Below are 164,586 nucleotides of genomic sequence, written 5' to 3'. Positions count from 1 at the left end.
TACAGCATACGCATGGCACGGATTATGTCCACTTCGCCAGATTAAGTCATTAATAGTTCACCTGTAGGGTATTTTGCAAAAGTAAGGTTTGTGATCTCAGTATTTTCCTAATTAAAAATTGAACGTTATTTTTTATTTATTTGTGTATTAAAAGTGTCATTTATTATCATGCCGTAGCTAATTTGTAATATAAGATAACAACCAAGGGTTTTATAAGGTGGAAATAATTTAAATCACTCTTATCCAAAATTAATAATAAACTTTCCACTCATCCTGCCGATTTACCTATGGCTGATAGCTGCCGAGTTGTCACCGGGCAGACGGCAAGTCAGATAATGCTAGGCCTTACCTAACTACATGATTCTGGTGACCGAGCGCAGACAACGCACCAGTAATTCAATAGATGACAATGAAGTGCCGGTGTCATTTTCTTATTAATTACTGAGGTGTAGATGAGAATTAACAATCCCGTTACTCTAAATGAGTATTTGGTTTACAGAGCAATGACATTACAATCTGCAACCGATCTGCAAGGCAATATTAATTATGCCAATGCGGCTTTTGTTACTGCGTCTGGATATCGTTATGGGAATTTAGTTAATCAACCGCATAATATAGTCCGACATCCTGATATGCCGGCGGAAGCCTTTGCCGATATGTGGCAAACGTTGCGAGACGGGCATTCTTGGTCGGCCCTGGTAAAGAATCGGCGGGAAAATGGTGATTATTATTGGGTACGCGCCAACGCGACGCCGATTTGCCATGCCGATCAGACCACCGGCTACCTTTCGGTACGTGTTGCCCCCACCCGTGAAGAAATCAACCAAGCGACGGCGTTGTACCAAGAGATAAAATCCGGTAAAAACCAACGCCGTCGTTTGGCGTTGTATCGAGGTTTGGTGGTACGCACCGGCTGGCTTGCTCCGTTGTCGCTGATGCAAAAACTCTCCCTTCGTTTACGCATTCGCGGCGCGCTGCTGGTGGCTAGCGGACTGCCGGTGTTGGGTTCTACCCTCTTTGCTTTGGGGCCGTGGGCGTCTTGCGGTGTCGCCGTCGCCGGACTGGCGCTGACGTCAATGTGGTTGAATCGGCAGGTGGAAAGGCCGATTAAGGTGATTTTGTCACAAGCGCAGCGGCTCTCTTCCTGCCAGTCGGGGCAGTATGTGCAGTTAAACCGGCTCGACGATCTCGGTTATCTACTACGCAGTGTCAACCAGATGGGCCTGAATCTGCGTTCGCTCACCGATGATGTTAATGGTCAAATTGGTGGCATCAATAGCGCCAGTAGCGAGATAGTGCAGGGTAACCATGAGCTAAAAGAGCGCACGGAACTTGCCGGGGATAATCTGCAGCAAATCATCAGCGCCATTGAGGAACTGGTGGCCAGCGTGCGTAATAGCGCCGATAGCGTCAACGAGACTCGGGACCTCGCGGGGATGAGCAGCCTTGCAGCACAAGACGGCCACGCACAGATGCGTCAGGTTATGGCCACCATGGGGTCGATCAATGAATCCAGCCGTCGGGTCGTCGATATTATCAGCGTAATTGAGGGAATCGCTTTCCAAACCAATATCTTGGCGCTCAATGCCGCCGTTGAAGCGGCACGCGCGGGTGAACAAGGCAGAGGATTTGCGGTAGTGGCCGGCGAGGTGCGCTTACTGGCGCAGCGTTCGTCCGCTGCGGCCAAAGAAATTAAAGATCTGATTGAGAACAGCGTGAACCGGATCGAAGATGGCGACAAACTGGTGCGCAACGCCGGCGACACGATGGATAACATTGTCCAGCAGGCAGGGCAGGTAGCAACCTTGATCGGCGAAATCAGTACCTCATCAGACGAACAAACCAAAGCCTTGACGCTGATAAGCCAATCGATTGGCCAGTTGGATCTGACCACACAGCAAAATGCGCACATGGTAGAGCAGTATGCTCAGTCGGCGGACGAACTGTCCCACAGTACGGTACGCCTGGCGGCGGCGGTTAACGTTTATCGTCCCCATGCGTGATGGTGCATCCTAAGCACTAGGCGCTGGACGATAGAGACTGCGCCACCGTGGGGGTAACAGCCAGCAGAGTGCGCCTAGTCTATAGGTGCACGGTGCTGGCGCGCATCGATAGCTGGGTGGAGAGTGTCACCGCTTGCTCAACCTCCTGCCCCTGAAGTGCGGACCATATATGTTTACCTGCCAAGACACCCATTTCGCGGTAAGGGACTGCTATGGTGGTTAACTTGGGTGAGCAGATTTCGGATAAGGCGCCGCCGCCCAGCCCTGCAACGGCAAGTTGCGCCGGTACTGATATACCTCTGGCCTGGCAGGCGGCGATAACACCACAGGCTACCTCATCCGCGGTGCAAATCAGCAAATCAAGCTCGGGCCAGTTCAACAAAATCTCTGGCAGCAGTTTTTCCCCCGTGGTGAATTCTGGTGGCAGAGACGAACTGATCACGCGATGGGGTGACTGATTAAGTGATAGCATGGCTGAGTGCCAACCGCTGAGAATTTGTTGGTGAATAATTTGCTGATGAGCAGCGCACAGCAGTGCAATATGGCGAAACCCCTTATTGGCTAGCGCGTTAATCAACTGCTTGATAGCCAAGCCATAATTTGCGCCGACACTCATCATTATCGGTGCGGGCATGACACCGCCAATTTCCACTACCGGGATGCCAGCATTAAGCAGCAGCCGCCGATTTTCCTCTGAGTTGTCATAATGATATTGCACTACTGCGGCGGGATTATACGACAGCAGCATCTCTATCTGCCGTGTGCCGCCGGCGTAATGATCTTCCGCCAGCAGCACATCATAACCTCTTGGTCTGAGCACCGTTTGCAGCGACTCGGAGATCATGGCACATCCTGGTGTGGTTAATGACGGCACCAGCATGGCCACCAGACGGGAAGATGACGACGCCAGCGTACTGGCAGCAATGTTGGTAACATAGCCCAGCTCGTTTATCGCTGCCTCAATTTTTTCGCGTAATTTGGACGAGACTTTTTCCGGCTCCCTAAGTGCGCGCGAAGCGGTCATGGTACTGACCCCCGCTAGATTTGCCACATCCGTCAGGGTACTTTTGCCAGAATTGCGACGCTGCTTCACCTTGTTTTTCCTCTATCGGCAAGTGATCAATAACCCTGTAAGTGCGGATTTTACCATAACTGCGCCATCTCAGCCGGCCCAGGCGTCGACATTGCAGATTACCTACTCTTATCTGAGAGTACTATACTCGTGATCTTTCGAACCTCAGGTGCGTTGACTGCACTCATTCACACGAATCACTTACAAGAGTAAGCTCATCGTGTTCTCTCCCTTGCCGCCATCCTGCAACTCAAAAGCTATAGGGTATCCATATTTCAAGATCATAAGTTAGCGCTAACATTATTTTTCAACTTACAATGTTAGCGCTAACTTTTGCGATTCATATCACGGAATTTAGCTTTCTATATCGCCTACACTCCAGACATCTTCACTGTAAAAGAGGTTGTCATGCCGGCAAAATGGTTAACCCGAGACCGAATCGCCATCGTTGAACAGGTTATAGATTGGCGTGATGCCATCAATATCTCCGCTCGTCCACTGCTCGCCGAGGGGGTAATAACCTCTGGTTATGTTCAGGCTATCATCACTTCACATGAGGCAATTGGCCCTTATTATGTTCTGGCACCTGGGCTAGCCATGCCTCATGCCCGTCCGGAGGAGGGCGTGAATCAGCCGGCGTTGTCACTACTCCATATCCGTCAAGGGGTAGACTTTGGGTCAGAGGAAAACGATCCGGTGCGGGTGGTGATTTTATTATGCGCACAAAATGGTGATGAGCACCTGGCGATGATTTCCCGGCTGGCCGAACTGTTCAGTGATGAAGCCGATTTACAGGCGCTCTTGTTGGCTGATAATTATTCAGCTATTCAGGCGCTGATTGATAAATACTCACTTTGATAAAGGGTTTGATATGAAAAAAATTCTGATTGTATGTGGCAATGGTTTAGGCAGTAGCTTTATTGTGGAAATGAATGTCAAAAAAATCATTAAAGAATTAGGGAAGGAAGCAGACGTCAGTCATACTGATTTAAGTTCCGCCAAGTCTGAACACGCGGATATTTATATCGGCTCAAATGATATTATTTCTGGGTTGGATGATGGTGTGCGTAATGTCTTCGGTTTAAGCAATCTTCTGGATAACAATAAAATAAAAGAAATTTTAGACAATAATTTGTAATTCAACTGTCGCGCATTTTTGGAGCATGCAATGCTTACATTCATTATTAATGATGTATTAGGGACGCCTGCAATTCTTGTCGGGCTATTTTCATTATGTGGCTTAATCCTGCAGAAGAAATCGTTTTCGGATACCATATCAGGTACGCTGAAAACCATTATGGGTTTTTTGATTCTGATTGCGGGTGCCGGGGTTATTGCTACCACGTTGACCAGCTTTAGTGAACTGTTTGTTCACTCATTTAATATTCAAGGTGTAGTACCGAATAATGATGTTGTGGCCGCCTTGGCGCAGAAGAATTTTGGCAGTTCCACCGCCATGATTATGATATTCGGTATGCTGATGAATATCGTTTTAGCGCGGATTACCCCGCTTAAATATATTTTCCTGACTGGCCATCATACGTTGTACATGGCGGCTATGTTGGCGGTGATCCTCTCTACCGGTGGGCTTGGCGGTTGGATGCTGGTAACCGTCGGCGCGGTGATTCTGGGTGCGTTGATGGTGATCTCTCCGGCTATTCTACAGCCATTTACCCGCAAGATAACGGGCAGTGATGATTTTGCATTGGGGCATTTTGGTTCAACCGGTTATTTATGTGCCGCCCTGGTCGGTAAGATGGTAGGAAAAAACAGCCGTTCCACTGAAGAGTTTAAGGTGCCGAAATATCTTAAATTTCTTCATGATTCATCGATTGCCATTGCGTTAACCATGACGATACTGTTTATTGTATTGGTGGTGATTGCAGGTAAAACCTTTACTGAAAGCCAGGTTAGCGGCGGACAAAACTATATTATATTCGCAATTATTCAGGCCATCACTTTTGCTGCGGGTGTCTATATTATTTTGGCAGGGGTGCGAATGGTCATTGCTGAAATCGTACCTGCCTTTAAGGGGATTGCTGACAAAGTGGTTAAAGATGCCCGTCCAGCATTGGATTGCCCAACTGTATTCCCCTTTGCCCCCAATGCAGTCATTATCGGTTTTTTAAGCAGTTTCTGCGCAGGCCTTATTAGCATGTTTTTCTTCCCCATGCTCGGGTTAAGCGTTATTGTTCCGGGTCTGGTTCCTCATTTTTTTTGCGGCGCTACGGCCGGAGTTTACGGTAATGCTACGGGTGGACGCCGAGGCGCAATTATCGGCGCGTTTGCCAACGGATTAATCATTTCGTTCCTGCCTGCCATCTTATTGTCGGTTATGGGCGGGCTGTCCGCTTCTACCACTTTTGGAGATGCGGACTTTGGTATCGTAGGTATCGCTCTGGGTAAATTTATGACCCTGTTTCATTAACTACCTGCCCCAATTTCCAGGTGTGGGCATCATGACACCAATCTGCGCTCGGGCAGCACTGGGCGCTGGTTGGGTCGACACCCGATCACAAATCCTCTAGTGGGATTGATTTGAGCATTTCCACCCGCAGCAAAAAGTCATACAGCGGGCGCAATTGTCGGAACCCTCTGATTAAGTGCTGAGCCAGTTGCGCCGAAAACAGTGCTTCTATCTGGGTATTAGTGGTCATTACCGCAAAGGTTTTGCGGTTATACCAGTTGGCCAGCGTAGGATCCTGATCCTTTACCAATAGGCGTTTGTAGCTTTCGCCAACCAATTCAAACGGTGCGCGGCAAGACGCGGCAACCGCGGAAAACTCCTTTGGCTGGCGTAGCATCAGGTGACGGAAACGATCCATGGTGGCTTTGCTAGCGGAGTAATAACCTAATCCGTAGTGGAAAAAATCTGGCGTGATTTCAAAGAAAAATACCGGTGCGTCGGTCCACTGTTTTGCCGGGCGTTTAAATGTTAACCACATACGATTACGAAAAAGTGACTTGTCATTGGAAAAACGGGTGTCCCGATACATACGCGATAACGTTTTGCCAATGGCCGGGCGGATTTCGAAACCGTCGTCAATCTCTAACATGGCTGGGGCTAATAACTCAACCAAGGCTCGGAAAGGCTGCAATAATTCTTGCTGATAGATTTCCCGATGCGTTTCAAACCATACTTTATTGTTCTCACGCACGATCTGTTGTAAAAATTCCAGAGCGGCAGGGTTAAATCCCTGAAAAATAAACGGCTGCACGGCGTTCCCCCGAGTGAAAAGCCCTACTGTAGCGCGTTGTCGAGCGCTTTCCAACGGTATAATCGTTGCGTTGCACCACCCTGCTTATTAACCTGGCCACGACCTGGCTATTGCTGAGGATAGCCGCCAGGTTCCGGCTGGATCGGCTAACCGACGGATGAAACTGTCGTCGGTGGCTGGCGTCAGAGCGAATGCTGTCTCAGCGCACTGAGCTGGTCGGATAACAATCGATATTGATAGGCCGGCCGGCCGGCGGAACCGTAAAAGATAGAGGTGTGCAGGGTGCCGGATTCCGCCAGATAAATCAGATATTTTCGGCAGGATACCCGGGAAATTTTGATTTCATTGGCTAAGGTATCGGTAGAAAACTCCAACTGCTGATGCTGTTCAATCCACTCGCAGATGGTGCGCAATGTCACCGCCGTCAGCCCCTTGGGCAGTTTTTTATGCCCGCTTGGCGTGCTGGTGTGGTGCAGTAAACTATCTACGTCCGCCTGCACCACATGTTCATGGTGGTCTAATAATGTCAGTTCCTGGCGGTAGGTGATCAACGCCTGCTCAAACCGCTCAAACTGAAACGGCTTAATGAGATAATCCACCACCCCGTATTTCATGGCTTTTTTTACTGTGGGCACATCGCTGGCGGAGGAGATGATAATAACATCGGTTTGCTCGCTGAAGGCACGAATGGTGGGGAGTAGATCCAGGCCATTATCCTGTTGCATATAAATATCCAGCAGCACCAAATCAATAGGGTGGTCTGGTTCGGTTAACAACCTTTGTGCCTGTTGCAACGTCGATACACTATACAGGCAGCGAAAACCGGCCACCTGCTCCAGATAACATTTATTCAGCTCCGCCACCATGGCGTCATCATCGACTATCATTACATTAATCATAATGTCATCCCGCTTTTACCCGATAAGGGAACGTGACATAGAACTGGGTGTAGACTCCGGGTTCCGATTCATATTCCAGCCATCCGCCGAGTTTTTCCACACTCTGCCGGGCCAGGAAGAGGCCAATACCGCGTCCGTTTCCTTTGGTGGAAAATCCGCGCTGATAGATTTTTTCCTGCAACGATTCGGGGATGCCGGGACCGTCATCGCTAACCGTGCAGTGCAGCATGTCGTTGCGCACATGCAGGCTGAGGGTAATTTCAGCACTTTCCTGACCGGCCAGTGCCTCCATGGCATTTTCAATCAGGTTTCCCAGTACGGTAATTATCGCCGTAGTGGTTTCACCGTTGTCAGTATCTGGCAGCCAACTGTCCTCGGTGAGGCGCAGTGGGATATTGACATCCCGGGCACGATTGATTTTGCCTAAAATGAAACCGGCAATCACTGGAGATTTAATGATCCGAATGATAAGTCCTATTTCATGTTGATAATTGTTCGCCGTTTTTAGAATGTACCCTTCCAGTTCCCGATAATTTTTCAAGTGTAGCATGCCTAAAATGACATGTAGTTTATTCATGAATTCATGAGATTGAACCCGCAATGCATCGGCATAAGTGGACATGCCACTGAGCCGTTCAAGTAATCGACTGACTTCGGTTTTGTCACGAAAGGTGGCAATGGCTCCGATAATTTGTCCGTTGACCAACACCGGTACGGTATTGCTCAACATCACGCCGCCGTTGATCCGGATCTCTTCGTCGCGTCTGGCGATACCGCGTTGCATCACGTCGCCCAGATGCAACGATGCCAGCCATTCGCGGCCTTGCGGGTCTTCGGCGTGGGTACCGATCTGCAATGTATCGTTCAGTGTTGCCGGCGTTAAGCTCGGTGGTTCTACCGTAGTATCGGGGCGCTGCCCGCCAGGAGGATGTTGGTTAAACAACCGTTTGGCCTCGTCGTTAATCAGGGTAATGCGCGTATCAGCGTCCACCGCAATCACCCCCTCTTTAATCGACTGCAACATGGCGTTACGCTCTTCGAATAGATGGGAAATTTCATAGGGTTCGAAGCCCAGCATAATGCGTTTTAGCGCCCTCACCAGCAGCCCGGTACCCAAGACGCCGACAGCGGCACCGATAAGTGCAGTCCACAATAGGTTCCAACGGTTGTGATTGATAATGGCCTGTACCGTGACCAGCGAGGTACCGATGGCAACCACACCAATCTGTTGGTGACCGCTGTCGTAGACGGGGGTAAATACCCGCAACGCTTTGGCCAAGGTTCCCTGGTTAATGGCGCTATTCTCCCGACCTTTGAGCGCGGGAAGAATATCATCACCGATAAAATGCTTGCCGATCAGGCTAGCGGTAGGATGGGCGTAACGAATACCGTGCATATCTGTTATCACCACAAACAGCAGATCCTCTTGTTTATTCACCACCTGGGCCAACCGCTGAATAGCGCCGGGATCGCTTTTGGCGGTTAAACCGTTCACCAGTACCGGGTTCAGCGCCAGGGTGCGGGCGATGGCAAAGGTTTTATCGCGAATATTATTTTCTGCCAACAGGCTGATTTGCCTGAAAAACAACGTATGCACCACCAGCAGCACCGAAATCACGACACTGGTGACCATTAATATCACGGATAAACTGAGTTTAAGCGGGGGTTTTTGCCTGACCATTATTTTTTCCGGCATCAGTTACGCATATGGGCCATTGATGACATGCCCTAAGCCTAACCTATTCGATGCCCCGGGTCTTTGATCACATGACGCAGGCTGTATTAGTGCGGCCTGCATCACGTTAAAATGCAGCCGGTCCATCGTGCGGCACGGATGGACCGGTTAAATCGTGGTTCGATAGCGCTTATACTTTAGAAAAAGCCGTAAGACGCCGCCAATACCCAGCCCATCACACTAGAGACGCCGACCCCGATAAGCCCAACCAGGATAAAGCTGTGGTTGATGACATACTTGCCAATATGGGTGGTGCCGGAGCGGTCAAACTGGATAGCAGCCAGATCGCTGGGGTAGGTAGGTAGAATATAATAGCCGTAGCAGGCTGGGGCCGAGGCGACGATATACGCCGGATCGACGCCGATGGCCAGCGCCAGGGGGACCACCGCCGCCAGTGCCGCTGCCTGGGAGTTGACAAATTTCGACACCACCAGCAGCGCCAGCGCGTAAGCCCATGGATGGACTTTAATGATGGCTCCTAAATTTGCTTCAATTTCTGCCAGATGGGCGCCGAAAATGGTTTCCGCCATCCATGCGATGCCGTACACCGCCACTATGGCGATCATCCCGGAACGAAATACCTCATTTTTCGAGATTTCTGCTGGATTGGTTTTGGTGGCGATAACGATAAGCGCACCCGCAAACAGCATGCACATCTGAATCACTAACACCATCGATAAGGCTTTACCACCAAACACCGGACGTAGACTGGGCACCGCGCCCAAAATGGCGACCGCTGCGATGGTCGCCAGGAAGATCCACATCGCTATCCAATTTTTGCGCGGGAGTTTGCGATTGAGCAGGGTGGCGGTGTCGCCGTAAACATAATGCCGGTTTTCCGGATCGGAGATAAATTTCTGGAAGACTTCATCCTTATCCAGATCCTTGCCGCGAAACCAACTGAAGATACCGATGGCCAAGATGCCGCACAGGGTAGACGGAATGGTGATGGCCAGTAAATCGAGGAAGTCCAGATGCCGTCCGCCAAAGGTAACGTTGCTTAGCATCGCCACCAGAGAAACCACCGCCACCGACACTGGGCTGGCGATAATCCCCATTTGCGCACCAACGGAACTGGCGGCCATTGGCCGTTCGGGGCGGATATTATTCTTAATGGCCACGTCGTAGATAATGGGCAAAATGGTATAAACCACATGGCCGGTACCGCAAAGAATGGTCAGGCAACACGTCACGAAAGGGGCGACGATGGATATATATTTTGGATTGCGTCGCAAAAGCTTTTCAGCGATTTGCAGCATCACATCCAGCCCGCCGGAGGCCTGCAGGGTAGCGGACGCGGCGACCACAGCGATGATCACCAACATCACATCCACCGGAGGTTTACCGGGTTGGATATGGAACACAAACACGAGAATAATCAGCCCAATACCGCCAAATAGGCCGAGCGCAATGCCGCCTTTTTTGGCCCCATATAGCAGGCAGCCCAAAATAACCGCCAGTTGAATAATAAAGTCCATACCATCCTCGATTAACGAAATATCATTATCCCCTTCAACTTTCACGTTGCCGGCGCGTTGACTGCGCATTCACCCAAATCACTTACTGGTGTAAGTTCATTGAGAATCATTCGCGGGCCATCTTGTGGCAACTCAAAATCTATTGGGTATATAACTGTCAGCTTTAAAATCGCAGGTACGAAGACTCTGTGTGTTCACCCTTAAGCAAACTTTGAATTTCGCCCTCGTGCCGCCTGCCCGTACCTCAACATTTTTTAGGAATATATTGTTAGATGCAGATGTAGGTCGCTGCAGTGCTAATATATTCTCATGGTTCTGGCGAACGTTGCGTTATATCTATGAATGGTTTGTTTTCCTGATAATTTTATAAATAAGTGATATGCATCACACTTAATTAATAACGTGCTGGTATAAAAGCCTGAATTAGTTAAGTAACTAAAGAAAGTATTTAAATTAAAGTAATAGAATCCATTTTCGAAAAACACTGGCTTTTGTTAAAGTAACGATCATAAAATGATAAAGGTGATGATGAGTTATACCCTATAACTTTCGAGTTGCAGGAAGGCGGCAAGGGAAAGAACACAATGAGCTTACTCTTGTAAGTGATTCGTGTGACTGAGCGCAGCCAACGTGCCTGCGGTTCGACAGATGACGGGTATATACCCTATGCCATAAATCCGTTTATATACGCAACGCGAGATGATTTCGGCAGGTTAAGTCAAATTATGGGTGAAAAAATACGAGTCGATGGATAGATATTCCCTCTTTTTTGTCGATAATGTGTCAGCAAGTATTATTTGATGCGGATAATGGATGGTTATCCGATTATTTTAGTTAATTAAAGATAATATAATATTTATTTGCATCCTGTATCACCGCCCACGCATCAAAATGTAATACAATAACGCGAAGGAATGTTGATAAAGTGAAAATAATAGCCATTCGCATTCAATTGAAAATGTCATAAACCCGGAAAAGACTAACAATAATTCTACATTGCTCGATGAAAATAACTCTATTCGAACCATGCTGATTACAGATGTTTAACAAGGTCGTTATATTTGGCCCCAGTTTTACAAAGGTGTTTCCCTCATGCTTGAGAATAATTCGCTGCTTACCCAGCACAGTGTTAATCGACGCGATTTTATGAAGCTTTGCACCGCGCTGGCCGCCACTATGGGCTTGAGTGGCAACGCCGCCGCCGAGATGATCAAATCGGTCGGTTCCCCGCAGCGCCCGCCGGTAATATGGATTGGTGCCCAAGAGTGTACCGGATGTACCGAATCGCTGTTACGCGCCACCCACCCTACGCTTGAGAATTTGCTGCTTAGCGTCATCTCCCTGGAGTACCATGAGGTGCTGTCTGCCGCGTTCGGTACCCAGGCCGAAGAGAACAAACATCGGGCCATTGAACGCTATAAAGGCCAATATATTCTAGTGGTGGATGGTTCGATACCGCTGAAAGACGGTGGGGTCTATTGCATGGTGGCCGGCAAACCCATTGTTGAGCATATCCGCGCCGCAGCGGAACATGCGGCGGCGATCATTGCCATCGGATCCTGCTCCGCCTGGGGCGGCGTGCCAGCGTCTGGGGGAAACCCTACTGGCGCCGTCAGCTTGCAAGACGCTCTGCCGGGCAAGACCGTGATCAATATTCCCGGTTGTCCGCCCAACCCGCATAATTTCCTGGCCACCGTCGCGCATATTATCACCTGGCAACGGCCGCCTGCGCTTGATAGCCATAACCGTCCCGCGTTTGCCTACAGCCGACTGATCCATGAAAATTGCGAGCGGCGGGCGCATTTCGACGCCGGCCGGTTTGCCAAACAGTTTGGTGACCACGGCCACCGCGAGGGATGGTGCCTGTACCATCTTGGCTGTAAGGGACCGGAAACCTACGGCAATTGTTCTACGCTACAATTCGACGATCTGGGCGGCGGTATTTGGCCGGTCGGCATTGGCCATCCTTGTTATGGTTGCAATGAACAGGGCGTGGGTTTTACCAAGAGCATCGCGCAACTGGCCAATGTGGCGAATCCCACGCCACGAGTGGAAAAACCCGATGTCGATAAGCCCGAGGGAGGAGATGTGTCGCTAACGGCCGTGGGGTTGATCGGCGGTTTAATTGGCCTGGTGGGTGGCGTGAGCCTGATGACGGTGCGGGAGTTGGGACGCCAGCAAAAGCACCCCGATGATACCCCCAAACCGCCTCGGGAGGAGTAGCCATGAACCGTCGCCATTTTTTTAAACTGGCTACCGGTGGTGCGCTGTTGGCCGGGGTTAATTCTGCCGTTCACGCTGCGGTACCGGCACTGGTAGCACCTTCCGGCGCACTGGGCATGCTCTACGACTCGACGCTTTGCATCGGCTGCCAGGCATGCGTGAGTAAATGCCAACAGGTAAACAGTGCCACCCTCGCTGATCCGCACGACCCGCATGGGCCCTATGCGACGGGTGACGCGACCTGGTCGAATAACGACAAACTGAGCCCTTACACCAACAATATTATCCAGGTTTGGCACAGTGGCAACGGCAGTGAAAAAGACCAATTGGTTAACGGTTACGCTTATATCAAAAAGCAGTGCATGCAGTGTGTCGATCCCAACTGCGTCACAGTGTGTCCGGTGTCGGCGTTAACCAAGGACCCTCGTACCGGCATTGTGCATTACGATGCCGATATCTGCACCGGTTGTCGTTACTGTATGGTGGGCTGCCCGTTTGATGTCCCTAAGTATGATTACGCCAATCCGTTTGGCAAGATTCATAAGTGTGAACTGTGCAATCAAAAGGGTCTGGCACGTCTTGACCAAGGCGGTTTACCCGGCTGTGTTGAGGTGTGTCCCACTGGAGCCATCATTTTCGGTACCCGGGCAGAACTGTTGGACGAGGCCCGGCACCGCTTGAGCCTCAAACCTGGTGACCGCTATGCCTACCCGCGTCAAACCCTTGCTGCCGGCGATCCCAATGAGCAGGCGGTGGCGACGTATCAACCCCACCTGTACGGCGAGACCGAAGGGGGCGGCACCCAGGTGCTGGTTCTGACGGGCGTCCCGTTCGGCAATCTGGAATTGCCGGCGCTCGCTCCCGACTCCACCGGTAGGCGTTCCGAACATCTCCAGCACACCCTGTACCGGGGTATGGTGCTGCCACTGGCTGTGTTGGCCGGTATCACCACCTTGGTCCATCGCAACGGCCGTCGGGAATCTGATGATGGCAAGGATGATAAACATGACGACGCATAAGGCCCGTCCGCTGGGTGGTCGGCTAGTCAGCTGGCCCGTGATGTTATTGGCGCCATTCGCCGTGATGTGCGCGATGCTGATCGTCCGGCGATTGTTTGCCGGCATTGCATCGGTAAGCGCCCTGAATGGGGGATATCCGTGGGGCCTGTGGATTGCATTTGATCTGTTGGTGGGTACCGGATTGGCCTGCGGCGGTTGGGCATTGGCCTGGATGGTTTACGTGTTTAATCGGGGCGAATACCATCCACTGGTGCGTTCGGCGTTGCTGGCCAGCCTGTTTGGTTATTCCATGGGCGGTTTGTCTATCACCATCGACGTGGGTCGCTATTGGAATCTGCCGTACTTTTTTATGCCAAGCCATATTAACACCTCATCGGTGCTGTTCGAGACGGCGGTCTGTATGACCATCTATATCGGGGTTATGGCATTGGAATTTGCCCCGGCGCTGCTGGAACGGTTTGGCTGGCGGGTGCCTCTGCGACGTCTGAATAAAGTGATGTTCTTCCTGATCGCGCTCGGTGCTGTGTTGCCGATGATGCATCAGTCGTCCATGGGGTCGCTGATGATTGTCGCCGGTGCCAAGGTGCACCCACTGTGGCAGAGCTATGAAATGTTGCCGCTATTCTCGCTACTGACTGCATTTATCATGGGTTTTTCCATGGTGGTGTTCGAAGGATCGCTGGTGCGGGCCGGTATGCGCGGAGCGGGTGCGGATGAAACGCCGCTGTTTTATCGCTTATCCCGCATTATTCGGGTGTTCTTGCTGCTATTTATTGTGCTGCGATTCGCCGAACTGATTTGGCGCCATAAAACCGGCTATCTTTGGCATCTCGATCGTTTTGCGCTGTCGTTCTGGGCCGAAATTGTCCTGATGTCGCTGCCGCTGCTGATTTTTAGCCTGCGTGGTTGTCGCCGTGATGCCCGACTGCTGTTTATCGGCGCGCTGAGTATGGTGATAGGATCCGCCTTCTGGCGCATGAACTACTCGCTACTGGCGTTTAATCCTGGCGGGGGTTATCACTACTTTCCCACCGCCAGCGAGATCCTGATCACTCTGGGTTTCATCGCCATAGAGGTCTGTGCCTTTATTTTATTGATTCGGCTGCTGCCGGTGCTGCCCGCGCCGCAACACCCTTCCACCCAAACAGAGGTTGAGCATGAGCCAACGCATCACTATTGATCCTATCACCCGAATCGAGGGACATCTGCGGATCGATTGCGAAATCGAGCAAGGCAAAGTAGTAAAAGCCTGGTCGTCAGGCACAATGTGGCGTGGTATGGAGGAGATCCTGCAAGGCAAAGACCCGCGTGATGCGTGGATTATCGTACAGCGTATTTGCGGCGTATGCACCACGGTGCACGCTATCGCCTCGGTGCGCGCGGTGGAAAATGCGCTCGATCTGTCGGTACCGGTCAACGCGCAGTATATCCGTAATATCATCCTGGCAGCCCACAGTATTCAAGATCACATCGTCCATTTTTATCAGCTTTCTGCCCTGGATTGGGTGGACATTTTGTCCGCGCAGCAGGCCGATCCGCATAAGGCCGCTGCATTATTGAGTGGATTATCGGACTGGCCGCTGAACAGCGCCGCCGAATTTAGCCGGGTACAGCAAAAAATCAAGGATTTAGTGGCCAGCGGCCAATTAGGTATCTTCGCCAACGGGTATTGGGGCCATCCGGCCATGGCATTACCGCCGGAAGTGAACTTGATTGCGGTGGCCCACTATCTGCAAGCGCTGGAATGTCAGCGCGATGCGACGCGTATCGTGGCGTTGCTGGGAGGAAAATCGCCGCATATCCAGAACCTGGCGGTAGGCGGCGTGGCCAATCCGATCAATCTGGATGCGCCGAACGTGCTGAACATGGAACGTTTGATGCTGCTTAAAAGCATTATCGACCGGCTTGGGGACTTTATCGAGCAGGTGTATAAAGTCGATACCGCCGTCATTACCGCCCACTATCCGCAATGGCTGGCATTAGGCAAAGGGGCTGACAATTATCTGAGCGTGCCTGAGCTGCCCACAGACAGCGCTGGCGATCATTTCCTGCTGCCGGGGGGATATTTGCAAGACGGACACTTCCGGCCGATAACCAATCACCGCGATCCCTATTTGCTTAAAGGCATTGAGGAGAGCGCCAAGCACGCGTGGTATCAAGACGATCAGCCGCTGGCACCCTGGGAGGGGCTGACCCGGCCAAACTATACCGGCTGGCAGGACGACGGTAAATACTCTTGGGTCAAAGCACCGACCTTTTATGGCAAGACCGTGGAGACCGGCCCGCTGTCATGGTTATTGTGTGCCCTGGCATCAGGCCATCAGTCAACTCAGCAGCACTTCGCTGCCATTGCTGCCGGCTACCGGCAACTGAGTGGTCAAACGCTCAGCGAGCAACAATTACCGTCTACCGCCGGCCGGATTATTGGCCGAGCGGTTCACTGCTGTGTGTTGCGCGAAACCTTGACACAACAGTGGCAAGCGCTGGTGACCAATATTGGTCAGGGCGATGTGCAAACCTATGTGAAACCGGTATTTCCGGCTACCGGCGAGATCCGTGGTGTTGGGTTTGAAGAGGCGCCGCGCGGCATGCTATCGCATTGGGTGGTGATCAAAGACGGTAAAATCGCCAATTATCAGGCGGTAGTGCCGTCCACATGGAACGCCAGTCCACGCAGTTTTCAGGATGAGCCTGGGCCATATGAGCGGGCGTTGGTAGGTACCCCGGTCGCTGACCCCACCAAACCGCTGGAAGTGGTCAGGACCATCCATTCCTTTGACCCCTGTATGTCCTGTGCCGTGCATATTGTTGATACCACCGGTACGGAAGTGACTCGGGTCAAGGTGCTGTAATGAACATTTTGGTGTTGGGTATCGGTAATTTACTGCTCAGCGATGAAGGTGTGGGCGTCAGGGTGGTGGAAGGGCTGGAGCGGGGTTATTGTTTGCCATCAGGGGTAGACACCCTCGACGGCGGCACATCCGGCATGGAACTGATGGAGACAATGGCCAAACGCGAGCACCTGATCGTGGTGGATGCCGTGCGTACCGGCGCCGCGCCGGGCTCGGTGGTGCTCTTGCACGACAACCAGGTGCCGGCGTTGTTTACCCAAAAAATATCACCGCACCAGTTGGGTTTGTGCGACGTGTTGATGGCACTGCGATTAACGGATGAGTTCCCCAATCGTTTGACGCTGGTGGGTATTGAACCCGAGTCGCTGGCGCCGGGTATCGGCCTGAGCCCAACGGTTAATCGGGCGGTGGCCACGGCCTTGGAACAGGTATTAACGCTGCTTGCCGCTGACGGGGTAAGTACTGTGGCGCGCTCGCCACATGACGTATTAACCCACCACGCTTTTTTATGATAAAGGGATCGGACACATGTCTGAGAATATAATCGGCCTGGCGGATAATCCACAACACCTGCTTGAGCAGTGTTTTAGTGAGATAGCCGACGCGCAGATGCGAGAATTGCCGTTTTATCAAGCGCAGATCCCGGTACGCGCGTGCGGATTCCAGCTGTTTGAACAGCAATGGGTTGGTGTGTTGCTCACGCCCTGGATGCTGAGTCTACTGGTATTGCCGGGCCCGGGGCAACGCTGGCCGCACAAAGCAGTAGGCAGTCGATTGGGGCTGGCGCTACCCTGCGGTAACGTCGGGTTTATCGTCGGTGAAGTGAGTGGCTGCGCCGGGTACTTGGCCAGTTCATTACTGTCGCCGTTGCCTGCCGGGCTTGACGGTGATGCGGCGTTACGTCTGGCGCAACAGTGCGCGCGTATGGCCTTATCATTGCCGGTGCTTGACGTTGACGCGCCGGTCAATCCGTCCCGGCGATCGCTGTTTAGCACACATTGCGCTGCGTTCCATGCATGAACTGAGTCTGTGTCAAAGCGCACTGGAACTGATTGAGCAACAGGCGCGGGCGCATCATGCGCGGCGGGTCACCGCAGTGTGGTTAGAGCTGGGCGCGCTGTCATGTATTGAGGAAAGCGCGCTGCGTTTTGGTTTTGCTTCGGTGTGCCGTAGCACCTTGGCAGAAGGTTGCCGTTTGGAACTCACCATTAAACCGGCCCAGGCGTGGTGCTGGCAGTGCGCCAAGGCGGTTAACATTGAGCGCCACGCCGAAGGTTGTCCTATTTGCGGTGGTTATATGCTGCAAGTACAGGACGGCGATGGTTTGCAGCTGAAACAAATCGAAGTGGAATAATCCAGTCGGCTTAGGCCGCGGCGGTGATAAAAAGGAACAACAATGTGCATCGGCATACCCGGTAAGATTATTGAGGTTGGGGCAGATGCTCAGCAACTGGCCTGGGTGGAAGTGTGTGGCGTGAAACGGGAAATCAATATTGCCCTGGTGTGTGAGGACACACCGGCACAGTTGGTGGGACAGTGGGTGTTAGTGCATGTGGGGTTTGCCATGAGTCTGCTCGATGAATCAGAGGCGCAGGACACGCTGGCGGCGCTGCAGCACATGCGTGCGGTGGGCATGGCGTTGGATGAACCGGTATAATCGAACGGTTCACGCCGATTCCCGCTTTACTGCCGCCGTCAAAGAAATCCCGCAACCTTACCAATCAAACTGGTTTTACTCAGTGCCCCCAGGAGCTTGCGCTCGGTGGGGTTGTTCAGTACCGGCAACCGTTCATAGTTGGTTGATCTGAACGCCTGCCAGCCTTCCTGCAGCGTCTGGGTGTCATACACCACCGGAAAGTGGCGGTTGAGCACGCACTGCATCGGCGCGTCGGCTGTAATGATCTTGTTGAAGACCTTATCGGCAATGTCATGAATCGAGACCACACCCAAAAAACGGCCGTCATTGTCCGTAATATACACATAGCGTAGTTGGCTGGCGATACTGGCTTTTAGCGCTTTTTCCACCGGTTCGTCCGGCGCGAAAGTTAACCCTGGCACCACCAGTTCGGCGATAAGTGTCGTATCGAAGTCATATTTTGCCTCGGCGCGGTGGAAATGGGCCTGCATGCCGGAATAGGCGCCGTAAAACTTGACCCGGTGGGCAATGGCGGCCGCCAGTACGGTCGCCAGCATCATGGGAAACAGCAGTCCGCTGTTAAGGGTCATCTCCAATACCATGAGCATCGCCATCAGCGGCGCCTGGGTCACCGCGCTCAGTACCGACGCCATACCGATGGCGCCAAACAGTACTGCCGGTCCGGCGTCGATCCCAAGTTCCCGGGCGGCAATTGCCATCAATATGCCCAATAGCGCCCCGATCAGCAGCGACGGCGTGAATAAACCGCCGCTGGCTCCCGACCCCGCCGACAGGGCGGTGGCGATGATTTTCAGTGCCAGCAGCAGCGCCAGGCTGTAGGTTAATGCGTCGCCGGACATGATCCGGGTGAGGACGTCATAGCCGTTGCCCAGAATATCCGGTGTTGCTAGTGCCAGCACGCCGACCAGTACACCGCCGGCGCCCAGCCGCAGCGGCAGGCTGGCCACGCCGGAAAACAGTTTTTTGCTGCGCTCAATCAGATACAGCAGCGCCAACCCGACCAGCGCAGCGACCAGACCGATGGCAACGGTCAACACCAGTGCTGACAACGAAAAGGTAAAGGGGGTGGTGGACAAGGGGTAAAGCGACGAACGGTAGCCCAGCAGCCAAAGCGCTATCATGGCGGAACCGGAGGCGATAATCAGCGGGATAACCCGTTGCAGCGCCGTGACGCCAAAGGCGATTTCCGCCACGAAAATGGCCGAGGCCAGCGGTGCATGGTAAACCGAGGCTAGACCACCGGCAGCCGCCATGGCAATGATATCCCCACGCCGATAGACCGGTAACTTGAGCAGATGTTTACCGATCAGGCTGCCGGCCAGCGCTGCAAACTGCACCATCGGGCCTTCGCGGCCGACAGAGGCGCCGGTAGCTATGCTCGACAGTGACGAAAGTCCCCGCAGTAACGACGTACGCACCGGCAGCCGGTTAATTTGCGCGCCGAGAACCTGTAGATAGTCAGTGCTGAGTTTCTCTTGTTTCTCTATACGCCGTGCCGCAGCCATAAATAGCCCAGCTATCACCCCGCCGGCACCCACTACCAGCGGCCATAGATAAACTGGATAACGCGGCATCGCCTGGGTAATGTCTACACTGGTGCCGAAAATAACCCTGGTCAGGCCCTCGATGGCTAACCGGAACATGAATGTCACCATGGCGGCGACTACGCCGATCGGCACTGCTATCAACAGCGTTCGGATGCGTAAACCGGGTTTGTCCTTCGTCTGCTCGGAGATCAACGTCTTGCCCACACCTGTGCATGATGGCCAATAGACTAGCCGTTACCTAGGGGGGAATGCAATCACGGCGTGTTTCAATACCGACGGGTTAAGTGGGGTGGTGACCTTTCGGCATGGCGTGTTCCCGCGATGAACCATTGGACTCGTGGAACCGCGCCGTGTTCCCGCGCGGGTTCCATAGTGTATCGCGAGTGCACCGCGCGCGATGTCATTGCCGCAGTCACCCCGCGGCAACAATGGCAGCTTGGCATTCTAGCCAGTGTGCATGGGTTATTTCTCAAGTAATTCAGCAAATTTCGCCAGCCATTGGGGATGGGCCGGCCAGGCCGGTGCCGTGACCAGGTTATCATCGACGTAGGCTTCATTCACGGCGATGTCCGCGAACTGTCCACCGCTCTGGCTAATTTCCGGCGCACAGGCGGGGTAGGCGCTGCAGATCCGTCCCTTTAGCACGCCGGCTGCCGCCAGGATCTGTGGTCCATGGCACACCGCGGCAATCGGTTTGTGGGCGGCGGCGAAATCCTGTACCAGCGCGATCACCTGCGGGTTCAAGCGCAAATACTCCGGTGCTCTACCGCCGGGGATCAGCAGAGCATCATAATTCACGGCCTTCGTCTGGGCAAAAGTGGCGTTCAGGACAAAACGGTGCCCGGGTTTTTCGCTGTACGTCTGGGCACCATCAAAATCATGGATGGCGGTTAATACATAATCGCCGGCGGTTTTATCGGGACACACGGCATCGACCTGATGACCTATCATCTGTAGCGCCTGGAACGGCACCATGGCTTCGTAATCTTCAACAAAATCGCCGACCAGCATGAGAATTTTTTTGTTTGTCATGATGAGAGTTCTCTGTGACGAACCGACCTTACCAGGCTTCCAACGACATGATTACGGCTTATTTATCAAAGAAGCAGCCTCAGTTGTTTTCTGCCCATGCCCGCTGGTGATGCTCAAAGATCAGGGTGGGGCACAACTAAGGGGTAAAATAGCGCAACCCCGGATACCTTGCCAAGTCATGAATCGATTAACCCGTTTATACCGTGTGTGAGTCACTCCCCCTCCTCATCGGGTGTGGCAGATACAGCGTGTCAATTTGCATAGCATCTGATAGCGTTGCAAAATAGGTGACCACGCGAAGGGAATTCAGTCCGATTAATGCGATATGATCCGGTGCTGGATATTCCAAATCATCAACCGGCCTAAACGATCCATAACATCGAATTTATAAATGATACCTGTGTCAATGTTTGGCCAATTTATTTAGCTACAATAAAATATTAATTAATTTCCTATTTATTTTCTTATGCTGTTTTTAGAAAAAAATAATAATTCCTCACTCCATTCGCTAGACTTGACTGAAATCAAGACAGTGTTAACCCGATCCTTATAACCTACTTACCTAAATTAAAGATTTTTTTGCTTTTCTTGTTTCCAATGGAGTGACTCCATGTCAAAAGAAGAAGATGTATTGATCGACCGAGCGGGTTTGACCGATAAAATCAAGAAATCGCGCATACCTGCCCGGCTTGATTTATTGCAAAGCCTCTCGGGATTGCTGTTATTTCTGTTTATGTGTGGTCATATGTTTTTTGTCGCAACGATCTTGTTGGGACGCGATGTGATGTGGGCCGTGACCAAATTTTTTGAAGGTTATTTTTTTACCGGTGGTAAAAGCTACCCGTGGATCGTTTCCATTGTTGTTGGTGTGGTTGCCGTGCTTTTTGTGGTCCATGCCATGCTGGCGGTAAGAAAGTTCCCTGCCAGTTATAAACAATACCACGCCTATCGCGTCCATATGAAAGGTATGCACCATGGTGATACTACCCTATGGATCTGGCAGGTATATACCGGTTTTGCCTTATTTTTCCTGGCGTCGGCACATCTCTACCAAATGTTTTTCTGGCCGGAAAATATCGGCCCATACGGTTCCGGTGCACGTATGTGGACCGACATGTTGTGGCCTTTCTACCTCATCATGTTATTAGCAATTGAATTACATGGCGGTATTGGCATATATCGTCTGGCGATCAAGTGGTGTATTCCTAATGCGCCGCGCGAAACCCTAAGAAAAGTGAAATGGGGTTTGACCGCTTTTTTCCTTATCATCGGCTTACTGACGTTGGTCGCTTATATGAAGACTGGTTATGACCACAGAGATCATCCTAATGAACGCTACACCCCGTCCTGGGCAGTTGATTCAGTAAATGAGGGTAGCAAATGAAAACTATCGTAACGGACGTATTGGTTATTGGCGGCGGTCTGGCTGGCTTACGGGTCGGTATTGGTGCAAAACGCCGCGGACATGATGTCACTATTCTCTCGTTGGTTCCGCCAAAACGTTCTCATTCCGCTGCCGCCCAAGGCGGTATGCAGGCCTCGCTAGCAAATGTCATCAAAGGACAGGGCGATACTGAGGACATCCATTTCGAAGATACGGTGCGTGGCAGTGACTGGGGGGCGGATCAGGATGTGGTGCGCATGTTTGTCAACACCTCGCCTAAAGCCGTACGCGAACTGGCTGCCTGGGGCTGCCCGTGGAGCCGCATCACCAAGGGTGACCGTGAGGTCATCATCAACAGTCAAAAAGTGACACTTACCGAACGTGAAGAAGCGCAGGGGCTGATTGCGCAGCGCGATTTTGGCGGTACGAAAAAATGGCGTACCTGCTATGTGTCCGATGGTACCGGGCACGCCATGTTGTTTACCGTCAGCGATCGTGCCATTGCTGAAAAAATCACCATTCATGAACGTAAGGAAGCCCTGGCGCTGATTCATGACGGTTCACGCTGTTATGGCGCCATTGTACGCGACCTGATCACCGGAGAACTGGTGGCTTACGTGGCCAAAGCCACCACCATTGCCACCGGCGGTGCCGGCAAACTGTATCGGGTATCCACCAACGCCATCATTTGCGAAGGCATGGGTCATGCGCTGGCGCTAGAGACCGGTGTTACGCCACTGGGTAATATGGAAGCCGTACAATTTCATCCGACCGCTATCGTTCCGGCGGGTATTTTGGTGACGGAAGGCTGTCGTGGCGATGGCGGGTTGCTGCGGGACGTCGATGGTCATCGTTTTATGCCGGACTATGAACCGGAGAAAAAAGAGCTGGCTTCCCGTGATGTGGTTTCTCGGCGGATGGAAGAGCATATTCTTAAAGGCAAGGGCGTAAAATCTCGTTTTGGCGATCATTTATGGCTGGATATCACGCTGCTTGGACGCCATCACATTGAGCATGACCTGCGCGAAGTGAAAGAGATCTGCGAGAGTTTCCTGGGTATTGATCCGGCAGAAAAATGGATCCCGGTTCGTCCGGCGCAGCACTATACTATGGGTGGGGTTCGTACCAAACCAACCGGAGAATCTCCCGCGTTGAAGGGACTGTTTTCCGCTGGGGAAGCCGCGTGTTGGGATATGCATGGTTTTAATCGTTTGGGCGGAAATTCGGTAGCGGAAACCGTGGTCGCCGGCATGATTGTCGGTGAGCATATTGCTGATTTTTGTGATAACACCGCCAATAGTGTCGATATCCCCATGGGATTGGTGAACGAATTTGGTCAACGGGAACAGGCAAAACTCGCCGTGCTGCTCAACGGCAAGGGCACTGAAAATCCCTTTACGCTCAACCTGGAAATGCAGGATGCCATGACCAGCTCCGTGGGTATTTTCCGCGATGGTCCGGCGCTGGAAGCGGGGGTCGCCAAACTGCAGGAATTATTGGTGCGCAGTCGCAATATTGGCGTTGGCAGCAAAGTGGCGGGTGCTAACCCTGAACTGGTGATGGCTTACCGGGTGCAGAAGATGATTAAGTTGGCGCTGACGATTGCCTATGGTGCATTGCAACGTACCGAAAGTCGTGGGGCTCACTTCCGCAAAGATTTCCCGCATCGTGATGATCAGCAGTGGCTCAAACGTACCCTGTCTTTTTGGAAGGATGAAAATGCTACGCTGCCGGAATTACAGTACGAAGCGCAGGACATTATGAAAATGGAACTCCCTCCAGGCTGGCGTGGCTACGGGGCAAAAGATTATATCGAACATCCCGATACGCCCAAGCGTATGACGGAAGTCGAGGAAATCAAAAAACAGATGGTCGGGCAAGATCGCTTTGCCATTCAGAACGCTATCATGCCGTACGAAGATAAGCTGCCCGAAAAACTGCGTGGACGTAATGAACGCATTGATGAGCCCTTGGATAGATGAGCCTACAGATGACAGAAAAACAAAAAGTTGCCACTTCCGACACCACGCTCCCTGCTGCGGCGACTACCGAGCAGAGTGATAGGCCAAAACAAGAGCGGATGTTGACGATCCGGGTATTGCGCTATAACCCACAAGATCCGGATAGCAAGCCGCATATGCAATCCTATCAAATCGAAGAAGCAGAAGGGATGACCCTGTTTATTGCGCTCAATGAAATTCGCCAGTATCAGGATCCAACGCTGCAGTTTGATTTTGTCTGCCGTGCCGGTATTTGCGGCAGTTGCGCGATTATCATCAATGGTCGTCCGCAACTGGCGTGCCGTACATTGACCAAAGCCCTTGGCACCGAAATCTCGTTGACGCCACTGCCGTTCTTTGAACTGATTGGTGACCTGTCCGTCAATACCGGCAAATGGATGCACGGCATGAGCGAACGGCTGGAAAACTGGGTGCATACCAAAGAGCAGGAACTCAATCTGAGTAAAGCCGAGGAACGGATGGATCCGTTGTTGGCCGATAAGATCTACGAACTCGACCGCTGCGTTGAATGCGGTTCTTGTATTGCCGCATGCGGCACTGCGCAGATGAGACACGATTTTGTGGGGGCGGTAGGCTTGGGTAAAATCGCGCGTTTTCGTATGGATCCCCGCGATGAGCGCAGCGATGAGGACTATTATGAGGTTATCGGTGATGATAATGGCGTCTTTGGATGTATGTCATTGCTCGGCTGCCATGATGTCTGTCCGAAACAGTTGCCGCTGCAGACACAAATCGCATTTTTACGTAGGAAAATGGCCACCATCAGCTGCAAGACGGTTTATTAATTAAGCCGCAGTAGGCAGATATCCTTCTGGTACCATCAGGAGCCGTGAGCTGACGCCACGGCTCCGTCTATCTTATATCATACCCACGCTTTTCGGTATTGGCCGTTACCCATGCCGCATTGTCCGCCCTAGACTCACCAACCTCTCTGCTGCTGGACATCGATAGGGTTGATTTCCCGACCCAAGGCCAGCAAACCAAGGATCACCACGAATTTCGTCGGGGTTTAACGTAAGTTCGCTGGGAAATCCGCGGGCAGCTCGCTGGCGGGGCAGTCAATCACCTGGTCATTGTCCACACCGCAATCGCGGACAAAGGTAATGGTGGCGAATTCATCGATCACTTCGGTGGGATAAGCCGGTCCTGCGGTGCGATAAGACTCCATTTGCGCGATATGATCATTTTGAAAACACACGGTCTTCTCCGGATGGTTTATCACCCAACGTGGGAAAAATATCGTGCCGTGAAATAACCGATCGGTCAGGTTGGCGATCAAACTCACGTCGGTGCCGGTGGGTTCGGTCCATGAAATTTTATAGGTTTCTTCCGCCACCCGGTTGATAAACGCGGTTTGGTTTTTGACCCAGCGATTGGCCACGATGCCGCTGTGGATTCGGTAGTCCAGCGTGGTGGCATTTTTAACGTAGATTTCATAATTCCAACCATTATCGTAGGTATAAACCAGATGTTTACCTAAAAAATGGCTTAAATCGTGCTTATCAAAATGTGCCATAACTCACCTCAATTGTGTGGATTAAATAACCTACTGGCAGCATACGTTGATATTTTTCGAATAATAAGCGTAAATTATCGATACAATTAATCGATTTTTTAGACCTGTTGGTAATATGAACCGCACGACACTCGAACAATGGTTGACGTTAAAAGAGGTGGTCGATAGCGGCAGTTATGCCCGCGCGGCCGACAAACTCAATCGCAGCCAATCCACCATCAGCTACACGTTGAGCACCCTGCAACAGCGACTGGGTATCAAGCTGTTGCGTACGGCGGGACGGCGGGCTGAACTGACCGCCGAAGGGGAACAATTACTGGCCCAGGCGCGGGTATTGCTAAGCGGTTTTGACGGACTGGAACAAAATGCTAGGCTGCTGCTGCAAGGCTCGCCGTTGCGCATCAATATTCGCATTGATGCTATGCTGCCCAAGTCAATTGTGTTTAATGCACTTAAAAAATTTAATCAGATCTATCCCCAGGTCCATATCGAGCTGGTGGAAATTTTGCGTGGTGAAACCGCAAACGCGTTAGAGAATGCCGGTGGTGATATTTTTCTGTGTGCTGATTTACCGGAACAGTGGGTGAGTGAAAGTGAGTATTTGCTCGATATTCCTTTTGTCGCGGTTGCGGCAAAGCAGCACCCCTTGCTGCAACTGGGCGTCCCCTTGACCTTTGCCCAATTGTCCCCCTATCGGCGGGTGGTCATTTCAGAACGGCTGACACGCGACAAACGGCCGTCCCGTCAGTTGGAAAGCCAGCCGTTATGGTCGTTCTCCACCTTTGATTCCGCGCTACAAGCCGTGCGTTCCGCCGTGGGGTATGGTTGGTTGCCACTGGAACTGATTAACCCCTATTTGCAACAGGGTGAACTGGTTACATTGCCTTTGATTACCGGGTCGACACGCTACACCCCCATCTTCCTGGTGTTTGGCAAACCGCAAAGCCAGGTCGGCCCGGTACTGCGTGAATTTGCAGATCTGATCAGAGAACAGGTTAAGGGGTGGAAATAAATGGATTTTTTAGGGTAATTTAGTGGTCATCGGATAATGGTTATCGAAAGCGGATATCCATCCCAGAATGAGTGAATAAAACCAATCCTTTTTCTCTATAACCCTTAACCGGGCCAATAGAGAATGTCATTCAAACCGTGATGATGATCTTGAAATAACCTCATTTAATGACGAAAATATATTAAGGAACTATTTCAATGAATAGTCTATTGTCAAACGTCAAACGGATTATTTATGCTATCCCGTCATGCTGTACAGGCAGATAGGTTGGTTGTGCTCGCACACCACGGCCTTTTACCGGTGTAATTACCTTAAAATTCATTGCATTTTTGTCTTGCCTTCACGCCAATAATTAGAATACATATGCTAAATTTTTACACATAAATTTGTTGTTTCCACTTCGTTGTGTGATTATATATACAACGATTTTATTGATGTTGAACAATGCACCCATCCCGTCATCTGCGTTATATTCCCTCTATAGTTAAATGAAATAAAAATAATGTTACGGTGACGTTTTTTTGAGTTAATTAAATAAGGTCAGTTTTTTCGATTATCAATATACCCTAAATAATTCGCATAGCAGGCCGGTGACGACGCAGTATCTCCTCAAGATCCCACTCAGTGAGCGAGTAAAACCTGTGCACCTGCCATGCGTAGTAGAACGGGTATAAGCCATTGTGAAGCGGTGACCAAGTAGGGGCTAGGGAAAATACTATGAGTGAAAATGAAAGCAACTCATTATTAAAAGTACAATTATCCAGGCGCAGTCTGGTCAAGGACAGCACCGTGTGCGGTCTGGCGTTGGCGGCTGGCGGCGTAACATTACCCTTTAGTCGACAGGCACATGCCGATAGCGGCGCGGTAACGGCTAATTCATCAGCCGATGAAAAAATTGTCTGGAGTGCTTGCACGGTGAACTGTGGCAGCCGTTGCCCACTGCGAATGCACGTGGTTGACGGTGAAATCAAATATGTGGAAACCGATAATACCGGTGACGATCATTATCAGGGATTGCATCAGGTACGTGCTTGTTTACGCGGACGTTCCATGCGTCGGCGGGTCTATAATCCCGATCGGTTAAAATATCCGATGCTGCGCATCGGTAAACGCGGTGAAGGCAAATTTAAGCGTATCAGTTGGGATGAGGCTTTTGATCTCATCAGTAATAACCTCAAGCGCATTATTAAAGAGTATGGCAACGAGTCCATCTACCTGAATTATTGCACCGGCACCCTGGGCGGAACCGTGACTCGCTCCTGGCCACCGGGAAAATCGCTTATCGCCCGGCTGATGAATTGTTGTGGGGGTTATCTCAACCAGTATGGCGACTACAGTTCGGCGCAGATTGCGGCAGGACTGAATTATACCTACGGCGGTTGGGCGGAGGGCAACAGTCCGACCGATATTGTGAATAGCAAACTGGTGGTGATGTTCGGCAATAATCCGGGTGAAACACGCATGAGTGGCGGGGGTGTCACCTACTTGCTGGAACAGGCGCGTGAGCTGTCAAATACCCGCATGATTGTTATCGATCCCCGCTATACCGATACGGCCGCCGGCCGCGAAGACCAATGGCTGCCTATTCGGCCTGGTACCGATGCTGCGCTGGCTGCCGCGTTGGCCTATGTATTGATTTCCGAGAACCTGGTGGACCAGCCGTTTTTGGATAAATATTGTGTCGGTTACGATGAAACGACCATGCCCACCGACGCACCGGCCAACGGGCATTATAAGGCCTATATTATGGGCCAGGGCGCAGATGCCACGGCCAAAACGCCGGCCTGGGCCACCAAAATTACGGGTATTCCTACCAATCGCATTATCCAGTTGGGTCGGGAAATCGGCAGCGCCAAACCGGCCTATATCTGCCAAGGTTGGGGACCGCAGCGGCATGCCAACGGTGAAACCACCAGCCGGGCCATAGCCATGTTGGCAATTCTTACCGGCAACGTTGGTATTAACGGCGGTAACAGCGGTGCCCGAGAAGGGGGCTATGAAATTCCTTTTGTCCGCATGCCCACCTTAGACAATCCGGTTAAAACCAGCATCTCCATGTTTATGTGGACCGATGCGATTGAGCGTGGCCCCGAGATGACCGCCACACGTGATGGCGTACGCGGTAAGGATAAGCTGGACGTACCGATTAAGTTTATTTGGAACTACGCCGGTAATTGTCTGGTCAATCAGCATTCGGAAATTAACCGCACCCACGACATTCTGCAAGATGACAAGAAGTGCGAGATGATTGTGGTGATCGACAACCATATGACGGCATCAGCGAAATATGCCGATCTGGTGCTGCCCGATTGCACCGCCTCCGAACAAATGGATTTTTGTCTGGATGCCTCAAGCGGCAATATGGGCTACGTGATTTTTGCCAGCCAGGCGATCAAACCGCGTTTTGAATGCAAAACGATTTATGACATGACCAGTGAGATCGCACGCCGGATGGGTGTGGAACAGCAATATACCGAAGGGCGGACCCAAGAACAGTGGATGCGTTATATTTACCAGCAATCACGCGCCAATGTGCCGGCCTTGCCTGAATTTGAACAATTCCAGGCTCAGGGCATTTTCAAACAGCGTGATCCCGATGGACATTTTGTGGCGTACAAAGACTTCCGTGCTGATCCCGTTGCTCATCCGCTGACCACACCGTCGGGTAAAATTGAAATTTACTCCGCCGCGCTGGCACAACTGGCGGCAACCTGGGAATTGAAACCCGGTGATGTTATCGATCCGCTGCCGGTGTATAGCGCCGGTTTTGAAAACTACGATGACCCCTTGAATCAGAAATATCCGTTGCAATTAACCGGCTTCCATTACAAATCGCGCACCCATTCAACCTATGGCAATGTCGAGGTGCTAAAGGCCGCCAATCCGCAGGAAATATGGCTTAATCCCATTGATGCGTCAGCCCGTGGCATTCACAGCGGCGATGTCATCAAGGTGTTCAACGATCGCGGCGAACTGCATATCAACGCCAAGGTCACCCCAAGGATGATGCCTGGGGTGGTGGGTTTGGCGGAAGGCGCCTGGTATACACCCGATGGCAACCGTATCGACCACGCTGGCAGCATTAACGTGCTGACGACCCAACGTCCGTCGCCGCTGGCCAAGGGCAATCCCTCCCATACCAATCTCGTGCAAGTTGCCAGAATTTAAGGAGTAGTCGATGGCTACGCAATATGGATTTTATATTGATTCAAGCCGGTGTACCGGCTGCAAAACCTGCGAACTGGCGTGTAAAGACTACAAAGATTTGGGTCCAGACGTCAGTTTTCGGCGAATCTACGAATATGCCGGTGGTGATTGGCAGCAAGACACTGATGGCAGTTGGCATCAGAATGTTTTTAGCTATTACCTGTCGATTGCCTGCAACCATTGTGAAGATCCGGCCTGCGTCAAAGTGTGTCCAAGTGGCGCCATGCATAAGCGTGAGGATGGGCTGGTGGTGATCAATGAAGCTATCTGCATTGGTTGTGGTTACTGCCATATGGCTTGCCCTTATGGCGCGCCGCAGTTCAACCAGAAGAAAGGGCATATGACAAAATGCGATGGTTGCCATGAACGTTTGGCGGTCGGGGAAAAACCGATCTGTGTCGAATCCTGCCCATTACGCGCACTGGATTTTGGGCCGATCGAGGAGCTGCGCAAACGTTATGGTACGCTCGACCAAGTGGCTCCCTTGCCCGAGGCGCGGTTTACCAAACCATGCCTGGTGATTAAGCCGAATGCCAATAGTCGACCGTGCTCGGACACTACCGGGTACCTGGCTAATCCGAGGGAGGTGTAACATGGGAACGGGATGGATTGAATGGCCCCTGATACTGTTTACGGTGCTGGGACAATGTGTGGTGGGTGGCATCATCGTGATGGGGTTGGCGCAGCTTGGCGGTAATTTGAGCGTTCGACAAAACCAGGGGTTACACCGGTGGATGTTTTTCCTGTGGCTGTTGATGGGGCTGGCCTTCTTGGCGTCGGTGATGCATTTGGGCAGTCCGCTCAGGGCACTTAACTCGCTTAATCGGGTTGGGCCTTCCGCGCTAAGCAATGAAATCGTCAGCGGGTCGCTGTTTTTTGCGGTGGGGGGCATTTATTGGTTGCTGGCGGTCATGGGCAAAATGCCCCGGGTACTGGGAAGACTGTGGTTGATGTTAACCATGGCGCTGGGACTGGTATTTGTGTATATCATGACTCGGGTATACCAGATTGATACGGTCCCCACGTGGAATAACGGTTACACCACGCTGAATTTCTTCCTGACGATGTTTATCGGTGGCCCGTTGCTAGGGTTGTTGTTGTTGCGCGCGGCGGGAATAGAGATCCGGGGTAGCCGACCGTTGTTGTTTATCAGCGTCGCTGCGCTGCTGGTCAGTATGGCTAGCGTGGTGATGCAGGCCGCCGGTCTGGCGACGATTTCCAGCTCAGTGCAGCAGGCATCGGCCTTGGTGCCGCAGTTCGGGTTGTTAATGGCACTACGTCTGGTGTTGGTGGCGTTAGGGCTGGGCTGTTGGATCTGGCCGATGTGGCGGCGTGCCAACGCCTCTATGGCGGCGATGTCGCTCGGTCTGGTACTGGTGGTGGCGGGTGAACTGTTAGGCCGAGGGGTGTTTTATGGCCTGCATATGACCGTGGGTATGGCGGTTGCGGGATAACCGCGAGATAAATCTGCACCGCCGTTCCTGCCTTGCCCTTAGCGGTTAAGGCCGCGGGGCGGCGGTGTCAACCTGACGTATCCCCCTTACTCTGCGGGTCGCGACGTTGATTGCCGTGCCATCAGGGTAAGTGATGGAATACAGATCATCGGTGCCGAAGGCGGTGTATCCGCAATCATTTCGAGCAACAATTCAATGCTGCGTGCCGCCATTTCTGCCGTGGGTATGGCCACTGTGGTTAACGAGGGGCGAGACTGTCCGGCAAGCTCAATACCCGTGATACTGACTACCGATAATTTTTGTGGTACCACAATCTGGAGATCCGCTGCGGCATCGAGCACACCTAACGCCGGCAAATCATTAGAGACAAATAATGCGCTAATCTCGGGATGTTGGGTCAGCAGGCTACGTGCGGCTTCATAGCCGCTGGCAAAAGAGTCAACACAAACCGTGGTATAGCGAGAGTCGGCCATCAGGCCGGCATGATTCAATGCAGCCAGATAACCCTGATACCGGCCGCCGTGAATGCCCGCCAACGGACTGGCGATAATGGCACCAATGTGCTGATGTCCTAATGCGATCAGATGCTCGGTGGCCATTTCCCCCGCGCGTTTTGCATCAAACGCCACGCAGGCGATGCCGGGGTGCCGTTCCGGTGATTCCCAGCAGCTAATGACCACCGAGATCCCTCGCGCTTGCATCGCGATTAATTGATCTATATCGAGACCGCCTCTATTCGCGACCAATACCCCGTCGCAAAGAGAACCCGCCACCTCCTCGAGAAACTGCACCCCTCCATCACTTTCATAATCCGTATTACAGACCAGCAAAAAGCGGCCACAGCGCCGGGTCGCAAGGTGTGCATGCAGCGAAAATTCCGGATAAAAGGGGTTGGTAATACAACTGAGCATCAGCGCCAGCGTGGGGGACTTACGCTCAACCAAGGCGCGCGCGTTAAGATTGGGACGATAGCCCTGTTCGGCTACAGCGGCCAACACGCGTTGACGGGTTGCCTCACTGACCCGGCCGCGGCCGCGTAGGACATTGGTAACCGTCGTTGGCGTAACGCCCGCGAGGACCGCTACCTGCTTAATTGTCGACATGGTTTCTAAACTCGCATAAGTGAAATTCGCAAAATGCGATCTGGACCGGTTTTTTATCTTATCACTTGATTTAACGTTAAACCATGACCGGTTGAGGGAGTATATCAGTGGCAGCCATCAGTTTACGCAGTGTGACCAAGACGTATGGAGACAGTGGGCCCATTATCCTGCGCAATGTTGACCTGGAGATCGAAAACCATGAGTTCTGTGTATTCCTCGGTCCCTCTGGCTGCGGTAAATCAACGTTATTGCGGATTATCGCCGGATTGGAAGACCCTTCAAGCGGTGAGATTGCCATTGGCGGACAGCGCGTGAATGAAGTCGCGCCGGCACAGCGCGGCGTAGCAATGGTTTTTCAAAGCTACGCCTTGTTTCCTCATATGACCGTGGCGGAAAATATCGGTTTTGGTCTGAAGATCGCCAAAACACCGCCAGCGGAAATTCAGCGGCGCGTCAATGAAGCCGCCGCTATTTTGCAGTTGGACAGCTTGCTGGATCGCAAACCTAAATCGTTGTCCGGCGGACAGCGTCAACGGGTGGCGATTGGCCGAGCGATTGTGCGCGAACCCGGGGTATTTTTGTTTGACGAACCCTTATCCAATTTGGATGCCACGTTGCGCGGCAAAACGCGCCTGGAAATTGCGCGTATCCACGCCCATTTTGCTCAAGCCAGTACCATCTACGTGACCCACGATCAGATAGAAGCCATGACCTTGGCGGATAAAATCGTATTACTCAATGCGGGTAGCAACGTCGAGCAGTTCGGCAGCGTGGCTCAAGTGGGTGCGCCGCTTGAATTATATCATCATCCTAATAGCCGCTTTGTCGCCGGTTTTATTGGCTCGCCGCAGATGAATTTTCTTGACGCCAGTGTGGTAGATATTCACCACGATGGCGTTGGCGTGCGGTTAACCTCATCAAACGAATATGTCAGCACACGCCAGTCCAGTGTCAATTTAACGGTAGGCCAGTCGGTGACACTCGGCATTCGGCCCGAGCATCTGGGCATGGTAGACCCCGGCATACCCCAGACCGCTGATTCCGTTTTGAACCGAACAATTTCACTGGTTGAACGCCTTGGGGAACAAACCTATTTACATTGCAATGACGCCGAGGGCGGGCAGGCAAGTTCTTCTTTGATGGTTAAAGTTCAGGGTAATAGCGCTGCTCGCCCTAATGACAAAATACAGATGTTGGTTCCCGCGCAACACTGCCATCTTTTTACCGCTGATGGTCGTGCAGTTCCACAACTGCAATAACTCCCCAGGAGAGATTATGAATAATGTATGTCGCTATTCCATGCTATGGGCAACACTGGCCCTCGCCACCATGGCCAACGCCGGTACACTTAACGTCAATATCGCGTTCAAAGGTGCCAGTCAGCGTGTCATATGGGAAAAAGTTATTAGCGAATTTCAACGGGAAAATCCCGATGTTAAGGTTAATTCTGCCTTTGTTGAAGAAGAGACCTATAAAGTCCAGTTGCCCGCTTGGCTTACCACCATGGCGCCCGATATTATCAGATGGCATGAAGGTGAGCGGATGGCATATTACGCCAGCCGTGGTTTGCTTGAAGATATCTCCGGCGACTGGACGGCCAATGGCTGGGATAAACAGTTCGCGTCGCTAAAAGGTGCGTCATCATATAATGGCAAACAGTATGCCGTTCCTACCGATTATTACGCCTGGGGCGTATTTTATCGCAAAGATGTGTTTGCCAAAGCCGGTATTAAAGAGGTGCCGGTGACCTGGCAAGCGTTCCTCGATGCCTGTCAAAAACTCAAGGCGGCCGGTATTACCCCCATTTTGGTCGGGGGCCGTGACTCATGGACGTTGGCGGGATGGTTTGATTACCTGGATTTTCGGCTCAATGGCTATGATTTCCATATGAAACTGATGCGCGGCGAAATACCTTATACCGATCCACGGGTCAAACGGGTGTATGCCGAATGGAAAAAATTAATCGACAATCATTATTTCATTGATAACGCGCTATCTTACTCCTTTGACTCGTCGCTCCCTTTATATAATCAGGGGCAGGGCGGCATGATCTTAATGGGAACTTTCTTTTCTGCGGGTATTGCGCCAGAAGTTAAAACAAATACCGGCTTTTTCCGCTTCCCGATCATCGATAAATCGATTCCGGTGGCAGAAGATGGCGCGGCCGAATGCCTAAACATCCCGGCGAAAGCCAAAAATAAGCCTGACGCGCGCCGTTTCCTGGCCTTTGTGAGTAAGCCGGCGATCAATGCACAGCTTGCCGATGCTTTTGGTTCGCTGCCGGCGAATAATCTGGCGCCGGTGCCAACCGATCCGATAGCCAAAACGGGTTTTGATATTCTCTCGTCGACTACCGGCGGCATTGCCCAGTTTTACGATCGCGATATGACCAAAGAGATGGCTGACGAAGGGATGAAAGGTATGCAACGCTTTATGAGCGATCCGGAGAAAATAGATGACATATTGGCCCATCTGGAAAAAACCCGGCAACGTATATACAAGCTGAAATAACCCGATAATACCCATTGTCTCAATAAGGATCGCCGTTTATGGTCAAAAAAGCAGGAATATCCGTTTTGGCGCAACGCCGCCGTCGAGCCGCTTTTTTTTTCCTGCTGCCGGCCTGTGTGGTGTTCAGCCTCTACGTCATTTATCCGATATTCAGTAGCATCATACTGAGTTTCTATCGTTGGGACGGTGTAACGGATAAGGTTTTTATTGGCATAGCCAACTATCAGGAGTTATTCCAGACAGACACATTTTATACTGCACTGAAAAATAATATTATTTGGCTGCTGCTGTTTATGTCAGCGCCGCCTATCGGCCTGGCCATGGCGCTTTACCTTAATCAAAAGGTGACGGGCATTCGCCTGGCCAAGTCGCTATTTTTTGCCCCCTTTGTGCTGTCCGGTGTGGTGGTCGGCTTGGTTTTTAGCTGGTTTTTCGATCCCAGTTTTGGCCTGCTAAAGCTGATCGTCGGCCATGGTATCCCGGTGTTGGGTAATGAAGATTACGCCACATTTGGCGTAATCTTTGCCGCACTCTGGCCGCAAATTCCTTTTTGCATGATTTTATATTTGACCAGTTTGACCGGAATAAACCCGGAAATCATTGAAGCCGGGCGTATGGAAGGGGCTAAGGGATGGTCACTGCTGTGGCATGTGGTATTACCACAGTTGCGTCCTGCCACCTTTATGTCGATCACCCTGACGGTGATCGGTGCATTACGCAGCTTCGACCTGATTGCGGTAATGACCGGCGGTGGCCCTTATGACAGTTCCACCGTATTGGCTTATTTCATGTATGACCAGTCTATCAAATATTTCCGATTTGGTTATTCAGCCGCCATTGCCGTGGTGTTATTTATGATTATGGCGGTTTTCATTACTTATCAATTACGGCATTTATTGCGTTCTGAATCTCAATAGGCGAGGTTGTTGCTATGTATCCGTTGCCGATAGACAAATGGAAACCGACGAATCGATGGTTATATAAACTGTCATTGCCACTGGCGCTGATTGTTTGGTTATTGCCCTTATTGGCCGTGATGTTGACCTCGGTGCGTTCCTCCCAAGAGCTGATGCAAGGGAACTATTGGGGTTGGCCAAAAAACTTTTCATTCATCGAGAATTACCGCACTGTGTTGGTTGATTCGCCGATGCTTCATTATTTCTGGAACAGTTGTCTGATTACCTTTCCGTCGGTATTCGGAGCCATAGCCCTTTCCGCCACGGCGGGTTTTGCCTTGGCAACCTATCCCTTTAAAGGCAATACCGCTATTTTGGCCACCTTTGTGGCTGGCAACTTCGTGCCGATACAAATCCTGATGATCCCGGTTCGGGATTTAACCTTAAAAATGGGGTTATACAATACGGTTGAGGGGCTAATTATGTTTCATATCGCCTTTCAAACCGGGTTTTGTACGCTATTTCTACGTAATTTTATCAAAGAACTGCCGTATGAATTATTCGAAGCTGCGCGGGTTGAGGGCGCGTCGGAATGGCAGTTATTTTATCAAATCGTATTGCCGTTGATCGGTCCAGCACTGGCCGCCCTGGCGATCCTGGTTTTCACTTTTGTTTGGAATGATTATTTTTGGGCGCTGTGTCTCACGCAAGGGGATGCGGCCGCGCCGATAACCATCGGTGTTGCCGGGTTAAAAGGCCAGTGGACTACCGCCTGGAATCTGGTGTCGGCCGGTTCATTATTGGCCGCACTGCCGTCGGTATTGATGTTTTTCGCCATGCAGAAATATTTTATTGCGGGTCTGACCTTCGGCGCCACTAAAGGCTGATATCAATATTATTGTGAACGCGCACGCTCGGGCTATTGGGTGCGTAAACGAACACGTGTGGGGGCGATAATGCAGGTAGGCGTCGACTATTATCCGGAACATTGGGACCCTGCCCTTTGGGCACAAGATGCTCTGGCCATGAAATCAGCGGGCATCAGTCTGGTGCGATTGGCGGAATTTGCCTGGTCACGGCTTGAGCCGACGGAAGGTCGCTTTGATTTTACCTGGCTGGATGAGGCAATTTCACTGTTTCACGCCCAGAATATCAAGGTGGTTATCGGCACCCCTACGGCGGCACCGCCCCGCTGGCTGGTGGAACAGTATCCCGATGTCTTGCCGGTCAATCATCAACAGCAACGGGTTTATCCTGGCGTTCGTTGCCACCGCTGTTATAACAGCCCGTCATTACGTCAGTGTGCACAACGGATCATTGAACAGCTTACGCAGCATTATGCCGACCATCCAGCGGTGATTGGCTGGCAAACCGATAATGAAATTGTGGCCAATGATTGCCATTGCGAACATTGCCGTCGCGCATTCACCACCTGGCTGCAACGAAAATATGGCGCATTATCCAACCTGAATCATCAATGGGGCACGGTGGTGTGGAGCGGTGAATACGGTTCATGGTCGCAAGTGACCACACCACTGGGCGGTTCACCTTATCAAAACCCCTCGTTATTACTCGATTTTTGTCGTTTCACTTCTGATTCAGCAGCGGATTTCAACCGTTTTCAGGCAGAGTTGATACGCCAGTATTGCCCCGATCATTTTATTACCCATAATCTGTGGGGCTATCCGGTGGTGGGTGACTATTACGATCTGTTTGCCTCGATGGATTTTGCTGCGGTGGATTATTATCCCAGCACTGATTTACAACATGATGAGAAGGCCAATATCTATCATGGTGCGTTGACACTGGATTTAACCCGCGGGGTAAAACGTCGGAATTTTTGGGTGATGGAACAGCTCAGTGGAACGCCGGGGTGCTGGCATCCGATGTCGCGGGCACCTTTCCCTGGCATGATCCGCGCCTATGCCTGGCAAAGCATCTCCCGAGGCGCCGATGTTGTGGTCAATTTTCGCTGGCGTACCGCTCGCGTGGGTGCCGAACAGTTCTGGCATGGGTTACTGGATCACCATGGCCATCCCGGCCGACGGCTACGAGAGTTTAGCCAGTTTTCCCAAGAAGTGGCCCGACTCGCCGAGGTGATTGATGGCACCCAACTGCACAACGATGTTGCCATCCTGTTTTCCCACCAACAGTTGAATGCCTTTACGGTTCAACCACAATGCGATGGTTTCAATTATTTTAATAACGTTAAACAGTTGCATCGAGTGCTGGTGCAGCAAGGGATTGGTATCGACGTTATCAATTGGCTTGAGCGTATTGATGATTATAAAATCGTCATTGCCCCTTATCTGTTCCTTGAAAATGCCACCGTGGTAGCGACGCTGGAACGTTTTGTCACCGCCGGCGGAATCGTGGTGTTGACCACGCGCTCGGGGGTTAAGCATGACAATAATGTTTGCCAGCCGGATGACCTGCCGGGCTTGTTAAGTCGCCTCGCAGGTGTTCGGGTAGCAGAATACGATCCGGTTGGACACGATCGGCAGCAAATCAGGTTAGGGGCAGAGATGGTGGGCTGTTCCCAGTGGTGTGATATCGTGGAGCCTACCACCGCCACCATCCTCGGCTGTTATGCCAGCGACTACTTTAGCGGCCAGGCGGCGGTTACGGTCAATGCGTTTGGCAAAGGGCAGGTTTATTATATCGGAACGGTGCTCGATGATAGGGGTTACCAGCGGTTTTTTGCCCCAATTATCCGCGCGTGTGCCATCGAATTTTGCCCTGACCTGCCCCGAGACGTTGAGCTTTCTATCCGCAGTGATCAAGACAAACGTGTCCTGTTTGTACTCAACCTGTCAAAAGAAAATAAAACGGTTGCCCTGACGGAATACAGCCGTTATGACGCGTTCACCGGCGAACCGGTCGCGGGCGAGTTGCTGCTGGCGCCTTTTGATGTGCGGATCCTGATAGAACCACGCCAATGAAAACATGACGTGCAGCGTTAGCCAGCCGTTCAGTTATCGTCGAACCAGTCGCTATTGTTCTGAGCAATGGGGGCAATGGAGACGATCATTTCCCGCAAATGGCGGCGCATGGCGTCTTCGGCAACATCCGCATCTTTGGATTTGATGGCGTTTAAAATACCGATATGCTGAGCAACCAGTTGGTCTGGCGGCGAAACTTCGCGCAAGGTTAAATAACGCACCCGGTCCATCGCCGCTTTAATGTTTTCCACCGTATTCCATGCCAGCTCACAATCAATGCTTAAGGCAATTAACCGGTGAAATTCATCGTCAAGCTGCAAAAAGTCCTGGCTGTTGTGATTTTGCGCGGCCAATTTTTGCAATTCAATATTGTGATCGAGTTTGGTCAGGTAGTCGGCAGTGGCATCGACGGCGGCACGACGTACCACGGCGGTTTCCAGGGCCTCGCGAATAAAACGCCCATCGGCAACACGACGTAGGGAAATTTTTCTGACAAAGGTGCCGCGCTGTGGCAATACCTGAATTAATCCTGCTTCAGCCAATTTTATAAAGGCTTCGCGCACCGGCTGTCGCGATACCGCAAAGCGGATGGATATTTCTTTTTCAGATAACAGTGTGCCCGGCGCAATCTCGCACGTCACGATATCCTGGCGCAACAAACGGTAAATCTGTTGATTGACCGGCTCGCTGGCAGTCAGCGTGTAGGCAGTTGGCATGCGGTAATATCCATATAACAATAGTTTTGGAAATGATCTTGCAAGTCTAAAGGCGAGGGCGGCGAAGCGCCAGCGGTTTTCATCCCTACCGGCGCCTTGGTTGTTACTCCAGACGGCGTTTTTGTTGTAACCTGGCCTTTACCTCAGACCAGTCGTCATCAATAAGACTAAAACGCACTGAATTGCGCTTGCGACCATTGGGCATGATCCTTTCATGGCGGATGATGCCTTCCTGGGTTGCGCCGAGGCGCAAGATCGCTGCGCGCGAGGTTTCATTAAGTTCATCGGTGGTGAATTGAACGCGAATACAGTTGAGCGTCTCAAAGGCATACTGCAATAACAAAAATTTCGCCTCCGTATTAACGCCGGTGCGTTGCACCGACCCACTCAGCCAGGTATGACCAATTTCCAGGTTCCTATTCAGCGGATCCATTTTCCATAAGCGGGTACAGCCCACCGCCCGATCGGTATCACGACACACGATGATATAAGGCATTGCCGTGCCGGCCTGCCGTTGTGCCATTGCCGTGGCGATGTAACCCTCAACCGTGTCGGGTCCGGGGACCGCTGTGACCTTCAAATTCCATAATTCTCCATCCGCGGCGGCGTTCAGCAGCGCCTGGCGATGATCTGGTTGCAAAGGGCGCAGTTCGATAAGATTGCCGGTTAATAGGGGTTGGATTAACGGGGGAAAATGTGTATCCATAGTGCGTCCAAATAGCGCGTCCAAATAGCGCGTCCAAATAGTGAGTGGGAATACGCTAACCCCTGCAATGAGGGGGAGTTAACAAGATTTATCACAATGTGTTAACCATGGCAATGGGAGGCTTTGAGGTAAAACGCGTACCCAATAAACATCGTTGAGTGCAATGCAGGAAACAAACAATACCAAGGCAGTACCCTGTTGCCGTACTGCCTTCTCCGATCAACTCATTTCGGTGATTTATGTTGGTTGATAGGCAGGATGACGCCTAATAACGTTCCAGCCAGTGAGCATAAGGCGCCGGTAATACCCAGGATGGCCGGTCAATGCCCAGTTCACGGGCGGCAAAATAACTCCAGTGCGGATCGGCCAGATGAGCTTTGCCGACCATCACCAGATCCAACTGCTGTTCTTTCACCGCCTGTTCAGCAATGGCCGGCGTGCCAAAGCCCCAGGCTGACGCCACCGGTATCCCGGCTTCCCGGCGTACCCGCTGGGCAATGGGGCCCATAAAACCCGGTCCCCAAGGGATATTGGCCTCAGGGGTGGAGAAACCGATGCTGACGCTGAGCATATCCAGTCCGGCGAGTTTAAAACGCCGCGTCAGTTCAATGGATTCCATCAGGGTTTGTTCGTCGCGTCCGTCGAATTCCAATACGCCAAAACGGGCAGTCAGGGGCAGATGCTCCGGCCACACTTCACGCACCGCTGCCAGGGTTTCCAGCAGAAAACGGCCGCGATTTTCCGCGCTGCCGCCGTATTGGTCACTACGCTGGTTGGAATGAGCGGAGAAAAAGCTCTGGGCCAGATAGCCGTGGGCGAAGTGCAACTCTAGCCACTCGAACCCGGCGTCGCGGGCCCGGCGGGCCGCCGCCACAAAGTCATCGCGTACCCGGGCGATATCGTCAAGCGACATGGCCTGCGGTAGCTTGGGCAAATTGGCGCCGAAGGCGATGGACGAGGGGGCAATGGTCTGCCAGCCGCGAGGATCGCCAGCGGGAATATGGTCATCGCCTTCCCAAGGAACGTTGGCGCTGGCCTTACGTCCGGCGTGGCCAATCTGGATGCCGGGCACGGCGCCGGCTGCTTTGATAGCCTTGACCGCCGGCACAAATGCCTGGGCCAGATCGTCATTCCAAATGCCGGCGCAGCCGGGGGTGATCCGGCCCTCAGGTGCCACGGCGGTCGCCTCAACGATCACCAGACCGGCACCACCACGCGCCAGTGAGGCCAGATGCACCTGATGCCAGTCGTTAATCAGACCGTCCTTGGCACTATACATGCACATCGGCGGCACGGCGATACGGTTGCGCAGCGTGATACCCTTTAACGTAAATGGTTGAAACAGTGCTGACATATTCTTATCCTGCCTTTATAGCGAGTGATGTTACTGGTTCTATATTTCGATAATATTCGAATAATAGATTTGTGGCAACTTTTTCGCTATACTTTTGTTATGCGTCCTTACAAACACCCCACTGCCAATGAATTTATTCTCGAGCGCGTACTTTACGCCTTGAGCGACCCGGTGCGTCTGGAGATTGTGCGGCGTCTCGGCCAACTGGGCGAAGCCAGCTGCGGTGAACTGGACGGTGGCCGGCCTAAATCCAGCGTTTCCCACCATTTTCGCGTATTGCGCGATGCCGGCCTGGTTCACACCAAAAATGTTGGCACCACCCATATCAACTCGTTGCGCCGTAGTGAACTGCAGGGTCGTTTTCCGGGCTTGCTGGACGCTATCTTGTCGCAATCAGCTTAACCAAAGCTGGGCTTAATGCAGCATTCCCCGCAGTGATTTTCGATCCGATGCATTAATCGCAAAACATGACAAACCAGACAACCGTCAGACCGCAGAACCATAACAACAGGCCTCCCATACCGGCGCGGGTATGAACGACCGACCTCAGTAGGCTATCAACTCCGGTTGGCGCGCGATGGTTCAGTAAAAAAATACTCTATTCGTCCTAGTATCACCCGATACAGTATCGCCAGAATGAATAAACTATCTCAATAATTGTTTTTTTGAGATAGTTTGAGAATGACAAGCCAAAACCCCGTGCAGTAGAGTCCTTTAATTAACTATTTGGAGTGCGCTATGACAGCTTTATTTGAACGCCGAAGCGATTGGCCTGCTTTTGAACAAGCCGCACCCAGCGTCATCGCCGCGTTAAGGATGTTGGGCAAGGCCATTGACGATTCAGAACTGGGCAAGAAACGAGAGACCGGTCACGGATATCACCAAGAGTGGTGAGATGTATTGCCATGGCCTCGGCTTAAAGCGGATAGCCTGCTTCAGTCATCATGACGGTTTCAGCGGTGTGATGTTAGGCGCTGAAGAATTATGCTGTCATATCGAATTTACCCAATGCCACACCCATCCGGTTTTACCGTCGCCATCGGCTGAAGATTTGCTGGTTTTTTACATTGCCGATCAGCAACAATGGGCATTGTCCTGCCATAACATGGTTGAGGCAGGTTTTATCGAAGTTGAGGCATTCAATCAATATTGGCAGGTCAATGGTTTGACCTATGAAGATCATGATGGTTACAGGATCGTGCTGCAAAACACCACCTGGCCAGTCGTCAATGTTGACCGCGAAGCGATCGGGCAGGTTGATCATGTTGGCGACAGTTAAGTCGCCAGGTGCATTATCACCAGCGATGACTCATCGTTTAAGCCGGTTTTTTAGCGCTTTTATCGCGTTACCCAGCAGCGGCACATGTTCATAGATCATGGCGCCCAAATCATAATAATCCTGTTGGTACAGGATACGTTGATCGGCGATTTTGATATGGCTTATCCCCTCGAGTTCCAGCGCTTCACCATCGTCACATGCCGGGTGTGAATAACGCATACGCCAAAATAATGTGGCTTCGTCGCCGACAATGAGCGATTTATGAATATCCAAATGGAAATAATTCATTTTCGTAAGCAGTTGGCTGTAATAATTTACCAGCGCATCGATGCCACTGCGTTGACTTATGGGGTTGATAAATACCACCTCTGCATGGTAAATCTCGGGTAATATCGCCAGATGGCTCTCATCGAGCTGGCGATAAACATTTGTTAATTGTTCAATGATTGCCGAAATGGGCGCGGCAACAGAATGCGTGTCGATCATGATTTTTCCCTTCGTTATGAACTATGGGGAATAAGTCACGGCGTTATAACCGCCGTGACTTCGATTGATCCAGATGCGTGATACGCATGGTCTTAGGAGGTGTTATCGTCAGTTTATGGGATTAACTGTAGGTGTAGAAAAAAGAAAATAACTAAATAATACGCCTCGAGTCATTGGTTAACGTTCGCCCCGAAGATACGCCACGCCTAGCGCATTGGGTAAGCGGGCATGCCGTCCAAACAGCAGTAACACCAGCATCACCGCCGTAAATGGCAGCATCTGGATCACGTCGGTTGGGATATCCACGCCCGCCACCTGTAGCGCGGTGGCCAAGGACAGGCAACCGCCGAACAGTGTGGCCCCCCCCAGCACCCATAACGGACGACCGCGGGCCAACATCGCCAGCACGATACCGATGAAACCGCTGCCATTGGTCATGAAGGGAATAAACAGTCCCGCACCGACGTTGGCCATGTAAGCACCACCCAGCCCGGCCATGACACCGGTGATCAGTACCGCCACGCTGCGTGTGCGGATCACATCGACCCCGGCCGAATCCAGTGCGGCGGGTTTATCGCCTGCCGCCTGAAGATATAGTCCCAGATTGCTATGGCGGTAGACGAGGGCCAGTAGCGCGATGGCGGCTATCGACAAATAAACGATGGCCGGTTGATTAAACAGTGCGCGCCCAATGACCGGAATGGTGGAAAGTCCAGGTATCGCTAGCGATTCAATACTGCCAAGACGTGGGTAGGTGCGGCTGAACTGGATATAATGCAATAAGGCGGTGGCACCTTCGGCACCGAGCGTGAGCGCAATGCCGATAACAATCTGGTTTAGCCCCAGCCAGACACAGAATATCATCATCAAGGCGGCGACCAGTAGGCCACCGGCCGCGCCCCCGACAAATCCCAGCGCTAACGAGTCGCTGCGCCAGGCGACATAAAATCCCAGATACGCGCCCATCAGCATCATGCCCTCAATGCCGATATTCAAAACACCGGCTTTTTCCGAAATCTGTTCCCCCAATCCGGCCAGCAGCAGCGGCAGTCCCGAGGTGACGACCCCAACCAATAACGCAGTGAGAAACGCCTGTGTGAAAAGATCCATCATCAGCTCCTTTTTGCCGTACGGCGGCGCTCAATCAACTCGGATAACGCCAGTACCATCAGCAAAATTGCCACGGTGACCAGGGTGAAAAAATTCGGCACGCCCAGCATGCGCGCAGCGCTTTCCCCGCCAATCGACAAAATTGAAAACGCCATCACGAACAGCACGGTGGCATAACCGTTGAACCTCGCCAGAAAAACCAGTGGCACTATGGTCAGACTGTAAGCCGGATTCCAGTCGGCGCGGACATTACCCTGAATGCTCAGCACATCCACTGCACCGGCCAGTCCGGCCAGTGCGGAAGAAAGCGCAAATACTGCCAGCGTCAGCCAGGTGACCGGCAGACCGGCGTGCACGGCGGCTCGGGTATTGGCGCCCACGACGCGCAGTTGCAGTCCAAATGACGTGCGGGTCATCAGCAGATGCACGGCAACGATCGCCGCCAGGCCAATGAACAACCCACTGGAAATCTGGCTACCGAATACGGCGGGCAGTCGATGGCTAATATCCAGCGTGCGGGTTTGCGGCACCGTGGTGCCGGGATCTAAAAACACCAGCTTTACCAAGACATTGGCCAGCGAAATTCCAAGAAACGACATCATCATGGTGGTGATGATTTCATTTATCTGGTGGTAGGCTTTCAGAAAACCAGGCAGCAAGGCCCATACGCCGCCTATCAGCGCCCCCAGCACCATGCACACGGGTAATGTCAGCCACATGGGTAGCCAGGTGATCATGATTGGCGCGCAGGCTGCTGCCAGTACCGCCCCTAATAAAAACTGGCCGTCACCCCCGAGATTCCATATCCCGGCGCGAAACGCCACTATCAGGCTGGCGGCGATCAACAGCAGTGGCCCCATATGGGTTAACGTCGCCTGGATGCCGGAAGAGGTCAATAAGCCTTTATGAACAATGTAGCCATAATACGTTAGCGGATTTACCCCCATTAGCATCAGCAATGAACCGGTGATCAGCAGTGCAATAATGACCGGGCCGACTGAAAATGCGGTGCTGATAAGCCACGTTGGCATTACCAACCGTGGTCTGGTGTCGGTCTGGTGCCCGGTTAACGGTGAATCTGGCGTGCTGCTCTGGCTGTTCATAACGTCATCCCACTCATCAGTTTACCTACCTGTTGCCGGGCCTCGCTGCCGTTGGTCACCTGACCGACGATACGTCCTTGTGACATCACGGCGATGTTATCGGCAAGCTCAATGATCTCTTCCAGATCGGTTGAAATCAGCATCACGGCTAGCCCTTGTTCCGCCGCCTCACGTATTCGACGCCGCGTGGCGGCGATATTTTGCAAATCCAAGCCATAGGTCGGTTTGGCGAAAAGTACCGCTTTGGTGAAACCGGATAATTCCCGCGCCAGCAGCACCTTCTGAATATTGCCACCGGACAGCGTGCCGCAGGCTGTATCGATAGTCGGCGTGCGTACATCAAATGCGTTTATCAATCGCCGAGCGTGCTCGGCAATCCGACCCGGTTGTTCAATGCCCCGTTGCCAGAAGGGTGCCTCACCAATCTGTTTTAGCACCAGATTCAAGGCAACGGAAAATCCACCCACGGTGCCTTCCGTGAGGCGATCGTCGGTGACATAGCGCAACCCGAGCCGCCGCCGTTGACCGATGCTAAGATCCTCGATAGACGTCCCCTGGAGAAAAATCCGCCCTTCGCGTAGCGGGCGCTGTCCGGCAACCCCCTCGGCGAGCTGTTTCTGGCCGTTGCCATCGATCCCGGCAATTCCTAGAATCTCCCCGGGTCGGATTTTTAGCTCGACATGTGATACCGACATTTCACCGTCGGTAATGCCTAGCGCCATGATCTCCAACAGCGGTTTTACCCCGCTAAAGTCCTTAGGTTTCCACACCGGCAGCCCTGGGTGGGGCACGGGCAACACAGCGGCAACGTCCGACGGGGGTTGGGGGGCGAGATTAAACATCAGGCTGACGACTTCACGCATTGCACCGGCGTTATCGAGCTGTTTTAAACGCGCCGGTGGGATTTCACCGACCTTACGGCCGCTTCTCAGTACGGAAATCCGATCACCATAAGCCAGTGCTTCATTGAGTTTGTGGGTGATAAACACCACCGCCAGGTTTTGCGCCACTAAACGGCGCATTAACTCGCCAAGCTCCTGTGCATTGCGCGGCGTGAGCATGGCGGTGGCTTCATCAAGAATAAGCAAACGACTGCCGCGCAACAGTGAGCGAACAATCTCTGCCTGCTGCTGTTCACCCAAAGACAGTGCGCCGGCCGGACTCGATGGATTGACCTTTACACCGATCTCACGGGATATACGGACGATTTCCTGAGCACAGTGCTGACGGTTTGGCCGTTGCCACCAGGGTTCCCCGAGGGCCAGATTTTCAGCCACCGTCAGGGTCGGTACCATCATGGAATGTTGAAAAACCGTACCGATACCCAGCTGTAGCGCCCGACGGGGCGACGTGATGACCTGTCGGTGGCCGTTAATCACAATCTCGCCTTCATCCGGCTGTTGTAACCCAGACAGCATCCCGACCAGTGTGGACTTGCCTGCGCCATTTTCCCCAAGCAAGACGTGAACTTCTCCCGGCCAGAGATCGAGGCTAATCTGGTCATTGGCCAGTATGCCCGGAAAGCGTTTCGACAGTTTCCTGACCGCAACCAACGGCTGTGTGGTCTCAACAGCATTATTCATAACATGCCCCGGTTAGCCATGGGGCGCCGCACCCGATAAGGGGCTGCGGCGCAATTATTCAAGGTATGCCCGTCATTCTTCCAGTGGTATGAGCGTTTGCCTTCCTGACACGCGACTTATGCAGGTTTACCCGTATTAAGAACCTAATAAATCATGCAAAAATTTAGCGTCATAATGCGGCGTTATGGACAATTTGCCGCTGCTGATATCTGCGCTTACTGCTTCAACCTGTTTCCATACATCATCTGGAATATGTTTGGTATGTAATAAACTGATCGAGCCTTCTTTTAAGGAGGTAGTGTAATTTCGGCTACCAAATTTATCCGCTTTTAAATCGTCGATCATTGCGGTAAATACCGGCGTCAGGTTCCAAATAACCGAGCTCAGAAGATGGCCTTTATCAATACTTGATTTATCACCAATGACATCGATGAAATAAACTTTGCCGCCATCATTTGCTTTGCTGGTTTCCACGGCTTGCAACATGCCAAAGCTCGAACCATTACCCTGGCCGAAAATAATGTCGGCACCCGCGGCAATCACCGAACTGGTGACGCGTTTACCCCCGGCTGCATCGCTGTAAGCGGCCGGACCTATCACCGCATAACGAATTTTCACCCCAGGTTTGGTGGCCTTGACACCCTGAATGAACGCGGTGGATTGGGCATTCCACGAGGGGGGTTCCCCTGACACCACAATGCCCACGGTGCCGGTGTGCGTCATCTTTGCGGCCAGGACGCCAGCCAGATATGCCCCTTCGTGACCGCTTGAGGTATAGTCGGCCACCGCGCCTGGTTTCCTCGCATCAGGGCGATCGGTAATGGCCACTGCAACGTGGGCCTGCGCGCCAATTTCCGGCGCTGCCATGTTGTAGCCGCTGGCGTGGGCTATCAGCAGTTGCGCACCGTCATCGCTGAGGTCGCGCAGCGTCGGCCGGATATCGCCGTAGCCGAGATTTTCCGCCACCATCACCTTGACATGTTCTGCTTTTCCCGCCGCCTTAGCCGCGTCAATTCCTTGCTGGTTCCAACCAAAATCCGTACCTGATTCCGGTGTTAATATAGCAATGGATTTTACTTCAACCGCGAAAGCGGAACTGCACATAGCCGTCAGCAGTAGCAGGGTTCCAGCATATTTTTGCGCGCGCATCATCATCGTATTCCACCCTTAAAAAACTAATTGTTGACTTTTGTTCGGAAAAAAACTTTGCTGTGGTTTTGTCAGCCAATTTTTTCGGTCGCATTGGGAGTTATTATGAAAGTTTGGGCATCATTGCTATTCCTCTTATTAATAAACAGCACAGCCAGTTTCGCTGAGCAAAAGAGTATAATTGGCCGAGGAACTCAGGGGCTAAGTATTATTCCGCTGACGTTAACTAACCGCGGAAATAACCCGCTGACCTGTTCCGTTTCCACCGCCCATTGGTATTCGGTACCCTTGGGTGATATTCAGTCAGGTAAAACCCTACATGTTACGCTGTGGAAAAATATCGACAGCGGCGAAATTTATCTACTTAACATCCATCAAGACCAGATGCCGGTTCAGAGCCTGTGGTGTGGTGAGCGCGGTAACGCCTATAACACCCGCCAGCAACTGACCCTGCCTGATCGTCGTGGCGTCGCGCCGGGGTCCATTTCGTTGCAATGCCATGTGCAGGGAGATCGGGTGCGTTGCCAGAACACCGTGACGCCGGTGGGGTGAAGGGTGACCGGGCCAACGTGCCCGTCAATACCCCACGTTGATATCGTCCACCCTCCAATTTCACCGGGCAGAAACGTCGACCCGGTTCGATTCTCTAACGCAACGTCCTTGCCAACCAAAATATACCGGCATTTTTCATGCGGTCAATCAAATATCCAACCAATACCCTCTAGTCGTGCTTTTTTTGGTCGTAAAAATGTATTTATATCTTAGCGATTATTGAGAGATTATGATTTTTAATTAATATATAACATAACGTTATGTTTATGTTTTGATGCGTCGGTATTCCCAGTCAACAGGTTCAACCATAATAAAAAAGGATAGTAGACCTTACACGAGAGGGATTTCTTATGACAGCAGAGGTTTACTGGTTTGTTTTTTGATTAACGTCATGTTATTAAATGTTTTTTAATTCAACCTTTCATTATCAACCATTAAAATCATAGCGAATAATTGGTTGTCTAATTTGGTTGCTTATGGTTATCTAAGATCCTTCACAACGCGTCCCACGCCAGGTACAACCCGCTGCGCCGATCAATGCCTGGGCTAGTGGTTTGAAGCGCCACGTTTTTTTTCGCCATGATAAGCGGCGTCGGCACCAAGACGTCACGCTGGATTGATATAGGGGGTTAACAGTGACAGCGATGTTGAAACAGCAGGTTGAACATAAATTAAAAACCGGCGCCGAATTTAAAGCCTCTCTGGATGATGGACGCCAGCTATGGGTTAACGGCGAAAAGTGTGAAAAAGTCACCGACCAACCTGCGTTGGCTGCGGGTATTGATTTGCTCGCATCCATGTTTGATGACCAGTTCACTGATGAGTTTTCTGAGGCCACCACCTATCGCGATCCGCATAGCGGTGCCATCGTTAGCCGTGCCTGGCAGGTTCCGCAAACCCAGCAGGATCTGCAAGACCGACGCAAAATGATCGAGTACACCAGTCTGAAAACCGGCGGCACTTTCGGTCGTCCGCCGGATCTCGCGCCGGCGATTGCTGTGGGTTTGCGGGCTTACCTGCCCACATTTAAACAGAAAAAATCAACCTTTGACGGTTGCCAGCCTGATTTCGCCGAAAACATTGAACGCTATCTGGAGTATGGACGAGACAATAACCTGACCGCATCGGAGAGCCTTGCCGGGCCGCAAACCGACCGTTCCTCGCCGAAAGCTGGCGAAGCGTCGTTGCTGCGGGTGAAACGTATCGAGAAGGGTGGGATCCGCGTTTCCGGCGCCAAAACGGTGGGATCGATTGCGGCACAGGCCAACGAAATCTTCTTCACTAACCTTGGTGGTATACAAGAGACACCGCCGGAAGCCTGTATCTGGGGATCGATTCCGGTCAACTCCGAAGGTATCAAATTGATCTCCCGCGAGATGGTATCGCAGCCGGGCAGTGACCCCTTTGACCACCCGATCGCCCACAAAGGGGAAGAGGCCGATCAATTCATTATTTTTGACAACGTTTTTGTGCCAACCGACCGTATCTTCAATCTCGGCGATCCGACGGCCATGCAGTATTACGGTCCGGTGTGCGTATTTGCTCACTGGCATGTGTTGACGCGTTTGGCCGTCAAAGCCGAATTGTTTGTCGGTGCCGGTCAAATGGTGCTTGATGTGCTGGGCACGGGCCGTATTCCTGCGGTGCAGGCGATGCTCGGGGAACTGATTGAATATGCCCAGACGCTACGCGCCTTCATCTATGCAGCGGAAGCCAAAGCCACGCTGACGGAAGGCGGCGTTATGGCGCCGGATGTCGGCATGCTGACCACCGGACGTCTGTATTCCATTGCACATTATCCGCACATTATCCATACCCTGCAGGAGATGTGTGGGCAGGGGTTGGTCATGCGCTTTGGCAAAGCGGCGTTTGATAATCCGGACATTGGCCATCACCTGCGCGATCTTTTGGTGGGGCATGGCGCTAGCGCCATGGAGAAAGAACAGCTGATGAACTTTATCTGGGACATGACGACTGGCGCCTTGGCCGGTCGCGTAGCGCTGTTTGAAAACGTCAATTCCAGCCCGGCGCCGCGTTTGCGTGCCCGTCTGTTTGACGAGGTGAAACGCGATAAATTTGTTGAACAAGTGAAAAAGCTGGCGGGGCTTGCCTAGTCCATTTGTCGGTCGGCGGCCGGTTGCGCCGCCGAGTTGTCGCCTCAGGAGAATTCTATGTCCGCATTGACGCCAGACCCGCTGATTAGCGCGTTTTACCAAGCTTACAATCACCACGATGCGGGTTCGGCGAGCCGGCTTTATACCGATCAGGGCTGGCATGAGGAGATGGCGCTAGGGAAACGTAACGTTGGCCAAGAAGCCATTGCTCACGGGTTGGCATCGCTGTTCAACCTGATAACCGACGTTCAGTGGACGGTGCTTAGTCAGGTTGCTTGTGCTGACCATCGGGTGGTGTTTTATCGCATGAACGGCATGATTACACGTACGAGTACCGACACTGTCCCCAGCGCCGGCCGGTCGGCCACACCGTTGGTGCTTGACGGTGTGCATCTGTTTTGCGTGTCGCCGGCAGGCATTGAGAATGTTCGTGATTATTGGAACGTAGCCCACTTCAAACAACAGATGGCCTAAATCATGATTGTGAAAGAGTACACGCAATATGACGGACTGGGGCTGGCGGAGTTGGTCAGACACCGGCAGGTTAGCGCCGAGGATTTGCTCGACAGTGCCGCCGATGCCATTGCGCGCATCAATCCACTGCTTAACGCCGTGGTGCACGATCACCTCGATCTGGCGCGAGATCACCTTAAGAACGGTATTAGCGAGGGGCCATTCGCCGGGGTGCCGTTCCTGTTGAAAAATACCGGATGTGAGGTGGCGGGTATGCGCCTGTCCAATGGTTCCAGGCTGTTTAAGCAGGTGATTTCACCTGCCGACGGCACGTTAGCGGCACGTTATCGCCAGGGTGGCCTGCAACTGATTGGTAAAAGTAATACACCGGAGTTTGCCCTGAGTTTTGTCACCGAACCGGCGGAATTTGGCGCCACGCGTAATCCATGGTCGTTGGCCCACAGTCCCGGCGGGTCATCGGGGGGATCGGCGGCGGCGGTGGCCGCAGGTCTGGTGCCATTGGCCAATGCTTCGGATGGCGCGGGATCGACCCGTGTGCCAGCGTCACATTGTGGTTTGTTCGGTTTTAAACCCTCGCGCATGGTGAATCCGCTGGGGCCGGTGTTGGTTGAGGGGATTGCGGGCATGTCGACACCACACGCCGTTACGCGTTCGGTGCGTGACAGTGCGGCGTTGCTTGATGTCACTGCCGGTGGCGATGTTGGCGATCCTTATGCGTCACCGGTGCCGGTGGATACCTATCTCAGCGCAGTGAGCCGTGGGCCGGGGCGGTTACGCATTGGTTTACTGGTCGATTCGCCGCTAGGGGACCCGGTGGATCCGGCCATTGTTGCGGCGGTGCTGCAGGCTGCGCGGTTGTGTGAATCCTTAGGCCACCATGTGGAACCGGTGGCCGATGCCGGGTATGACGCCGCGGCGCTGAAAATGGCCTGGCGGGTGATCACCGGCGTTAATGTTGCCAGCGCGGTGGAAGGTTGGCAACGCCGTTTCCCGGCTATCGACGCCCTGTCACAGCTTGAACCGGTTAACCGGAGTTGGGTAACCGAGGCACTGGCGCACAGCGGCGTAGCGTATTTGTTGGCGGTGAATCAATTACACGCCACGGCGCGTGGCCTAGGGCGATTTTTTTCCGATTATGACATTTTGCTCTCGCCGGTGACGACACAAACAGCGCCGCCGATCGGCCACATGGCTAGCGACAATGCATCGCTCGATCAATTCTATGACGACTTCTGGCAGCACGGCCCATTCACCTGCGCCTTTAACGCCGCCGGTTTTCCCGCCATGAGTGTGCCGTTAGGCATGTCGGCGCAAGGCTTGCCGATAGGGGTGCATTTCGGCGCCGGTTTTGCACAAGATAGCCGGCTATTTTCGCTGGCGGGCCAGCTTGAACACGCCGCGCCCTGGTGGGGACGTCTGCCGGCACTGCATGCCAGCCATTCCGCATTTTGGATGGAACAATCATGATGAGAAATAAGCAAATTTTGGCGTTGGATGCCTGTGATCTGGTCGAGCATATTCACCAACAAACGCTGAGCGCGACGGCGGTAACACACGCCTATCAGCAAGCCATCGCCGATCGTGACCCGCAAACCGGAGCATGGCATCGGCTCGCGGGCGAAGATGCGCTGCGCTACGCCCTGGCGGTGGATAACCGGGCGTCAAAGGGGGCTCTGGCCGGTATCCCGTTTGGTGTTAAGGATGTGATAGATACCGCTGATATTGCCACCGGTTATGGTTCGGCAATGTATGAGGGATTTCAACCGATAGCCGATGCCGGTTGTGTGGCGCTAACCCGCCGCGCGGGAGGCATTGTGCTGGGCAAAACGGTCAGTACCGAGTTGGCGATGGCCAGTCCCAATGGTACCCGCAATCCGCACAATCTCTTGCACACCCCTGGAGGCTCATCCAGCGGTTCCTGCGCGGCGGTGGCTGCCGGAACGGCATTAGCCGCCTACGGCACCCAGACCTCGGGTTCCGTGATCCGCCCGGCATCCTACTGTGGGGTGGTTGGCTATAAGCCGAGCTTCGGTCTGATCACCACCAGTGGCATTAAGGCGTTATCCCATTCGCTGGACCAGGTCGGCATCATCACCCGATCGGTACGTGACGCAGCGCTGGTGGCCAGTGCGGTGGCGTTGCGTCCTGATTTTGCACTCAATCGGGACGATGATCGGTTGGCGCTGCGGATGGGGGTATTTTTTTCGTCTGACTGGACATTGGCACAGCCGGAAACCCTGTTGGCTATTGAACACACCGCCCAAGTGATGTCACACAGCGGTTCGGTAGTGATTGACGTGCCGGTACCGCCCTGGTTCAGCGATCTTTTTGTTATGCACGATGCGGTTATGGGTTGGGAAGTGACCCAGGCACTGGCATATGAACGCTCAGTCATGGCGTCGCGGATTTCGCCCACGACCCGTGATTTTCTCACGCTTAAGGCACAGGCCACCTCGGTTGAATATTTGGCGGCACAGGCTCAGCGCCTACCACGGCAATTGGCCATGAGCGCATTGTTTAACGGGTGTGACGTGCTGATAACGCCAGCGGCAGCCGGTGAGGCACCCATCGGGTTAGATAATACCGGCGACCCGTTTTTTAACCGTGCCTGGACCCTCTTGCATTTACCCTGTCTGACGTTGCCCGCCGTCACCGGCCCGAATGGGCTGCCGGTGGGGGTACAACTGATTGGCCGGCCCGGTGGTGATCGTCAATTGTTACGGTGTGCGGCGGCGGTTGAAATGCAGTTACGGATCGCCGGCTCGGCGGTATCTCGTCATTAACCGCCAGTGGCGCTTAGGTACCACCGTGGGCACAGCCCAGGTTGTGTATTCAGACTTTTTTAATCATGCGGGCGCAGCCGCGAGCAACAGGATCTACCATGAAGGTAAACCCGCAGGACAAGGTAGCGGAGCGTTGGCGTCATGGCGCGCCTTGGTTGGGGTTGGTCTCGTTGGCGGGGTTATTTTCCGCCGCGCTCAGCCTGATCCATTTTCCCGCCGCGTCGCTATTGGGATCAATGATTGCAGGTGTGATGTTCGCGGTAAGCGGGGTAGAACTGCGATTTCCCCGGCCGTTGTTTTTGTTGGCGCAAGGCATCGCTGGCTGCCTGATTGCCAAGAGCCTGACTCCTGAAACGTTCTGGTCGGTGGTCAGTAATTGGCCGGTATTATTGGTGTTTATCGCCGCCACGCTAAGCTTTTCCTTTGCCATCAGTTGGGCGCTGCGCCGCTTTGGTGCGGTATCGGCGGAAACGGCGATCTGGGCGGCGATGCCGGGGATGTCGGGCGCGATGGTGATTATCGCACAAGAGCGGGATGCCGATGGACGGGTGGTGGCGCTGGTGCAGTATGTGCGCCTGGCGATGGTGGTGGTGTCCGTCACCTTGGTCTCGCACTTTTCTTCCGGCAGCTTACCCAACGGCCTGCCGCCGGAAATGCCTAGCCATCCGGTCCTGGCGCTTGGCATTACGTTGTTGATTGCCCTGCTTGGGCCGCTGGCCACCCGTTGGCTGGGGTTTATTCCAGCTGCCGCCATGATGGTACCGTTAGTGAGCGGTGCGGCGCTTGGTGCCAGCGGTGTCTTTCACCTATGGTTGCCGGATGGCGTGTTGTTACTGGCGTTTGCCGCCATTGGGCTGGAGGTGGGATTACGCTTCACCCGGTCAATTTTGATCCGCATCGTACAGCTTATTCCGCTGGCGCTGCTGGCGGCGCTGGTACTGATTTCGCTCAGCGGAATGTTGTCGCTGGTGCTGAGTTACCTGTTGGGTATCGACAAGCTGACGGCTTTTCTTGCCACGGTACCGGGCAGTATCGACTCGGTGGCGATTGTGGCGATTGAAAGTCATGTTGATGTGTCTTTTGTGCTGGCACTTCAGACCGTACGAATGTTTGTGGTGGTGCTATGTGGCCCCTTTTTGGTTCAACAATTGCAGCGTCTGCCGGGGTGGCAGACCAAGGAGGAGAGATGAGTGATTGTGCGCGTACGGCCATCGCAGCCCGCTCAGCAGCCGACGAGCTGGCGATGACGCTTAACGAGGATTTCAAAGGCGCGATGCGCCATCTGGCCAGCAGCGTCAGTATTATCAGTTCGGGGCAAGGAGAGCGACGGCGTGGTCTGACCGCCACCGCAGTATGCAGCTTGTCGGTATCACCGCCGATGCTGTTGATCTGCGTGAATCAGTTCGGTGAGGCACATCAGGCGATTATCGACAGTGGTGCATTTTGCGTCAATGTGTTAAGCGCCGAGGATAACGAACTGTCTGACCGTTTCGCCGGGCAGACCGGGTGCGGGGGTGAAAGCCGTTTTCAATCGAGCATATGGTCACAATTGCTCACCGGATCGCCGGCGTTGGACTGTGCCTTGGTGAATATTGACTGTCGGCTGGCCCAGGTGATCAACACCGCAACCCACAGCGTGTTTTTCGGCGACGTGGCATCAGTGCGGGTCAATAAGCCCGGGGTACCATTAATTCATTTTAATCGTCAATACCGTTCTCTGTCGGCGCAGGCCTAAGTCTTCAGCTACCGCCGAACACCCTTAACCTTGGAGAAGATGATTATGGCCGTGAGCAATAGCGATCTGGTTGCGGGCTGGAAAGAGGTATTAACCCTGTGCAATCTGCGCGTTGGGGAACAGGTGACCATCCTGACCAGTGATGATTCGCATCCTCAGGTGGTTGCCACCTGTCAGATCGCCTGTAGCCAGATGGGGGCGATACTGACCTTGCTGGCGCTGGCACCGATGAACGGTGAAAAGGCCCTGAGCCGCGACAAGTCTGGTTTTGTCGGTAAAACCGCCCTGGAGACCAATCGGGTGGCGCTGGCAGCATTAAAAAGCAGTGATCTGATTATTGACACCATGATGTTGTTGTTCTCCCCCGAGCAGGAGCAGATTTTGAAAACCGGCGCCCGGATGTTACTGGCAGTGGAACCCCCGGAAATCCTGCTGCGCCTGCTGCCGACCCGAGCGGACAAGTTGCGGGCACTGGCGGCGACGGCCTGCCTTAAACAGGCGCGGCGTATGACGGTCGTTTCCGACGCGGGAACCGATTTTCACTGCGAATTGGGTGAGTATCCGGTATTGACTCAGCATGGATTCTCAGACCTGCCGGGCAAATGGGATCACTGGCCCAGTTGCTTTGTTGCGACCTGGCCCAACGAGAAAACCTCGCAAGGACGTATTGTGATGGATACCGGCGACATTATTTTACCTTTCAAACGCTATCTGCGCAGCCCGGTGACCTTAACCATAGAGGAGGGATATATCCGACGCATTGATGGTGGATACGATGCAGAATTTATGCGTGAATTTATTGACTCGTTTAACGATCCTCAAGCGTACGCCATGGCGCATGTGGGATGGGGTTTGATGACCCGTGCGCATTGGACGACCCTTGGCCTGTATGACAAAGAGGCCACTATTGGCATGGATGCTCGTGCTTTTGCAGGCAATTTTCTGTTTTCCAGCGGCCCGAATACCGAGGCCGGTGGTCTGCGCGATACGCCATGCCATCTCGATATTCCCCTGCGCAATTGCTCGCTGTCCCTTGACGGCGTGGCCATGACCCAGCGAGGTAAAGTGATGGCCGACGATCAACGTTAAGCGACACAGGTCCCCCGGACAAGGGGGACGATGAGTTTTTACACCATGTTGCGGCGTCGATCGGGTTCCGGATCAAACCACCGGCGTTCTGTCGCTGCCAATGATCGCCATCGCTGCCGCAATCCCGGCACCGATATCGAGCTGAGTGGTCGATAACGCGTTTACGGCACCGCCGTAAGCCGCCAATGCCAGCACCGCATACATCGGTTGTGCCGTTGGCCCCATATGTCCGATACGGGTCAACTTACCCAGTGTTTCACCTTTGCCGGCGGAAAATACCACACCAAAACGCGCGCGTGCCGTAGCACGTAATTGCGCCTCATCGATACCCGGCGGGACGTTAACTGCGGTCGCCGTGGGGGAGGCAAACGCCTCGTCCGCCGCCCACAGCGACAATCCCATGGCCTTGAGCCCGGCACGACAGGCTTGTGCGGTTAAAGCATGGCGCGCCCACACCTGGGTTTCACCTTCGGCCAAATAGCGATCCAATGCCGCGTTCAGTCCATTGATCTCCGCCACTGAGGGGGTAAACGGGAAGGGGTGGTCGCACTGCCAGGCGTAACGCCAATCCAATAGACTAAGAATTGAGTCTCTGGGTGCGCTGGGGTTGCTGGCAATTTTTTCCCAGGCCGCGTGGTTCACCGCAACCAGGCTCAGGGACGGCGGGCAGCCCAAACACTTATTTGGACCCGTGACAAACACATCCGCATGGGCCATCGCCGGGGTTATCGGCATGCCACCAAACGACGATACCGCATCCACCAGAAACAGTGCGCCATGTTGTTGCACCACATGGCCAATCTCCACCACCGGATTGAGTGTGCCGGAAGGGGTGTCGTGATGGCAAACGCAGACGATGCCGATATCGGGCCGCAGGCGTAATATTTCCTCAACCATTGTGGCATCAACCACCTGATCATAAGGTACCCGGATCTCAAGCAGCTCCTTACAATAGCGCCGCGCCCATTCGCCAAAACCCGCGCCGTAGACCCCCGATACCAGGTTAAGCACTACATCGTCACGGCCGATCAGGCTGGCCGCTGCGGCTTCCAGTCCCAGGACCGGTTCGCCATGCAGGATCAGCGGCATTTCTTGCGTATGCATGATGCTGTGCACTTTCTGGCAAACATGCTGATAATGCTGAAGAAAGTAGGGATCATAATCGTACATAATCGGCATTGATAGTGCGCGCATAACGTCCGGATAGGCGTTCACCGGGCCGGTGGTCAGGGTAAAAATAGCCTCGGTCAGGATAGGTGCGGTCATGGCATTCTCGATGAAAAATAGGCCACCGGACAGGTGGCAAAGCAGATCGTGTGAGTCGATACTAGAATTCACAACCAAAAATATCAACCAAATAATTTATTGGTTTTATCTTGTCGGAATTTCAGAGTAGAATCTGACGATTGTCGGCGCCTTTAGCCGGCGTCGCGGCAGGGGCTCATCGGGTGCTGTTCGCTAAACAAAAGGTACAACCATGTCTACAACGGACAAGATGACCATAACAGGCCGCGTGAAATCAGCGGGCTCGTCGGCCCGTGCAAAACACAATTCAGTGGCGAAACATCAGCGGCTGGATAAAACCGAGGCGATCATTTCCCAGTTGAAACAGCTGATCGACGAGAAGGGACAAATGCTGCCGGAGCGGGTTATTGCCGAGAAGCTGAACATCAAGCGACATACGTTGCGGCAATCTTTGCAGAAAATGCGTGACCGAGGCGAACTGGCCCCAGCGCAGATCGGCCGACGTGCGCTGCGCAAACCGGCCGTGTCCCCAACCGCGCATGCAGGCGGCACACCGGCGGGGGTTTCTGAACCCGTGGTACCGCCGACCACCTCGGTGATCGGCAGTGATTTGGTGGGGTCAACCAATCCCCTAGAGGTTATGGAGATGCGTATGCTGCTGGAACCGGCATTGGCGAGGTTGGCGGCGCTGCGCGCTTCACCTGAGGAAATTGCACAGATTCAGCGGGCCGCCACCACACCGGATCACTTGACACCGAGTATGGCCGATCAGGTATTTCATAAGGCGGTTGCCGCCGGTTCGCGCAATAGTCTGGCGACCGAACTGTATGTGTTGCTTAATCAGGTAGCAACTGACAGCCGTCTACGTTTTTCCGAAAGCGACCAGGAAACCTCACCGGAACGTGTTGCCCAGCGTGATGCAGAGCATTGCCAGATTGCCACGGCCATCGCCAGCCGTGATCCCGATACGGCTGAACGCGCCATGTGGGAACACCTGGCGGTCGTACAGCGTAAAATTATGAGCCGGTTAGGTTTTGCACCGGTAATGAAGGATTTTGCCTGACATTAACCTGAGTCGAGGAGTTGGTGAGACACATGCCCGAACAACCGGAAGTCACCCATTTTGATGTGTTGATTATTGGCGCAGGGTCAACGGGCAGCGTGCTCGCCGCGCGCCTTTCAGCCGATCCCGCGTGTCGGGTGGGGGTGTTGGAAGCGGGAGAACCGCCGCGTGATCCGGATATTGCTCGCCCTGAGCAGTGGCCGTTTATTCAAGGGCGAGACTATGATTGGCAGTTTGTTACCGCGGCCCAAGCCGGTACCGCCAATCGTGTCCACCCTTGGCCACGAGGAAAAATCGTTGGTGGCTCCAGTTGCCTGCATGCCATGGCCCATGTTCGTGGCCATCCGGATGATTTCGCACCCTGGGTAGAGGCAACGGGCGACGCCCGTTGGCACTATCGCAATTTGCTGCCTTATTTTATTCGCAGTGAGAGTTTCTCGGGCGGTGCCTCGGACATTCACGGCGATAGCGGCCCGATGCCCGTTTGGTTACCACAAGATGAACTCAGTCCGGTGGTACGGGCGTATATGCAGGCGGGGCTGGATTTCGGTGTGCCGTATCGTGGGGATCATAACGGTTGGCAACTTAACGGTGTAGCAGCCAATTCATTGACCATTCGCCACGGACGACGTGTCAGTACTGCCGATGCTTGGCTGACACCGGCACTATCACGCGATAATCTCAGGTTATTCACCGGTGTGATGGTAGAAACCTTGAGTTTGACCGCAGGCCGGGTGACGGCGGTCAACACCCAGCATGACGGGCGGATGAAACGGTTTACCGCTGAACGGATTATTCTGTGCGCCGGTGCGATTGCTTCGCCATTACTGTTAATGCGATCGGGTATTGGGCCGGCAACCACACTGCAGGCTGCAGGGGTCAACTGTCGTCACGGGTTGCCGTGGGTCGGTGAAAATCTCCACGATCATCTCTTGGGCGCGGGCAATGTTTATACCGCCCGTCGGCCGGTGCCGCCGACCCGATTACAACATTCGGAATCGCTGATGTACCTGAATTCCACCGATCCAACGGTCGAACAAGGTCCACCGGACGTGGTGTTGGGGTGTGTGGCGGCCGCCTCGGTAGCCGAAGGGTTTATCTCACCGGCACCGGGCAGCGCGTTTACCCTGCTATTTGGGGTGACACATCCCACCAGCCGAGGACGTCTGGCGATCGTCTCGGCCGATTCGCGGGCGACACCCTTTATTGATCCGGCTTATTTGCACAGTGAGCACGACCGGCAGGCCTTTGTGCGTGCCTTAACATTAGCACGGGCCATCGGGGGCGGCCGGGCGCTGAAGGAATGGCGGGAAACGGAATATTTGCCGGGTGTGGAGATAAAGGATGACGCACAACTGAATCACTTTATCGCGCGTGCGGCGATCACGCACCATCATCCGGTCGGCACCTGCCAAATGGGGCGCGACGCTGCGACGTCCGTGGTCGATGGGCGGCTAAAAGTGCACGGTGTGGATAATGTATGGATAGTGGATGCGTCAGCCATCCCGTGCATCACCTCCGGTCCGATTCACGCCGCACTGCTGGCGATGGCGGAATCATTTGCCGCTGATTTTTGGTCCTGAATACCGGTGGGGCGGGTAATGAAGGTTGCGCCACCCCCCCGGTCCATGGTGGTACGGCGCGTAACCGGTCAGTTGCCTCCACTGGCGGTTGATGCAAGCAGGCGGTGGTTTTTTTGGGGAACATATGGAAAATAGCATACGAAAGGTCGCATTAGGGTTAGTACTGACGGTCACCTTAGCGGGTTCCCAGAGCGCATTGGCGGATCAAACCTTGGTTTTTGTCAGACATGGCGAAAAACCCGATAATGATAGCGGCCAATTGACCTGCAAGGGATTAAACCGCGCTCTGGCGCTACCGGACGTGCTGATGGAGCGTTATGGTAAACCCGAGGCCATTTTTGCCGCCGGACCAAAGGAAAAAAAATCTGGCAGTTCGCTAAGATCCTTGACCACCATGACACCAACGGCGATCCGGCTCTCGCTACCGATCAATATTCAGTATCATGCTGATGATATCCAAGGGTTACAAACCGCGTTATTAAGTGACAGCTACCAGAATTCGGTAGTTTTTGTCGCCTGGGAACATAAAAATCTCGTTAAGGTGGTGAAAAATATCGTTAAGACCGAAGGCGGCAACCTAGATGAGATCCCCCCATGGCCAGGGAATGATTTTGATAGTGTTTTTGTGCTGACCCTCAACCGGCGCGCAACATCGAATAAAGTGATATTCACCCACCAGCAGGAGCATCTAAACGACGTATCGGCGGTCTGTAATAAGTGATTTTTTTGCGCTAACGCCAGAGGTTTTATCGCTACCCCATCAATGCGCGCCACCCGTAAGACAGTGGCACCACAAACAGCAACGCTGGCAAAAAATTGACTACGGCAAATATTTTAATCTGCGCGATACGTAGCCCCACCGCGATCATGATGATGCCGCCGCAGGCCGAAAAATCGGCAAACGCGCCCTGATCCATATAGGGCATTATCCACACTGCCAACCCAAATAACGCGCTTTGCACTAGTAACTGCGGGATGGCGACCACCACCAACAGGCCGCCCAAGGAAATGGCAAAAATCATTGCGGTAAAAAAGTCCATCATAGATTTCACCAACAGCAACTGATAATTGCCATTAAGACCCTCGGTTAACGACCCGACGATGCCAAGTCCACTGGCGCAAAACAGCACAATCATGGCGGTAAAATTTTGCGCAAATTCCGCCGGCGGCAACGGACTGCGGGTTTTAACCACGCTAGACAACGTGTGCTGCAGGTTACCCGCCAGCCATTTCACCCCGCGCTCCAGCGAAAGTAACTCGCCTAAGGTGGTTCCCAGTATCAGTGCAAAAATAACCGCCGGCATATTTTGTACTTTGATTACCATGACGATACCGATGGAAATAGATGCCAGCGCGAAGGTCGCGGGTAATCCCTCCCGCAAGCGCAGCGGAACGTATCGGGCAAAAGACATCCCTAGCAACCCGCCGCAGATAATGGCTGCACTATTTATCCATGGCCCTACCATTACACCCTCATTCTCTTAATCTTAGAGGCCGTTATCCTAGCTCAATCAGGCCGGCAGCGGTGGGTTTTTATGTGCGTATTTAATGATTATGTCAGCGTGCTTGTCCCCATAACGATCAATTTTACGGTGCTTTGCTGATTAAAAAAACCTTTTTTGCCAACCGCATATTTTGCTAAACGCCGCCAGCCAAGAGTCGCGTAATATACGAAACATATATGAAACGTATAAGGCCAATCATGGGTATCGTAAAAGTGTCCGATGGCATTCATGAGTGTCTGCGCATCGCCAGCGGCGCGTTGTGTCGATCGATAAACGCCCAGGCTGAGCACTGGCTTAGGGTGGGCATGCTCGCCGAATTGCACCCTGAACTGGGGCATAAGGATATCTGCCGCCTATTGATTCAGTTGGAGCAGTCAGGTGGTATTACCCTATCGCGCGCAGCCGCGTTAGAAACGCTTGAACCGACATTGCCAACCCGCGATCCGCAAGAGGAACCTTCATGAACCACAGTGTATCCACCAAAACACCCGCTGAAATAGCGCAGGCACGGGAGGCTGGCAGGCTGGCCGCGGAAGTCCTGGCTATGATTGCTGCCTACGTTAAGCCAGGGGTGACCACCAATGAATTAGACCGGATTTGTTATCATCATATTGTTGATGTCCAAGGTGTTATACCGGCCAATATCGGTTACCACGGTTATGCCAAAACCACCTGTACGTCGGTAAACCAGGTGGTATGCCACGGCATCCCTTCGGATAAAGCATTACACGCAGGGGATATTGTCAATATTGACGTGGCGTTAATTAAAGACGGCTGGTATGGCGATACCAGCCGCATGTATTTTGTCGGGGAACCCACACCCTGGGCCAAACGCCTGGTGGATACTACCTATGAGGCGATGTGGGCCGGGATTAACTGCGTGCGGCCTGGCGCCACGCTGGGTGATATCGGTTATGCGATCCAATCGGTGGCCCATCGTGAGGGTTATAGCGTGGTGCGCGAATATTGTGGTCACGGTATCGGTCGGATTTATCATGATGTTCCGCAGGTGCTGCACTATGGTCATCGAGGCGAGGGGCTGAAACTCAAAGCGGGCATGATGTTTACGATTGAACCCATGTTAAACGCCGGGCAAGCACAAACCAAAACCCTGAAGGATGGATGGACCGTGGTGACCAAAGATCGCTCGCTCTCAGCCCAATGGGAACATATGGTGGTGGTCACTGGCGAGGGTGTTGAGGTATTGACTCCCTGGCCTGATGTCACCCCAGTGTAATGGATGGTGCTATATAGCACCCTATAGTTTGACATGGCGCTATCTGTCACATGGACGGCATTGGCGCCCATGTGACAGGATTGGGATTGTCCTAATAGGCGGCGACTTTATCCAATACGCGCACTAACTGGGTGACAAAACCGTATTCGTTATCATACCAGGCGACGGTTTTCACCAACTGCAGACCGCCGGCTTCACTTACCTCGGTTTGGGTGGCGTCAAACACCGAGCCAAAGTGGGTGCCAACGATATCAGAAGAGACAATCTCTTCCTCGGTATAGCCGAAAGAGGCATTACCTTCGGTGGTTTTTTTCACGGCGGCGTTCACTTCCTCAACGGTCACCTTTTTCTCCAGTATCGACACCAATTCCGTTACCGAACCGGTGAGCGTCGGCACGCGCTGAGCATGGCCCTTGAGCTTGCCGCTAAGGGCAGGAATCACCAGACCAATCGCCTTGGCCGCCCCGGTGGTATGGGGAATGATATTTTGTGCCGCCGCACGCGCCGCGCGCAGATCTTTACCCCGAGGGCCGTCAACCAGCGACTGCGTACCGGTATAGGCATGAATAGTGGTCATCGTGCCCAGTTTGATGCCAAAGCTGTCATGAAGGGCTTTAGCCATCGGCGCCAGGCAGTTGGTGGTACAAGACGCGACAGAGATCAGTTGGTCTTCTGCGGTGAGGGTGTCGCTATTGACGTTAAAAACGATGGTCTTCATATCACCGGCGGGAGCGGAAATCAGGACCTTTTTTGCGCCTGCATCAAGGTGCGCTTGTGCCTTTTCGCTTGAGGTATAAAATCCGGTGGACTCAACCACTATCTCCACCCCCAGTGCCCCCCAGGGAATATTTTTTGCGTCTTTTTCGGCATAAACGGCAATTTTTTTATCGTTAACGACAATCGCATCGTCGGTATAACTCACCGTGCCGTCAATGTTGCGATAGCTAGAATCGTGTTTAAGCAGATAAGCCAATATCTTTGGCGAGGTAAGGTCGTTAATGGCTACGATCTCCACGTCGCTATGGGTTTCCAGAATCCGGCGTAACACCAAACGTCCAATGCGGCCAAACCCATTAATACCGATCTTTTTCATAACAGCATCCTCATAAAAAAGTGTGTCAGTAGTATGTAACTGCATTCCATGGCTTTCACCACGGGGTAATGAAAACACTCACTATCTCGTTGTATCCTAGAAGGGTAGCAGCTCACGATAAGTCACGCCTAGCGGGAGTACAATAATAATTTGGTAGGACTATTTCGTCGGGCCATAAACAACTGCGGTTATGTTTATTTACAAAAATTCGCTATGCCCGGAACGATATATCTTTATCTTCAACACTTGGATTGTGTCATTAACCTTTGGTCTAGCGACACAAAGGCCGTAGGGATGTGTCTCGCCTAAGCGCAGAAGACATCTATAATTGTTGTTATCAAGGTTTCTAAAAAATGTCGGATCAGCAAAGAGGTGCAAAATTGACAGATACAATGGGTAAGTCGAAGGCCGGGTTAGTCGTGGCCATGTTATTTTTAGGGGCATTGCCCTTTGCATCTTCATCTTACGCTGAAACCGTACCCAGCCCCGCAGAGCCGATTCAGCCTACGGCACCGACTGACGCGCAGAATCCACCGCTAACGCCGTCACCTAATGCGCCAACCGTGCAGTCACCCGACCTTCAGTCTTTTTATCTTGATTCAAAACAATACCAGCTTGGCGACATTGTACCGGACCTGTATCGAACCAAACCCTATGAAATTATCGACTGGAAAACCCGGCACCTCCCGGCACCGGACGACAATAGTCACTGGACATATATGGCCGGTAATTATGTGCTTATTGCCAATCTGGATGGCAAGATTGTGAAAGTCGAATCCGGTAAGATTTTCTCGCCAATGTAACCCGTACAACTGCAGGAGCGACGATGAGCGGTAATATGATGATCGCCAACCGGCAAATCGTGTTTGGCACCGGCAGTATCAGTCAATTGATTCCGCTGCTGGACGCTGAACCACAGCCAACGCTACTTTTTAGTTGCCGCTCGTTCCTGGGCGGCAAAGTCTATGCCGCGCTGTCGCCAGCGTTGTCGCCGTGGTTGATCGGCACCGAGGTTGTCAGCCACGAGGCCTCCCCCCAGGACATTGACCACTGGGTGGCACGCTGGCGCGGTAAAGTGCGGCGGGTGGTGGCCATTGGTGGCGGCAGTGTGCTGGATGCCGCCAAAGCGTTTGCTGCGCTGGCGGAACATCCGTTGCCAACCCTGCGTTATATGGAAAAAGTCGGTGACAGCAAACTGAGTGGTAATACGCTAACACTGATCGCTATCCCCACCACCGCCGGGACCGGTAGCGAGGTGACGCAAAACGCCGTGGTAACCGATACCGTGGTCAATAAGGTTAAGGCCTCGCTACGCCATGCGAATTTAGTGCCGCAAGTGGCCATTCTTGACCCGCAACTGCTGGCGGGCACGCCTGATCCGGTATTGGCCTACTGCGCTATTGATGCGTTCACTCATCTGTTCGAATCCTACCTGTCCAACACTTCCAGCAGTGTGTCGCGCGAGATGTCACTGACCGGTATGCGTTACTTTCTGCATGCCTGGCCGGGGCTCAACCGCAGTAGCGATGCCCGCGAGGCCATCATGCAGGCGTCTTACCTGGGCGGGCTGACACTGAGTATGGCGGGGTTGGGGGTGATCCACGGTATTGCCGGCGAGATCGGCGCCTTGCGCGCTTATCACCACGGGCAGATCTGTGGACGCCTATTGCTGCCATTTCTGGCACTGCTGGCGGAAAGTCAACAACCGCGCCAGCGGACGTTAATGGCCGAATTGTCCGGACGGTTATTCCCCGCGCAGCAAACCGGCCCGGAACGTTATCTGCTGGACTATATCACTCGCCACGCCATTGCCTCTTTCTGGCAAGATGATCTGTCGATCAGTCGCGAAGAATTAGCCGTCTGTGTGGACAAATCAAATAGTAAAAACGCGTTGCTCGAGTACCGGCCGGCACAGCGCCAAAGGTTGATCGAGGCGGCATTTCGTATCGAATGATTTTTTTCGGTTAGATGCCGATGGCATTTTTTTAACCTAAAGGGATAGTCTGTAACGACAACGTCCTCAGCTAATCTCGCGACGATGGCTAAAAGTCGCCAGATTAATGTAGATCGTTATTTTCCGTGCAATGTGAATTCATCACCCGTTGTTAATATTCAGCGATAAACATCAATCCGATGGGTAGCAGATTTGGTGTTAACTCTCCCGGGGTGGATTTCCTTGACGATGGCGTTTTGCTGTCTACATTCAGACATCATATTTCTAGCAACTTGCTGTCGTAACCTGGCCACTTGCGTTTCCAGCCTTTTAAATTTTGCCTTAAGCAACTGCTGCTGATGTTGCTTTTGCTCCGCACTCAAGCTGGATTTGGACAATGCGACGAGTTGCGTGGTCAGTTTGTTAATCTGCGGAGTGATACCTTTAATTTGTGAGGCAACATCAGTAACGACACCCAATGAGAGAGAGTGAAAGGATGGCGTAATGGTATTGATCATAGTGTACTCCTGTTACAAAACGTTCAATCAACAGTAATCACAGAACCAGACTCACATTCACCGTTTGCAACAGGTGGGAAAGTCCTGGCATGGCCGAACCTCAGTAAATTATATTACGGCTATAGACTGATTATCGCCACAATTGATATATTAAAGATCAACGTTTTAGGTGAAAATACTTATTCCCATTTAATTCAAATATTAACCAATTGTTTATATAATTATAATTATCCCAATAATGATTAGAAGTAAATTAGTCATTCTATAAAAATGGGTATTGAAAATATTGTTTTTATATTATTATAATAATATAATTATTTATCATATTAATTTAAGTCGCCTGGCGGTTATTGGTCTGCTTGGATTTTTATTTATTGATGCCGTTATTAAAATAAATAATATCAATGAATTAATATGATTTTCCGGAATCATTAAAAAATTATTTTTTCTGTTCTAGCCAAAAAAACCGCATTGATAAAAATCTAACACAGTACGGTGTTGTTGATGACATTGCATGACAATCATTATTATTGCTATAAACTTGATTGTCAGCCTACTGTGACGTTTTGCTGTGATGTTTTGTTGTGATAATTACCGAATATTTATACCTTCCTCGTGTAGGGTGGAAATGATTATCAACGTAAGGAAATAATAATGGACGCGTGTTATCAGTCTTATTTAACATTAAAAAAACAGCATCCGCGTAAATATGCCCGCGATTTGGCGCGTTTAATGAATATCAGCGAAGCAGAGCTGACCCATATCCGGGCCGGTAAGCAGACCATCCGCCTGCGCGTGGATGTGCCGGCTATGCTGGCCGCCTTGGAAAGTGTCGGTGAAACCAAGTCCATCACCCGCAACGCTTATGCTGTTCATGAACAAATAGGGCACTACCAAAACCTCGAGCTGGGCGATCATGCCGGGCTAATCCTTAATCCGCGGGCGCTGGATCTACGGGTATTTCCACGTCAGTGGATCAGCGCATTCCATGTCCAAGAGCCCGAAGAGCAAGGCGGTCGCCAAAGCATCCAATTCTTTGACCTGCATGGTGACGCGGTATTAAAAATCTACACCACCTTCAACACGCTAATGACAGCCTGGGAACAGTGGCTCGCGTGTTTTGCCGCGAAGGAAAATCCCATGCTCCAGCTGATCCCTAGGCCCGCCGCAGCACAGCCCACCACTGCGCCACCTGAATTAGCACAAGAGTGGAGGGCGATGACCGATGTGCATCAGTTTTTTACACTGCTCAAGCGCTACAGCCTGACGCGCCAGCAGGCATTTCGTGCGGTTCCCGACGATCTGGCTTACCGGGTCGATAACCAGGCTCTGAGACAAATACTGGCGGCGGCGCGTCGGGATGGCAATGAAATAATGATTTTTGTTGGTAACCGTGGCTGTGTGCAAATCTTCACTGGTGTTATCGAAAAAGTGACTCCCTGGCAGAACTGGCTCAACATATTTAATCGTGATTTCACCCTGCACCTGGTGGAAGACACCATTGCGGAAAGTTGGGTCACCTGTAAACCCACCCTCGATGGCAATGTCACCAGCCTCGAGCTCTTTGCCGCCAACGGCACCCCGATCGCCCAACTATTTGGTCAGCGCACCGAGGGTCAACCTGAGCAAAAGCAGTGGCGGGCGCAAATTGCACAATTGTCTGCATAGTTCAGGAACGTAATAGCCGTGGTTTGGCACTGACTGGACATCCCTTATTGGTCTGCTAAAATGAATACTGTTCATTTATACAGGCTACATCATGACCATCGATCTTTTTGAAGACTCGGCGCCGCCGCCATGGCGCGATCAACTCGGTCCCGGCGCGGTAGTGATGCATGGATTTGTGCGTGATCACGGCCCTGCGTTGCTGGCGGCGGTCAACGGTGTCATTGCCCAGGTGCCGTGGCGCCATATGACCACCCCGGGCGGGTATGTCATGTCGGTCGCAATGAGTTGGTGTGGCAACGCGTGGACTCGTGAGCGTCGTGGATATCGTTACTCAGAACGTGACTCGCGCAGCGGCCAACGCTTACCGCCGATTCCGGCTATCCTGATGGCGCTGGCAGACGAAGCGGCACAACAGGCGGGTTTCGCCCCGTTTATCCCGGACTCATGCCTAATAAATCGCTACGATCCCGGCAGCAAACTGTCCTTGCATCAAGATAAAGACGAACGTGATATTGATGCGCCGATCGTCTCGGTATCACTCGGTCTGCCGGCGATATTTCAATTTGGCGGATTGCGCCGCAGCGATCCGACCCAGCGCATTCCACTGGCCCATGGTGATGTGGTGGTGTGGGGTGGGCCTTCGCGGCTCTGTTTCCATGGCATTATGCCGGTCAAAGAAGGGTATCATTCTCTGGTCGGGCCGCACCGTATTAACATCACCATGCGCAAGGCACTCTAGCGGCGGCATTATGGCCTATCATACTGTGCTTTTAGTTCGGAAGTAGGGGGGCTTACGCCCCTATTTCAGAATGTTATGATGATATTTTAATGGTACGCTATACCCCGTTTCCGTATATTCACATCATCTCCTGAGGTCGCTCCATGCTAGGACTTTCCCAACTGTTGCAAGCCGTAACCTTGGGCCTGGTTTTACTCATGCCACTGGTTAATCCGTTAACTTCGGTCGCGCTGTTATTAAGCCTTTCCGGCAACATGAGTTACAAAGAGGTCAAACACCAAGCATTGATGGCCTCGATTTATGTGTTTTTCATCATGATCGTTGCTTTTTACGCCGGGCAATTGGTGATGAATACCTTTGGGATTTCCATTCCGGGCCTGCGGATTGCCGGGGGACTGATTGTCGCTTTTATTGGTTTTCGCATGCTGTTTCCCCACCCCAAGCATGAAAAATCATCCATCGTAGATGCCAAGCATCAAGAAATGCTCAATGAGGGGTCTGATAGTATCGCGTTTGTGCCGCTGGCCATGCCCGGCAGTGCAGGGCCTGGCACTATCGCCATGATCATCAGTTCGGTTTCCACCTTAAAAGATAATTCATTGGGTTTTGAAAGCTGGGTGTTGCTGGTCAGTCCGGCCATTACCTTCGCCACCATTTCTCTTATTTTGTGGATCTGCCTGAATGGTTCTAGCGTTATCATGCGCTTAATCGGTAAAAGCGGTATCGATGCCATCTCACGATTGATGGGCTTTTTGCTCGTCTGTGTCGGAGTGCAGTTTATTATTAATGGCGTATTGGAAATCGTTGCGCAACACTAATACCCTAAAAAAAGAATAAATGCTCACCTATAAGCGTCAGTCTGAATACGGTCGACAATCACGGCATTCAGACTGAACGCTGTTCAAACGTAAACTCCCTGTCACATATTGATAGTAAAATTCAACCATATAATAATTTGCTAAGCTAATAATGGTCGAACCTCCAACGAGTACTGTTCAGGGCCTTATGCAGTGCCACCGGTTAACGATCATAATGACAGCAAACGAGTAGCGCTCAGCGTCCTCATTACATCTATTCATTTAGGATCAGCTGAACGGCCTAGTGTGGGAGATGCTGATGCGAATTGCGGTCTTTACCGACAGTTTTTACCCGGAGCTGGGTGGCATTCAAGACTCGGTGTTGTCCACTTGCCGGGAGCTTGGCAACCGCGGCCACCAGATTATGATTTTCGCTCCGCAAGCCACCAAGCATGATTTCACCCTTGCCGGTGTCGCCGAGCACGAAGCCAATCTGGGCAACAATGTTGCGATCCGGCGACTGTTTGCGCTACCGATTCCCAGCTCGACCGGACAGTCACGGTTGTTGGTGCCCACCGGACGACGCTGGCGTCAGTTGATCCCGTTCGCGCCAGATATTATCCATACCCATACCTTTTTTGGCGCAGGACTGGAAGCACTCAGTGCGGCGCGTCACCTAGATGTTCCGCTGGTAGGCACCAATCATTGGGCAATCGGTGAGTTTGGTGGTTATACGCCATTTTCGACCGATTTTTTCAGCAGGTTCAGTGTTCAGGCGGTGACCCGCTACTACAACCACTGTGCAATGGTGACCGGTCCCTCGCATTCGGTTATCGACGAAATGTGTGCATTCGGGCTGCATTGCCCCCATTGCATCGTATCCAATCCGGTCGATACCGCCCAGTTCCGTCCGGCGTCAACCGCCTACCGCGCTGCACGCAAACGGACCTATGGTTTTAGTGATTCAACCCTTGTTTATGCCGGCCGCCTGGCGGATGAAAAACACATTGATGTGTTGATTCGTGCCGTGCCCCTGATTGCCAGGCAAGTGCCTGATGTGATGCTGGTGCTGGCCGGACATGGTAGTGCACGCCAGCGGCTCGAACAACTGGCCGATGGCCTGGGCGTAGGGAACCGCGTCAGGTTTCTCGGCACCCTGGATAAGGCCACGCTGGCCGCGGTATTTCATGCGGCAGATATCTTTGCTATCGCCAGCACCTCTGAAACACAAAGCATGGTATTGATTCAGGCAATGAGCGCCGGGCTGCCGGTGGTCGGGGCTAACTGGCGTGCGCTGCCGGAATATATCGATGAACGTTCGGGTTTTCTGGCGCAACCCGGAGATGAGCAAGATTTTGCCCGTCGGTTGACACTTTTGTTCCACTCGCCAGCATTGCGCCAACAAATGGGTGAGCATGCCATCAATAAGACCAAGGATTTTTCCATCACGGCGGTGACAAATCGCTGGGAAGAGATTTATCACCAGGTCAGCCTGGCGGTACCCGAGCAGATGTCGTCTATCTCAGGAGCATAAAGATGAAACTCAGTTTGATCATTCCGGCTTACAACGAAGAACGGTATCTTGCGACCTGTCTGCGATGCGCGATCGACGAGCTCAACGCGCAGGCAAGATCTGGCGAGGTTGAGATTATTGTCATCAATAATGCCAGTACCGACCGGACGTCGGAGGTGGCGAGTGGTTTTGCGCAGGTTCGTGTGGTTTATGAACCCGTTAAGGGACTGACCCACGCCCGCCAGCGAGGACTGGAGTCGGCATCCGGTGATATTCTGGCCTTTATCGACGCCGATACCAGGATGCCGGCGGGCTGGCTTAGCCAAGTGCTGGATGCGTTTGATCAAGACCGGAATCTGGTCTGCATCAGCGGTCCGTACCGTTATTTTGACTTGCCTGGGGTGAAAAGTCATATGGTGGCGCTTTACTGGTTGTTGCTGGCCAAACCGACCTACTGGATCACGCGTTATATGGCCGTGGGTGGAAATTTCGCCGCCAGCAAACAGGCCTTATTGCGTATCGGCGGGTTTGATAAGTCAATTGCGTTTTATGGCGAAGATACCAACATAGCGCGACGTCTTGCCAACGAGGGGCGTGTGCAATTTAACCTTGGCATGGTCATGGAAACGTCAGCACGCCGCCTGAAACAAGAAGGTTTTGTGACCACCGCGCTACGTTATGTCTTAAACTTTATTTCCGAAGTGGTACGCAACAAACCCGCCACGTCTGATTATCGAGATATCCGCTAAGGCTAACAACAGGCTGTGGCGCACTAACGTTAAAAAAACCGTTAGATGGACATGGAAAATACCCTAACCTTTTCACTGCTGATCATGCGACACGGGCAGTGTGATCCTGACACATAAACCGCTGGGGTAGTTTGCTGCGTCTAACAACATTATCTGGCCACCTAATTGGTTGACGATGGTCTGAACGATTGATAACCCCAGGCCAGAGCCATTTTGTTTTGTCCCTGTAATGCGGTAGAATGGATCAAAAACCCGCTGACGATGTGGCTGGGCAATTCCCGGACCATTATCTTCCACTTCCAGGACAATAAGCGTCGCGTTTTTATCAAAACGAATGTCGATACACCCTCCGCTGGGGGTATATTTGATGGCATTTTCAACCAGATTTTTAATGATAGTAAATAGGGATACTTCATTAGCGTATAAGATAATATCTGTCGTTGCTACCACCCCGAGATCAATATTTTTATCCATTGCCAGAGGCCAAAGATTCTCTATTACATGCCGCGATACTGATTGCAGCGATAAGGGGGCCGTCGCGCTCTCCGGGACGTCATGTTGTTGTGCTCGCGCCAATGATAATAATTGTTCCAGCAGGTTTTTGGCGCGGTTAATCCCCTGCCTAAGTTTGCCAAGGCGTATTTTTGCCTCTACTGACATGTCAGATTGACTCAATCGTTCAGCTTGTAATGACAGTGCCGTTAAAGGGGAGCGTAATTCATGGGCGGCATCTGCCACAAACCGTCGCTGGGTTTCCATTGCGATGTCCACCTTACTCAACAGGCGATTTATCGCCATGATAAAAGGACGAACTTCGCTCGGTAGGGCCGCAGAGGCTAAGGGAGTTAAATCTTGTTCGTCACGTTGATTCACCTCACTTGCCAATTGTGATACGGGTTTAAAAACGTTGCGTACTAATAGGGTGACGACCAAGAGTAAAATGGGCAGTAACGCCAGGAAAGGCATCAGTGTACGACGGGCACTGCTGAGCGCAACCTCATCGCGTACTGCGGTTTTTTGCCCTACCACCACATGCAGCGTAGATGATAACCTGGCGACCAGCACCCGGTATTGCCCTTTTGGGGATGGAATGGTTTGAAATCCCTCGGTGATTTTTTTAGGCAGATTAAAATAAGAAGGCAGGTTGCGCGTAGTCGATGGACTATCAGCAATCAATTGCACAACCACGTTGGAGCCGGTCTCGTCATCAAGCGAGGGGCTGATGTAGCTACTGTCCTGAGAGGATAATTGCGCATGTTTAATGACCCCGGCAATTTGGGTTAATGTGGCGTCTTGCAACTCATGCGCTTCATCGAGCGCCGAGAAAAAAGCCACTCCCCCCGAGATGACCGCAACGATAAAAATCGCTGAACACAGTGCAATCAAAAGTCGTCGCTGTAACGAACCCCTTAGCTTCCCTTTAACACCATCCATCCCACACCCCGCACATTTTTGATGGCATCGCTACCGAGTTTTTTACGTAATGCATGAATTAAAAACTCAACAGCGTTACTTTCAACTTCGTCTCCCCATCCATAAATTCTTTCTTCCAAATCGCTTCGGGATAGAATGCTGCCAGGTCTTATCATCAGCGCCTGCAATAAAGAAAACTCCCGGTTTGACAGTGGGAAAGTGATCTGGCTTGACACCATAGTCACACTATGGGCGGCGGGGTCTAAGGCCAAGGTGCCATTGCTTAATACTGGATCTGCATTGCCGCCTTTTCTGCGTAATATTGCACGGATGCGGGCCAGCAGCTCACTCATCTCGAAGGGTTTTACCATATAATCATCCGCGCCGCCGTCCAGCCCTTTTAATCGATCATTAAGTGCGTCGCGCGCGGTAAGAATCAGTAAGGGTGTCGCTATTCCTTTTTTACGTATTCCGGCTAAAACAGAAAATCCGTCTTTACCGGGCAAACCGAGATCCAGGAGTATCACATCATAATGTTGACAGGCAGAACTGGATAATGCGTCCTCGCCATTATTTACCCAATCAACGGCATAAGCGGCATCTTTTAACGCATCCTGAACGGCTTCACCGATCATTGTGTCATCTTCGACCAACAAAATTCGCATTAATTATCTCGTGGTGTTGAGCGGCCTACCCTTTGAAAACCGCCGAAAAAAAATTGTTGTCCAACCCGATAAATGCATCTTCCCACCTCCTTAGTCGCAACACCCGACCTTTTTTGAGTGACCTCAGTCTACGTGGCAGCAAATGTCAAGGTGGTGGACAAGGGTATCTTTGTTGAGTATGTCATGTGTGTTCCCGATTAACTCGCAAGGATGTGCGTTGGAGTTAGCTTATGGCAGCAAAAACCTGCAAGTATGTGCGTTGGAGTTAGCTTATGGTAGTTAACTTAGGTAAGACTTAGCCAAGACACGGTTGCAGAAAAGCCACGCATCGACATCGTGGTGTTAGTGATTTTTTGATGGCAGTCTGATAACAAATAGCAGTGTCTGGGACGTTTTAGTGATAGAACCCACGCCCGTGGTTGGCGCAAGTCAGGTGGCCATGGGGGATGGTGCATGGAGTGCACAACAGCCGTTATATTCCCAAACCAGAAAGAGCCCGCATCCATGCAGGCTGTTGGGAATAATTATACTTTTACGTTGACTACGCTGCCGACAACACTGCCGCTGGCGTTTACTGAAGGGGAACTTACCTGACTTACTGATGTTGCAGCATCATCGGCGTCACCGTCATGGTCTGGGCCGACTTTTGCTTCGCCTTTTTCTCCCGCGGAACTTGCTTGATACTGCGTGTTTACTGGCATGCTGCCAACTGAGCCGATAGACATGGTTAATTCCTTATATTAATGAGTGTGCCCGTGCACACATCACTGTTATCGGCGCAGATAAGTCATGCATCAGTAACGTAATTGTTACTATTTGCGTCAATATTGAGTGCCGGGGGTAGCCTGGTGCACATCACCCTAGGAACTGCGCCACCTATCCACACTGCACGTTGCTAGTTGACGTTAAGGCATGGCGACATCGGCCAAAGCCAAGTCGATATTGCGGGAATGGCGTCCATGCAGGGCGTCAGCCAGACGGGCGATGCCAATGTCGATACGTGCGGGTTGGATCGCGTGAAACCCAAGTCGAAAATAGTTCATCGGCACCTGTTCGCCGAGAAAATGCGAGTGCCCTGGTTCAATCAGCACCCCGGCGTGAGCTGCGCGCCAGGCCAAATGCTCGCTATTGATGCCGTGGGGCATTTGCACCCAGAACGCATTGGCATGATTGCTGGCAGGGCTACGTATGGCTTGCGGCAACCAGTGATCCAGTGCCTGGTCAACCAAGGCCCAGCGGCGCGCGGAATCTTGCCGATAGCGTTTCAGGTAGGATTCATAGTATCCAAGCGCCAAAAACTGCGCCATCTGATAGGCAATAGTGGTGGGGGGGTGGCGATACATCAATCGCCGCAGCGGCCGTAACTCATCAATAAGTTCCGCCGGGGCTACCAGATAGCCCAGTCTGAGACCGGGTGATAGCGCTTTGGACAGACTGCCGACATAAATCACCCGACCATCAGTATCGCGGGCTTTTAGCGCCGGTTGTGGGTGGGGGTCGAAATTGGTTTCCGAATCGTAGTCATCCTCAATTATCACGCGATCGTGCGAGCGGGCGAAGCTGAGCAATTGGTTGCGGCGTGCGCTGCTCATCACAATGCCGGTAGGGGCCTGGTGGCTGGGTGTGACATAAAAATAGTCACAGCTTGCGGACTGTTCTGTCAGACAGATGCCTTCATCATCCAGACTATGCGGTACGACAGTGCTGCCCTGCAGTGAAAAAGCATTAATCGCTTCGCGAAACATCGGATTTTCTACCGCTACCCGTGTGCGCCGATTGAACAGCAACTGGGCTAACATATACAGGGCATTTTGGGAACCCTGGGTGATCAAAATCTCCTCGGCACGCGCGACAATGCCGCGTTTGGGCAGTATACGTTGGCGGATTTGTTCAATCAGTTCCGGTACATCCTGATCAATCTGATCGCGAAGCCAGTGTTGTTCGTGCTGGCCACTGTACATCTTGCGTGACACCTCACGCCACTGCTCCAACGGAAATCGGGTGATATCCGGCTGACCGTAAATAAACGGAAAGGGGTAGTTCATCCAGCGTGCCGGTTTTAAGCTGGCCTGGTAGTTGCTGGGGCAAACCTTAAAACGCGCGCTCCAGTCTGGTGCTTGTGGGCCCGGGGCCGGATCGTCATAAGGCAGAGCGCAGCCTTCGCTCTGACACCAGGACGGGTGTAGGTAGTAGCCACTGCGTGGCCGGCTCACCAGGTAGCCGTCTTCTTGCAGACGTTCAAAGACCAACGCCACGGTATTACGGGAAATCCGGAGCTGCAGCGCCAGCTTACGGCAGGAAGGTAAGGGTTCATCCACCGGAAAAATGCCGGCCAGAATCGCCGATACCAGCCCTTGGCGCAACTGATCCTGCAGACTTTTACCGGCAACAAAATCGATATGCAAACGATGAAGAATCATGGTCGGTCTCCCCGTTCAGGATGCTGTGATGATCACTGGCACGCAATTAACGTGCCGAGATGCGTCTTGACGGGGAAAAAAGATTAACTCATGGCATTGCCACCGGGCACAGGTCACTGCCGGCGGCCTTCAGGCGCAAAACTCAGTCGCGGTCAATAGCGAATGATGACCACGCTTGGCGTACTGGCATGACTTCCAGCCGGTTGATATTCATGTGATCGGGCAGGGTGGCAACATAGAAGATCTGTTCGGCAATATCCTCGGCGCTTAACGGTGTGGTTCCGCGATAGAGTTTGTCATTGGCCGCCTGATCCCCTTTGGTGCGCACCAGGGTGAATTCGGTTTCGGCAATACCCGGCGCCAGGTCGGTCACGCGCACGCCAGTACCCTGCAGATCGCAGCGCAAATTGTAACTGAACTGTTTGACGAAGGCTTTGGATGCGCCATAAACATGGCTGCCGGGGTAAGGCCATTGACCGGCAATAGATCCGATATTGATGATGCTGGCACCTTTGCCGGTGGCAATGAGTGTCGGCAACAGGGTATGGGTCACGTTGACCAGTCCCGTGACATTAGTGTCAATCATCACATGCCAATCTTCCAGCGCAACCTGCTGGGCCGACTGCGGCGCCAGTGCTAAACCGGCGTTATTGATAAGCGCCTTGACGTTACGAAAGTCTGGCGGGAGGTCGGCGACCAGGTTTTGCACAGCACTGGCGTCGCGCACGTCCAGGGCAGCAAACCACACTGGCGACTGGCCACTCAATTCATCTGCCAGTGCCTTGAGTCGTTCGGTACGGCGACCGGTGAGAATGACCGACCAGCCGGCAGCGGCGAATACCCGTGCGGTGGCTCGGCCAAATCCGGAGGTCGCGCCGGTGATAAATACCGTATTTGCCATGGCAATAATCCTTGTATCCGTTAGGTGATGTACCTCGCTATCTTACGAACCATGACGTGGTCGGCCATAGGGCCAGTTGCCGTTTATTCATGTGACAGCCCCGTCCGGCGGTGCCGGTTTCGTTCTGGCCAGCGTTTACTCCAAAACTGGCTCTATCCGGGCAGCGGCATTTGTCCCTAGTCTGAAAGCAACCCAGAGGAGCGGGCGCGAATGCGCTGCTTGTCCGATACGACCGTCTAGTGAAGGATAAAAAATCATGGCTTCGATAATTAACCCGCCGCAAGGGCTGACCAATGATGATGTGCGCCAGTTGGATCGGCAGTATGTGTTCCATTCCTGGTCGGCACAGGGAAACCTGAATCCATTGGTGATCGCGGGCGGCGAAGCTTGCCGCCTGTGGGACTATGAGGGTAATAACTATCTGGATTTTAGCAGCCAATTAGTCAACGCCAATTTGGGTTATCAACATCCGAAGGTGGTTGCTGCCATCCAGGCGCAGGCCGAAAGCCTGGTGACTATTGCCCCCGCCACCGCCAACCTGATGCGGGGCCAGGCGGCAAAACGCATTATCGAGCGCGCGCCGGCAGGGTTTAACAAGGTGTTTTTCACCAACGCCGGTGCCGACGCCAATGAAAACGCCATTCGCATGGCACGGCTGTATACCGGTCGCGATAAAGTCCTGTCCGCATACCGTTCTTATCATGGCAATACCGGCGTCGCCGTCTGTGCTACCGGCGACTGGCGTCGTCAACCCAATGAATATGCCCGTGGCCATGTGCATTTTTTCACCCCCTACGCGTATCGCAGTGAATTTATGGCCAGCGATCCGCAACAAGAATGTGAGCGCGCCTTATTCCATTTGCGCCGGGTCATTGAAGGTGAGGGACCAAACAGTATTGCCGCCATCCTACTGGAAACCATTCCGGGTACCGCCGGTATCCTGGTGCCGCCGCCGGGGTATTTGCAAGGCGTTCGGGCGTTGGCCGACGAATTCGGCATCCTGATGATCCTCGATGAGGTGATGACGGGTATGGGACGTACCGGTAAGTGGTTCGCGTTTGAAAATTATGACGTCAAGCCAGATCTGATCACCTTCGCCAAGGGGATCTCTGCCGGTTATGTCCCGACTGGCGGGGTGGTGATCTCGCGCCCGATTGCGGAATATTTCAACGATCGACTGTTCCCGGGTGGACTCACCTACTCCGGTCATCCGCTGGCGATGGCTGCCATCGTCGCCACGCTGGACGTGATGGCGCAGGATAAGATCTGTGAGAACGCCGCCAGCATAGGAGAACAGGTCTTGTCTCCCGGCCTGAAAGCGCTACAGCAAAAACATGCCATCGTCGGTGACGTTCGCGGCATCGGGGTGTTTCATGCCATTGAACTGGTCAGCGATCGTGCTACGCGCCAACCTTTGTCGGCCGCGGCGATGGCTGGGCTCAAAGCGTCATTGCTTAACGCGGGTCTGCTGCCGTTTGTGGCGGAAAACCGTCTGCATGTCGTGCCGCCTTGTATTATTACCGCCGACGAGGCGAGGCGCGGCCTGGAGATCATCGACCTGGCTCTGTCGGCAGTCACGCCATCCTGACCTATCCAATCGACCGTCCGATTAATCATTGCAGATGATGGGGCTATTGCCCCATTACGAGGCGAAAACCCATGCGTCTTGCACCGAAGTGATCGCGAACGGCGGTAAACTTCCGTAAAACCCGGCAAAAGAAAGGCCAACTCGCTAAATTTCGCAAGGTTTTGACATTGGCATGAAATTGGCATGGTTGTTACTGAAAACCTAACCATACAGTCAGAAAATATCAAGATAGGAAAGGGATATGAATTCAATCGCCATAGCAGAGCAAGCGGCGCGCCCGTTTTCCCGTCCGGTGGCCGTGGCCGACCGTCCGGTGATCGTGGTACGCGATACCAATGTGATCTACCCGGCGGCCGATCGTCCGGTGCACGCGCTGAAAAATATCAATCTGACTATCCGTCAGGGGGAGTTTGTTTCGCTGATCGGGCCTTCGGGCTGTGGGAAAACCACCTTGCTGCGAGTGATAGCCGATCTTGAACCCATCACCTCCGGCAACGTATTGGTTAACGAGATGTCCCCCGCCGAAGCCCGGCAAGCGGGCGCGTATGGTTATGTCTTTCAGGCACCGGTGCTGTTGCCCTGGCGCACGGTACTGTCGAATGTGATGCTGCCGCTGCAGATCCAGGGCAAACCGCCGCTATTGTGCGAGGAAATTGCTCGCGAACAGCTGGTGCGGGTCGGCCTGAGTGGTTTTGAAAAGAAGTATCCCTGGCAGCTCTCCGGTGGCATGCAGCAGCGTGCCTCCATTGCCCGTGCGCTCGGGTTTTCACCCAAAATCTTGATGATGGATGAACCGTTTGGGGCGTTGGACGAACTGACCCGCGACAACCTGAACCAGCAATTGCAGGCCTTATGGGCCAGCGAAAAACGTACCGTGGTTTTTGTCACCCACTCCATTAGCGAAGCCATCTACCTTTCCACCCGTATTGTGGTGATGTCGCCGCGCCCGGGGCGTATCGTCAAGGTGATCGATTCGCCTTTACCCCTTGAACGGCCTTTCTCCCTACGCGATACGCCAGAGTTTATTCGGCTGGCGCGCGAAGTGCGTGAAGCGCTAGTGGAGGGCCATGAATGATCCTGACGTTGCGTAATCACACCGTGCCGGTGGCGGTAGTGGCGCTGGCTGGACTGGTCAGCTGGTATTTACTGGCCATCGCCCTCAACGCCCATGGTGCTATCGATCGCACCCTGGCACCTCGTGGGACATGGGGAGCCTGGGATCTGATTACCACGACCTTAAACCTGCAACGGCCAATACTGCCGGCCCCGCATCAGATCCTGTTGGAGATCTGGAACAGTGTCACCCATTACCCTGTAACGTCACCGCGCAATTTACTGCTGCACACTGCCGTCACCGCCAGCGCCGCCGTCACAGGTTTTGTCATGGGCGTGCTGCTCGGCTTAGTACTGGCCATTTGCATCGTGCATTCCCCCACGTTGGATAAAGCGCTACTGCCGTGGATTGTGGCATCACAGACGGTACCGGTGCTGGCCATCGCGCCTATTGTACTGATCATTCTTGGCAGCCTTGGTATTACCGGTCTGCTACCCAAAGCCACTATCGCCATGTATTTGTGTTTTTTCCCGGTGACCATCGCGGCGGTGCAAGGACTGCGTGGACCGCAGCGGTTGGAAATGGAGTTGGTTTACACTTACGCCGCCAGCCGGATTGACACTTTCTGGATGGTGCGGCTGCCCGCTGCACTGCCGTTTCTGTTTCCTGCGCTACGGGTGGCCATTGCCAGCGGTCTGGTGGGCACCATGGTGGCCGAACTGCCCACCGGTGCTCAAGCTGGCCTGGGGGCGCGTCTGCTGACCGGTTCTTATTATGGCAATACGTTGCAAATCTGGGCGGCGTTGGTCATGGCGTCATTACTGGGTGTGGCACTCACCGGACTGGTAAGCCTAGCCGAATTCGGCGTTATGCGACGCTATAAAGGGAGGCGCTAAATTATGCATAAGACCTATCCCGGCAGCCTGGCGCTGCTGTTTGCCCTGATGCTGACCTTGCTGGCCTTATGTCAGGGTGGTCAAAACGACCCACTGTTGCTGGTACATGGACTGCTGTTGGTGGGCACGGTGTTTGCCCTCGGTTTTGCACGTCAACCCGTGGCCTTGGCGCTGTTCATCTTGTGGACCCTATTGGCCGCCACGCAGGTGATACGCCCGTCGCTAATGGATGCCGGTGGCAGCCAATTCTGGCTGGCGGTCGCTGCATTGGCCTGCCTGTGCGTGGTGGGAGTGCAGCGCCTGGCGACCCTAACCCGTCCGGCGCTGCCGGCTCAAGCCGTGGCGGCATTGTTCGGTTTATGGGTGCTGTATTTCTGGCAACTGTTGGTCAGTGCATTTGCCGTGCCGCAAGTGCTGCTGCCGGCACCGGTGGATATCGCGCTGGCGCTGTATGACAATGCGCGGCTGTTGACCGGGGATGTGGTGCAAACGGTGGTGAAATCAGTCTTGATCGGCTACCTGTTAGGCAGCGGACTGGGGATCGCGGTAGGACTGTTGATTGACCGGTTACCGTTTTTACAGCGTGGTCTGCTGCCGTTGGCCAACCTCACCAGTACCATCCCGTTGGTGGGCGTAGCCCCCATCATGGTGATGTGGTTTGGTTTTGACTGGCCTTCCAAAGCGGCGGTGATTGTATTGGTCACCTTTTTCCCGGCCTTGGTCAGTACCCTGGCGGGATTGTCGGCGGCCAATACGTTAGAGAGTGAATTGATGTACTGCTACGCCGCCACGCCGGGCCGCACCTTATGGGTACTGCGCCTGCCGTCGGCTATGCCGTTTATTTTCAACGCGCTAAAAGTCAATGCCACCCTGGCAATGATCAGTGCCATCGTGGCGGAGTATTTTGGTTCACCCACAGCGGGTTTAGGTTTTCGCATTTCCACCGAGGCGGCCAGAATGCATATGTCCATTGTATGGAGTGCCATTGTAGTGGCCTCGGTGGTGGGATCGTTGATGTACGGCTTGCTGGTGCGATGCGATCGGCGAGTGAATTTCTGGCACCCCTCAATGCGGGGAAAATAAAAGCAAAGCAGGCCGGAATGGCCGGCATCTCGTCAATGTCATGCCATGCGCGGAGTGTTGCGTGCCGGGTGGCGATTATAACCAACAGAGGAATCACCGATGATGAAACGTTTTTCGTGGCGTACTGCGCTGGCCGCTACCACCCTGGCAGTTTCGCTGAATGCGCTAGCGGTTGAGAATGTGGTGCTGCAACTGAAATGGCTGCCGCAAGCACAGTTCGCCGGCTATTACGTTGCCCAGGCCAAAGGGTATTACAAAGATGCCGGTCTGAATGTCACCATTAAACCGGGCGGCACTGATATTTCGCCGGTGCAGGTGATTGCCGGCAACTCTGCGGATGTGATCGTCGACTGGATGCCTGATGCTCTGGCGGCGCGGGAATCCGGGGTACCGCTGGTGAACATTGCCCAGATTTTCGATCGTTCCGGCATGATGCTCACCTGCCGTAAATCCAGTGGTATCACCAGCCCTACGGATCTGAAGGGTAAAACCTTGGGTGTGTGGTTCGGCGGCAACGAATATCCGTTTTTTAACTGGATGCATAAACTCGGCTACAAGCCTGGTGTGGATATCAAGGTGCTGAAACAAGGCTTTAACGTCGATCCGCTGCTGCAAAAACAGGCGGACTGCATTTCCACCATGAACTATAACGAATACTGGCAGTTGATTGATGCCGGCATGAAACCGAACGAACTGGTTAACTTCCCCTACGAGGATCAGGGTGTCTCCACGCTGGAAGATGGTTTGTATGTGAAGGGCAGTAACCTAAAAGATCCGGCGTTTGTGGCGAAAATGGCCAAATTTCTCCATGCCACCTACCAAGGTTGGAATGAAGCGGTAAAACATCCAGCGGAAGCGGCACAAATTGTGGTTGATCAGGACACGTCTGGCTCGGCAACGTTAGACGTACAGCAACGTCAAATGGAAAACGTCGCCAAGTTGATCACCCATGCCAATACACCACAAATCGGCTATCTGGATCCGGCGGCCTACCGACGCACCGTAAAAGTATTGCTCAGCGGTGGTGATACGCCAGTGATTAAAAAGGATCCGGGTAACAGCGGCATGAGCCATGTGGTGTGGGACGCGGCGGCCAACATCAAATAAACCCAACGCCGGACCTGTGGGTTCCGGCGTAATGGATGATTCAATAGCGCGGGCACGATGGGAAGACCCTGAGTGTCCGTTTCACGCGGATAGACGGATTTCTAACCGGTTAAGGAATGTACCCGACGATGTCACTGACGATTTCACCGACGATTTTACATAATACCGCGCATCCGCTTTTGGCGCCGACCTTGTCGGATAACGCGCTCTTGGTTTTGCATGAGACTGATGATGCCGGCAAGGGCCGAATACGGCTGGACAATGAAAATGCCATCTTACGGGCGGCGGAACAGATCTTTGCTTGCCATGGTTTTAAGGGGGCGACGATGGCGATGATCGCCGACAAGGCACGGTTACCCAAAGCCAACCTGCACTACTATTTTGGCAATAAGCAGACGTTATATATGACGTTGCTTAGCGGCATTCTACGTGACTGGCTGACACCACTGGACTATTTTCATTCCGAGGCCTGTGCCCATGAGGCTATCGAGCGCTACGTACGGCAAAAAATGGCCTTTACGTTCTCCCGACCAGAAGCCTCCAGACTGTTTGCCAGCGAAATTCTGCATGGCGCGCCACTGGCCCTGCCGTTGCTTAAGACCACCTTGCGTGAGTTGGTCAACGACAAAGCGGCGGTCATCGACAGTTGGATCGCGCAAAAACAGCTACAGCCACTGGATAGCCGGCACTTGTTGTTCTCTATTTGGGCCATGACCCAAACCTATGCCGATTTTGAGGTGCAGATTGGGGCAATATTGGGCGATGAGGCCCAGGGGCCGCAGGCGCAGCAGCGCGCCGTCGACCACGTCTTGTCCAGCGTTTTCCGTATCTGCGGCTTGGCGTAATCGCCAACGATTTCGGTATTTTTCTGCGCGACTGATGCCAGCACCCATTCTTGCATTATTCTCAGTACATCATCGGACAAAATGTAGCAAAAATCGTCAATATTGGTGCAATCTGCACCAATATGATCACTAAAATCGTTATTCTTCCCAGCGTAAAAACAGCAAAAAACGGATCAATGCCTGATGTGGCGGTAATCGGTGATTTTTTCCCAGAGATGGCACACAAATCGCATGGTGAAGAGAGGAAAGCTAACCATACGGTCAGGATTTGATGAAACGCTACAGGAGAACGACGCATGAAAACCCACGCGCCCATTGGCATTAACACTCCCGGCATTCTGCCCGGCAGATTGGCGCCGTTGCGCTATACGGAAAACTTCAGCGATATAGAAAAACCGCTGGCCGCTGCCGAGGCGATCATTGAGGCGGACCGCTGCTACTACTGTTTCGATGCGCCCTGTACCCAAGCCTGCCCGGCGGACATTAATGTACCGAGTTTTATTCATCGCATCGCCCAAGGCAACCTGCGAGGTGCTGCCGAAGCGATTTTGAGTGCCAATCCCCTCGGGGGCATGTGTGCACGGGTCTGCCCTACCGAAACCCTGTGCGAGTTGGCCTGTGTACGTAACGATCAGGATGGTCAGCCGGTGAAAATCGGTCTGCTGCAGCGCTATGCCACCGATCATGTATTGGAAAACCCCGGACGACCGTTGTTCGTGCGTTCATCAGCCACCGGCAAACGGGTGGCGGTAGTGGGTGCCGGTCCGGCGGGGCTCACCGTGGCGCACCGGTTGGCACTGGCCGGCCATGAGATTGTGGTGTTCGATGCCATGGCAAAAGCCGGCGGTCTCAATGAATACGGTTTGGCGGCCTATAAGACCACCGACGACTTTGCCCAGCGCGAAATCCAATGGTTGCTGTCCATGGGTGGAATAGAGATTCGTACCGGCCAACGGTTGGGTGTGGATTTCACCTTGGAACAACTGCGTAGCGAATACGATGCGGTATTCCTTGGTCTCGGCTTGGCCGGTGTGGTTGCGCTTGGCATCGAAGGTGAATCCAGTGCCGGGATAATGGATGCAGTGGAATTTATCGGTGCGTTGCGCCAGGCACAGGATCTTTCCCAGGTGGCTATCGGGCGCCATGTGGTGGTGATTGGCGGCGGCATGACGGCGATCGACGCGGCAGTACAGGCCAGCAAGCTGGGGGCGCGTGAGGTGACGATAGTGTATAGACGCGGCGAGGACCAGATGAAGGCCTCGGCCTACGAGCAGGAACTGGCGCGTAAAAACCATGTACAGATCCGTTTTTGGGCCACGCCGATGGCTTTCCACAGCGAACAAGGTCAGGTCAGCTCGGTGACCTTTGCCCTTAACCACCCACAAAATGAACCGGCGGACGCCGGAGAAACCCTGACTCTGCCGGCGGATATGGTGCTCAAAGCGGTAGGGCAGCGTTATTTGCCGGATGCTGCCGGTAACGCTATCGCGCTAGAACATGGCCGCATCGCCACTGATGACCAATGCCGTACTTCGTTGCCCGGCGTCTGGGCCGGAGGCGACTGCCGCGTAGGCGGACTTGACCTGACGGTGGATGCGGTACGCGACGGCAAATTGGCGGCCAGCGCCATCGACACCGCGCTACGCGCGCAGGATTCGGCAAACGATCCTGATTCTGATCTGTGTGATAAGGAGTTTTTCCATGGCTGATCTCAGCACCCATTTTTTAGGCATCAACAGCCCAAACCCCTTCTGGCTGGCCTCGGCGCCACCCACCGACAAAGAATACAACGTGGTACGGGCCTTCGAGGCCGGCTGGGGTGGGGTGGTTTGGAAAACCCTTGGCATCGATCCCCATGTCGTCAACGTCAGCGGACCGCGCTACAGCACCTTGTTGGGGGCCGACCGTCGGGTACTGGGCTTGAATAATATTGAGCTTATTACCGACCGTAGCCTGGATATCAACCTTGAAGAGATCGCCCGGGTTAAACGCAACTGGCCCGATCGGGCGGTGGTGGTCTCCATCATGGTGCCCTGTGAAGAAGATGCCTGGAAATTCATACTACCCCTGGTCGAGCAAACCGGCGCAGACGGTATCGAGCTGAATTTTGGCTGTCCGCATGGCATGAGCGAACGCGGGATGGGCGCTGCCGTCGGGCAGGTGCCGGAATACATCGAAATGGTCACCCGTTGGTGCAAACAGTACTGCCGGCTACCGGTTATCGTCAAACTTACGCCAAATATCAACGATATACGTTATCCCGCCAGGGCGGCAAAAAGCGGCGGCGGCGATGCGGTATCGCTGATTAATACCATTAACTCGGTGATGGGGGTCGATCTGGACAGGATGACCATTCATCCCAGCACCGGCGGCAAGGGCTCACATGGCGGCTACTGCGGTCCAGCGGTCAAGCCCATCGCCCTCAATATGGTGGCGGAAATCGCCCGCGATCCGCTCACGGCGGGTTTCCCCATATCCGGTATTGGTGGTATCTCCACCTGGCGCGATGCGGCCGAGTTCATCGCTCTGGGCTGCGGCACGGTGCAAGTCTGTACCGCGGTGATGGTGCACGGTTTCCAGATTGTTGGCGACATGATCAGTGGTCTGGCCAACTTTATGGACGATCACGGCTATCAGACACTGGATGACTTCCGTGGCCAGGCAGTGGGCACGGTCACCGATTGGCGATTCCTGAATCTCAACCATGTGGATAAGGCGGTCATTGATCAGGACCTTTGTATTAAATGTGGGCGTTGCCATCTGGCCTGTGAGGACACGTCGCACCAGGCGATCACGGCCATGAAAGACGGGCAGCGTCACTTTGAGGTCAAGGACGAAGACTGCGTCGGTTGTAATCTTTGCGTTTCCATTTGTCCGGTGGCGGATTGCATCAGTCTGCGCAGTGTGTTGCCCGGCGAGATGGATAAACGTACCGGTAAGGTGGTCAGCGACCAGTACGCCAATTGGACCACCCATCCCAACAACCCGCTGGCAGTGCAGGCCGTCGGCGATGCAGTGTGAGCACAACAGGATTCCGTTGCCCGCAGGCCGGGCGACATCACGATTGAGGGGCTAACAGGCATGAGTAACCATATTCTGATTAAAGGCGGTACCGTAGTCAACGCCGACCGCGAGTTCCGGGCCGATGTGCTGTGCGGCGACGGTGTTGTTCTGGCCATTGGTGAGGGGGCGGCGGCACAAGCCCCGGCGGGCACTGAGGTCATTGACGCGCACGGACTTTATGTGATGCCCGGCGGCATCGACCCGCATACCCATATGAATTTCCCGTTTATGGGTACCGTCACCGTGGATGATTTCTACAGCGGCACCTCGGCGGCACTGGCCGGAGGAACCACCACCATTATTGATTTTGTCATTCCCAATCCGCAGCAGTCATTGATGGAGGCTTATCAACAATGGCGCGGATGGGCTGAGCAGGCCGCTTGCGATTACAGCTTCCATGTGGCCATTACCTGGTGGAGCGACAGCGTACATCAGGATATGGGGACGTTGGTGCGTGAAGAAGGCGTCAACAGTTTTAAACATTTCATGGCGTATAAAAATGCCATCATGTGCGACGACGAGACCCTGGTAAACAGTTTCAAGCGCTCGCTCGAACTGGGGGCCATGCCAACGGTTCATGCAGAAAACGGCGAAATGGTCTACCTGTTACAGCAGGAAATGGCGGCTAAAGGGATCACCGGTCCGGAAGCGCATCCTTTATCGAGGCCTACCGCCGTGGAGGGGGAGGCTGCCCAGCGGGCGATTGCCATTGCCAATGTGATCAACGTACCCATCTATGTGGTACATGTGTCCTGTGAAGAGTCGGCGGCGGCCATCGCCACGGCCCGCGCGCGTGGTCAACGGGTGTACGGCGAAGTCCTGGCTGGTCATCTGGTGATTGATGACAGTGTCTATCGCCATCCCGATTATACCGTTGCCGCTGCCCATGTGATGAGCCCGCCATTTAGACCCAAAGGCCACCAGGAGGCACTATGGCGTGGGCTGCAATCCGGCCAACTGCATACCACCGCCACTGACCACTGTACTTTTTGTGAAGCGCAAAAAGCCGCCGGGCGCGACAACTTTGCCAAAATCCCTAATGGGTGCGGTGGTGTGGAAGAACGTTTGATGGTGATTTGGGATGCCGGGGTGAATACCGGACGCCTGACGCCCAGCGAATTCGTCGCCATCACCTCGGCTAATACCGCCAAACTGTTCAATCTGTATCCCCGCAAAGGGCGCATTGAGGTCGGTGCCGACGCCGATGTGGTGGTCTGGGATCCCAACGGCAGCAAGACCCTGTCCGCCAAAACCCATCATTCGAAAAATGACTTCAATGTGTTCGAAGGACGAACGGTAACCGGCATCCCTACCTATACCCTGAGCCAGGGGCGCATCGTCTGGGCAGATGGGCAATTGCGCGCCGTGGCCGGGCATGGCCGCTATATCAAGCGTCCGGCATTCGGGGCTAATTTTGATGCACTGGCGCTACGAGCCAGTTTACATGCGCCGACAGCGGTGGTGCGGTAAATTTCTGCCGGCCCCAGCCGCCAGGGTGGCGGGGGCCTAACGGCGATGGCCTTGAGCGGGTAGTTGCGGGCCATCTTCACCGACCTTATGAGGATAACGGCAATGACAAGTGAAGTAGTCTCAGTATCATCGACCGACAACACCAATCTCGGTCTGCTACGTATTAATGGCCAACGGCTGTGGGATTCACTGATGGAACTGGCCAAGATTGGCGCCACGCCCAAAGGCGGCTGTTGTCGATTGACCCTGACGGATCTCGATCGGCAAGGCCGCGATCTGGTGATCGGCTGGGGCAAGGACGCTGGGCTGGCTATTTCCATCGACAAAATCGGCAATGTGTTTATGCGCCGACCCGGGCGCAACAACGCCCTCGCGCCTATCGTCGCCGGCAGCCATATCGACACTCAGCCCACCGGCGGTAAATTCGACGGCAATTTTGGCGTGCTCTCAGCGCTGGAAGTGGTTCGCACCTTAAATGATCACCACATTGAAACCGATGCGCCGATAGAAGTGGTGTTCTGGACCAACGAAGAGGGATCGCGTTTTGTCCCGGTGATGATGGGGTCTGGGGTGTTTGCCGGCATTTTCCCGCTGGAATACGCCTATGCCGCGACAGATGTGGACGGCAAGACGGTGGGCGATGAGCTGAAAAAAATCGGTTATGTCGGATCGCAGGAACCGGGGGATCACCCTATTGGTGCCTATTTTGAAGCGCACATTGAACAAGGGCCGATCCTGGAAGAAAAAGATATCACGATTGGTGTGGTGCAGGCGGTGTTGGGTATCCGCTGGTATGACTGTGTGGTCACCGGTCAGGAGTCTCATGCCGGCCCGACCCCGATGAATCTGCGCAAGGATGCCATGCAGGTTGCCAGTCACATCATGCAGGAAGTGGTGGCGATCGCCAATCGATTTGAACACGGACGGGGCACGGTCGGCATGGTGCAGGTGTATCCGAATAGCCGCAACGTGGTGCCGGGAACGGTGAAATTTTCCATTGATTTTCGTAATCTCACCGACGCCTTGGTGGATGAGATGGATGCCGCCCTAACGCAATATGTTACGCAACTGATGGCCACCACTGGACTGGATATTGCCATTACTCAGGTGTCCAAATACCAGGCCGCGCCATTTCATCCCGATAACAAAGCCGCCGTGGCGCGGGCTGCCGATCTGTTGGGCTACTCACGAATGGATATTGTCTCCGGTGCCGGCCATGATGCGGTTTATATGAGCGAACTGGCCCCCACCGGCATGATCTTTATTCCTTGCAAGGATGGTATCAGCCACAACGAAATCGAATACGCCTCCCCTGAACATGTCACCGCCGGTGCCAACGTATTGTTGCACGCGATGTTGGAAACGGCGCGGGCCGTGGCATAACCCGCCAACCCGTCGCCGTCGATCCGCCGGCGACGGGCAATAAGCACCAAAAATAAAATAGGCCACCCTACCGATCGGTAAGGCAACAGCACACGCGTCGGCGTCGCCATTCCCTAAAACAACGTCGCGCGTAGCGATGGGGGTTATCTTGTTTGAGCAACTGTCGGTAAACAGGATTATTATTGAATTAACACAAGCTGATACGCCAGTCGCGATGGCCGTACCATGACTGGCTAATAAATGGCCACAGACATAAGGAACGCGAGTGAAGATACTTTTAGTCGGGGCCTCGGGACTGGTAGGCCAATATGTTTTACAAATGGCACTTGACGATCAACGTGTTGAGTCCGTTGTGGCCCCTTCACGCAGCCGTTTACCGACGCACCCGAAACTGCTGGCACCGGTTATCGATTTTGACCATCTTCCGGTTGGCGCGCCATGGTGGCGAACCGATGCGGTGATTTGTACGCTCGGTACCACCATGAAACAGGCACAATCGCCGGAGGCGTTCAAACGCGTGGACTATGAATATCCGCTCGCGATCGCCCGTTTGGCGCAGCAGCATGGCGCAACCACTTATGCGCTAAATTCAGCGATTGGCGCAAATATGGGGTCGCGATTTTTTTATAATCGCGTAAAAGGCGAGCTGGAGCATGACCTCGCCGCCCTTGGTTTTTTTTCTCTTACTTATGTCCGGCCAGGGGTGATCGCGGGACGGCGCATGCAGGTGCGTCAAAGTGAATGGATGCTGGTACAACTCTTTCGTGTGCTGGGTCCGGTGTTGCCCAGGCGTCTGCGTATCAATCCGGCCCGCAATATCGCTAAAGTGCTGCTGGAATCAGCGCTAAGCGCCAGACCCGGCGTTCACGTGGTAACGTCAGCACAGTTGACCTGAGTGCCAGCATCAGTACTGGCAGGTCTATCACGCCACTCGCCTCGTCTGGCTAGGCATGTTCAGTTTAATAGCCGATGGCGGCGCCGGATGGGCGACGAACATCACTGGCACCATAGAAGTAACCGGCCCTGACTTTCCCCGACATCGACGCGTCATTGCCTGAACTTTTATGTTGTAATTTATCATAGGCGGCGACGGCTTGCGGCGATCCCTTGATGATCAGCTCAGCCGCTCCCCATGGGGTTTGCTCCACGGTGTTGTAGCCACGCTGCAACAACAACGATAACGTATCTGCCGATAAACCGCGTGTTTCGTAATACACCACATCAGGCAGCCATTGATGATGGATTCGTGGGGCATCAACGGCTTCTTGTGGCGTCATGCCATAGTCAATGACGTTCAAAATGGTTTCCAGCGTGATACTGATAATCCGAGGTCCGCCGGGAGAGCCTAACACCATAAATATCTTGCCATCTTTGGTCACCAAGGTCGGTGACATCGACGACAACGGGCGTTTTCCGGGGGCGATGGCATTGTTAGCGCCTTGAACCAAACCATACATATTCTTTGCGCCGATTTTCGAGGTGAAGTCATCCATCTCATCGTTGAGGAAAAAACCGGTCCCCGGTGCAATGACCACCGCGCCGAAACGGCCATTGATGGTGAAGGTGGTTGATACGGCATTTCCCTGTTTATCCATCACTGAATAATGGGTGGTTTCCGGTTTTTCATGCGGGAAAACGCCGGGCAATACAGCTTGTGAGTGGCCGGCCTGGGTCACGGGAATGGTTTTCCTGATGTCCGCTGCATAGTCTTTGCTGAGCAGTTTATCCAGCGGGTTTTTAACAAAATCAGGATCCCCCAGCCAGGTATTGCGGTCCAGAAAGGCATGCCTCAGGGCCTCGGTAATATAATGCACCGACGCGGCAGAGTTGAACCCCATCTGCGACAGATCATAACCCTCAAGGATGTTCAGTGACTCACACAGCGTTGTGCCGCCAGAACTGGGCGGGGGTGAAGAGATAACCTCATAACCACGGTAGGAGCATGACACCGGCTTGGTTTGGGTAATGCGATAGTCAGCAAAGTCTTTTGCTGTCAGAAGTCCGCCATTTTCGCGTGCAGCCCGTTCTACTGTTTGGGGAAGGCTGCCGTGGTAAAATGCCTGTGGGCCATGGTCGGAAATGGCCTGTAATGTTGCGGCCAAGTCCTTTTGTACCAGTCGGTCACCTGGTTGCAGCGCCGAACCATCGGCACGCAGGAAGATTTTGGCGGCGTCAGGGTCTTGTTTGAAGCGCGCGGTTGCCGTATCCAGAATATCGGTATCACCACGCGTGAGCGTGAATCCCTCACGGGCGAGTTTGATGGCGGGGGCCATGACCTGCGCTCGAGTCAGTTTGCCGTATTCTTGGTGCACCGTATCTAATCCCAGCACCGTGCCCGGCACGCCGGCGGCAAGGTAACCAAACAGGCTGGCACCGGGTTTAACCTCGCCCTGCGCATCAAGATACATATCCCTACTGGCGGCTGCGGGTGCTGTTTCACGGAAATTGATGAAGGTGTTTTTACCGTTGGCCAGATGAACGGTCATAAAACCGCCACCGCCGATGTTGCCACAACATGGATCCACCACGGCTTCGGCATATCCCACTGCCACGGCGGCGTCTATTGCGTTGCCGCCCATTTTAAGCATCTCAATACCCACTTGGGAAGACAAGTGCTGGGAGCTAACGACCATGCCATTTTGTGCTTCTACGGCGGGCAGTGAGGCGGCGCGGGCATAAAACCAGGGGGTCATTAACCCGATGCCCATAACGAGTGGCAGTAACGCGAGATGACATTTCATTTTTTTCCCCTGGCAAAAAACGATATTAACGAATGATTAACTATAGATTAAGCCTTTGTTTTATGGTAGATAAATGTGGTGCGTATTTTCTGAGAAAAAGACAATGAGCGTATTAAAATATGTGTTTGCCACGCTGATACTGCTGAGTGTTCATGCTGAAGCCACTATTATCAGGGTGGTGAACAATGCGGTAGCGCCTCAAACAGTGAATGCGATAAAAGTGTTTTATACCGGTGTTGTGAATCAAGAAAAAGTCATGGCATTAGCCTCGGTTATTGATGAAATAAATCAGAAATACACATCAGCCAAGCATATTTATCTCTATATAAGCAGTACGGGTGGTGATGTTGACAGTGGTAATATTGGCTACCAGTTGGTTAAAAGTTCACCCATACCGGTTACCACCATCAATGTATCGTTTGTGCAATCTTCCGCAACGTTGATGTATTGTGGTGCGCAAAACCGGTTGGTGATGGATAACACCGAATTTTTATTGCATGCGCCTACAGTCGGGACAGTTATAAAAAATGATGTTTCAGAAAATGTTATTAATGATGAGCACGAATGGTCTGCAACCTATAGAGGAATGATTAAACATATCTATAAAATCTGTACCAATCTCTCGGACGATAAAATAGATAAACTGACCTACAGCGAAGACAATCATATGCTACTGAATAGCACTGCAGCATTAAACATAAAACTTGCCACTGGGGAGCAAAAAGGAATACAACCGACAGAGGCCTCTTTTTATATTTATGATGGCAGTAAAGCTGTACGGTAGTCTTTTTCCATCGAATTCGGTTAATCGCTCGTGGTGATCACCGCCGAACAGTCACTGCGCTTTTCGTGCCGCTGTAACCGCCTAATAAAACCAGGGTAATTGTTAAAGGATGCTCGAGTTAAGCTGGTTTTGTGCAAGAACAGTCTGAACGTCAACCATATCCTTGACGCTCAAATACCGACATTTTATTCAATAGTCCCGTCTGCTATCCAGGAAATAGTGCGGTTACAGGCAGCCGGGGCATTTTATGTTCGTCCTTAATGAACCCGCGTCGCAAAAAAATGGATAATAGTGCGGGTATAATTGTGTCAATAAGTAAATATATATCATTATGACCTGTATCAAAGGGGAAATATTCAGTGAATAAATGGGATGAACGATATAGCGGTTCTGAATATGCCTATGGACTTAAGCCCAATGCGTTTTTGGTTGAACAGGCCACGTTGCTGCTACCAGAGAACCCGCTACGGGTGTTAAGTCTGGGTGAAGGGGAAGGCCGCAATGCGACCTATTTGGCCGGGCTTGGTCATCAGGTGCATGCCGTGGATGGTTCAGCGGTGGGGCTAGCAAAAGCCCGTCAACTGGCCACGGAACGCAAGGTCATTATCACCACTCAGGTGGCTGATTTAACAGACTACAAGCTTGATCTTGCCTATGATCTGATTGTCATGATTTTTTGCCATCTTGCTTCGCCGGTCAGAACACACATTCATCGTCAAATTTTGTCCAGTCTTAACCCCGGGGGCCTGCTGATTTATCAAGCTTACTCGCCTAATCAACTCAAATACGGCACCGGTGGACCCGATCAGCTGGATATGCTCGTGACACTCGAAGAGCTCAAGCAGAATTTCAGTCCAATGCAATTGTTGCATGGCTGTATCCGCGAACGGGAAATCAAAGAGGGCACATTTCATACGGGGTTGGCTGAGGTAACCGAATTTGTTGCCAGAAAATAACGGTAATCAGTCTTAAGGCAATATCGAGCCGAGCTGGCGCTGGGCCATATATTGTCTAATCTTGCCAATAGGGAGATCTTATGACTTTCAAGCCGGTATGGTAAAATACCCACTATGCGGTATTTTCCCCCAGGCATGGGACGACCAAGGTTTATCTCATGATTACCATGCAGGATGTCGCCATTAAGGCGGGTGTTTCCAAGTCTACTGTGTCCCGAGTGCTGGCGGGGAATGATTATGTTAAGGAAAGCACCCGGCTGCGAGTATTCAGGGCTATTGATGAATCCGGTTATCGTCCTAACTTGCTGGCGCGCAGCCTGGCCACCAAGAATTCACAAAGCATTGGCCTGATCGTCACTAACAGCCTGTACAACGGCCCCTATTTTGGCGAATTGCTCTACCAAACCGCCAAAATGACCGAAAACTACGGCCGCCAACTGATCCTGGTGGATGGCAAACACAGTGCTCAAAGCGAGCTGGATGCCGTTCAGTTTTTGCTTGACCGGCGCTGTGACGCCATCATCGTTTACCCCAGTTGTCTGGGGGAAAACGATCTTATGGGGCTGATTGCCCGGCATGATATTCCTTTTATCGTGATTAACCGCGATTTGCCGCAGGCGCGGGAGCACTGCGTATTTGCTGCCCACCAGCAAAATGCCTGCCAAGCTGTCGGTCATTTGATTGAGCAAGGGCATCGTGACATTGCTTTTATTACCGGTGCGGCGGGGTCCCCTACCGCCCATGCGCGGGTGCAGGGTTATCGTCAGGCGCTGGCTGGCGCAGGTATTGCTTACGATGCGTCGCTGATGGCCACCGGGCAATGGTCGCTGGACAGCGGTTTTAATGGTTGTTTGGTGTTGTTGCAACGGCAGGTATCATTCAGCGCGTTGGTATGCAGCAATGACGATATGGCCATTGGCGCCGCCAAAGCGCTGCGCGAACACCGCAAAACCATACCCGGTGACGTGTCGTTGCTGAGTTTTGATGATATTCCGATGGCGTCCTATTTTAACCCGCCGTTAACCACGGTGCATGTGCCGGTGGCGCAAATGATTCAAAGCGCACTTGAGCAGATAGTCAGCATACTTGATGGTAAGCCGGTATCACCGTTAACCTCCTTCAGTGGTGAACTCATACTGCGTGAATCGGTAGCGCCGGGTCCCTTCGCCGCCAGTCGGCCGGCAAAAAAAAACCGGCCAGGTCGGTGACATCCTGGCCGGTGTTGCCTGATGGCTAATAGTCGATGTCGGTATCGAGTTGCATGCCATTGGTGGCGATCAGCCGTTGATACCAGAAAAAACTCTTCTTACGGTAGCGGGCCAGATCCTTCAGGTCATGCTCATCACGATTAACATAGATAAAGCCGTAGCGCTTGCCAATACCCTGATGAGTGCTGACCAGGTCAATGGCTGACCATGGGCAATAACCAAACAGTTCTACGCCGTCGGTGATCGCCAATTGCAGTTGCGCAATGTGGTTGCTGAGATACTCAATGCGATAATCATCATGGACTTTATTGCCTGTATCCAGCTTATCAAATGCTCCCAGCCCGTTTTCGGTGATGATTAACGGCAGATGATAACGTTCATAGATCTCACGTGCGGTAATGCGAAAACCCACCGGGTCGATATACCAGCCAAATTCATTATGTTCCAAATGTGGATTATCAAAACCGATGTAAACCGACTTATCCAAACCGGGTAACTGTTGATCCTCAACCTCACGCAGGCCGTCTTCGCGCTCGGTATGGGTGGCACTCTCGGCGGCAACGGTGGTGGAGGCATAATAATTAAAGGCAATAAAATCGGGGCGACCCGCCTGCAGCAGCGCCATATCCTCTGCGCTAACCTGCGGCAAATAGCCTTTTTCGGTCATAAAACTCCAGGCAACGGCGTTATAACGGCCAAAGCAGGCTAAGTCCAGATACAGCCAATTGCGAATTGAGGCGTAATTATTGGCGGCAATCACATCTTCCGGCCGGCAACTGGCCGGGTAGACGCAAGAAATGTTTGGCGCCGGACCAATTTTAGCCGCTGGCAGCATCGCGTGGCAGGCGATCATCGCCCGGGCCTGCGCCAGCATCATATGGTGATTTTGCTGATAAAGGGTTTTCTCCGGGTCAAGGGTACCCGGTGGCAAGGTGCCGATGACATCCCCTTTGAGGATCATCATATTTTGTTCGTTAATGGTCAGCCAGTAGTTAACCCGATCGCCAAACAGCTCAAAGGCGGTGCGGGCAAAACGCTCAAATGCAGCGATAGTGTGCGGATTTGACCAGCCGCCTTGTTCTTGCAGTGCCCACGGTAAATCAAAGTGATATAACGTCACCAGTGGTTCAATACCGTAGCGGCAGATTTCATCGATCAGACGTTGGTAGAATGCCACACCAAGTGGGTTAACTTCGCCGTCGCCGGTGGGAAACAGGCGGCTCCATGAAATGGAAAAACGGTAGGTTTTCAGGCCCAGCTCGGCGAACAGGGCGATATCTTCGGCAAAACGATGATAATGGTCGCTGGTGACGGTAAAATCGCTCAGTTCGGGTGCGAAGCTTGCCCGGTCAATCACTGAGGGGCCTTTACCGTCCTGATCCCATGCCCCCTCTACCTGGTAGGCTGAGGTGGAGGCGCCCCAAAGAAATCCCTGCGGAAACGGTGCTAACGTCCGGTAATGCATAACACTCCCCTTGTATTATTCCAGCTTGCCTGCGGGCTGTCGCACTGCCTGCGGCAAAAACCGGTATGGTGTGCCGGTGTCGCCACCGGAGCAAAAAAATGGCATTAAACCTGAGGTGTCAACGCGGCAATATCGCGGTGCAGGCTGATAAGTTCTTCCACCAGATCCCGACAGAGCATGGCGTTCATCAGATGATCCTGCGCATGCACCAGAATAAGGTTGACCGGAATTTTACCCATGCCTTCGTCGTCGCCAATAAGGCGGGTCTGGATGCGGTGCGCACACCGTGCTGCTTCGCTGGCCGAGGCCAATAACACATCGACTGTCTGCCATTGGCGTCCCCGGGCCGCGCGCAGTGCTTCCATGGCATCCGATCGCGCCTGGCCAGAAAAAATAATCAGCTCCATTACCCGGTTTTCCATCTCTGCCGCACTGTCGTTCATGGTATTAATTGTGGTTTCCATGGTTATGCCTCCTGAGGCTGAGGATGGGAAACCGGCATTTCCTGCGCCAGCAGTTGCCGTTCATAAATTTTAAAGAAGGGGTAATAAATCAGAGTGGACACCGCCAGCAGCACCAATACCAATAACGCGGCGCGCATATCCCAACCGGTGGACCAGGCGGCGCCGATCGGCGCTGGGGTGGTCCAGGGCACCACCGAAATGACCCGGCCGACCATATCGGTGCGGGTGGCGATATAGGCCAGGACGGCATTCACCAGCGGCGCGGTAATGAAGGGAATAAACAGCGTCGGGTTCATGACCACCGGCGAGCCGAAAATAACCGGCTCGTTGATATTAAACACACAGGGCACCAGGCTCAGTTTACCGATAGAACGCAAATGGGCGGAGCGGCTGCGTAAATAGAGCAGTACCAGTCCCATGGTCGATCCTGAACCGCCGATGACGATAAAAAACTGCCAGAAGGGTTCGATAAAGATATGCGTCAATGGTTGGCCGGCTGTGAGCTCTTGCTGGTTGATACCCAGGTTGGTTAACCAAAATGCCTGCAACATGCCGCCGACGATAACCGCGCCGTGGATACCGGCAAACCATAATAAATGACAGATCAGTACCGCAATTAAAATCGCCGGCAGAGTATCGGCGGCAGAGATGATTGGCCCAAACAGCGCCATAATGGCTTCAGGCAGCAACATATGAAATTGCGATTGAATAAGCAGACTGAGCGGGTAAAGAGTAAAAAATATCGCCAGCACCGGAATTAATAAATCGAAGGATTGTTTTATTTTCGGCGGTACCTGCTCAGGCAAGTGAATACCGATGTTTCTGACTTGCAGAAAATGCATTAATTCGGTGGTATAAAGGGCCACCAGAATGGCGGTAAAAATACCTGTACCACCCAGAGACGATATCGACAGTGATTTATCCACCACCGGCGAAGCCACCAACAAAAAAGACATTAACGACAGCATGGCAGCCATAAAACCGTTCATTTTATAACTTAGCGCCAGGTTATAGGCGATGGCGGTGGCGACAAAGATAGACATCACGCCCATGGTCATATTATAGGGCATCATGATCACGGTTTCATACTGGACGGCCATGCGCAACCACCACTGGGCGAAGGCCCAAGAACTGTTGGCGGAGAATGGCGGATGAGCAAACACCAGCATAAAAGAACCGACGATCAAAAACGGCATAGCGGAGATAAATCCATCCCTGATCGCCATCACATGACGTTGACTCGATAATTTCCCTGCTATCGGACTAATGGTATCCTCAATAATGCCAAATACCTTTTCGGTTATTCCTGACATATTTCTCTCCTAAGCGTTAAGAAGTGCCAGTGTTTCGTTTAATATTTTTTCGCCATTCATCATGCCGTAGTCCATGCTGTTGATGACAGTAATGGGTTTATGTAACTCGTCGGCCAGGACTTTAAAATCCTTGAGCTTATATTTAATTTGCGGGCCCAGCAGACAACAATCGTAATGCGGTAATTCAGTGGTGAACTCTTCCAGACCGACCGCTTTTATCTCTACCGCGGTGCCTTTTAAGTCTGCGGCTTTTTGCATTTTTTTTACCAGCATGCTGGTGGACATTCCGGCAGCACAACATAACAGGATTTTTTGCATCGTTCAGCGCCTCGAAACCAGTGGTTCACTCGATTATTACGTAGCAATCTTGATTTCTGCAACCGGTTTCAGAAACCGGTTGCAGTTTTGTGATAGCGGTCAATTCCGTGGCAGGGAAGGTGGAAGGTTGCAATTTTTTTTACGCAAGGGCTCACAACTGTCGTTAGCTATGCGCACAGTATGGCTATCGCCTGTGCACCTGGTGCATCATAGTCCTGTAGCGTGCCGGGTATTGAGGGGGAAAAATCAACATGAAACTGACGAAATAAAGGGGCGGATTAACAATGAAACCTAATCACGGTCGGGACTGGATGGTCCACAGTAAGGGTTCAGATAATATTGAAGCCATCGAGGCCTACTTCGCCGGCCATGCTTACGACCTGCACCGCCATGATACGTATGCCATCGGACAGACGTTTGCCGGCGTCCAGAGTTTTCGCTACCGGGGCGCTCGGCGCGATAACCTGCCCGGCAGTGTCATGGTCTTGCATCCAGATGAGTTACACGATGGGCATGCCGGCAGTGAACAAGGTTTTCTTTACCGGATGGTGTATATCGAACCGGCGTTGATACAACAGGTGTTACCGGGCCAGTCGTTGCCGTTTATCCCCGGGGGCATATCCCAGGATAGCCGTCTGATCAACGCAACCCATGCGTTGTTGGGCACGTTTGATTCGCCGCTTGAGTCGCTGGAAAAAGCTGACGCTCTTTACGATCTGGCGCTGGCGTTAAATGCAGTTTCCGGTGCTGCCACGCCCTGCGGTGCGTTGGATTACGCCGCCGCTGAACGCGCCAGGGAATTTATTCACCACAACCTGGACCGCGCCGTGACTGTTGAACAACTGTCAGCGCATGCCAACCGCGATCGCTGGGGGCTTTCCCGCGATTTTCGTCAGGTATTCGGCACCTCGCCGCATCGTTATCTGATTATGCGACGGTTGGATCGTGTTAAACAGGCGTTGATCGGTGGGCAAACCTTGGTTGAAGCATCGCTAACAGCTGGATTTTATGATCAAAGCCATATGAGTCGTCACTTCATTCAGGCCTTTGGTCTATCAGCAAATAGATGGAAAAAAATGATCTCCCAGACGATATAGGTTGCACAAACGTACAAGAATAGTGTTATTGCAGGTTTTACTCTCAATAAAAAATAACCCTACCTCAGGTTCAACATTTGTTCTGATGTAGGGCGATATTTATCAGGAGAGGGGCATGGAAATATTTTTGTTTGCGTTGAGCGTAATGTACAGTCCTGGCCCGGTCAATATCATGGGTCTTGGTGCCGGATTGACCGGTCAATTTCGCCAAACCGTCGGCTTTTTTCTCGGCGTCGGTGTTTCGCTCTTTTGTTTGTTTGTTCTGTTCGGTTATTTAGGTGAGTCATTCATTGCCGCCGCCTATCTGCCTTATATCAGCGTGGCAGGGATTGTTTATATCCTGTATCTCGGGATCAAAATAATAAATAGCCGGGTGGAGATAAAGGATAAGGTCACGGCGATCCCGGTAAAACGATTAACGTTCTGGAATGGGTTTTTGATTCAGTCGATGAATCCCAAGTGCCTGCTGGTGGTGCTGCCCATCACAACTGTGATGTTCCCGGCCGCACACGTAACCGGGAACACCGTCTTTTTGCTTTCTTTACTACTGGGTGCCGGCGGTGCCGGCGCACCGGGATGTTACGCGCTACTGGGTACATTGATCGGTCGCAGCGTTGCTCATGCTGGTTATTTCAAGCGAGTAAACCAGTTGATGGGGGGGGTACTGATGATGGTCGCGGCCATTATGTTATATGAGCTGCTGCGGTCTTAATGTTCAGCACCGGGTATCGTGCCGATCAGGGTTGACGTACCGTGGCCCGACAAACGGTGGACCATGTTGCCATGGTAGAAAATAGGCGGCCTTAAATGGACTGGCTGAGTCTGTCGTTGTCAGCCATGCCGGGTAAAATGACCCTGTAGCTGATGGCGTGCGCCGGGGTAGAGCAGTTTGGTGTAAGTGACCAGTATTCGTTGGTGCCGGGTATGGCGGCAGATCAGCAGGCAGGGATCGTTTTTATTGATAGACAGGAGTTTGCATTGTGCTGCGCTGGGCGAAACGGCTTCAATGATATGCTCACCAGAGGTCAACGGCGCAGCCTGATTAAGATAGATATAGGGTGTTTGTAATTGGTAATCTTGCAATAAATAATCCGGCGCCATCAACGGATTTACCCAGCGTTCTTCCAGCTGTACCGGGATGGCATTTTCATAATGCACGATCAAGGAATGGAACACATCTTGCCCGGGATTCATGCCAAATGCGGCCGCCAGCACCGTATCCGCGAACACCGCATCCAGCGTAATCACTTTGCTGGTGTGTTTATGGCCTCGGTTGACAATTTCATCAGAGATATTATGTACTTCCATAATGGTGGTATGGACTTTAAGTTCGGCGACATAGGTCCCTACACCCTGCATCCGCAGAAGATAACCTTCGCTGGCGAGTTCCCGTAACGCTCGGCTGATCGTCATACGGCTGACGCCAAGTTCATCCACCAATTGATTTTCAGAGGGAATGCGCTGATTAGGTTTCCAGGTACCGTTGCTGATCTGGCTGATGATTGCCTGTTTTACCCGTTGGTACAAAGGCGCCGGTTGTACCCCCATCGACTCGGCCAGTTGCGTCATCTTTGTCTGCTCAACCATCCCGTTACCCCATGCCTTTTTGTGTTAATTCCAAGGGTAATGATAACAATAACTGCTGTCTATACAAGCATGTAATAGCACAATCAGGTCTGCACGATTCGGGTGCGATGCTGCCCCATCAGGGGGCCCCACACAGGCTGTTTGCCCGTCAATAGGCCGTGTTTGACGGCGGGCGCAGATGATAGAGAGTGAACAAGATGGCATATTCATTGCATTACTTGTCTATACACGTAAAAGCCGCATAAAACCCTACGGATCCCGTTAGTCGCACATCCTGTGCGTGCGGAAAGGGTTCGGATCCCCTGGGCCAGACTTTCTTCAGGCATTAAAAAGGACGTGAAATGATCGTGAATCTGGCGGATTATCGCCGGCAGGCCCAACGTGCGTTGCCGACCTTTGTTTTTGATTATGTTGATGGCGGGGCGGACGACGAGCGCACCCTGATGAACAACCGGGCAGCCTTCGACCGTTGGCAGTTCGTCGCGCCGATGCTCAAGGATGCCAGTGTCCGCAGTCTTGCTGTACAACTGGGTGATACGGCGTTAGCTGCACCGTTCCTGATTGCGCCAACAGGTTACAATGGGATGTTACGTTACCGGGCGGATCAGATGTTGGCACAGGCGGCCGAACACGCGGGCATCACCTATATTCAAAGTACCGTGTCAACCGCTGCGCTTGAGGAGATCCCGTGCAGCCGGACCGGGGCGCGCTGGTTTCAATTGTATGTTTTAAAAGACCGCCAGGTAACGGTCGATCTCCTGCGTCGGGTTAAGGAGATGGGATGCACCAATTTGGTGGTGTCGGTTGATGCCGTACATTTCGGCAATCGTGAGCGAGATAAACGTCATTACCGAAAACCGATGAAACTGTCTCTGGCCAGCTATCTGAACGTGGCGCGGCATCCTGGCTGGGTGTTGCGCACCCTGGTGCCCGGCGGCATGCCGGGCTTCGGTAACCTGAAACCCTACCTGCCGCCGCAATACCGACGGGGCGTTGGCGGGGCGACCTATTTTGCGCAACAGATGGATGATAGCCTTAATTGGCAAACCCTGGCATGGATCAGGTCGTTATGGCAGGGGGCGTTGTATGTTAAAGGCATCCTGACGGTTGAAGATGCCAAGGCGGCACTGGCGTTGGGCGCGGACGGTTTGATGTTATCCAACCATGGTGGGCGCCAATTGGACGGCAGTGTTTGTCCGTTGACGGTACTGCCCGAGATCCGTCGGGCCTGTGGCTCTACGGCCAGGATCCTGATCGACAGCGGCATCCGGCGCGGTACTGATGTGGTCAAAGCCCTGGCATTGGGGGCTAATGCGGTGTTGGTAGGGCGGCCAATGCTGTACGCAGTGGCGGCGGAGGGCGAGGCCGGGGTGGCTCAGGCGATAACCCTACTGACACAAGAAATCGATCGTACCCTGGCGCAGCTCGGTTGCTGTAGCTTGGCGGAACTGGGGCCGCATCTACTGTGTCGGTGCGAAAATTGAGGGATACGCAACATGCACACGTAGGTGGGACCGTGTAGCCTGAGGGTAAATCGGTCGTCGCCGTCGGTATTGTCGATGGTGTCCGGGCGCACGCGCCCTGATGCTGACGCCATCGGCAGTCAGATCGATGCCAAATACCCACCATCCACGTACAGTACCTGACCGGTGATGTAGCGTGCTGCGGCGGAACTGAGAAACACCGCCGCACCGATCAGATCGTCCAGTTCCCCAAAACGACCCAGCGGTATCTTGCTCAGCATGGCGTCACACCACTGCGGGTCTTGGTAAAACACTTGCGTCAAATCAGTGTTGAAATAACCCGGTCCAATGCCGTTGATGCGAATGCCGTGTTGAGCCCATTCGCTGCTTAATGTATGGGTCAATCCAACCAGTCCGGCTTTTGATGCACCGTAGGCTGCCGCGCCAGGGACACCGATCTGGCTGGTAAGAGAACAGATATTGATCATGCTGCCGCCATGGCGACGGACCATCAGTCGCGCGGCCGCCTGTGCACAGAAAAAAGCGCCTTTTAGATTGGTATCCACGATGCGCTGCCATAACGCCTCATCCACCTCTAGTGAAGGACAGACCTGTTCGGTCCCTGCGTTATTGATCAAAATATCCAACGGCGCGTCCTCGAAGCGGGAAAAAGCCTGGGTTATACTTTCACCGCGGCTGACATCCAGTAAGAGGCCGGTGGCGTCTGCATCCCAATGCTTCAATTGTTTCACGGCATCGTCGAGCGTCGCGATATCACGCCCGGCGATCACCACCGTGGCCCCGGCTTGTGCCAGCCCCCGGGCGAGGGTAAAACCGATACCACGGGACGCACCGGTCACCAGCGCTGTTTTTCCTTCCAGTGAGAAAGTGGCGAGTAAGGTTGTCATATTAACTCCGGTCCAGGGTACTATCTGCGTGGTTAATCGCCACCAGGTCATTAAGCCAATGGGTGAAATCATCCTCACCGCCGTTGCCCAACATGACCGCTATCGCCAAGCCTAATGCCGAGCTGACCGGCGTGTGGCCGCTGTGGCCGTCGGCCCGCAGATCCAGCACCAGGGTTGGACAACAGAACATGGCCAGCCTGACGATGCGCTGCCAATGCGCCGGCAGCCAGCCACGGTGTTTCAGCTCAGCCAGCAGCGGGCGCCAGTACTCATGCCCTTTGCTGTCCAGAAACGCCCGACGCAGTGGCGTAAGTTGCCAGTTATGACTGACTTTCAACCGCTGGCCCTCACGGGTCACGGTGACGTGGTAGCGCTGCGCTGCGCGTTCAGGCTCATACAGCCAGCAGGGATGGGCGAAGATATTATGAAAGGTGGCCTTGATCTCTGCCAATAGCGCTGGAATGGCGCTGCCGGCGAAGGCGGGGTCAAAACTCACCAGTTCAGGTTGCCCGCCCCGGGTATCAAACCAGACATTGGCATTATGCGCATCGCCATGGGCGGTAAGGGCACCCTGTCCAGCCAGGGCCGACGGCTCCAGACGTTCGCCGGCTTCCAGAAACAATTGTTCAAGGCTATGGGGATATAGCACGCCATTAATTTCCCATTGCAACCGGCTTAGCTCCCGCCAGGGGAGCTGTTCTTGCGCCAGTTGAAATACCTTATCGACGTAAAATAGCTTGACTCGCCCACCTAAACCGGCCGGCTCGCCCGCAGAAAAGAGCCGGTGATAAAACAGTTGATGAATTGGTTCCTTAACCACGCTTTCCTGGCTGCCAGAGACGAGGGTGGGTTGGCTACAGGCCCACAGCGCGCGATCCGCCCGTTGCTGCGCATCAACCACCACGCCCATATTCAGCCAATCATCACCGTCTTCAATCTCGTGGCAAACTTCCGCCAGCCGTTTATTGTTACGCAGCGCATAAAGCAGAATTTGCCGACCGGGTTCACCGCAGGCATAGAGCGGCACATCCACGTGAAACCCCGCATCGCGTAGCAGTCCGGCACGGTAATACTCTTCGATAGTCTGATCTTCACCGTCTTCGTGATGGTATTTAAAGAATAGCGTGCGGTGGTCCGCCAGCGTCACCTGACCGTTAAGGGAATTAAGACTGTATTGATCACGGTTGATTTTCAAGCCAAGCACCGGTGTTGCGGTGATTTGCGCGATTAACCGACTGAGCCGGTCATTGGCAGCTGGCCAATCGCCGGCTTTGGCCAATGCCCTGGCCTGGGCGGCATAAGGTGGCTTAACGTCATCAGACATCGGTCTCTCCTTTGAGGAATTTTTTCCTCAGGTCTGACACCGCTAGCGCGTGGCCGGTGAAACCTTCATATTCGGCGAAACGCTTGGCCTTGACCGCCAGGTTGTCATAACCGGCAGCGGTGACATACCCAATGGAGATCCGCTTCATATAGTCGAATACCGACAAGGGACCCGCGGTTTTAGCTGCACCGTTAGTTGGCAGCACCGCATTCGGTCCTAGCACAAAATTACCCAGGGTAACCGGCGTATGGTTGCCAAGCAGTATCTCCCCAGCGTTGCGGATCTTGGTCATGACTGCCATCGGTTCGTCGGCCAGGATCTCCAGATGTTCCGGCGCATAACGATTAACAAACGCGATGGCCGTCTCAAAGTCGCGGGTCAGGACGATGCCGCCGTGCTCGCCGCACAAGACCCGGCGTGAGAAGTCGGCCCGTTGTTGATCCAATTTGCCCCACAGCGACGGCAATAGTGTAATGGCCTGTTCGGCGACACGGCGGCTGGAGGTCACCAGCCAAGCGGACGAATCGGGGCCGTGCTCGGATTCGATGATCAAATCGAGCGCCGCCAGGGCGCCGTTGGCATTATCGTCGGCCAGAATAATACTTTCGCTCGGACCGGCGGGCACCCCGGGGTCGATCAAATGCGTTAACTGGCGTTTGGCAGCCACCACCCACGGGCTGCCGGGGCCTACAATTTTCAGGCATTTGGGTACGGTTTCGGTACCGAAGGCCACCGCGGCGACCCCTTGTGCGCCGCCACATTTATAGATTTCGCTGATGCCGACAATACGTGCGGCCACAAGCGTCGCATCGTCCACCTTACCGTCCGGTCCCGGCGGCGTAATCACCACCGCTCGCGGCACGCCGGCGACCATAGCCGGGATCGTGGTCATCAGCAGTACGCTGGGGAAAGATCCCTTGCCGCGTGGCACATAACAGGCGACGGCATTGATAGGCACATGGCGATCGCCGGCAAAAGCGCCGGGCTGCATCTCCTTGAGCCACATCTCTTCCGGCTTTTGCGCTTCATGGAAAGCGCGGATATTGCCTGCGGCAAAACGGATGGCCTCAATCACCTCTGGATCGATACGGGCAAATGCCTGTTCAAACTCGCTCTCTTCAGCACGCAGAGAAAAGGTTTCAGGCACCACCGCATCAAAACTGCGGGCAAAACGGATGAGCGCCGCGTCCCCTTCGGTTTTTACTGCCTCGATAATGGGTGCGACGCGTTCGCTGAAAAAGGACAGGTCGGTTTCAGTACGTTTAAACAACGCGTCTGGTAATACGTCGTTGTGGGAAAGATCGTGAAAGATAACGGACATGGTCATAATCCCCTGGGTTAGGCGGGCATGGCCGGATGGCGGATGCGATCCAGCACCAGATGTTGCAAATTGATAAACGCCGGGTCGCGGTTCATGTCTTCGTGGCGGGGCCGCGCGAGCGTGACATCAAAGGTATCGTTTATCACGCCCTGGCCCATCACCACGATGCGATCGGATAACCAGACCGCCTCTTCGATATCATGGGTCACAAACATCACGGTCAGGCGATGTTTTTCCCATATTTCAATCAGCAATTGCTGCATTTGATGGCGGGTCATTGCATCGAGCGCACCGAACGGTTCATCCATCAGCAAAATTTTCGGCCGATAGGACAAGGCGCGTGCAATCGCGACCCGCTGTTTCATGCCGCCGGACAACTCCCCCGGCCAGCTATCACCGGACTGGCCAAGTTTGACCAATTCAAGATGGAGCTGTGCGATATCGCGGCAGTGCCGGCTGGGCGTCCCCGCCGCCTTTAAGGCAAACTCGATATTCTGGCGGGCGGTTAGCCAAGGCAACAGCGTATAGGACTGAAAGACCACGCCCCGGTCAATCCCCGGACCGGTAATGGAAACACCGTCGACACGAACATCACCGGCGTCAAACTCCTCCAGTCCGGCCGCTATAGATAATAGGGTGCTTTTACCGCAGCCAGATGAGCCAACGATGGACACAAATTCGTTATCGTTGAGCGTCAGATCGATACCGTTGATCACCTGATGACGGCTTTTGCCCAGCGGGAAACTTTTTTCCAATTGATGTAGCGATAGGGTCGCCATTAGCTGCTCCTCCGATTGTAACGAAACAGCACCCGTTCCGCGGCGCGCATCACCTGATCAGTAATAAGCCCCAGAAAACCGAGCAGCAGGATATAACCGATAATGGTGTCGGTCTGAAAATAACGCTGCGACACCACAATGCGATAACCCAAACCGGAGGTGGAAGCCACTAATTCCGCTAAGACCAACCAGGTCCAGGCCCAACCGAGGCTAATGCGCAATGCATCCCAGATTGCCGGCATGGCTGCGGGCAGCACAATTTTCAGCATAATAGTACGATCGGGCATGCCAAGTGTACGACCCAAACCGACAAAATCGGCGGGGACACGTTTAACCGCATCGATCATCATTAATACCTGCTGGAAAAACGTGCCAATCCAGATGACCAGAAATTTCTGGAAATCGTCAGTGCCGGTCCACAGAATGGTCAACGGCACAAATGCTACCACCGGCATATAACGGATAAAATCCACCAAGGGTTCGACGATCGCTTTGAACAGACCGTAACAGCCGGCCAGGGTGCCGATGACAATGGACATGACGGACGAGATGACAAAGGCGATGACAATGCGATACAGACTGCTTTTGATATCGCTGGTCAGCACGCCCTCCGTCGCCAGCGACACCATGCGTTGCCATACTCGATCGAGGCTCGGTAAAAACAGCGCCGGAATGGCGCCGCTGCGGGTTGCCGCCCACCATGCCGCGATCAGCAGGGCAAAGACCGTGACCGAGATACCGACAAACTGCCCGCGTGTTGGCGCGCGTCCGATGGTCAGCAAACCTAGCCGACGTTTCCTCGGTCGTTGTCCAGGGGCGGTGCCAGTGATTTTGGATATGCTCATGAGCCCGGAACCTTTTATTTATTCCGCGTTGACAACATCAGCATCAATCACCTGTGCGGCTGTCACCGGCGTGGTGATGATACCGGCGGCGGTTGCGGCTTGTAAAACGTGCTGGAAGGTCTCGTTACTGAATTGATGGCCGAGCACCTGTTTGTTTTCCGCCAGGGTGTAATATTTAACGCCGTCAAAGGCACTATTCAGTTCGCCTGCGCTGGCGCCCACAGCTTTGGCGATAATCGCCCGGTCGGTTTGTGTGTTGCTGTTGTAGTGATTAAGCGCCTCATCCCAGGTGGCTATCAAGGCGGCTACCTGGCCGGGCCGGTTTTTCAGCACCTCATCGCGTACTACCAGGACGTCGCTGATTAAACCGGGATCGTTCTGACCGCTGTAGAGCATATGCACTGAGGGATCATTTTTTATTGCCACAGACAGGTAGGGCTCATAGGTTACCGCCGCGTCAACACGCTTGGCGATCAGGGCAGTGCCAGCGGACGAGGCGGGCATCGGGACAGGTTTGATATCCTTGATGGTCATGCCAGCGGAGGTCAGGGCGCTATGCAGCAGGATATCGCTGGTAGTCCCTTCCTCATAAGCCACACTTTTGCCCTTGAGATCCTTAAGATTGGTGATGGCGCTACTGGTGAGCATGGCATCTGCCGTTTTACTTTGATCGAGCAGCAATACCACTTTAACCGGCAGCCCGGCAGCAATCATTCCCATGGCAGTATGAGTCGCAATATTGGCGGCATCGAGCTGACCGCTGGCCAGTGCGGCATTGATATCTTTATCCTCAGCGAAGTTAATCACGTCAACCTGTTTAAGACCGTGTTTTTTAAACATGCCGTAGTGATTGGCTACATGCCACTGACCATACCCCAGCCAAGGCTCAACGCCCATTTTAAGGGGGCCGGGCTCCGGTGTAGCCGCAAAGCTTGGCGATGTCAGCAGCAGCCCAGAACATAACGTGACGACCAGGTTTTTTTGCAAAGCTCGGTATGAAATCATGTCGGTTTCCTTCTTAGCGGTGGTGTGGGGATAGAATGCTGATGTGTGTCCTTGTATATACAAGAGTATGCAAGAGTGATGCCAATCGACGGTCCACGACGGCCGGGGCTGAGGCAGGAAGCGGGTCATAAAAAGTGCATAAAAACCGTGCACCGCACCGTGGTTGTGCGTCATAACGATCATGAGTTTGGCATAAACCGCAGGTGATTATGCGCTGCGGCAACGGTGCTACAGTTGGCGATGGTTTTACCTTGGTCGTTCTTAACCCTGGCTTGCTAAAAGACGGTATCCCCTTTACTGCGATTGGTCGGCGAAGTGTGTTCAGAATTAATATATTATTATAAAATAAATTATAGTTATTTAAATCATTGCCAATAATAATCATTCTATTTTTAATTAAAAAATAAAAATAGTGGGGAAGGGATGCTGATGTTACTATATTGACGGCTCTCTATTTCTCTCACTAAATGTATTATTTTGTGCGTTCCAGTGTGGGAATTGATTAATAAAAACCCAACATTAATGAATAAAGGATTTTGTATGGCAAAAACGACTTTTTTTTATTCGTTGCTGATATCAGTAGCAATGTTAGGAGGGTGCGCCACTGAATCCTCCCGTACTCTTGAAGTGCAAAAAGTCGCCTCTTATAATACACCTTATCAGGGACAGCGCAGTCTGATAGCCGTCGGTAAGTTTGATAATCGTTCGAATTATATGAACGGCATTTTCTCCGATGGTATTGACCATCTGGGTAATCAATCAAAAACTATCCTGGTGACGGATTTGCAGCAAACGGGGCGTTTCAACGTATTGGACCGCACCAATATGGATGAACTGAAAAACGAAGCGAATATCAAAGGCCAGACGCAAACCCTGAAAGGCGCCACCTATATGGTGACCGGTGATGTGACGGAGTTTGGGCGTAAAGAGGTTGGCGATCAGCAACTTTGGGGTATTTTTGGCCGGGGTAAAACACAAATTGCCTATGCCAAGGTGAATCTCAATATTGTTAATGTACAAACGTCTGAGGTGGTGTTCTCCACTCAGGGCGCAGGTGAATACCAACTGTCCAACCGCGAAGTGATTGGTTTTGGTGGCACAGCAAGTTATGACTCAACGTTAAATGGCAAAGTGCTGGATCTCGCTATTCGTGAAGCAGTGAATAATTTGGTTTCAGGGATTGAACACGGCGCATGGCAACCGACGCATTAAGGGATTAAGAATAAATGTTAATATCACCTAAAAAAATAGTTATTTGTGCGATAGTCGTGTTAAGTGGTTGTGCCACTGCACCTAAAGCCATTTATAATTGGGATAGTTATGAACCTACGGTATATCAATATTATCAGGGGAATAAAACCAGTCCCGATGAACAAATCGCCAAGTTGAAAGCCTCCACTGAAAAATCCAGGGCCACAAACAAAAAAGTGCCACCAGGATTATATGCTCACCTTGGCCTGCTGTATGCCAACACCGGTCGTACCGACCTGGCATTTCAAGAATTCAATACAGAAAAAACGCTGTTTCCGGAATCGGCACCTTTTATGGATTCTTTAATCAACCAACATAAAGGGGCTGTGAAATGAGTCGTATTTTGGCATTAATCAGCGTGGTGTGTGCCTTGATGTTGACGGGGTGTGCAAAAACCACCCCGCGTGACTATACGGCGTTTATGCAGAGCAAACCAAGATCAATTCTGGTGCTGCCACCGGTCAACCACTCACCGGATGTGAATGCCAGCCATAGCCTGCTTTCACACGTGACACGCCCACTGGCTGAGGACGGCTATTATGTATTGCCGGTCGCGGTAGTTGAAGAGACATTTAAACAAAATGGCTTAACCACGGCACAAGATATCCGGGCGGTCAGCGTTGCTAAATTGCATCAGATTTTTGGTGCTGATGCCGTGCTGTATATTGATGTGACCGATTACGGCACAAAATACAGGGTGATACTCAGCGAGACGCGGGTTACGGCTAAAGCAAGATTAGTCGATTTGCGTACCGGACAACTCCTATGGACTGGCGGAGCAACCGCGTCAAATAATGAACAAGACAACAACAATAATAGTGGCTTGATAGGTATGCTGGTCACCGCTGCCCTCACCCAGGTGGCGAATAATCTGATGGATAAAGGCCATGATATTGCGGGTATCACCAGTACCCGTCTGTTATCTGCCGATGTTGCGGGCGGGGTATTGTACGGTCCGTACTCTCCCGACTATGGCAAAAATAACCTTAAGATCTAACCGCCTATCCTGTGTGATGGGGCGTTAATGCCAACATGGCCAGCGATGAATGCTGGCTATGTCAATTCGTTTGATTAGTCACGCCAAATCAAGATCGTAGGCCATCCACTTGCCCTCACATGACATTTCCACCACCATACAACTTTTTGGCCGCTTTCTCGACCGTGCGCAACGACTTGCTACATTCACCGGCTCAAGCCCGCCGCATAATCACGCCCATCGGGGCATTGGTGGAAATGACCGAGACTGGCATATACTGATCGTACGCCAACACCAGATGGCAATTCAGACCGATCGTTTAACAACGTCGAGGGGAAGCCATGCTTATAGCCCAAATCACCGATATTCACGCCGCGCCGGGTAACGGAAATTTAGCGCGACTGCACGGCGTGATCAGTTGGATAGCAACGGTTAGACCAGACCTGCTAATTGTCACCGGCGACCTGATAGACGACGGTTGGCATGCGGGGTACCCACTGATAGAAGCGGAGTTAAAACGGGCTAACTGTCGCTTTCTGGTCTTGCCGGGAAATTCTGATGACAAGGATGCGATGCGTGATTGTCTGCAGGGAACGGTTAAGTGGGCCGATAAAACCGCGCTTCACATCAGTGAGCTGATCATGGGTTTGCCCATTGTCGGAATGGATACCACACAAGCGGGTGAAACTAGAGGTGATATTACGCGACACCTTGACTGGCTGGCGGGAACGCTCGACGGATTTTCTGCGCCCGCGCTTGTATTTATGCATCACCATCTTGTCCCCAGCGGAATAGCGCCGATTGACCGGGTCATGTGTCATGGTGCGAAAGAATTCGGTGAATTAATCACCCAGGTCCGTTTTCCCCCGATAGCGGTATGCAGTGGTCATGTTCATCGTAGTATGTCCGCCGTTATAGCCGGCGTACCCGCGTATATTTGCGGCTCGATCTGCCCTGCCAACCCGTTACTTCTGGATAATCAAATAATCCCGCCAGTAACCGATCCCCCAGCGTTAATGATTCATGATGTAAGGAACGGATATTTGGTCAGTAGTCATGTGAGTGTCTGACGTCGGTCAGATATCTCATCATCTCTGTTGAAAAAAAATATATCATTGGACCTTATTTCACACACAGTTAGCGTGAAAATTCTGCCTATGTCTATGCGAATAATTGCTGACGCACTTTAACCACGTCTTCCAGCGCCCGTTCATGTAACAGATGTTGGTTATGGCTTACGCGTAACTGGCCACGCGTCCATACGCGTTGGATGACGGAGGTGCGTGAACTGCCGAATATATGGCCCGCCAGCGCTTTTTCCACCGGTAATAACGCCATGGCATGATGGTTAACGTCAAGTTCGACAAAATCGGCGCATTGTCCGCTGGCGATGCCATCCACGTTACATCCGCTGGCCTGAGCTCCGCCGCTGACCGCGCCGAGGTAAAGTGCGGTCGCGACCTCTGGGTGATCATCACTGGCACCGATATTGCGTTGGCGTAAATGAAAGCGCTGACTGTATTCCAACATCAATAACTCTTCCGCTACGCTAACAGTAGCATTACTGTCAGAACCCATGCCCCAACGGCCCTGATGCTTACGCCATAATGGATAATCAAAAATACCGTCGCCCAGATTACCCTCGGTGGTGGGGCACAACCCCACGACGACACCCGTTGATGCTGCCTTCTGGTATTCCCGCACAAGATTGGCAAGCGTGTTGATTGATGTATTGTTGTCTTTCACCAATGCTACTAAACCGCCACTGAGATAAGCGTGGGTAAAATCGACCACTTCCGCCCGCGCCGGGGTGATATAAATAGCGGAAACGGCAATATCGGCACGGTGAGCGTTCACACTCGGCACCAGGCCTTTAAAGTCTACGTTGGTCCAACGATGGGGCGATGGAGCACTTGGCCGATGGCCTCGACCAATTCAATATCGAACCCGGAAACAATAACAGCTGATATGACGGTAAAGTCCGCTATTGATGCGTTTGTGAGAAGCAAACCTTGGGCTTTTTTGGTGCAACACCCGGTCAAAACCCCTGACGGCTCTCTCTTTTTGCACCAAATGGGTAATCAAACGGCGGTGATTTGCGGGTGATCACAGAATGCAGTCGGGTATAGTGAAAAACTCTACAATGTTATTGCTATGTTAAATAATTGACCATTAGTGCGGTGCCAACTGCACAGAAAAATCGATTCAGTGTATGCTAGCCGGCGTGTCAGCATGACGTAACTCCCCAGCGCGACAGGAGAATCACCCGTGAATCAAAGCCAGCGCGAACATATAAACAACGTCGTCGCCAGCCTTAGCGATAACGCCCAGCGGCTGGTCATGCGTCAGCATGATCAGACCATTCGCGATTCCTGGCAGCGTTGCGTCGAGTTCCACGGTCTTGACCCGAGCCGTATGCAGGAAGCGCGCATCCTGCCGAGCAATGAACTGCGTGAATATCGCGAAAACCTCGAAGAGTTTCGTCGCATTGCCCATCATGGGCTGGGTGTGCTGTACAAGCAGATCGCTGCCGCGGGTTATGTGGTGCTGCTTACTGATGCCAACGGCATTACCGTCGATTATCTTGGCGACGGTAATGCCGAAATCAGCCTGCGCCGTGCCGGGTTATTTCTTGGCGCGCAGTGGTCAGAAGCCTGGGCGGGTACCTGTGCTGTCGGCACCGCGTTGGCCACCGGTAAAGCGCTAACCGTTCATCAGGCCGATCATTTCGATGCCACCCATATCCCACTGACCTGTACCGCCGTGCCGCTGTTCGATCCCCAAGGGCAGCTTAATGCAGTGCTGGATATCTCCGCGCTAACCTCACCGCAGTCGAAATCCAGCCAGCAGCTGGCATTGCAGATTGCCAAGTTGTACGCACATCAAATTGAAAATGCCTGGTTTGAATACCGCCACCGTACCGACTGGGTACTGAAACTCAGCCCGGCCTCGCCGTTTGTTGAAGTCAGTCCGGACTTTCTGATCGCCTTTGACGCCAGTGGCAAAGTGGTGGGGCACAACCACCGTGCCCAGCGCATGCTAGAGAAAGAACTGGGTAGGGTGACGCCGTCGCCATACAGCCGTAGCACGCTGCTGGGGATGCCGATTGAGCAGTTGTTTAATACCTCCGTCGACAGTCTGCCGGACTGGCTGGCCAGCGCCAATGGCCGCCAGGGCACGCTGGAGCGCATTAACAGCGGCGAAGTGCTGTATGTCACCGCCGTACAGCCTGCGCGACGGCCTGCACGCCATATTATGACCACCCCAGCGGCGCTGCCCGCACCGCTGGCAGCATTGAGCGGTGGCGATCGGGCATTGCAACAACAGTTACAGCGTGCGGCACGACTGCTGCCGGCACCGTTACATTTGGTGGTGCATGGTGAAACCGGTTGCGGCAAAGAATATTTTGCCAAAGCGTTCCATCAGGCCAGCGATCGCCGCAGTCAGCCGTTTATTGCCGTTAACTGCGCAGCTATTCCGCCAATGCTGATCGAAAGCGAGCTGTTTGGTCATCTGCCGGGCAGTTTCTCCGGTGCCGGTAATAAGGCGAAGCAAGGTCTGATCCAGGCGGCTGACGGCGGCACCTTGTTTCTTGATGAAATCGGCGATATGCCGCTAGAGATGCAGACGCGGCTATTGCGCGTGCTGGCTGAGCAGGAGGTGCTGCCGGTGGGGGCCTCACGCCCGGTGCCGGTCAATATCCGGGTGATATCCGCCTCCCATCACGCGCTTGATCAACTGGTCGACCAGGGGCGTTTTCGCGCCGACCTATTCTACCGCCTGCAGGGCGCGCGTATCTCGCTGCCGCCGCTGCGCAGCCGCAGCGATCTCGACTGGCTGATCGGCAAATTGCTGGGCGGAAAAGCCGAGCTGTCGGCAAACGCACGCCAGCGGCTACACCAGCACGGTTGGCCCGGTAATCTGCGCGAGCTGAAAAATGTGCTGGATTACGCGGCGGCTATCTGTGATGGCGGGCGCATTGAAGCCAGTGATCTGCCGGATGGAATCGGTGAACATGCGGCGGCGATCTCCCTGCTGCCGGGCGCGTTGCCTGAAAGCGCCGATATGCCGCCGGAAGGGCAGTTGCTGATGCAGTATCTGCGGACCGCACGCTGGAACCACAGCGCGGTGGCGCGGCAACTGGGCATCAGCCGTATGACGCTGTATCGCCGCATGCAGCGTTTTGGTATCCAGTCACCCAATCGTGACGATACCGTGCAGTAATGTTGTGTTGTACACCTGTTGCAGTCTGTTACGGCTAAACAGGTGACACCTGTCTCACCCCACCGCTGACCTTGGGTAATGCTACCAAAGCAACCACCTGATTCACAATGATTTAACTAATATTTAACCTAAATGGCACGACCTTTGCGTTGTCTTAGTCAGTTGATGACGCAGAGGGGCCGATAATGCTGCATACAGAATCCACTTCCGCCCGTTGGGTCGGCATTATCGCTAACCCGGTTTCCGCTCGTGATATTCGCCGCGCGGTCGGCCACGCGGGTACGCTGCCGCTGGCCGAAAGGGTCAATCTGCTGCTGCGTATGCTGGCCGCGCTGGCGGCCTGCGGTGTTCAGGACGTGCGCATGATGCCGGATCGAGAAGGGTTGCGTGCATTACTGCTGCGTGAACTGACGTCGAGCCCTGTGCGACGGTTGCCTCAGTTGAGCTGGTTGCCGATGGCGGTCAGTGCCACGGTGCAGGACAGTTTTCGTGCCGCCGAAATGATGTGCACGACCGGAGCGGCAGCAATTGTGGTGCTTGGTGGCGACGGCACCCACCGCGCGGTGGCGCGTCATTGCGGTGACGTACCACTGGCTGGGCTTTCCACCGGGACCAATAATGCCTGGCCGGAACAGCGCGAGTCAACGGTGCTTGGCCTGGCGCTTGGGCTTTATGCCTGCGGACGTATTCCGCCTGAGCAGGCGCTGGTGTGGAATAAGTGGTTGGACATCACGCTGGCCGGTGAGCACGACGACGTTCACCATGATATTGCACTGGTGGACGCGGCGATAACCCGCGAGACATTTATTGGTGCGCGTTCGTTGTGGAGCTCGGGCGCGTTGTCGCAGTTGTTCCTCAGTTTTGCGGAACCGCAGGCCGTGGGGCTTTCTTCTATCGGCGGTTTGTTACAGCCAGTCGGGCGCCGTGACGCGGGTGGTCTGAGCATCCTCTTTGGCACCGGCGGTTGTCAACTGCTGGCCCCGGTAGCGCCCGGCGTACTCGACCGGGTTGATATTGCCCACTGGCGGAAAATCCGGCACGCACATGTACATCAACCGCTGCTGCGCCAGGGCGTGGTTGCCCTCGATGGTGAGCGCGAGCTGACCTTTGGCCCTCAGCACCATCTCACCATTGCCCTGCGCGAGCGGGCGTTCCGCTCGCTGGACATCAACGCTTGCCTGCATTACGCCGCCACCGCCGGTTTATTGCGTGATGGGGTCTGAAAGCCCGTCACGTTCTGTCACCCGATCCATCTGGAGATAACGATGAACATCAGAGAAGCAAGCAATTCGGGCAGTCAGCTCAGTGCCGAACAACTACTGAGCGTTTACCGCCGCATGCGCACCATTCGTGATTTTGAAGAGCGTCTGCATGTGGACTTTTCCCGTGGGGATATTCCCGGGTTTGTGCATCTTTACGCCGGAGAAGAGGCTACCGCCGTCGGTATCATGTCGCACCTCAACGACGGCGACCGCATCTCCAGCACTCACCGTGGGCACGGTCACTGCATCGCCAAAGGGGTAGATGTGATGGCGATGATGAAAGAGATCTACGGCAAAACCGGTGGCGCCTGTGGCGGCAAAGGAGGATCAATGCATATCGCTGACCTTAGCAAAGGCATGATGGGGGCCAACGGCATTCTCGGCGCCGGTGCGCCGCTGATATGTGGTGCGGCCCTGGCGGCTAAATTCCGCGCTAGGGGCGAAGTGGGCATTACCTTTGCCGGAGACGGCGCGGCCAACCAGGGGACTTTTTTAGAGAGTCTTAATCTGGCCGCGGTGTGGAACCTGCCGGTGATTTTTGTGATTGAAAATAATGGCTACGCCGAAGCCACTTCACGCAGCTACGCCACGGCGGTGGACAGTTATGTTGATCGCGCCGCCGGATTCGGCATGCTGGGCGTTACCGTTGATGGCACCGACTTTTTTGCGGTGTATGAAACCGCCGGTGAGCTGATCCGCCGCGCGCGAGAAGGCGGCGGTCCGGCGCTGCTGGAGTGCAAAATGGTGCGTTTCTTCGGCCACTTTGAAGGCGATGCACAAACCTATCGCGCGAAGGATGAGCTGGAATCGATCCGCGCCACTCAGGACTGTCTGAAGCTGTTCCGATCGCAGGTTGAACAGGCGGGAGTAGTCAACGCCGACAGGTTTAACGCCATCGACCAAGAGGTGGCGGCGCTCATCGAGCAGGCGGTTGCACAGGCGAAAGCTGCGCCGGAACCCACCGCTGCCGACCTGTTATCCGATGTTTATGTCAGCTACTGAGGGGAATCATCATGGCGCGTAAATTAAGTATGAAAATGGCAATCAACGAAGCGATTGACCAGGAGATGGCCCGCGACCCGAGTGTGATCATGCTGGGGGAAGATATTGTCGGCGGCATGGGCACGCAAGGGGACAAAGATGCCTGGGGCGGGGTACTCGGCGTGACCAAAGGGCTGTATGCCAAACACGGCGACCGGTTGCTCGACACGCCGCTGTCCGAATCGGCCTACGTCGGTGCGGCCATTGGCGCGGCGGCTTGCGGTATGCGGCCGATTGCCGAACTGATGTTTATCGATTTTATGGGTGTGTGTTTTGATCAGATTTTCAACCAGGCGGCCAAGTTCCGCTATATGTTCGGCGGTAAGGCGCAAACCCCAGTCGTGATCCGCGCCATGGTGGGTGCCGGTTTCCGTGCCGCCGCCCAGCACTCACAAATGTTGACACCGATCTTCACCCATATCCCCGGCCTGAAAGTGGTGTGCCCGAGCACGCCGTATGACACCAAAGGCATGCTGATCCAGGCGATCCGCGATAACGATCCGGTGATTTTCTGTGAGCATAAAAACCTCTATGGTTTGGAAGGTGAGGTGCCGGAAAAACCGTACGCTATCCCCTTCGGTGAGGCCAGCATTGTGCGTGACGGCCGCGACGTATCGATTATCACCTACGGGTTGATGGTACACCGGGCGCTGGATGCGGCGCAGCAGTTGGCGACGCAGGGCATTGATGTTGAGGTCGTCGATCTGCGTTCGCTGTCGCCACTGGATATCGATACGGTACTGGAAACGGTGGAGAACACCGGGCGGCTGGTGGTGGTCGATGAGGCACATCCGCGCTGTAATATCGCTACCGATATCGCCGCGCAAGTAGCACAGCATGCTTTCGGTTCGCTCAAAGCCCCGATTGAAATGGTCTGTGCACCCCATACGCCGGTGCCGTTCTCGCCAACGCTGGAAGATCAGTACCTGCCGAGCGCTGCGCGGATTGTCGCAGCGGTACAGCGCACCCTGGAATACCGAGGAAAACACTGATGAGTGAAACCAACATAACCCCGGTGGTGATGCCCAAGTGGGGACTGTCGATGCGTGAAGGCACAGTCAACGAGTGGTTAGTAGAGGAAGGGACGGAAATTACGCCAGGGATGCCGATAGTCAATGTCGAAACCGATAAAATCGCTAATGCGGTTGAAGCTACCGACGGCGGCCTGCTGCGGCGCAAAGTGGCGCAGGAGGGCGATGTGCTGCCCGTGAAGGCACTGCTCGGTGTGCTGGCACCGGCGTCGGTCAGCGACAATGACATTGATGAATTTATCCACAGTTGGGTGGTGATAGCAACCGACGATGATGAGACGCCAGCGGTTGAGACCGACCAATTTATCGAGGTAAACGGGCTACGGGTGCGCTATGTGCGTAAGGGCGATGGCGATCCGGTCGTGCTGTTTATCCACGGTTTTGGCGGTGATCTTGATAACTGGCTGTTTAACCTTGATGCCTTCGCGCACAGCACGGTGGTAGCGCTGGATTTGCCGGGACACGGCCAATCGGAAACCCGGCTAGCGGGCCACACGCTGGCGGAACTGGCGGCATTTGTCGCCGATTTTATGCATGCACTGCAACTGCCCGCCGCTCATCTGGTCGGTCATTCGCTCGGTGGCGCTATTGCTGCTCAACTGGCACTGGATGCCCCGGAAACGGTGCGTTCGCTGTCGCTGATCGACAGCGCCGGATTTGGGCTGGAGGTGAATGAGGGGTACACTCAGGGTTTTATCGATGCGCAGTCGCGGCGCGATCTCAAACCGGTGGTGGAACTGCTGTTTGCTGATCGTTCACTTGTCAGTCGCCAGATGCTTGATGATTTGCTTAAATATAAACGGCTGGACGGTGCAGGCGAATGTCTGAGCGCGCTGCACGATAGCCTGTTTGCCGGTGGGCAGCAATCGACGTTGCCGGGTCGTGAACTGAGCGGTACGTCGCCGCCACTGTTGTTGATCTGGGGCGAACACGATGTGATTATTCCGGCCACTCATGCGCAGTCAGCCCCGATGGGCAGTCGTGTCGAGATTATCGACGGTGCCGGACATATGCCGCAGATGGAGCAAGCGAATCAGGTTAACCGGCTGCTGCAACAACACATTGAAGCAGAATAAGGCGTGTAATGAAGGCTGTGTCTCCGGCCGCGGTTGAGCGCGGCCTTTTTACCTTACCGCGCGGGCGGCTGGTGTTTTGTCCTGACCCGACGCAAGCGGAAGGCGATCTGTTTGAGCGTGCCATCACCGGCGCGGCGGTGGCGCAGTTATGGCACGCGCCTCAGTCGCTGGTGGTGCCCGCCAGCTATAAGCGGTTTGCTCAGCTCGCACAGGTGAGCCAGCAGTTTGCTGACGCCGGATGCCCTGTTTTTTTACGCAAGTCCGGCGGCGGTCTGGTGCCGCAAGGTCCGGGTATTATCAACCTCAGCCTGGCATATCCGCTGGCCCGGACGCTTGGTGATGCGGCAGAAGGGGTCTATCAACAGCTGTGTGGCCTGCTGATCCATGCGCTGGAAAACCTCGGTGTCACCACGGGTTTACAGGCAGTGGCAGGTTCATTCTGCGACGGTCGTTTTAATCTTGCCTGCGGTAAAGGCAGTGCGGCACGGAAAATCGCTGGCACTGCGCAGTACTGGCATGCGATCCCCCGCCAGACGGATGACGGACCCCGCCGCCATGTGGTGCTGGCGCATGCGGTGCTGCTGGTGGACTGCGATTTGGCACTCGCGCATCGTTACGCCAATCAGTTTGAGGCGGCGCTCGGCAGCGGTCGTGATTATCAGGCGTCGAAAACGGTGAGTGTGGCGCAGATGCTGCCGGCAAGTGAGACGGAAGTATGGAATAAGGTGATTGATGCGTTGACTGAGCACATCACCAAAGAGCGGATATTCACCTAGGGCCCAGGCCTGCCTGAGTCACCATTCGGGCGGGGCAGCCCCCGCCACGGTGAGGGTCCTTACAGCATTATTGTGGTGGACGCACCAGGATTTTCACCTGATTTTTCTCTTTCACCAGGGATTCAAAACCCTCGGAAACCAGCTCATCCAACGCGATGCGTTTGGTCACCAGCTTGTCAGCCTGGAAAAAACCCTGGGTCATCAACTCCATGACCGCCGGGAAGATATGGCGATAGGCAATGATACCTTTCACCGTACGTTCGGACAGCACCACGGTATTGGGCTGGAATGATGCTTCGTTTTCCCAGATGGAAACAATGATGGTTTCGCCTTCGTAACGGGTGGCGTCAATGCACTGTTTGAGCACCACCGGCACGCCGGTCACTTCAAAGGAAACGTCGACGCCGCCTTGGCTCAGCTCACGAATAGTGGCAACCGCATCCCGCTCTTTCGGATTGATGACCACCTTGGCGCCCAGTTCACGCGCTTTTTCTGCCCGCTGAGGTGACAGTTCAACCACATAGATCTCTGATGCGCCCGCCGCCCGCAGCGCCTCGATGACCAGCAGGCCAATCGGACCCGCGCCGAATACCGCCGCCTTGTCACCGGCTTTCAGTTTGCTCATACGCACCGCGTGCAGTGCGACGGCCGCGGGTTCAACCAGCGCCCCCTGCTCGTAGGTGAGGCTATCCGGCATACGATGCACCATATGCTCGTCAACCACGGTAAAAGAGGCGAAACCACCGCCACCGCCGGACAAACCGTGGAAACCAAGATCACCACACAGGTTATATTTGCCTTCACGGCAGGCTTCGCACTCGCCGCAGGAAAGGATGGGTTCCACCACCACACGATCACCCACGTTGAATTTGCTCACCCCGGCACCCACTGCTACCACCTCGCCCGAAAACTCATGGCCCATGACAATTGGTGCAATATCGTGGCTGATTTTGTGTGGATGATCCACCGGAATAAAAATGGGTCCAGCCAGATATTCGTGCAGGTCGCTACCGCAGATCCCGGTCCAGGCCACTTTGATTTTTACTTTACCGGCGCTGACCTGTGGTTCTTCAATATCGTCAACCCGGATGTCGTGGGATTTATACCAACGTGCTGCTTTCATTATTGTTGCCCTTGAAAGTGGTCAAAAACCTGTCCATTGCCACCCACGGTGACAGAGGCAGGAACTCAGGGACAATATTTGCGAAAAACGTGCCAGGAAAGGCTAATGTGATTAAAATGTTGATTTAGTGTTTGTTTTTTCGTAATTATTCATGGGTTTATTGTTAATAATTTGTATAAGGTGACACCTGTATCTGATACAGGTGTCACAGCACTAGGTGCGGCACCGCTGGGGAAACCGTTTTCGATGGTTGATCCTGTGGAGTAGAAAAATTCAACCCAGCCACAGTGCCAAGGAAACCATCGAGGCAGAAATGGCAAACTATCGGTCCAGGTCAGGATAGCGTCGGCCGGGATTGCGGTAAAAAGCGATACAGCGTAAATGCGGTGATAAATGTCAACGGCGCCGACCAGGATTGCCAGTCGACATCGGCGTACATCAGGGTTATCCCCACCACCACACTGGCTCCCCAGGCGCCAAGGCCGATAGGATTGATATTGCTATTATCATGGCTGAGCAGCGTGCGCGGTGCCGGTGACAAAATATAGCCCAATGCGACCCCTACCCAGGCCACCACAAAAATACCCTGCCATGCCAATGCCTGAAGAATATAGGTAAACACATTGGCCAACATCAAAATATAAACCACCAAACCAACCAGACAGGCCCAAATAATTCGCCGGCAGCGTAGCTGGAACAACCGGCTAAAAAAGTCCTGCATATTGCTGGTAGCAAGAAAAAAATTGGCCGTGTTGATCCGGGTTTGTGTCACCCAGACAAACAGCAACCCCCAGATACCGAGCAAATTGAGGATTGCCACCACGACCGCAGTTTCGCTTAACCCGCTTTGCTGCGAGAAACTGCTGACCAAATAAATACCGGCCATGCCGTTAAGCAAAAAGGTAATGGAATAGAATGGCATACCGAAATTGATATGGGCGTGATAACGCGTGTCGTCTTGCTTACCGTAGCGGGCATAGTCGAAGGTATACATCATTAATATCCACACCCCCATATAATAGGTAAAACAGTGCCACCACCCATTGGCAGGTGGATTCGCCGGGCCGAATTCCAACCAGTGCGGGTTATAGCCATATTGGCTAATGGACATTGCCACCGTCAGCAGCAGGCCAAGCAAATAAAACGGCAACAATATGCCGTTAAATTTATCCAGCCAATGCTGTACACTGCCAAAAATCAACGGCACGCTGTAGAGCACCACCAGCAGTGCGGCCCCGGCATAGGGTAGCACTGGGAAAAGATGGTGCATGGCAAAGGCGATAACTGAACCTTCAAACACCGCATAATAAATGGCTGTCGAAAAGAAAATCAGTGTCGCCAGGGATGACCCTAATCGACCAAACAACGCATGGGAGAATTGGGAAACCGAGAGTCCGGTTCGTATCGCAAAACGGCTGATCACCGCATTGATCAGTCCGTAGGAAATAACCGATAACACCATGCCGATAAGGGCGTTTTTTGCCCCCCAACTCTGCGCCAGCGAGGCACCCACCACAATATAAAATATGGCGCTGCACACCGCCCACCAGGCCATGGTCAGCGACAGCTTTCCCATACGTTCTGCACCGGTAACCGAACCGTTATCGTTGGCCGGCGGGATAATTTTTATGTCCGAAACATCTGCCATAGTATTGCTCCTGAAGGGGCATAAGGGGGAACACCAACCTTGACCGACACGTGTCGGAAAAGGCAATTTGCAGCGATGGATTGCCGGCTGCAGGCAGCACTAACCCGTTGCGTGGGTCACTCAGATCCACACATTCCGTTGAACGCGGTTATATTACTGACTCAACGCGCTAGGGCGGTGAAAGCCTCTGGACCGAACTACCTCAGCAATGTTTTGGCCCACTGACGTAATGTGGCCAGGCGCTGCTGGTATTGCCGGCGGGCGGACAGCGCTTCTTCCAGTGTCACCGACACAAAACGAACCTGGTGATGGGGTTGTAGTTGGCCAACCCGATCCAGATCGGCGCTGATCACCGTGCCCAATGTCATATATCCCCCACCCGATACTGCGTCGCGCAGCAAGATGATCGGTTCCAAACCTCCCGGCACCTGCACGGAACCAATGGGATAACACGCATCAACAATATTTGACGGGTCGGACCCGGCCCCAAATGGGGGGGTTCTTGGGTGATAAGCCAGCGGCATGCCGCCCTTCAAGCGATAACCTATGCGGTCTGCCTCGGTGCCGACATGCCAGGTATCGGTAAAAAACTGCGCCACCGCATCAGGCGTCAAACGATGGACATACAGGCCGCTTAGCAGACGTAGCGTGACCGTTTTCTCCAGCGGCATAAGCAGCTCATCAGGCACCACCACACCCTCGGTTCCCGGTGTCGTTGTGGTACCTATGGGCAATATATCGCCGGCCTGCAGCCGCCGTCCCTCAACGCCCCCCAACGCGCCCAACGTATAGGTGGAGCGGCTGCCAAGCACTTGCGGCACATTGATCCCCCCGGCGATGGCAAGATAACTACGACATCCCGCTGTGGCAAAATCAAAGCGCAGCACTTGACCGGCCTGGACCCGAAAGGCGGTATTGAGCGGCATTAACGCGCCATCAAGTCGGGGCAGCATACGGGCACCCGACACCGCAACCTGCGCATCCTCGCTAAATTCCAGCTCCGGTCCCATCAATGTCACTTCCAACACGGCCATCTGTTCACTGTTGCCGACCAGCAGGTTTGCCATCCGTAAGGCATACTGATCAAGACCACCCGACGGCGGTATGCCGAGATGGTAAAACCCTTCGCGGCCGGTATCCTGCACTGTGGTTGCCAGGCCGGGTTTGATAACCTTAATCGGCATACAACACCTCCCGCAGATAATGCGTGTAGTCGGCTGAATTGGCGCTGAATTTCTCCAGCTCAAACGTGACAGGACGTATGCGTAGTGTAAAGGTGCCGGCCTCGACCTGTGCCAAAGCCTTATCATAAGTCCCGCGATCGACCGGCCGGAATTGAACGATGTCGCCGGCGCGAAAGAACACCATCGAGTCATGAAAATAGTCGAGGCGTTGTTGCGGATCATAAATGGGGGCCGGGGTCACACCAAACAGTTGATAGCCTCCCGCCCCGCGTACCGAATAAATACAGCCAAAACAACCGCCATGGCCCAAGGCCAGACGTGGGGTATCGGTGCGTGGACGCAGGTATTTGGGCACCTGCAATTGCTTTTCATGTTCTACCATCTGGAACATAAACGGCAGTCCGGCGACAAACCCCACCATGGAGACAAACCAGGGGGTATTGCTGTGCGCGGCAATAAATGCCTCAACCGCGTGATAGCCATTAATTCTGGCGGCATACTCCATATCGGTGGCCTGGGGATCCTGGTGACGGTCGCGAAATCGCATCAGCGTTTCGTGGGTCCAGGGATCGTTATACAACACCGGAATTTCAATAATCCGCGTCACCAGCGCTTTTTCGGCGGTCGCATTCGCTTGTGCACGTTTAACCTGATCAAGCAGTTCATTCGGGGCAATCACATCAGGATTAAAACGAACCTGAAACGAGGCATTGGCCAGGCAGATATCCAACACGCCGGGTAACGCCATCGCTTCCAGTGCCCGGGTAATTGCCATGCCGCGAAAAAAAGCGTTCAGCGACATGGCTTCATCGATCTCAGCGAACAGATGTTCATCACCGCCAAAACTATAACGAATCGCTTTAGTCGTCATTTTACGCCTCCTGCTTTACGGCGGTGCCGGCGGCCACGCGTTCCGCCAGCCAGCATTCCAATGAGGTTGTCGAAAAGTCACCGGCCCGAAGTCGCGCATCGGCAAGCAGCCACTGATGCAAAAACTGCGTGGTTTTAATGCCGGTCAACTGCATCTCTTGCAACGCGGCAGTGGCGCGGGATAAGGCTTGCACGCGGTTTTCACCATAAATAACCAGCTTTGCCAGCAAGGAATCATAGTAGGGGGGGATGCAATACCCGGCAAAAAGATGACTGTCAATTCGCACGCCGGCGCCCTGCGGCCAGACCAGGGTTTTTACCACCCCCGGACAAGGGAAAAACTGTCGGTCGGGATCTTCGGCATTAATCCGCATTTCGCAGGCGCAACCTTGCAGGACAATCTCATCCTGGCGAAGGGTCAAGGGCTCACCATTGGCAATACGTAGCATCCATTGCACCAGATCAATGCCGGTGATCATTTCAGTTACCGGATGTTCAACCTGGATACGGGTATTCATTTCGATAAAATAGAATCGTCCGGTGGTCGTATCGAAAAGATATTCCAGGGTACCGGCACCACGATAGGCCAACTGCTGCGCCAGTTGCAGTGCGCTGTGACATAACGCCTGTCGCTGTGGATCGGTCAGTGCCGGTGATGGCGCTTCTTCAAAGATCTTTTGCCGGCGTCGCTGCAACGAACACTCTCGTTCATACAGATGCACGACATGCTCACCGTCACCGAGTATCTGGACCTCGATGTGACGGGCCTGGGCAATAAAATGCTCCAGATAAACTTCACCACAGCCAAATGCCGCTTTGGCTTCATGCTGAGCCACCGGGAATATTGCCCGCAGTTCCTGGGCATTATTGACAACGCGAATTCCCCGGCCACCACCGCCCGCAGCGGCTTTAATCAACAATGGATAACGGATGTTCTCTGCGACATCCAGCGCATCGGCAAGGCTGTCGAGTGCCTGTTCCGATCCGGGTACCACCGGCACACCTGCTGCCAATGCTGTGCGGCGCGCAGCCGCTTTGTCACCCATCGATCGAATGGTGTCCGGTGTCGGCCCGACAAAGATCATGCCTGCCGCTTCCACCGCAGCGGCAAATTCCGCATTTTCCGATAAAAAGCCATAGCCGGGATGAATGGCATTTGCCCCGCATTCCCGTGCCGCGTTGAGCAGCGCCTGCTGATTCAGGTAGCTTTGATCGGCCCTGGCCCCACCAATAATACAGAACTCATCGGCCAGGCGCGCAGGTAGAGAATCAACATCCGCTTCACTACACGCCGCCACCGTCGGAATTCCCAGCGCCTGCGCAGCCCGAATAATCCGCACAGCGATTTCTCCACGATTGGCGATCAGCAATTTATTTATTTTCATTACTCTCTCCATCCTGCCGGGTTGGACCATGACCGACGTAATAAGAAAAACGTATACATCCGTCATATTCCAACTGCAGGTGTGTTAACTGCGCCCTCTACCCCGGTCACATCGTGTTCCTGACAGATTTTTCGCGTAATTGCCCTCTGTCGGTAACTCGAATTATTTAGGTTTCGTTAGCTATCGATTTTAATAATGGCAATCATCTGGCCGGGTTCAATGGCCTCGCCATTACACACTTGAAATTCCTTTAATTGCCCAGACTGGTCGGCATACACTTCAGTAAACTGTTTCATTACTTCAATCAGGCCAATGACCGTATGTTCCAGAACCTTATCGCCAACCTCCACAAAGCAAGGCATATCGGGTGCCGGCTGACGATAAAAAATTCCCGGTAGAGGAGAAAAAACCTCATACTCATTCATATTGATGACTCCTGATTCTGAATTATTTTAAAAAAAACGGTTGGTTTTCCCTGGTGCTTTAATTTGAATAGACGATATTATTAATAATTCTCGAACAGCTTTGAGCAAAGACAGCGCGCCCGGCGTATCGCTATGAATGCAAATCGACTCAAAAAAAATCGGAATATCTTCTCCTTCCACGGTACGCACTTTGCCTTCCTGGCAGGCACGCAGCACCTTTTGTGCAACCTGCTCGGGGTCCAGCGCATCCGTCCGGCGAGTGAACACAATAGAACCACTGAGGTCATAATCGCGGTCGGCATAAAATTCACAAATAACAGGGTGTTGAACCTGTTTTGCTGCCCGCCAGACCGCCGAGTTATGCATGCAATACAGCAACAATGCCGGCGCTAATTCGTGCAATGTGTTGACAAATAACTGTGCCGCCGCGTCATCGTTTGCCAAATGCATATACAATGCACCATGAGGTTTAATATGCTGCAATGGTAATTGATAGAGTAAAGCAAATTCTCGCAAGGCGCCTAACTGATAAACAATGTCATTAACCAATTCATCCGGTTGCATATTGACATGCCGCCGGCCAAAACCGACTAAATCGCGATAGCCAGGATGAACGCCAATTTCAACACCATGGTATTTTGCCATTTCGACAGTTTTGCGCATCACATTAGGATCGCCGGCATGGAATCCGGTGGCAATATTGGCAGAACTTATGAATGGCATAATGTCGTTGTCAATATTGTCACCCATTATCCATGCGCCAAAGTTCTCGCCCATATCCGAATTAAGATCAACTTCTTTTATCATAATTATTTCTTATTGATGATGTGTTTATTTAAAAATAATATAAGTGTAAAAAAATAGATTCGGAAAGAAGTATTTTTTGATACTAAGCCATCAAAAAAACAGAACGCTCGTTAATCGCCGCATAAATCAGCGATTAGCGTCACGCTTAGCCTGAATGCGGGCATTCCATACCGGAGAACCGGATGTTAACTCTACGCCAGATTCGTTATTTTGTGGCCACCGCAGAAATGGGGCAAATCTCCCAGGCCGCCATTCATTTGAATATATCCCAGTCCGGCGTCACTAGCGCCATCCAAGAACTGGAAATCCTACTGGGCAAACCGCTGTTTCGGCGTTCGGTAAGAGGTATGGCGCTAACCGAAACCGGTAGCCATTTTCTCAACCATGCTTACTCGATTTTGCGCAGTGTAGATGACGCACTGCATATCCCATCCAGCGATGAGCAGGTACAGGGTGAGTTGAACCTGGCCGCCTCCTATACGGTGATGGGTTATTTTTTGCCTCATCATTTGCAACGCCTTTCTTCCGGTTTCCCCCATCTGCATATTAATTTATACGAACGTGAACGCAGTGACATTGAACGCGGATTATTGGACGGGTCCTTGGATATTGCGCTAGTACTAACAGCAAACCTGACGCATCCGGGCATCACCTCGGAAACCCTGTTCAATTCCGAACGTCGCCTCTGGCTGCCCAGCCATCATCCACTGTGTGCTAAGTCCCAGGTCTGTCTCGCAGATGTCGCCCCGGAACCGTTTATTATGTTAACCGTGGACGAGGCCGATCACAGTGCCATGCGGTATTGGGAAGCGGGCGGGCAACAACCGCGGGTGATGTTGCGCACCAGTTCAGTCGAAGCGGTGCGCAGTATGGTGGCCGATAGCCTGGGCGTGGCGATCTTGTCAGATTTGGTGTACCGACCTTGGTCGTTAGAAGGTAAGCGCATTGAAACGCGTTCCTTGGTGGACCCGATACACCCCATGAGCGTCGGACTGGCCTGGCGTAAAGAGACGCGTTTTACGCCCTCGATGAATGCGTTTCGCGCCTGGTTTCGTAACGCCTTTCTGACCCCACAGATGAATTCCCCCCGGCGCTAACGCCGACGTGCGGCGATATAACACGAAAAACAGGTTCTATTGATTTTTTGTCGCATATGAAAAGGGGTCGTTGCGGCTCCTGTCATACACCCGTTCACCGGCCACATAGGTGGCTCTCACACAACGATCGTCCCCCAGTGTCATCAGTACGAAGAGTTTTTCAACGAAATCGTGGGTGTATTTCATGCGAAAGTCTATTAATGGCGAAGACGCAAGATCCAGCACCACAAGATCGGCCTCATAACCCGCTGCCACCTTGCCGATCTTGTCTTCCAGATAAAGCGCTTGTGCGCCGCCGGCGGTTGCCATATAAAAAGCATGCAGTGCCGTCAATTGGGTGCCATTCAGCGCTGAGACTTTATAGGCGTCGCTTAACGTCTGCAACTGTGAAAAGCTGGTGCCAGCGCCAAGGTCGGTGCCAAGTCCGGTTCTCACCGGCCGTGATGATTTTTTTGCGGTAAATAACTGGAACAGGCCGCTGCCGAGGAACAAATTCGAGGTTGGGCAATGTGCCAAAGCCGAGCCTGTTTGATGGCACTGGCAGAAATCCTCTTCTGTCATATGGACAGCATGACCGAAAATCGCCCGCGGTCCAGTCAGCCCCGCATGAGCATAAACATCCAGATAATTTTTCTTTGATGGAAAAAGTTGTTTGACCCAAGCGATCTCATCCGTGGTCTCGCAAAGGTGCGTCTGCATATAGGTGCCGGGGTTTTCTTGCCAAAGGCGGCCAGCGGCGGCGAGTTGCTCTTCCGATGAGGTTGGCGCAAAACGGGGCGTTATGCAGTAGAGTTGACGTCCGTTACCATGCCATTTTTGTAGCAGTCGCTGACTTTCCTGATAACCGGTTTGTGCACTATCCAACAACGCCTCCGGGGCGTTGCGGTCCATAAGCACTTTCCCCGCAATCATCCGGGTATTGAATCGGGTCGATTCTTCAAAAAAGGCTTCTACCGATTGTGGATGCACGGTGCAATATACGGCAGCGGTTGTGGTGCCGGCACGTAGCAGTTCGCGCAAGAACAGGGCAGCCACGTTTTTTGCATGGTTTTTATCGGAAAATTGTTGTTCGGCAATAAAGGTATATTGATTCAACCATTCCAGTAAATGTTCACCAAATGCACCAATCATTTGCGTCTGCGGGTAATGGACATGGCAATCAATGAAACCTGCGGTGATAACACAGTTTGGATATTCAATGACCTCGATATCAACCACTGCTGCACATGAATATGCAGATACTGACCGGATTTTCCCATCCTGAATGACCACTAGGCCATCCGGATAGAAAGTATAACTTTCGGCCGGATCGGTGTGGAAAGGATCATGTTTAAAGGTCAATACCATGGCGCGAAGCGCCGTTAATCGATTGTGAGCCATCGTATCCCCATCATTGTTTACGCGGTAACCAGCCAATCATGTGATCTGTTCGGTTCAGGAGAAGATAGCGTTGTTATCGTTAAGAAGCCGTCTTGTATCCTATACTACTCATAATGATCCGACAAAGGACTGTAAAAATGTCAAAGTGGCATTGGTTATTTAACCAGTTAACACGCAAGCTATGGTTTCGCAGCTTTTTATTTGCTGTCCTAGCGGTGCTTTCAGCATTGATTTCCATTGTGCTTAAACCCTTTATTCCCGCAAGCATCGGTGGGATGGTTGGCGCTGATGCAGTAGATAATATCCTTACCATCCTGGCCTCAAGTATGCTGGCGGTAACCACGTTTTCGTTGAATATTATGGTATCGGCATACAGTTCAGCGTCGACCAGCGTGACGCCCCGTGCGGCTAGATTGGTTATGGAAGACAGTACCACGCAAAATGTATTAGCAACCTTTATCGGTTCCTTCCTCTTCAGCTTAGTGGGCATTATTGCGTTGAGCATGGGCGCGTATGGTGAACAGGGGCGCGTGGTATTGTTTGTCATGACGCTGATAGTCGTTGGATTGATTGTCATCACCTTGCTACGTTGGATTCAGCATCTGTCGCGGCTAGGACGGGTAGGTGAAACGACATCGCGCGTGGAACAAGCAGCACGCACTGCGCTGGAAAATCGCGTGACTATTCCCTATCTGGGGGGGCAACCCTGGCTTGCACATGTCGCTCTCCCTCCCGGTGCCATACCGATATATCCTGCCAAAATTGGCTATATCCAGCATGTTGATATGTCCATGCTCAATACCTATGCCTGTGATGCCGAATGTGAGCTTTTTTTATCATCTCAAGCCGGCGCATTTGTGCATCCGGCACGGCCCCTGGCTTGGCTCACGTCATCTGAACAGGATATCGATACTACGGCGATCCTCGATGCAATATCCATTAACGCCGAGCGCTCATTTGATCAAGATCCCCGCTTCTGTTTTTCTGTTTTGGCTGAAATAGCCTCTCGCGCATTGTCTCCCGCGGTGAATGATCCTGGGACCGCGATTGATGTGATTGGACGCGCGGTAAGACTGTTGGCCATTTGGGGCGATAACGAGCCGGAACAACGCGAGGTTGAGTACACGCAAATCTATGTGAAACCGATCGCGACCGCAGATTTGTTCGATGATATTTTTAACCCCATTGCGCGTGATGGTGCTGCGCAGATTGAAGTGCAACTACGATTATTAAAAGGTCTACAGGCGTTGTATCAGCTCAATCCACAAATTTTTGCCACTGATGCGCGCAGGTATGCATTGACGGTGCAAACATGGGGGGAGATACGTATGGCGTTGCCACAGGATAAAAACAGAATAAACCAATGGATAACGCAATCCGGACTGTTTGGCCGTTGAATGGTGAGCGCAATCTTTTCCTTTGAGGTTTTGATTATGCCGGCAGATGTCTGCAATTAACCGGCTCAATTATGTGGGATACAAACTGTCTTGTAACCATTAAAAAAATTAATGAAATTCATTCTGATGCCGATAACGTTTTGTTACTGCTCGATAGACGGGCCCTGGGGTTACAAAAGCAGTAGGCTGACCATGATAGGCATGGCGGCTGTTTTACGTTGAATCAGGAGTATTTCAATTGAGACGATTTTTGGCGTTGACTGCGGGGGTGCTTTTAACCGGTTGTTCTACCCTGTCGATGATATCTGATTATAATAAAAATTTAACAGACTATACCGGGGATAAAAAAGTAGGGATTGCTTTTAATACTTATAGTGAGCAGGTTCGGGTCTATCCAGAGGTCAATACGTGTATTGACCTATACTCCAAAAATAACGGTTTTTTACCTCGCAGTATTGCTGCAATAAATGAATATACTGACAAAAATAAAATAGGCATCCCTGACGTTGAGGGCATGAGCAAAAAAAGTCAGAAATTTTGGGTCAATGCCAATGGTAATATTGCGATAAGAGTCATTTACACGGGAGAAACCGGCGCTAAAAATTACTTCGCACCTAAATTTTCTGTGGCCGAAAGCATCATTGCTTTTAAACCCCAACCCGGGGCATTCTATTATGTAACAATTGATTTTGACTATCAAAATCCTCAAACCGGTAAGTATTTGAGAGTTTATCAAATTGATGATAGTGCCGGCAAGAAGCAGCTTAAGCATGTGAAAATTTTGAATATTGATAATTGCCCAGGACAGAAACCTTGGTATCAGCAAAGTGGCGCCGTCATGTAATATTGATTAACTTTTTTTACTACATATTCTGGACCACTACCACGGGTTTTATGTGGGACTTCCTATGCTGTGGTGTTTGTTGTTCACGATTCAATGATTGCCAATGAAAAGGGTCCATGGGCTGGAAGTTTGTCGATTGCCGCCCCTGGGCTGTCTGGCGCGGTGCTCATAGCCTAATCGCGCTTATTGCTGTTGAGACGGGTGCACTCTGCCGTAGTCCGCGACCCATGCAGCTGAATCATCCGGGATTGCCCTGGCAAAGACCCAAGGTTGATGAAAGTTCCCCGTCCTGAGCAAGGCCGGATTGATGGCGATTGATGTTAACACTATCACGATCTAGCATGGTGTAATGTTGCACAATGGCGACTCGCTGCGGTGGTAGTGTAGGCGAGGGGCTGTAAATCCCCTCACCGAGTAGTATAGTAATACTTAGGGGTTACTCTAGCAGACTACGCAACATCCAGGCTGTTTTTTCATGTAATTGAATGCGTTGTGTTAATAGATCGGCTGAAGCCTCATCATGGGTTTTTTCAACAATGGGGAACAGTGAACGGGCGGTGCGGACGACGGCTTCCTGACCCGCTACTAAATTTTTGATCATATCGTCTGTTTTAGGCACCGCGCTATCTTCAGGGATGACCGTTAACTTAGAAAATTCATGGTAGGTACCGGGTGCGTAAACACCTAAGGCTCTTATCCGTTCGGCGATAAGGTCAACGGCCAGAGCTAATTCATTATATTGTGTTTCAAACATCAAGTGTAATGAGTTGAACATTGGCCCGGTGACATTCCAATGATAATAATGAGTCTTAATATAAAGCGTATAACTATCAGCTAAGAGCTGGGATAAGCCCGCGGCTATTTCTAGACGACCACTCTCAGGTATACCAATATCAATCGATTGAACATTCATGATGTATTCCTTTGTTTATACGAATAAAAAGCTTAAACATTATCAACATGATACCACATAGTTAAATGACACAACTTACGTTATCGACCAAATGTACACTACGGCTGGTAGACATCATACGTAATGAACCTGTTATTTTTAGCAATCTCCCCAGTTTTGTTGAATAAAGTAGATTTAGATCAATAATTCCTCCATAAGGTTGTTTTTTGGGGAACTTGTGGCTTTTTCGGTATACCGGTCCGAGTCATGTCGTTTCATGGCTGCCGGCTCGCGTAACGGGTCATCATGGGTGTTAACACCATCACTAACAAAACCGTGCCGTGGCAGTAGATAACGGTGGCGAGGCTCCTCACACCCTGTTGTGCTCCACTATAGATATGAAAAAAGCAGTGTTATATGTTGAGGCAACATTGATTAAAATAGTGGCTGACCGCAAGTAGCATAAAAACCGACCAGTCTGTTAACCACGCCGAAACGTGTTTGCCAGCAGATGATGGGGGTTATAACCGACCTGAGAGTGCTACCGGCATGCAATTTTTATTAACCCAGATCACTGCTTTCCTCATTTTCATCACTGGTGGCAAGCCTACCAATATGTATGGTCAGCCAGGTGAGTTCATCTTTGGGGAGGACGATGTGGTATTTTTCCTGAATGTAATCCCTGATTGTCCAGGCGATTGACATTGCAATCGGATAAAATTTAAGCAATTCTTGATAAAAATTATCACTGTTTCTTGAAGCGATTTTTTGGCCAATCACCCTTTCGGCAAAGTAACGTAGATGGGTAATAAAACGTCGGTAGTCAATTGAATTGATATCGATATTCTTGTTTATTTTATAGCGGACTATTTCCGCGATGCGATTTACCAATTGCACCTGCTGGTGAGCATCACTGTTTTCTGTATCACCGGAAGCATTGATTAAATGAAAGGCAATATTGACCGCCTCATCGTCGGGAAGTGCAATATCAAACTGTGCACACACCAGCTCTTTTGCTTGAACTCCCAACGCGTATTCCCGCTGATAATAGCGTTTGATCTCCCAGCTTAATTTATTAACAAAGTTCAGGCCGGTTCTGCTGCGTTCAACGGCGTAGTGAAGATGTTCCGCGAGGGTAAAAAATAACACCGAGTTGAGCGGCTTGACGTACTGGCGTTGAGCAAGCTCAACAATGTCATGTGCAACGTCAAAAAATGCCGTAGGTATGGAGTCAGTCAGTGAAAGAAAATGTCGGGATTTTAACGTATCCAGAGGTATGAACACCTGTTCCACATGGGTCATATCAATCAATGTGCCCGGTTTGGTACCAAAGCCGATGCCCTTGCCAAACAAAATCATCTGCTGCTGGTTATGGTCCACCAAAAGCATGCTGTTGTTCAGCGATTTCTTCACTTTTATCACGTTAGTACCTACGGCTGGTGTTAACGATCAGGCAAGATTGCTGCCATTGCTGGCAATGACCTGCTGATACCAATAAAACGAGTCTTTTTTTACGCGGGCAAGAGAGCCGTTACCTTCATCATCCTGGTCAACATAGATAAAACCATAGCGTTTGGACATCTGCGATGTACCGGCACTAATAATGTCAATGATTCCCCAACTGGTAAAACCCATCAGCTCGACGCCTTCATCGATCGCCGCTCGCATTTGCTCGAAATGCGAGCGGAAATAGTCAATACGGTAGCTGTCGTGAATTTTGCCATTTTCAATAGTATCTTTCGCACCGAGGCCATTTTCGACAATAAAAAGTGGCTTCTGATAACGATCATACAGCTCCAGCAGGGAGATTTTTAACCCCACCGGGTCAATTTGCCACCCCCATTCCGACGCCGGCAGGTAAGGGTTTTTTACGCCAAGGATAGTATTGCCTGCAGTGCGTTCAACATCAGCCTGGGTAGACTCCGTCAATGACATATAGTAGCTGAATGAGACGAAGTCTACCGTATGTTTGCGCAGGATATCCTGGTCGTCTGGCTGCATCTCAATCTTAATACCACGTAACGCGAGGTCGCGTTTAATCAACGGTGGATAGTGGCCGAAAACCTGAACATCAGCATAAAAATAATTTTCAAAATTCTTTTTCAGCGTTGCTTCAACATCGGTAGGATGGCAAGTGCGAGGGTAGGTGGTCAACTTCGTCAGCATGCAGCCGACCTGGCTGCCGGGAATTTTTTTATGACAGTCGCGGGTAACCAGCGCTGATGCTACAAATTGATGGTGTAGTCCCTGATAGACATCTTCAATGGCTTTGCCGGGAGCGCTTTTTTCATGGCGAATGCCCGCAGTGGTAAAAGGATGACGATGGATACTGTCTATTTCATTAAAGGTCAGCCAGTAACGAACCAGATCTTTATAGCGATCAAAACAAACATTACTGTAGCGTACAAAAGCATCTACCACATTGCGGTGTACCCAGCCGTTATATTTTTCACTCAGCACTAGCGGCATCTCGTAGTGTGAAAGTGTCACTAACGGTTCAATCTGCTGCTTGCGCATCTCGCTGAACAGATCTTCATAAAACTGCAGCCCGGCTTCGTTCGGCTCTGCATCTTCGCCGGTAGGGAAAATCCGTGCCCAGGCAATGGATACGCGCAGCACTTTGCAGCCCATTTCAGCTAACAGCGTGAGATCGTCTTTGTAGCGATGATAAAAATCAATTCCCCGGCGTTTGGGATAGCGGGCATCATGCCTGCCGTTCAGCGCATCAGCAATATTTTCGTCCGTCAACGCCATATGGCCGTCATAGTTAGTCAGATCTAAATTGGGCTTATAGGCAATTGCATCCGCAACCGATGGCCCTTTACCGTCCAGGTTCCATGCACCTTCAGCTTGATTAGCCGCAATAGCTCCGCCCCATAAAAAGCCTTGCGGAAAGGTGGTTTTATTTTCCATCATACTGACTCCTTTAACGTCATTATGTAGCTGTGATTGTTGATATTTCCATTAGGTGTTTCGGATTGCATACTGAAGCGCTCGCTGTTGGTTATCACCATGATCACGACTGGGTCATAACCCGCGGCAATAATTGAATCGAGGTCAAACTCAACCAGCAGATCGCCGGTTTTCACCTGTTGCTGCGCGCTAACCCGGGGATGGAAACCCTGGCCATTTAATTTGATGGTATCTATACCAATGTGGAAAATTAGCTCGATACCGCTATCTGTTAACATGCTAACTGCATGGCCAGTGTCAAAAACATTACTGATGGTGCCGTTCGCCGGTGCATAAAGTGCACCTTTCACCGGACGGATGGCGATGCCGTCACCCATAATTCGTGCGGAAAAGACCTCGTCATTGACCTGTTCCAGCGCCATGACCTGACCTTCTGCCGGACTATTAAAGCGAAATTCAGCGCCAGTTTTCGCCACATTGTCGGTGGTGTGCGGCGTTTCTTCATGCCACAGGAGCAGCGTGGTAATAAAGGATATGCTAAATGCTATTCCGGTGCCGGCAAAGGCATAAATGATGTTCCATTTGTTATCAGGCGAGACAAACATTGAGATACTCGCCAGACCTGGTCCGACCAAGGCAAACGCTTCCACTGCCATCCAGCCCATAAATGCGCCGCCGATAACGCTGCCCGTAATAACGCTGTATAACGCCTTTTTATGCAGTAAGGTAATGCCATATAGTGCAGGTTCAGTAATGCCGCAGAGTGCGGAAATGCCGGAAGAGAGCGCCGTCGATTTTAATAGTTTATCTTTACTCTTAAATGCAATCGCCAGACAGGTTCCTGCCTCTGCAATATTGTGTGCCAGTGAGGCCGGCAGGTATAACATCTCCCGGCCAAATTGTCCCATTGACGCGACGGCGTAGGGGATCATAGGTTTATGCATACCGGCCGCCACCATGAAGGGCAGGACTCCGGCAAGCAGTGCAGTGGCGACAAAACCTAACTTGCCATACAACCAGAGGATGACTGTCGCCAGCGTCGCGCCGATTTCATAACCTAAAGGTCCAAGCAACAGCAATGTTACGGGAACGGTAACGAGCAACGACAGCATCGGTGAGAGGAAAATGCGCAGGGCGCCAGGGGTGTAGCGATTAAATATCTTCTCAGTTTGCGCGTAGAAAATAACACACAGGATCGCTGGAAAAACCTGAGCGGCATAAGCAATATTTTTCAGGTCAAAGGACAAAAATTGTGCACCGTCAGCCAGTTGTTTCGACATTGACGGCAGAACCATTACTGATACGGCAGAAACAGCAACCAGGATATTTACTTTCAATTTTATGGCGGTGGTTATCGCCACCAGGATCGGCAGGAAATAAAGTGGGGCCGAACCTATATTATCCAGAATTTTATAGGTAGAGCTGCTACGACTGAGCCATCCGATTAAATCCAGCAGGATCAACAGTGACTTTAGTACGCCGCCGCCGGCAATGGCCGGGACCAGCGGCTGAAACACACTAATAATAAAATCAATTACAAAAGCGACGCGAGTGGTGCGCATTTGGGTAGGGTTGGTGCCTTGTTCTCGCCCGTGCGTGATCAGTCTGACCGCTTCGTAGACCTCGATCACGTTGTTGCCAATAATCACCTGGCATTGGGCGTTAACTCTGACGCCTAACACGCCAGGTACCTTTTCCAGTGCCGGCTGATTAATCAGGCTATGGTTATTGAGACTCAAACGCAGACGGGTAGAGCAGTGTTCAATATGGCTGATATTGTCAACGCCACCCACCAGATTAATAATGTCCTGCGCCGTTTCAAGGTAGTTCATATTACGACTCTCCTATCCCCAAAAAAAAAGACCTGAAGCAACCCTTTAGTTAAAGGATCGCTTCAGGTCTTGCCTGGATAACCAGTTACACGCCTGAAATCACTTATATCCTGTGCCGCGCCTGAAAGTCAAAGTGATTGACGAGGGCAGCTTCATTAGTGTGACGACATTATCAGAATGTCAGCCATAGTACTTTGTACTGCGTAAATTACATGGTTATTTGGTATTGACTACCGCTGATTCACAGATACACTAAAACCATCCATTAACCCGAGACAAATAAGGAGGAACCCCATGCTGTTGTGTGATTTGATTGAATATTCACACTTCTTTGGTAATCACCCTTGCTCAAGCGTTTCCGGCCTCGTGCTGCGATAACCCTGCTTGAGCGAAGATAACTGAAGCGTTAACCCCCGCACTTCCCTTTTGCATTCCGGGTTGTCGTCAGCGTTTTTTGACGACGGGCATTCTAATGCCTGTAATTCTGGAATAAACCATGAGCACATTATTATCAGCCCAATCTGTCTCTTATGAGACGCCGTTCGGTCCATTGCTGACTGAGGTTTCCTTCAACCTGAAAAAAGGTGACCGGGTAGGGTTAATCGGCCACAACGGCAGCGGGAAAAGCACCTTTCTCAACCTGCTTAACGGTAATTTGCCTCCCACCACCGGCAGCGTAATTCGCTCAGGACACTGCCAGTTGGCGACCATCGAACAGCACCTGCCTGCGTCGCTAAAAGCCAGCGGACTGCTTGAGGTCATCGTTGAGCGTTTGCCAGAAAATCAGCGTATTAGCGAAAGCTGGCGGGCCGAGCGATTGCTTGCCACACTGGACTTTGAGCCGTCCTGCTGGTCACAGGTGGTATCAACGCTAAGCGGTGGCCAACATACCCGTTTAATGCTTGCGAGAGCGCTGATCCTCGAGCCAGATTTACTGTTGCTTGATGAACCCGGCAACCATCTGGACTTGCCCACGCTGTTGTGGCTGGGCGATTTTCTGCAACAGTGGAATGGCAGTTTTATTTTGGTCTCACATGATGCGGTATTACTGGACAGCGTCACTAACAGTACCTGGATCCTGCGTGATAAAACGCTGCACTATTTTAGCCTGCGTTGCAGCGAGGCCAGAGAGGCTTTGGCGCACCGTGATAAAACCGATGCTGAGCGACGTCACGCCGAACAGCGGGAAATCAACAGGGTGGAGAAAAGTGCCAGCCGTCTGGCGCTATGGGGCAAGGTGTACGATAACGAAGGCCTGGCCCGCAAAGCCAAACAGATGGAAAAGCAAATCGACCGTATGAAAGATGATCAAACGCCGTTGGTCGCGGCGAATGTGTGGCGCTTAAATCTGCTGGGTGAACGCCTGGACGCAGACCGTGTGCTGGCACTGACTGCGCTCGACGTCAGTCCCGCCAGGGGGACAACCTCGCTATTTTCTCTGAAAAATCTGCAGGTAAAAAGCGGCGATCGCATTGCCATTATGGGCCGCAATGGCTGTGGGAAATCCTCGCTGCTGCGTCTGCTTTGGCGTTCAATCGGCAAGGGGAGACTGGGTGTGAATTGGCACCCTCGTACTGTCGTCGGTTATTACGATCAGGGCCTGCAGCAACTCAAGGATAGCGACAGTCTCAGCGATGCGCTAAGTGCCTTTGCACCATTAACCGAAGAACAACGGAAAATGGCGCTGATCGGTGCCGGCTTTCCTTATTTACGCCATCAGCAGAAGGTGGGTTCACTGAGCGGCGGTGAGCGATCCCGCCTACTGTTTGTTGGGCTGACGCTGGCGAAATACTCGCTGTTACTGCTCGATGAGCCCACTAATCATCTGGACATGGCGGGCAAAGAGGAATTGGCCGAAACGCTGCGTGATTTTGCCGGAGCCGTGCTCCTGGTGAGCCACGATCGGGCGCTCATCGAAAACAGCTGCAATCGTTTTTGGCTGGTGCATGAACAAAAACTGGATGAGTGGCATCAGCTTGAGCCGGTTTACGCACTGCTCGGCGGGAAAACGGCTGTTCAGTGGGAGCAGACCCGTCAGCCTACAGGTTCTATCGACGCCCCGACCGCTGCGTTTGACGAAGACCTGCTGTTGGCACGCCTGTGCGCGCTCGAACAGCAATTAGAAAGTGAATTGACACGCAAGACCAAACATCAAAAACCCGCATTGCAGCAGCAGATTCGCGCCGATATCGAATGGATTATGCAGCAGCTTGGAATTGAATAATGAGGTGAAAAGCCTCTCCTTCCTCTAAGGCGGGAGGGGTTATAAAAACCTGTTCTCCTGCTACCGGTGGGACGTGTCATTTTAATGCAACTTGGTTTACATCGTCACATGTTAGTCGTTCCGCACGCGGGTCAGCGCTATGGAAACAGGTGATCTAACAAGGGCTAGGGAATCAACTTGCTGCGAGGATACGCCGCGGGACTTGTGCGAAGATTCCTAGGTATTTTCCCCCGCTAACATGGCCTGTAACAGACACACCAGGTCATCGCGTTGGTCGGCAGAAATCCGTGACAAAAACGCAGCGTCAATACCGATGGCCACCGGACGGGCACTTTGCAATGCCTGCAGTCCTTCCGGGGTCAGAAAGATAAAACGTCGGCGTTTGTCATCGGCACTTTGGCGTTTTATCAACAGACCTTTTTTTTCCATCCTCTTTAGCATTTCAGCCAGCGTGGCTTTGGTGCTGAGCGCCGCATCAATCAAATCCATCTGTTCAATTCCCGGCTGCTCGGCGACGACACAGAGCACGACATATTGCTGCTTAGTGAGTTCAGGCAGTAACTTTTGCCATAACGAAGTATGTTCCTGGAAAAGCTGTCGCATCAGGTGAAATGGAATATTTCCGAGAACTTTTGTCATTGTCGCGTGACTTCATCAATTCAAACTGTGGCCATACCATCGCAAAAAGTGGTGGCTACGGCAATACCTGCCTGATTGAGTCATTCGTGAGTGAGTAAAATATTGCCATCAAGTTCGTATAAGAACTTTTTTTTCATGGCTAGCTTGTTTGTCACGCGATAACGGGTTATGGTGGATTTTTGTTCTTATACGAACAATATGTGGGAGATGCCATGAGGCTAATTATTGGGATCACTGGCGCGACAGGTGCGCCCTTAGGCATTGCCTTGTTAAAGGCGCTTAAATTGATATCTCAGGTTGAAACCCATCTGGTCATATCGAAGTGGGCCAAAACCACTATTGAGCTTGAGACACCCTACAGTGCCCGTGATGTGGCTGATATGGCCCATGTGGTGCACGGCCCGGCAAACCAGGCGGCGTCAATCTCGTCAGGCTCTTTTCACACCGACGGTATGATCATTATTCCTTGCAGTATGAAAACCCTGGCCGGTATCCGTGCCGGTTATGCCGATGGCCTCATCGGGCGCGCTGCAGATGTGGTATTAAAAGAGGGACGTAAGCTTGTCCTGGTTCCCCGCGAAACGCCTCTCAGCACCCTTCATCTGGAAAACATGCTGGCCTTGTCACGTATGGGGGTGGCGATAGTCCCCCCTATGCCCGCTTTTTATAACCATCCCGAAACCATTGAGGATGTGACCGACCACATTGTTGCACGCGTTCTCGATCAGTTCGGCCTCGATTATCCCAAAGCGCAGCGCTGGCAGGGGCTGCGAGATTCAAAATTGAATAATGACTTGAGACATAAGGATTAAAAATGGCATTTGATGATCTGCGTAGTTATTTAAAGGCGCTGGATGAGCAGGGACAATTGCTCAACATCAGCGAAGAGGTACAGGCTGAGCCCGATATTGCAGCGGCGGCCAACGCCACTGGCCGTATCGGCGAAGGCGCGCCGGCACTTTCGTTCACTAACATCAGTGGATTCAGGGATGCACATGTTGTCATGAATACCATTGGCTCATGGCAAAATCATGCTATCGCACTAGGGTTGCCCCTTAATGCACCGGTGAAGCAGCAGATCGATGAATTCATCCGTCGCTGGGATAATTTTCCAGTAGCACCGGAGCGTCGCGAAAACCCAGCTTGGGCAGAAAATGTGGTGGACGGTGAAGACATTAACCTGTTCGACATTCTGCCGCTGTTTCGGTTGAACGATGGCGATGGTGGCTTCTATCTCGACAAAGCTTGTGTGGTTACCCGTGATCCGCTCGACCCGAATCACTTCGGCAAACAGAATGTGGGTATCTACCGCATGGAAGTCAAAGGCAAACGTAAGCTGGGTTTGCAGCCGGTGCCGATGCATGACATCGCTTTGCATCTGCATAAAGCGGAAGAGCGGGGTGAAGATTTGCCCATTGCGATTACATTGGGCAATGATCCCATTATCACTCTGATGGGTGCTACACCGCTTAAATATGACCAGTCGGAATATGAAATGGCCGGCGCGTTACGTGAACGTCCATATCCTATCGCTACCGCTCCACTTACCGGCTTCGATGTGCCCTGGGGTTCGGAAGTCATTCTTGAAGGTGTGATCGAAGGGCGTAAACGTGAAATTGAAGGGCCTTTCGGCGAATTCACCGGCCACTACTCGGGTGGACGTAATATGGCGGTGGTGCGTATCGATAAAATTTCATATCGCACCAAGCCGATTTTTGAATCTCTTTATCTCGGCATGCCCTGGACTGAAATTGATTATCTGATAGGGCCGGCAACCTGTGTGCCTCTCTATCAGCAATTGAAAGCGGAATTCCCTGAGGTGCAAGCGGTTAATGCGATGTATACCCATGGTCTATTGGCGATTATCTCCACCAAAAAACGCTATGGTGGTTTTGCCAGGGCGGTAGGACTGCGTGCGATGACTACGCCACATGGTCTGGGTTATGTGAAAATGGTAATCATGGTGGATGAGGATGTCGATCCGTTTAACCTGCCGCAGGTCATGTGGGCACTCTCGTCAAAAGTGAATCCGGCGGGCGATCTGGTGCAACTACCCAACATGTCAGTGTTGGAACTCGATCCTGGCTCAAGCCCCGCAGGCATCACCGACAAGCTGATCATTGACGCCACTACACCTGTCGCGCCCGATAAGCGTGGACATTACAGCCAGCCGGTGAAAGACCTGCCTGAAACCGGGCTTTGGGTGGAGAAATTGACCGCTCTTCTGGCCAATCGTAATTAAGGAGAATAAATATGATATGTCCACGTTGTGCAGATGAACAGATTGAAGTCATGGCCAAATCGCCAGTAACCGGTATTTGGACGGTATATCAATGCCAGCATTGTTTGTATACCTGGCGCGATACCGAACCTGAACGCCGGACTCAGCGCGAACATTATCCGGAGGCTTTCCGTATGACGCAAAAGGATATTGATAATGCACCTGAAGTGCCGGCCATTCCCCCTCTTTTAGCGAAGTCATAATTATTTTCCAGTGGGCATTATGCCCACTGTTTTTATACTGGAGTAACGGGGATGCTTCACGAAGAAAATAACGTACTGTTGGGCGCATGCTTCAACGCAATTGGAAAAATGGCACAAGTCGAGGTGCATGATCTGTCAACGCCGCTACACCTGGGTTTTTCAAGTTATATATTCAATGATTGGGTTAATTACTCATCACCCTCAGAGCAATAGATAAACAAACCTGGCTAAGTGTCTGGATGAATTCGGCGTACAGTCATCCGCTGCCAAGGGAAAGCGCAGGGGGGCGATGCTACGTCGCTCCGATACAGTTCGCTGCAACAGATCGGCGGCGTGCTCGTCACTTTTGTTTTTGTGGACCTCGGCGCCAACGATTTTCCGGCTAAAAAAATCCTCTATCAGGTAGCTGTTCTTTACGTGCCACACGGGCGATATGGCAAGAAATGATCATGGTTACGATACGGAAATAGGTATAATTCTCTACCAACAAGCATTACAAAAATGTTATTAATTCCTATGTCAAAACGTAATCTTTTACTCATATTGCTATTAAATAGCGTGGGTATTATTCTGTTTTTTTCCTGGTATTTACCCATGGGTCATGGATTCTGGTTTGTCATAGATAAAAACACCTTCTTCTATTTCAACCAGCATCTGGTCACCAGTCCTGTATTTCTTAAACTGGTGGCGCTTACCAACAATCGAGCCTTTGATGGGTGTTCTCTGTTGGTCATGGGGGTGTTGTATCTGTCCCTCTATGCAACACGCGACTCAAGTGGGCGGCGCCATATGTTGGCAATCGGGGTGGTCATGCTGCTGACTGCATTGGTGCTGAACCAACTGGGACATGCACTTCCGGTACAACATGTCAGTCCTACACTGTATTTCGAGGGTATCAACCGTGTCAGTGAACTGACCGGTTTTCCGACCAAGGACAGTTCCAGCGACAGTTTTCCCGGCGACCACGGTATGATGTTGATGGTTTTTTCCGCCTTTATGTTGCGCTATTTTGGCGGTAAAGTGTTCGCAATAAGTCTGCTTATCACCGTTGTGTTCTCTTTACCACGAATCATGATCGGTGCCCACTGGCTGACGGATATCATTGTTGGTTCTGTTTCCATCGTTTTAGTGGGATTGAGTTGGTGGTTATTGCCCCTTGCCAGCGACCCTCTGATCGAAGCGATTGAGCGTCACTTACCCGGTAAGATCTCGTCGAGCACCACCACAAGAACCCGCTGGTAAAACTGAAAAAACAGGAAAGATTGATTTTCACGCCGTCAATATAGATGCCCCAGCCGATACAAACAGCCATCAACAGCCCGATAACGGCGCCCACGGCTGCCATGCGGGTCAGGACATAGGCGCTGACCAGGCTCAAGGAGGTCGCTGCTTCGGCCTCCAACGGCTGTCACATGTTGTTCGAGTGGGTGTTCATCCTGGGTATCATGCCGGTAAAAAAAAAAGACCACGATGCCGCCGATAACCGACTCCATGCCTTGCTAGTGGTCTTGGGGCAGGGACTGCTCGGCCAAGTCCCCGCTAACCGCCTGCAGGGGGGCGTCAAGCCGCAGCAGACGGTTCTCTTTTTCAGGACAGTATCATCGATATGTAGCCGCCAATCAGAGCAAGTACAGTCGTTAACGCATAGCTAACCGGATAAGGAATGGCAGCAACGGAACTGCCGGACTCCTCCATGATCGCATTTAAGCCAGGTGTACTGTTTCTGGCACCCGTTGCGGAACCATCGGCGATGATCGAATTCAGGCCAAAAATCTTTATACCGACCCAGAAAGCCACGAACGGCGGTACTAGTGCTCCGGCAACACCGATCAGCGCCAGCCATAGGATCGTATCCCCGCCAAGGGCGGAAATGACCTTGGGACCAACGTTAGCCGAAAGGACGGCGACAAAGGCATTCAAACCGAAATCCTGAAGAAAGCTCCGCGCGCCTTCATGCACTGGGCCCCCGAAGTCGGGATTTCGACTTCGGAAATAACTCACTCCTACGCCCGCCATGATCACCCCGGCTGATGTGCCGAGTGCAAAGGGGATGCCTGAAATCGTAACCGTGACGATACCCACCAGATAGCCCGCCAACATGGCGAACGCGAGGTAAAGCACCTCGGACTTCATGGTTGGTAGGATGGCATGCCCACCCAGCTGCTTTGCGGTTTTCTTGAGTGCCACGTCTGGACCACTCAGTCGCAGTACGTCGCCGAACCGGACATCACTCTTGGGTCCGAGAGGCAGTTCGGTACCGCCACGGAACAGGGCTCGTACGGCGACACCGCCCGGCATGATCCGACCAAGCTCCGACAAGCTTTGCCCCGATAGTTTGTGTGAACCGATGTGCACATCGGCAACCTCCATCGGGATGTTACGGGCCTGCGAGTCATCGGATTCCGGGCCGATCAGCTCGCCTTCTTCCAGAATAAGTTTGTCCACATCCGCACGCACGGTAACGACATCATTCTTCTTCACCGATGGGTCACTGGCCAGGTCAACAATCTCGCCGTCCCGTATGACGCGCAAAATGGGCACTTCGGGAAAATCTTCAGCCAGTTGCGACACCGTGCGACCGATGAACCTTTTGTGTGTGACGGCAAAAGCGCGAACACCGAAGGGAGAAAAACCCATGGTCAATGCACCGGGTGCACCTGGCACGGGGTGTATAGCACCACCGCTGAACTCTGCCTCCGCCAGTTTTGCGTCGGCGACAGCGTCATGGCCGAAGATGCGTGGAAGATAGCGGATCAGCAGTATAATACCCACCGTGGACAGAACATAGCTGATCGCATATGCGGCTGCCATGTTTGCACCGACTTCTTCGACCGTCATGCCCGCCGGCGGCGTATAGGCTCCGCTGGCCAGTGCGCCTTGCCCGACGCCCAAGATCGCTGTGATGGTATAGCTTCCCGAGATCAGCCCGGTTGCATAACCCGGCGCGAGGCCGACCAACTTTGCCCCAAAATAGCAGATGACCCAGTTCAGACTCCAGACGATGAGTCCGATGCAGACGAACGCCAAACCGCCTTTTCTGAGACCTGAAAAGAACTGCGGCCCGACCTTAAGCCCAAGGGCATACATGAAGAGCAGCAGCATGAAGGACGACAGAATACCTGGAATAGCATAGGTGATGTTAAAGGACGCTTCGGCGATCATCGATATCGCGATCCCGACCAGCAGCGTACCTGCTGTAGACCCGAGAGAGATGGTCTTGATGCTGAACTTTCCGATCAGTGTGCCCAGGGCAAGTGCCAGCATGACGAACGCGATGGGCTGATTGCCCAATAACTGAAAAAAACCGTGAAGCCCGGCCTCCGTCACGGGGCGGACCGTGTCGAACACCTGCCCGATAACGCCGCTTGCCGAAAGAGTCGCATCGCCTTTGGCCGCGGCGGTCTTGGCGACCAAAAGCAAGGGCAGGCCTAGGCTACAGACGGCGGATTTCAGTATCGTCCTGCCGCCGCGTTTGAGATCAACCATGATGGAACCCCGGCTTCGCGGTAGAGTTCGGAACCGGGTTCTTTGTAAGGTGGTCGATTGCGCGCTTGATATCTTCGAGAAGCAATTGCGCTAGATCGCGACTCACTCCATGGCGGATCAGGATACGTTGGACGATAGTTTCCTGGCGGTTCATTGGCAGCGGATAGGAGGCTATCTGCCAGCCGCCCATTCGCACCCGTTCCGACAGATCGTAAAGCGTGAAGCCTTGATCCGCATTAGCCAGCTTGTAGGCGACTGCAGGAATACCGCCATAGCCATCATAGACCATCTCAAATAAGCCGAGCGCCGCCAGCTCTTTACCCAGCCATTGGGCGGTGTCAGAGCAGGCCTGTTGGACTGCCGTATATCCCTCGCGGCCAAGACGCAGAAAGTTGTAATATTGTGCGATGATCTCGCCGCCAGGGCGCGAGAAGTTCAAGGCAAACGTGGGCATGTTGCCGCCGAGGTAATCTACGTAGAAGATCAGTTCTTCGGGCAGGTCTTCCTTGGATGCCCAGATGATCCAGCCCACACCAAGGGGCGCCAAACCGTATTTGTGTCCTGATGCGTTGATGGATTTAACCCGCTCTAGCTGGAAATCCCAGATAATGTCACGCTGAATAAAAGGTGCGATGAACCCGCCGGACGCTGCATCCACATGGATGGGTATATCAAGCCCGATGTCACGCTGCATTGCATCAAGTTCATTCGCCAGGGCCTCAACAGGTTCATAGATACCGGTGAAGGTGACACCCAGCGTCGCCACGACACCGATTGTGTTTTCGTCACAATACTGGCGCAAGTCTTCAGGTTTCAGACCGAGGGCGTTATTTTCCAATGGTACTTCGCGGATTTCAACATCAAAATACCGGGCAAATTTCTTCCAACAGATCTGCACAGGACCGGTCACGATATTCGGCTTACTGGTGTCTTTGCCCGCGGCTTCCCGCTGCTTGCGCCATGCCCATTTGAGCGCCAGGCCGCCCAGCATGGCCGCTTCACTTGACCCGGTTGTTGAACACCCCACCGTTTTCCGAGATTTATTAGCATGCCAGAGGTCAGCAAGGATGTGTACACAACGTTTTTCGATTTCGGCTGTTTGGGGATACTCATCCTTGTCGATCATGTTTTTGTCGATCGAGTCGGTCATGAGTTGCTTGACCTCGTCCTCCACCCAAGTTGTGCAGAAGGTTGCGAGATTCTGGCGAGCATTCCCGTCCAGCAAAAGTTCATCCCGGACAAACGCATAGGCAGCGCGAGGTTCAGTGCGACCGTTGGGCAGTTGATATTTAGGTAGATTGTTTTGTGCGGTCTTCTTAGCATAAATGTCCAGCAGGCTGGACTGGTCATTTAAGTCAACGTGATGGATAGGCATTTCATCGCTCCTTTGAACAGGCTATTTACTGCTAGCGGAGAAAACACCGCTGCGCTCGTTTTTGCCAACGCCAAGTCAGGCACACAGTACGACCTGGAGCTCGTAGAGCTCGGCTACCTTCGTTAGATTCAGTTGCATTCAAGTGTAGTACACTGGCGCGTTTTCTAGCGCTTGCAGGTACAGATTTACTGAGATAGTAGCGTATGACCCTGATCGCTGTGGAAGCGTTCACCGCGTCTAAGCTGCGGGCATACCGCCCGGATGCCGAGCGCCACACTCACTTTACCCGAGGCCATCGTATAGGGCGCTGACATGCTGAAAAAACAGATGTCTAAACTGGGGCTGGTCCGCCTGATCATAAGTATCGACGTGGCAATTGTAAGCGCGGAGACATCACTATCATGCAAAAAGGTACTCTTCTTGGAACTGGATCGATATTTCGCGCCACGGCTTAACCTAATGGGGCAACCTCGCGTCGCCCCACCGAATTATTTATAGAATCGGCTGGAACGGCATTTTGTGAACAAGTCGGATGTTTGCCCGGATGCTTATTTTTTTCAGGTAAGACATAAGGGAGAAGTCGGCTAGTTTCTTTTTTCACTACGGCGTAACATTCGCAACTTAATACCTCCAGTTTCTGCCGGTCTAATCCCGTAATAGTTGCAGGCCAATCCTGCCCCTCCTATCAGCAAAATTGAGTTGTCCGGGTGTAGCCCATTTCTAAAAAATCCGTGTCTGCCATTTAGGGCGAGGCGAGGGTAGGTGTTTCAGTTGTATTCATTTCGTCTGGTTTGTGTGAAGATCGTTAGCCTGACATTCATCTCAATATCGTTATCAGTTATGATGTCAACCAAGTCACAAAAATCTGCTAGGAAAATACCGCAACATGATTAAATATGTCACCCTGATTGTCATCACCTCAGCGCTTATGCTGACCGGATGTGCGAAGATTACAGCGGCAACTTCAGCCGCCAAGTCCTCGGTCAGTACAGCCTTGACCCCGGCTAAAGCTGATATTGTAGATTTCTCTTCCGGGCCTACGGTGGTGACCGTTACCCATGTTCCCACTGGGTCAGACGATGGTGTGCCGATCTACGTAACTCTTGATGGTACTGATGCCGGTATTCTTGCGCTAGGACAAACCGTTGAGTTGCACGTCAGTGCGGGTAAACATAAAGTCGGCGGTTATGCACGTTCTTTAGTGGGCCGTGTAACTATTCCCGCGGTAGAGGTGACGACGGAACCGCACATCGAGCAGCATGTCAATTATTCCATATCGGGAACGACGCCTAAATTCTCAGTCGGTCCGTCTACTAAAGTGATCTTTAGCGCACCGGCCGCAACAACAACGCCGACAACCACCACGACGCCAGCAACCACCTCTACGTCAACCACAACACCGGAATCGGCATCACCGGCCGCAACTACAACGCCGACAACCACCACAACACCAGCAACTACCTCTACGCCAACCACGACAGCAGAAACGGCAACACCGGCTGCAACAACAACGCCGACGACCGCCTCGACGCCAGCAGCCACCTCTACGCCAACCACGACCACAACACCGGAAACGGCAACACCGGCCGCAACAACAACGCCGACGACCTCCTCGACGCCAGCAGCCACATCTACGCCAACCACGACCACAACACCGGAAACGGCAACACCGACCGCAACAACAACGCCGGCAACCACCACGACACCAGATACGGTAATACCGGCTACCACGACCACCAAATAGAGTCGATGTCATTAACGTGCTGAATCAAAGCTGCCCGATGGCGAGGGTCTGTCAGGCAGCAAGAATATCGTTGTTGTCCAGTGGACTCAGGGATTTCTTTTCGATGGCGGCCCGAACCCACAATTGTGCTATAACGGCAATAAACGTCGCCTGGTTAGCGGGTATCGTCCAGATTTTATTTCTGAAATCAATCTCCGGCCACCGGGCAAAGCGCAGTTCGCTGGAGCGGATAAACAGGTGTAGGGTGAAGTACCCTATCCTTAATCCGGACAATGCCGTTTGGCAGGCGAAGCCGTCACGCCTTCCAGATTCAGCGCCGGGTTGTCTTCCACCAGTACTTGCTGCACTGCGTAACGCATGATGCTGCATAGGTGCTGGCGGGGGAGGGACGCGATTTCCAACAGTCCCTTTTCCTCAATACCTTATCGAACCAAACTGACCCCAAATCTGACCACCAAATTCTTCCGATGCCGAGGGGAAACTGAAAACGCATCGGGAAGATTTTTCGCGCTAACCTATTGCATCAAAATCATATAGGGATTCGCGTAGGTGCATGAAAAAAACCGCCTCAGTTCCCTGAGCGGGTTTTTTGCTGTAACCCCCGGCCAGAGGCAGCATTCAACACTCAAACAACCGCCGCACCCAACACATACGACAACTCCTTCGCCGCATCCAGTATCAGTTGCTGGGTGGCAATATCTTCCGGGTCGAATCGGCTGGTGGGGCCGGAAATACTTAGCGCACCGGCCAGCTGGTTCTGATGCTTAAATACCGGCACCGAGATCGAGGCGGTAAGCAGACTGTTGGTTTTCAGCCGGTTCAGCCCTGCCCCGGTGGAGGTAAACAGCCCGCGTTGATAGTCCCAGCGCGGTGGCATTCCCTGGGCGAATTGCGAGAGCACGCTGGCTGCCGAGGTGTCATCCATTGCCAGCAGCGTACCCACCGGCACGCTGGATTTAATATGCTGCGGCGAGTCTTTACGCAGCAGGCACATGCGGTACTCCCCGTCGCGGATATAAAAGGTGCTGCTTTCCAGTGTCGCTGCCGTCAGCTTCTCCAGCACCGGTTTGACATGCTGGTGCAGATCGAAAGTACGCTCATAGACGCAGCCCAGCTGGTATGCGCGCGATCCCAGTTCGTAGCAGCCATCTGTCCGCTTGAACACATAACGCTGCGCTTCCAGCGTCAGCATATAACGCAGGATCACGCTCTTAAACAGCCCGGTGGCCGCTTCCAGTTCACCGAGGGTAATCCCGCCCGGATGGGGGATAAACGCATCGAGGATCGCCAGCGTGCGCTGCACGGCTTTAACAGAACGATCGACATCCGTACTTTTTGGTCTCGACATAGCTTTCCATTTAGTGAGCAAACATTCCTATTAACGATGCAGAGTAATGTACAAAAATTACCATGCTTTGCCAATCAACGGCCTTCCGGCAAAGTAAGCCAGCACATTATCCAGCATGCGCTGCTGCTGATCCTGTTGTGCCGTATGGGTATTGGCCGCCACATGAGGCGTTAGAATGGTGTTCGGTGCCGCACGCAGGCGCGCTGAAATCTCCGGCTCAAATTCGAACACGTCGAGCGCCGCCCCTGCCAGTTGCCCGGCTTCCAGTGCATCACAGAGTGCATTTTCATCCACCAGCATGCCGCGGGCAATATTGATCAAGTGGCCGTCGGCACCCAGCAGGCGCAGAATATTAGCATCGATAACATGGTAGTTCTGCGGTGTGCCGCGTGCGGCAATCACCAGCACATCGGCCCACTGTGCAAGCTGCTCAATACTTTCCAGATAACGGTAATCCACCCGCTTAGGCGTACGACTGTAATAGCCGACTTCCATACTGAATGCCTGTGCCAGCCGGGCGATCTGCGTGCCAATTTCACCAAGGCCATAAATGCCGATCCTGCGCCCCTGCAGTCCAGACACCAGCGGATAGCGCTCCACGCTGTTGCCCTTCCATACCCCGCTGCGTAAGAAAGCGTCGCCTGAAAGAATATGGCGACAGCTGGCGAGGATCTGCCCGATGGCGAATTCCGCCACGCTGCCGGCATTAGAGCCTGCCGCATTGGTCAGGGCGATGCCCTTTTGCTGCAGATAAGCGCTATCAACAAATTCCATGCCCGATCCATAGCAGATCACCAGCTTTAGCGCGGGCAACGCGTCGATTAACGCCCGCCCGGTGACAATGCTGCTCATGGTTAACAGCACCTCGGCTTTTTCGGAGCCGTCAGGCAGGCAGCTACCGTCCAGCGTGGTGAGCGGCCCCATCAGATGACAATGACTCGCTAAGCTTTCGACCAGCCCGGCTGGCAACATGCGTACCATCAATACGTTTTTTTGCATTTTCATCTATTCACTCTGCCGTTGCCGGATTGCGTTGTTTCCATTTCAGGATGCCCCATTGCCCGGCCAGTAACGTTGCCAGCATTAACGACATCAGCTGGAAGGTCAGCATAATGCTGCCCACCGAGGCCAGTATGCCAACCAGCAGATTACCAATCGGCATGGTGCCCTGAAATGACATGCCATACAGCCCCACCACCCCGCCGCGCAGTTCAGGCGGGCTGTGGTGCTGTAAGGTGGAGTTGATCATGGTGGAGAAAAAAGTGAGTGACAGGCCGAGCCAGAGAAAACAGCAGCAGGTCAGCAGCGGCAGCGGGGATAACGAGATCCCGGCCAGTGCCAGTACCGCCGACCAAGGGGCAAACTTCAGCCACTGTACCAGCCGCTGGTGAGAGATACGCGCCGAGATCAACAGCGCCGAAAACAGCGAGCCGACTCCGGCGCTGCTGAAGAACCAGCCAGTATAGCGCGCCGTATCATGGAAATTTTGTGAGGCCAGTACCGGGATCAGCGACTGATAGGAGCCGGCAAAAATGCCCATAAATGCCAGCATCGGTAAGAAGCGCATGGCAAAGTCATCGTTCTTCACATGGCGCAGGGCGTTGCGCATCCCGCCCGCACGCCGTGAGTGACTCTCCGCTTCCACCACCCGCATGCTACGCACTGCAAAGAACATGGTGACCAGTCCGCAGAGCGAGATAACAAACCCCGCCGCCGCGCCGTAGTGATTAAAGCCCCAGGCCGCGATCGCCGGGCCAAACATGCGCCCGATATTAAACACCATGGTGTTCATCGCCACGGCGTTATACATCAGCGACTTATCCTGCAGGCTGCTGGTCAGCAGCAGGTGCCGGGTGGGCAGTTCCATGGACGATACACAGCCGGCCACCGCTGCAATTAACAAAATAAACGGCGGCGAGATAAAACCGAATAGCACGCTGACCAGCAGTAAACTGCTGATGGTGACCGACAGGCAGAGGATGCGCATCATGATGCCCTTGACCGTGGCTGGCGTCAGGCGGCTGCCAAACAGCAGCGGAACAACCAGCGCCGGGCAGTAGAGCAGAAAATTCAGCACCCCGAGTAGCCAAGGGGAGTGGCTCATCTGCCACAGCAGTAAATTCAGGGTGACGTTTTGCGTCCATAAACCGAGGATCGATGCCGCTTGCCCCAGCAGATACCTGCGCGTCATCCGTTCTTTAAACACAGGAAAAGTACCAGCCAGAAACATGCGAGATCCTTGACGGCATCGGGTTAACTCCCGCTACCGTTGATAATAGGGTGCGCCAAAAACCAGGCTCCGGGGCGATTGCGGAGCGCGGAAAAACTTACTTCAGACTGTGGCAAAAGCGCTGAATGCGCTGACAGGCCTCTTCCAGCTGTGCCATTGAAGCGGCATACGACAGGCGGAAATTAGGTGCCAGCCCAAAGGCATCACCGTGTACCAGTGTCACCCCTTCGCTGGCCAGTAGCGCCTCGGTGAAGTCTTCGTCGCTGCGGATCACCCGCCCTTGCGGGGTGGTTTTATTCAGCAGCCCGGCGCAGGATGGATAAACGTAAAACGCGCCCTGCGGTACCTGGCAATGTAGGCCCGGGGCCTCGTTAAGCGCAGCCACCACATAGTCGCGGCGCGCCATAAAGCTGGCACGCCAGTCAGCGAGAAATTCCTGCGGCCCGGTCAGTGCGGCATGCGCCGCCCACTGGGCGACGGCGCACACACCGGAGGTGGTTTGCCCCTGAATGGTCTCCATCGCTTTGATCAGCGGCTGCGGACCCGCGCCGTAGCCAACGCGCCAGCCTGTCATGGCGTAGGCTTTTGACACCCCGTTAATAATCAGCGAACGTTCGAGCAGCGCCGGTTCCACCTGCGGGAAAGTGAAAAAAACACAGTCGCCATACACCAGCTTTTCGTAGATATCATCCGCCATCACCCAGATGTGCGGATGGCGCAGCAGCACATCGGCCAGCGCGCGCAGCTCCAGTTGGCTGTATACTGCCCCCGAAGGGTTGGACGGTGAGTTAAACAGCAGCCACTTGGTTTTAGGGGTAATCGCCTGCTCCAGGCTCTCAGCAGTCATTTTGTAACCCTGTTCAGCGCTGGCAGGGACGATCACCGGGGTACCGCCGCACAGTGACACCATTTCCGGATAAGAGACCCAGTAAGGGGCCGGAATAATCACCTCATCACCTGGATTCATGGTGGCCATCAGCGCGTTTGAGATCACCTGCTTGGCGCCGTTGGAGACAATAATCTGTTTGCTGGTGTACTCCAGCTGGTTATCGCTACGCAGTTTATTCACTATCGCGTCACGCAGTTCGGGGATACCGGCGATCGGCGGATATTTAGTTTCCCCGCGGTTCATCGCGGCCAGCGCCGCCTGTTTAATATGATCAGGGGTATCAAAATCCGGCTCGCCGGAGCTGAGGGCAATCACATCTTTGCCCTGCGCTTTCATATCACGCGCGAGCTGGCTGGCTGCATTACTGGCAGAGGGTTTGATGCGTTCGAGGGTCTGAGAAAGTATCTTCATGTCCAAAGTCCTGTCAGTGACGAATATCGGCAACAAATTTTTGCGCACGTGGATGTTGTGGATGATGGAAAAAGTCTTCTGGTCGCGCGCGTTCAATGATTTCGCCCTGGTCCATAAAAATTACCCGGTCGGCAACTTCTCTGGCAAAGCCCATCTCATGGGTGACGCACACCATGGTCATTCCCTCTCTGGCGAGCTGCTTCATCACCTGCAGCACTTCGCCGACCATTTCCGGGTCAAGGGCGCTGGTCGGTTCATCAAACAGCATCACCGGCGGTTTCATCACCAGAGCCCGGGCAATCGCCACGCGCTGCTGCTGGCCACCGGAGAGCTGATGCGGATAGGCCTGCAATTTCACACCGAGTCCGACCTTTTCCAGCAGCGCCACCGAGATCTCATCGGCCTCGCGTCGGCTGCTTTTCCTCACCCGGCGCTGTGCCAGCGTGACATTTTGCAGCACCGTCAGGTTAGGGAACAGGTTGAAAGACTGGAAAACAAAGCCGATATTGCTGCGAAACAGATTTAAATTGATGCCCTGATCACGGCTGTCGACGCCGTCGACCAGAATTCTGCCGCTCTGGATCTCTTCGAGGCGGTTAATGGTGCGGATTAAGGTTGATTTTCCCGATCCGGACGGCCCGCAAACCACCACCACTTCACCTTTTGCTACCTGCTCACTGACGCCGTTCAGCACCTTATGCTGGCCGTACCATTTCTCAACGTTTTCAAGTGTTAACATCTCAACTCTCCTGGACATTCATCTGACGCTTGCGCTGAATAACGCGCTCCAGCTTGCCGACTAGCTGCGTTAATGAGAAACACACCACAAAATAAATCATCGCCAGTACGCCAAAGACCTGCAGTGGTTTAGTCAGTTCAATGGTATTAATCTGATAGGCAGAGTAGGTTAATTCGGCCACGCCAATGACATAGCCAAGTGAGGTATTTTTAATCAGATTAATAAACTGATTAAGAATGCTGGGGATCATGGTGAATAACGCCTGCGGCAGAATAATCTCCAGCATGGTGCGCGAATAGCTGATCCCTAAGGTGCGTGCCGCCTCAATTTGTCCACGTGGCACCGACAAAATACCGGCCCGGACAATCTCACCGAGAAACGCCATCTCATAGACAATTAACGCCACAATTAAGGTCTTCACACCGGAAATAGAGTGACCCGAGATCAATGGAACGGCGAAATAGGACCAGAACACCAGCATCAATACCGGCAGGCCACGGACCACGCTGCTAAAAAGTGTCGCCGGCAGATAGAACAGCTTAAATTTACTGGTACGGGCAATGCCCATTACTATCGCCAGCGGAAAGGCACAGACCAGCCCGGTTGCCGCCATAAATAACGTCAGGGCTAAGCCGCCAAGCGGGCCATTGGGGTAGCTGCCAATCAATATTAAATCACGGTAGTTGATAAAAATATTTAGCATATCGCTCATCTTATCGACTCCCGGTACGTAAAATATAACGGTCATACGCCGAGCCGACGCTGACAATCAGCAGTGAACCCGCGAGGTAAATCACCGAAACAATGGCAAAGGCATCAAAGGTTCTGAAGGTCTCATTCTCAATCTGTTTCGCAACATAGGTCAGTTCTGCCACGCTGATTGCCATCGCTAGGCTGGTGGATTTATACAGCGCAAGTGACTGCCCCAGTAATGGTGGGATAGAAATACGAATCGACTGCGGCAGGATCACATCTCGCATCGCCTGAGAAAAGGTCAGCCCTAGCGCACGGCAGGCCTCCATCTGCCCGCTGGCGATGGCGCGCAGGCCGCTACGCAGATCTTCAGACATAAAGGCGGCGGTATTCAGCGTCAGGGCAATATAAGCAAAGAAGAATTCGCTACCGTGCTGATTGACCCACTCCGAAAGCGCAAAAGGCAGCAGTGCCGACAGGGCAAAATACCACAGCAGCAGTTGCACCAACGCCGGAACATTGCGGTGATACTCGACGTAGGCCTTCACAAACCAACGCAATGGTGCAATACCCGACATGCGCATTGAGGCCAGCAGCAGAGCTAAAATAAAACCAGAAATCAGACAGAGAAAAAACAGGATCAGTGTGGTTTCCAGCCCGGAGATTATCCACTGCAAATACTGACCTTGCAGTAAAGTAATAGGGTCAAACTTTATCATCAGAATTAACTCCCCTGGAGCAGGCACAGCTCAACAACAGCGTGCGCACGCATATCACCCTGCGCAGCAGGCAATAAATGCATCACTTCAGTTTAATGAGGTCCGGGTTGATATTGCGCCATGGCGAATACCGTCAAGGCGCATATTATTACGTATTACTTATTGCACGCTGGTTCTCACCTTATCGATCGACTCTAATTTATGTTCTCGTTTAATTTTATAGTCGGTACCGGACCCAAGCCATTTATTCCAGATGGCCTCCAGCTGACCATCTTTTTCCAGATTACCCAGCGCGGTATTTACCGCAGCCAGAAGTTCAGGCTCATTCTTTTTAATTCCCAGCGCGTTGGGTTCCCAACTGATGGCCTGGTCGATAAACACATATTTCCCATTTCCGGCTTTCAGATAACGCATCCCTGAGGTCTGGGCAAATGCCTGGCCGCTGATTTTACGCTGCTGAAGTGCCAGGAAACCTGACGGTGAATCGTGATAGGTGACCACGCCAATTTTCGGGAAGGATTTACGCAACCAGTACTCGGAGGTAGAACCCGAGGTCATCCCTACGCGTTTGCCATCCAGGTCCGCCAGGGTTTTATACCCGGCGGCTACCGGCACCAGCACTTTTAACGGCACCTGGAAATGCGATGAGGAGAAATCAATCTGCTTCTCACGCTCGGCGGTATAACCCAGCGCCGCAGAGAGCACGTCAACACGTCCGATCTGCAGTTCAGGGATACGAGCTTCTACTGACAGGCTTTTTTGCACCATTTTAACGCCGAGCTGATCGGCCAACGCCTGGCAGATATCCACATCAAAACCGACCACCTTAAGGGTTTTCGGGTCGGTAAAACCGAGGGGTTCGGTGGTGGAAAGCGTGCCGCACACCAGTTCGCCACGGGTTTTGATATCCGCCAGCTCATTAGCCGACGCCATCGTGGAAACAACAGACAGTATCAGCAATGAGCTCGCCATAACGCTGTCCTTGACGAATTTTCGTTGTACAGCAGGGCTGGTTACATTTCTGGCCACAGGTTAATCCTTCTGGTTATAAACAAGTGAGAAAGCCGTTCCTGTCAGTGCGGACAACTTTGTTAACAGCCAGTTAAACGCACGTTATTTTTCATAATGACATTATGATTTTGTTAAAGCATAAAAGATGCCAACCTGGTTCTTATATCAACAAAAATAATAAAATTTATTTAATTTCAATAAGATGCTATAAGACTTTCAACTAAACGCAGCCTGAAAGTGTTACGGGGATCAGGAATTTTACGACTGAAATTCGATGGGATGAAAAGTGCGCTGCACTGTTTCAGTGAGGGATGTTCCATGGTGGGGAAAAATCAGACACCGATCACACACTACCCTTTCGCTAAAATTAGGTTGGTGTCCATATAACCTTTTGGGTTAAGACGCAGACATGGATCTTGAGTTAAGCAATTTTGTATAGTCTTTTATTGTAGTAAAATCAGGGCAACCCCATTTCCGCATTACCCTGAGCCATCTTACTCAGGCTGCGGATTTTTGTGTCGTTAAGAGACATATGGGGGTTACTTCATAATCAAACCAACCTGACCCCAAATCTGACCACTAATTTTTCCCTATGCAGAGGGAAGATTTTTCACGCTATCTTATTCAATCTGAATCACATAAGGATTCGCAAAACGGCATGAAAACAAAAAATTGGCTCTTCTGCCTGGGATCGCCTTTGTCAGTAACTGGCTAATAAGTGAGCTAAACCTGAATTCACTTTCTGTCAAGACCACCAGAATGACCACCAATCGAAGTTGGTTATATAAAACTGGTTTGAGCGATCCTCGGCATGTGGTGATCGTTACTATGGTCATATTTACAAGGGCAGTGTTGATCCCATCCCCGTAATGGAACTTGTACCCGAGGAAATACCTAGCAGTCCGCTTTGTGCTGTGGTTTCAGCGCATCGTCGCCCCATGAACGCGGGGTTATTGAGCATGTGATCGTGGTGTCTGGAGAGTTGGAACTGGATATCGACGGCGTGTTGCACCGGTTGCCCAGCGGTGACGCCATCCGCTTTGCCGCTGATTGTCCGCATGCTTATTGAAATAGAACTTCCGAGCGGGTTCGCTTTCACAATCTGATTCATTATCCTGAACTGCCTGCCGGTTACCACCACCGCGAATTGATTCAAAAAAATTCGATTTGATATTCAAATAATTTGAATTTGTTTTTGAAAGACCGAACATTTCCCCTCAAAGGCGTTACAGGCTGCGGAAAACCTCGGTTTCAATCCTGATGCTATAACAAAGCATATTGGCTAATCGAAGAATAATGTTCAAAAAAAAATCTTGACATGACTTTACTGTTTGTAAATATATGTTAACTCCTGTTTGATAATAGTAATGTTTCTCAAAATCATTACCAATTACATACACTATCATTCAGGATTGAAGATGAAATATAACAAGATAGCCTCGGCGCTCGCCGTGATTCTGGCAGGAAAATTCGCTTACGCAGCAGATCAAACGATAGTGGTATCCGGTAACGTACTGGGGGATTCGAGTGCCGAAGAGGTGAAAACCTGGGTCGGTAGCCGGACCGTGATAAGCAATGACCAACTGCAGAAAAGCGCAAACCGCACGTTGGATGACGCGTTACAACGCGTTCCCGGTGTGAAGATTCAGGACGAAACAGGTACTGGCGTGTTGCCGCAGATCGCGGTTCGCGGCCTTTATGACAGTCGTAGCGGTCGCGCACAGATCCTTGAGGATGGTATTCCGCTGGCGTTAGCGCCATACGGTCAGGAAGGGATGTCGTTGTTCCCGGTTACGTTTTCTACCATCGACCGCATTGACGTAGTGCGCGGTGGGGCGGCGGTGCAGTATGGCCCGAATAACGTCGGCGGCGTGATCAACCTGATCAGTAAGCCTATCCCTGTGAAATGGGAAAATGAAATCGGTGAGCGCGCTACCTTCTATGGCAAAGGGCGAAATCTGTGGGATACCTATCTGCGGACCGGCGGCATGCTGAATGATGATTTCGGGCTGCAGGTGGAAGCCAACCATGTGAAAGGCAGTTCGTTCCGCGAGCACAGTGACAGTAAAGTACAGAACTTCCGCGTGCGCGGCCTGTGGAATATCAATGAAGACACCACGTTAAATCTTTCTTATCAGTACTATGACGCGCATGCCGATCTGGCCGGTGCGCTCTCCACTGCGGATTATCTGAGCGATCGCAATCAAAGCACTCGTCCGTACGATGATTATGACGGCCACACGAAGCGATACAGCGCGGTATACAACCAGCTGTTGGGATCGCTCGGTTTCATCGATTCGGCGGAATTTAACTGGATGTTCTTTGGTCATGACTCAGACCGTGATTTCCATGTGGGCATGAGTAAAAGTTCGGGGCAGAACTTCAACCCGGCGCTGCCTGCCGATATCGTGCAAAATTCGCCACGTAACTTCAAAGTATGGGGTACTGAGCCGCGCATTAGCCTGGATGTCGATGGTGACAACGTGAACCAACGATGGATCATCGGTGGTCGTTTTGTCAGCGAAAAAGTGGACTATCAGGTGCGTCAGCAGACGCTGGCGACGGGTGTAACGACGGTGACGCGCGACTGGAGCTTTGATGATAAAGCCTGGGCGGGTTATATCAGCAACGCCGTGAAATTGTTCGGCGATACCCTGACCATTACGCCGGGCATGCGCTACGAGAACGTCAGTGAAAAATATGTCGATAAAACGAGTGGTCAGCGTGCTTCTTCGCCGGATACACAGTGGCTGCCGGGGCTGACCGTTGGCTATCAGTTGGCACGAGAGTGGTTCCTGTATGCCGACATGCAGAAGAGCTTGCGTCCTGCGCAAGTGACGCAGATTGTGAAGGGCGGGGATGTCAGCTCAGAACTGGCGTGGAACTATGAAAGTGGCGTGCGCTATACGCCAATGGACAACCTCAGTCTGCATGCCGGTCTGTATCGTATCGATTATAAAGATCAAATCTCCTATGACAGCACCTCTGACAGCTACCTGAACATTGGTCGCACCCGTCATCAGGGCGTGGAGTTGGAAGGTTTCTGGAGCCCGGCAGCAGTCGACAGACTGAAACTGCACGCCGGTTATGCCTATTTACAAGCGGAGCAGCGTAACGGTGTCAACCGTGGCAAAGAGGTGCCATATGCTTCACGCACCCAACTGACACTGGATGGCAGCTATGAATGGCGCGGTACCACACTATCACTGGCGAGTTACTACTTCAGTAAATCCTTTGCTGATGCAGCAAACTCGGTAAGCGAAAACAGCACCGGTTCGGTAGGCGAGATGCCGTCTTACTGGGTGTGGAACACGCAAGTGAGCCGCGATTTATATAAATCTGGCAGTACGGTAATGAATGGTTATATTGGGGTGAACAACCTGTTCAATCGTGACTACTGGTTTCGTGGTGTTGATACCAGTCCGTGGGGACGCCAACCGGCGCCAGGCCGTTCAGTGATCGCGGGTGTTAGCGTGAAATTCTAAACCCTGATAAGCCCGCTCACACTGAGCGGGCTTATTGTTTATAGCTGGATTAAAAACAAACCGCGATAGGGAATACCGACAAAATCACGATAGAATGCTTCAAGATCGGCTTGCGGGTTCACATCGGCAAATGGCTGCGGATGGAACAGTTTCGCCATCGCCTCCAGCGCCACGACGTTGAATGGACTGTCGTAGAATTGATGGTAGATGGCCATGACGCGATGGCCGTTTGCCACCGGCAATACACTCAACATGGGACGCTGCATGAGTGCCTGCAAACGCGGCAGGGTAGTCGCTCGCGTAGCGTCATAACCGAGGGGGACGGCCTGCGACGTCGTACCGCGCTGGCTCCAGTCCGCACCGCTCATCAGATAAATATCCGGACGTGCAACGATCAGCAATTCTGGGCTAATGTCCGCGCCTTGTGGCGGCACCTTATCGGCAATAAGGTTACGCCCTCCGGCGGCTGGAATGAATTCGCCGAAACTATCACGCCCAAATACTGCGCAGCAATTCATACCGCTCATCCCCGCATGATTCTCAAACACCACGCCTGGCCACTGATCTTGTGGGATTGCCGCAACACGTTCTCGTGTGCGCTCCAGCAACTGATTCCAGCGCTGAATAAAACGTTCGGCATTTTGGGTTTCGCCGGTCACTGTACCCAGCAGGCGCAGACTGACCGGTGTGTTCGTCAGCGGCTTGTGGCGGAAGTCGATAAAGATCACCGGAATACCACTTTTTTCCAGCAGTGCCAGCGTGCCTTCGCCGCGCAATTTCGCCAGAATACCGATATCAAACACCACCAAATCCGGTTTTAACGTCATCGCCTGCTCAACGCTAAACGTACTGCGATACGGATTGATAAATACGGGAATATCGCTTAACCGTGGGTATTGACGAGCAAAGTAGCGGCCCATATCGGGTGCACGGGTTTTTAACGAATCATCCCAGGCCACAATCCCTTTCAGCGCATCGCCAGGATGCAACAAACTCATCGTCAGTAACATGCGACTATCGGCCAGTATGATGCGCGTTGCCGGGGCAGTGAGCGTCACATGTCGCCCGGCAAGATCGGTCACGGTGACCGGCTGTGCCATGCCGCACACAGGCCAAAGCAGGATAGAAAACAGTAAAAGCCACTTGCCTCTCATTAATCTTTTCTCTTTTTGAACAATCCGGTGGTGAAGTTTGCCTAACGTGATGTTGGTGCACGTTACCATCGTTAAAGGGGAATAACGTTTAAATATCGAGGAGATACCTTAGGATTCAGGTAACCCAGTCACACAGGTTAAGGTAGATAAGTCACCCTCACACAGTGAATATAGTTAACTATTCTTGTCAAATCATTTGGAAAAACTCTAGATAATGATAATATAAATAATAAGTATTATTAAACACGTTTCTAATGATTTCTCTGACTTCACCGGATGAACGCCTGCAGTCGCAACCTGCACTGTATGGCATCCTCAACTCCGTTCCGCATCCGACCATTGTGGAGATGATCGCTACTGCGGGTTATGACTACGTTCTGCTTGACCTGGAACACTTA

The 164,586-nt window shown here is 52.7% G+C and carries 148 protein-coding genes and 2 pseudogenes; 84 read left to right on the top strand and 66 right to left on the bottom strand.

The genetic code is table 11. From position 1 onward, the window contains the following. Positions 1–452: 452 nt before the first annotated feature. Entirely contained in the window at positions 453–2,003 is a 1,551-nt protein-coding gene (locus SJI19_RS12260; protein WP_323478542.1) for a methyl-accepting chemotaxis protein, read from the top strand. A gap of 79 nt (positions 2,004–2,082) precedes the next feature. Here the strand turns inward: SJI19_RS12260 and SJI19_RS12255 are convergent, their stop codons facing one another. Beyond that, positions 2,083–3,096: a LacI family DNA-binding transcriptional regulator gene (locus tag SJI19_RS12255; protein WP_323478541.1), complete on the bottom strand. Its 1,014-nt coding sequence runs from the start codon at positions 3,094–3,096 to the stop codon at positions 2,083–2,085. Between the two features lie 387 nt (positions 3,097–3,483). Between SJI19_RS12255 and SJI19_RS12250 the strand changes: the two genes are divergently transcribed. The 3 genes from SJI19_RS12250 to SJI19_RS12240 are packed head-to-tail and all read left to right on the top strand — an operon-like array spanning position 3,484 to position 5,503. Further along, a complete protein-coding gene (locus SJI19_RS12250; protein ID WP_323478540.1) occupies positions 3,484–3,933 on the top strand; it encodes a PTS sugar transporter subunit IIA in 450 nt (149 codons plus the stop codon). Between the two features lie 13 nt (positions 3,934–3,946). Then, positions 3,947–4,213, top strand: a complete 267-nt coding sequence (locus SJI19_RS12245; RefSeq protein ID WP_323478539.1) for a PTS sugar transporter subunit IIB — start codon at positions 3,947–3,949, stop codon at positions 4,211–4,213. Between the two features lie 30 nt (positions 4,214–4,243). Continuing rightward, positions 4,244–5,503, top strand: coding sequence for a PTS ascorbate transporter subunit IIC (locus tag SJI19_RS12240; RefSeq protein ID WP_323478538.1), 1,260 nt, complete (start codon positions 4,244–4,246; stop codon positions 5,501–5,503). Between the two features lie 85 nt (positions 5,504–5,588). On the opposite strand, the gene SJI19_RS12235 is transcribed toward SJI19_RS12240, so the two are convergent. The 4 genes from SJI19_RS12235 to SJI19_RS12220 form a co-directional block, all read right to left on the bottom strand. Next, positions 5,589–6,293, bottom strand: coding sequence for a DUF2461 domain-containing protein (locus SJI19_RS12235; protein ID WP_323478537.1), 705 nt, complete (start codon positions 6,291–6,293; stop codon positions 5,589–5,591). A gap of 182 nt (positions 6,294–6,475) precedes the next feature. Next, the gene (dcuR, locus tag SJI19_RS12230; protein WP_323478536.1) at positions 6,476–7,192 is read right to left on the bottom strand and encodes a two-component system response regulator DcuR; all 717 of its coding nucleotides are present in this window, start codon (positions 7,190–7,192) and stop codon (positions 6,476–6,478) included. A gap of 4 nt (positions 7,193–7,196) precedes the next feature. Then, on the bottom strand, positions 7,197–8,873 hold the full coding sequence (locus SJI19_RS12225; protein WP_323478535.1) for a sensor histidine kinase: 1,677 nt from the start codon (positions 8,871–8,873) through the stop codon (positions 7,197–7,199). Positions 8,874–9,064: 191 nt separating this feature from the next. Further along, entirely contained in the window at positions 9,065–10,405 is a 1,341-nt protein-coding gene (locus SJI19_RS12220) for an anaerobic C4-dicarboxylate transporter (protein ID WP_323478549.1), read from the bottom strand. A 1,092-nt stretch (positions 10,406–11,497) separates the two neighbouring features. Between SJI19_RS12220 and hybO the strand changes: the two genes are divergently transcribed. The 8 genes from hybO to hybG are packed head-to-tail and all read left to right on the top strand — an operon-like array spanning position 11,498 to position 18,156. Beyond that, positions 11,498–12,628, top strand: a complete 1,131-nt coding sequence (hybO, locus tag SJI19_RS12215) for a hydrogenase 2 small subunit (protein WP_323478534.1) — start codon at positions 11,498–11,500, stop codon at positions 12,626–12,628. A gap of 2 nt (positions 12,629–12,630) precedes the next feature. After that, positions 12,631–13,647, top strand: a complete 1,017-nt coding sequence (gene hybA, locus SJI19_RS12210; protein WP_323478533.1) for a hydrogenase 2 operon protein HybA — start codon at positions 12,631–12,633, stop codon at positions 13,645–13,647. Beyond that, on the top strand, positions 13,634–14,827 hold the full coding sequence (hybB, locus tag SJI19_RS12205; protein WP_323478532.1) for a Ni/Fe-hydrogenase cytochrome b subunit: 1,194 nt from the start codon (positions 13,634–13,636) through the stop codon (positions 14,825–14,827). The genes hybA and hybB overlap by 14 nt, the downstream gene beginning before the upstream one ends. Beyond that, positions 14,805–16,499, top strand: a complete 1,695-nt coding sequence (hybC, locus tag SJI19_RS12200) for a hydrogenase 2 large subunit (protein ID WP_323478531.1) — start codon at positions 14,805–14,807, stop codon at positions 16,497–16,499. Before hybB ends, hybC begins: the two co-directional genes overlap by 23 nt. Continuing rightward, on the top strand, positions 16,499–17,011 hold the full coding sequence (locus SJI19_RS12195; protein WP_323478530.1) for a HyaD/HybD family hydrogenase maturation endopeptidase: 513 nt from the start codon (positions 16,499–16,501) through the stop codon (positions 17,009–17,011). Before hybC ends, SJI19_RS12195 begins: the two co-directional genes overlap by 1 nt. A 16-nt stretch (positions 17,012–17,027) precedes the next feature. Then, the gene (gene hybE, locus SJI19_RS12190) at positions 17,028–17,519 is read left to right on the top strand and encodes a hydrogenase-2 assembly chaperone (protein WP_323478529.1); all 492 of its coding nucleotides are present in this window, start codon (positions 17,028–17,030) and stop codon (positions 17,517–17,519) included. Beyond that, entirely contained in the window at positions 17,512–17,853 is a 342-nt protein-coding gene (hypA, locus tag SJI19_RS12185; protein ID WP_323478528.1) for a hydrogenase maturation nickel metallochaperone HypA, read from the top strand. The genes hybE and hypA overlap by 8 nt, the downstream gene beginning before the upstream one ends. Positions 17,854–17,895: 42 nt before the next feature. Beyond that, a complete protein-coding gene (hybG, locus tag SJI19_RS12180; RefSeq protein WP_323478527.1) occupies positions 17,896–18,156 on the top strand; it encodes a hydrogenase maturation factor HybG in 261 nt (86 codons plus the stop codon). Positions 18,157–18,194: 38 nt separating this feature from the next. Here hybG and SJI19_RS12175 read toward each other — a convergent pair whose 3' ends face one another. Further along, positions 18,195–19,907 carry a chloride channel protein gene (locus tag SJI19_RS12175; RefSeq protein WP_323478526.1) on the bottom strand — a complete coding sequence of 571 codons (1,713 nt, stop codon included), beginning with the start codon at positions 19,905–19,907 and terminating at the stop codon, positions 18,195–18,197. A gap of 258 nt (positions 19,908–20,165) precedes the next feature. Further along, complete coding sequence (locus SJI19_RS12170) at positions 20,166–20,735, bottom strand: DJ-1/PfpI family protein (RefSeq protein WP_323478525.1); 570 nt, start codon at positions 20,733–20,735, stop codon at positions 20,166–20,168. A gap of 610 nt (positions 20,736–21,345) precedes the next feature. On the opposite strand from SJI19_RS12170, the gene SJI19_RS12165 reads away from it, so the two are divergent. From SJI19_RS12165 to SJI19_RS12155, 3 genes are read left to right on the top strand one after another with little or no spacing between them, the layout of a single operon-like run. Beyond that, complete coding sequence (locus tag SJI19_RS12165) at positions 21,346–22,119, top strand: fumarate reductase cytochrome b subunit (protein WP_323478524.1); 774 nt, start codon at positions 21,346–21,348, stop codon at positions 22,117–22,119. Continuing rightward, positions 22,116–24,101 (top strand): fumarate reductase flavoprotein subunit, encoded by a 1,986-nt coding sequence (locus SJI19_RS12160; RefSeq protein WP_323478523.1) that lies wholly within the window; start codon positions 22,116–22,118, stop codon positions 24,099–24,101. Before SJI19_RS12165 ends, SJI19_RS12160 begins: the two co-directional genes overlap by 4 nt. An 8-nt stretch (positions 24,102–24,109) precedes the next feature. Continuing rightward, positions 24,110–24,925, top strand: coding sequence for a fumarate reductase iron-sulfur subunit (locus tag SJI19_RS12155; RefSeq protein ID WP_323478522.1), 816 nt, complete (start codon positions 24,110–24,112; stop codon positions 24,923–24,925). Between the two features lie 224 nt (positions 24,926–25,149). On the opposite strand, the gene SJI19_RS12150 is transcribed toward SJI19_RS12155, so the two are convergent. Further along, a complete protein-coding gene (locus SJI19_RS12150; protein ID WP_323478521.1) occupies positions 25,150–25,656 on the bottom strand; it encodes a phenolic acid decarboxylase in 507 nt (168 codons plus the stop codon). A 115-nt stretch (positions 25,657–25,771) separates the two neighbouring features. Here SJI19_RS12150 and SJI19_RS12145 point away from each other — a divergent pair, with 115 nt between their 5' ends. From SJI19_RS12145 to SJI19_RS12130, 4 genes are all read left to right on the top strand, one after another. Next, entirely contained in the window at positions 25,772–26,668 is an 897-nt protein-coding gene (locus SJI19_RS12145; RefSeq protein ID WP_323478520.1) for a LysR family transcriptional regulator, read from the top strand. Positions 26,669–27,385: 717 nt separating this feature from the next. Then, positions 27,386–29,836, top strand: coding sequence for a dimethylsulfoxide reductase subunit A (dmsA, locus tag SJI19_RS12140; RefSeq protein ID WP_323478519.1), 2,451 nt, complete (start codon positions 27,386–27,388; stop codon positions 29,834–29,836). Positions 29,837–29,846: 10 nt separating this feature from the next. Next, positions 29,847–30,467, top strand: a complete 621-nt coding sequence (locus tag SJI19_RS12135) for a DMSO/selenate family reductase complex B subunit (protein ID WP_323478518.1) — start codon at positions 29,847–29,849, stop codon at positions 30,465–30,467. Between the two features lies 1 nt (position 30,468). Further along, positions 30,469–31,329 carry a DmsC/YnfH family molybdoenzyme membrane anchor subunit gene (locus SJI19_RS12130; RefSeq protein ID WP_323478517.1) on the top strand — a complete coding sequence of 287 codons (861 nt, stop codon included), beginning with the start codon at positions 30,469–30,471 and terminating at the stop codon, positions 31,327–31,329. Positions 31,330–31,415: 86 nt separating this feature from the next. Here the strand turns inward: SJI19_RS12130 and SJI19_RS12125 are convergent, their stop codons facing one another. Beyond that, positions 31,416–32,432, bottom strand: a complete 1,017-nt coding sequence (locus tag SJI19_RS12125) for a LacI family DNA-binding transcriptional regulator (protein WP_323478516.1) — start codon at positions 32,430–32,432, stop codon at positions 31,416–31,418. A gap of 107 nt (positions 32,433–32,539) precedes the next feature. Between SJI19_RS12125 and SJI19_RS12120 the strand changes: the two genes are divergently transcribed. The 5 genes from SJI19_RS12120 to SJI19_RS12100 all read left to right on the top strand — a co-directional run bounded on the left by SJI19_RS12120 (position 32,540) and on the right by SJI19_RS12100 (position 38,781). Then, positions 32,540–33,691 (top strand): sn-glycerol-3-phosphate ABC transporter ATP-binding protein UgpC, encoded by a 1,152-nt coding sequence (locus SJI19_RS12120; RefSeq protein ID WP_323478515.1) that lies wholly within the window; start codon positions 32,540–32,542, stop codon positions 33,689–33,691. Between the two features lie 16 nt (positions 33,692–33,707). Then, entirely contained in the window at positions 33,708–34,943 is a 1,236-nt protein-coding gene (locus tag SJI19_RS12115) for an ABC transporter substrate-binding protein (protein WP_323478514.1), read from the top strand. A 38-nt stretch (positions 34,944–34,981) separates the two neighbouring features. Further along, positions 34,982–35,860 (top strand): sugar ABC transporter permease, encoded by an 879-nt coding sequence (locus tag SJI19_RS12110; RefSeq protein ID WP_323478513.1) that lies wholly within the window; start codon positions 34,982–34,984, stop codon positions 35,858–35,860. Between the two features lie 14 nt (positions 35,861–35,874). After that, complete coding sequence (locus SJI19_RS12105; RefSeq protein WP_323478512.1) at positions 35,875–36,726, top strand: carbohydrate ABC transporter permease; 852 nt, start codon at positions 35,875–35,877, stop codon at positions 36,724–36,726. Between the two features lie 69 nt (positions 36,727–36,795). After that, a complete protein-coding gene (locus SJI19_RS12100; protein ID WP_323478511.1) occupies positions 36,796–38,781 on the top strand; it encodes a beta-galactosidase in 1,986 nt (661 codons plus the stop codon). A gap of 29 nt (positions 38,782–38,810) precedes the next feature. On the opposite strand, the gene SJI19_RS12095 is transcribed toward SJI19_RS12100, so the two are convergent. The 3 genes from SJI19_RS12095 to SJI19_RS12085 form a co-directional block, all read right to left on the bottom strand. Further along, a complete protein-coding gene (locus tag SJI19_RS12095; protein WP_323478510.1) occupies positions 38,811–39,497 on the bottom strand; it encodes a GntR family transcriptional regulator in 687 nt (228 codons plus the stop codon). Positions 39,498–39,600: 103 nt separating this feature from the next. Next, positions 39,601–40,203, bottom strand: coding sequence for a GNAT family protein (locus SJI19_RS12090; RefSeq protein WP_323478509.1), 603 nt, complete (start codon positions 40,201–40,203; stop codon positions 39,601–39,603). A 265-nt stretch (positions 40,204–40,468) separates the two neighbouring features. After that, positions 40,469–41,557 carry an NADH:flavin oxidoreductase/NADH oxidase gene (locus SJI19_RS12085; protein ID WP_323478508.1) on the bottom strand — a complete coding sequence of 363 codons (1,089 nt, stop codon included), beginning with the start codon at positions 41,555–41,557 and terminating at the stop codon, positions 40,469–40,471. Positions 41,558–41,626: 69 nt separating this feature from the next. On the opposite strand from SJI19_RS12085, the gene SJI19_RS12080 reads away from it, so the two are divergent. The 3 genes from SJI19_RS12080 (at position 41,627) to SJI19_RS12070 (ending at position 42,836) form a co-directional block, all read left to right on the top strand. After that, on the top strand, positions 41,627–41,959 hold the full coding sequence (locus SJI19_RS12080; protein WP_416347537.1) for an ArsR/SmtB family transcription factor: 333 nt from the start codon (positions 41,627–41,629) through the stop codon (positions 41,957–41,959). A gap of 336 nt (positions 41,960–42,295) precedes the next feature. Continuing rightward, a complete protein-coding gene (locus tag SJI19_RS12075) occupies positions 42,296–42,451 on the top strand; it encodes a hypothetical protein (protein WP_323478507.1) in 156 nt (51 codons plus the stop codon). A gap of 1 nt (position 42,452) precedes the next feature. Continuing rightward, positions 42,453–42,836, top strand: coding sequence for a VOC family protein (locus tag SJI19_RS12070; protein ID WP_416347536.1), 384 nt, complete (start codon positions 42,453–42,455; stop codon positions 42,834–42,836). 30 nt (positions 42,837–42,866) lie between these two features. Here SJI19_RS12070 and SJI19_RS12065 read toward each other — a convergent pair whose 3' ends face one another. From SJI19_RS12065 to SJI19_RS12045, 5 genes are all read right to left on the bottom strand, one after another. After that, on the bottom strand, positions 42,867–43,322 hold the full coding sequence (locus SJI19_RS12065) for a nuclear transport factor 2 family protein (RefSeq protein ID WP_323478505.1): 456 nt from the start codon (positions 43,320–43,322) through the stop codon (positions 42,867–42,869). Between the two features lie 177 nt (positions 43,323–43,499). Further along, a complete protein-coding gene (locus SJI19_RS12060) occupies positions 43,500–44,435 on the bottom strand; it encodes a putative B6 ABC transporter permease subunit 1 (protein ID WP_323478504.1) in 936 nt (311 codons plus the stop codon). Beyond that, entirely contained in the window at positions 44,435–45,535 is a 1,101-nt protein-coding gene (locus SJI19_RS12055; RefSeq protein WP_323478503.1) for a putative B6 ABC transporter permease subunit 2, read from the bottom strand. Before SJI19_RS12055 ends, SJI19_RS12060 begins: the two co-directional genes overlap by 1 nt. Then, positions 45,532–47,118 carry a putative B6 ABC transporter ATP-binding protein gene (locus SJI19_RS12050; RefSeq protein ID WP_323478502.1) on the bottom strand — a complete coding sequence of 529 codons (1,587 nt, stop codon included), beginning with the start codon at positions 47,116–47,118 and terminating at the stop codon, positions 45,532–45,534. Before SJI19_RS12050 ends, SJI19_RS12055 begins: the two co-directional genes overlap by 4 nt. Positions 47,119–47,253: 135 nt before the next feature. Further along, a complete protein-coding gene (locus tag SJI19_RS12045; protein WP_323478501.1) occupies positions 47,254–48,273 on the bottom strand; it encodes a putative B6 ABC transporter substrate-binding protein in 1,020 nt (339 codons plus the stop codon). A gap of 99 nt (positions 48,274–48,372) precedes the next feature. Between SJI19_RS12045 and SJI19_RS12040 the strand changes: the two genes are divergently transcribed. The 8 genes from SJI19_RS12040 to SJI19_RS12005 all read left to right on the top strand — a co-directional run bounded on the left by SJI19_RS12040 (position 48,373) and on the right by SJI19_RS12005 (position 57,014). Then, positions 48,373–48,819, top strand: a complete 447-nt coding sequence (locus SJI19_RS12040) for a hypothetical protein (protein WP_323478500.1) — start codon at positions 48,373–48,375, stop codon at positions 48,817–48,819. Positions 48,820–49,463: 644 nt separating this feature from the next. Beyond that, positions 49,464–50,933: a 4-hydroxyphenylacetate 3-hydroxylase N-terminal domain-containing protein gene (locus tag SJI19_RS12035; RefSeq protein ID WP_323478547.1), complete on the top strand. Its 1,470-nt coding sequence runs from the start codon at positions 49,464–49,466 to the stop codon at positions 50,931–50,933. A 57-nt stretch (positions 50,934–50,990) separates the two neighbouring features. Further along, positions 50,991–51,407, top strand: coding sequence for a nuclear transport factor 2 family protein (locus SJI19_RS12030; protein ID WP_323478499.1), 417 nt, complete (start codon positions 50,991–50,993; stop codon positions 51,405–51,407). Between the two features lie 3 nt (positions 51,408–51,410). Next, positions 51,411–52,874, top strand: a complete 1,464-nt coding sequence (locus SJI19_RS12025) for an amidase (RefSeq protein ID WP_323478498.1) — start codon at positions 51,411–51,413, stop codon at positions 52,872–52,874. Next, positions 52,871–54,190 carry an amidase gene (locus SJI19_RS12020; RefSeq protein ID WP_323478497.1) on the top strand — a complete coding sequence of 440 codons (1,320 nt, stop codon included), beginning with the start codon at positions 52,871–52,873 and terminating at the stop codon, positions 54,188–54,190. Before SJI19_RS12025 ends, SJI19_RS12020 begins: the two co-directional genes overlap by 4 nt. 98 nt (positions 54,191–54,288) lie before the next feature. Then, positions 54,289–55,380: an AbrB family transcriptional regulator gene (locus SJI19_RS12015; RefSeq protein ID WP_323478496.1), complete on the top strand. Its 1,092-nt coding sequence runs from the start codon at positions 54,289–54,291 to the stop codon at positions 55,378–55,380. Next, a complete protein-coding gene (locus SJI19_RS12010) occupies positions 55,377–55,925 on the top strand; it encodes a flavin reductase family protein (RefSeq protein WP_323478495.1) in 549 nt (182 codons plus the stop codon). The genes SJI19_RS12015 and SJI19_RS12010 overlap by 4 nt, the downstream gene beginning before the upstream one ends. Before the next feature lie 45 nt (positions 55,926–55,970). Next, complete coding sequence (locus tag SJI19_RS12005; RefSeq protein ID WP_323478494.1) at positions 55,971–57,014, top strand: 2,5-dihydroxypyridine 5,6-dioxygenase; 1,044 nt, start codon at positions 55,971–55,973, stop codon at positions 57,012–57,014. A gap of 72 nt (positions 57,015–57,086) precedes the next feature. Here the strand turns inward: SJI19_RS12005 and ppaT are convergent, their stop codons facing one another. After that, positions 57,087–58,280 carry a pyridoxamine--pyruvate transaminase gene (gene ppaT / locus SJI19_RS12000; protein ID WP_323478493.1) on the bottom strand — a complete coding sequence of 398 codons (1,194 nt, stop codon included), beginning with the start codon at positions 58,278–58,280 and terminating at the stop codon, positions 57,087–57,089. A 211-nt stretch (positions 58,281–58,491) separates the two neighbouring features. On the opposite strand from ppaT, the gene SJI19_RS11995 reads away from it, so the two are divergent. The 3 genes from SJI19_RS11995 (at position 58,492) to SJI19_RS11985 (ending at position 61,626) form a co-directional block, all read left to right on the top strand. After that, a complete protein-coding gene (locus SJI19_RS11995; protein ID WP_323478492.1) occupies positions 58,492–59,322 on the top strand; it encodes a FadR/GntR family transcriptional regulator in 831 nt (276 codons plus the stop codon). Between the two features lie 32 nt (positions 59,323–59,354). Continuing rightward, the gene (locus SJI19_RS11990) at positions 59,355–60,905 is read left to right on the top strand and encodes a GMC family oxidoreductase (protein ID WP_323478491.1); all 1,551 of its coding nucleotides are present in this window, start codon (positions 59,355–59,357) and stop codon (positions 60,903–60,905) included. 124 nt (positions 60,906–61,029) lie between these two features. Beyond that, on the top strand, positions 61,030–61,626 hold the full coding sequence (locus SJI19_RS11985; RefSeq protein ID WP_323478490.1) for a histidine phosphatase family protein: 597 nt from the start codon (positions 61,030–61,032) through the stop codon (positions 61,624–61,626). Positions 61,627–61,657: 31 nt separating this feature from the next. Here the strand turns inward: SJI19_RS11985 and SJI19_RS11980 are convergent, their stop codons facing one another. Then, complete coding sequence (locus SJI19_RS11980) at positions 61,658–62,371, bottom strand: DUF554 domain-containing protein (RefSeq protein WP_323478489.1); 714 nt, start codon at positions 62,369–62,371, stop codon at positions 61,658–61,660. Between the two features lie 236 nt (positions 62,372–62,607). Here SJI19_RS11980 and SJI19_RS11975 point away from each other — a divergent pair, with 236 nt between their 5' ends. Together SJI19_RS11975 and map are read left to right on the top strand one after the other, a co-directional pair. Next, positions 62,608–62,874, top strand: a complete 267-nt coding sequence (locus SJI19_RS11975) for a ParD-like family protein (protein ID WP_323478488.1) — start codon at positions 62,608–62,610, stop codon at positions 62,872–62,874. Next, positions 62,871–63,647 carry a type I methionyl aminopeptidase gene (map, locus tag SJI19_RS11970; protein ID WP_323478487.1) on the top strand — a complete coding sequence of 259 codons (777 nt, stop codon included), beginning with the start codon at positions 62,871–62,873 and terminating at the stop codon, positions 63,645–63,647. Before SJI19_RS11975 ends, map begins: the two co-directional genes overlap by 4 nt. Positions 63,648–63,738: 91 nt before the next feature. On the opposite strand, the gene gap is transcribed toward map, so the two are convergent. After that, positions 63,739–64,740 carry a type I glyceraldehyde-3-phosphate dehydrogenase gene (gap, locus tag SJI19_RS11965; RefSeq protein ID WP_323478486.1) on the bottom strand — a complete coding sequence of 334 codons (1,002 nt, stop codon included), beginning with the start codon at positions 64,738–64,740 and terminating at the stop codon, positions 63,739–63,741. 380 nt (positions 64,741–65,120) lie between these two features. Between gap and SJI19_RS11960 the strand changes: the two genes are divergently transcribed. Continuing rightward, on the top strand, positions 65,121–65,543 hold the full coding sequence (locus tag SJI19_RS11960; protein ID WP_323478485.1) for an RcnB family protein: 423 nt from the start codon (positions 65,121–65,123) through the stop codon (positions 65,541–65,543). A gap of 23 nt (positions 65,544–65,566) precedes the next feature. Then, positions 65,567–66,694 carry an iron-containing alcohol dehydrogenase gene (locus SJI19_RS11955; RefSeq protein WP_323478484.1) on the top strand — a complete coding sequence of 376 codons (1,128 nt, stop codon included), beginning with the start codon at positions 65,567–65,569 and terminating at the stop codon, positions 66,692–66,694. A gap of 158 nt (positions 66,695–66,852) precedes the next feature. Here the strand turns inward: SJI19_RS11955 and SJI19_RS11950 are convergent, their stop codons facing one another. After that, positions 66,853–67,191 carry a FlxA-like family protein gene (locus SJI19_RS11950; RefSeq protein WP_323478483.1) on the bottom strand — a complete coding sequence of 113 codons (339 nt, stop codon included), beginning with the start codon at positions 67,189–67,191 and terminating at the stop codon, positions 66,853–66,855. Positions 67,192–67,845: 654 nt separating this feature from the next. Between SJI19_RS11950 and SJI19_RS11945 the strand changes: the two genes are divergently transcribed. The 5 genes from SJI19_RS11945 (at position 67,846) to SJI19_RS11925 (ending at position 72,657) form a co-directional block, all read left to right on the top strand. Then, positions 67,846–68,859 carry a hemin-degrading factor gene (locus SJI19_RS11945; RefSeq protein WP_323478482.1) on the top strand — a complete coding sequence of 338 codons (1,014 nt, stop codon included), beginning with the start codon at positions 67,846–67,848 and terminating at the stop codon, positions 68,857–68,859. 91 nt (positions 68,860–68,950) lie between these two features. Further along, complete coding sequence (gene alkB, locus SJI19_RS11940) at positions 68,951–69,598, top strand: DNA oxidative demethylase AlkB (RefSeq protein ID WP_323478481.1); 648 nt, start codon at positions 68,951–68,953, stop codon at positions 69,596–69,598. Between the two features lie 143 nt (positions 69,599–69,741). Further along, positions 69,742–70,416 (top strand): MarC family NAAT transporter, encoded by a 675-nt coding sequence (locus tag SJI19_RS11935; RefSeq protein WP_323478480.1) that lies wholly within the window; start codon positions 69,742–69,744, stop codon positions 70,414–70,416. A gap of 298 nt (positions 70,417–70,714) precedes the next feature. Further along, positions 70,715–71,929 (top strand): glycosyltransferase, encoded by a 1,215-nt coding sequence (locus SJI19_RS11930; RefSeq protein WP_323478479.1) that lies wholly within the window; start codon positions 70,715–70,717, stop codon positions 71,927–71,929. A 2-nt stretch (positions 71,930–71,931) separates the two neighbouring features. Beyond that, entirely contained in the window at positions 71,932–72,657 is a 726-nt protein-coding gene (locus tag SJI19_RS11925; protein ID WP_323478478.1) for a glycosyltransferase family A protein, read from the top strand. A 72-nt stretch (positions 72,658–72,729) separates the two neighbouring features. On the opposite strand, the gene SJI19_RS11920 is transcribed toward SJI19_RS11925, so the two are convergent. The 5 genes from SJI19_RS11920 to SJI19_RS11900 form a co-directional block, all read right to left on the bottom strand. After that, positions 72,730–74,091, bottom strand: coding sequence for an ATP-binding protein (locus SJI19_RS11920; protein WP_323478477.1), 1,362 nt, complete (start codon positions 74,089–74,091; stop codon positions 72,730–72,732). Beyond that, entirely contained in the window at positions 74,067–74,735 is a 669-nt protein-coding gene (locus SJI19_RS11915) for a response regulator (RefSeq protein ID WP_323478476.1), read from the bottom strand. The genes SJI19_RS11920 and SJI19_RS11915 overlap by 25 nt, the downstream gene beginning before the upstream one ends. Before the next feature lie 524 nt (positions 74,736–75,259). Beyond that, positions 75,260–75,460: a hypothetical protein gene (locus SJI19_RS11910; RefSeq protein ID WP_323478475.1), complete on the bottom strand. Its 201-nt coding sequence runs from the start codon at positions 75,458–75,460 to the stop codon at positions 75,260–75,262. A gap of 180 nt (positions 75,461–75,640) precedes the next feature. Continuing rightward, a complete protein-coding gene (locus tag SJI19_RS11905) occupies positions 75,641–77,155 on the bottom strand; it encodes a PLP-dependent aminotransferase family protein (RefSeq protein ID WP_323478474.1) in 1,515 nt (504 codons plus the stop codon). Positions 77,156–77,297: 142 nt separating this feature from the next. Next, on the bottom strand, positions 77,298–78,062 hold the full coding sequence (locus tag SJI19_RS11900) for an SDR family NAD(P)-dependent oxidoreductase (RefSeq protein WP_323478546.1): 765 nt from the start codon (positions 78,060–78,062) through the stop codon (positions 77,298–77,300). Between the two features lie 250 nt (positions 78,063–78,312). Between SJI19_RS11900 and SJI19_RS11895 the strand changes: the two genes are divergently transcribed. The 6 genes from SJI19_RS11895 to SJI19_RS11870 all read left to right on the top strand — a co-directional run bounded on the left by SJI19_RS11895 (position 78,313) and on the right by SJI19_RS11870 (position 84,629). Beyond that, positions 78,313–79,644: an aspartate aminotransferase family protein gene (locus SJI19_RS11895; protein WP_323478473.1), complete on the top strand. Its 1,332-nt coding sequence runs from the start codon at positions 78,313–78,315 to the stop codon at positions 79,642–79,644. Between the two features lie 241 nt (positions 79,645–79,885). Then, a complete protein-coding gene (locus SJI19_RS11890) occupies positions 79,886–80,719 on the top strand; it encodes an ABC transporter ATP-binding protein (protein ID WP_323478472.1) in 834 nt (277 codons plus the stop codon). Next, positions 80,716–81,594, top strand: coding sequence for an ABC transporter permease (locus SJI19_RS11885; RefSeq protein ID WP_323478471.1), 879 nt, complete (start codon positions 80,716–80,718; stop codon positions 81,592–81,594). Before SJI19_RS11890 ends, SJI19_RS11885 begins: the two co-directional genes overlap by 4 nt. A gap of 3 nt (positions 81,595–81,597) precedes the next feature. After that, a complete protein-coding gene (locus tag SJI19_RS11880) occupies positions 81,598–82,677 on the top strand; it encodes an ABC transporter permease (RefSeq protein WP_323478470.1) in 1,080 nt (359 codons plus the stop codon). A 99-nt stretch (positions 82,678–82,776) separates the two neighbouring features. Continuing rightward, complete coding sequence (locus tag SJI19_RS11875) at positions 82,777–83,784, top strand: ABC transporter substrate-binding protein (protein ID WP_323478469.1); 1,008 nt, start codon at positions 82,777–82,779, stop codon at positions 83,782–83,784. Positions 83,785–83,912: 128 nt separating this feature from the next. Continuing rightward, entirely contained in the window at positions 83,913–84,629 is a 717-nt protein-coding gene (locus SJI19_RS11870; protein ID WP_323478468.1) for a TetR/AcrR family transcriptional regulator, read from the top strand. A 61-nt stretch (positions 84,630–84,690) separates the two neighbouring features. Here SJI19_RS11870 and SJI19_RS11865 read toward each other — a convergent pair whose 3' ends face one another. Beyond that, positions 84,691–84,951: a hypothetical protein gene (locus tag SJI19_RS11865; RefSeq protein WP_323478467.1), complete on the bottom strand. Its 261-nt coding sequence runs from the start codon at positions 84,949–84,951 to the stop codon at positions 84,691–84,693. On the opposite strand from SJI19_RS11865, the gene SJI19_RS11860 reads away from it, so the two are divergent. The 5 genes from SJI19_RS11860 (at position 84,926) to SJI19_RS11840 (ending at position 91,440) form a co-directional block, all read left to right on the top strand. Further along, entirely contained in the window at positions 84,926–86,338 is a 1,413-nt protein-coding gene (locus SJI19_RS11860; RefSeq protein WP_323478466.1) for an NAD(P)-dependent oxidoreductase, read from the top strand. The two genes, SJI19_RS11865 and SJI19_RS11860, sit on opposite strands and share 26 nt — an antisense overlap. Further along, positions 86,331–87,650: an NAD-dependent dihydropyrimidine dehydrogenase subunit PreA gene (gene preA, locus SJI19_RS11855; protein WP_323478465.1), complete on the top strand. Its 1,320-nt coding sequence runs from the start codon at positions 86,331–86,333 to the stop codon at positions 87,648–87,650. The genes SJI19_RS11860 and preA overlap by 8 nt, the downstream gene beginning before the upstream one ends. Before the next feature lie 60 nt (positions 87,651–87,710). Beyond that, positions 87,711–89,162 carry a dihydropyrimidinase gene (gene hydA / locus SJI19_RS11850; protein WP_323478464.1) on the top strand — a complete coding sequence of 484 codons (1,452 nt, stop codon included), beginning with the start codon at positions 87,711–87,713 and terminating at the stop codon, positions 89,160–89,162. A gap of 102 nt (positions 89,163–89,264) precedes the next feature. Continuing rightward, the gene (locus SJI19_RS11845) at positions 89,265–90,545 is read left to right on the top strand and encodes a Zn-dependent hydrolase (protein ID WP_323478463.1); all 1,281 of its coding nucleotides are present in this window, start codon (positions 89,265–89,267) and stop codon (positions 90,543–90,545) included. 265 nt (positions 90,546–90,810) lie between these two features. Next, positions 90,811–91,440, top strand: coding sequence for an NAD-dependent dehydratase (locus SJI19_RS11840; RefSeq protein WP_323478462.1), 630 nt, complete (start codon positions 90,811–90,813; stop codon positions 91,438–91,440). 64 nt (positions 91,441–91,504) lie between these two features. On the opposite strand, the gene ggt is transcribed toward SJI19_RS11840, so the two are convergent. Continuing rightward, complete coding sequence (gene ggt, locus SJI19_RS11835) at positions 91,505–93,253, bottom strand: gamma-glutamyltransferase (RefSeq protein WP_323478545.1); 1,749 nt, start codon at positions 93,251–93,253, stop codon at positions 91,505–91,507. Positions 93,254–93,389: 136 nt separating this feature from the next. On the opposite strand from ggt, the gene SJI19_RS11830 reads away from it, so the two are divergent. From SJI19_RS11830 to SJI19_RS11820, 3 genes are all read left to right on the top strand, one after another. After that, positions 93,390–94,070, top strand: a complete 681-nt coding sequence (locus tag SJI19_RS11830; RefSeq protein ID WP_323478461.1) for an ATP-dependent Clp protease proteolytic subunit — start codon at positions 93,390–93,392, stop codon at positions 94,068–94,070. Between the two features lie 359 nt (positions 94,071–94,429). After that, a complete protein-coding gene (locus tag SJI19_RS11825) occupies positions 94,430–95,026 on the top strand; it encodes a class I SAM-dependent methyltransferase (protein WP_323478460.1) in 597 nt (198 codons plus the stop codon). Positions 95,027–95,184: 158 nt separating this feature from the next. Beyond that, positions 95,185–96,234, top strand: a complete 1,050-nt coding sequence (locus tag SJI19_RS11820) for a LacI family DNA-binding transcriptional regulator (RefSeq protein ID WP_323478459.1) — start codon at positions 95,185–95,187, stop codon at positions 96,232–96,234. 25 nt (positions 96,235–96,259) lie between these two features. On the opposite strand, the gene SJI19_RS11815 is transcribed toward SJI19_RS11820, so the two are convergent. From SJI19_RS11815 to SJI19_RS11800, 4 genes are all read right to left on the bottom strand, one after another. Continuing rightward, on the bottom strand, positions 96,260–97,699 hold the full coding sequence (locus SJI19_RS11815; RefSeq protein ID WP_323478458.1) for a glycoside hydrolase family 1 protein: 1,440 nt from the start codon (positions 97,697–97,699) through the stop codon (positions 96,260–96,262). A 104-nt stretch (positions 97,700–97,803) separates the two neighbouring features. Next, positions 97,804–98,163: a PTS lactose/cellobiose transporter subunit IIA gene (locus SJI19_RS11810; RefSeq protein WP_323478457.1), complete on the bottom strand. Its 360-nt coding sequence runs from the start codon at positions 98,161–98,163 to the stop codon at positions 97,804–97,806. A 2-nt stretch (positions 98,164–98,165) separates the two neighbouring features. Further along, positions 98,166–99,476 (bottom strand): PTS sugar transporter subunit IIC, encoded by a 1,311-nt coding sequence (locus SJI19_RS11805; protein ID WP_323478456.1) that lies wholly within the window; start codon positions 99,474–99,476, stop codon positions 98,166–98,168. Between the two features lie 9 nt (positions 99,477–99,485). Further along, a complete protein-coding gene (locus tag SJI19_RS11800; RefSeq protein WP_323478455.1) occupies positions 99,486–99,794 on the bottom strand; it encodes a PTS sugar transporter subunit IIB in 309 nt (102 codons plus the stop codon). A 284-nt stretch (positions 99,795–100,078) separates the two neighbouring features. Between SJI19_RS11800 and SJI19_RS11795 the strand changes: the two genes are divergently transcribed. After that, positions 100,079–100,891, top strand: a complete 813-nt coding sequence (locus SJI19_RS11795) for an AraC family transcriptional regulator (RefSeq protein WP_323478454.1) — start codon at positions 100,079–100,081, stop codon at positions 100,889–100,891. A gap of 115 nt (positions 100,892–101,006) precedes the next feature. After that, the gene (locus SJI19_RS11790) at positions 101,007–101,603 is read left to right on the top strand and encodes a LysE family translocator (protein WP_323478453.1); all 597 of its coding nucleotides are present in this window, start codon (positions 101,007–101,009) and stop codon (positions 101,601–101,603) included. Positions 101,604–101,722: 119 nt separating this feature from the next. On the opposite strand, the gene hutC is transcribed toward SJI19_RS11790, so the two are convergent. Then, positions 101,723–102,478, bottom strand: coding sequence for a histidine utilization repressor (gene hutC, locus SJI19_RS11785; RefSeq protein ID WP_323478452.1), 756 nt, complete (start codon positions 102,476–102,478; stop codon positions 101,723–101,725). Between the two features lie 341 nt (positions 102,479–102,819). Between hutC and SJI19_RS11780 the strand changes: the two genes are divergently transcribed. Then, a complete protein-coding gene (locus SJI19_RS11780) occupies positions 102,820–103,962 on the top strand; it encodes an alpha-hydroxy acid oxidase (RefSeq protein ID WP_323478451.1) in 1,143 nt (380 codons plus the stop codon). A gap of 119 nt (positions 103,963–104,081) precedes the next feature. Here the strand turns inward: SJI19_RS11780 and SJI19_RS11775 are convergent, their stop codons facing one another. The 6 genes from SJI19_RS11775 to SJI19_RS11750 are packed head-to-tail and all read right to left on the bottom strand — an operon-like array spanning position 104,082 to position 110,123. Next, a complete protein-coding gene (locus tag SJI19_RS11775) occupies positions 104,082–104,849 on the bottom strand; it encodes a glucose 1-dehydrogenase (RefSeq protein ID WP_323478450.1) in 768 nt (255 codons plus the stop codon). A 1-nt stretch (position 104,850) separates the two neighbouring features. Then, the gene (locus tag SJI19_RS11770) at positions 104,851–106,173 is read right to left on the bottom strand and encodes a hypothetical protein (protein WP_323478449.1); all 1,323 of its coding nucleotides are present in this window, start codon (positions 106,171–106,173) and stop codon (positions 104,851–104,853) included. Beyond that, positions 106,166–107,500, bottom strand: coding sequence for a histidinol dehydrogenase (hisD, locus tag SJI19_RS11765; RefSeq protein ID WP_323478448.1), 1,335 nt, complete (start codon positions 107,498–107,500; stop codon positions 106,166–106,168). The genes SJI19_RS11770 and hisD overlap by 8 nt, the downstream gene beginning before the upstream one ends. Positions 107,501–107,511: 11 nt before the next feature. After that, positions 107,512–108,273: an ABC transporter ATP-binding protein gene (locus SJI19_RS11760; RefSeq protein WP_323478447.1), complete on the bottom strand. Its 762-nt coding sequence runs from the start codon at positions 108,271–108,273 to the stop codon at positions 107,512–107,514. Then, positions 108,273–109,118 carry an ABC transporter permease gene (locus tag SJI19_RS11755; protein WP_323478446.1) on the bottom strand — a complete coding sequence of 282 codons (846 nt, stop codon included), beginning with the start codon at positions 109,116–109,118 and terminating at the stop codon, positions 108,273–108,275. Before SJI19_RS11755 ends, SJI19_RS11760 begins: the two co-directional genes overlap by 1 nt. 18 nt (positions 109,119–109,136) lie before the next feature. Next, on the bottom strand, positions 109,137–110,123 hold the full coding sequence (locus SJI19_RS11750; RefSeq protein WP_323478445.1) for an ABC transporter substrate-binding protein: 987 nt from the start codon (positions 110,121–110,123) through the stop codon (positions 109,137–109,139). A 540-nt stretch (positions 110,124–110,663) separates the two neighbouring features. On the opposite strand from SJI19_RS11750, the gene SJI19_RS11745 reads away from it, so the two are divergent. The 4 genes from SJI19_RS11745 to SJI19_RS11730 all read left to right on the top strand — a co-directional run bounded on the left by SJI19_RS11745 (position 110,664) and on the right by SJI19_RS11730 (position 113,420). Further along, positions 110,664–111,335, top strand: a complete 672-nt coding sequence (locus tag SJI19_RS11745) for a CsgG/HfaB family protein (protein WP_323478444.1) — start codon at positions 110,664–110,666, stop codon at positions 111,333–111,335. 14 nt (positions 111,336–111,349) lie between these two features. Further along, positions 111,350–111,709, top strand: a complete 360-nt coding sequence (locus SJI19_RS11740) for a DUF4810 domain-containing protein (protein ID WP_323478443.1) — start codon at positions 111,350–111,352, stop codon at positions 111,707–111,709. Beyond that, on the top strand, positions 111,706–112,371 hold the full coding sequence (locus SJI19_RS11735; protein WP_323478442.1) for a DUF799 domain-containing protein: 666 nt from the start codon (positions 111,706–111,708) through the stop codon (positions 112,369–112,371). The genes SJI19_RS11740 and SJI19_RS11735 overlap by 4 nt, the downstream gene beginning before the upstream one ends. A 320-nt stretch (positions 112,372–112,691) precedes the next feature. Further along, positions 112,692–113,420 (top strand): metallophosphoesterase, encoded by a 729-nt coding sequence (locus tag SJI19_RS11730; protein WP_323478441.1) that lies wholly within the window; start codon positions 112,692–112,694, stop codon positions 113,418–113,420. Between the two features lie 91 nt (positions 113,421–113,511). Here SJI19_RS11730 and SJI19_RS11725 read toward each other — a convergent pair whose 3' ends face one another. Continuing rightward, positions 113,512–114,285, bottom strand: a complete 774-nt coding sequence (locus SJI19_RS11725; protein WP_323478544.1) for a transporter substrate-binding domain-containing protein — start codon at positions 114,283–114,285, stop codon at positions 113,512–113,514. Positions 114,286–114,618: 333 nt separating this feature from the next. On the opposite strand from SJI19_RS11725, the gene SJI19_RS11720 reads away from it, so the two are divergent. The 6 genes from SJI19_RS11720 to SJI19_RS11695 all read left to right on the top strand — a co-directional run bounded on the left by SJI19_RS11720 (position 114,619) and on the right by SJI19_RS11695 (position 121,760). Further along, the gene (locus SJI19_RS11720; RefSeq protein ID WP_323478440.1) at positions 114,619–116,574 is read left to right on the top strand and encodes a sigma-54-dependent Fis family transcriptional regulator; all 1,956 of its coding nucleotides are present in this window, start codon (positions 114,619–114,621) and stop codon (positions 116,572–116,574) included. A gap of 185 nt (positions 116,575–116,759) precedes the next feature. After that, positions 116,760–117,797: an ATP-NAD kinase family protein gene (locus tag SJI19_RS11715; protein WP_323478439.1), complete on the top strand. Its 1,038-nt coding sequence runs from the start codon at positions 116,760–116,762 to the stop codon at positions 117,795–117,797. 42 nt (positions 117,798–117,839) lie between these two features. Continuing rightward, a complete protein-coding gene (locus SJI19_RS11710) occupies positions 117,840–118,838 on the top strand; it encodes a thiamine pyrophosphate-dependent dehydrogenase E1 component subunit alpha (protein ID WP_323478438.1) in 999 nt (332 codons plus the stop codon). An 11-nt stretch (positions 118,839–118,849) separates the two neighbouring features. After that, positions 118,850–119,869 (top strand): alpha-ketoacid dehydrogenase subunit beta, encoded by a 1,020-nt coding sequence (locus SJI19_RS11705; protein WP_323478437.1) that lies wholly within the window; start codon positions 118,850–118,852, stop codon positions 119,867–119,869. Next, positions 119,869–120,984 carry an acetoin dehydrogenase dihydrolipoyllysine-residue acetyltransferase subunit gene (locus SJI19_RS11700; protein WP_323478436.1) on the top strand — a complete coding sequence of 372 codons (1,116 nt, stop codon included), beginning with the start codon at positions 119,869–119,871 and terminating at the stop codon, positions 120,982–120,984. The genes SJI19_RS11705 and SJI19_RS11700 overlap by 1 nt, the downstream gene beginning before the upstream one ends. An 8-nt stretch (positions 120,985–120,992) precedes the next feature. Beyond that, positions 120,993–121,760, top strand: a complete 768-nt coding sequence (locus SJI19_RS11695) for a lipoyl protein ligase domain-containing protein (protein WP_323478435.1) — start codon at positions 120,993–120,995, stop codon at positions 121,758–121,760. 67 nt (positions 121,761–121,827) lie between these two features. On the opposite strand, the gene SJI19_RS11690 is transcribed toward SJI19_RS11695, so the two are convergent. From SJI19_RS11690 to SJI19_RS11660, 7 genes are all read right to left on the bottom strand, one after another. Next, positions 121,828–122,883: a 2,3-butanediol dehydrogenase gene (locus SJI19_RS11690; RefSeq protein WP_323478434.1), complete on the bottom strand. Its 1,056-nt coding sequence runs from the start codon at positions 122,881–122,883 to the stop codon at positions 121,828–121,830. Positions 122,884–123,217: 334 nt separating this feature from the next. After that, on the bottom strand, positions 123,218–124,531 hold the full coding sequence (locus SJI19_RS11685; protein ID WP_323478433.1) for an allantoin permease: 1,314 nt from the start codon (positions 124,529–124,531) through the stop codon (positions 123,218–123,220). Positions 124,532–124,728: 197 nt separating this feature from the next. Further along, entirely contained in the window at positions 124,729–125,715 is a 987-nt protein-coding gene (locus tag SJI19_RS11680) for a biotin-dependent carboxyltransferase family protein (RefSeq protein ID WP_323478432.1), read from the bottom strand. Next, entirely contained in the window at positions 125,705–126,586 is an 882-nt protein-coding gene (locus SJI19_RS11675) for an allophanate hydrolase subunit 1 (protein WP_323478431.1), read from the bottom strand. Before SJI19_RS11675 ends, SJI19_RS11680 begins: the two co-directional genes overlap by 11 nt. 1 nt (position 126,587) lies before the next feature. After that, positions 126,588–127,970, bottom strand: coding sequence for an acetyl-CoA carboxylase biotin carboxylase subunit (locus SJI19_RS11670; RefSeq protein WP_323478430.1), 1,383 nt, complete (start codon positions 127,968–127,970; stop codon positions 126,588–126,590). A 176-nt stretch (positions 127,971–128,146) separates the two neighbouring features. Continuing rightward, complete coding sequence (locus tag SJI19_RS11665) at positions 128,147–128,395, bottom strand: acetyl-CoA carboxylase (protein ID WP_323478429.1); 249 nt, start codon at positions 128,393–128,395, stop codon at positions 128,147–128,149. A gap of 27 nt (positions 128,396–128,422) precedes the next feature. Beyond that, entirely contained in the window at positions 128,423–129,202 is a 780-nt protein-coding gene (locus tag SJI19_RS11660; protein ID WP_323478428.1) for a 5-oxoprolinase subunit PxpA, read from the bottom strand. Positions 129,203–129,384: 182 nt separating this feature from the next. Here SJI19_RS11660 and SJI19_RS11655 point away from each other — a divergent pair, with 182 nt between their 5' ends. Continuing rightward, positions 129,385–130,299: a LysR family transcriptional regulator gene (locus tag SJI19_RS11655; protein WP_323478427.1), complete on the top strand. Its 915-nt coding sequence runs from the start codon at positions 129,385–129,387 to the stop codon at positions 130,297–130,299. Between the two features lie 36 nt (positions 130,300–130,335). Here the strand turns inward: SJI19_RS11655 and guaD are convergent, their stop codons facing one another. Continuing rightward, positions 130,336–131,679, bottom strand: coding sequence for a guanine deaminase (guaD, locus tag SJI19_RS11650; protein WP_323478426.1), 1,344 nt, complete (start codon positions 131,677–131,679; stop codon positions 130,336–130,338). Positions 131,680–131,816: 137 nt separating this feature from the next. Here guaD and SJI19_RS11645 point away from each other — a divergent pair, with 137 nt between their 5' ends. After that, a complete protein-coding gene (locus SJI19_RS11645) occupies positions 131,817–133,076 on the top strand; it encodes a DUF2254 domain-containing protein (RefSeq protein ID WP_323478425.1) in 1,260 nt (419 codons plus the stop codon). A 238-nt stretch (positions 133,077–133,314) separates the two neighbouring features. Continuing rightward, positions 133,315–133,920, top strand: coding sequence for a hypothetical protein (locus tag SJI19_RS11640; RefSeq protein ID WP_323478424.1), 606 nt, complete (start codon positions 133,315–133,317; stop codon positions 133,918–133,920). A 436-nt stretch (positions 133,921–134,356) separates the two neighbouring features. Here SJI19_RS11640 and SJI19_RS11635 read toward each other — a convergent pair whose 3' ends face one another. From SJI19_RS11635 to SJI19_RS11620, 4 genes are all read right to left on the bottom strand, one after another. Further along, positions 134,357–134,833: a Dps family protein gene (locus SJI19_RS11635; RefSeq protein ID WP_323478423.1), complete on the bottom strand. Its 477-nt coding sequence runs from the start codon at positions 134,831–134,833 to the stop codon at positions 134,357–134,359. Between the two features lie 540 nt (positions 134,834–135,373). Continuing rightward, positions 135,374–136,234, bottom strand: a complete 861-nt coding sequence (locus SJI19_RS11630) for a PRD domain-containing protein (RefSeq protein ID WP_323478422.1) — start codon at positions 136,232–136,234, stop codon at positions 135,374–135,376. A gap of 27 nt (positions 136,235–136,261) precedes the next feature. Next, positions 136,262–137,725, bottom strand: coding sequence for a glycoside hydrolase family 1 protein (locus SJI19_RS11625; protein ID WP_323478543.1), 1,464 nt, complete (start codon positions 137,723–137,725; stop codon positions 136,262–136,264). Continuing rightward, positions 137,725–139,557, bottom strand: a complete 1,833-nt coding sequence (locus SJI19_RS11620) for a beta-glucoside-specific PTS transporter subunit IIABC (RefSeq protein WP_323478421.1) — start codon at positions 139,555–139,557, stop codon at positions 137,725–137,727. Before SJI19_RS11620 ends, SJI19_RS11625 begins: the two co-directional genes overlap by 1 nt. 496 nt (positions 139,558–140,053) lie before the next feature. Between SJI19_RS11620 and SJI19_RS11615 the strand changes: the two genes are divergently transcribed. Next, complete coding sequence (locus SJI19_RS11615) at positions 140,054–141,781, top strand: ABC-F family ATP-binding cassette domain-containing protein (RefSeq protein WP_323478420.1); 1,728 nt, start codon at positions 140,054–140,056, stop codon at positions 141,779–141,781. A gap of 216 nt (positions 141,782–141,997) precedes the next feature. On the opposite strand, the gene SJI19_RS11610 is transcribed toward SJI19_RS11615, so the two are convergent. Continuing rightward, a complete protein-coding gene (locus SJI19_RS11610) occupies positions 141,998–142,420 on the bottom strand; it encodes a MarR family transcriptional regulator (protein ID WP_323478419.1) in 423 nt (140 codons plus the stop codon). Positions 142,421–142,632: 212 nt separating this feature from the next. Between SJI19_RS11610 and SJI19_RS11605 the strand changes: the two genes are divergently transcribed. From SJI19_RS11605 to SJI19_RS11590, 4 genes are all read left to right on the top strand, one after another. Continuing rightward, the gene (locus tag SJI19_RS11605) at positions 142,633–143,232 is read left to right on the top strand and encodes a non-oxidative hydroxyarylic acid decarboxylases subunit B (protein ID WP_323478418.1); all 600 of its coding nucleotides are present in this window, start codon (positions 142,633–142,635) and stop codon (positions 143,230–143,232) included. Between the two features lie 2 nt (positions 143,233–143,234). Then, positions 143,235–144,662, top strand: coding sequence for a non-oxidative hydroxyarylic acid decarboxylases subunit C (locus SJI19_RS11600; protein WP_323478417.1), 1,428 nt, complete (start codon positions 143,235–143,237; stop codon positions 144,660–144,662). Between the two features lie 11 nt (positions 144,663–144,673). Further along, complete coding sequence (locus SJI19_RS11595) at positions 144,674–144,904, top strand: non-oxidative hydroxyarylic acid decarboxylases subunit D (RefSeq protein ID WP_323478416.1); 231 nt, start codon at positions 144,674–144,676, stop codon at positions 144,902–144,904. Positions 144,905–145,420: 516 nt separating this feature from the next. Further along, positions 145,421–146,146: a phosphatase PAP2 family protein gene (locus SJI19_RS11590; RefSeq protein WP_323478415.1), complete on the top strand. Its 726-nt coding sequence runs from the start codon at positions 145,421–145,423 to the stop codon at positions 146,144–146,146. Between the two features lie 345 nt (positions 146,147–146,491). Here the strand turns inward: SJI19_RS11590 and SJI19_RS11585 are convergent, their stop codons facing one another. From SJI19_RS11585 to SJI19_RS11530, 12 genes and pseudogenes are all read right to left on the bottom strand, one after another. Then, entirely contained in the window at positions 146,492–148,390 is a 1,899-nt protein-coding gene (locus SJI19_RS11585; protein ID WP_323478414.1) for a hypothetical protein, read from the bottom strand. Next, positions 148,383–149,765, bottom strand: a complete 1,383-nt coding sequence (locus SJI19_RS11580; protein WP_323478413.1) for a glutamate decarboxylase — start codon at positions 149,763–149,765, stop codon at positions 148,383–148,385. The genes SJI19_RS11585 and SJI19_RS11580 overlap by 8 nt, the downstream gene beginning before the upstream one ends. A gap of 1,266 nt (positions 149,766–151,031) precedes the next feature. Continuing rightward, positions 151,032–151,505, bottom strand: a complete 474-nt coding sequence (locus SJI19_RS11575; protein WP_323478412.1) for a hypothetical protein — start codon at positions 151,503–151,505, stop codon at positions 151,032–151,034. Positions 151,506–151,659: 154 nt separating this feature from the next. Continuing rightward, positions 151,660–151,928, bottom strand: a pseudogene (locus SJI19_RS11570) (integrase); the annotation flags it as partial. A 206-nt stretch (positions 151,929–152,134) separates the two neighbouring features. Next, positions 152,135–152,857, bottom strand: coding sequence for an IclR family transcriptional regulator (locus SJI19_RS11565; RefSeq protein WP_323478411.1), 723 nt, complete (start codon positions 152,855–152,857; stop codon positions 152,135–152,137). 57 nt (positions 152,858–152,914) lie between these two features. Next, a complete protein-coding gene (locus SJI19_RS11560; protein ID WP_323478410.1) occupies positions 152,915–153,862 on the bottom strand; it encodes an NAD(P)-dependent oxidoreductase in 948 nt (315 codons plus the stop codon). A gap of 4 nt (positions 153,863–153,866) precedes the next feature. Continuing rightward, on the bottom strand, positions 153,867–155,087 hold the full coding sequence (locus SJI19_RS11555; protein WP_323478409.1) for an MFS transporter: 1,221 nt from the start codon (positions 155,085–155,087) through the stop codon (positions 153,867–153,869). Between the two features lie 97 nt (positions 155,088–155,184). Then, positions 155,185–156,387 (bottom strand): pyridoxal phosphate-dependent aminotransferase, encoded by a 1,203-nt coding sequence (locus SJI19_RS11550; RefSeq protein ID WP_323478408.1) that lies wholly within the window; start codon positions 156,385–156,387, stop codon positions 155,185–155,187. Positions 156,388–156,400: 13 nt separating this feature from the next. Beyond that, a complete protein-coding gene (locus SJI19_RS11545) occupies positions 156,401–157,126 on the bottom strand; it encodes an amino acid ABC transporter ATP-binding protein (protein WP_323478407.1) in 726 nt (241 codons plus the stop codon). A gap of 1 nt (position 157,127) precedes the next feature. Next, positions 157,128–157,838, bottom strand: coding sequence for an amino acid ABC transporter permease (locus SJI19_RS11540; RefSeq protein WP_323478406.1), 711 nt, complete (start codon positions 157,836–157,838; stop codon positions 157,128–157,130). A 1-nt stretch (position 157,839) separates the two neighbouring features. Beyond that, positions 157,840–158,538, bottom strand: coding sequence for an amino acid ABC transporter permease (locus SJI19_RS11535; protein WP_323478405.1), 699 nt, complete (start codon positions 158,536–158,538; stop codon positions 157,840–157,842). A gap of 159 nt (positions 158,539–158,697) precedes the next feature. After that, positions 158,698–159,567 carry a transporter substrate-binding domain-containing protein gene (locus tag SJI19_RS11530; RefSeq protein WP_323478404.1) on the bottom strand — a complete coding sequence of 290 codons (870 nt, stop codon included), beginning with the start codon at positions 159,565–159,567 and terminating at the stop codon, positions 158,698–158,700. A gap of 904 nt (positions 159,568–160,471) precedes the next feature. Here SJI19_RS11530 and SJI19_RS11525 point away from each other — a divergent pair. Beyond that, positions 160,472–160,618: pseudogene (locus tag SJI19_RS11525) on the top strand (cupin domain-containing protein); the annotation flags it as partial. A 349-nt stretch (positions 160,619–160,967) separates the two neighbouring features. Continuing rightward, a complete protein-coding gene (locus tag SJI19_RS11520; RefSeq protein WP_323478403.1) occupies positions 160,968–163,034 on the top strand; it encodes a TonB-dependent siderophore receptor in 2,067 nt (688 codons plus the stop codon). Positions 163,035–163,072: 38 nt separating this feature from the next. Here the strand turns inward: SJI19_RS11520 and SJI19_RS11515 are convergent, their stop codons facing one another. After that, a complete protein-coding gene (locus tag SJI19_RS11515) occupies positions 163,073–164,188 on the bottom strand; it encodes an ABC transporter substrate-binding protein (protein WP_323478402.1) in 1,116 nt (371 codons plus the stop codon). Positions 164,189–164,586: the final 398 nt, after the last annotated feature.

Source organism: Acerihabitans sp. TG2, assembly GCF_035013185.1.
GTDB lineage: Bacteria > Pseudomonadota > Gammaproteobacteria > Enterobacterales > Enterobacteriaceae > Acerihabitans.
Note: the sequence above shows the minus strand (reverse complement) of the source record. Positions and strands in the feature narration are given on the sequence as shown.

Excerpts from the sequence above, each read along its gene's own strand:
- SJI19_RS12260 (WP_323478542.1), top strand. The coding sequence starts at position 453 with ATGAGAATTAACAATCCCGTTACTCTAAATGAGTATTTGGTTTACAGA.
- SJI19_RS12250 (WP_323478540.1), top strand. The coding sequence starts at position 3,484 with ATGCCGGCAAAATGGTTAACCCGAGACCGAATCGCCATCGTTGAACAG.
- SJI19_RS12245 (WP_323478539.1), top strand. The coding sequence starts at position 3,947 with ATGAAAAAAATTCTGATTGTATGTGGCAATGGTTTAGGCAGTAGCTTT.
- SJI19_RS12240 (WP_323478538.1), top strand. The coding sequence starts at position 4,244 with ATGCTTACATTCATTATTAATGATGTATTAGGGACGCCTGCAATTCTT.
- dcuR (WP_323478536.1), bottom strand. The coding sequence starts at position 7,192 with ATGATTAATGTAATGATAGTCGATGATGACGCCATGGTGGCGGAGCTG.
- SJI19_RS12225 (WP_323478535.1), bottom strand. The coding sequence starts at position 8,873 with ATGGTCAGGCAAAAACCCCCGCTTAAACTCAGTTTATCCGTGATATTA.
- SJI19_RS12220 (WP_323478549.1), bottom strand. The coding sequence starts at position 10,405 with ATGGACTTTATTATTCAACTGGCGGTTATTTTGGGCTGCCTGCTATAT.
- hybO (WP_323478534.1), top strand. The coding sequence starts at position 11,498 with ATGCTTGAGAATAATTCGCTGCTTACCCAGCACAGTGTTAATCGACGC.
- hybA (WP_323478533.1), top strand. The coding sequence starts at position 12,631 with ATGAACCGTCGCCATTTTTTTAAACTGGCTACCGGTGGTGCGCTGTTG.
- hybB (WP_323478532.1), top strand. The coding sequence starts at position 13,634 with ATGACGACGCATAAGGCCCGTCCGCTGGGTGGTCGGCTAGTCAGCTGG.
- hybC (WP_323478531.1), top strand. The coding sequence starts at position 14,805 with ATGAGCCAACGCATCACTATTGATCCTATCACCCGAATCGAGGGACAT.
- SJI19_RS12195 (WP_323478530.1), top strand. The coding sequence starts at position 16,499 with ATGAACATTTTGGTGTTGGGTATCGGTAATTTACTGCTCAGCGATGAA.
- hybE (WP_323478529.1), top strand. The coding sequence starts at position 17,028 with ATGTCTGAGAATATAATCGGCCTGGCGGATAATCCACAACACCTGCTT.
- hypA (WP_323478528.1), top strand. The coding sequence starts at position 17,512 with ATGCATGAACTGAGTCTGTGTCAAAGCGCACTGGAACTGATTGAGCAA.
- hybG (WP_323478527.1), top strand. The coding sequence starts at position 17,896 with ATGTGCATCGGCATACCCGGTAAGATTATTGAGGTTGGGGCAGATGCT.
- SJI19_RS12170 (WP_323478525.1), bottom strand. The coding sequence starts at position 20,735 with ATGACAAACAAAAAAATTCTCATGCTGGTCGGCGATTTTGTTGAAGAT.
- SJI19_RS12165 (WP_323478524.1), top strand. The coding sequence starts at position 21,346 with ATGTCAAAAGAAGAAGATGTATTGATCGACCGAGCGGGTTTGACCGAT.
- SJI19_RS12160 (WP_323478523.1), top strand. The coding sequence starts at position 22,116 with ATGAAAACTATCGTAACGGACGTATTGGTTATTGGCGGCGGTCTGGCT.
- SJI19_RS12155 (WP_323478522.1), top strand. The coding sequence starts at position 24,110 with ATGACAGAAAAACAAAAAGTTGCCACTTCCGACACCACGCTCCCTGCT.
- SJI19_RS12150 (WP_323478521.1), bottom strand. The coding sequence starts at position 25,656 with ATGGCACATTTTGATAAGCACGATTTAAGCCATTTTTTAGGTAAACAT.
- SJI19_RS12145 (WP_323478520.1), top strand. The coding sequence starts at position 25,772 with ATGAACCGCACGACACTCGAACAATGGTTGACGTTAAAAGAGGTGGTC.
- dmsA (WP_323478519.1), top strand. The coding sequence starts at position 27,386 with ATGAGTGAAAATGAAAGCAACTCATTATTAAAAGTACAATTATCCAGG.
- SJI19_RS12135 (WP_323478518.1), top strand. The coding sequence starts at position 29,847 with ATGGCTACGCAATATGGATTTTATATTGATTCAAGCCGGTGTACCGGC.
- SJI19_RS12130 (WP_323478517.1), top strand. The coding sequence starts at position 30,469 with ATGGGAACGGGATGGATTGAATGGCCCCTGATACTGTTTACGGTGCTG.
- SJI19_RS12125 (WP_323478516.1), bottom strand. The coding sequence starts at position 32,432 with ATGTCGACAATTAAGCAGGTAGCGGTCCTCGCGGGCGTTACGCCAACG.
- SJI19_RS12115 (WP_323478514.1), top strand. The coding sequence starts at position 33,708 with ATGAATAATGTATGTCGCTATTCCATGCTATGGGCAACACTGGCCCTC.
- SJI19_RS12110 (WP_323478513.1), top strand. The coding sequence starts at position 34,982 with ATGGTCAAAAAAGCAGGAATATCCGTTTTGGCGCAACGCCGCCGTCGA.
- SJI19_RS12105 (WP_323478512.1), top strand. The coding sequence starts at position 35,875 with ATGTATCCGTTGCCGATAGACAAATGGAAACCGACGAATCGATGGTTA.
- SJI19_RS12100 (WP_323478511.1), top strand. The coding sequence starts at position 36,796 with ATGCAGGTAGGCGTCGACTATTATCCGGAACATTGGGACCCTGCCCTT.
- SJI19_RS12095 (WP_323478510.1), bottom strand. The coding sequence starts at position 39,497 with ATGCCAACTGCCTACACGCTGACTGCCAGCGAGCCGGTCAATCAACAG.
- SJI19_RS12090 (WP_323478509.1), bottom strand. The coding sequence starts at position 40,203 with ATGGATACACATTTTCCCCCGTTAATCCAACCCCTATTAACCGGCAAT.
- SJI19_RS12085 (WP_323478508.1), bottom strand. The coding sequence starts at position 41,557 with ATGTCAGCACTGTTTCAACCATTTACGTTAAAGGGTATCACGCTGCGC.
- SJI19_RS12075 (WP_323478507.1), top strand. The coding sequence starts at position 42,296 with ATGACAGCTTTATTTGAACGCCGAAGCGATTGGCCTGCTTTTGAACAA.
- SJI19_RS12070 (WP_416347536.1), top strand. The coding sequence starts at position 42,453 with ATGTATTGCCATGGCCTCGGCTTAAAGCGGATAGCCTGCTTCAGTCAT.
- SJI19_RS12065 (WP_323478505.1), bottom strand. The coding sequence starts at position 43,322 with ATGATCGACACGCATTCTGTTGCCGCGCCCATTTCGGCAATCATTGAA.
- SJI19_RS12060 (WP_323478504.1), bottom strand. The coding sequence starts at position 44,435 with ATGATGGATCTTTTCACACAGGCGTTTCTCACTGCGTTATTGGTTGGG.
- SJI19_RS12055 (WP_323478503.1), bottom strand. The coding sequence starts at position 45,535 with ATGAACAGCCAGAGCAGCACGCCAGATTCACCGTTAACCGGGCACCAG.
- SJI19_RS12050 (WP_323478502.1), bottom strand. The coding sequence starts at position 47,118 with ATGAATAATGCTGTTGAGACCACACAGCCGTTGGTTGCGGTCAGGAAA.
- SJI19_RS12045 (WP_323478501.1), bottom strand. The coding sequence starts at position 48,273 with ATGATGATGCGCGCGCAAAAATATGCTGGAACCCTGCTACTGCTGACG.
- SJI19_RS12040 (WP_323478500.1), top strand. The coding sequence starts at position 48,373 with ATGAAAGTTTGGGCATCATTGCTATTCCTCTTATTAATAAACAGCACA.
- SJI19_RS12035 (WP_323478547.1), top strand. The coding sequence starts at position 49,464 with ATGTTGAAACAGCAGGTTGAACATAAATTAAAAACCGGCGCCGAATTT.
- SJI19_RS12030 (WP_323478499.1), top strand. The coding sequence starts at position 50,991 with ATGTCCGCATTGACGCCAGACCCGCTGATTAGCGCGTTTTACCAAGCT.
- SJI19_RS12025 (WP_323478498.1), top strand. The coding sequence starts at position 51,411 with ATGATTGTGAAAGAGTACACGCAATATGACGGACTGGGGCTGGCGGAG.
- SJI19_RS12020 (WP_323478497.1), top strand. The coding sequence starts at position 52,871 with ATGATGAGAAATAAGCAAATTTTGGCGTTGGATGCCTGTGATCTGGTC.
- SJI19_RS12015 (WP_323478496.1), top strand. The coding sequence starts at position 54,289 with ATGAAGGTAAACCCGCAGGACAAGGTAGCGGAGCGTTGGCGTCATGGC.
- SJI19_RS12010 (WP_323478495.1), top strand. The coding sequence starts at position 55,377 with ATGAGTGATTGTGCGCGTACGGCCATCGCAGCCCGCTCAGCAGCCGAC.
- SJI19_RS12005 (WP_323478494.1), top strand. The coding sequence starts at position 55,971 with ATGGCCGTGAGCAATAGCGATCTGGTTGCGGGCTGGAAAGAGGTATTA.
- ppaT (WP_323478493.1), bottom strand. The coding sequence starts at position 58,280 with ATGACCGCACCTATCCTGACCGAGGCTATTTTTACCCTGACCACCGGC.
- SJI19_RS11995 (WP_323478492.1), top strand. The coding sequence starts at position 58,492 with ATGTCTACAACGGACAAGATGACCATAACAGGCCGCGTGAAATCAGCG.
- SJI19_RS11990 (WP_323478491.1), top strand. The coding sequence starts at position 59,355 with ATGCCCGAACAACCGGAAGTCACCCATTTTGATGTGTTGATTATTGGC.
- SJI19_RS11985 (WP_323478490.1), top strand. The coding sequence starts at position 61,030 with ATGGAAAATAGCATACGAAAGGTCGCATTAGGGTTAGTACTGACGGTC.
- SJI19_RS11980 (WP_323478489.1), bottom strand. The coding sequence starts at position 62,371 with ATGGTAGGGCCATGGATAAATAGTGCAGCCATTATCTGCGGCGGGTTG.
- SJI19_RS11975 (WP_323478488.1), top strand. The coding sequence starts at position 62,608 with ATGGGTATCGTAAAAGTGTCCGATGGCATTCATGAGTGTCTGCGCATC.
- map (WP_323478487.1), top strand. The coding sequence starts at position 62,871 with ATGAACCACAGTGTATCCACCAAAACACCCGCTGAAATAGCGCAGGCA.
- gap (WP_323478486.1), bottom strand. The coding sequence starts at position 64,740 with ATGAAAAAGATCGGTATTAATGGGTTTGGCCGCATTGGACGTTTGGTG.
- SJI19_RS11955 (WP_323478484.1), top strand. The coding sequence starts at position 65,567 with ATGAGCGGTAATATGATGATCGCCAACCGGCAAATCGTGTTTGGCACC.
- SJI19_RS11950 (WP_323478483.1), bottom strand. The coding sequence starts at position 67,191 with ATGATCAATACCATTACGCCATCCTTTCACTCTCTCTCATTGGGTGTC.
- SJI19_RS11945 (WP_323478482.1), top strand. The coding sequence starts at position 67,846 with ATGGACGCGTGTTATCAGTCTTATTTAACATTAAAAAAACAGCATCCG.
- alkB (WP_323478481.1), top strand. The coding sequence starts at position 68,951 with ATGACCATCGATCTTTTTGAAGACTCGGCGCCGCCGCCATGGCGCGAT.
- SJI19_RS11935 (WP_323478480.1), top strand. The coding sequence starts at position 69,742 with ATGCTAGGACTTTCCCAACTGTTGCAAGCCGTAACCTTGGGCCTGGTT.
- SJI19_RS11930 (WP_323478479.1), top strand. The coding sequence starts at position 70,715 with ATGCGAATTGCGGTCTTTACCGACAGTTTTTACCCGGAGCTGGGTGGC.
- SJI19_RS11925 (WP_323478478.1), top strand. The coding sequence starts at position 71,932 with ATGAAACTCAGTTTGATCATTCCGGCTTACAACGAAGAACGGTATCTT.
- SJI19_RS11920 (WP_323478477.1), bottom strand. The coding sequence starts at position 74,091 with ATGGATGGTGTTAAAGGGAAGCTAAGGGGTTCGTTACAGCGACGACTT.
- SJI19_RS11915 (WP_323478476.1), bottom strand. The coding sequence starts at position 74,735 with ATGCGAATTTTGTTGGTCGAAGATGACACAATGATCGGTGAAGCCGTT.
- SJI19_RS11910 (WP_323478475.1), bottom strand. The coding sequence starts at position 75,460 with ATGTCTATCGGCTCAGTTGGCAGCATGCCAGTAAACACGCAGTATCAA.
- SJI19_RS11905 (WP_323478474.1), bottom strand. The coding sequence starts at position 77,155 with ATGATTCTTCATCGTTTGCATATCGATTTTGTTGCCGGTAAAAGTCTG.
- SJI19_RS11895 (WP_323478473.1), top strand. The coding sequence starts at position 78,313 with ATGGCTTCGATAATTAACCCGCCGCAAGGGCTGACCAATGATGATGTG.
- SJI19_RS11890 (WP_323478472.1), top strand. The coding sequence starts at position 79,886 with ATGAATTCAATCGCCATAGCAGAGCAAGCGGCGCGCCCGTTTTCCCGT.
- SJI19_RS11885 (WP_323478471.1), top strand. The coding sequence starts at position 80,716 with ATGATCCTGACGTTGCGTAATCACACCGTGCCGGTGGCGGTAGTGGCG.
- SJI19_RS11880 (WP_323478470.1), top strand. The coding sequence starts at position 81,598 with ATGCATAAGACCTATCCCGGCAGCCTGGCGCTGCTGTTTGCCCTGATG.
- SJI19_RS11875 (WP_323478469.1), top strand. The coding sequence starts at position 82,777 with ATGATGAAACGTTTTTCGTGGCGTACTGCGCTGGCCGCTACCACCCTG.
- SJI19_RS11870 (WP_323478468.1), top strand. The coding sequence starts at position 83,913 with ATGTCACTGACGATTTCACCGACGATTTTACATAATACCGCGCATCCG.
- SJI19_RS11860 (WP_323478466.1), top strand. The coding sequence starts at position 84,926 with ATGAAAACCCACGCGCCCATTGGCATTAACACTCCCGGCATTCTGCCC.
- SJI19_RS11865 (WP_323478467.1), bottom strand. The coding sequence starts at position 84,951 with ATGCCAATGGGCGCGTGGGTTTTCATGCGTCGTTCTCCTGTAGCGTTT.
- preA (WP_323478465.1), top strand. The coding sequence starts at position 86,331 with ATGGCTGATCTCAGCACCCATTTTTTAGGCATCAACAGCCCAAACCCC.
- hydA (WP_323478464.1), top strand. The coding sequence starts at position 87,711 with ATGAGTAACCATATTCTGATTAAAGGCGGTACCGTAGTCAACGCCGAC.
- SJI19_RS11845 (WP_323478463.1), top strand. The coding sequence starts at position 89,265 with ATGACAAGTGAAGTAGTCTCAGTATCATCGACCGACAACACCAATCTC.
- ggt (WP_323478545.1), bottom strand. The coding sequence starts at position 93,253 with ATGGGCATCGGGTTAATGACCCCCTGGTTTTATGCCCGCGCCGCCTCA.
- SJI19_RS11830 (WP_323478461.1), top strand. The coding sequence starts at position 93,390 with ATGAGCGTATTAAAATATGTGTTTGCCACGCTGATACTGCTGAGTGTT.
- SJI19_RS11820 (WP_323478459.1), top strand. The coding sequence starts at position 95,185 with ATGATTACCATGCAGGATGTCGCCATTAAGGCGGGTGTTTCCAAGTCT.
- SJI19_RS11815 (WP_323478458.1), bottom strand. The coding sequence starts at position 97,699 with ATGCATTACCGGACGTTAGCACCGTTTCCGCAGGGATTTCTTTGGGGC.
- SJI19_RS11810 (WP_323478457.1), bottom strand. The coding sequence starts at position 98,163 with ATGGAAACCACAATTAATACCATGAACGACAGTGCGGCAGAGATGGAA.
- SJI19_RS11805 (WP_323478456.1), bottom strand. The coding sequence starts at position 99,476 with ATGTCAGGAATAACCGAAAAGGTATTTGGCATTATTGAGGATACCATT.
- SJI19_RS11800 (WP_323478455.1), bottom strand. The coding sequence starts at position 99,794 with ATGCAAAAAATCCTGTTATGTTGTGCTGCCGGAATGTCCACCAGCATG.
- SJI19_RS11795 (WP_323478454.1), top strand. The coding sequence starts at position 100,079 with ATGAAACCTAATCACGGTCGGGACTGGATGGTCCACAGTAAGGGTTCA.
- SJI19_RS11790 (WP_323478453.1), top strand. The coding sequence starts at position 101,007 with ATGGAAATATTTTTGTTTGCGTTGAGCGTAATGTACAGTCCTGGCCCG.
- hutC (WP_323478452.1), bottom strand. The coding sequence starts at position 102,478 with ATGGTTGAGCAGACAAAGATGACGCAACTGGCCGAGTCGATGGGGGTA.
- SJI19_RS11780 (WP_323478451.1), top strand. The coding sequence starts at position 102,820 with ATGATCGTGAATCTGGCGGATTATCGCCGGCAGGCCCAACGTGCGTTG.
- SJI19_RS11775 (WP_323478450.1), bottom strand. The coding sequence starts at position 104,849 with ATGACAACCTTACTCGCCACTTTCTCACTGGAAGGAAAAACAGCGCTG.
- SJI19_RS11770 (WP_323478449.1), bottom strand. The coding sequence starts at position 106,173 with ATGTCTGATGACGTTAAGCCACCTTATGCCGCCCAGGCCAGGGCATTG.
- hisD (WP_323478448.1), bottom strand. The coding sequence starts at position 107,500 with ATGACCATGTCCGTTATCTTTCACGATCTTTCCCACAACGACGTATTA.
- SJI19_RS11760 (WP_323478447.1), bottom strand. The coding sequence starts at position 108,273 with ATGGCGACCCTATCGCTACATCAATTGGAAAAAAGTTTCCCGCTGGGC.
- SJI19_RS11755 (WP_323478446.1), bottom strand. The coding sequence starts at position 109,118 with ATGAGCATATCCAAAATCACTGGCACCGCCCCTGGACAACGACCGAGG.
- SJI19_RS11750 (WP_323478445.1), bottom strand. The coding sequence starts at position 110,123 with ATGATTTCATACCGAGCTTTGCAAAAAAACCTGGTCGTCACGTTATGT.
- SJI19_RS11745 (WP_323478444.1), top strand. The coding sequence starts at position 110,664 with ATGGCAAAAACGACTTTTTTTTATTCGTTGCTGATATCAGTAGCAATG.
- SJI19_RS11740 (WP_323478443.1), top strand. The coding sequence starts at position 111,350 with ATGTTAATATCACCTAAAAAAATAGTTATTTGTGCGATAGTCGTGTTA.
- SJI19_RS11735 (WP_323478442.1), top strand. The coding sequence starts at position 111,706 with ATGAGTCGTATTTTGGCATTAATCAGCGTGGTGTGTGCCTTGATGTTG.
- SJI19_RS11730 (WP_323478441.1), top strand. The coding sequence starts at position 112,692 with ATGCTTATAGCCCAAATCACCGATATTCACGCCGCGCCGGGTAACGGA.
- SJI19_RS11715 (WP_323478439.1), top strand. The coding sequence starts at position 116,760 with ATGCTGCATACAGAATCCACTTCCGCCCGTTGGGTCGGCATTATCGCT.
- SJI19_RS11710 (WP_323478438.1), top strand. The coding sequence starts at position 117,840 with ATGAACATCAGAGAAGCAAGCAATTCGGGCAGTCAGCTCAGTGCCGAA.
- SJI19_RS11705 (WP_323478437.1), top strand. The coding sequence starts at position 118,850 with ATGGCGCGTAAATTAAGTATGAAAATGGCAATCAACGAAGCGATTGAC.
- SJI19_RS11700 (WP_323478436.1), top strand. The coding sequence starts at position 119,869 with ATGAGTGAAACCAACATAACCCCGGTGGTGATGCCCAAGTGGGGACTG.
- SJI19_RS11695 (WP_323478435.1), top strand. The coding sequence starts at position 120,993 with ATGAAGGCTGTGTCTCCGGCCGCGGTTGAGCGCGGCCTTTTTACCTTA.
- SJI19_RS11690 (WP_323478434.1), bottom strand. The coding sequence starts at position 122,883 with ATGAAAGCAGCACGTTGGTATAAATCCCACGACATCCGGGTTGACGAT.
- SJI19_RS11685 (WP_323478433.1), bottom strand. The coding sequence starts at position 124,531 with ATGGCAGATGTTTCGGACATAAAAATTATCCCGCCGGCCAACGATAAC.
- SJI19_RS11680 (WP_323478432.1), bottom strand. The coding sequence starts at position 125,715 with ATGCCGATTAAGGTTATCAAACCCGGCCTGGCAACCACAGTGCAGGAT.
- SJI19_RS11675 (WP_323478431.1), bottom strand. The coding sequence starts at position 126,586 with ATGACGACTAAAGCGATTCGTTATAGTTTTGGCGGTGATGAACATCTG.
- SJI19_RS11670 (WP_323478430.1), bottom strand. The coding sequence starts at position 127,970 with ATGAAAATAAATAAATTGCTGATCGCCAATCGTGGAGAAATCGCTGTG.
- SJI19_RS11665 (WP_323478429.1), bottom strand. The coding sequence starts at position 128,395 with ATGAATGAGTATGAGGTTTTTTCTCCTCTACCGGGAATTTTTTATCGT.
- SJI19_RS11660 (WP_323478428.1), bottom strand. The coding sequence starts at position 129,202 with ATGATAAAAGAAGTTGATCTTAATTCGGATATGGGCGAGAACTTTGGC.
- SJI19_RS11655 (WP_323478427.1), top strand. The coding sequence starts at position 129,385 with ATGTTAACTCTACGCCAGATTCGTTATTTTGTGGCCACCGCAGAAATG.
- guaD (WP_323478426.1), bottom strand. The coding sequence starts at position 131,679 with ATGGCTCACAATCGATTAACGGCGCTTCGCGCCATGGTATTGACCTTT.
- SJI19_RS11645 (WP_323478425.1), top strand. The coding sequence starts at position 131,817 with ATGTCAAAGTGGCATTGGTTATTTAACCAGTTAACACGCAAGCTATGG.
- SJI19_RS11635 (WP_323478423.1), bottom strand. The coding sequence starts at position 134,833 with ATGAATGTTCAATCGATTGATATTGGTATACCTGAGAGTGGTCGTCTA.
- SJI19_RS11625 (WP_323478543.1), bottom strand. The coding sequence starts at position 137,725 with ATGGAAAATAAAACCACCTTTCCGCAAGGCTTTTTATGGGGCGGAGCT.
- SJI19_RS11620 (WP_323478421.1), bottom strand. The coding sequence starts at position 139,557 with ATGAACTACCTTGAAACGGCGCAGGACATTATTAATCTGGTGGGTGGC.
- SJI19_RS11615 (WP_323478420.1), top strand. The coding sequence starts at position 140,054 with ATGAGCACATTATTATCAGCCCAATCTGTCTCTTATGAGACGCCGTTC.
- SJI19_RS11610 (WP_323478419.1), bottom strand. The coding sequence starts at position 142,420 with ATGACAAAAGTTCTCGGAAATATTCCATTTCACCTGATGCGACAGCTT.
- SJI19_RS11605 (WP_323478418.1), top strand. The coding sequence starts at position 142,633 with ATGAGGCTAATTATTGGGATCACTGGCGCGACAGGTGCGCCCTTAGGC.
- SJI19_RS11600 (WP_323478417.1), top strand. The coding sequence starts at position 143,235 with ATGGCATTTGATGATCTGCGTAGTTATTTAAAGGCGCTGGATGAGCAG.
- SJI19_RS11595 (WP_323478416.1), top strand. The coding sequence starts at position 144,674 with ATGATATGTCCACGTTGTGCAGATGAACAGATTGAAGTCATGGCCAAA.
- SJI19_RS11590 (WP_323478415.1), top strand. The coding sequence starts at position 145,421 with ATGTCAAAACGTAATCTTTTACTCATATTGCTATTAAATAGCGTGGGT.
- SJI19_RS11585 (WP_323478414.1), bottom strand. The coding sequence starts at position 148,390 with ATGGTTGATCTCAAACGCGGCGGCAGGACGATACTGAAATCCGCCGTC.
- SJI19_RS11580 (WP_323478413.1), bottom strand. The coding sequence starts at position 149,765 with ATGCCTATCCATCACGTTGACTTAAATGACCAGTCCAGCCTGCTGGAC.
- SJI19_RS11565 (WP_323478411.1), bottom strand. The coding sequence starts at position 152,857 with ATGTCGAGACCAAAAAGTACGGATGTCGATCGTTCTGTTAAAGCCGTG.
- SJI19_RS11560 (WP_323478410.1), bottom strand. The coding sequence starts at position 153,862 with ATGAAAATGCAAAAAAACGTATTGATGGTACGCATGTTGCCAGCCGGG.
- SJI19_RS11555 (WP_323478409.1), bottom strand. The coding sequence starts at position 155,087 with ATGTTTCTGGCTGGTACTTTTCCTGTGTTTAAAGAACGGATGACGCGC.
- SJI19_RS11550 (WP_323478408.1), bottom strand. The coding sequence starts at position 156,387 with ATGAAGATACTTTCTCAGACCCTCGAACGCATCAAACCCTCTGCCAGT.
- SJI19_RS11545 (WP_323478407.1), bottom strand. The coding sequence starts at position 157,126 with ATGTTAACACTTGAAAACGTTGAGAAATGGTACGGCCAGCATAAGGTG.
- SJI19_RS11540 (WP_323478406.1), bottom strand. The coding sequence starts at position 157,838 with ATGAGCGATATGCTAAATATTTTTATCAACTACCGTGATTTAATATTG.
- SJI19_RS11535 (WP_323478405.1), bottom strand. The coding sequence starts at position 158,538 with ATGATAAAGTTTGACCCTATTACTTTACTGCAAGGTCAGTATTTGCAG.
- SJI19_RS11520 (WP_323478403.1), top strand. The coding sequence starts at position 160,968 with ATGAAATATAACAAGATAGCCTCGGCGCTCGCCGTGATTCTGGCAGGA.
- SJI19_RS11515 (WP_323478402.1), bottom strand. The coding sequence starts at position 164,188 with ATGAGAGGCAAGTGGCTTTTACTGTTTTCTATCCTGCTTTGGCCTGTG.